Raw genomic sequence first — 230686 nt, 5'->3', positions numbered from 1 at the left:
TAGATACTTATATTCCAGAACCAAAAAGATCAATAGATGAACCATTTTTATTGCCTATAGAAGATGTTTTTTCTATTTCTGGAAGAGGAACTGTTGTTACTGGAAGAGTAGAGAGAGGAATTATAAAAGTTGGAGAAGAAGTTGAAATAGTTGGTATAAAACCTACTACAAAAACTATTTGTACTGGTGTAGAAATGTTTAGAAAATTATTAGACGAAGGTAGAGCTGGAGAAAATATTGGAGTTTTATTAAGAGGAACTAAAAGAGATGATATAGAAAGAGGGCAAGTATTGTCTAAACCAGGAAGTATTTTACCTCATATAAAATTTGAATCTGAAGTATATGTTTTATCTAAAGAAGAAGGAGGAAGACATACACCTTTTTTTAAAGGATATAGACCTCAATTTTATTTTAGAACAACAGATGTTACTGGTTTTGTTGAGTTACCTAGTGATGTTGAAATGGTTATGCCAGGAGATAATATAAAAATTACAGTAACTTTAATACATCCTGTAGCGATGTCTGATGGTTTAAGATTTGCAATTAGAGAAGGTGGAAGAACGGTTGGAGCAGGAGTCGTTTCTAAAGTTATTAGTTAAATTAATATATAAAAAGAATATAATATTTATTATAATAATCAAGAAAAGATTCTTCTTTTCTTGATTGAAATTTTTATTATTCACAATTTTTAATTATATTTTTATTAAAAAAAAATATAAAAAAAAAATAATAATATATATATATTTAGAATATAATATTTAGTATTAGTTTGTAAAAAATTTTGTTTTATAATATTATTTATAGATAAATAGTAAAAATTTTAGTATTTATTCAAATCGTTCTAATATTTTTATTAAATATTAGAATAAATTATTCTAAAATGCTCTCTAATAATTTATAGAGAGTAATTTTTAGTTTTTATTATAATTAATAATTGGAGTTCTGATAACATGCAGAACCAAAGAATTCGTATTCGTTTAAAAGCTTTTGATCATAAATTAATAGATTATTCTACTGCAGAAATTGTAAATACTGCAAAAAGAACAGGCGCTCAAGTAAGAGGCCCTATACCTTTACCGACAAGAAAAGAAAAATTTACTGTTTTAATTTCTCCTCATGTAAATAAAGATGCACGTGATCAATATGAAATTCGTACACATAAAAGATTAATAGATATTGTTGAGCCTACTGAAAAAACAGTTGATGCCTTAATGCGATTAGATCTTGCTGCAGGTGTAGATGTTCAAATTAGTTTAGGCTAATAATTTAACTTAAAGGAGTTAATAAATAATTGTGCTTGGATTAGTGGGTAAAAAAATTGGTATGACGAGAATTTTTAATAAAGAAGGGCATTCTACTCCTGTAACTGCTATTGAAATTACTGAGAATAGAATAACTCAAATTAAAAACAAAATTTTTAAAAAATTTTTTATGGTTCAGTTGACAACAGGAATAAAAAAAATACATTCTTTAAATAAACCAGAATTAGGTCATTTTAAAAAAAATAACATTGTTCCTGGTCGTGGTTTATGGGAATTTAAAGTATCTTTAGAGAACAAATTTTCTGTAGGTCAAATTATTGATGTTGATTTTTTTAAGAACATTAAAAAAGTTGATATAACTGGATTTTCAAAAGGAAAAGGTTTTTCTGGAACTATTAAACGTTGGAATTTTTCTTCACAAGATGCTTCTCATGGAAATTCTTTATCTCATCGAGCTCCTGGTTCTATCGGGCAAAATCAAACTCCAGGTAGAGTTTTTAAAGGCAAAAAAATGGCTGGTCATTTAGGAAATAAAAAAATTACTATACAAAGTTTATTAGTTATGAAAATTAATAAAAAAAATAATTATATTTTAATAAAAGGATCTGTTCCTGGAGCATTAGGTGGAGATTTAATTATTAAACCTGCTATTAAAAAGAATTAAGGAGTATATTAATGGAATTAATATTAAAAGATACACAGGAAGTTATTAAGATTTCTAAGTCTGTTTTTGGTTGTAAATTTAATAAATTTTTAGTGCATCAGGTATTAAAATCTTATTCCTCTTCTCAAAGAAAAGGAACAAAAGCTCAAAAAAGTCGCGCTGAAGTTTCTGGTTCTGGAAAAAAACCTTGGCGTCAAAAGGGAACCGGAAGAGCACGTGTTGGATCTATTCGAAGTCCTATTTGGAGATCGGGTGGTGTAACTTTTGCTGCAAAACCTAAAAGTTATAAGAAAAAAATTAATAAAAAAATGTATAGAGGCGCTTTAAAGTGTATTTTTTCTGAATTGATAAAAAAAAAAAAGTTAATAGTTTTAAAAAAATTTAATATAGATTATCCAAAAACAAAAAAATTGTTACAGGAATTAAAAATTTTAAATTTAACAAATGCTTTAATTATACAAAAAATTTTGGATAAAAATATTTTATTAGCTTCTAGAAATTTATATAAAGTAACAGCAATTAGTTTAAAATTTCTTCATCCTCTAATTTTATTACATCATTCTTATGTTTTAATAACATTAAAAGCTTTAAAAAATATAGAGGAAAAACTTTTATGATACATAAAAACTTTTTATTTAAAACAATACGTTCTATACATATTTCTGAAAAATCTAATCAATGTAAAGAAAAAAATAATGTAATGATTTTTAAAGTTCATAAAAATTCTACAAAACGTGAAATTAAAATATCTGTATCAAAAATGTTTCAAATAAAAGTTAAAAAAGTAAATTTATTAAATGTGAAAGGTAAAATTAAAAAAAAAGGAAAAAATCTTACTAAACCAAAATCTTGGAAAAAAGCTTATATATTTTTTCAAGAAAATCAAAATTTAGATTTTTTAACTAACAGTTAAGAATATATTAGAGAATAGTTTATGGCAATTATAAAATGTAAACCCACATCTCCTGGTCGAAGGCATGTAATAAAAGTAGTTAATTCAGATTTATATAAAGGTAAACCTTTTTCTAAATTATTACAAAAAAAAAATAAAAGCGGGGGAAGAAATAATCAAGGTAGAATTACTACAAGACATATAGGTGGAGGTCATAAAAAATTATATCGTATTATAGATTTTAAAAGAAATAAAGATAATATTTTAGCAACTGTAATACGTTTAGAATATGATCCGAATCGTTCATCAAATATTGCATTGATTTTATATAAAGATGGTGAATATAATTATATTTTAGCACCAAAGGGGCTTAAAATAGGATCTAAAATTTGTTCTGGAATAAATTCAAAAATAAAGATAGGAAATTCATTACCAATGTATAAAATTCCAGTTGGCTCATTAATTCATAATGTTGAGTTAAAACCTGGAAAAGGTGGTCAACTTGCACGTTCAGCTGGAAGTTATTTACAAATTATTTCTAAAGAATTAAATTATATTAATGTTCGTATGCGTTCGGGTGAAATGAGAAAAATTTTATCTTGTTGTAGAGCTACGATTGGTGAAGTTGGAAATTCTGAGCATATGTTAAAAGTTTTAGGAAAAGCAGGTGCATCATGTTGGAGAGGAATTAGACCTACTGTACGAGGCACTGCCATGAATCCTGTAGATCATCCTCATGGTGGAGGTGAAGGTAGAAATTTTGGAAAACATCCAGTTACACCTTGGGGAGTTCAAACTAAGGGTAAAAAAACTAGAAAAAATAAAAGAACTAAAAAATTTATTATACGTTCTCGTAAAAAATAATTTAACATAGGATATTTTATGCCTCGATCTTTGAAAAAAGGACCGTTTATTGATGAAAGTTTATTAAAAAAAATAGAATTAGCAATTTTGAAAAAAGATAAAAGACCTATTAAAACTTGGTCTAGACGTTCTACAATTTTTCCAAATATGATAGGATTAACAATTTCTATACATAATGGAAAACAACATATTCCTGTTTTTATTACAGATGAAATGGTTGGTCATAAATTAGGAGAGTTTTCTTTAACTAGAACTTATAGAGGACATTCAGCTGATAGAAAAATAAAAAAACGTTAAATTTTTTAAAAAATAGGATAAATTTGTGAATATTGTAGCAAAATATAAAAAAGCTCGTTCTTCTGCTCAAAAATTAAGATTAGTAGCAGACTTAATACGTGGAAAAAAAGTTGATAAAGCTTTAGATATTTTAAATTTTTCTAATAAAAAAGCATCGTTTTTAATAAAAAAAGTACTTGAATCTGCTATTTCTAATGCAGAAAATAATAAAGGATTAGATATAGATCTATTAAAAATTAGTCAAATTTTAATAGATGAAGGTCCAACTATGAAGCGAATGATGCCTAGAGCTAAAGGAAAAGCAGATCAAATTTTAAAACGTACTAGTCATATTACAATTGTAGTTTCAGATTAAAAATTTTGGAGATAATACAATAATGGGACAAAAAGTACATCCACATGGAATGAGATTAGGAATTATAAAACAATGGAATTCTATATGGTTTGCAGAAAGTAAAGATTTTTCTAATTATTTAAGTAACGATTTTAAAGTTCGTACATTTCTTATGAAAAAGTTGTGTAGAGCATCAGTTTCTAAAATTGTTATAGAAAGACCTTCAAAAACTATGAAGGTAACTATATATACTGCTCGACCAGGAATTGTAATTGGAAAAAAAGGAGAGGATATAGAAAGTTTAAGAAAAGAAATTTCTAGTATATCTCAAGTTCCTTCTCAAATTACTATTTCTGAAATTAAAAAACCAGAATTAGATTCGAAATTAGTTGCAGATAATATAGTTTCTCAATTAGAAAGACGGGTTATGTTTAGAAGAGCTATGAAACGAGCAATACAAAATTCTATGAGAAATGGAGCTCAAGGTATTAAAGTAGAAATTAGTGGTAGATTAGGTGGAGCAGAAATAGCTAGAACAGAATGGCAAAGAGAAGGAAGAGTTCCATTACATACTTTAAGAGCAGATATTGATTATAGTTCTTTAGAAGCACATACTACTTATGGAGTAGTCGGAGTAAAAGTTTGGATTTTTAAGGGAGAAATTTTAAGCGGAATGCCAAAAATTAAAAAAATTCCATTAAATGTTCAATTTTTAAAACAAAACAAAAGACTTCTGAAGTAAGGAGAATTTTTTAAAATGCTTCAACCTAAAAAAACAAAATTTAGAAAAATGCATAAAGGACGTAATAGAGGTTTAATTTTTAATGATAGTATCATTTTTGGATCTTATGGTTTAAAAGCTATTACAAGAGGTCGTTTAACTTCTCGTCAAATTGAATCAGCTCGAAGAAGTATTGCAAGATATATTAAAAGATTAGGTCAAGTTTGGATACGTATTTTTCCTGATAAGCCTATTACTCAAAAACCATTAGAAGTTCGTATGGGAAAAGGGAAAGGAAATGTAGAATATTGGGTTTCTTTAATACAACCTGGAAAAATTTTATATGAAATTAATGGAATTTCTGAATCTCTTGCTCGTGAAGCATTTAAATTGGCAGCAGCAAAATTACCTGTAAAAACAATATTTGTATTAAAATCGGAAAATTAATGAATACAAAACAATTGAGACAAAAAGATTCTAAATTTCTTCAGATAGAATTATTAAGTTTATTTAAAGAACAATTTAATTTACGTATGCAATTATCTTCTAAAAAATTAACTCAAACTCATTTATTAAAAATAAATAGAAAAAATATTTCTGTTATTAAAACTCTTTTGTTTGAAAAGGAATTATTAAATGTCAGAAAAAAATAAATTTTTGCAAGGTTATGTAATAAGTAATAAAATGCAAAAATCTATAATTGTAGCTGTAGATCGATTTATTAAACATCCAATTTATAAAAAATTTATAAAAAGGAGAACTAAATTTCATGTACATGATAAATTAAATGAATGTTCTATAGGAGATAAAGTTTTTATTAAAGAATGTAGACCGATTTCAAAAACAAAATCTTGGATTTTAGTTGATATTATAAAAAAATGTATTTCTTAAAGAATAAAATTTAGAAAACATGATAAAGAATTTAGCTTCATGTTTTCTAGAATAAAAAATAGTTTTTTAAAAAAAATGTACAAAAAAAGGAAAAAATTATATTATGATACAGGAGCAAACTATATTAAATATTGCCGATAATTCTGGTGCTCGTTCTGCAATGTGTATTAAAGTTTTAGGAGGTTCTAAGCGTAGATATGCAAATATTGGAGATGTTATTAAAATTACTATAAAAGAAGCTATTCCAAGAGGTAAAGTTAAAAAAGGAGAAGTTTTAAAAGCTGTTATAGTGCGTACTAAAAAAGGTATTAGAAGATCTGATGGTTCATTAATTCGGTTTGATAGTAATTCTTGTGTTGTTTTAAATAATAATGAACAACCTATTGGAACCAGAATTTTTGGACCAGTAACTCGAGAATTACGTACAGAGAAATTTATGAAAATTATTTCTTTAGCTCCGGAAGTATTATAAAAATATAGGTATTCATATAACAATGGCATCTAAAATAAGATTAAATGATCGAGTAATTGTTTTAACTGGAAGAGATAAAAAAAAAATTGGAATTGTTAAAAAAATTTTATCTAAAGAAAAAGTTATTGTAGAAGGAATAAACATGGTTACTAAACATCAAAAACCTATTCCATCTCAAAATCAATCTGGGGGAATTATTAAAAGAGAGTCTTATATTCATGTTTCTAATATTTCTTTAATAAATCCTAAAACAAATAAACCAGATAGAATAGGATTTAAATTTAAAAAAGGAAAAAAAATAAGATTTTTTAAATCTAACAATTTATGTATACAGTAATTTGGAATACAATTATGAGTGATATGTATAGTTTTTATAAAAAAAATATAGTTCCAAAAATGATGAAACAATTTCGTTATAAATCTTTAATGCAAGTTCCTAAAATTAATAAAATTGTATTAAATATGGGAGTTGGAGAAGCGATATCAAATAAAAAAAAATTAGATTATGCAATTTCTGATTTGTCTCTTATATCAGGTCAAAAACCGGTTGTAACTAAAGCTAGAAAATCTATTGCTGGTTTTAAAATTAGACAAGGATATATGATTGGATGCAAAGTAACTTTAAGAGGATTAAGAAAATGGCATTTTTTAAATAAATTAATAAATATTGCTATGCCTAGAATTAGAGATTTTAGAGGATTTTCTAAACGTTCTTTTGATGGTTTTGGAAATTATAATTTAGGAATTAAAGAACAAATTATTTTTCCTGAAATTGATTATGATAAAATTGATAAAATTCGAGGATTAGATATTTCTATTATTACTACAGCAAAATCAAATTTAGAGGGTTTTTCTTTATTATCAAGATTTAATTTTCCTTTTCGGAATAAATAAAAAAGGTATGTATTAAAATGGCTAAACAATCTATGAAAGCAAGAGAAATAAAAAGAATTAATTTGTCAAAAAAATTTTATAAAAGAAGAATACAATTAAAATTAATGATTTTAGATCTTAATGTATCTAAAAAAGAACGTTGGAAATCTGTTTTAAAGTTACAAAAATTACCAAGAGATTCTAGTTTATCAAGACAAAGAAATCGTTGTTGCTTAACAGGAAGACCTCATGGTTTTTTAAGAAAATTCGGATTAAGTAGAATTAAGTTAAGAGAAGCAGCTATGAGAGGAGAAATACCAGGGTTAAGAAAATCAAGTTGGTAAAAAATATAATTTTAATTTTTGGGAAAAATATTATGAGTATGCATGATCCTATCTCAGATATGTTTGTTCGTATTAGAAATGGACAATCTGCTAATAAAATTTCAGTAATAGTTCCTTTTTCTAATTTTAAAAAAGAAATTGTTATTTTATTAAAAAAAGAAGGTTATATAAAAGATTTTTTTATAAAAAAATCTTTAAAATCTTCTTTAGAAATATTTTTAAAGTATTTTAAAGGAAAACCAGTTATTGAAATCATTAAAAGAGTAAGTAAACCTGGATTAAGAGTATATAAAAAAAAAAATGATCTTCCTAAAGTTATGTCTGGATTAGGAATTTCTATTATTTCTACTTCAAAAGGAATTTTGTCAGATAAGGAAGCAAAGAAAAAAGGTTTAGGTGGCGAAATTGTTTGTTATGTTTCTTAACTAGGAGAAAGTCATGTCTAGAATTGCTAAACGCTCAATAATTGTCCCTGATGATATTGAAATTATATTAAATAATAAAAATATCACAGTAAAGGGAAAGAAAGGTGTTTTAAAACGTGATTTTAATTCTTTAGTACAAATAAATTTGGAAAATAAAATATTAAGTTTTAAATCTAAAAACTCTACTTCTAATGGTTGGATGCAAGCTGGAACAGTACGATCTTTAATTAATTCTATGATATTAGGTGTTACTTATGGATTTTCTAAGAAATTAATTTTAGTTGGAGTTGGTTATAAGTTTTCTTTAGAAAATTCTACAGTAAAAAAAATAATAATGTCATTAGGTTATTCACATAATGTTATATATTTACTTCCGTGTGGAATTGATGTTGAATTATTATCTTCTACAGAGATTTTAATTAAAGGGATAGATAAACAATTAGTTGGGCAAGTTTCAGCAAATTTAAGACTTCATAGAAAACCAGATTCGTATAAAGGAAAAGGAATACGTTATTTTAATGAATTTGTTAAAATAAAAGAGGCGAAAAAAAAATAGTATGATTAGTTTTAATGTTAAAAATAAAATTAGAAAAAAAAGATCTTTAAAAATTAGATTTAAATTAAAATCTTTAAAGTCAGTTCGTTTAGTAATTCATAGAACTTCTCGTCATATGTACGCTCAAGTTATTTCTTCTGATAATTATTCTATAATAGCTGTTGCTTCTACTTTAGAAAAAAAAATTAATTGTAATTTAAATTATACTGGAAATAAAAAAGCTGCTCAATTTGTTGGGAAAATTATAGCAGAAAGAGCATTAAAAAAAGGAGTTAAACGAGTTTCTTTTGATCGTTCAGGTTTTAAATATCATGGAAGAATTGAAGCATTAGCAAATTCCGCTCGTAAATTTGGTCTTCGGTTTTAAGGAAAAATGATTTATGATAAATGAAAAAAAAAATGTTGGAGAATTACAAGAAAAATTAATTACAGTAAATCGTGTTTCAAAAACTGTAAAAGGAGGTAGAATTTTTTCTTTTACTGCATTAACTGTAGTAGGGAATAAAAATGGAAAAGTAGGTTTTGGGTATGGAAAAGCTAGAGAAGTTCCTTTTGCTATTCAAAAAGCTATGGAACGTGCTAAAAAAAATATGATTAGTTTTGAATTAAAAAATAAAACTTTACAGCATTCTATTGTAGAATCTTATACAAGTTCTAAAATATTTATGAAACCAGCTTCTGAAGGAACAGGAATAATTGCTGGAGGAGCTATGAGAGCCGTATTAGAAGTTTCTGGAGTTCAAAATGTTTTAGCAAAAACATATGGTTCTACTAATCCAATGAATGTTGTTCGAGCAACAATTAATGGATTATTAAATATGAAATCTCCAAAAGAAATAGCTGAAAAACGAAATAAATCTATTCAAGAAATTTTAGAGTAAAAATTATGGAAAAAATTTTGATTATAAAACAAATAAAAAGTAGTATTGGAATACTTCCAAAACATAAATTAACTTTAAAGGGATTAGGATTACGATATATTAATCATACTGTACAAAGAAAAAAAAATAAATCTATTATTGGTATGGTTAAAAAAATTTCTTATATGTTACAAGTTAAATAGGTAAAATATATGTATCTAAATACTATATTTATAAATTGTAAAAAAAAAAAAAAAAACGTGTAGGTAGAGGTATTGGATCTGGATTAGGAAAAACTTCTGGAAGAGGTCATAAAGGACAAAAATCTAGAACTGGGAGTAGTATTCGTAGAGGATTTGAAGGTGGGCAAACTCCATTTTATAGAAGAATTCCAAAATTTGGTTTTATTTCACGAAAAAAAAAAATAAAAGCAGAATTAAAATTATCTGAGTTATCTCGATTAAGTGAGAATATAATAAATTTAGAAATTTTAAAAAAAAGAAATATTATTAAATCATATATTCAGCATGTTAAAATTATTTCTTCTGGAAAATTCTCTAGAGTTTTAGTAATTAAAGGATTATCTGTGACTAAAGGGGCTCGTATTATTATTGAATCTTATGGAGGAAAAATAGAGGAATCATAAATAATAATGGATAATAAAAAAATAAAACTAAATAATAAAAATTCTATAAAAAATTTTTCTGAAATTAAAAAAAGATTTTTATTTTTAATATTTTCTTTAATAGTTTTTCGTTTAGGTTCATTTATTCCAGTTCCAGGAATTGATACTTTATCTTTATCTCAGTTATTAAAAAATCAACAAGGAACTTTTGTTGAAATGTTGAATATGTTTTCTGGAGGATCTTTAAATCGAGCATCAATTTTTTCATTAGGAATTATGCCATATATTTCCTCTTCAATAATAATTCAATTATTAACATTTATATATCCTTCTTGGAAGGAATTGAAAAAAGAAGGTGAATCAGGACGTATTAAAATTAATCAATATACTAAATATTTAACTGTATTTTTATCGATTATTCAAGCGATTGGAATATCTTTAAGTTTACCTAACATTCCTGGAATGAGGCAATTAATTTTTCATTTAGATTTTTATTTTTATATAACAGCAATAATTAGTTTAGTAACTGGAACAATTTTTTTAATATGGATAGGAGATTTAATTACAGAATATGGATTAGGGAATGGAATTTCAGTAATTATTTTTTCAGGAATAATAGCAAATTTACCTATTGCTATAGCTCATACTTTAGAAGATTTAAAATTTAAAAATTTAAGTTTTAGTATGTTATTTATAATAATTTTTTTAATTTTTTCTATTATTTATATGGTTGTTTTTATAGAAAGAAGTCAAAGAAAAATTACTATTTATTATTCAAATAGACAACAAAAAAATTATTTATACTCTTCTCATACAGCTCATTTACCTTTAAAAATAAATATGTCTGGAGTTATTCCGGCTATTTTTTCTTCTACTATTGTTTTGTTTCCAGTAACAATTATTTCGTGGATTAGAGGAAGTAATTTAAAATCTCATGTTTTTTTAAATTTTATGTATGAAAACTTACAACCAGGTAAATTAATTTATATATTTTTATATACGATATCTATAATTTTCTTTTGTTTTTTTTATACAAATTTAGCTTTTAATTCTCGAGAAACTTCTGATAATTTAAAAAAATCTGGTGCTTTTATTAAAGGTATTCGTCCAGGTGAAAATACTTCAAATTATATTAAAAAAATTATGTTTAAATTAACTTTTATTAATTCTATGTATATTGTTTTTATATGTTTAATACCTGATTTTATGCGTTTTTTTATGCATGTTCCATTTTATTTTGGAGGAACATCGTTATTAATAGTAGTAGTTGTAATTATTGATTTGTTAACTCAATTGCAAACATTAGTAGTGTCTAATCAATATAAATCTTCTTTTAGAAGAGCAAATTTAAATTTACAAAAATAAATATTTTTTTGTATAGTAGGTAGAAAAATATGAAAGTACGCACATCTATAAAAAAACTATGTAGAAATTGTAAAATTATACGTAGAAAAAATGTGGTTCGTGTTATTTGTAGTAATGATCCAAAACATAAACAAAGACAAGGTTAATATCTTTTAAAAAATTTTGAATTTTTTAATTTAAACTATTTTAAATATATTTATAGTAAATAAGGAGTTTTTAAAATTGACTCGTATAGCAGGAATTAATATTCCTGATAATAAACGTATAATAATTTCTTTAACATCGATTTATGGAATAGGTAAATCTCGTTCTAGATTAATTTGTCGTTCTTTAAAAATAGATGAATGTGTATATGTTTCTAAATTAGATAAAGAAAAATTAGAAGAATTAAGATCTATTGTATTAAAATTTGTAGTAGAAGGTGATTTAAGAAGAGAAAAAACATTAAAAATTAAACGATTAATAGATCTTGGGTGTTATCGAGGAGTTCGTCATCGTAGAAAATTACCTGTTCGTGGACAGAGGACAAAAACTAATGCACGTACTAGAAAAGGCCCTCGTAAATTAATAAAAAAATAATTTAGGTATTTAGAATTATGCCAAAAAAAAAGATTCGAATAAAAAAACGTATTAAAAAACAAATAACAGATGGTATTGCACATATTTATGCTTCTTTTAATAATACAATTGTTACTATTACCGATAAAAAAGGAAATTCTTTAGGTTGGGCAACGTCTGGAGGTTCTGGATTTAGAGGATCTAGAAAATCTACACCTTTTGCAGCACAAGTAGCTGCAGAAAAATGCGCAGAAAAAATTAAAGATTATGGTATAAAAAATTTAGATGTAATGGTAAAAGGTCCTGGACCAGGAAGAGAGTCTACGATTAGAGCTTTAAATTCTGCAGGATTTCGTATTACAAATATTACTGATGTTACACCTATTCCTCATAATGGATGTAGACCTCCTAAAAAAAGAAGAGTGTAATTTTTTATTAAAGTTTTGATAGAGAATATTATGGCAAAATATTTAGGTCCAAAATTAAAATTAAGTCGAAGAGAAAAAACTGATTTATATCTAAAATCTGGATTAAGGCCTATTGGATCAAAATGCAAAATTGATCATTTACCAGGACAACATGGAATAAGAAAACAAAGATTATCAGATTATGGAGTACAATTACGAGAGAAGCAAAAAGTACGAAGATTATATGGTGTATTAGAAAAACAATTTTGTAATTATTATAAAATGGCTTCAAAATATAAAGGAAATACTGGAGAAAAGTTGTTACAGATATTAGAAAATAGACTTGATAATATAGTTTATAGAATGGGATTTGGTTCAACTAGGTCTGAAGCTAGGCAATTAGTAAATCATAAATCTATTACTGTAAATAATGTAATTGTAAATATACCTTCATTTCAAGTTTCTGTAAATGATGTTATTGAAGTACGAAAAAAATTTAAAAAACATTTAAGAATACAAGCTTCTTTAGAATTGTTTGAACAAAAAGAATTAGCATCTTGGATAGAAGTAAATGTAAAAAAAATGAAAGGAGTTTTTAAAAGAATTCCAGATAGATCAGATTTATCATCTGAAATAAATGAACATTTAATTGTAGAGCTTTATTCTAAATAATATTTTTTAAAGGTTTCACATAATGTCAGATTTATTAATAAATTTTTTAAAACCTCGTTTAGTTGATATTAAAAAATTCAGCTTAACTCATTCTAAAGTTACTTTAGAACCCTTAGAAAGAGGTTTTGGGCATACATTAGGAAATGCGTTACGTAGAATTCTTTTATCTTCTATGCCTGGATGCGCTGTGACAGAAGTTGAAATAGATGGAATTTTGCATGAATATAGCACTAAAGAAGGAATTAAAGAAGATATATTAGAGATATTACTAAATTTAAAAAAATTAGCTGTTAAAATTCATGGAAAAAATTCTTCTTATTTAATGTTAAAAAAAAAAGGAATAGGTGTTGTTACTGCATCTGATATAAAATGTGATTCAAGCGTTGAAATTGTTAAGTTAAGTCATGTTATATGCAATTTAACAGATGATAATGCATCTATAAATATGAAGATTAAAGTTCAAAGAGGTCGAGGATATTCTCCTGCTTCTTCTCGAATAAAAACTGAAGATAATGAAAGTTATATAGGTAGATTATTAATAGACGCATGTTATAGTCCTATTGATCGTGTTTCTTATCAAGTTGAAGCTGCTAGAGTAGAACAAAGAACCGATTTAGACAAATTAATTATAGAATTGGAAACTAATGGAACTATTGATCCAGAAGAATCTATTAGAAAAGCAGCTACTATTTTATCAGATCAATTAGAATCTTTTGTAGATTTAAAGGATATTTGTAAACCAGTAGAAAAAGTTATAAAACCTGAATTTGATCCAATTTTATTAAAACCTGTTGATGATTTAGAATTAACCGTTCGATCTGCAAATTGTTTAAAAGCAGAATCTATACATTATATTGGAGATTTAATACAAAAAACTGAAGTAGATTTATTAAAAACTCCAAATCTGGGAAAAAAATCATTAACTGAAATAAAAGATATATTATCTTCTCGAAATTTATTTTTAGGAACTAAATTACATAATTGGCCTCCTGAAAGTATTACAGAAGAATAAAAAATGCATAGAGAAAGGAATATGATAGATTATGCGACATCAAAAAGTTGGTCGTAAATTAAATAGAAAAAGTAGTCATTTAAAGGCTATGTTAAAAAATTTAATTTGTTCATTAATAAAATATGAGAAAATTAAAACTACTTTAGCTAAGTCGAAAGAATTAAGACGAAAAGTAGAACCAATTATTACGATTTCTAAAATTGATAATTTATCCAATAGAAGATTAATATTTTCAAGAATTCGAAATAATTTTATTGTTTATAAATTATTTAAAGATATAGGTCCATTTTTTTTAAATAGGCCAGGTGGGTATATAAAAATTGTAAAATGTGGGTTTCGATCTGGAGATAACTCTCCAATGGCATATATTTTATTAGTAAACAGAGAACAAAGAATAGAAAATAAAAGTAAATCTTAAAATTAATTATATGTTTAGAAATTTTATAAAAAACAAACGGCATAAGATGCCGTTCTGTTTTTTATTTTAATTTAAAAAATATTATTTTAATTTCTTATGATGGTTTTTTATTTAAATTAGTACCTATTTTAAATAAATCTTTATAAGAATGTATTATATTTTTAGTTGTAATTTTTTTTTTTCCTGGAATTTGAAGTATTTTAATATTAATTAAATTTTTTTTTGTTGTAATAAAAATTCCATGCTTGTTTATTTTAATAATTTTTCCAGGAATATTTTTATTGGAATTTTTTACTACTTTTACTTTCCAAATTTTAATCATAATTTCTTTTATAAAAAAAAATGATCCTGGCCATACAATAAATGCTCTAATTTTTTGTTCTATTTTTTTTGCACTTGAGTTCCAATTTATTAATCCATCTATTTTATTAATTTTTTTTGTATATGTTGCATTTTTTTCTTTTTGTTTAATTTTTTTAATTTTTTTTAAAAATATCTTTTTTAAACATTTTATTAATGATTGTTTTCCAAGTATTGATAGTTTTTTTATTAATGTTTTATATGTTTCGTTTTTTTTTATTATTAAAGATTTTTGATATAAAATATCACCTGAATCTATTTTTTCATTTATTTGTATAATAGTAATTCCAGTTTTTTTTTTTCCTTGAATAAGAGAATATTGTATTGGGGAAGGTCCTCTTAATTTAGGTAAGAGTGAAGTATGTATATTAATACAACCAAAAGTAAATAAATTAATTATTTTTTTAGGTATTAATAAACCATATGATACTACTATCATAATATCTGGTTTTTTTTTTTTTAAATATTTATAAATTTTTTTTGAATTTAGAGATTTTGGTTGAATTATATTTAACTTATTTTTTAATGAAATTTTTTTTACTTCAGAAAAAGTTTTGTTTTTTTTATTAAATTTATTATCTTTTTTGGTAATTACATTTAATATATTTAATTTATTTATAAGTAATTCGTGTAAATGTTCAGAAGAAAATTTGTTTGTTCCAGCAAAAACAATTTTTTTATTTTTCATTTTTTTTAATTTTTTTTTCAATTCTATTTCTTTTTAAAGGAGATAAATAATCTATAAATAATATTCCTTTTAAATGATCTATTTCATGTTGTATGCAAACAGATAAAATAGATTTTGCATGTAAAATTATTTTTTTTCCAAAAATATTGAAAGCTTTTACAGTGATGAATTTAGATCTAGAATTAGTTATATATTCATATTTTGGAATAGATAAACATCCTTCTTTAATATAAATTTTTCCAGATTGTTTTAAAATTTTTGGATTAATTAATACTAAAGGTTTTTTTAAAGGATATATTTTATCTATTATTATTATTTGACGATTAATTTGTACTTGTATAGCAGCTAATCCAATTCCATTCGTTTTATTCATAGTTTCAAACATATCATTTACTGTTTTTTTTAAATTTTTATTAAATTTTGTAACTGGTTTAGCTATATTTCGTAGTTTTATGTTTGGGTATTTTAGTATTTTTAAAATTGACATAATTAATTTATTTTTTTATTTTAAATTGAACTTAAAATTTTAGTATATATGAAATTATATTTTTAAATATAAATATTTTAAAATTATTTTTTTAAAAAATTTGTTAGGATTGGTTAAATGAATAAAAATTTTTTTCAATCTTTAAAATATTGTATAAGAAAATTACATAAAAAAAAAGTTATTGCTTATCCTACTGAATCAATTTTTGGATTAGGATGTGATCCAGATAGTGAGTATGCAGTGAAAAAATTATTATTTTTAAAAAATAGAAGTGTTAATAAAGGATTTATAATATTATCTAGTAATTATAATCAATTACTTCCATATATTATAGAAAAAAAAATTTTAAAAAAAAAAGATGTTTTATTACAAAATAAAAGTTTTTTAACTTATCTTGTTCCAGCAAATCCAAGAATACCTTTTTGGTTAACTGGAAATTCTAAATTTATAGCAGTGAGAATTACAAAAAATAAGTTTATTAAAAATTTATGTTTATTTTTTGGAAAACCAATTATTTCTACTAGTGCTAATATTTCTGGAAATAAACCTTGTATAAATTCTCAAGAAATTAAAGATATTTTTGGAAAAAATTTTCCAATATTAGAAGGTTTTTTAGGAAATAAAAAAAAACCTTCAAAAATTATTAATTTGTTAACTGGAGAAAAAATTCGTGGTTAATTTGTATAAAAATAAATTTTATGCTGTTTTTGGAAATCCTATTAATCATAGTAAATCTCCTGATATACATAATTTTTTTTATAAGTTATATAGTTTAGATTATAAATATATAAAAATATGCGCTTCAAAAAATTTTTTTTTAAAAGATATTTTATCTTTTTTTAATAAAGGAGGTAAAGGAGCAAATATAACTCTTCCTTTTAAAGAAAAAATTTTTTCTTTATGTAATGAAATTACTAAAAGAGCTCAAATTTCTGGTTCTATTAATACATTAAAAAAATTCGATAATGGAAATATTTTAGGAGATAATACTGATGGAATTGGTTTTTTGTCTGATTTATTATTTCATAATATTGTTAAAAAAAAATTTAATTTATTAATTATTGGAGCTGGTGGAGCTGCGAAAGGAGTTATATATCCTTTATTACAATTTGGATGTAATATTTTTCTTACAAATAGAACTTTTGAAAGAGCGAAAATTTTGTCAAATAAATTTAAAAACTTTGGAAATATTGAATCTATTACTTTAAGAAATTTAAGTAATATGAGATTTAATTTAATTATTAATGCTACTTCTTCAGGAATTTCTAATGAAGTTCCTTTAATACCTTGTAATATCATTAATAAAAAAACAATATGTTATGATATGTTTTATGGAGATAAAAATACTGTTTTTATGAATTTTTGCAAATCTTATGGAGCTAAAAAAATATATAGTGGAATTGGAATGTTAATACATCAAGCAGCGCATTCATTTTTTTTATGGAATAATATTTTTCCAGATATAAAAAAAACTGTTAATTTTTTAAGTAAAAAATAGCATAATTTTTTTATATATAAAAAAATTTATTATTTTTTTTTGTTTATATTTTAAAATAAAACTTGACTCTTGCGTTTGAATATGTAAAATGATTACATTAGTTATGAAAAATTTTTATTTGAGTTATAAAAAAATAAAAATATAAAAAAATATGTTTTTAAAATTTTAAAAATTAAAGTCCCCTTCGTCTAGCGGTCTAGGACACTGCCCTTTCACGGCGGCAACAGGGGTTCAATTCCCCTAGGGGACAATAATATTTTTTAAAAAATATATTTGTTATTTTTTAATATTGTGATACAATTGTTTTTCAAGAAAAAATTATTTTTTTAAATATAATATAATTTGTTTTAAGTTCTTTAAAAATTCGGAAACAAGCATAATTTAAATAATTATAAAAAACACCTGTGGGTTGTAAGATTAAGCAAATAAGCGTACATGGTGAATGCCTTGGCAGTCAGAGGCGATGAAGGACGTGCTAATCTGCGAAAAGCGTCGGTAAGTTGATAAGAAACGTTATAACCGATGATATCCGAATGGGGAAACCTGTTATATTTTTATATAACATTATTTATTAAATAAAATAGATAAATAAAGCAAACCAAGGGAACTGAAACATCTAAGTACCTTGAGGAAAAGAAATCAATTGAGATTCCCTTAGTAGTGGCGAGCGAAAGGGGAACAGCCCAGAGTATAAATTATAATGTAATTTTTAATAGAATAATCTTGGAAAAGTTAGCGATACAAGGTGAAAGCCCTGTATATGAAAAAAAATATATTATAAACTCGAAAAGTAAAGCGGGACACGAGAAATCCTGTTTGAAGATAGGGGGACCATCCTCTAAGGCTAAATACTCCTGACTGACCGATAGTGAACTAGTACCGTGAGGGAAAGGCGAAAAGAACCCCTGTTAGGGGAGTGAAATAGATCCTGAAACCGTGTACGTACAAGCAGTAGAAGCTCAATTTTATAGAGTGACTGCGTACCTTTTGTATAATGGGTCAGCGACTTGTACTCTGTAGCAAGGTTAACCGATTTTTTAAGGGGAGCCGAAGGGAAACCGAGTCTGAAATAGGCGATTTAGTTTCAGGGTACAGACCCGAAACCCGGTGATCTAGCCACGGGCAGGTTGAAAGTTAGGTAAAACTAATTGGAGGACCGAACCGACTGATGTTGAAAAATCAGCGGATGACCTATGGCTAGGGGTGAAAGGCCAATCAAACCGGGAGATAGCTGGTTCTCCTCGAAAGCTATTTAGGTAGCGCCTCGTGAAATTCATCTTCGGGGGTAGAGCACTGTTTCGGTTAGGGGGTCATACTGGCTTACCAATCCGATGCAAACTCCGAATACCGTAGAATGTTATCACGGGAGACACACAGCGGGTGCTAACGTTCGTTGTGGAAAGGGAAACAACCCAGACCGCCAGCTAAGGTCCCAAAATCATAGTTAAGTGGGAAACGATGTGAGAAGGCATAAACAGCCAGGATGTTGGCTTAGAAGCAGCCATCATTTAAAGAAAGCGTAATAGCTCACTGGTCAAGTCGGCTTGCGCGGAAGATTTAACGGGGCTAAAACTATGTACCGAAGCTGCGGCAGTAAGATTTTTTTACTGGGTAGAGGAGCGTTCTGTAAACCATAGAAGATGTATTGTAAAATACATTGGAGGAATCAGAAGTGCGAATGCTGACATGAGTAACGATAAAGCAGGTGAAAAACCTGCTCGCTGAAAAACTAAGGTTTCCTGTCCAACGTTAATCGAGGCAGGGTAAGCCGACACCTAAGGCGAGGCTGAAAAGCGTAGTCGATGGACAACAGGTTAATATTCCTGTGCTTAAATTTATTGCGATGGGGAGACGAAAGAGGTTAGATTATCCAAGCGACGGTTGTCTTGGTTTAAGCGTGTAGACGTGAATATTTAGGAAAATCCGAATATTTATTAAGTTAAGGCGTTATGACGAGTTATTACGGTAACAAAGTAATTTATACCAAATTTCCAAGAAAATCCTCTAAGCTTCAAATAAATTTAAATCGTACCACAAACCGACACAGGTAGTTAGGTAGAGTATACTAAAGCGCTTGAGAGAACCCAGATGAAGGAACTAGGCAAAATGGTGCCGTAACTTCGGGAGAAGGCACGCTAATTTGTAGGTAAATAAGATTTACTCTTATAAGCCGAAGTTAGTCGAAGATACCAGCTGGCTGCAACTGTTTATTAAAAACACAGCACTGTGCAAACATGAAAATGGACGTATACGGTGTGACGCCTGCCCGGTGCCGGAAGGTTAAATAAAGAAGTTAAAGGTTAAACTTGAAGCTTTAAAATGAAGCCCCGGTAAACGGCGGCCGTAACTATAACGGTCCTAAGGTAGCGAAATTCCTTGTCGGGTAAGTTCCGACCTGCACGAATGGCGTAATGATGGCTAGGCTGTCTCCATCTGGGACTCAGTGAAATTGAAATTGCTGTGAAGATGCAGTGTACCCGCGGCAAGACGGAAAGACCCCGTGAACCTTTACTATATCTTGACACTGAATATTTATATTTAATGTGTAGGATAGGTGGGAGGCAATGAATCTATTACGCTAGTAATAGTGGAGCCAACCTTGAAATACCACCCTTTAAATATGAATATTCTAACCTAGCACCGTTAACCGGTGTAGAGACAATGTCTGGTGGGTAGTTTGACTGGGGCGGTCTCCTCCCAAAGAGTAACGGAGGAGTACAAAGATTGGCTAATTACGGTCGGAAATCGTAAGGTTAGTGCAAAGGCATAAGCCAGTTTAACTGAGAGCGTGATGACGCGATCAGATGCGAAAGCAGGTCTTAGTGATCCGGTGGTTCTGAATGGAATGGCCATCGCTCAACAGATAAAAGGTACTCCGGGGATAACAGGCTAATACCGCCCAAGAGTTCATATCGACGGCGGTGTTTGGCACCTCGATGTCGGCTCATCACATCCTGGGGCTGAAGCAGGTCCCAAGGGTATGGCTGTTCGCCATTTAAAGTGGTACGCGAGCTGGGTTTAGAACGTCGTGAGACAGTTCGGTCCCTATCTGCCGTGGGCGTTGGAAGATTGAGGGGATCTATTTCTAGTACGAGAGGACCGAAGTGGACGCATCACTGGTGTTCGGGTTGTCATGCCAATGGCATTGCCCGGTAGCTATATGCGGAAAAGATAAGTGCTGAAAGCATCTAAACACGAAACTTACCCCAAGATTAATCTTCCCTGAAACTTTTGTAGTTTACTGAAGGGTCGTTGAAGACTACAACGTAGATAGGCTAGATGTGTAAGCATAGCAATATGTTTAGCTAACTAGTACTAATTACCCGAGAGGCTTAATCTTACAACGCCAGAGGTGTTTTTTAAAAATATTTGTTTAAATAAAAAAAATATATAAAAAAAAAAAAATGCTTGTTACCGAAAATAAAAAAAATATTATATTAATGTATATTTTAATATATAATATTATATATTAAAATATATAGTGTAAAAAAATTTTTAAAAAAGCCTGGTAAAAATAGTGTAATGGTACCACCTGAATCCATTCCGAACTCAGAAGTGAAACATTATAACGCCAATGGTAGTTCGGGGTCTCCCCGTGTGAGAGTAGGAAATTTCCAGGCTTATTTAAATTATAAGACATAATACTAAAAAATAATAAAATTTTTATAAAAAAATATAAACTTTTATTTTTAAAAAATGGAGATTTTAAAAATAAGAGTTTATTTTTTAACATATGTAATTAAATATTTTTAAAAAAAATAATTTTATAAATAAAAAATTTATTTTTTTAAATTTTTTTATTTAAATTAAATATTAGAATTATATAATATTTTCATGTAAAGGTAATAATAGATGTCTAAGATTAAAGGTAATGTTAAATGGTTTAATGAATCAAAAGGTTTTGGATTTATTACTCCTGAAGATGGTAGTAAAGATGTTTTTGTTCATTTTTCGGCTATTCAAAGTGATGGATTTAAAACTTTAGCAGAAGGACAAAGTGTAGAATTTGAAATTACAGACGGAGAAAAAGGTCCATCTGCAGCCAACGTTACCAGTTTGTAATTTAAAATTTAATATCTTATAGTTTTTTTTTAAAAAATTTTTAAGATTTTAAATACTGTTCAGTACTATTAAAAATACTTGTACTGAACAGAGTAATTTAAAAAATCATTTTTACAAATTTAAGATTTCCTATTTTTTTATAAATATATTTTATTTCATAAAATTTTTTAAAATAAATTGTAATTGAATAAGATATATATGTTTTTTTTTGACTTAAATTTATATTATATTTTATAATTTTTAATTTTTTTTTTTTAATAATTTTTAAAATTTTATATTTATTTTTTTTTTCATTAAAACATATAATTTTAAATGTAAAATTAATAGGAAATTTTAAAAGTTTTTTCAATTTTTTATACATATTTTTAATTTTCTTTTTTATATATTTAATATTAGTTTTATATAAATTAATAAATTTATTTTATAGAGAAATATTAATGTTAAAAATATTTAATACTTTAACTCGAAAAAAAAAAATATTCAAATCTATTAAAAAAAATAAAGTTTTTATGTATGTATGTGGAATTACAGTATATGATTTTTGTCATATTGGTCATGCAAGAACTTTTATATTTTTTGATGTAGTTTATCGTTATTTAAAACATTTAGGATATTCTGTAAAATATGTTAGAAATATTACAGATATAGATGATAAAATTATTAAAAAATCTCAATTAAAAAAAATTAGTATAAAACATTTAACTCAAAAAATAATTCATAAAATGAATTTAGATTTTACTTTTTTAGGACTTTTAAAACCTACTTTTGAGCCTCTTGCAACAAATCATATTCAAGAAATTATAGATATAATTTATTTTTTTATTAAAAATAAATTTGCTTATGTTCATTCAAATGGAGATGTTTTTTTTTCTATTAAAAGTTATAAAAATTATGGAGAATTATGTAGAAAAAAAAATAAAAATTTTAATATTTTTATTCAAGAAAATGATTTTGTTTTATGGAAAAAAAGTAAATTAGGAGAATATTTTTGGAATTCTCCATGGGGGAATGGTAGACCTGGATGGCATATAGAATGTTCTGCTATAAATAATAAATACTTTAAAAAAAATTTAGATATTCATGGAGGAGGAAATGATTTAATTTTTCCTCATCATGAAAATGAAAGAGCTCAGTCAGAATGTTTAAATAACTCCAATTTTGTAAATTATTGGATGCATACAGGAATGATAATTTTTAAAAATAAAAAAATGTCGAAATCTATTGGAAATACTTTTTTAATTAAAGATTTAAAAAAAATTTTTAATTCAGATACTATACGATATTATTTTCTTTCTACAAATTATAGACATCCAATATATTATAATTTAAAAAATATAAAAAAATCAGAAAAAATTGTAAAAAAATTTTATTTTTGTCTGAACATTTTTAAAAATCATAAAGAAAGTTTTTGTTTAAAAAATTCTTATTATTATAATTTTTTTAAAAAATATATGAATGATAGCTTTAATACTCCATTAGCTCTTTTAATTTTACAAAAATTATCAAAAAAAATAATTTTTTTTTATAGAGAAAAAAAAATTAAAGAATCTGAATTTTTATCAAAAGAATTATTTTTTTTAGGTCAAATTTTAGGTTTTTTTTCAAAATATTCAAATAAAAATATTTTAACTAAATCAAAAAAAAAAATTAAAAATTTAATTAAAAAAAGAAAAAAAGCTCGTAAATTAAAATTGTGGACTGAATCTGATATTTTAAGAAAAAAATTAATTAAATTAGGTGTGTTTATTCAAGATAAAAAAATTTAAAAATATTTTTATTATTTTTTTAAATCATTATATTTTTTACATGCATAAAGTGTATTTTGTAATAAACTTGTTACAGTCATAGGACCTACACCTCCTGGAACAGGAGTTATGTATGATGCTTTTATATAGTTTGAATAGAAATCTACATCACCAACAATTTTTCCGTTTTTTAATCTATTTATCCCAACATCAATTATAATTGCTCCTTTTTTAATCCATTTTCCATGTAAAAAATTTGGTTTTCCGATAGCAATAATTATTAAGTCTGCATTTTTTATATGTTTTTTTAAATTTTTTGTAAATCTATGAGCAATTGTTGTTGTGCAACCAGCTAACAATAATTCTAACATCATGGGTCTTCCAACGATGTTTGATGCTCCTATAATTAATGCATTAATTCCTTTTATTTTTATTTTAATTTTTTTTAAAAGTTGTATTATTCCTAATGGTGTGCATGATCGTAAATTAGGATTTTTTTGACATAATAAACCAATATTTATTGGATGAAATCCGTCTACATCTTTTTTATAAGAAATGTTTTTTAGAATTTTTAAGGTGTTAAATTTTTTTGGTAAAGGTAGTTGAACAAGTATTCCATGAATAAGTTTATTTTTATTTAATTTTTTTAAAATATTTATTACTTTATTTTCAGAAATATTTTCAGATAATTTAAATATTTTAGATAAAAATCCTACTTTTTTGCATGCAATTTTTTTATTTTTTACATAAATTTTAGATGAATTATTTTTTCCTATTAATATAACAGCTAATCCTGGAATTAATAATCCATTTTTTTTTCTTATATTTATTTCATTTTTAATTTTTTTTTGAATTTTTTTGGAAATTTTTAATCCATTAATTATTTTTGCTACCATTTTTTTCTCATTTATTTAAATAATTAAATTTTTTTTATTTTTTATATTAAAAACTTAGAACTGGTATTTTTAAAAAAAATAATTTATAATAAAATTTATCTTAAAAAAATTTTTAATTTTTTAGCGCTTTTAGCTCAGTTGGATAGAGCAACGGCCTTCTAAGCCGTGGGTCACAGGTTCGAATCCTGTAAAGCGCAAATATAATAATGTGAATTTTAAAATTTTATTTAATTAAAATTTTTTGTATTGAATGTTTAATTTTTTTTAAGTTTTTATTTCCATTTATTGTAAAATATTTTAAATTTTTTAATATTTTTTTTTTAGTACAATATTTAAATATTTTTTTTTTAAATATTTCATATTCTTTTAATCTTTTTTCAATTATTTTTTTTGTATCGTCTTCTCTAATAATTAATTTTTCTCCTGTAATATCATCTTTATTTTTTATTAATGGAGGATTATAAATATTATGATAAATTCTTCCAGAAGGAATATGTATTTGTCTTCCTAATGCTCTTTTAAATATATTTTTTTTAGATACTAATATTTCTATTAAAAAATCAATATTTATTTTTTCTAAATGCATAATCTTAAATTGATTTAGTGTTCTAGGAAAACCATCAAGAACATATCCTTTTAAACAATCATTTTTTTTTAATCTTTTTTTAATTAAAGATATTATTATTTTATCTGAAACTAATTTTCCAGATTTTATTTTATCATTAATTTTTTTATTAGAGTTTATTTTTTTATTAAAAATTTTTTTTCTTAATAAATCTCCTGTAGAAATTTTAGGTATTTGGTATTTTTTAGAGATAAATTGAGCTTGAGTTCCTTTTCCTGAACATGGATAACCAATTAAAATAATTTTCATTTTTTTTCCTGTTAAAAAAATTTATAATATTTTTAAATTTTTTAAAAAAATTTATAGTTTAAAATATTTTTTAAAAAACAATTAAAATTTTTTATATAGGAAAATTTAAATCGCTGGGAATAGGAATTCCATTTGAAATTTTTGATATTCTGTCTTTTTTTTTTTCTTTAATTTTTCTTATAGAATCATTAAAAGCTGCTACAATTAAATCTTCAATAATTTCTTTATCATCATCTTTAAATAAATTATAATCTATGTCTACTTTTTTACAATTATATGATCCATCTAAAGTAAGTTTAACTAATCCAGCTCCAGATTCTCCTATAACTTTTATAGATTTTATTTCTTTTTGTATTTTTTTCATTTTTTTTTGCATTTTTTGCGCTTGTTTCATTAAATTTCCAAAATTTCCTTTATTAAACATTATATTTTCTCTTGTTATTTTTTTTTATGAATTTAAATTTATAAAGATAAAAGAATGATTTTAAAAAATATTTTTTTATTTTTTAATATTTAATGTATTTAAAAGAGCTAATTCCATTCCTATTTTTTTTGATGGAGATAAATTAATATTTTTTCTTCCATTTAATAAAATAGAATAATAATTTTTAATATCAGAATAGCTATTTTTTTTTGATATTTTTTTTAATATTTTCTTTTGTTGATTATTATATATTTTTGATTTCCATTGTATGGAATAAATTTTTAAAATATGCAAATAATGCAATAATCTTAATAATTCTACTAAAATTCTATCAGGTTCTACATCTAAAGATAAAATTTTTTCAGAAAAAAATAAAATTTTTTTAATATTTTGATCAAATATTGATTGTAATAAATTTATAAAATTTTTATATTTAAAAATTCCTAACATTTTTTTTACATAAGAATTTTTTATTTTTCCATTTCCAAGAGAAATTGCTTGTTCTGTGATACTTAACGCATCTCTCATGCTTCCATCAGCTGATAATGAAATTAAATTTAAAGTATTTTTTTCAAAATTAATTTTTTCTTTTTTTAATATTTTTTTTATATTATTTTCAATTTTTTTTTCTGAAATTGTGGTTAAATTTAATCTAAGACATCTAGATATAATTGTTTTGGGTAATTTTTCAATATTTGTTGTTGCTAGAATAAATTTTACATGTTTAGGTGGTTCTTCTAAAGTTTTAAGAAGAGCATTAAAACTATATCGTGATAACATATGTATTTCATCAATTAAGTAAATTTTAAATCTTTCTTTAATAGGAGGATATTTTGAATTTTCTAATAATTCTTTAATATCTTCTATTTTAGTTTTAGATGCTGCGTCAATTTCAATTAGATCTGGACTACAATTTTTTTCAATTTCTAAACATGAATTACATTTTTGGCATGGAATATCTGTAATTTTTTTTTTACAATTTAAACATTTTGATAAAATTCTAGCTATAGTTGTTTTTCCTATGCCTCTAGTTCCATATAATATCCATGCTTGATGAATTCTATTTAGTTTTAAACTATTTGAAATAGCTTTTATAATATATTTTTGACCGATCACTTCGTTAAAATTTTTTGGTCTCCATTTTCTTGCAAAAACTTGATATTTCATTTTTTTTATTTTTTTTTTTTATATTTTCATATGCTATCATAATTATAGAAAATTTTCATTAGAGACATTAATTTAAAAAATAGTTTATAAAAAATGAAAAAAAGATTGTTTTTTTATAGAAAATAATGTTATATTTATATTTTATAAAATATTATTTCTTAAGTGTTTTATTAGTATTATATATGATGTTATATTTTGAATATCTAGTCAGATCTGAAAAGAAGCAGCTAACTCAAATTATGCATGCATATGCAATTTTTATTAATAAAGCACTTAAAAAAATTATTTTATTTATTTAATAATTTACATTAGTTTTTTGATGTGTATACATTTGAAAATATTTCTTTTTCATTTTTATTAGATTTTTATGTGTTCCTTTTTCAATTATTTTTCCTTTATCTAAAACTATTATTTTATCAGCATTTTTTATTGTTTCTAATCTATGAGCAATCATTACTAAAGTTGTATGATTTTTAATTTTTAATAGTGATTTTTGAATTAATTTTTCTGTATATAAATCTATATTTGCTGTAGCTTCATCTAAAATTAATATTTTTGGATTTTTTATTAGAGCTCTTGCAATAGAAATTAGTTGTTTTTGTCCTACTGAAATATTATTTCCTTTTTCGCTTAGTAAAGTATATATACCTTCTTTTAAAGAAGAAATTAAAGAATCTAAATAAACTAGTTTTAGTATTTTTTTAATTTTTTTTTGGGGTATTTTTTTTCCAAGAGTAATATTTTTTAAAATTGTATCAGGTAGTATAACAGGTTCTTGTTGTATTAATGCAACTGAGTTTCTTAAAGAATTATGACTCAAAGTTTCAATTTTTTTGTTATCTAAATAAATTGATCCAGATTTAGGTTTATAATAACCCATTAATAAATTTGCAAATGTGCTTTTACCGCTTCCTGTTTTTCCTACAAAAGCAATAAATTTATTTTCTTTTATATTTAAATTAATATTAGAAAGAGTGTTATAAGAATTTCTTTTATATTTAAAATACATATTTTTTATATATATATTTCCTGTTTTAAATGTTTTTTTGATTAATCCATATTTTTGTTTTGGAGTATCCATAAGTTTAAATATTCTTTCTCCTGCAACTATTGCTTTTTGTAAAAGAGGTTGTTGGCTAGAAACAGAAATTAATGGTTCATTTAATCGAGATAAATAACTTATAAAAGCGTATAAAACTCCTACTTTAAATGTATTAATATCAGATATAATACATAAAAACATAATTCCGCAAAGTATTATAGATGATAAAAAATTTAGTAAAGGTCTTAATAAAAATCCTTCTAATTTTAATGCTTTCATTTTATATTTATAATGTTGATAACTAGTATTAATAATTTTTTTTTTAAAATTTTTTTCTTGACGAAATTGTTGTATTACTTCAATTCCATTTACAATTTCATTAAATTCATTATATATTTTAGATAAAAAATATCTTATTTTTTTTAATATTGGAATACTATAGTTTTGATAAGTAAATATAATAAGTATTACTATTGGAATTAAAGTTATTGAAATTAATGCCATTTTCCATGATAAAATAAACATTGCAATTAAAACAATAAATACTAATACTGAACTATTAACGATAGATCCTAAAATAGTATCGTAAAGCTCTCTTACAGATTCAGTATCGTTAATTATTTTAGAAATCATATGACCTATTGGTTCGCTATCATAAATTTCTATAGGAAATCTTAATGTTGATTTCATAACATCATATCTTAAATTTTGAATTATTTTTATAGATATTTTACTAAATATAATGTTTTGAGAATAATATAAAATTACTGAAGTTATTTGTAATATAATAAAACTAATTGTATTAGACAATACAATTTTTTTTGAAAATTCATGTGTTTCTAATATATTTTTTATAAAATTACTAATTAATATTGGTCCTAAAACTTCAGATAAAGCAGCAGATAAAAGTAAAAAAATTCCAAAATATAGTAGTTTTTTAAAAGGTTGCGCGTATTTTGTAAGTCTTTTAAGAGTGGGCCAATATTTTATAAAATTATTCATTTTAAATTTCCTTTTATTTAATAATGTTCCACTTATAAGATTAATTTTTTAATGAATTACTATACCAATTTTTTGTTCTTAAAAGCGAAACGTGGTTTCCTTGATTAATAATTTTCCCATTTTTTATTATTATAATTTCATCTGATTTTTTTAATATGGAAAGTTTATGTGAACTCATTATTATTGTAGTATTTTTATTTTTCCATTTAAAAATATTTTTTAGAATTGATTTAGTTGTTTTTCCATCTATTGCAGATAAAGCATCATCTAGAATTAATATTTCAGGTTTTAAAATTAAAGCACGAGCAATTGCTATTCTTTGTTTTTGTCCTCCAGATAATAAAACTCCTTCTTCACCTATTATAGTGTGATATTTATTTTTTAATTTTTCAATTTCATGTTTTATTTTTACTATGTTTAAATATTTTTTTATTTTTTTTAAACTTATATTATTATTTCCAAATGTTATATTATTTATAACAGTATCTGAAAATAAAAAAGTTTCTTGATTTACAATTCCTATTTTTTTTTTCCATTCATTTAATTTGAATTTTTTAAGTGGGATATTATTATAAAAAATATTTCCTAAATTAATATCAAAGTTTCTTTGTAATAATTTTATTATAGTACTTTTTCCAGATCCTACTGGTCCACAAATTCCTAATATTTTTCCTTTTTTTATAGAAATAAATATATTTTTTAAGATTGGGTTTTTATTTTTTTTATAATAAAATCTTTTAATTTTTATTTTTATTTTTTTAAAATTTTTTGGAACTGATAAATTTCCATTTTTTAATTTAATTGGATGGTTTATTATTTTTTGAATTCGATTCCATGCAGAACTACCTCTTTCTACAATATTAAACATCCATGCTAAAGCAAGCATTGGCCAAATCATTAGTCCAAGATACATAATAAAACTTGTTAATTGTCCTAATGTTATTTTATTATTCCATACTAACCAACTTCCACTGGAAATTGCTAAAAGATTGGAAAAAGCAATTGAAAGATATATTATTGGATCAAATTTTGCATCTACTTTCATTACTTTAATGTTTTGTTTACTAGATTTTTCAACTAAGTTTAAAAATTCTTTTAGTTTTAATTTTTCTAATCCAAATGCTCTAATCATTCTAATACTAGTTAGAATTTCTTGAGTTTTGTTATTTAATTTTGAAAAAGAAATTTGATATTTAAAGAATTTTTTATGTAATTCTGCACCATACTTTTTAATAAATATAGTCATTATAGGCATAGGAATTAATGAAAAAAATGTTAATTTAAAACTTATTTGAGTACACATAACTATAAGTACAGAAATTCCCATTACTAAAGAGTCAACTAAAGTTAATACTCCTTCTCCTGCAGCAAAAATTATTCTTTCAATATCATTACTTACACGTGTAATTAAGTCTCCTGTTCTATTTTCTATATAAAAATCTTGATTTTGTTTAATGATTGATTCATAAAATAAAGTTCTTAATTTTATTGCTAATTTATAAGAAGCTCCAAAAAGTAATATTCTCCATATATATCTTAAAAAATATATTGTTAAAGCAATAAAAATCATAATATAAATCCATTTTATTGATTCTTGAAAATGTATTTTTTTTTTAAGAATTAAATCTACAAGTTTTCCTACTATTTTTGGAGGCATAGTTTGTAGACAAGCAATTATAATTAATATTATTACAGATCCAATATATCTTTTCCATTCTTGTAAAAAATACCAATTTAGTTGTTTAAATAATCGCACAAGATAGCCCTAATATTTAATATTTATCGGTAATATTATTAATGAATTTATATGGAATGTTTAAAATTTTTTATAAAGTTAAATAATTTTTTTTGTAATATATTTTTTAAAAATTATATATTTATAATTATATTTAATTTGTGTTTTTAAGTTTAATTGTCTTAATATTAAATTAATTAATAATTTTTGATTTAATAAATTTACTTTATTATATAATTGATTTTTTTTATCTTTATTTAAATTTGTATATATTTTTTTATATAATTTTATTATTAACCATGTATTTTTATAATCAGTCATTTTAACATATATTGGTTTTTTTTTATTAAATTTTTCATTGATTTTTTTTACAAAAATTGAGATATTATTTTTATTAAATTTTGTATTATATGTTTGTTTTTGAAATGATAATTTTTCATTATTAAAAGTATAAAATAAGTTATTTTTTAGTTCTTTTTCTATTTTTTTTAATATTTTTTCTACTTTTTTTTTGGCTTTATTTTTTTTTAAGATATATTCAATTTTATTTTTTATTTTAGAAAATGGTTGTATTTTTTTTTGTTTAAAACCAATTATTTGAATATATAAATTTTTTTTTGAGTTTTTAAAATGATAATTTATTAAATTATTTATTTTATTAATTTTATAATATTTTTGTATTTTTAAAAAATTTTTTATATTTTCTAAATTTATTTCTTTTGGAATAGAATTTATTGAAAACCATTTTGTATCTTTTTTTTGTATTTTTGTTAATTTTTCTATTAAATTTAAATAATTTTTTTGATTAATAGATAAATATTGTATTTTTTTTTCTATATTATAGTTTCTTATATTTTGTTTTTTATTTTTGTTACATTTATTAATAAAAGAAGATAGATCAATAAATCGTATTTTAAATTTTTTTGGAACATAAAAATTTTTTTTATATTTTTTATAAAATTTTAAAATTTTTTTTTGGGGTATTTTTTTTTTTGATATATATTTTTTATAATTTATTGATGCAATTTTATAAAATATTATTTTTGATTTATTTTTATAGTTTGATACTTTTTCATCATTTAATAAAAATTCTGAATTTATTATATCATTTAAAAAAAAATTTTTTACTAAATTAGTTTCTATAATTTTTAAATATTGATCTTCATTTAAGAAATTTTTTTGTAAAAATTTATTATATTTTTCTTTATTAAATATATGATTTGTTTGAAATGTTTGAGAATGAATAATTAAATTTTTAATATTTTTTTTATCATTAAAAATTTTTAATTTATTAAAATAATCTTCAATTGCAATATTATTAATAAAGTTTTTTATAATTTTTTTATATAAAGCTTTAATTTTTAATTTATTTTCTATTGTTTGAATATATTTTTTTTTATCAATAGATTTTATTTTTGATAGTTCTTTTAAAAACATTTGTTGAACATTTTTTGGAGTAATTAATTTTTTATTTATTTCCATAAACCATGATTGATTATAATTATTTAAATAACTATTTATACTTGTTAAAAAAATAGACATCAATAAAGTAATTAATAGAATTTTTAAAATAATTTTTTTAAATAATGAAATAAAATTTTTATGCATTTTTTAAATTCTTTTTTAAATAACTTATTTATAATAAGATTATTATTTTTTTTTAAAATTATAAATTTTTTAAGAAATTTATAATTTATAAGGATCGTTTTTTAATGATATTTTTAGCACTTCTTTAATATTTTTTACTAGATATATTTTTATTTTTTTAAGTATATTTTTTGGAATATTTTTTAGATCTTTTTTATTTTCTTTTGGTATAATAATATTTTTTATTTTTTCTTGATAAGCTGATAATATTTTTTCTCTAAGACCTCCAATAGCTGTTACACTTCCATTTAATGTAATTTCTCCAGTCATAGCTAAACTTGATTTAACAGGATTTTTTGTTAAAGAAGAAGTTATAGATGTACATATAGAAATTCCTGCACTTGGACCATCTTTTGGAGTTGCTCCTTCAGGAATATGTACATGGATATCATTTTTTTCATAAAAATTTTTAGGTATATTTAGTTCTTTTACTAATGTTCGAATGACAGTAATAGCTGTTTGAATTGATTCTTTCATTACTTTTCCTAAATATCCAGTAAATGATAATTTTCCTTTTCCTGAAATACAAGCAGATTGTATTTTAAGTAATTCTCCTCCGCATTCTGTCCAAGCTAATCCTGTGACTTGCCCAATTCCATTTTTTTGATTATTTTTTTGTGATATAATTTTTTTTATTCCTAAGTATTTTTCTAAATTTCTTGTATTAATATTAACTTTTTTTAATTTTTTATTTAATAATATTTCTTTAACTATTTTTCTATATATTTTTGAAATATTTTTTTCTAGATTTCTTACTCCATATTCTTTTGTGTAATAACGAATTATTTGAATAATTACTTTTTTGGTAATGGAAATTTCATTTTTTTTTAAAGCGTTTTCTTTCATTTGTTTTGGTTTTAAATATGAATTATAAATTTTTATTTTTTCTTCTTCTGTATATCCAGGTAATTTTATAATTTCCATTCTATCTAATAAAGGTAAAGGAATATTAAGAGAATTAGCAGTTGCTATAAACATTACTTCTGAGAGATCATAATTTACTTCTAAATAATGATCATTAAAAGAAAAGTTTTGTTCCGGATCTAATACTTCTAATAAAGCAGAAGATGCATCAGATCTTGTGTCATAAGACATTTTATCAATTTCATCTAATAAAAATAATGGATTTTTTACACCAGTATTAGAAATTTTTTGTATAATTTTTCCTGGCATAGAGCCAATATATGTTCTTCTATGTCCTCTAATTTCTGATTCATCTTTAATTCCTCCTAATGACATTCTAGTATATTTTCTTCCAGTAGCTTGTGCTATAGATTTTCCAAGAGAAGTTTTTCCTACTCCTGGAGGACCTACTAGACATAAAATTGGACCTTTTATTTTATTCATTCTATTTTGAACTGCTAAATATTCTAATATTCTGTTTTTTACTGTTTCTAATCCATAATGATTATTATTTAATATTAATAATGCAGTTGATAGTTCTTTTTTTATAGTTGTTTTTTTTTTCCAAGGAACTTTTATCATCCATTCAATATAACTTCTTACAACTGTAGTTTCTGAAGACATATAAGGCATTAATCTAAATCTTTTTAGTTCTTTTATTAATTCGATTTCTATATTTTTTGGCATATTAGATTGTAAAACTTTTTTTTTCAAAACAGAATATTCATATAAATCTTTATCATCTTTTCCGAGTTCTTTTTGTATGGCTTTCATTTGTTCATTAAGATAATATTCTTTTTGATTTTTTTCCATTTGTTTTTTTATTCTAGATCGTATTTTATTTTCAATTTTAAATAATTTTATTTCAGATTCTATCATTATCATTAAATATTCAATTCTTTTTTGAATATCAATTGTTTCTAATATTTTTTGTTTATCAATTAATTTTGAAGTTATATAAGTAGCTATTGTATCAGTTAATTTATTAATATTATTTATTTTATGTAGTAAATTTATTATGTCTTTAGAAATTTTTTCATTAAATTCTGCATATTTTTCAAATTGATTAATAATAGTTCTTTTAAAGACTATTTCATTTTTTTTGATAATTTTTTGTATTGAAATAAGTTTAACTTTTCCTATAAATTTGTTTGTTTTATTTCCTAATTTAATAATTTTTGCTCTTTTTTTTCCTTCGATTAATATTTTTACTGTTCCATCTGGTAGTTTTAAAAATTGTATAATAGATGAAATTGTTCCAATTTCAAAAATATCTTTTATTTTTGGTTTTTCTATAGAATATTTTTTTTGAGTAACTAATAAAATTTCTTTATTTTTTTTAATAGCGGTTTTTATTATTTTAATTGATTTTTTTCGACCAATAAATAATGGAATTACCATATAAGGAAATATAACGGTATCTCTTAATGGCAAAATAGGCATTTTTATATATTTAGAATTATTTTCTTTCATATAATATTTCTCTTTATTTATATATTTAAAAAAATTTTATTTAAGTATGAAATTAATTAAAAAAATAAAAGAAATAGAAAAAAATTTTATTTATATTAGAATAAAAATTTTTAGTATTTATTAAATTAATTATATATTTTTTATTTTTTTTCAACAAAAATTTTTAAAGTTTTAAAATGTTTTCTTTAACAAAATTTGAGGAGAAGTATTTTTTAAAATTGTTGATTCATTTATAATAACTTTATCTACATTTGGAATAGATGGTAAATTATACATTGTTTCTAGTAATATTTTTTCTAATATAGTTCTTAAACCTCTTGCTCCTGATTTTTTTAATATAGATTTTTCTGCTATTTGTTGAATTGATTTTTTACAAAATTGTAGTTTTACTCCATCCATTCTAAATAATTCTTTATATTGTTTAATTAATGCGTTTTTAGGTTTGCATAGAATTTTTATTAGTTCTTGTTTGTTTAAAGAAAATAATGTTGTTATTATTGGTAATCTTCCTATAAATTCTGGTATTAATCCAAATTTTATTAGATCTTCTGGTTCTAGTTGTTCTAAATTTTTTTTTTGTAACATTTTTTTTTGTGTATTTTTTAAAAATCCTATTTTTGAACTTTTGTTTATTCTTTGAGAAATAATTTTTTTAAGACCTGAAAAAGTTCCACCACATATAAATAATATTTTAGATGTATCTATTTGTATAAGTTCTTGTTGAGGGTGTTTTCTTCCTCCATTAGGAGGCACTGATGCTATTGTTCCTTCTATTATTTTTAATAATGATTGTTGAACTCCTTCTCCAGAAACATCTCTAGTGATAGATAAATTATTAGATTTTCTAGATATTTTATCAATTTCATCTATATAAATTATTCCAGTTTGCGCTTTTTCAACATTATAATCACATTTTTGAAGTAGTTTTTGTACAATGTTTTCTACATCTTCTCCAACATATCCTGCTTCTGTTAAAGTTGTTGCATCTGAAATAGAAAATGGAACATTTAATGTTTTAGCTAATGTTTCTGCAAGTAATGTTTTTCCGCTTCCTGTTGGTCCTATAAGTAAAATGTTACTTTTTCCAAGTTCTATAGAATTTGTATTTGATTGATTTTTTTTATATAAACGTTTGTAATGATTATATACAGCGACGGATAATATTTTTTTTGATTTATTTTGACCTATTACGTAATCGTCTAATTTTTTTTTTATTTGATTTGGTTTAGGTAGTTCTTCATATTTTTTAAAAATAAATGATTGTTTATTTTTTTCTTCATTAATAATATTATTACATAAATTAATACATTGATCGCAAATATATGCAGCAGAACCTACTATAATTTTTTTTACTTCATTTTGATTTTTTTTACAAAAAGAACAGTATAATTTGTTATTATTTTGTTTTTTTTTATTTGTCATTTAATACCTCTAATCATACATTAAAATATTTTTTTTTAAAAAAATAATTCTTATTTTATTTTAAAATTTTATTTTTTATTCTGTAATATTGAATCAATTAATCCGTATGAAAGAGCTTCTTTTGCAGAAAAAAAACAATCTCTTTCAGTATCTTTTTCTATTTGTTTGATATTTTTTTTTGTATGAAGAGATAGTATTTTATTTATTTTTTTTTTTATTTTATTCATTTCAATTGCATGTATTTGAATATCTGATGCTTGTCCTTTATATCCTCCTAAAGGTTGGTGTATCATAATTCTTGAATTTGGTAAACTAAATCTTTTTCCTTTTTTTCCGGAAGATAAAATAATTGCAGCCATAGAAGAAGCTTGTCCTATACATATAGTATTTACGTTTGGTTTAATAAATTTTATAGTATCGTATATTGATAATCCAGAAGATATAATTCCTCCAGGAGAATTTATATATAGAAATATATCTTTTGTAATATCTTCAGATTCTAAAAATAATAATTGAGCAACAATTAAATTAGATAAATTATCATTAATTTCTCCTGTTAAAAATATTATTCTTTCTCTTAATAAACGAGAATAAATATCAAACGATCTTTCTCCTGAATATGTTTTTTCTACTACTATAGGAATTAAGTTTTGATTTGTAATTGGATTATATTTTTTTTTGTATGTCATTGTTGTTCTCTGATTTTTTTATTGAAGTATAAATTAATTATATAAAATATTTTTTATAGTTTTTTATTTTTTTTATAATTTTACATTTTTTGTTTTTTTAAAAGCTTTTCTAAACGTGCATCTTTTTTCTTTAATTATTATATTATTAAAAATAAAATTAAATGCTTGTTCTGTTAACATAAATTTTTTTATTTTATTTAAAATTTTATGTTTTTTTTGAGTTTCATAGTTGTTTTGTTTAAATTGTTTAAATATTTTTTTTATTGATTTATTACTAATAGAAAGAGATTCTTGTTTAATTATTTTATTTATTAAATAATTTATTTTTAATATTTTTTTTGATTCTTTTTTAATGTTTTTATTATGTTTTTTAAAAAATATATTTTTGTTTTTTTTCCATTTTAATAAATTATATTTTTTTATATTTTTAATAACTTTCATTTTTTTTAAATTAGAAAATTTTTTTTTACAAATTTTTATCCATTTTTTAATAAATTTATTTTTTAAATTTTCATAAGTAATTTTTTTTGATTCTTTTTTTAATTGTAAATAAATATTTTTTTTTATATCTTGAACATTTTTTTCTTTGATTCCTAGATTTTTAATTTTTTTAAAATCTATATTTTGTATTTTTTTTTCTTGTACTTTTAATATTTTTATTAGTAATTTACATTTTTTAAATAAAGAAATTTTTTTATATGGATGGTATTTAGAAAATGTTATATGAGTGATAATGAGATCATTTTTTTTTTTTCCAATTATTTTTTTATATATTTTTTTAAATAAAAAATTTTTGTTAACAAATATTACAAAATTATCATTTTTAATAGTATTTTTTTTATTTTCTGATATTAATTTAAATTTTATATTTATTTTATCATTTTCTAGAATTTTTGTTTTTTTTGTTGTCCAATTAGAAATATTTTTTTGAAAGTTTAATAGTACTTTATTAACATCTTTATTTGTTATTTTTATTTTTAATTTATTAATTTTTATTAATTTTAATTTTTCTTGTAATAAATTTTTTATAGAATCAAATTGAATTTTATAATTAAAATTTTTTCCTTTTTTATATTTTTTTAAAAAGTATTGAACGTTTTTATATATTTTTATATTTTTTTTTTGAATTTCTTTTAAAAAATTTTTATATATTATTTCTTTTAAAATTTCTTGTGTAATATTTTTTTCAAATTTTTCTTTAATTAATTTTATTGGTATATGACCTCGACGAAAACCATTAATAATTTTTGTTTTTTGAAGAAATAATAATTTTTTTTTTACTTTTTTTTCTATAATTTTTGATGATAATGTATTATTTATTTCTATTTTTTTTAAGTTTTTATTTAATACAATAGAATTCACATTTACCTCTATTTTTTTTTATTTTAAAAATTTTTATATTTTTTTTTAATAAAATATTATTATTTTATAATTTTTTTAATACATTTTATAGAATAACAATTTTTTTTATTTTTTTTCCATTCTTTTTTAGTATAGGTAAAAATTTCTATTCCATATATTTTTTTTTTATTTTTTTTAAATAAAATATTATAAATTATTTGGTGTCTTCTTAATATATTTATTTTTAAAAAATCATTACTTACAATAATTATTTTAAAATGAGAATTTTTTTTTCCAAATTTTTTATGAATATGACTTATATTATATATTTTAATATATTCTATTTTTATTTTTTTATTTAATATTTCTTTTATATATTTTTTCATTTTTTAATATTTTTTTTTTTTGGAAGAAAAATTTTATTATATTACTATAAATTATTAATAAATTTTTTTTTAAATAATTATAAATTTTAAATTTTTTATAATTATAATATTACAATATATTTTAATATTTATATAATTTATTTAAAAAATATAAATTTTTATTTAAAATATATTATTAATAAAAAATTTTTTATTAAAATATATTTTATTCATATAATAAAAAGATATTTTTGAATTTTTGAGGTTTATCATGAATTTTTTTAAATATAAAAAGTTTTTTTTAATCTTTTTTTTAACGTCTTTTTTAAGTGGTTGTCATGAAGGAATATTTTTTCCTTCAGGGATGGTTGCTTTAAAACAAAGAAATTTAATATTACTTTCTTTTTTTTTAATGTTAGTAATTATTATTCCAGTAATTTTTATGACTTTGTTTTTTTCTTATAAATATCGTCATACATCAAAAAATAAAGATTATGATCCAAATTGGAATCATTCATATATAATAGAAGGATTTTCTTGGGGCGTTCCTATTTTAATTATCTTTTTTTTATCTATTTTATCATGGAAAGAAACACATAATTTAGATCCAAGAAAACCTTTAACAAAAAATGTTTCTCCTATTAAAATTGAAGTTATATCTTTAAATTGGAAATGGTTATTTATTTATCCTGAACAAAAAATTATAACAATAAATGAATTAGTTATACCTACTAATTCTCCAATAGAATTTTATATTACTTCAAATTCGGTGATGAATTCTTTTTTTATACCATCTTTAGGTAGTCAAATATATTCCATGCCAGGAATGACTTCTAAACTTAATTTAATTTCAAATTTTCCTGGTATTTATAAAGGAATTTCTTCAAATTATAGTGGATCTGGTTTTTCAGATATGAAGTTTAAAGTAATTTCTACTACAGATTATAATTTTTTTAGTTCTTGGGTTAAAAAAGTAAAAAAAATTGGAAAAAAAATATTAAATTTTAATGATTTTAAAAAAATTTATAAAAATAAATTTAAAAAATATTTTTCTTATGATGATTTATTTTTAATTGAAAAATATATTAAAAAAGGAAATTAATATTTTTTAATTTAAATTTTTTGTTAAATATTAATAATTTTTTTATTTTAACTTTAAAACATTAGGAAAATTTTATGTTTGGAAAATTATCATGGAAAGATATACCTTTTCATGAACCTATTATTATGATTACGTATATTTGTATTTTTTTAGTTTCTATAACAATTGCATGTAGTATTACATATTTTAATAAATGGAAATATTTGTGGAATGAATGGTTTACTACTTTAGATCATAAAAAAATTGCAGTTATGTATATAATATTAGCGTTTATTATGTTATTTAGAGGTTTTGTTGATGCTATTATGATGCGAATTCAACAATATTTAGCATCTTTAAAAAATCCCTCTAGTTTTTTGCCTCCACATCATTATGATCAAATATTTACAGCTCATGGTGTAATTATGATTTTTTTTGTTGCCATGCCTTTAATTATTGGTCTTATGAATTTAGTAATTCCATTGCAGATTGGAGCTCGTGATCTTGCTTTTCCATTTTTAAATAATTTAAGTTTTTGGATTACGGTTAGTGCAGTTATTTTAATTAATTTATCTTTAGGAATAGGTGAATTTGCTAAAACAGGATGGTTAGCGTATCCTCCTTTATCTGAAATGGAATTTAGTCCTGGTGTTGGAGTAGATTATTGGATATGGTGTTTACAAATTGCTGGAATTGGTACTACTTTAACAGCTATTAATTTTTTAGTAACTATTTTAAAAATGCGAGCTCCAGGAATGACATTATTTAAAATGCCTGTTTTTACATGGACTGTTTTATGTTCTAATCTTTTAATTATCGCTTCGTTTCCAGTATTAACTATTACTTTATTATTATTAACATTAGATAGATATTTAAAATTTCATTTTTTCACTAATGATATGGGTGGAAATATGATGATGTATGTAAATTTAATTTGGATTTGGGGACATCCAGAAGTTTATATTCTTATTTTACCTGCATTTGGTATTTTTTCAGAAGTTGTGTCGACTTTTTCTAAAAAATCATTATTTGGATACACTTCATTAGTTTGGGCAACTCTTTCAATTACTGTTTTATCTTTTATAGTATGGTTGCATCACTTTTTTACTATGGGAGCAGGAGCTAATGTAAATGCATTTTTTGGAATTACAACAATGATTATTTCTATTCCTACTGGAGTTAAAATTTTTAATTGGCTCTTTACGATGTATAGAGGAAAAATTTATTTTCACTCTTGTATGTTATGGGCAATTGGTTTTTTAATTACTTTTTCTATTGGAGGAATGGCAGGGGTTCTTTTATCTTTACCTCCAGCAGATTTTGTTTTACATAATAGTTTATTTTTAGTAGCTCATTTTCATAATGTTATTATTGGAGGAGTTGTTTTTGGTTGTTTTGCTGGAATTACATATTGGTTTCCTAAATTTTTTGGTTTTGTGTTAAATGAAAAATGGGGAAAAATATCTTTTGTATTTTGGATAACTGGATTTTTATTTGCTTTTATTCCTTTATATTTTCTTGGTTTTATGGGAATGACTCGTAGATTAAGTCAAAATATAGATTATGAATTTCATTATTTACTTTCTATAGCATGTATAGGTGTTTTATTAATTTTTTTAGGAATTCTTTCACAGGTAATACAATTTTTTGTTTCTTTTAAAAATAGAAAAAAAAATTTAGATGTTAATGGAGATCCTTGGGATGGAAGAACTTTGGAATGGTCTATTCCTTCTCCTGCTCCTATTTATAATTTTTCTCAGATTCCAATTATAAATAGTAGAGATTCTTTTTGGAAAGAAAAAAATTTAAAAAAAAATGTTAATTATAAAATTCAGAAAAACATTTCTTATGAAAATATTTATTTACCTAAAAATACTTTTTATGGAATGCTAATTGGATTTTTTTTATTAATTTTTGGATTTTCTGCAATTTGGCATATTTGGTGGTTATTTTTATTTTCTCTATTAAGTGTTATTTTTATTTTTTTATATAAAAGTTTTTTAAAACCACAAAAATATTGTATAAAAAAAAATAAAATAAAAAAAATAGAAAAAATTCATTATAACAATTTAATTAAATAGAGTTTAAAATATGTTTAATAATTTTTTAAGTAAATTATTTGTTAAAAAAATAGATAATAATTCTAGTAATTTACAAATAAATAAAAAGAAAATTTTTGGTTTTTGGATTTATATTTTAAGTGATTGTATTATGTTTTCTACGGTTTTTTCTGTTTATTTTGTTATGGTTAATAATATTTCAGGAGGTCCTTCAGGAAAAGAATTTTTTAATTTAAATTTTGTAGCTTTAGAAACTTTTATATTATTATTAAGTTCGTTATTTTTTAGTATATCGATTGATTTTTTAAAGAAATATAATGTGTTTATGGTTTGTTTATTTTTATTTTTAGTTTTTTCTTGTGGAATATTTTTTATTTTTTTAGAAGGATATGAATTTTTTCATTTATTTAAAAAACATTATTATCCTACTAGAAGTGGTTTTCTTTCTTCATTTTATTGTTTATTATTTTTACATGGTTTCCATGTAATATCTGGTTTAATTTGGATAGTTTTAATGATTTTTCAAATTTCTTTAATTGGAATAAATAAAATAATTAATACACGAATTTTATGTTTAAGTATTTTCTGGCATTTTCTTGATATTATATGGATTTTTGTATTTACTTTTGTTTATTTATTTGGAGTAATACAATGATTTTTAAAAATAAATTAATTAATTTTTTTCAAACTACTATATTTTTTTATATAATTGTTTTTTTATTTTCATTAATTTTATCATTTTTTCCTTTTTTAATAGTTTCAATAAAATCTATGTCTTCAATTTTTTTATATTTTTTTGTAACAATATGCTGTTTAATTCAAGTTATTATACATATATTATTTTTTTTACATCTTAATGATTTGAATAAAAATAATTGGAATATTTTTTCAATAATTTTTACTATTACTGTAATTTTAATTATTTGTTCTGGGTCAGTTTGGATTATGCGGAATTTAAATCATCATGTCATATATTTATAGATATTTAAAAAAAGATCTTATGTATTATTTAGAATTGATAAAACCAAGAATTTTATTTTCAAATTTATTATCTGCTATATCTGGATATTTTTTTGGATTAAAAAATAATTCTATAAATTTTTTAATTTTATTTTATATGATTTTTGGTTTATTTTGCATAATATCATGTGGATGTGTTTTAAATAATATTTTTGATAGAAAAAATGATAAAAAAATGAAAAGAACTATGAATCGAGTTTTAGTTAAAAAAAAATGTTTTTTAAAAAAATCAATTATTTTTTCATTTTTTTTATTTTTTATTGGTTCATTTTTTTTATATTTTTTTGTAAATAAATTAGTTTATTTAATATCTTGTATTGGATTATTTGTATATGTTATATTTTATACAATTTTTTTAAAAAAAAAATGTCAATATTCTACAATTGTTGGAGCTATTTCTGGTTCTTGTCCTATATTGATAGGTTATTTTTCAGTATCTCATTATAGTATTTTTTTAGGAATATGTTTATTTTTTATATTTTTCTTTTGGCAAATACCTCATTCATATTCAGTTTCTTTGCTATATTTAAAAGATTATAAAAAAGCACATATTAAAGTTTTTCCAGTTGTAAATAATTTTCAAACTACATTAACTCATATGTATTTTTGTATAAATTTATTGATTTTTTTTACATTTATTTTTGGTTTTTTTAGTTATTTAAATGATTTAAATTTAACAGTACTTTTATTATTTGGATTTTTTTGGTTATTTTTAGTTTCTCAAGGATTTAAGACGTATTTAAATCCTTTAAATTGGATTTTAAAAATTTTTAAATTTTCTATATTTTATATTATTTGTTTTAATATTTTTATTTGTTTTAATTATATTTAAATTTTTAAATACATTTATTTGCGTTAGGAATTCCAGATATTTTATTGATTTGAATTGAGGGATTATTTTTAAATAATTTTATTAAATCAATACTAGTTATTTGATTTTTTTTTTTTTTATTAATTGCTGTTAGTAATATTCTAATAGAAGGACTTATATAAAATTTATAATAAAAATCTCTAGTAAAATGTATTATTTTCCAATGATTTTTATTTAATATAATACCTTTTTTGAGAGCTTTTCTAACAGCAATTTTTTTATTCCATAAATTATTTTTTTTTAGAGTTTTTTTTATTTTCATAATTATTTTTTATTATATTTATTTACGTATTTTATATGCTGCTTTATCTAATACTCCATTTATAAATTTATGGCTATCTTTAGATCCAAAAATTTTTGAAATTTCAATTCCTTCATTTATTATAACTTTATATGGAATATCTATTCTTTCTAAAAGTTCATAAAAAGACATTCTTAATATAGATTTTTCAATTTCTCCTAATCTATTAGAGTTTTTAATAATATATGGTTGAATTAGTATATCTATTTTTTTTTTATTTTTTGCTGTACCTGTAAATATTTCGTTAAAGTAATGTATATCTATTTTTTTTTTATTTTTTTTATAAAAATATTTTTTTATGTCTGAAATTTTATTATTAGATATTTGTAATGAATAAAGCGCTTGTACTATACATGTTCTTGCATTTTTTCTAAGATATATATTCATTTTTATATTTCTTTAAATGTAATAATTTTTTTATTAATGTATTTTTTTAAAAAGTAATAGTAAATTTTAAATCTGATCCAATTCTAGTAATTTTTTTAAAATAAATTTTTTTAGATTGAGACATTTTTTTTATTTTGTTAAATAAAAATATTGGTTTAGATTTATTTCCTAAAATTATTGGAGCGCAATATATAATTAATTCATCAACTAATTTTAATGAAATTAATGATGTTGCAAGTAGTGATCCAGATTCTATTAAAATATTTTTTATATTTAAAGTTCCTAATAAATAAAATAAATTTATTAAATTTATTTTTTTTTTATATTGTGGAACAATTATTTGTTTAACATGTTTTGGCCATTTTTTATTATCGCTTTTTAAGCGAATTAAAAAAATTTTTTCTTTTATTTGTATTATTTTATGATTTTTTTTTATTCTATTTTTACTATCAATAATTATTCGAATAGGGTGAATATAATTTTTTTTTTTAATAATTAATTTATTTTTTTTATTTATATCTGAAAATCGCACATTTAATAATGGATTATCTTTAATTACTGTATTGCTAGTAGTTAAAATAGCTGAACTTTTCGCTCTTAGTATTTGTACGTTTTTTCTAGATTTTTTGGATGTAATCCATTTGCTAAATCCTGAATTATCGGCTATTTTTCCATCAATTGACATAGCCATTTTTAATTTTATCCATGGAATTTTTGTTTTCATCCATTTAAAAAAATCTTTATTTAAATTTTTTGCTTCATTTTTCATTAATCCTAAATGAACAATAATTCCAGATTTTTTAAAAAATTTTATACTTTGTCCTGAGACTTTTGGATTTGGATCTTTAACTGCAATAAAAATTTCTTTTATACCTGATTTAACAATTTTTTTATAACATGGACCAGTTTTTCCATAATGGAAACATGGTTCCAGTGTTATATACATAGTAGATCCTATAGATAATTTTTTAGATTCTTTAAGAGCATTAATTTCTGCATGTGAAGAACCAAATTTTTTATGCCATCCTTGTCCAACAATTATATTTTTTTTAACTATAATACATCCAACCATAGGATTTGAAGAAGTAGTAAAAATTCCTTTTTTTGCTAAAAAAATTGCTTTTTTCATATAAATTTTATGATTCATAAAAATTTTTCGCTTTAGAAGATTTTTTTTATTAATATATTTTTTATTTTAGATGTTTTTTATAATATTAATCATTTCTAATGCAGCTTCTGCAGCTTCTGATCCTTTATTATTAATTTTTATTCCACATCTTTCTAAAGTTTGATTGATATTTTTTGTCATTAATATACCTAAAGTAATAGGAATCTTATTTTTTAAACTTACTTTAGATATTCCATATGAAAGCGAATTTTCTATAAAATTGTGGTGTCTTGTTTTTCCTTTAATAATAGCTCCTAAAACTATTATTGCATTATATTTCATTTTTAATGAAATTATTTCTGCTGTAAGTGGTATTTCATATGCTCCAGGTATTTTTATAATAGAAATGTTTTTTTTATTAATTTTTCCTTTGTTTTTTAATGTTTCTATGCATCCTTTTAATAACATATTACTTATTAATTCATTAAATTTTGTTATGATAACAGCAATTTTTAGATCTTTTGAATTTGTTTTATATTTTATTGATTTCATTTTTTCCTTTTTAATAATTATTTTAAAAATTTATATTAATAATATTTTATCATATATTTATTTAATTTTATTTAAAGTTTTTTAAAATAAATTTAAATATATAAAAAAAAATTTGCATATTTTTTTCATAAATGTTATATATATAAATAATAAAATATCGCGGGGTGGAGCAGTTTGGTAGCTCGTCGGGCTCATAACCCGAAGGTCGTTGGTTCAAATCCAACTCCCGCAAAAATTTTTTAATTAATATAATATTTTAATTAAAATATGTTTTTTTTAATAATTTTCTAATCTTTTTTTTAATCCGCTTTTTTTAATAATTTTTTTTTCAATATATTGTAAAAAAATATTTTTTTTTGATAATATTAATAGTTTTTTTTTTGATCGAGTTATAGCAGTATATATTATTTCTCGAGACATAATTTTATTTTTTTTTGAAGGAATTATTAAAATAACTTTTTTAAATTCAGATCCTTGAGATTTATGAACTGTTATAGCCCATGTAGTTTTATATTTTTTAATTAAATTTATTGGAATAATTTTAATTGATTTATTAGGCATTAAAAAAAACACTTTCATATTTTTATTTTTATCTAGTAATGTTATTCCAATTAGTCCGTTAAATAATTTTAATGTATTTAAATTTTTTGTTATAATAATTGGTTTTCCGACATACCATTTTTTATTATTAATTTTTTTAAAATATGTTAAATTATTTTTTTTTATAAGATGTACAAAAATTTTGTTAATTCCTTTTATTCCATATAATCCTTTTTTTAAAATACATAAAATTCGAATTTTATTGAAAATTTTAATAATTTTTTTAAATGGTTTATTTTTTAAAATCATTTTCCAATAGTTTTTATAAAATAAAAAAAATTTTTTAATTATATTAATATATTTTTTATATTTATTATTTATAATAAAAAATTTAATATTTTTAAATTTATTATTAAAAATATTTTTAATGTTATTTTTTTTATAATTTTTAATAATTTTAGAAAATTTATAAATATCAGATTTTTTTTTAAATCTATATTTTTTTTTTAATAAACATATTTTATTTTTTAAATATTGTTTTTTATAAATTTTTTTTATATTTTTTTTTTTTAGACATTTTTGAAATTTATAATAATTTTCTTTATTTTTATTTTTTTTTAAATAATATATAAAAATATCATTTAAAATTGAACCAGTATTAATTGAAGGTAATTGATTATTATCACCAAGAAATATTATTTGTGTATTATTAGAAATTAATTTAATAATATTTTCAAATATAAAAATGTCTATCATAGATGATTCATCTATAATTAATAAATTGGTATTAATTTTATGTTTTTTTGAAAAAATATCATTGTTTTCAAAATAATTATTTTGTTGAAATAAACGATGTATAGTAAATGATTTTTTTGGAATATATTTTTTAAATTTTTTATTTACTTTTAATAATAATTTATTATTTTTGATAGATTCTAATAAAACAGTACTTGCTTTTCCTGTTGAAGCAGCTAAAGTAATTTTTTTATATTTTGACATCGTAATAAATAAAAAAATTATTTTAGATACTATATTTGTTTTTCCTGTACCAGGTCCTCCTAATATAAAAGTAAATTTATTTATTAAACATGATGTGATTGCAATTTTTTGTTCAACATTTAAATTTTTAAATAATTTTATTTTTAATATTTTATTAAATTTATTTAAAATATATTTATTTAATGGATATTTAGAAATTAAAAATTTAAATATTTTTTTTTCTATTTTCCATATTTTGTTTAAATATAAATAGTGTTTATCTAAAATTAAAGGACAAGATGTTTTTTTTTTGCTTACTGCATTACTTTTTAATAATTCTTTTTTTATTTTTTTTGTAGTATTAAAATGTTTAATTTTAGAAAGTATTTTTTTTGAAAAAAATTTTTTTCTAAAAATTTTTTTTAAAGATATATAAGAATGACCTTTTCTATTTTTTAAACTTAAATATGCAGAAATAATTAGAACTAATGATTCATTTTTTTTTGAAATAGTTTTAGAAAAGTAAAAATCTATTATTTTAATTATTTTTTTTTTAAGTAATTCTTTCATTATATTTAACATAGTTTTTATATCTTTTATGGTATTAAAAAAGTATCATTTATTTTTTTAATAATTTTTTTTTTAGGATAATAAAAAAATATTCCTGTTTTTTTGTTTTTTCCGTTCATTCCTCTTAAAAATAGATAATAAATTCCTCCAAAATTTTTTTTAAAATTATATTTTTTTAGTTTTCTTTTTAAAAATTTATGTAAAGCGGTAGAATATAAATAATATTGAATATCATATCCGTTTTTTTTAATTTCTTTTTTTAAGATTTTTTTTGTATAGAATTTTTTATTTTTTCCTAGGTAATTTGATTTATAATCAACTAAGTAATATTTATTTTTATTTTGAAATATTAAATCTATAATTCCTAGTAAAATTCCTTTTTTATAAATTTTAGGTGTTTTAATATTTTTATTTTTTAATATTTTTTTTATAGAATTAAAATTTATTTTTCTTTTTAAAAATAAAGAAAATTCTAGTTCTTTTACGAAACAATTATTTTTAATTGTACGTAAATTAATTCCATTATTATTTAATGGAGTATTTAAAATATTTTTTATCCAATATTGTATAATATTTATCCATTTTTTTGATAATTTTAATTTTTTAATTTTTTTTAATAAAAATTTTTCATTAATTTTTTTTTTAAAATTTATTTTTTTTAATATTTCATGAAGAAATATTCCATATTTTTTTCCTTTTGGAAAAGATTGTATGGTATATTTTTTTGTATTTTCTTTATTTTTATCATTATTATTAATAAAATTTTTTTTAATTTTTAAAATATTTTCTTTATTTATTTGTGTATAACTTGTATAAATTTTTTGTTTAAACGTTTTTACAAATTTTTGATTTATTAAAACATTTTTTTGTTTTTTTTTTTTTATTTTTTTAAAATTATATTTTTTATTTTTTGAAAGAATTTTTATAGATGAATGTAAAGAAATATTTTTAAGTTCTTTATGAAGTTCTTTTTCATCCATAGATTTTCCTTTTTGAAGAATATATCCTAATCCACTTTTATGAAAATCTGTTTTTTTATTAGTATGTTTTTTAAAGTTATTTTTAATTAAAGGACTTACTCCTATACTACAATGAAATTTTGCTCTAGTAATTGCAACGTATAACAAACGAATATCTTCTGATAATCTTTCTTTTTCTTCAAGAATAATTTTTTTTTTATTTTTTTGTATATTTATATGTGTATTAAATTTTTTTCTATCATGAAAAATTAATTTTTTTGAAGGTTGAAAAGTAGAAATAAATGGTATCCATACTATTGGATATTCTAATCCTTTAGATTTATGTATAGTTACTATTTTTATAGAATTTTTTTTATTTTCATTAACTTTTATATAATATTTTTTATTTTTTGTTATTTTTTCTTTTATTTTATTATGAAACCATGTTATAAGTGAGCTAAAATTTTTTCTTAAAATAGATTTTTTTTCTAAAATTTTTGCTAAATTAATTAAATTTTGTATTTTTTTTTTATTTTTATTTTTAAAAAAATATTTTTTATATAAATTACTTTCATAAATAATTTTTTTTATTAAATTTAAAATTCCATGTTTTTTCCATATTTTGAAATAATTATAAAATTTTTTTTTTATTTTAGACCATAATTCATATTTTTTGGTTAATTTAGAAATTATATAAGAATTTTTAAATATTATTGAAGTAGAAATTGCTCGTTTTAAATAAAATTCATTAGATTGTTTTAAAATAGATTGTAATATATAAAATATTTCTTTAACTTCTATTTTATGAAAAATAGATTTTTTATCAGAAGTATAATATGAGTTAATTTTAAATTTTTTTAATTCTAATTTTATAATTTTATATTCTTTATAGTTTTTTACTAAAATACAAATGTCTTTTATAGTTAATTTTTTTTTTTTTGTTGATGTTTTTAATATAGATTTTTTTTTTTTTATGTTTTGGATTAAGTAAAAAATATTTTCAGCGCATTTTTTTGAAATCCATTTGTTATATTCAAGAAATGTTTTTTTTTTTCCAGGTTGTAACCAAAATGTCATTGTTGGTTGTTCTATTTTTTTTATTAAAAATTTTATTTTTTTTGATTGGGAAGAAGGAATTAATTTTTTATATATAATTTCTTTAAATAAAAAACTATTTTTTATTCGAGTAAATAAAAAATTAATATTTTTAATTAATTTTTCAGATGATCTCCAATTTTTTTTTAATGTATATTTTTTTAATATTTTAGATTTAGTTTTTAAATAAAAAAATATGTCTGCTCCGCGAAAATTATAAATTGATTGTTTGGGATCTCCAATAAGAATAAGAGATGATTTTTTTTTATTTTTATATATTTTTTTAAATATTTTAAATTGTTGATGATCTGTATCTTGAAATTCATCAATAAATGCTATTGGAAACTTTTTTTCAATATATTCTGATAAATTTTTATTATTTTTTAGATTTGATAATAAAAATTTAATTAAATTATCAAAACAAAAATATTTTTTTTTTTTAATATTAGAAATTTTTTTAATTTTTTTCATAGAATAGAATAAAAATTCTTTTTTTAATGAAAATTTTTTTTTTAAAAATTGGCTTATAATTTTTAAAAAATAATAATTATTTTTTATTTTTTTTAAATTTTTAAAATTTTCATATATTTTTTCTTTTTTAAAATAATTTAATTCTATTGGTATATTATAGTTTTTAGTTTTTTTTATAGACCATTTTGTAATTTTTTTTAACCATCTTTGAATGTTTTTTTTATTATAAATTCTTTTATTTAATTTGTCGGTATATATAAAGTTTTTTATAAAATATTTAATTTTAATCCATTTTTTTTTAAATTTCTTAATTTTTTTAATATTTTTATTATGTTTTTTAAAAATATTATATTTTTTTTTTTGTATATAAAAATTTTTGATTTAATATTTAACCATGGATTAATTTCAGATAATAAATTTTTTGGATGTTTCCAGTATTTATAAACTAAATTTGAAATTTCTTTATTTAGTGGAAAAATAAATTTTCTCCAAAAATCGTATGTAGATTTTTCATATATTTTATTTTCATTATATATTTTTTCTGTCAAATTATATTTATAATTTAGATTATAATCTTTCAGTATTTTTTTACAAAATCCATGAATAGTGTAAATTGGAGCATTATTTATTTTTGAAATAGATTTTTTTAATATATTAATTGAATTTTTAAAGTTTTTAATTTTTTTAAATATTTTTTTAAAATTTTTATTATATGTTTTTTTATATAGACAATCTATATATAGTTTATAAATATTTTTTGATAATCTTTTTTGTATTTCTAATTTAGCATTATTTGTATAAGTTATTATTAAAATTTCTTTAATAGAATATTTCTTATTTTTATTATTAATTCCTAATAATAATCTAATATATAAAAGTATAATTGTAAAAGTTTTTCCTGTTCCTGCTGAAGCTTCAATCATTCTTATTCCTTTAAATGGAATCAAAAATATATTTTTAAGTTTATTTTTTTTTTTCATTTTTTTTATTTTTTTAATTTTTCTAAAATTTTTATAATTATAGAATGTTTTTATATATAGGGTACATCCAATATTTTGTTATTCTAAATATTTTTTTTATAGATTTTTTATTTAGTGAATTAAATATTTTTTTTATATATAAATCTTTTTTTTCTCCTATTATATATTTATTTCCATGCCATGTTTCAAAAATTTTATTTTTACTATTTTTTATAATTTTTTTATTTTTTGAAATATTTTGAATTTTTTTATCATATACATAATCAAACCAATTTAATCCTGTTTTAGTAATAATTAATGGATTTTTTAATCCTTGGATATAACCATAAATATATTTTAAAAGATATTTTTTTGATTTTTTTTTTGTAATGTTTTTAAAAGTTATTTTTTTATTTAAACTAATATATATGCTATTTTTTTTACCTCCATTAGCACAGTATATGATATGTTTTAACCATAAACTAATTTTATCAAAATTATTTAAGTTAAAAGATTTCCAGCGTACAACACCATTTAAAGAAGAGATATTTTTTAGTTTTCCATATATTTTATATTTTTTTATTTTTAATAAGAATTTTTTATTTTTTAAAGTAAAATTAATATTTTTAATTTTTAAAAAAATTTTATTATTTTTTTTTATTTGGTGTTTAAAATAAATTTTTCCTAGGTTTCCATGAGGTAAAATTCCTAAATATTTTATTTTATTGAATAATTTTTTTAAGTTTTTTTTGAAAATTATATAATTTAATATTTTTTTATTTAATAAATAATGATTTTTTTTATCTATGTAAAATGGTTCATTATTTGAATAATTTATATATTTTTCTTTATAATATATTTTTAATATTTTATTAAAAAAATAGTTTATTGGATTTTTCCAGAATAAAATAAAATTTTTAAATTTAATTTTTTTATAATTTTTTATATAAATATTTTTTTTAAAAAAATTTGTTTTAATTATTTTTTTTTTATTTTTAGATATATTCCAAAAATTATTAAAACTATTAAATTTATTTTTTAAATAAAAATTTTTTTTATAAAAACTATATTTTTCGTGAATTTTTATTAATTGTATTTTTTTATAATCTTTTAAAAAATTTTTTTTTATATATTTTATTAATTGATAAATTATTATAGATGGTTTATTATTTTTTTCATTTTCATAAGAGTTTTTAATATAACTTATTATTAGTTTTTTTGTAGTACAACTTAATAATTCTAGAAAAATATAATAATCTTGTGTATTTTTTTTAAAATTTTCTTTTTTATTATATAAATGAATTAAATTTTCTCTTTCTTGTGTTTTATTTTTAAAAAAATTTTCATTCATTCCTAATATGTAAGTAATTTTAAATGGTATTGTCCTTAATAGATTAAAATTAGTAAATATTATATTATTATTTTTTTTTTCACGTTTATAAATTATATTAATTTTTTTATTAATTTCATATTTTATAATATCTATAGATATTTTTTTTTTGTATGAACTAATTTGAATATTTTTTAATAAATATTTCCAATTTTTTTTTATATGTTTTAGTTTTTTTTTAATTTTTTTTGTATAAAAAAAATCATTTATTATTTCTTTATATATTTTTTTCCAAGTTTTACATTTTTTTTTTGTAGATAATTTTTTTTTCCATTTTTTTAATGTTTTAATAAATAAAATTAATTTTTCTAGTATTAGAATGTGGTTTTTTTCATTTATATTATAAGGAAATATTTTATTCCATACTTTATTTTTTTTTTTCATTCCATAACCTAAAATTATTTTTTTAATTCCATAACTCCATGTATTTTGATGTTCTTCAGGAAGTTTTAAACTTTTTTTATGATTTTTATTAATTCCCCAACAAATATTTGTATATGAGATCCATTTTTTTATAATTTTAAGTTCTTTTTGTGAAATTAAAAATTTTTTTGAAATAAATTTAAAATTTAAATAATCTAGTATTTTTTTATTTTTAAATTTACTTTGAGGTAATGATAAAATTTTATTGAAAATATATATAATAGGATTATTTTTATCAAATATTTTTTCATGTATAAAATAAGGTATGTTATTTTTTTTTATTTCAGAATTAAAAATAGAATTTATATATGGAATATATTTTTGGATATTTTTAGATTTAACAATTATGTGTTTAGGTTGTATAGTTTTTGTATTATTTAAAATTTTTAAAATATTTTCTTGTAAAATTTCTATTTCTCTAAAATGATTATAGCATTCATGTATTGATATTGAATTATCTTTTTTTTGATTTATATATATAGAATTGTTTTTTAAAAAAAAAATTTTATTTTTTAGTTTATCAAGTAAAGTAATATTTTTATTTTTTATATAAATATTTTTTTTGTTTTTAGTTAAAGATAAAATATTTTTTATTTTTTTTAAGTCATATTTCATCCAATTAGATATTATTGAATTTTTTTTATAATTAATTATTGATTTTTTATTTATTTTTTTAAATGGAGTGTACAAAAAAAAATAAATTTTTAGTTTCTCACTAATTTTTTTTAAAATATTAAAATAAGAAATAGGAAAATCAATTGGGTTTAATATAAATATTCTATTAGGTAATTTTTTATATAAATTTTTTTTTAAATAATATTTTTTCATAAAATTTTTTATTAAATTTACATAATGATGGGTATTTTTTAAATTTTTATTAATTTTTTTCCATATTTTTTGTTGTTTTAAAAAAATTTTTTTTTTGTTTTTTTTTGTATTTTTTTCTAATTTTTTTATTAATTTTGTGTTATAAATTAAATATTTATAAAAAATTTTTGAGAAATTTTTAAAATATTTAAATTTGTTAAATTCATTTTCTTTTTTTTTAAAAAAATATTTTTTTTGGAATTTTTCAGGTAAACTCATTAGTTTCCATAAAATATATGATTGATTAAATTTTTTATATTTTTTTTTATTTATAAATAATTCTAATATGTAAAATATAAATTTTTCTGGAGTAAAAAATGAAATATTACAAAAAATTCCAAATTTTTTTTCGATAATTTGTCTTATAAATTTTGAAATTTTTAATTCTGGTACAACAATTATTTCTTTAATAAATATTTTTTCTGAAGATTTAATATTCATTATATAACACATTTTTTTTATTAAATTATTAAAACTATTAGAAGTATAAATTTTTATCATAAATAATTTTATAAAATAAAGTGTTATTGTTTATTAGGTAATTAAATTATTTTTTATTTAAAATAAATAAAAGAAATTAATTTAATTATTAGATTTGTTTATTTTTTTTTTTGGTAATAAATTATTGTTATGAATATATGTAGGAATTTGTATATTATTTTTATCTAAGGCTTTTTTAAAAGCAAACATTAAATCCCAATATACACTTTGTAATTCTTCTGTTTTGCTCCAACATCTAACAACAAAATTTAAAGAATAAGGAGATAATTCATTTAATCCTATTACTATATCTTTATTTTTCATTACTCGATCTTCTTCATCTAAAACTTTTTGTAATACATCCACTATTAATTTTGTATTTTTATGATAAGAAACATTAATAAAAAATTCGTTTCTTCGAATAGGAGATCTTGTATAATTTACAATGTCTCCTAATAAAATTTTATTATTTGGAACAACTGCTATTTTTCCATCTATTGTTTTTAGTACAGTATAAAACAAGTCTATGTTTAAAACTGTTCCGGAAATTTTGTCTAAACCAATAAATTCTTTTATTTCAAAAGGTTTAAAAATTTTTAATAAAATTCCAGATGTAAAGTTTGCAATGGTTCCTTGTAGAGTAAATCCTACAGTCATTCCTAAAGTTCCTAATGTTGCGATTACAAAAGTTGGTTGAAAATGATTAAATCGACCTAATAAAATAATTATTGCAGTCATTATAAATGTATATTTGAGCATGTTAAAAATCCGAATATATTAATGTTATAAAGATAATTTTTTTTAATTATTTTTTTAAAATATTATTTTAAATCGTGATAGTTTTTTTATATTATAATAAATTTATTGAATTTAAGTTTAAAAATATTTTTTTTAATTTTAAAGAAGAACAATCTTTAGAGTGTTGTATCCAATTTCTTGGATCATAATATTTCTTGTTAGGTTTATTTTTTCCTTCGGGGTTTCCTAATTGATTTTGAAGATATTTTTTATTTTTTTTATAAAAATTTAATACACCCTTCCATGATGACCATTGTATATCTGTATCAAAATTTATTTTTACTACTCCATATTTAATAGATTTTTTAATATCTTTTAAAGAAGATCCAGAACCTCCATGAAAAACAAAATTTAGTGGATTATTTTTTTTAAGATGATTTTTATTTTTAATATATTTTTGTGATTTTTTTAAAATTTTTGGTTTAAGTTCTACATTTCCTATTTTATATACTCCATGAACATTCCCAAAAGATGCTGCAATAGAAAAATTTTTACCAATAAGAGATAATTTATTATATGCATAATTTACTTCTTTTGGTTTTGTATATAGATATTTTTTTTCTATTTTTGTATTGTCTATTCCATCTTCTTCTCCTCCAGTGCAACCAAGTTCTATTTCTAATAACATATTTATTTTTTTTAGTTTTTTAAGATATTTACTACAATAATTAATATTAGTTTTTAAATTTTCTTGAGATAAATCTAACATATGTGATGAAAATAAAGGGCGACCTTTTTTTGAAAAATATTTTTTTCCAACTTTAATTAATCCGTCAACCCAAGGTAAAAGCTCTTTATTACAATGATCAGTATGAATAATAATTGGTATATTATAATGTTTAGAAACTAAATGAATATGTTTTGCTCCAGATACAGCTCCATCTATAGCTTCTTGAAACATTTCTTTTTTATTATTTTTCTTACCAGATATAAATATTGATCCTCCATATGAAAATTGTATAATTACAGGAGATTTAATTTCGGATGCTGTTTGTAAAACTGAATTAATGGAATCAGTATTAATACAATTTATAGCTGGAATAGCAAAATTATTTTTTTTTGCTAATTTAAATATTTTCTTTGTTTCAGTTCCATTTAAAACGCCTTTTTTAAAATTTTTTAAATTATTTTTCATATTTTTTTAAATTCCTATTAGTTAAAAATTTATTTATTAATGTATTTTTTTTGTAACATTTTAATAGCAGGTAATGTTTTTCCTTCAATAAATTCTAAAAATGCTCCTCCTCCAGTTGAAACATATGAAATTTTATTTTTTATTTTAAACATATTTATAACTGCTAATGTATCTCCTCCACCAGCAAGAGAAAAAGATTTTTTATTATTTGCTATTGCGCGAGCAATTTTTTTTGTACCATTTCTAAATTTAGAAGATTCAAATACTCCTACAGGGCCATTCCAAATAATTGTTTTTGCTTTTTTTATGATTTTTTCTATTATTTGAATACTTTTATTACCTATATCCATAATTTCTTCATTTTTTTTTATTGAATTAGAATTTTTTATTTTATATTTTTTTATATTTTTTGTGATTTTTATAATTTTTGAATCTATAGGTATAATTATATTATATTTTTTTTTTAATTGTTTAGCTAAATTAATAAAATTTTTTTCACATATTGATTTTCCAATATTATTATTTATAGCTAAAAATGTATTTGCTATTCCTCCTCCTACTATTACAGTATCTGAAATTTTACATAAATTTTTTAAAATATTAAATTTTGTAGATATTTTAGATCCTCCTAATATTGTTACTAAAGGACGTTTTGGATTTTTTATAGATTTTTGAAGGGATTTTATTTCTGATGTTAATAAAGGTCCAGCACATGATATTTTTGAAAAAATTCCTACACCATAAGTAGAAGCTTCTTTTCTATGAGCTGTTCCAAATGCATCCATAATAAATATATCACATAAAGAAGCATATTTTTTTGCTAGTTTTTCATCATTTTTTTTTTCTCCTTTATTAAATCTAACATTTTCAAAAATTAAAATCTCTCCATAATTAATTTTAAATTTTTTATATATATCTTTTTTAAAATAAATATTAGTGTTTTTAAATTTTTTTCTTAAATATTGTACAATTGGAAAAAGAGAATATTTTTTTTCAAAAAATCCTTCAGTAGGTCTTCCAAGATGAGACAAAATAATAATTTTTGCTTTATTTTTTAAAGCAAATTTTATTACTTTAAAAGAAGATTTTATTCGTTCATTTGAAGTAATAATATTTTTTTTCATTGGAACATTTAAATCTAATCGGATCAATATTTTTTTTTTATATATATTAATATTTTTTATTTTATTAATTAGCATTTTTTTTCCTTATATATTAAATATTTTTAAAATTTTTACAGTAAATTATTAATAGAAAATATTATTTATTATATTAATAAATAATAATTATAATATTTTTTTAGAAGTATTTTAATTATAAATTAACTTTGAAACCATGTTTTTATTCCATCAAGAAACATTTGAGTTGATAACATAATTAAAATTAATCCCATTAATCTTTCAAGTACGTTGACTACTTTTTTTCCAAATATATTTAAGAATAAATCAGACATTAAAAGGATTATTAGAGTGATAAACCAAGCAATAAATAATGATATAAGAAGAATGTTTATATGAGTAGAATTTTGATGTGATAATAACATTAAAGTTGCTAAAACAGAAGGACCAGCTACTAAAGGTATAGCAAGAGGAACTAAAAATGGCTCATCTTTAGAATCAACTTTAGAATCTTCGATATTATTATTTGGAAAAATCATTTGAATAGCAATAAAAAATAAAATAATTCCTCCAGATATAGAAACTGTTTCTGTTTTAAGATTTAAAAAAGAAAGAATATTTTCTCCAGAAAATAAAAATATTAACATAATTAATAAAGCAATACACATTTCTCTAATTAATATGATTTTTCTTTTTTTAGAATTAAATTTTTTTAAAACAGTCATAAATATGGGAAGATTTCCTAATGGATCCATAATTAAAACTAGTAATATAATAGTTGAAATCATTTGTTTCATTAACTTGTTTCCTATTTTTTAGAAAATAACTTTTTTTATAAATTTATATATAATTTTAATTATATATGATTAATTTCTTTATTATAATTTTTATTTTAATAAATAGTATTTTTCAACGATTATTTTTTTAAAGACAGTGTATAATAAAAACTTCATAGATTTGTTTATTATTTTTTATTTAATAAATTATTTTTTAGTTCTTATAGAAAAAAATTTTATTAAAAAAAAATATATAAAAAATTTTTAATAAAATTATAATTTGGTTAATATTATGAAAAAAATAGTAGGTTTTGTTGGATGGAGAGGGCTTGTAGGATCTGTATTATTAGAAAGAATTATTAAAAAAAAAGATTTTAAAAATTTTAAATTTGTGTTTTTTTCTACTTCTCAAGTAGGTTTTAATAATCTTTATTTAAATAATTTTTTTAAAAATAAATTTTTAAAAGATGCTTATAATTTAGAAGAATTAAAAGAGTTAGATATTATTTTAACTTGTCAAGGAAGCGCTTATACAAATCAAGTATATTATAAATTAAGAAAATGCGGTTGGAAAGGATATTGGGTAGATGCTGCTTCAGATTTAAGAATGAAAGATGAATCAATAATTATTTTGGATCCTATTAATAGAGAAGAAATCATAAAATCTCTTAATAAAGGAATAAAAACTTTTGTTGGAGGAAATTGTACAGTTAGTTTAATGTTATTAGCTTTAGGGGGATTATTTAAAAATAAATTAATAGAATGGATTTCTTTTTCTACTTATCAAGCCGCATCAGGAGGAGGTTCTGGATATATATTAGAATTATTAAAACAAATTATTTTTTTAAATAAATCTTTGAATAAAGATTTTATTGCTTCTAAATCTATTTTGGAAATTGAAAAAAATGTTACAGAAATTTCAAAAAAATCTAATTTTCCGAAAAAAAATTCATTAGTTCCGTTAATTTTAAATTTAATTCCATGGATTGATGAAGATAGAAATAATGGACAAAGTAAAGAAGAATGGAAAATGGAATTTGAAACAAATAAAATTTTATCTTTAAATAAAAAAGATAAAATATCAATTGATGGAACATGTGTTCGTGTAGGTTCTTTGCGTTGTCATAGTCAATCTTTTTTAATTAAATTAAAAAAAAATATAAATTTATTAGATATTGAACAAATTATTGCTTCAGATAATAAATGGGTAAAAATTATTCCAAATAATAAAAAAAGCAGTTTAGAAAATTTAACTCCTTTATCTGTTACAGGAACTTTACAAATTCCTGTAGGAAGAATAAGAAAATTAAGTATAGGAAATAAATATATTTCTGCTTTTTCTATAGGTGATCAATTATTATGGGGAGCTGCTGAACCTTTAAGAAGAATGTTAAATTTTTTAATTTAATTTTTTTTTATTTAATTTATTTTGTGTACATTAAAAATTCTTTATAAGTTTTTATGATTTTATTTTTTTTATAGTATAATAATATGGAATTTTATAATTTTTATATTTTACTAAAATATAATTTGAAAAATTACATAAAAAAATTATTTCTTTATGTATTGTAATATCATCTGAAATTATTAAAATAACTTCTCCGGTTTTTATTGATCGGAGTTTATTTCTTAAAAATAACATTGTATCAGGACATCTAAAACCTTTTAAATTAAAAATTTTTTTTTTCATATATTATATTATTTATTTTTTTAAAATTTTTTATTTAAACATAATGGATATTTCTTTTAAAATTATCCATATTGATTCTTCTTCTATACTTTTAATAGATAATTTAATCCAGTTTAATGATTTAATTATTTTTAAAAAGTTTGAATATTTATTTTTTTTAATTGAGCGAAGATATAGTTTTTTATGTGATTGCCATATTTTTTTTTCTTTAAAGAATTTTTCTATTTTATTTTTTTTTTTTTTTTTTAATAAAATTAGATTAACTATTTTATTTTCTAAAAATCTTACTATAATTAAAGGAGCTGTTTTTATTTTATATAATATGTGTAATATTAATAGAGATTTTTTATTTTTTCCTAATAATAAATAATTCATCCATTCAAAAATTGTATATACTTTGTCATGTATAAGAATTTTTTTTATTTTTTTTATTGTAATTTTTTTATTTAATAAAGACAAAGATAAAAAATCTAAATTTTGATTTAATAATAAAATATCGTTTTTATATCTTTTATATAAAAAATTTTTAGATTTTTCATCAATTGTGTTATTTTTTAAGTATGTTGTTATCCATTGAAAAAATTCATATTTTTTAAAATTAAAACAAGGTATCAATAATTGATTTTTAAAAATTTTTTTTTTTAAATTATAATTTATTATTTTTTTATAATTTGATTCTTTTAAAATAATTATTATTATATTAAAATTAATAATAAATTTATTTTTATGAATTTTTTTCAAAATATTATTATTTATATTATTTATATTAATTTTTAATATTATAATTTTTTTTTTGTAAAAAAAGTTTCTTTTTTTACATTTATAAAAAAATTCTTCCCAATTTTTATCAACATTTATTTCAATATTTATAAAATTTTTTATGTTATTTTTTTTTAATTTTTTTAATATTATTTCTTTATATTTTTGTATTAAAAAATATTCTTTTCCATATATTATATAACAAGATTTATTTTTTTTATAAATATCATTAATTATTTTGTATGTATTCATAATTTTTTTATTTTTAATATTTTTATAAAATTATTTAATTTAATGTTATTAAGTTTAATATTTTATTAGGAATAAAAAATTTTTTTATAATAGTTTTATTATGTATTTTTTTTATTATTATAGAATTTTTCATAGATTTTTTAAAAATATCTTTTTTTGACAAATTTTTTTTTGTTGATAATATACAATTCATTTTTCCATTAATTTGAATAATAATTTTTATTTTTTTTTCTTTTAAATATTTTTTTTCTATTTTTGGCCATTTATTAATATTAACATAAGATTTTTTTTTAAATGAAGTGAGAATTGAATGACTAAAATGTGGAATAAATGGATTTAATAATTTTAATATAATAATTAAAGATTTTCTTATTAAAAAGTATTCATAATCATTTTTTATATTTATTTTTTTTATATATTTAAAGAATTTCATAATTCGAGATATAGAAGTATGAAAAGTTTGTCTTATATTAATATCTTTGGATACTTTTAAAATTGTTTTATTTAAATAAAAATGTATTTTATTTTGTTTTAAGTTTAGTTTTTCTTTTTTATTTTTTTTTGTTTTTTTAAAAAATTTATTGTTAAAATAACAAAATTTCCATAGTTTATTTAAGAATCTATGTATTCCTTTAACACTAAGATCGTTCCATTGTAAATCTGAATTTACTGGTGCTGAAAACATAACAAACAATCTTATTGTATCTGCTCCATATTTTTTAATAACTGTTTTTGGTTCTATTCCATTTTTTTTAGATTTTGACATTTTTATCATTCCAGCGTAAAATACTTTTTTTCCTTTAAAATCAGAAATAGAAATAATATTATTTTTTTTATCTAGTTTGATTGAAATTTTTTTTATATTAATCCATATTTTTATATTATTTTTTAAATAATAAAAAGCATGTGATAGAACCATTCCTTGACATAATAATTTTTTAGCTGGTTCATCTGTATTTACTAAATTAAAATCACGTAATAATTTATGATAAAATCTAAAATATATTAAATGCATAGTAGCATGTTCAATTCCTCCAATATATTGATCTATTGGTAACCAATATTTTGAAGAAAAAGAATCTAACATTCCTTCTGAATAATGCGGGCATGTATATCTTGCATAATACCAAGAAGATTCCATAAATGTATCAAATGTATCTTTTTCAATTTTAGCTAATATTCCATTTATTTTTATTTTAGAAGTATTTTTTTTATAAAAATAATTATCAAACTTAGGAAGTAATACTGGTAATTTTTTTGTGGGAATAGTTACAATAGAATTATTTTCTTTTGTTGCTATTGGAATTGGAGTTCCCCAATATCTTTGTCTAGAAATATTCCAATTTTGTAATTTATATTTTATTTTTATTTTTCCACATTTTTTTTCTTTTATTATTTTTAAAATTTTTTTAGAACTTATTGTGTTTTTTTGTTTATTTTTTTTAATATATTTAATTTTTTTATATAATTTATTATTTTTTTTAAATAATAAATTTTTATTATAAAAAATTAAATGTTCTAAACTAAATTTAGGAGATGCTATTATTGCATTAGTTCCATATTTTATAAAAACAAAATTAGCTATCCATATTGGAATTTTTTTTTTGTTTAATGGATTAATTGCAAATTTTTTTGTATTTATTCCTATATTTTTTATTTTTTTAAAATTTGAAGTTGACGTTAATTTTTTTAATTGATTTTTAACTAATTTTTTAAGATTAGAATTTTTTTTTATTAATGTTTTAACATATTTATGATCTGGAGATATTGCAAGATATTTAGCGTTTAATAAACTATATATTTTAGTTGTATATCCTTTAATTATTTTTTTACTTTTATTTATTTTTAAAGATAGTTCTATTCCTTTTGTTCTTCCTATCCAATTTTTTTGCATAGTTTTTACTTTTTCAGGCCATCCTTTTAGTAATTTAATTCCTTGATATAATTCTTCTGCATATTTTCTAATTTTTAAAAACCATTGAGGTAATTTTTTTAATTTAATTTTTGTGTCGCATCTCCAACATTTTCCTTTTATAACTTGTTCGTTTGCTAAAACAGTATGATCTTTTGAACACCATTTTACTAAAGCTGTTTTTTTATAGACTAAATTTTTTTTATATAATTGAATGAAAAACCATTGCTCCCATTTATAATAATTTGGGTCACATGTTGAAATTTCTCTACTCCAATCATAACTTAAACCTAATTTTTTCAATTGTTTTTTCATATCTTGAATATTTTTTTTGGTCCAATCATATGGATTTTGATTATTTTGTTTGGCTGCTTCTTCTGCAGGTAATCCAAAAGAATCCCATCCTATTGGCTGTAAAACATTTTCTCCTAGCATTCTATGATATCTAGATATTACATCACTTATAGTATAGTTTCTTACATGACCAATATGTAGATTTCCAGAAGGATAAGGTAGCATAGGTACACAATAATATTTTTTTTTTTCAAGATCTTCATATACTTTGAATGTTTGTTCTGTTTTCCATTTTTTTTGTAATTTTTTTTCAATTTTTTTTGGATTATATTTTTTTTTCATTTATTATTTTTCTTTTTATAATAAAACATTTTAATTAATTAATAAGTAAATTTTATTTATTAATTATTTTTTGTAAATTTTTTAATTGTTTTTTTTTTAAAAATTACATTTAAAATATCTTTCATTGTAATTAAACCAGAAATAACTCCAAATTCATCTACAACTATAGAAAAATTATTTTGTTTTAATTTAAAGTCTTTTAAAATTCTATTGATTTTTTGACTTTCTGGAACAATTATAGGAGGTTTGATAATTTCTTTTAAAGAAAATATTTTATTATTTTTTGGTATATATTTAAATAAATCTTTGACTATTAAAAAACCATTTATATAATTTTTTTCATAATTTATTATTGGAAATTTAGTATAAGGAAATTTAATAACTTTTTTAATACATTTTTCAAATGTATCGTTTATATTTAATTTTTTTATTTTTATTCTTGGTATCATTATATCTTTAACTTTTTTTTTTTCTATTTTTATTGTCTGCTTAATAATGTTATATGTATTTTTATTAATTATTTTTTCAGTTTTAATATCTTTAATTAAAGTTAATAGTTCATTTTTGTTTTTTATTTTATTAACAAGTATATTATGTAAAAATAATGAAATAAATCCTTTTTTATTTTTTTTGCACATATTTATATTTCTCATTAAAATATTATGGAATAAAATGTTCAATAATTTTTATAGAATTTAATTGATATATGTTTTTTTTATTAAAAATAATAAGGATTTTTAAATCCTAAAGAAATCATTTGTTTAATTTCTATATATTCCATATTTTTTCTATTTAATAAATTATTATGTTGATATCCCATCAAATGTAATACACCATGAATAATAAGATGAGCCCAATGTTCTAATATTTTTTTTTTATATTTTTTTGATTCTTTTTCTAAAATACTTTTACAAATAATCAAATCTCCTATTAATAATAAATTATTATTTTCATTATTATTAATTATAGAAAAAGATAAAATATTGGTTTTAGTATTATTTTTTCTGTAAATATAATTTAATTCTTTTATTTTTTTTTTTTTTACAATTATTATATTAATAATAGATTTTTTAATATTTTTATTTAATATTTTTTTAATCCATTTTTTTATTAAATTTTTACTCGGAATATTTTTTTTATTATTACAGAAATTTTTTATATTTATTTTTATCATTTTTATATTAATTTTAATTATAAATAATTTTATTAAAATATTTTTAAAAAGTTATTATTTTTTTATTAGAGTTCCTTTTAATTTATATAATGAAGCTTTATAAATTTTTACAAAAACTATTTTACCAATTAAATTTAAAGGTCCTTTAAATATTACAATTCTATTATTTTGTGTTTTTCCAAATAATTTATTTTTGTTTTTTTGATATATGCTTTTTTCAATTAGTACTTCTTGAGTTGTTCCAATCATTTTTTTACTAAAAAAATTAGTATTTTTATTAATTTTTTTTTGTAATATATATAATCTATTTTTTTTTTCTTTTAAACTAGTATTGTCGTTTAATCGAATAGCAGGAGTTCCTGGTCTAGGAGAATATATAAAACTAAAACTCATATCAAATTTTATATCTTTAATTAAGTTTAATGTTTTTTGAAAATCTTTTTTAGTTTCTCCTGGAAAACCTATAATAAAATCAGAAGTAATTTGAATATTTGGTCTAATATATTTTAATTTTTTAATTATTTTTTTATATTGTGAAATAGAGTAAGGTCTTCTCATTTTTTTTAGTATTTTATTTGATCCACTTTGTACAGGTAGATGCAAACAATTTACTAATTTTGGTATTTTTTTATATATTTTTATTAGATCTTTTGTAAATTCCATAGGATTACTTGTAGTAAATCGTATTCTTTTAATTTTTTTAATTTTTGAAATTAATTGTATTAATTTTGATAATTTACAGTTTTTTCCATAAATAAATTTTCCTTTATAGGAATTAACATTTTGACCAAGTAATATTATTTCTTTTGTTCCATTATTAGATAAAAATTCTGCTTCAAGAATAATATCTTCTGGAGATCTACTTATTTCTTTTCCTCTAGTGTATGGAACAATACAAAAAGAACAGCATTTATTACATCCTTCCATAATAGAAATATAAGCGCTAATTTTTCTTTTTGAATGAATTTTAAAAAATTTAAATTTATTTAATTTATTTTCTTTAATTTTTATTATTTTTTTTTCATTTTTTTTAAATAAATTAATCATTTTTGGTAAATGATGTATTGTTTTAGGGCCAAAAACTATATCTACAAAAGGTGCTCTTTTATATATTCTTTTTTTTTCTTGAGTTGCAACGCATCCACCAACAGCAATAATTAATTTTTTTTTAATATTTTTTAATTTTTTCCAACGACCTAATTGATGAAATAATTTTTCTTGAGCTTTTTCTCTTATGGAACAAGTATTTAAAATAAGAATATCAGATTTTTCAGGAAAATTAGTTTTTTTACAATTAAATTTTTTTTTTAAAACTTTGAATATGATAGATGAATCATATTCATTCATTTGGCAACCCCATGTTTTAATATGTATTTTTTTCATTTTTTTTATATTTTTTTCATGAATGAATTAATAATTCTTAATTAATTATTATGTATTTATAATTTTTTATATTTAAAATATATTACATGTATCTAATATAATTAACAATTAAAAGTATAATATTATAATATTTTTTAAAAATATGGTATTTTTAAAAATTTTTTTAATTTTTTTTTATAAAATTAAACATTTTTTATAATGTAAAAAATTTTTTATTTTTTTTATAATTTAGTAATATAAATAATAATAAACCTAAAATAATCATTGGAAAAGATAAGAGTTGACCAAGCGTAAAATTTTTATATAAAATATTAATTTTTATATCAGGTTCTCGAAATTGTTCTAAAAAGATTCTAAAAATTCCATAAAATATTAAAAAAATACTAGAAACTATTCCTGTTTTTTTTGTTTTTTTTAAAAAATAATTAATTATTATAAATAATATGATTCCTTCAAAAAAAAATTCAAACAATTGAGATGGATATCTTGGTAACATACCGTATGTATTAATTATTTTTTTAAACTCTGGATGTAATTTTAGTTCTTTTAGATCAAATTTTATAGAATTAGGGAATAAAAATGCTCCTGGAAAATTTATGGCTACTCTTCCAAATAACTCGTCGTTAATAAAATTTCCTATTCTTCCTATTCCTAGACTTATTGGACTTATTAAAGAAATAAAGTCTGTTATTTTAAAAAAATTAATTTTATTTTTTATAGAAAATATTAAACAAGAAATTATTATTCCAATTAATCCACCATGAAAAGACATTCCTCCATTCCATATTTGAAATATATAAAATTTATTTTTTAAAAAATCAGAAAATTTATAAAAAATTACATATCCTATTCTTCCTCCAAAAAATAATCCAATGAAACAATAATATATTAATTTTTTAATATATTTTTTTTTTAAGTTAACATATTTTTTTGCATATTTTTTACTATACCATATAGAAATTGTAAAACACATGAAATATATTAATCCATACCAATGTAAAGAAATAAATCCTAAAGAAAAATAAATTGGATTAATATTAGGAAATTTAATATATATATTATTCATATTTTTTTAAATTTTTATGTATATTTTTTAAAGAATTTTTTATATTAATATTTTTATATTTCTAATGATAACATTTCTTTAATAGTTTGTTTTCTTCTAATTTGTATTAAATTATTATTTTTTAGTAAAATTTCTGGAATAAAAGGTCTGCTATTATAATTTGAAGACATAGATGCACCATATGCACCCACATCATGAAAAATTATATAATCTCCTGTTTTTAAAATAGGAAGTTCTATAGAATAAATTTTGCTATTTTCTTTTTGTGTAAAAATATCTCCAGATTCACATAATGGTCCTCCAATTATGACTTTTATTTTTTTAGAATAATCAAGTTTTCTATTATCTATTGTAATTAGAGATATATAATGATAACTTCCGTAAAGAACAGGGCGAATCAAATCATTAAATCCTACATTTACTAATACAAAGGTTCTATTTTTTACTTTTTTTATACTTTGTATTTGTGATACTAAAAGTCCGGATTCAGCTACTAAAAATCGACCTGGTTCAATTTCTAATTTAATTTTACATTTCAATTTTTTTTCAATTTTTTTTTTAGATTTATTCCATATTTTATAATAATTTTTAGTATTAACTTTTTTTTCATGTATTTTATATGGAATAGTTAGACCCCCACCTGCTGATATAAATAAAATTTTTTTATTTATCATTATTGCTTGTTTTTTCATTTCTTTGCATACTTTTTTTAAATGTAAGTAATTTGCTCCAGATCCAATATGCATATGTAATCCAATTAGTTTTAATTTATATTTTTTTATTAAATTAATAGCTAATTTAGTATTCCAAATACCATGTTTGCTGTTTTTTCCTCCAGTATTTGTTTTTTTATTATGCCCATCTCCAAATTTTGGGTTTATTCTTAACCATACTTTATGATTTGGTGATTTTTTACTAATTTTTTTTATCATATCTATGGATCCTATATTTATAGGAATTTTATGTTTTGTTACTTTGATTAAAGTTTCATCATCTATTATATCTGAAGTATAAACAATATCATTACAATTTCCTTTAAAACCAGCTTTTAAAGCTCTCTCTATTTCTCCTAATGATACAGCATCAATTTTTGTTCCATGTTCTTTCATAATTTTTAATATATGAATGTTAGAGCAAGATTTTTGAGCAAATCTTATAATATCAAATTTTTTTAATTTAGATATTTGTTTAGAAATTTTATTATAATCATATATCCAAAATGGTGATTTATAAATTTTTATTGCAGAAAGAATATTTTTTTTACTGATAATTTTTTTTTTGTTTATTATTTTCATATGATTTATTTATTTTTATTGTAAATTTATTTTTTTATATTACGCATAGTTGGAAAAATTATTACATCTTTTATATTTTTTTGATTAGTAAATATCATTATTAGTCTATCTATTCCTATTCCTAGACCTGCTGTTGGAGGAAGCCCATGTTCTAAAGCTAATATGTAATCTTTATCGTATGTTTTATTTGATTTATTTTTATTTTGTTTTTTAAATCTTTTTTTTTGTTCTTTTGAATCGTTTAGTTCTGAGAATCCATTGGCTATTTCATAACCTCCCATAAAAAATTCAAATCTATCAGTAATTTCTTTTTTATAGTTATTTGTTTTTGCTAATGGAGAAACTTCAATAGGATATTCAGTAATAAATGTAGGATATATTAATTTTTTTTCGACTGTCTTTTCAAATATTTCTGTTAATATTTTACCTATTTTCCATTTTTCTTTAATTTTTATTTTTAATAAAATCGCAATTTTTTTGATTGTATTTATATTTTCTAAGTCTTTTTTAGAAATGTTTTTATTAAATTTAATAATAGATTCTTTCATAGTAAATTTTTGAAATTTTTTTTTAAAATTAAAAATATAATTTTTATATATTAATTTATTTTTATTATTTAATTTTTTTGATATGTATTTAATTAAATTTTCTAAAAATTTCATAACATATTTATAATCAGTATAAGCAACATACATTTCCATCATAGTAAATTCAGGATTATGTCTAGACGATATTCCTTCATTTCTAAAATTTCTATTAATTTCAAAAATTTTTTCAAATCCTCCTACGATTAATCTTTTTAAATATAATTCTGGAGCAATACGTAAATACATTTCTTTGTTTAAAGAATTATGATAGGTAATAAATGGTTTAGCAATAGCGCCTCCTGGTATATCATGTAACATGGGTGTTTCTACTTCTAAAAATTTTTTATTTTTCATATATTTTCTAATAGTTGAAATTATTTTTGCTCTTTTTTCAAAAACATTTTTTATTTTTCTATTGGAAATAAAATCGATATATCTTTTTCTATATCGAATTTCTTTATTTACTAATCCATGCCATTTTTCTGGAAGAGGTCTAAGTGCTTTATTTAATAATACAAATTTTTTACAATGAATTGTTAGTTCATTGGTTTTAGTTTTAAATAAAGTTCCTTTTATTCCTATAATATCTCCTATATCAGATTTTTTAAATTTAATATAATTGTTTTTTTTTAATGGAAAAGAACTTTGAGAATAATATATTTGAATTTCTCCTTTTGAATCTTGTAATTTTAAAAATGTAGATTTTCCCATAGTTCTTTTCTGTATAATTCTTCCAGCTACTTTTACAGATAAATTAATTAATTTTAAAGAATCGTTATTTTTTAAATTATATTTTGATAAAATTTTTTTTGATAAATAATTTTTAGAAAAATTATTTGGAAAATTAAAACCTTTTTTTTTTAAATCATTTAATTTTTTTTTTCGATTTTTAAGTTCATTATTTTCTATAATTTTATTTTTTTTTGAGTATTTTTTTTTTTTTTCAATGTTCATTTTTAAAATCCTAATTTTAAACTTTTTTTTATAAATTTTTTTAAGTTTCCATTTAAAAATTTTTGTATATTTTTTGTTTCTAAACCAGTTCTTAAATCTTTTATTCTAGAATCGTCTAATGTATATGATCTAATTTGATTTCCCCATTGTATTTCAAATTTTTTCATATCTATTTTTTTTTTTTTTATTTTTTGTTTTTTAATTTTTATATTTAATATTTTTGATTTAATTTGTTGAATTGCTTGTTTTTTATTTTTATGTTGAGATCTATTATTTTGGCATTGTACTACAATTCCACTAGGTATATGAGTTATTCTAACAGCAGATTCTGTTTTATTTATATGTTGTCCTCCTGCTCCTGATGCTTTATAAACATCTATTTTTAAATCAGATTTTTTAATTTTTTTTGATTTTTTTTTTTTTATAATTGGATATACAAATATTGAACTAAAAGATGTATGTCTTTTGTTTCCTGAATTAAATGGACTTTTTCGAACTAATCTATGTATTCCTGATTCTGTTCTAAACCAACCAAATGCATAAATTCCTATTATTTTTATTGTTGCTGATTTAATTCCATTTAATTTGTCATATACAATATCAATTATTTTTGTTTTAAATTTTTTTTTATATGCAAAATTTAAATACATTTTTAATAAAATTTTTGACCAATCTTGTGCTTCAATTCCTCCTGATCCTGATTGAATGTCAAGATAACAATTTTTTTTATCTATTTTTTTAAAGAATATTTTGTTTAATTCTAAATATTTTATTTTTTTTTTTATTTTTTTTAATGATTTTTTAATATCTTTTAAAATAGATAAATCTGATAATTCAATTGATAATTTTAACAAATTTTTATTTTCTTGAATTTTATATTTAATTATTTTTAATAAAGAAATTTCTTTTAATAGTATTTTTTTTTTTTTATTATATTTTTTTATATAATTTAAGTTTTTCCAATTTTTTATAGATTCTATTTTTTTATTAATTTCTAATAATCGTTCTTTATTTTTTTTTAGATCAAAGACGTTTCCTAATTTTTTTATTTTTTTTAAAATATTTTGATATTTTTTTTGATAGATATTTTATTTTAATCATATTTTTTTTCATTTTTTATTAAATTATATATTATAAATTGTTTTTAGTATAAAACTTTAATAAAATATAATATATATTAAATTAATTAAAAAAAATAAGAAATTTTTTTTAAAATAGATTTTTAATTAATTTTTTTGATCTTTTTTTTATTTATTTTTTTAAATATTTAAATAAAAAAATTAGTTAATTTTTTTATTATTAATCATAATATTGTATTATTTAATTTTTTAAGTGTATGATATTTTAAATATTAAAAAAATTATTATGTTTTATAAAATTTTATGAAAAAATTCTTTTTAAAAAAAAAAATTCTTTCTATGTCTTTTTTAGATGAATGGAGTTTAGTTAAAGTTACAGGAAAAGATAAAAAAAAATTTTTACAAAATCAAATTACTTCAGATATAAATATATTAAAAAATAATAAATATATTTTTTGCGGACATTGTAATTTTAAAGGAAAAATTTTAAGCACTTTATTTATTTTTAAAAAAAAAAATAGCTATTTTTATATTTTAAGAAAAAGTATATGCAAAAAACAAATACAATTTATGAAAAATTATTCTATATTTTTTGATATAAAAATTAAAAAAATTAAAAAATTTTCTTTATTAGGAATTTCTGGTTTTAGTTCAGAACAAAAATTAAAAAAAATTTTTGATATTTTACCGAATAAAAAAAACGTTGTTGTTCATATAAAAGATATTACTATTATTTATTTTAATTCTTTAATAAAAAAATTTTTATTAATTATACCTCAAAAAAAAATTTGTTTTTTTGAAGAAAAATTTAAAAAATTAAATTTTATTAATGATAAACAAGAATGGTTATTAATAAATATTATAGAAAATACTCCAATTATTGAAAAACAAACTTCATTACTTTTTTTTCCACAAGAAATAAATTTACATAAATTTAAAAATGCGTTAAATTTTAAAAAAGGATGTTATATTGGTCAAGAACAAATAGCTAAAATTAAATATAAAAATCTTAATAAAAAAAAATTATGTATACTTTATTGTAATTTTTTATATAATAATTTTTCTTCTGGAGATTTTGTTTATGTAAAAATTAAAAATTCTTGGGTTAAAAAAGGAATTTTATTATCTTCAGTAAAGGTAAAAAAAAATATTATTTATGCACAAGTAGTATTAAATCGTTTTTTTAAAAAAAATTATATTTATAGGATTAACAATATAAATTTTAAAAATTTAGTATAATTTGATAAATTAAATTTATATTTTTAAAATTTTTTTAATTTTTTATATTATTGAAATTTTAAAAATTTATTTTTTAAATTTTCAATATTTTTTTGAGTATAAAATATATTATGATTAATATAGGACAAATTTTTATTATTTCTGCTCCTAGCGGTACAGGAAAATCAAGTTTGATAAAAGCATTTTTAAAAAAAGAACGATCTTTTCAAATTAAAAAGTCTATTTCTTTTACTACACGAATTATGCGTCCTAGAGAAAGGAATGGAATTGATTATTATTTTGTTTCTAAAAAAAAGTTTCAATTAATGATTAAAAAAAAAAAATTTTTAGAATACGCAAAAGTTTTTAATAATTATTATGGTACTTCTTTAAAAAAAACAGAATTAGTTTTATCTCAAGGTAAAGATATTTTATTAGATATAGATTGGCAAGGCTCTATTCAAATTAAAAAATTTTTTCCAAATTCAAAAAGTATTTTTTTATTACCTCCTTCTAAAAAAGAATTGTTAAATAGATTATATAAAAGAAATCAAGATAAAGAATCAATTATATTAAAAAGAATGAAAAATTTTTTTTTAGAAATAAGTCATTATTTAGAATATGATTATTTAATAATTAATGATAATTTTAATTATTCAATTTCTAATTTAAAATCTATTATACAATCTTCTAGATTATTAACTTATTATCAAAATATTAAATATAAATATTTAATTAAAAATTTATTAAAGAAATAATTATATAGTTTTTTTTCTATATGCACATTTTCTTTCATTTTCTGTTAAAAGTTTTTTTCTTAAACGTATTGATTTTGGTGTAATTTCTATTAATTCATCATCATTTATAAAACTAATTGCTTGTTCTAAAGTAAAATTTATTGGTTTAACTAAATTAATAGCTTCATCAGTTCCTGAAGCTCTCATATTTGTTAGTTTTTTTCCAGATAAACAGTTTACTGTTAAATCGTTGGATTTGCTATGCATTCCTATTATTTGTCCTTGGTATACTTGTGAACCATGACCAAGGAATAATTTTCCTCTATCTTGTAAATTATATAAAGCAAAAGCAACTGCATTTCCTGTATTATTAGATATTAAAACTCCATTTCGTCTTTGTCCTACTTTTATTTTTGATAATTTTTCATAGTGACTAAATGATGAAAAAAATAAACCTGTTCCAGATGTTATATTAATTAGTTCCGAACGAAATCCAATTAAAGCTCTACTAGATAATATATATTCTAATCTTACTCTTCCTTTATTATCTGAAATCATGTTTTTAAGTTCTCCTTTTCTTTCTCCTAAATATTGCATTATCACTCCTTGATTTTTTTCTTCAATATCTAAAATAACATTTTCAAAAGGTTCTTGTTCTATATTATTTATTTTTTTAAATATTACTTTTGGTCTAGAAACTTCTAATTCATATCCTTCTCTTCTCATGTTTTCTATTAAAATAGATAAGTGTAATTCTCCACGACCTGATACACAAAAAACGCTAGAATCTTGAGTTTCTTCGACTTTTAAAGCTACATTATGTATTTTTTCTTTGTTTAATCTTTCTAAAATATGTCTTGAAGTAATATATTTTCCTTCTTTTCCAGAAAAAGGTGAAGAATTAACTGAAAAAAACATTTTTACAGTAGGTTCATCTATTTTTAGTTTAGGAAGCGGAATATTATTTTCAATATCACATATTGTGTCAGAAATTTTAATATTTTCAATTCCTGTAATTGCAATTATATCTCCTGAAACTGACAAAGTAGATTCGATTTTTTTTAATCCAAAATATGTTAATATTTTATTTGTTTTTCCAAAATATTTCTTATTTTTATGATTTATAACTTTTATTTTTGTATTTGGTTTTATTGATCCTGATTGAATTCTTCCTATTCCAACAACACCAAGATAATTATCATAATCTAATTGTGATATTTGCATTTTAAATTTTTTATCAATATTATTTTTTGGAGCTGGAGTATGTTTAATTATAGATTGAAATAAAGGAGTCATATTATTTTTTAATTTTTTATAATCATAGCCAGATTTTCCTAATAAAGCTGATGTATAAATTATAGGAAAATCTAATTGTTTATCAGTTGCATTTAAATTAATAAATAAATCAAAAATTTGATCTACTACCCAATCTGGTCTCGCATTTGCTCTATCAATTTTATTTACGACTAGAATTGGATTAATATTATGTTTAAAAGATTTTTCTGTAACAAATCTTGTTTGAGGCATAGGTCCATCAAGAGCATCAACTACTAATAAAACAGAATCTACCATAGATAAAACGCGTTCAACTTCTCCTCCAAAATCAGCATGACCAGGAGTATCTACAATATTTATTTTATATTTATTCCAAATTATAGAAGTATTTTTAGAAGTGATTGTAATACCTCGTTCTTTTTCTAAATCATTACTATCCATTACTCTTTCTTTTTTTTCTTCATGATTTTTAAATATTCCTGATTGTTGTAATAATTGATCAACTAAAGTAGTTTTACCATGATCTACATGAGCAATAATTGCAATGTTTCTAATTTTTTTATTCATTTTTTTTATTCCTTTATATTTTTTATGTTTTATTAAGTTTTTAAATTAGTTTTATTTTTAAAAATAAAAAATATATTTTTTAAAAGCGCTCGTTTTTTTTAAATATTTGTTTATAATAATACATTCATAAAAATTTAACAGTTTTTTATAATTTTTTTTTTATGTAAGTTCTATTTAATTTATTTTTATTAATTTTTATATTTTATTATTTTAATAGGATTTTTATGAAATTATTAAATTTTAATTCAATTTCTTTTTTAAAAAGTTTTTCATATGTAAAAGATATAGACATTAATTTTGGTTCAGAAATTGCATTAATTGGATATTCAAATACTGGAAAATCTACATTAATTAATGTTTTGTTTAATAAAAAAAAAATATCTCGAGTTAGTAAATTTCCTGGAAGCACACAATTAATTAATTTTTTTCAAATTAATAACAGTTTTAGAATTATAGATTTGCCAGGATATGGATATTCTAAATTTTCTAAACAGTTTAAATTAAAATGGATAAAAGAAATAAAAAAATATTTATTATATAGAAAATGTTTAATAGGAGTTATTATATTAGTTGATATTAATTTTTTTTTTAAAAAAATAGATTTAAAGATGCTTCATATTATTAAAAAAAAAAAAATAAAAATAATTATTTTATTAAATAAATCCGATAAAATTAATAATTTTTTAAAAAAAGAAAAATATATTTTAGCAAAAAAAAAAATATTATCTTTAAATATAAAAGCTGATATTCAAGTTTTTTCTTCTTTAAAAAAAATTGGTATTTCAAAACTTAAAAATAAAATTAATAATTTATATATAAATAGTTTATAAATTTTTTTATAGATTGTATTTAATTTAAATTTTATATTTTAAAAAAATTATTTTTAAATTTTTGATTTTATATTTTTATATATATTATTTTTATTTAGTAAATTTTGAAACCAATAAGATTTTTTAAAAGATTTTTTTAGTTTTTTAAAATCGTTTTTTTTAAAGTATTCAAAAATTTTTTTTAAATTTGGTTTTTTTAATTTAAATTTTTTTTTTAATGTTTTCAGTTTAATATTAATTTTTATTTTTGATAAAGAATATGAAAGAAATGCAATTTTTTTATTTTTTTTAAATATGTTTTCAAGTTTTTTTGAATTTCTAATATTTATAAATTTTAATTTTTCTAAGTTATTATAGATTTCTTTTAATGATTTAAAAACTTTTAAAATTTTTTGAGCAGTTTTTATTCCAATTCCAGGTATTCCAGGAATATTATCTGAACGATCTCCAACTATAGCTAAAAAATATTTAATTAATTTAGGGGAAACTCCATATTTTTTTTTAACTTCTTTTTTTCCTATAATTTGTTCATTACTGTTAAGTATTTTTACATTTTTATTAATTAATTGAGTCATATCTTTATCATTAGTTAATATTAGTATTTTTTGTTTCGAATTATTGTTTATTATAGATAAAGTACCTATTATATCATCAGCTTCAAATCCAGGTATTTTTAATATAGGAATTCCAATATGTTTTATAATTTTTGTAATAGTTTTTATTTGTTTTTTTAATTTTTTTGGTATTTTAGGTCGATTAGATTTATAATTTTTATAAATTTTTTTTCTAAAATTAATTTTTGGATGATCAAATACTATAATTATTTTTGTTGGATTATATTCGTTAAAAACTTTTTTTAACATTATTAAAAAACCATATATTGCTCCTACGGATTCACCTTTTTTGTTTTTTAAATTTTTAAAAGCAAAATATGATCTATATAAGTAATTATTTCCATCTACTATAATTAATAATTTTTTTTTATATTTTTTCATAATTTTATTAATAATTTTTTATAATAATGTATTAATTTAAATTTTTTTTAATAAAAATAAAAAAAAAAGAGTTATTTATAAAAAATTTATGTAGTAAAATAGAATATTTTTAATAAATATGTTATTTTACTACTATTTTTTAAATAATTATTTTTTTTTAATTGTTAGTTCTTTAAATCCATAATATGGAGCGTTGGAAGAACCTATTTTTTCTTCTATTCTTATTAATTGATTATATTTTGCAATTCTATCAGTTCTACTTAAGGATCCTGTTTTTATTTGACCTGCAGATGTTCCTACAGCTAAATCAGAAATAGTAACATCTTCAGTTTCACCTGAACGATGAGAAATAATTACGTTATAATTTTCTTTTTTTGCTAATTGTATAGTTTTTATAGTTTCTGTTAATGTTCCAATTTGATTAGGTTTTATTAAAATAGAATTAGCAATTTTTTTTTTAATACCATTTTTTAGAATTTTTCTATTAGTTACAAACAAATCGTCTCCAACTATTTGAATTTTTTTTCCTAAAATATTAGTTTGATTTAAAAAACCTTTCCAATCTGATTCATCTTGCCCATCTTCAATAGATACGATAGGATATTTTTTAGTTAAATTTTTTAAATATTGTGTAAATTCTATTGAATTATAAAATTTTTTTTCTCCTTTTAAATGATATTTTTTAGTTTCTTTATTATATAATTCTGAAGCAGCACAATCTATTGCAAGTGTAATGTCTTTTCCAGCAATATAACCAGATTTTTTAATTGCTTCTAATATTAAAAGAATTGCTTCTTCATTAGAATTTAAATTAGGAGAATATCCACCTTCATCTCCTACAGATGTACTCATATTTTTGTGTTTTAATATTTTTGATAAATTATGAAATATTTCACAACCAATTTGAACTGCATGTTTAAAATTTTTTGCAGATATTGGTTGTATCATAAATTCTTGTATATCAATATTATTATTAGAGTGTTTTCCTCCATTAATAATATTCATCATAGGTAATGGCATAGAATATTTATTTGGAGAATTATTTAAATTAGAAATATGTTGGAATAAAGGAATTTTTTTTGACATTGCTGCTGCTTTAGCATTGGCTAAAGATATTGATAAAATTGTATTTGCTCCTAAAAAAGATTTATTCTCTGTACCATCAAGCTCAATCATTGTTTTATCAATTATTTTCTGATTTATTGAATCTTTTTTTATTAAGTGATTACAAATAAAATTGTTTATTAAATTAACAGATTTTTTAACACCTTCTCCAAAAAATCTATTTTTTTCTTTATCTCTTAGTTCTACAGCTTCTTTAGATCCTTTAGAAGCTCCAGATGGGACTGAGGCTATTCCAATATTTCCGCTTTTAGTATGTACTTCGGTTTCTATTGTAGGTCGTCCTCTCGAATCAATAATTTCTCGACTCCATATTTTTGTAATTTTTGACATGTTTTAAATTTCCTTAAAATTTTTTTAATTTAAAAAAATTAAAATTTTTTAAAATTATTTTTAATAAAATATTTATAAATTTTTTATAGTATTTTTTTAAATAATTTTATTATAGCATTTTTATTATTTTTTATTTTTTTTTATTATTTATAATAATATATTTTTTAATAGTTTTTTTCTTTTAAAGAAACAGTTTCATTAAAAGTTATTTTTTTATTTTTTTTTGTTTTTTGTTTATCAATTATGAAATATCCTGTTCTTTCAAATTGACAGAATTTAAATTTATTTTTATGTATAAAGTTTTTTTCTATAAATCCTTTTTTTATTTGTATTGATTTTTTATTAATATATTTTAAAAAATTTTTCTTAATTTCTGGATTAGGGATAGTAAATATTGGTTTAAATAATTGAAATTTTGCAGGAATTGAATATTTTTTTGAAATCCAATGTATTACTCCTTTTATTTTTCTATCTTTAGGATTTTTACCTAATGTATTTTTATCATATGTACAGAATATTTTTTTTATTTCTCCTTTTTTATTTTTTTCAATTTTTTTTGCTTTAATAACATATGCATGTCGAAGTCTTACTTCTTTATTTATAGATAATCTTCTATATTTTGAGTTAAAATTTTCTTTAAAATCAAATTTATCAATATATATAATTTTATTAAAATAAATTTTATGTGTTCCCATATTTTTTAATGTAGGATGGTTTTGAACTATTATTTTTTCATTGTAGTTTTCAGAGAGATTAGTTATTATTATTTTTATTGGATTAAGAACAGCCATAAATCGTGGAGATGTTAAATTTAAATTGCTTCTTATACAATGTTCTAGTAATGAAATTTCAATTAAATTATTTTTTTTAGAGATTCCAATTTTTTTACAAAAATTTTTAATAGATTGAGGAGTATATCCGCGTCTTTTAAAACCAGATATGGTTGGCATTCTTGGATCGTTCCATCCTTCAACAATGTTATCTTTAACTAAAATTTTTAATTTTCTTTTTGAAAGAACTGTATATTCTAAATTTAATCTAGAAAATTCATATTGTTTAGGATAATAATTAACATTAATATTTTTTAATATCCATTCATATAATTCTTTATTATTTGTAAATTCTAAAGAACATAAAGAATGTGTGATACCTTCAATAAAATCTGAAATACAGTGACTAAAATCATATGTTGGGTATATACACCATTTATTTTTTGTACGATAATGTAAAACATTTTTAATTCTATATAATACTGGATCGCGCATAGTTATATTTGATGATTTCATATTAATTTTTGCACGAAGACATACTTCTCCATCTTTAAACTTTCCTTTTTTCATTTTTTTAAATAAATATAAATTTTCTTTTTTTGAACGATTTCTATAAGGGCTATTTATTCCTTTTTTTGTTAATGTTCCTCTATATTCTTTTATTTCTTTTTTAGATAAATTATCGACATATGCTAATTTTTTTTTAATAAGTTGAATAGCATATTTATATAATTTTGAAAAATATTGAGAAGAATAAAAACTTTTTTTATTCCATTTATAACCCATCCATTTAATATTTTTTTTTATATGTTTAATATAATTTTTTTTTTCTGTAGAAGGATTTGTATCATCAAATCTTAAGTTACATTTTCCATTGTATAGATTTGCAATTTCAAAATTTAAACAAATTGCTTTAGCGTGTCCAATATGAAGAAAACCATTAGGTTCTGGAGGAAATCGAGTACGTATTTTTTTATATTTTTTTTTTTCTAGGTCTTTTTTTATTATTTTTAATATAAAGTTTTTTGTATTATTAAACATTATTTTTCCTTTTTTTTTAAAAAATATGTTTTTTAAAAAATTTTTCTTTATAGAATTTTTATTTTTTCTATGATATAATTTTAAAACTTTAAATTAAAGTAAAAATTTATAAAAATAAAAATTTAAAAATAGTTTATTTTTATATTTTTTAGAAAAAATTTTAAGTGTTTATATTAATATAAAAAAAATTTAAAATTTTTCATTTTTTTTTATTTTGTTTTTTAAATTATTTTAAATTTTTAGCTATGTAGCTCATTTGGTTAGAGCGCAGCACTCATAACGCTGAGGTTATGGGTTCGATTCCCATCATAGCTATAAATTAAATTTTTTAAAAAAATAATATTTAAAAATTTATTCGCGGAAGTGGCGAAATTGGTAGACGCACCAGATTTAGGTTCTGGCGCCTTTTTAGGTTTGCGAGTTCAAATCTCGCCTTCCGTATAATGTTATTTTTATTTTTTTATATTTTTTTTTTGGGGTATAGCCAAGAGGTTAAGGCATCGGTTTTTGATACCGACATCCCTGGTTCGAATCCAGGTACCCCAGATTATTTAATTTATTTAAATAAAGTGGTATTAAATTTATGAAGTTAAAAAAATTAAAAAAAAAAGTAGCTATTGAAGCTTTAAAATTAATTCCTTATCAAGAAATTATTGGGATTGGTACAGGATCTACTATTTCTTATTTTATTAAATATTTAAAAAATATTAAAAACAAAATAAAAGGTGTTGTATCTTCTTCACATCAAACAACAAAAATTTTAAAAAAATATGGAATAAAAATTTTTAAATTAAATGAAATTAATTTTTTATCTTTATATATTGATAGTGCAGATGAAATTAATAAAAATATGGAAATGATAAAAGGTGGAGGAGCTGCTTTAACTAGAGAAAAAATTATAGCTTCTGCGGCTCAAAAATTTATTTGTATTATAGATGAAACAAAACAAGTTAATGTTTTAGGAAAATTTCCATTACCTGTAGAAGTTATACCTATGGCATATAAATTTGTTAAAAAACAATTAAAGAAATTAGGAGGAGAAGTTAAAAAAAGAAAAAATTTAATTACAGATAATCATAATTATATATTAGATATTAGCAATTTATTTATATTAAATCCTAAATATATAGAAAAAAAAATTAATAATATACCTGGAGTAGTTTCAGTAGGTATTTTTTCTCAAAGAAAACCTGACATTTTATTAATTGGAAAAAAAAATAAAATAAAAGTGATTAATCGAAATAAAATAGATTAAAAGTTTATTTTTTTTAGAAAAAAATAAATTTTTATTAAGTATTTTTTTAATAAAATATAAAATTTAATTGAAAATATTTAAATCTCCATATTTATATTGTAAAATAGAAATAGCTGTTAAACATGCTGTTTCAGTTCTTAAAATTCTATTTCCTAAATTCATATGAATAAATTTATTTTTTAAACATAATTTAATTTCTTTTTTTGAAAATCCTTTTTCTGATCCAATTAAAATATTTATTATATTAAAATTTTTTTTTAATGTTTTTATTTTATTTGATATTTTATTTGGAGTGAATATAATTTTTTTTCCAGAATTTAAAGAATTAATCCAATTTTTTAGTTTTTTTGGGTAAAGAATTTTAGTTATTAAATTTCTTTCACATTGTTCACTTGCAGAAATAGATATTTTTTTCCATTTTTTAATTTTTTTTATAATACTATTTTTATTATATTTTAAATAAGAATTTTTACATATTAAAGGGGTTATAGAGTGTACTCCTAGTTCAGAAGATTTTTGTATAATCCATGACATACTTTTGTTTCTAGAAATAGATTGACCTAAATTTATTTTTAAAAAAGATTCATTATCTTTTTTTTTTTTGTTTATAATTCTTACAATAACTTTTTTTTTTTTTAAATTTATTATTTTTGCTGTAAATACATAATTTGTATTATTAAAAATATTTATTTTATCTTTTATTTTAATTCTCATTACTGAAAAAAGATAATGTTTTTTTTCATCTGTAATAGAAATTTCTTTATTAACTTTAATTTCATCATTTATATAAATTCTTGGCATTCTTTTAATATTTTTTTTCATAGTAAAATTTTTATTTTTTTTAATTTATTTATATTTAAAATGTTTTTTATTTAATTATTTTTAATATACAAAAATTTGATATTTTATTTTTATTTTTTATTTATTTTTTTTTAGTATTTTTTAATACATCCGGTAGGATTTGAACCCACGACCTCTCGGTTCGTAGCCGAGTGCTCTATCCAACTGAGCTACGGATGTTTTTTATTTTAAAAATATTTTATAAATTTTAAAAAATTAATGAGAGAGGGATTCGAACCCTCGATGCATATTAAATACATACTCCCTTAGCAGGGGAGCGCCTTAAACCACTCGGCCATCTCACTTTAAATATTTTATCTTAAAAAAACTTTTTATTTTACTATTTTTATAGTATACTTTTTTGTTTTTAAAAGTCAATTTTATATTTTTTTTTTTGTTTTTTAATTGTTTCATAAAATATATTAAGATTTTAAAAAATTAATAAAAAATTTTTTTATATTATGTTGTATTTTTATTGATTTTTTTTTCAGCTTGTATTTTTTGATATATTTCTTCTCTATGAACAGATATTTTTTTTGGAGCATTTACTCCTATTCTAACTTGATTTCCTTTTACTCCTAACACTGTTATTGTAATTTCATCTCCTATAACTAGTGTTTCTCCTACTCTTCTTGTTAAAATTAGCATTTTTTTTCCTTAAAAAGATTTTTTTATATAGTTCCGTATAATTTTTTAGGTACTGCAAAAAATTTTCATAAAATTTATAATAATTTAACTATTTTGAATGATATTAAAAATAATTTTTTTTATTTGATTTATTTTTTTTTTATCAAGTTTATAAAAACTTCCAACTCCTTCTGCAATATTTTTGTTACCTCCGCCTTTTCCATTAATTTTTTTTAAAATTAATAAAAGTAATTTGTTTGCTTGTATAATAGAAGTTAAATTTTTGCTAATTTTTATAGTAAAAATAATTTTTTTATTAATATTAATTAAAACTATAATAATAGATTGAAATTTTTTTTGTAATTCGTCAATTATTTTTTTAATATATGAATTTTTTTCTTTATTTAATATTTTAAAAATAATATTTTTATTTTTTATAATTATATTTTTTTTAGATATTTTTTTTGCTTTTAAATAAATATATTTTTTTATAATTTTTTTATTTTCTGTAGTTATTTCTTTTTTTTCTTTAACAATTTTTTTAATTTGGTTAATTAAATTTGAATTTTTATAATTTATTATTTTATTAATTTTTTCAATAATTTTTTCTTTTTTTTGAATATATGAAAATGCTTTTTTATATGTGACTGCTGTAATTCTTTTAACTCCAAATGAAATACTTTTTGTAGAAATAATTTTAAAAATTAAAATTTTTCCAGTTCTATTTACATGTGTTCCATTACATAATTCTGAAGAAAATGGATTGATAGATATTACTCTAACATTTTTTTTATATATTTTATTAGATAAAAAAATAATTTTTTTTTTTTGAGATTTTTTGAATGTTGTAGTAAATTTTTTAATTTTTATATTTTTTCGAATAAATTTGTTGACAAGATTTTCTATTTTATTTATTTTAATAAAATTTAAATTTTTAAAATAAGTAAAATCAAATCTTATTTTATATGGTTTTATTAAAGAACCTTTTTGTGTTATATCTTTACCTAAAATTATTTTTAATGCAGAATTTAATAAATGAACAGATGTATGATTTTTTTCTATTAATTTTCTTTTTTTAATATTTATTTTTGAAATTACGATATCATTTTTTTTAATTTTTCCAGAAATTACTTCTCCATAATGAATAATTAAATTTCCATATTTTTTAGTTTTATTTACTTTAAAAATTCCATTTTTAGATTTTATAATTCCAACATCTCCAATTTGTCCTCCAGATTCTGGATAAAATGGAGTTTTATCAAGAATTATTTTTCCTTTATTTAATTTATAAATTTTTTTTATTGATTTATATTTTTTATAAATTTTTTTTACAATACTATAACATTGATTAAAATTATGACCTATAAATTTAGTTTTTTTTTTAATATTTATAAATATTTTTTTATTTTTATAAATTTCTTGAGTTTTTGAAAATTTATTTCTTTTTTTTATTTTATTTTTTAAAGTTTTAATATCAATTTTTATCTTTTTTTCTTTACAAAAATCTTTAGTTAAATCTATTGGAAATCCTAGTGTATCATATAAATAAAATACAAAATTTCCGTCTAATTTTTTATTTTTTAAATTTTTTGATTCATATTTTAATAATTTTAATCCATAATTTAAAGTTTTAGAAAATTTTAATTCTTCAATTTTTAAAATTTTTTCTATTTTTTTTTTATTATTACTTAATATTTTTCCTGAACTTCCCATGTTTGTTATTAAAGTAGGAACTAATTTATAAAAAAAACATTCTTTTATTCCAAGCGCGCGACCATGTCTAATTGCTCTTCGAATAATTTTTCTTAAAATATATCCTCTATGTTCGTTTGAAGGTAATACGTTATTTGAAATTAAGAATGCGCTAGAACGAATATGATCGGAAATAACTTGTAGAGATTTTTTATTTTTATTTTTTATTTTATTATTTTTTATAATAGATTGTATTATATTCTTAAAAATATCAATATCATAATTAGATCTTACATTTTGCAAAACTGAAGAAATTCTTTCTAATCCCATTCCTGTGTCTACAGAAGGTGTATGTAATCTTTCAAATATTCCATTTGGAAGTTTGTTATATTGTATAAAAACTATATTCCATATTTCTAAATATCTTTGTTCACATATCTTTTTAGATTTAATAGAGTTATTTTTAAATTTTTTTCCATAATCGTAAAAAATTTCTGTACATGGTCCGCATGGTCCATATTTTCCCATTTTCCAAAAATTGTCTGATTTATTTTTAATGTTATTTATATTTTTTATTTTAATAACTTTTTTTTTTGATAAACCAATAATTTTTCTCCAAATTTTATATGATTCTTCATCATTTTTATATACTGTAACTAACAATTTATTTTCATCTATGTTAAACCATTTTTTTGAAGTTAATAATTCCCATGCATATAAAATAGCTTTTTTTTTAAAATAAGATCCAAAGCTAAAATTTCCTAACATTTCAAAAAATGTATGATGTCTTGATGTATATCCTACGTTTTCTAAATCATTATGTTTACCACCGGTTCTAAGGCAATTTTGTATACTAGAAATTTTTTTATAGATTGGTTTTTCATATCCTAAAAAAATATTTTTAAATTGATTCATTCCTGCATTAGTAAATAAAATAGATGGATCATTTTCTATTATTAATGAACTTCCAGGATATATTATATGATCTTTTTTTAAAAAGAAATTTAAAAATTTTTTACGTATATATTCAGTTGTATAATTCATATTAATCCATATATTATTTTTTATAATTTTAAATATTTCAGCAAATAATTATATTATATATTTTTATATTATTTTTTAATTTTTTCATTATTTATATATTATTATAAATATGAAATAGATGTACGTTATAATATATTTTTTTAAAAAAATTTAAATTTTTTTATATCTTTTGTTAAAGATAAAAAAAATAAATATTTTTTTATTTTTTATAGTTGTATTTTAATTATATAAATATTTTTTTTAAAATTAAAAAATATAAATGTTTTTTAAAAAAAAAGGATATATTATTATGAATAATACCGTATTTTTAAAAAAAATAATTTCTAAAAAAAAATTTAATAAGTGCAGGGTAGATAAAGTTTTATCTAAATTATTTCCAAAATATTCAAGAAGTAATTTTAAAAAAAGTATATTAAAAAATTATCTTTATGTAAATAATTCTATTGTTAATTCTCCAAATTTTAAAATTAAAAAAGGTGATTTTTTAAATATTAAATTAAAAATAGAAAAAAAGTGCATTTTTCCAGAAGATATTTTTTTAGATATTATATATGAAGATAAATATTTATTAGTAATAAATAAACCTTCTTCTTTAGTTGTACATCCAGGAATTAAAAATTTTAAAGGAACATTATTAAATGGTTTAATTTATCACTTTAAAAATATTAAAAAATTACCAAGAGCTGGAATTATACATAGATTAGATAAAGATACAACAGGATTAATTATTGTAGCAAAAACTGTTTCTTCATATTGTTTATTAAAAAAAATGATGAAATTAAGAAAAATTATTAGAAAATATAAAGCGCTTGTATTAGGAAAAGTGTTATATGGAGGATTTGTAAATTCTCCTATTCAAAGAAATAAAAATAGACGTACATGTATGACTATAAATTGTTTAGGTAAGAAATCTGTTACACATTATAAAGTTAAAAAAAAATTTAAAAATTCAACATTTTTAAAATTACGTTTAGAAACTGGACGAACTCATCAAATTAGAGTGCATATGCTTTCTATTAATCATCCTATAGTTGGAGATAAAAAATATAAATGTAATTTAAACAATTTTTTTAAATTAAAAAAAAACAATAATTCGTTTAAATTAATTAAAAATTTTAATCGTCAAGCATTGCATGCATATAAAATAATTTTTATTCATCCAATTACAAAAAAAAAAATAATTTTAAAATCAAAACTTCCTAAAGATATGAATAATTTAATTTCAAATTTAAAATAATTAAAAAATAATATTAAATTTTTAAAAATTTATTTATTATTTAATCTAAAAATAGCTGTTTTTAATGCCCATTTATAACCATCTAAACCTAAACCACAAATTACTCCATTAGAAATATCTGATAACCATGAGTGAGATCGAAAATTTTCACGAGAATAAATATTTGATATATGTACTTCAATAAATGGAATATTTACTGCTAAAAAAGCATCTCTTAAAGCAATACTTGTATGTGTAAAAGCAGCAGGATTAATAATAATATAATCTATATTATTTTTTGAGTTATGTATTTTATCAATTAAAATATGTTCAGCATTTGATTGTAAATGAGTGAGATTTACGAATAATTTTTTACTATATTTTATTAATTTTTTTAATAAATGTGATAATGTGACTTTTCCATAAATTTTTTTTTCTCTGGTACCTAAAAGATTTAAATTAGGTCCATTTAAAAGTAAAATATTTTTTTTTTTCATATTTAATATTTTTTATTTTTCATAGCGTTTATAAAATTATATTATACAATATAAGAAAAAAGATTCAATATATAATAAAAATTTAATTTTTTTTAGATTAAATTTAAAAATTTTTTAAAAAAAAAATAATTTTTTAAAAAATTTAAATTGTTTTTTAAAATGTTTTTTTTGATAGAGAGTATATATGTTTAATATAGTAAAGAATAAAATTTTAACTTCAAACAATATTAGTGTAAATGAAATTTTTTCAATATTATCAGATATTTCTAAAAAAAAAATAGATTATTCTGATATTTATTTTCAGTCTAAAATGAATGAATCTTGGATTTTAGAAGATAAGATTATTAAAAATGGTTTTTATAGTTTTAATGAAGGGATTGGTTTACGTATTATTAAAGATGAAATGACTGGTTTTTCTTATACAGATCAAATTAATTTATTAGGTTTAAAAAAACTTTGTAAATCTATGAATAAAATATTTAATAAAAGTTCTTCTCATAAAAATAAAAATTTTATAAAAAATAATTATAAATCTTTTTATGACTTAGAAAATCCCTTAGATACTTTTAGTAATAAAGAAAAAATAGATATATTACATCAAGTAAATAATTTTGCAAAAAATTATGATTCTAGAATATCTAAAGTTAGTGCTTGTTTATCTGGTTCTTATGAATATGTTTTAGTTGCTTCTACTGATGGTGTTTTATCTGCAGATATTCGACCATTAGTTTCTTTAAGAGTTAGTGTATTATCAGAGGATCAAGGAAAACGAGAAATTGGTTCAAATAGTGGAGGGATTCGAGGAACATATAATTATTTTTTTGAAGAAAATAAAAATAAAGTATCTTATTTAAGAAAATTGTCAGAAGAAGCAGCTAGGATTTCTATTCTAAATTTATCTTCTAAACAAGCTCCATCTGGAATGTTTCCTGTAGTTTTAGGGTCAGGATTTCCTGGGGTTTTGTTACATGAAGCTGTAGGACATGGATTAGAAGGTGATTTTAATAGAAAAAATTTATCTGTTTATAGTAATAAAATAAATAAAAAAATTGCATCTAATTTATGTACTGTAGTAGATGATGGTACTAAAAAAAATTTTAGAGGATCGATATCTATTGATGATGAAGGAACTCCTGGACAATATAATATTTTAATAAAAAAAGGAATTTTAAAAAAATATTTACAGGATAAATTTAATGCAAAATTAACTAATACTATTTCTACTGGAAATGGTAGAAGAGAATCTTATGCTTCTCTTCCTATGCCTAGAATGACAAATACTTACATGTTACCTGGAAAATCAACAGTAGAAGAAATTTTAGATAGTATAGAATATGGAATATATGCTGTTAACTTTACTGGAGGTCAAGTAGATATTACTTCTGGAGAATTTGTTTTTTCTACTTCTGAAGCTTATTTAATTAAAAATGGGAAAATTATATATCCTATTAAAGATGTAACTTTAATTGGATCTGGAAAAGAAATTATGAATAAAATTTCTATGGTAGGAAATGATTTATTTATAGAAAATGGAACTGGAACATGTGTTAAAAATGGTCAAGAAGTTCCAGTTTGTGTAGGGCAACCAACAATAAAGATAGATAAATTGACTGTTGGAGGAACAAAATAATTTTTTATGTATTTTTATATAAAAAAATAATTTCATAATAATATATGCAGTCACACTTGATGTTATGACTGCTTTTTTATAAAAAAATTTGTAATATTTAAATAAAAATATATTTTTTATTAAATTTTTTCTTTAATTCTTGCAGATTTTCCAAATCTTTTACGTAAATAATATAATTTTGATTTTCTTACATTTCCTTTTCTTTTTATAAAAATGTTTTCAATATTACAAGAGTGAGTTTGAAATACTCTTTCTACTCCTTCTCCATTAGAAATTTTTCTTACACAAAAAGAAGATTGTAAAAATCTATTTTTAATGGCTATAACTACACCTTCAAATGATTGTAAACGTTTTTTTTTTCCTTCAATAACCCAAACTTGGACTTCTATTGTATCTCCGGAATTAAATTTTGGTATATTTGATTTTATTTGTTTTTGTTCTATTTTTTGTATAATATTATTCATAATTTTTCTTTTTTTTTTAAAGTTTTTTTATATTTTTTTTGTATTTTATTAAGAATTTTTTTTTCTTTATTATTTAAATATTTTTTTTTTAATAAATTAGGTTTTTTAAAAAAAGTGTTTTTAATGGATTCTTTTAATCTCCATAATTTAATTTTTTTATGATGTCCTGATAAAAGAATTTTAGGAACTTTCATATTTTCTACTATTTTTGGTCGGGTATAATGAGGATAATCTAATAACATATTAGAAAAAGAATCTTGATGTTGAGATTTTTTTTTTTTTATTACACCTGGAAGAAATCTGCATATTCCATCTATTAATACCATAGCAGCTAATTCTCCTCCAGTTAATATGTAATCTCCAATAGATATTTCTTCATCAACATATTTTTTTATAAATCTTTGATCAATTCCTTGATACCTTCCACAAATTAATATAATAAATTTTTTTTTAGCTAATTTTTTTAATTTTGAATTAGATATTTTTTTTCCTTGAGGGGATAAATAAATTATTTTATATTTATTATTTTTTTGTGCTTTTACTATAGCCTTTTTTAAAGGATAAAAATTCATTATCATTCCAGGACCTCCTCCATAAGGTCTATCATCTACACTTTTGTTTTTTTTATCACTAAAATATCTAATATTTAAAAAACTTAATTTTATTATTTTTTTTTTATGGATTTTGAAAGAATTCCATAATTTATAATTGAATGAAACATTTCAGGAAATATTGTTAGTATTTTAAAATTTATCAAAAAATTTTATCCTTTCCAGTTAACTATAATTTTTTTTTTATTTAAACATATTTTTTTAATAACTTTATGTTCTATAAATGGAATTAATGTTTCTAAAATTTTATTTTTTTCATTTTTTAAAGAAATTTTTAAGATATCATTTGAAGGAGTACATATTATTTCTCTTACTTTACCTAAAAATTTTTTATTTATATTAAAAACTTTAGAATTAATAATTTCATGCCAATAATATTCGTTTTTTACTTTTTTTAATTGTTTGGAATAAATAAATATTTCTTTATTTTTTAAAATATTTGCATCGTTTCTATTATTTTTATTTTTTATTTTTATTAAAAAATAATTTTTATAATTTTTCCAGTATTTTATTTTTAGATTTTTTATTTTTTTTTTATTTTTATATAATAATGGTTTATATTGAAAAATTTTTTCTTTTTTTTCAGTAAACGAAAACATTTTCATCCAACCTAATATTCCATATAAATTAAATATTTTTCCTATTATTATTATTTTATTTTTTTTTAAATTCATGAATTATTACTTATTTTTTTTTATTAGACTTTGTATTCTGTTTGAAATTTTTGCTCCTACAGAAGTCCAATATTTTACTTTATCAATATTTATTGAAAAAGATTTTTCTTTTTTATGATATATTGGATTAAAAAATCCGATTTTTTCAATAAATTTACCATTTCTTGCTGATCTACTATCAGTTACAACAATTTTATAAAACGGTTTTTTTTTAGATCCATGTCTAGAAAGTCGTATTTTTACCATTTTAAATTTTTCCTTGATATTTTATTTTAATTTAATTTTTTTTTATAAAATCATATTTTTTATATTTTGTAGAAGTTTTATAATTCCTACATTTTTTATTTTTTTCATCATTTTTTTCATTAATTTAAATTGTTTTAATAATGTATTAACATCTTGAATATTTGTTCCAGATCCTAAAGAAATTCTTTTTTTTCTTGAATATTTTATTATTTGAGGATTTTTTTTTTCTTGTACTGTCATAGATTTAATTATTGAATCTATTTTAATAAATATTGAATCGTTCATTTGAAATAAAATACTTTTTTGAAGATTATTATTTAAAGGTATTTTATTTAAAATTTTTTTTATTCCTCCTATTTTTTTCATTTGATAAATTTGTTTTAAAAAATCATTTAAATCAAATGTTTTACCTTGTTTTATTTTTTTGTTTAAATTATTTAAATATTTTTTATCAATATTTTTTTCTATTTTTTTTATTAATGAAAAAGAATTTTTCATTCCAAGAATTTGAGAAGCAATTTTTTTTGAATTAAATTTTTTTATATCATCAAATTTTTCTCCATTTCCAAGAAATGTAATGGGAATATTTGTAATATATTTAATTGATAATACAACTCCGCATCGGGTATTAGAATCTATTTTTGTTAAGAAAATTGATGTAATAGGAATTAATTTTTTAAATTTTTTAATAATATTTATTGAGTCTTGACCTATCATAGAATCAATTACAAATATTGTTTCTAAAGGATTTATTGAAATATGAATATTTTTAATTTCTTTCATTAATTTTTTATCAATATGCATTCTTCCTGCAGTATCTATAAATAAAACGTCATATTTTTTTATTTTAGCATAATCTATTGCTTGATGCGCTATATCAATTGGTTTTTGTGTATTGTTAGATTTAAAAAAATCTATTTTTATTTGAGAAGATATAATTTTTAATTGTTTAATCGCTGCTGTTCTATAAATATCTGTAGATACTACTAAAATTTTTTTTTTATAGTTATTTTTAAATAATTTAGAAAGTTTTCCTATACTAGTTGTTTTTCCTGATCCTTGAATTCCTATTATTAAAAAAATTGATAATTTATTTGGAATAAATTTTATTTTATAATTATTATTTCCAATTATTAAAATTAGTTCTTTTTGTACTATTTTTATAAATTCTTGACCTGGTGTTAAGTGTTTATTAATAGTATGTCCAATGCATTTTTTTTTAATTTTTTTTATAAATTTTTTAATAACTAATAAAGACACATCAGCTTCTAATAAAGCTATTCTTATTTCTCTTAAGGTTTGTTTAATATTGTCTTCAGTGATTCTTCCTTTATTAGATATTTTTTTTATAATTGTAGAAAAACATTTAGTTAAATTTTTAAACATTTTTTTTACTCAAAATTATTTTAAATAGAATTTATTTTTTTATGTAAATTTTTTTAAAATGAATAATTTTATTAATATATTTTTTATTTTTTAAATAATACATAAAATAATGTTTTATTATAAATATTATTAGATATGTTTTTTTTAATTATATATAAGTTATATAAAGAACTACATTTTTTATTTCCTATTGCTGCAATATTATTTCTTTTATTTTTAGAAACAATTTCCATTGCTTGAGAAGAGCTTTTTGTATATTTAATTTTCCAAAATGGATAATTTTTAATAAATAATTGACATTGTTTGATAGGTTGAGCATGACTATATATTATATTGATATTTTTTAATGATATTTTTTTTTTTGAAACTAAACAGTGTTTAATAGCAATTTTTATTTTTTCTAAAATATATATTTTATTTTTTTTAATTATATTATTTGTTTCTTTTATTATTCCAGAAATTTTATTTTTTATAGGTAAAATTGCATAAACATTTTTTTTATTTATTTTTTTTATAACTTCTTTAAAAGTTTTGCATGGTACTTCATGTAAGATTTTACATTTTTTTTTTGAATATTTTAAAGCCGCTAAATATGAATATGATCCTTTAGGTCCTAAAAAAGCTATTTTTATTTTTTTTTTTTTTCTATTTTTTTTTGTATTTTTCTAGAGTTTTTAATAATAATTTTAAAAATTTTAATTAGATATTTTTTTTTTAAATTATATTTTTTACTGTAATTAATTATTTTTTCAAAAATTTTTTTTTCTCTTTTAGTATCTTTTATTGGATAATTGATATTTATTTTTTCTTTAATGATTTTTTCAGAAATTAAATTTCTTTTATTTAAAAGGATTATAATTGATTTATTTATTTTATTTATTTTTTTTCTTAAAATTAACATTTTTTTTGTTATTTTCATTTTTTATTCCTTGTATTTTTAATTTTATTTAATAATTTTTAAAAATAAATTATTACAAAATAATAAGATTGTAATGTATTATACATGATATATTTATTTTTTATGTTTTTCATAGAGTATATTTTTTTATTTAAAGTAAAAAATTTTTATTGATATAATGAATTTTTAATTTTATTTTTTAAAAAATTTTATGAAAAATTTTTTAAAGTTTTTTTTTGAAAAATTTTATAAAATCAAAAATTATTAAACAGGTATAAATATGAATATAAAAAGTTTTTCAGTTTCTTCAAAAAATATAGTTAAAAATTGGTATTATATTGATGCTACAGGAAAGATATTAGGTCGTTTATCTAGTGTTATATCTCATTATTTAAGAGGAAAACATAAAGAAATATATACTCCACATATTGATGTTGGAGATTATATTATTGTACTTAATGCATCAAAAATTTCTGTAACAGGAAAAAAAATTAAACAAAAATTATATCATTGGCATACTGGACATATTGGTGGTTTAAAAACGATTAAATTTTCAGAAATGATTAAAAAAAATCCAGAAAAAATTATAGAAAAATCTGTTTATGGTATGCTTCCTAAAGGTCCGTTAGGAAGAAAAATATTTAAGAAATTAAAAGTTTATCGTGGTTCTGTACATAATCATTATTCACAAAAACCTATCTTACTTACAATTTAAAATTAGGATGTAAATATAAAAAATGACTATAGTTCAAAATTATGGAACAGGTCGAAGAAAATCTTCTTCTGCTCGTGTTTTTTTAAAAAACGGAAATGGAAAAATATTTATTAACAAAATTAAATTAGAAAAATATTTCAGTCGTAAAACAGCTTGTATGATTATTAAACAACCTTTACAATTAATAAATATGGATTCAAAATTTGATTTTTATATTACTGTTAAAGGTGGAGGAATATCTGGACAAGCAGGGGCAATTAGACAAGGAATTACAAGAGCTTTAATAAAATATGATAATACCTTATTAAAAGAATTAAGAAAATCTGGTTTTGTAACTAGAGACTCTCGTCAAGTAGAACGAAAAAAAGTTGGTTTTAGAAAGTCTAGACGTAAGCCGCAATTTTCAAAACGATAATTTTTAAAATATATATACAAGTTAAATAATCAAAATTTTATGTATTTATAGTTAATTTTTAACTTGTATAAATAAAATATATTTTAAATATATTATAAAAAAAGATATTATACTAATTTACTTAAATCCTTGCATAAATTGTTAATTCCATTTTTTGTAATAGATGATATTACATAATATTTTTTGATATTTTTTACTTTTTTTAAAATTTTTTTTATTTTTATTTTAATTTGATTTTTTTCTATTAAGTCTGATTTATTAAAAACTATCCATCTTTTTTTTTTATATAATGATTTATTATATAATTTTAATTCTTTTGTAATAATTAAGATATTTTTAACAATTTCTTTATATTTATTTAAAGATAAATCAATAATATGTAATAAAATTTTGCATTTTTCTAAATGTTTTAAAAATTTTAATCCTAATCCTGCTCCTTTTGATGCTCCTGAAATTATTCCTGGTATGTCTGCAATTACTATTTTTTTTTTTGATTTTGTAAAAAAAACTCCTAAACTTGGAATTAAAGTAGTAAATAAATAATTTCCAATTTTAGGTTTTGCAGAAGATATACTTTTTATAAAAGTAGATTTTCCTACATTAGGTAAACCTAAAACACCTACATCTGCAAGTAAAGATAGCTCTAATTTAATTGTTTTTTCTTGGCCTTTTTTTCCTAATGATCTTTTTCTTGGGGTTCTGTTTGTAGGTGATTTAAATCGATTATTTCCTAAACCATGCCATCCACCTTTTATTAAAAGGAATAATTCTTTATCATATTTAAATTCTTTAATAATTTCATTATTATAACAATTAATTATTTTTGTTCCAATAGGAACTGATAAAATTTTATCTTTTCCTTTTTTTCCAGATTTTTTTCTATTTTTTCCAGATTCTCCATTTTCTGCTTTTATTATTTTTTGAAACGTATAATCAATTAATGTATTTAAATTTTTATTAGATTGAAACCATATACTTCCTCCATCTCCTCCATCTCCTCCATCTGGTCCTCCTTTAGGAGCATTTTTTTCACGTCTAAAACTTATTATTCCGTCTCCTCCATTTCCAGATTTTATTTTAATAATTGCTTCATCAATAAATTTCATAGAATTATGCTCAAAAATATTTTTTTGTATTCAATATTAAACTTTTTTAAATAGAAGAATACAATTAATTAAAATATGTATTAAAATTATTTGAACTATTTAGGGATAATATTGATAATTTTTTTTTTATTTAAACCTCGTTTTTTAAATTCTACTATTCCATTAATTATAGAAAATATAGTATGATCTTTTCCACATTTTGTATTATTTCCTGGATGAAATTTTGTTCCTCGTTGTTTTATAATTATTGATCCAGATTTTACATATTCTCCTCCAAAACGCTTTATTCCTAATCTTTTAGAATGAGAATCTCTCCCATTTCTTGTAGAACCTCCTGCTTTTTTATGTGCCATTTTTAATATCCTTGTTTAATTTTTATTTGTTTAATTTTTATACTAGTATAATTTTGTCTATGACCTTGTTTTTTTTTATAATGTTTACGACGATTAAATTTTATAATATTAATTTTTTTTTCTCTTCCATGACTAAAAATTTTAGCTTTAATATAAGTGTTTTTTAAAATAGGTGTTCCAAAAAATATTTTCTTTTCTTTTTTTATTAATAAAACATTGTTAAATTTTATTGTTTTTCCAATATTATAATTAATTTTTTCTATTTTTAAAGTTTGACCTATTTTAACTTTGTATTGCTTACCTCCATTTACAAAAACTGCATACATAAAAAAATCTCCGTTTATAAAGAATTATAGTGAGAATATAATTAAAATTTTGTAAAATTTATTATTTTTTACTAATTTTTTAATATTTTTTATAGAAATAAAATTTTTTATTTTATTTTATTATATTTTAATTTTTTCCATTCTTTTAATGAATATGCTTTAATTGAAATTGCATGTATTTTTTTTTCTGTAATATATTTTAATAATGGTGAATATATTTTTTTTTGTTTTTGAATTTCATTCATTCCTAAAAATATTTTACCTACTGCTACTATTTTATAATAATTATTTTCTTTATTTACTTTAATGTAAAATAAATCTAATTTTTTTTTTAAAATTTTTTTAATTTTTTTTTTCATATTTTTTTTAATTTCAAAATTTAAAATTTATTTAAAATTGTTCAAATTATTTTTTTAAGAATTATTAATAATAATAATTTATTTTTTATATTTAATATAATTAATTTCATTAATATATCATGTATTATAATAAATTTATTATTTTTATTTATAAATTGATTTATAATGTTATAAATATTTTAATTTAATATAATTTGTTAATATTTTTTATTTTTAAAAAAATTATTAAATTTAAGTATTTTTTAAAAAACATTATCATTATTTATAAAAAATTAAGGTTTTGATGTGAATAATAAAATTCCAATGACTAAAAAAGGTAAAAAGAAGCTTCAAAAAGAATTAAATAATTTAAAGAATATTATTAGACCGCGTATTATTGCTTCTATTTCTGAAGCACGAGCTCATGGGGATTTAAAAGAAAACGCTGAATATCATGCAGCTAAAGAAGAACAAAGTTTTTGTGAAAGAAAAATACAAGAATTTGAATTTAAATTATCTAATTCTTATGTTGTAGATATAAAAAAAATGTCTATTCATAAAAAAATATTTTTTGGAGCTACAGTAAAAATTTTAAATATTAAATTAAATAAAATTTATACTTATCAAATTGTTGGAGATGATGAATCAGATTTTAAAAAAAATTTAATTTCTATTAATTCTCCAATGGCTAAGGGATTAATGAAAAAGAAAGTTAATGAAATAGCAAGAATTAAAACTCCTGTTGGTGCTGTTTCATATAAAATACTAAAAATAGTATATATATAATTTTTTATAAAAAATATTGATAAAAAATAAGTATTTTTTAGATATATTTTTTAAAAAAAATATTTTATAAATTCTTTTTTTAAAAAAAAATATGAAAAAAAAATCTAGTTCTAAATTATGGTTAAGAAATCATTTTCGAGATTTATATGTTAAAGAAGCGCATAAAAAAAATATACGTTCTCGTGCTTGGTTTAAAATAAAACAAATACATAAAAAATTTCATGTTTTTAAATTAGGAAATATAGTAGTAGATATAGGTTGTTTTCCAGGAAGTTGGTCTCAATATGCTATTAAACAAATTGGTTTGAAAGGAAAAATAGTATCATGTGATATTAAATATATGAAACCAATTTCAAAAGTTAAATTTATACAGGGAGATGTAAAAAATAATAAAACTATTTCATTAATTTTAAATTTTTTAAAAAATAAAAAAGTAAATGTAGTAATGTCTGATTTATCTCCAAAAACTACAGGATATCCTTTAATTGATGTTCATGAATCTATATGTTTAAGTAAAATTGTTTTTAATTTATCTATAAAAATTTTATCTAAAAATGGATTTTTTATTACTAAAGTGTTTCAAGGTGATGGGTTTGATTTATATATTAAATGTATTAAAAAGATTTTTTTTAAAGTACAAATTTATAAACCACATGCTTCTAAATTAAAATCTCGAGAAATTTTTATTATAGCAAAAAATATAAAAAAATAATTTATAGGTAACATTTTATTTTAGTCGATTGTTTAATTTAAATGAGGGTTTATCTTTTGAGAAGAATGGTGAAAAGAATAATACTTTGGTCAATTTTTATAATTGTTTTTATGTCTTTATTGCAAAATTTTTGTTCAAGTAATTTCAATCGTTATAAAATTGATTATTCAACTTTTTTATTGGAAGTAAATCAAAATAAAATACGTTCAGTAGTAATTGATGGACCAGAAATTAATATTGTTAAAAAAGATAATAGTCAATGTTTTACTTATCTTCCAATGCATGATTCAAAATTATTAAATCATCTTTTATTAAAAAATGTTAAAATTCAAGGAAAAAGTCCTGAAGAAATTAGTTTTTTATGGTCTATTTTTATATCTTGGTCTCCAATAATAATGTTAATTTTTACATGGATTTTTTTTATTAGACAATTTCAAATGGGAGGAGGAAAAGGAGCTCTTTCTTTTGGGAAAAGTAAAGCTAGAATTTTTAAAAAAAATGAAATTAAAACTACTTTTTTAGATGTTGCAGGATGTGATGAAGCGAAAGAAGATGTAAAGGAATTAGTTGATTATTTAAAAGAACCAAAAAAATTTCAAAAATTGGGAGGAACAGTTCCTAAAGGTTTATTAATGATTGGACAACCAGGAACTGGAAAAACTCTTTTAGCAAAAGCTATAGCTGGAGAAGCTAACGTTCCATTTTTTATTATTTCAGGATCAGATTTTGTTGAAATGTTTGTAGGAGTAGGTGCATCTAGAGTTAGAGATATGTTTGAAAGTGCGCGAAAATTAGCTCCTTGTATAATTTTTATTGATGAAATTGATGCTGTTGGAAGAAAAAGAGGTACTGGTTTAGGAGGTGGAAATGATGAAAGAGAACAAACTCTTAATCAAATATTAGTAGAAATGGATGGTTTTGATAAGAATGAAGGAGTTATTTTAATTGCTGCAACTAATCGTCCAGATGTTTTAGATTCTGCTTTACTTCGTCCTGGAAGATTTGATCGTCAAGTATTTGTTCCTTTACCAGATATTAAAGGAAGAGCTCAAATATTAAAAGTTCATTCAAAAAAAATTATTTTATCAGATGATTTTGATCCTATGATTATTGCTCGTGGAACTCCAGGTTTTTCTGGAGCAGATCTGTTTAATTTAGTTAATGAATCTGCTTTATTCGCTGCTCGAAATAATAATTCTTCAGTTTCTATGAAAGATTTTGAAAAAGCTAAAGATAAGATTATGATGGGTTCTGAAAGAAAAACTATGATGATTACAAATAAACAAAAAGAATATACTGCATATCATGAAGCAGGGCATGCTATTGTTGGAAAACTTGTTCCTGAGCATGATCCAGTACATAAAGTAACAATTATTCCTAGAGGAAATGCGTTAGGTTTAACTTTTTTTTTACCTAAGAAAGATCATTTAAGTATTAATAAGAGAAAAATAGAAGGCCAAATTTCTACATTATATGGAGGTAGAATAGCAGAAGAAATAATTTACGGAGAGGATTATATTTCTACAGGAGCTTCTAATGATATAAAAATTGCAACTAATTTAGCAAAAAATATGGTAGTTAAGTGGGGATTTTCAAAAAAATTAGGACCTTTATTATATACTGAAGAAGAAGAAGAATTTTTTTTAGGAAAAACAGTTTCAAAAAATAACAATTTTTCAAGTTATACTAAAAAAATTATTGATCAGGAAATAAAAAAAATTATTGATATAAATTATGCAAGAGCAAAAAAAATTTTAGAAAAAAATATAGATATTTTACATTCTATGAAAGATGCATTAATTAAATATGAAACAATTGATAGTAATAAAATTAATTCTTTAATGAATAGAACATTTGAAATTTTAGATAAATAATTTTTAAAAAAATAAATAAAATTTTTTTTATATTTTCTTTTTTTTAATATTTTACAAGAGTATTATAAGAATTTTTATATTAAAAAATTTTTTGTTTGTGTTATTTTAAATTTTTATATATAAACAATAATTTTTAAAAAGAATATTTTTATTAAAAATTTTTTAAATAAAATTCTGTTTAATATTTTATTTTTATATTAAAAATAATATAAAAGATAGGAATAATAAAATGAGAACATTTTTTTTATTAATATATTTATGTATTTCTTTAATGTTAATTTTTTTAATTTTATTAAAAAAAAGTCAAGGTTCTACTAATGTTAGTGTAACAAATATTAATAAAAATTTGTTTAATATTTCTACTCAAAGCGAATTTTTAAATCGATTAACTATTATATGTGCTTGTTTTTTTTTATTATTAAGTATATTACAATGTAATATTAATAATTATATTTTAAAATAAATTAATATAAATTTTAATTTTTTGTATTTTTTTAAAAAAATTACCGAGATGGTGAAAATGGTATACACGCTACTTTGAGGTGGTAGTACTTATGAATTTAAGTATACGGGTTCGAATCCCGTTCTCGGTATTTTGAATTTATTTTAATTTAAAAATTTATTTTTTAAAATAAGTTGTTATATAAATTTTATTAATAAAAAATAAAATATAATTTTTTATATTTTTTAATAAAAAACCCCGTTTATTCGGGGTTTTTTATTAAATTAGTAAATTTTATTTTATTTTTTTTAAATTATATTTTTAGTAGTTATATTAATTTTTTATATATAAAATTATAAAAAATATTTTACAGGAATTTAAATATGAAAAAAGATATATTAACAGTTATAGAATCTGTTTCGAATGAAAAATCCATTCCAAAAGAAATAATTTTTAAAGCTTTAGAGCAAGCATTATCAAGCGCTACTAAAAAAAAAATCAAGAAAGATATTTATGTAAAAGTTATTATTAATCCACAAAGTGGTGTATTTCAAACTTATCGTAGATGGTTAGTTGTAAAAGAAGTTTTGAATCCAACAAAAGAAATTACTTTATCTGCTGCTCAATATGAAGATAAAAATATAAAGTTAAACGATTATATCGAAGAAAAAATAAAATCTGTTAAATTTGATAGAATTACTACTCAAACTGCAAAACAAGTTATTATACAAAAAGTTAGAGAAGCTGAAAAAGAGATTATAGTAAACAATTTTAAAAAAAAACAAGGAGAAATACAAACTGGAATTGTTAAAAAAATAAATAGAGATTTTATTATTTTAGATTTAGGAAATAATGCAGAAGGTTTATTATTAAAAAAAGAAATGCTTCCTCGAGAAAATTTTAGAATAGGAGATCGTGTTAAAAGCATATTATATTGTGTAAAATTTGAAAAAAATAATTCTCAATTACTTTTAAGTCGCTCTAGATCAGAAATGTTAACTGAATTATTAAAAATTGAAGTACCTGAAATTGGTGAAGGTATTATTGAAATTAAAGAAATTGCTAGAGATCCTGGTTCTCGTTCAAAAATTGCAGTAAAAACTCATGATGAAAAAATTGATCCGGTAGGAGCATGTGTTGGAATGAGAGGTGCTAGAGTACAAGCAGTTTCGAATGAATTATTTGGTGAAAGAATTGATATTGTTTTATGGAATAAAAATCTTGAGAAATTTGTTATAAATTCTATGGCTCCAGCAGAAGTTTTAAAAATTATTGTAAATAAAAAAAAAAAATTTATAGATATTACTGTAGATTATAAAAATCTTGCTCAAGCTATTGGAAGAAATGGACAAAATGTAAAATTAGCTTCTATTTTAAGCAAATGGGAACTAAATGTAATGACAGAAGAAGAATTAAAAAATAAAAATAAAAAAATAAAAGAATTTGCTTATAAATTATTTAAAGAAAATTTTAAAATTAATAAAAAAGTTTTTAAAATGTTATTTAAAAAAAATATTACTTCTATTAAAGAATTATTTCTTTTATCAGATAAAAAACTTTTAAAAATATTAAATTTTAATGAAGTTTTATTTAAAAAAATTAAAAAAAATATTAAAAAATCACGATCTATGTTTTTATTAAACAAAAAAAAATCTAAGATAAGTTCAATTTTAAATGAAGAATTATTGAATTTAAATAGAATGAATGATTTCATTGCACTAGAATTATTTAAAAAAAAAATTTTTACTTTAGAAGATTTATCTAATCAAAGCATTGATGATTTAATAGATATTAAAGAATTAGACGAAAAAACTGCAGGAAAATTAATTATGTCTGCTAGAAATATATGTTGGTTTAAAAAATAAATATTTTTTTTTAATTAGTTTATATAATTTTTGTTTGGAAATAAAAAAAAATACATGTAAAATAAATATAATTATATAGTATAAAAATAAATAGTTATTGTGATTTAATAAAAATTATTTGTTATTTTAAATAATTAAATTTTTTAAAAAATATTATTTAAAAAAATATACTTTTCATACTTGAAACAAAAATAAGAGAAAAAATGAGAAAAAATGATTTTTTAAGAGAAAAAAAATTATATAGTAATAAAAAGAAAATAAAAAAAGATACATCTTTTTCTAAAAAAAGCTCTATTTTAAAAAATACTTTAGAAAATAAAAAAAAATTATTAAAACAAAAATTTGGAAAAAATAAATTTTTACAAAAAAAAAATAAAATTACTCAAGATAAAAATAAAAATTTAAATTTTAAAAAAACAGATTTAAAAAAAATAAATATACAAAAAAAATTTTTAAAAAATAAAAAATTTAAAAATTCAAAAAAAAATATTCAAAAAAAAAATAATAAATTTTCTCAACTAAAAAAAAGAAATAAAAATACAAAAAATTTTCGTCAAATAAAAAATAATTTTTTGAAGCAAAGTTTTAATAAACCAAAAGTTATTGTTAAAAAATTAATAACAATTTTTGATGAAGTAACAGTTTTTGAATTATCTAACAAAATGGGTATAAAAAGCGAAAAAGTAATTAAAAAAATGTTAAATTCAGGAATGTCTTTATCTAAATATCAAGTATTAGATTCAGATTTAGCTCAATTAGTTTCTGAAGAAATGGGTTTTAAGATATGTTTGATTCGTAAAAATGAATTAGAAAAAAATATTATGAAAAATAGAGATACAAAATTAAAAAAACATTTTTTAAGACCTCCTATTGTTGCCATTATGGGACATGTAGATCATGGAAAAACATCTCTTTTGGACTGTATTAGAAAAACTTCTGTAGCTTCTAAAGAAGAAGGAGGTATTACTCAAAGTTTAGGTGCGTATTATGTTAATATAAATGAAAAAAAAATTACTTTTCTTGATACTCCAGGACATTCAGCTTTTATTTCTATGAGAGAACGAGGTGCTCAAATAACTGATATTGTAGTTTTAATAATAGCTGCAGATGATGGAGTTATGCCTCAAACAATAGAAGCTATTAAACATGCTCAATTAGTTAAAGCTCCAATAATTGTAGCTATAAATAAAATTGATAAAAATAATATTAATATTAATAAAATTAAAGATGAATTAATGAAATATAATATTTTATCTGAAGAATTTGGAGGAGAAAATATTTTTGTTAATATTTCGGTTAAATTAAAAAAAGGAATACATGATCTATTAAAAAATATATTTCTTCAATCAGAAATTTTAGATTTATCTGTATCTTATGAAGGAATGGCTACTGGAGTAGTTTTAGAATCTTATTTAGATAAAGGAAAAGGTCCAGTTTCGAATATAATAATTAAAAAAGGGAAGTTAAAAAAAGGTGATATTGTTATATGTGGATTAGAATATGGAAAAATAAAATCTATTACAGATGAAAAAAAACATAATTTAATGCATGTAACTCCATCTATTCCAGTTGAAATTTTAGGATTATCAGGTTTACCTATATCTGGAGATATTTTAACAGTTGTTAAATATGAAAAACAAGCTCGAGCAGTATCTTTATATAGAAAAGAAAAACATAAAAGAAAAGATGTTTCTAAAAATAAAAAAATAAATTTAGATAATTTATTTAAAGAAATTAATAAAAAAAATATTACATCATTAAATATTATATTAAAATCAAATTCTAAAGGATCATTAGAAGCGATATCTTTTGCTATTAGAAAATTATCTCATAAAGAAGTAAATTTAAATATTTTAAGTTTAGGGGTAGGAAGAATTAATGAAACAGATGCATCATTAGCTAATTCTTCTAATGCTATTATTATTGGTTTTAATGTAAGAGCAGATATTTCTGCAAAAAAAATTATTGAAAAAGAAAACATAGATTTGAGGTATTATTCTGTTATTTATTCTTTAATAAAAGATATTGAATCATCTATTTATGGAATGTTATCTCCAAAATATAAACAAAAAATAATTGGTTTAGTTTCAGTAAGAAGTATTTTTAAATCTCCAAAATTTGGGTTTATTGCAGGATGTATGGTTACTGAGGGAGTTATTAAAAGAAATAGTCCAATTAAAGTTTTAAGAAATGATATTGTTGTTTATGAAGGAATTTTAGAGTCAATTAGACGTTTTAAAGAAGACGTCAAAAAAGTAAGAAGTGGAATTGAGTGTGGTATTGGTATAAAGAACTATAATGACATTCGTGTTAATGATATAATAGAAGTTTATAAAATTATTGAAATGAAACGAATATAATTATTTTTAAAATAAATTAAAATAATAAATTTTATTTTGGAAAAAATAGTGTACAAGAATATTCATAGATTAGTAAGAATTTCTAAAGAAATTAAAAAAGAGATTTCTTATATTATTCAAAAATCAATTAATGATCCAAGATTTAATAAATTATCTACTATTTTAGATGTAACAATTTCTAAAGATTATTCTTATGCTAAAGTTTATATTTGCTATATTAAAAAAAAAAAATTTTCTAAATATTCGTCTTTAGAAGTTTTAAATCATGCTTCTTCTTATATAAGATTTTTGTTAGGAAAGCGATTGAATCTTAGAACTGTTCCAAAATTAATTTTTCTTTATGATTTTTCTTTTTTAGAAGGTAAAAAAATATCTAATTTATTAAAAAATTTATAATAATTAAAAATTTTTAATGAGGTTTATGAATGTTTTTTACTAAAGTAAGAAATATTCACGGGATTCTTTTATTAGATAAACCAGTTGGAATTTCTTCAAATAAAGCTTTGCAAATAACAAAAAAAATATTTTCATCTACTAAAGCAGGACATACTGGATCTTTAGATCCATTAGCTACTGGTGTTTTACCAATATGTTTTGGAGAAGCCACAAAATTTTCTCAATATTTACTAAAATCTAATAAAAAATATAGAGTTATTGCTAAATTAGGAGAACAAACATCTACTGCAGATTCTTATGGAGAAATAATAAATTCTGTTAATGTAAAAAAAATTAGTATTAATGAATATGAAAAAGTATTAGATAAATTTAGAGGAAATATTTCTCAAATTCCTCCAATTTATTCTGCAATAAAATATAAAGGAATACCATTGTATAAATATGCAAGAAAAGGAATTCAGGTTCCTATAAAAAGAAGATTTGTTAGTATATATAAATTAACTAGTTTATATAGATATAAAAATCTTATTGAATTAAAAATTTTTTGTTCATCTGGAACTTATATTCGTTCTATTATTGATGATTTAGGAAAATTTTTAAAATGTGGAGCTCATGTAATTTTTTTAAGACGAACAAAAGTTTCTTCATATTCAATTTTATCGTCAATAACTTTAGATGAATTATTTTTTTTAAAACAAAAGTATAAAAAAAAAAATTTTCAATATTTTTTAAAAAAGATTAAAAAATTTTTTATTCCTATTTATTCTTTAGTATCTCATTTTCCTAAAATATATTTATCTGAAAAAGATATTTTTTATCTTCGAAATGGTCGATCAATAAAGCTTACTACTAAATTAAATACTTGTATAATTAGTATCATGAATACAAAAAATAAATTTATTGGTTTAGGAAAATTAAATAACAAAAAATATTTAATTTCTTATAAATTAATAAATTATAATTTGTAAAAAAATTATTTCTTTATATCAGATATAAATTAATCTAAATTATTAACTCATAGGGTTTTTTATGATTTTAAATATTTCAAATATGCAAAAAATAATTTCTAAATATGGTATGAACAATAAAGATAGTGGAAAATCTGAAGTTCAAATTGCTATTTTAACAAATAAAATAAATGATTTACAAAAACATTTTTATATACATAAAAAAGATTTTTCTAGTCGTCGAGGTTTATTAAGTATGGTTTCAAAACGTAGAAAATTATTAGATTATATAAAAAAAAAATCTATTTTAAAATATAATTTTATAATAAAGAATTTAAAAATTCGTAGGTAGAGTTAATTAAAATAGAAAAATAGAAAAAAAAAAAAAAAAAAAAAATAAAAATATAAAAAAATAAAAATAAAATTTAAAAATAATTTTTTTTGAATAATTCTTTAAAGATATTTTTTAAAAATATTTAAAGAGAAAAGAGGGCTATAGCCCTTTTTTTTATTAAAATAAATTTTATTATTTTTTTATATTTATTATTTATGTTTATAAATATACAATTTTTTGATTTATTATCTTAAGGATATTTATTTTGCTTAATCCGCTTATATTTAAATTTAAATATGGTCGTCATACAGTTATTTTAGAAACTGGGTTAATTGCTAGACAGGCAACATCTGCAATAATGGTTAGTATAGAGGATACAACAGTTCTTGTAACTGTAGTTGGTCAAAAAAATTCTCAGATTGAAAAAAGTTTTTTACCTTTAACTGTAAATTATCAAGAAAGAACTTATGCTGCTGGTAGAATACCGGGTGGTTTTTTTAGAAGAGAAGGCAGACCTAGTGAAAACGAAATTTTAATTGGTCGATTAATAGATCGTCCAATTAGACCACTATTTCCAAAAGATTTTTCTAATGAGGTACAAGTAATTGCTACAGTTGTTTCATTAAATCCAAAAATTAATCCTGATATTGTATCTATGATTGGAGTATCTGCGGCATTATATATTTCAGGAATACCTATTAAAGACATGGTTGGAGCAGCTCGAGTTGGCTATATTAATAATAAATATTATTTAAATCCTACAACTGATGAAATGAAATTTAGCACGTTAGATTTAATAGTTTCTGGAACAGATAAACATATTTTAATGATTGAATCAGAATCTAATCAATTAAATAAAAATATAATTTTTAATGCAATTTTATATGGTTTTAAAAAACAAAAAAAATTGATAAAAAATATGAAAAATTTGTTATCTTCTATTAAAAAGAAATCTTGGAATTTTAATTCTTCTTATTTAAATAAAGAAATTTATAAAAAAATTTCTAAAATTTCAAAAAATTCTATTAAAGATATATATCTTATTTCTAATAAAAAAAAACGAATTAAAAAGTTAAAAATATATAAAGATTATATTATTAATAATTTATTATTTGAAAATCCAGATTTAAATATTATAGAAATAAATAAAATTTTTTTTGAAATTGAAAAAAAAATTGTTCGAAAAAATATTTTAAAAAATAATTATCGAATAGATGGAAGAAATAAAGATACTATTCGTAAAATAGATATAAAAACTAGTTTATTAAAACGTACTCATGGTTCTGCTTTGTTTACAAGAGGAGAAACTCAATCTTTAGTTTCAGTTACTTTAGGAACTTCTAGAGATGCTCAAAATTTAGATGAATTGTTAGGTGATAAAACAGATAGTTTTTTATTTCATTATAATTTTCCACCTTATTCTGTTGGAGAAATAGGTATGATTAACTCTCCTAAAAGAAGAGAAGTAGGTCATGGAAGATTAGCTAAAAAAAGTATTTTATCTGTAATTCCATCTATTAATATTTTTCCTTATACTATTCGTATAGTATCAGAAATTACTGAATCTAATGGTTCTTCATCAATGGCATCTGTTTGTGGAGCTTCTTTAGCTTTAATGGATGCAGGAGTTCCTATTAAAGAACCTATTGCTGGAATTGCAATGGGGTTAATAAAAGAAAAAAAAAAATATGTAATTCTTACAGATATTTTAGGAGATGAAGATTATTTTGGAGATATGGATTTTAAAGTAGCAGGAAGCAAAATAGGAATAACTTCATTACAAATGGATATGAAAATTGAAGGTATTACTAATGATATTATTAAATGTTCTTTGAAAAAAGCTAAAATTGCTATAAAAAAAATTTTAAAAATTATGTCTGAAACAATTAATGTTCCAAATAAAGAAATTTCAAAATTTGCTCCTCGAGTGCATATTATAAAAATTAATCCAGAAAAAATAAAAGATGTTATAGGAAAAGGAGGTTCAGTCATTAGAATGTTAACAGAAGAAACAGGAACAACTATTGAAATTGAAGATAATGGAACAGTTAAAATTTCAGCTATTATGGAAAAAAAAGCACTTAATGCAATAGAAAGAATTAAAGAAATTACAGCAGAAATAGAAATTGGAAAAATTTATACTGGAAAAGTTACTAGAATAGTTGATTTTGGAGCTTTTGTTTCAATAGGAGCAGGAAAAGAAGGTTTAGTTCATATTTCTCAAATTTCAAATAAACATATAGAAAAAGTTTCTGATTATCTTTCATTGGATCAATTAGTAACTGTTAAAGTATTAGATATGGATAGACAAAACAGATTAAGATTAAGTATGAAAGAAATTACAAAATAATTTTTTTGAAATATTAATTTTAAAATATTTATTAAAAAATAGAATTTGAAAATTCTATTTTTTATGATAATCTTTATTTTATATTATTTTATTTTTTTAATTTTAAATAAATTAAAATTTTATTTTTTAATATTAGAAATATATTTTTTATAAATTTTATATAAACAAAATAATAATTTATTTTAAATTTTATATTAAATTTTTTATTTTTTTAAAATAAAATTTTAAATTATTTAAAATATATTAATTTTAAAAATTATTATTTTTTTATAAAAAAATAATTTAAAAATTTTAGTAAATATTTTTTTAAATATAAAATATTATACAATATCTTTTAAGCCAGTTGACACTTTCGAATGAATATAATAAAAATATTTATTATTAATTATGTAGACTGGCCTCTTCGTTCATTAAATGAGGTGCATGTTTTACATGATTTTGATAAAAAATAATTTTTCGACTTTTGGATTAAATAATTCAATTTTAAAAGTTTTAGATGAAATAGGTTATAAAAAACCTTCTCCTATTCAAGAACAATGTATTCCACATTTATTAAATAAACATGATATTTTAGGAATGGCTCAAACTGGAAGCGGAAAAACTGCAGCTTTTTCTTTACCTTTATTAAATAATATCAAAGTAGAATTAAGATTTCCTCAAATTTTAGTTTTAACTCCTACTAGAGAATTAGCAATTCAAGTTTCTGAGGCTTTTTCTTTATTTGCAAAATATCTTCCAAGAATTCATGTTTTACCTTTATATGGCGGGCAAAGATATGAGTTGCAATTATCTTCTTTAAGACGAGGCCCTCATATTATTGTTGGAACTCCTGGGAGATTATTAGATCACTTAAAAAGAAAAACGTTGAATTTATCTAAATTAAATACTTTAGTTTTAGATGAAGCAGATGAAATGTTACGGATGGGATTTATTGAAGATGTAGAAAATATTTTATCTCAAATTCCAAAATTTAGACAAACAGCTTTATTTTCAGCTACTATGCCAGAAGCTATTAGACGAATTTCAAAAAGATTTATGAAAAATCCAAAAGAAATTCGTATACAATCTAGTATAACTAATCGACCAGATATTCATCAAACTTATTGGTTAGTATATGGAAAAAAAACTGATGGATTAATTAGATTTTTAGAAACAGAAGATTTTTCAGCTACTATAATTTTTGTTCGTACAAAAAATTCTACAGTAGAAATTTCAGAAATATTAGAAAAAAATGGATATAATTGTTCAGCGTTAAATGGAGACATGAATCAATCATTACGTGAAAAAACTTTAGATAGATTAAAAAATGGAAAATTAGATATATTAATTGCTACTGATGTTGCTGCCAGAGGATTAGATGTAGATCGTATTAGTTTTGTTATTAATTATGATGCTCCTATGGATGCTGAATCATATGTACATAGAATTGGTCGAACTGGTCGAGCAGGTAGAAAAGGAAAAGCTTTAATGTTTGTAGAATATAGAGAAATAAGATTATTAAGAAATATTGAAAGAATGATTAGACAATCTATTAAAGAAGTATATTTACCAAATTCAGAATTATTAAGTAAAAGTCGTTTAGAAAATTTTTCAAAAAAAATTAAAAAAGAATTAAAAAGTACTGATTTAAAAGAATACTTAATTTTGTTAGAAAAAATTAATTTAGAAAATCCTGTAAGTATTGAAAAATTAGCAGCTGCTCTTTTAAAAATGGCTCAAGGAGAACGAGTTTTAATTGTAAAAAAAGATAAAATTATTAAAAATGCTCGAAGAAATTGGACAAAGCCAATTGTTAGAAGACAATTTGAAAATAAAAATTATAGAACATCTAAATATTTTAAAAAAAATAATAATATGGATGTTTACAAAATAGAATTAGGAAAAAATGATAAAATTGAAGTAAGACATATTGTTGGAGCTATAGCTAATGAAGGAAATCTTAATAATAAAGATATTGGAAATATAAAAATTTTTTCTTCTTATTCTACAATAGAATTACCAAAAAAAATAATTCAAAAGAAAAATTTTGAAAATTTAAAAAAAATAAAAATTTTTAATAAATTTATTAATTTAAAATTATTTAATAATTTTAAATTTTTAAATCGTTCTAAGTTTATTAAAAATCGTTCAAAAAATATATTTCTAAAAAAGAATTTATCTAAAATTTCTAAAAAAAAAATATATTTAAAAAATTCGCGTTTAAAAAAACGTTTAATATAAATTTGAAATTAAAAAATAAATAATAAAATTATTTTTTAAAAAAGATTTAAAGAGCGCACTTTAATATAAAGTCAGTGCTCTCTTTAATAATTTATTTTTTATAAGCTATAGCTTCAATTTCAATTTGAACATTTTTTGGTAATTTTGATACTTCTACGCAAGATCGTGCTGGAAAAATTGATATTTTTTTTTTAAAAAATGTTTCATAAGCGAAATTAATAGTTTTTATTTTATTTAAATTTGTTGTAAATATAGTTGTTTTAACTATATTTTTTAATTTAAAATTAGTTTTTTTAATTATTTCGTATATATTTTTTAAAACAAGAAATGTTTGATCGTACATTTTTTTTGGAATTTTGTTAGAAATTGAATCAATTGGAATTTGACCAGAAATCATTAATAAATTTTTTGTTTGTATTGCTTGAGAATAAGGCCCAATAGGATTAGGTGATTTTTTTGTATAAATTTTCATAAAATTTTTTATTTTTATTGAGATATGTTATATATTTTTAATGTTTAATAAAATTGTTTATAAAAATATTTTTAAAATATTATAAAAATATTTATAAAGAAATATTTTTTATTAAACTGTTCATTATTAATGATTTAACTACATGCACTCTATTTGATGATTGTTGAAATATAATTTTTTTATTTGCATTAAATACATCTTCTGTAATTTCTACTCCGTTTTTTAGATTAAATTGTTTCATGATTTTTTTTCCAAATACGGTTTTTGTATTATGCAAAGCTGGTAAACAATGAAATACTTTTATAAAAGGATTATTTGAGAGTTTTAAAATTTTTTTATTAACTTGATAATTTTTTAATTTATTAATTTTTTCTTTTTGTTTTTTTAGTTTTTCTCCCATAGAAATCCAAACATCTGTATATATTATATCAGTTTTATATATTCCTTTTTCTATATCATCTGTTAAAAAAATATTATTTTTTATATTAATATATTTATTTAAAAATTTTTTATTTGGAAAATATTCTTTAGGAGATATTAGAGATAATTTAAATTTAAATAAATTTGAAGCTTCAACAAGTGAGTTAGAAATATTATTTGAAGAATCTCCAATGTATGATATTTTTATTTTATTTATTTTTTTTTTAGGAAAAATTTCTTTAATAGTTAATAAATCAGATAAAATTTGAGTTGGATGAAATTTATTAGTTAATCCATTCCATACTGGAATTTTAGAATATTTAGCTAGTTTTTTTATATTTTTATGTTGATGACCTCTATATAATATTCCATCATATATTTTTCCTAAAGTTTCTGCTGTATCTTCAATAGATTCTTTATATCCTAAATGAGTATCTCCTGGACCTAAATATGTAGTTTTTGCTCCTTGATCAAAAGATGCAATTTCAAAAGAACATCTTGTGCGTGTAGATTCTTTTTCAAAAATAAGAGCAATATTTTTATTTTTTAAGTATTTTTTTTCTTTTTTAATTAATTTTTTTAATTTTATTGTTTTAGAAAATTTTAATAAAAATAAAATATCTTTTTTTTTAAAATCATTTAATTTTAAAAAATTTCGTAAATAAAATGGATTCATATATTTCCTATAAAATAAATATAATTGAATAAATTTGTTTTTTTTTAATATTTTAATTTTTAATATAGTTAATATTAAAATATATATTTTAATTTTTAAATTTTATATATAAGAAATATAATAAAAAAATTATTTTATAATATAATTGTAACATTGAAAAGTTTAAAAAACATATTTTTGAAAATATTTTTAAAAAATAATATATTAAAAATAATAATAATTATATTATATATTTATAATATATAAAAAAATAGGAATATTATATTAATGAAAATTACACCTTATATACATTCTAGTAAAATATATAAAAATAATTGTTTAGTTTTTGGAATATATTCAGATAAAAATTTAGAAAATTTATTACATTTTTTAAATGTAGATGAAATAAAAAATATAAAAAAATTATTACAAAAAAGTAATCTAAAAGAAAAATTTGGAAAAATTTTATTGTTTCATAATTCTTTAAAATCTTCTTATGATTCTATTTTATTGATTAATTGTGGAAAAAAAAAATATTTTTCTAATAATCTTTTTTCTAAAATTATAGAAAAAATTTTTTTATTTTTAAAACAAAGTTATTTTAAAAATATTTATATTAATTTTGTAGATTTTAATAAATCTTTAAATACAACATATTGGAGAGGTAGAAATTTTGTTAATATAATAAAAAATATTTTTTATTCTTTTAATAAATATAAAAGTTCAAAAAATAAAAAATTATATAAAATAAAAAAAATATTTGTTAAAGTTGATAATAAAAAAAATTTAAATTTTTTAGAAAAATCTATTAAACATAGTTTAGCTATTTCACAAGGAATAAATTTAGCAAAAGATATTAGTAATACTCCTCCTAATATTTGTAATCCTAAATATTTAAGTTATTGTTCTGTAAAATTACAAAATAGATATAAAAATACTATAAAAATAAAAATTTTGAATGAAAATGATATTAAAAAATTAGGTATGAATGCTTTTTTATCTGTTTCTAAAGGTTCTTTTTATAAAGCTTATATGTCTATTATTTATTATAATAAAAATAAAAATACAATTAATAAGAAACCTTTTGTTTTAGTTGGAAAAGGTGTAACTTTTGATTCTGGAGGAATATCAATAAAATCATCATATTTAATGGATGAAATGAAATATGATATGTGTGGATCAGCATCTGTTTTAGGAACAATAGATTGTATTGCTAAATTAAATCTTCCGATAAAAGTTATAGGAATTATTTCAGCATGTGAAAATATGCCTGGAAATAAAGCATTTAGACCAGGAGATATTATTAAAACAATGTCTGGAAAAACAGTAGAAATATTAAATACTGATGCAGAAGGAAGATTAATTTTATGTGATATTTTAACATATGTTGAAAGATTTAATCCAAAACTTGTGATCGATATAGCTACTTTAACTGGATCTTGTGTATCTATTTTAGGAAATGCAGCAAGCGGATTATTTACAAACAATAAAACTTTATCAAAAGATTTAAATAAAGCTTCTAAGAAAGTTGATGATAAAGTTTGGAATTTGCCAAATTTTAAAATATATAAAAAATATTTAAAATCTAATTTTGCTGATTTATCTAATATTGGAGGAAAAAATTCTGGTGCAAGTGTAGCTTCTTATTTTTTATCTTATTTTGCAAAAAAATATAAATGGGCTCATTTAGATATTGCAGGTACTGCTTGGAATACTGGAGATAAAAAAGGGGCAACAGGTAAACCTGTAACATTGTTGTGTCAATATTTTTTAAATTTCTTAAAAAAAAATGATTAAAAAAAATGTATATTATTTAATAAATAATTTATATTATTAAAAGATATATTTCACTTAATTTCAATTTTATATTGAAAAAATTATTTATACAATTGATATATAAAAAAAATATGAAAAAAAATTATAATCCTAAGTTAATTGAAGAAAAATTATACAAATTTTGGGAAAAAAAGAAATATTTTGAAATTTCTAAAAAAAAATCTAATAAAAAATCTTTTTGTATTATTATGCCTCCTCCAAATGTTACTGGAATTTTACATATGGGTCATGCATTTCAACAAACTATAATGGATATTTTAATACGTTTTAATAGAATGAAAGGAAAAAATACTTTATGGCAAGTTGGAACAGATCATGCTGGAATTTCTACTCAATTATTAGTAGAAAAAAATATTTTTAAAAAAACAGGAAAAATAAGACAAGATTATACAAAAGATTATTTTATTAAAAAAACATGGAAATGGGTATTAAAATATAAAAAAAAAATATTTTATCAAATGAAACGTTTAGGTAATTCAATAGATTGGACTCGTGAAAAATTTACTTTAGATCCTGATGTTTCTAAAGGTGTAAAAAAAGTATTTTTAATTTTATATAATCAAGGATTAATTTATAAAAAAAAAACTATTGTAAATTGGGATATGCATTTAAAAACTGTTATTTCAGATTTAGAAGTAAAAAATAAAAATATAAATAGTATAATGTGGTATATAAAATATTTTTTTATTAAAAAAACTCATGTATTAAATGGAAAAAATTATATAGTAATCGCTACTACAAGACCTGAAACAATATTAGGAGATTCTGCAATTGCGATAAATCCTAAAGATAAAAGATATACTAAATGTATAGGATGGAAAGTTTTAGTTCCTATTATTAATAGAATAATACCTATAATACTTGATAATGATATTGATATAAAAAAAGGTACAGGATGTGTAAAAATTACACCAGCTCATGATTTTATTGATTATAAAATAGGTATTAAGCATTCTTTACATATGATTAAAATATTTTCTAAAAATGGAACAATTAAAAAAAAATTAAAAATTTATGATCATAAAGGAAATAAAGATAATTTTTATAGTACGAATATTCCATTAATATTTCAAAAATTAAATCGATTATCCGCAAGAAAAACAATCATAAAATTTTTAAAAAAAGATAATTTTTTAATTAAAAAAGAATATATAAATTCTATGATTCCTTTTGGAGATAGAAGTAATACTATTATTGAACCAATGTTAACAAATCAATGGTTTTTAAAAACTTCTTATTTAGCCAAAAAAGCTATTTTTGCAGTTCAAAATAAAGAAATTTTATTTTTTCCAAAAAAATATAAAAATATGTATTTGTCTTGGATGAATAATATACAAGATTGGTGTATCTCTAGACAATTATTGTGGGGACATAAAATTCCTGTATGGTATGATAATAAAAATAAAATTTATGTAGGAAAAAATATTATTGATGTACGAAAAAAATATAATTTACATGAAAATTTTTTTTTAAAACAAGATAATAATGTTTTAGATACATGGTTTTCTTCAAGTTTATGGACTTTTTTAACTTTAGGATGGCCTAAAAAAACATATGAATTACAAATTTTTCATCCTACTAATGTAATTGTTAGTGGATTTGATATAATATTTTTTTGGATAGCACGAATGATTATGTTAACAATGCATATTGTTAAAAATGATTCTAAAAAATCTAATATTCCTTTTAAAAAAATATATATTACTGGTTTAATTCGGGATGAAAAAGGAAATAAAATGTCTAAATCAAAAGGAAATATAGTAAATCCAATTGATTTAATTGATGGAATTAGTTTAGAAAAATTAATTTCTTTTAAAACCAAAGATATTGATAAAAATTGTAATAAATATAATAATATTTGTATAAAAATCACAAAAAATTTTCCAAATGGAATTAAAGGATTTGGAGCAGATTCTCTGAGATTTACTTGTGCTGCACTTTCTAACAATTCTAGAAATATTTCTTGGGATATGAATCGTCTGCAAGGGTATCGTAATTTTTGTAATAAATTATGGCATGCTAGTCGTTTTGTTTTAAAATTTGTAAAAAATTTTAAAAATACAGATAAATTATTAAAAAATAAATTATCATTTTTAGATAAATGGATTATATCAGAATTAAATATTTTAATTAAAAATTATATAATTTCTATAAAAAAGTATAGATTTGATTTTGTAGCAAATTTAATTCATGATTTTGTATGGAATAATTTTTGTGATTGGTATCTAGAAATGTCGAAAATTATTATTAAAAAAGGTACTTTAGAAGAAAAAAATTCTTCTAAAAAAATTTTAATATATGTTTTAGATATAATATTAAAATTATCTCACCCAATAATTCCTTTTATTACAGAATATATTTGGAAAAAAATTCAATCTTTAAAATTTAAAGATTTTTGTAAAAGTATTGTTAATAAAAAATTTCCTAAATATGATGAAAAATATATAGATTTATATTCTATAAAAAATATGAAAATATTTAAAAGAATTTTTATTGAAATAAGATCTATAAGAAAATTTTTTAAAATAAAATATAATAAAAAAATTTTTTTATTTTTAAAAAATTTTAATAATGAAAAATTAATTTTTTTTAAAAAATACAAAAATTTTATAAAAAAAATTATGTTTATTAAAGAGATTCATATTTTTTCAAAAAAATATAATCATTTTTTAAAAACTTCTGTTATTAGACATATTGATGAATCTGAATTATTAATTCCTATAAAAGGTATTATAAATAAAAAATATGAATGGGTTAAATTATTAAAAAAAATAAAAAAATATCAAATTAAAAAAAAAATTAGTAAAAAAATTATTTCCAATAAAAAATTTTTAGAAAATGCTCCAAAAAAAATTGTACATAGAGAATTAAAAAAATTAAAAATTTTACAAAATACATTAAATAATTTAAATGATTATAAAAAATTATTAAAATTTTTATAATTATTAAATAATTAATATATTTTTATATACATAAAATTTTTTAATTTTTTTTTTATTTATATTTTATTAAAAATTATGGAAAAAAAATGCCTAATATAGTAAATTTTATTCATGATAAAAATTTTAAAAAAAAAAATGTTAATGATTATATTAGAATAAATTTTTCTTTTTATAAATATTTTTATATTAAAAATTTAATAAAAATAAAAAATAAAATTGAAAATTTATGTAAGAAATTAAAAATTTTTGGAAGAATTTATATTTCTTATGAAGGAATTAATGTTCAAGGTAGCATTTTAAAGAAATTTTTTAATATTATGAAAAATAAAATAAATAAATTAGATATAAATTTAAAAAACGTTTATTTTAATATTGGAATAGATAATACTAGACAATCATTCTTTAAATTAAAAGTAAAAATTAAAAAAAATCTTGTTTCAGATAAAATAAAAATAAATTTTTTAAAAAATAAATATAAAAAAAAATATTTAAATTCTAAACAAGTTAATAATTTTTTAGACAATGAAAAAGTAATTTTTATAGATGTAAGAAATAATTATGAATATAAAATTGGTCATTTTAAAAAAGCAATTTCATTAAATTCATCAACATTTAAAAATCAATTAAAAAATATTTGTTATAATGCAAATCTATATAAAAAAAATAAAATAGTTCTTTACTGTACTGGAGGAATTAGGTGTGAAAAAACTGCTTTTTTAATGAATGAAAATGGATATAAAAAAGTATATCAAATTTATGGAGGAATTATTGGTTATGTAAATGATTGTATAAAAAATAATAATCCTATTCGATTTTTAGGAAAAAATTTCGTATTTGATTTTAGATTAAAAGAAACTATTTCAAAAGATATTTTATCTACTTGTTATCAATGTCGAAAAAAATCTGATCATTATGTAAATTGTATGAATGAAAAATGTAATCTTCTTTTTATACAATGTATTTTTTGTTCAAAATTATATAAATCTTTTTGTTCTAAAATGTGTTATATAAAAAAAAAAGTTTTTTAAAATATATTTTATTAAAAAAAATTTTTTTATATTTTTTAAAAAATTGTATATTTTTACTTAGATTGGTTTATTTAAAAAACAAAAATTTTAATATATAATGTTATTAAAAATAATTTTTTAAATAAATTATATATTCATATAAAATAAGTTTAATTAAGATAATTTTAATTAAGGAAAGTTTATGAAAACAATATTAATAAAAAATATTGTTAATAATATTGTTAAAGTGTCTTCTATTGTTAAAATTCAAGGATGGGTAAAAAATAAAAGAATGTCTAAATCTCATTTATTTTTTGTTGATATTTATGATGGTTCATGTATTCATTCTTTACAATTAATTTTTAACAATTCTATTATAAATTTTCAAGATAATTTTTCTCAAATTATTCCTGGATGTTCTATTTCTATTCAAGGTAAATTAGTTCATGCATTAAAAAATAAAAAAATGTTTGAAGTTCAGGTATTTAAATGTAAAGTAATAGGATATGTTTATAATTCGAATTCTTATCCTATGTCTTCTAAAAAACATACTATGGAACATTTACGTAAACATGCTCATTTAAGAGCAAGAACGAATATTATAGGAGTAATTTCTAGAATAAGAAGTAATGTTTTTTATTATTTTAATAAATTTTTTTATAAAAATAATTATCATTGGGTTTCTTCACCAATAATTACTTCTTTAAATGCAGAAGGCGCAGGAGATATGTTTAAAATATCAAATTTTAAAAAAAATAAAGATAATTTAGATATTCAACAAAAAAAATTTTTTGGAAAAGATGTATATTTAACTGTCTCTGGTCAATTATCTATTGAATCATATGCTTGTGCTTTATCTAAAGTTTATACTTTTGGTCCTATATTTAGAGCTGAGAATTCTAATACTACTCGTCATTTATCTGAATTTTGGATGTTAGAAGTAGAAGTTGCTTTTAAAGATATGTTTGGAATTATTGAAATCATTAAAAAAATGTTAAAATATGTTATAAAACTTGTTTTAAAAAAAAATAAAGATGATTTATTATTCTTAAAAGAAAATATTAATTCTACTGTGATAAAAAGACTTAAAAATTTTTTAAAATCAGATATTATTCAAATTGATTATAAAAAAGCGATAAATATTTTAAATAAACAAAATAAAATTTTTCCTAATAAAATTATTTATGGAAATGACATAAATTCAGATCATGAAAAGTTTTTAGTAGACAAATATTTTAAATCTCCTCTTATTATTATAAATTATCCAAAAACATTAAAACCGTTTTATATGAGAATAAACGATGATAAAAAAACAGTTGCTGCTTTAGATATTTTATTTCCAGGAATTGGTGAAATTATAGGAGGATCTCAAAGAGAAGAAAGAATAAAATATTTAGATCAAAGAATATCAGAATTAAAATTGAATATAAAAGATTACAAATGGTATAGAGATTTAAGATTTTATGGAACAGTTCCTCATTCTGGTTTTGGATTAGGTTTAGAAAGATTCATTATGTATCTTACAGGAATAAAAAATATTAAAGATGTAATTCCTTTTCCACGAACTATAAATAATGCAAATTTTTAATATTTTTTTAAAAAATTATTTTTATTGAAATTTTTTATAAAATACTTATTTTTTAAAAAAATATTTTTAAAAAATTAATATCATAAAAATTTTACATTTGTAAATGTATGAATTAATTTTAAATTTTATATATTGTTTTTAATAAGGTAATATAATTATTATGATGAATCGAAATTCTTTAGCTATGTTAATTCCTTTATTTTTAGCCTCTAGTTCTATTGATGCAAAAGAAATATATAATAAAAATGGACAAAAAATAAATTTTTATGGAGAAATAAATCCACTTTATTTTTATTATTATAGTTATAAACCTTTTTCTTTTCATTCATTAGGAAATTATACAAATTTAAGAATTGGTTTTTATAATCAAACTTATATTAATAAATATGTATCAGGATATATGCATATTGAATATCATCCTAAATTTTCTTCTGAATTTAATGAAGGTCTTGCAAATAGTTTTAATAAAAACAATATTAGTTTATCTTATGTAGGATTAGATTTTGGAAAATGGGGAAGTATTGATTATGGAAGAAATTATGGAATAATTCATTATTCTAAAAAATTTACTAATAAATTTTTTGATAATACTGAAAATATTATGTTTCATAGAGATGATAATTTTTTACTTGGTCGTACAGATGATGTAGTAACTTATACTAATAAAGATGTTTTAGGTTATTTAAAGGGATTTAATTTAATATTACAACATCATAATTATTGTAGAAACTTAGAATCTCGTATAACAAAAAAATATAATGATTCTTGGGGAGCTGCATTACATTATAAAAATAATTGTGGATTTCAAATTATTGGAACTACAGAAATCAATCCATATGATGAAAATCATAATTTTAATAAAAAAAAATATGATTGGATAAAATCATATGGTGTAGGATGTTGTTATTCTTTTAATAGATCTATTATTTCAGGATTTTATTGTCATACAAGAAATATTGAACATAATTTTACAAGATATCATACTCAATATAAAAATTTAGATGGCATTGAAGTTGCTGGAAGATATGATTTTAATAATGGAATGCATGCTTCTGTTGGATATGTAAAAAATTTTGGAAAAGAAATTATTAATGGAGATTATAATAAATATTCTAAAAACAAAATTTTAAATCATCATTTTAATTTTATATTAACATATAATTTTGGAACAAATTTTATTTTTAACGTTCATTATAAATGTAGTTTATTAAAAAATGATAATGAAAACTCTGTTCCTATTAAATTAGAAAATTATTTTGATAACATTAGTAATTCTATTGGTACAGGAATGACTTATACTTTTTAAGTTAAAAATTTTTAATTTAATTTTTTATTTTTTTAAATATTTGTGTATTATAAATACAAATTTAAAATAATAAAATATAAATAAATTTTATAAAATTTTTTTATAAATAAATATTTATAGTTTGTAAGAAATTTTTTTCTTACAAACTAGTTTTTTTTTAAAAGTTATTAAGTTTTTTTCCTCCAATTAAATGTATATGAAGATATGGGATTTTTTGACAACCATTTTTATTACAATTAATAATAATTCTATATCCTGATTTATGAATTTTTTTTTTTTTTGCAATTTTAATTGATGTATATAACATTTCGCTTAATATACATATATTTTTTTTATTAATATAATTTAAATTTTTAATAAATTTATTTGGAACAATTAGAATATGAATTGGAGCTTTAGGAGAAATATCCTTAAATGCAGTAATTTTTTTATTTTGATAAACAATTTCTGATGGAATTTTTTTTTTTATAATTTTTTGAAATATGTTGTTTATATTCATAAATACCTTATATTTTAAAAAAAAATATATTTTTTGTATTTTTTATATGTTAAAAATTGTTTTAATATTAATTTATTTTATATAATTATCTATTAATGTTTTAATATTATCAGATTTTGTTCCAAAAACAATTTGAATTCCTAATCCAGAAATAAAAATTCCTGATGCTCCAAGAGATTTTAATTTTTTAGAATTTACTAAAGAAGAATTATAAACTGTTACTCGTAATCTAGTAATACATGCATCAATACTAGAAATATTTTTTTTTCCACCTAAATATTTTACAATTTTTGGAATTTTCTTTTTAATATTATTATTAGAACTTTTTAATATATTTTTTTCTCTACCAATAGTTTTTAAATTATATTTTATTATAAAAGTATAAAAAATAATATAATATAAAAATGCATAAATAATTCCAACAATTGGAAATAACCATAATTTATTACTATGACCACTTAAAAGAATAAAATCAACTAATCCATGAGAAAAACTTGTACCTGCTTTCATGTTTAAAAAGATACATATTGAAAAAGATAATCCTGCTAATAGAGAATGTATACAATATAAAATAGGAGATATAAAAAGAAAAGAAAATTCAATAGGTTCAGTAATTCCTGTTAAAAACGCAGTTAAAGCAGCAGAAATCATTATTCCACCTACTTTTATTTTATTTTCTTTTTTAGAAGCATGCCAAATTGCTAATGCTGCTCCTGGTAATCCGTACATTTTAAAAATAAAACCTCCTGCTAATTTTCCTGCACTAGAATCACCAGCCATATATCTTGCAATATCTCCATGAAAAATTTGCCCTGTATTATTTACATATTCTCCTATTTGCATTTGAAAAGGAACATTCCATATATGATGTAAACCAAATGGAACTAAAGCTCTTTCAACTAATCCATAAATTCCAAAAGCAATAATTGGATTTTGATATGCTGACCAAATTGAAAATTTTTGTATAATATATCCTATAGGAGGCCATATAAAAGATAATATTAATCCTAAAATTATAGAAGATAAACCAGATATAATAGGAATAAATCTTTTTCCTGAAAAAAATCCTAAATATTCTGGTAACTGAATTTTATGAAATTTATTAAATAAATATGCTGATACTGTTCCAGATAATATTCCTCCTAAAATTCCTGTATCATTTATATTATTTATAGAATTATGTGAAAGAAATAAAGAATGTTGAGAAAAAAATGGTAACATTAAATCAGATGTTTTAACCATAATATTATAAGATACTACTGCTGCCAACGCTGCAACTCCATCATTTTTTGTAAAACCTAAAGCAACTCCAATAGAAAAAATTAAAGGCATATTATAAAAAATAGATCCGCCTGTTTCTGACATAATTCTAGAAATAAAATGAGGAATAAAACAAAAATTTGCAGATCCTATTCCTAATAAAATTCCTGCAATAGGTAATACTGATACAGGTAACATTAAAGATTTACCAACTTTTTGAAGACTGGCAAACATATTTTGAAACATATTTTCCTCTATTATAAATAGGATAGATAGCACTATAATAAAAAATAAAATTATTTTTTTTATTTATTTAATTGAAATAATTTAAAAAAATTTTTTTTTGTAATATAACTTAATTCTTCTATATCTATTTTAATTAAATTAGAAATATATTTAGCAATATAGTATATATAAGAAGGTTGATTTTCTTTTCCTCTATAAGGAACAGGTGTTAAATAAGGAGAATCAGTTTCTAAAAGTAATCTATTTAAAGGTATGTGTTTAATTATCGAACGAATTAAAGGAGAATTTTTAAAAGTAATCATTCCAGAAATAGAAATATAAAAACCCATTTCTAATAATTTTAGTGCAATTTCTAAACTATCATTAAAAGAATGTAATACTCCTTTAAGATTTTTCGATTTGTTTTTTTTTAATATTTCAATAATGTCTTTTCCAGAATTTCTAGAATGAATAATTAATGGTTTTTTAAGTTTTTTACTTACATTAATATGTTCATAAAAAAATTTTTTTTGTTCTGATATATTATTTTTTTTATGAAAATAATCTAAACCTGTTTCTCCTATAGCAATAACTTTTTTATATTTAGAATATTTATATAATTTTTTGAAAATATTTTTTTTTTTTTTTATATATAATGGATGGATTCCACATGAATAAAAAATTTTATATTTAACATTTTTTAATAGTTTTTTTATTTTTTTAAAATTTTTAATTGATGTAGCTACTGATAATATAATTTTAACTTTTTTTAAATTTGATTTTTTAATTACATCAGATAATTTTTGTGAATTTAATTTATCAAGATGACAATGTGAGTCTATTAAAAACATGTATTTCTCCTAAATTTAGGATACATTGTTATAAAAAATTAAAAAATTTTTCCATTTTTATTAATGGTTCTAAAAAAATAAAATTTTTATTTATATTTTGTATATTTTTTATATAAAAAAAACATTTGTTCCATATGTTTATCATAAGATATAAATTTTTAAGAGTATTTTTTTTTTTAAATATTTTTATTAATTTTTTTTGATCAAGATTAGTTAATTTGGAATTTTTATTATAACAATATTTAATTGTGTCAAGTATTAAAGAACATATCCAATAAATTTTTTTTGATTTGTTTATTTTAAAAAACTTTATTAATCTTAAAAAATTTTTTTTTTTTATTGATTTTTTTATTTTTTTAAAAAAAATTTTTCTTTCGTTCCATAAATTGCTTTCTAGTATTTTTTTAGCTAAAATAGGTGAATTTTCTGATAAACGAATTGCAGTATAAAAATTTTTATTATTATTTTTTAATTTTTTTTTTAACCAAAATATTCCATTTTTTTCTGAAGGAGGATAAATATTATATATTATACATCGGCTTTTAAGAGTTTTTTTTAATTCAAAAGAATTATAATAATCTAAAAAAAATATTGTATTTAATGGTGGATCTTCTAATATTCTTAACAAAGAATTTATTGAAGATTCTGTTAATAAATTAATTTTTTTAATCCAAACAATTGTTTTTTTTCCAAATTTTGATGTGTTTTGAATTTTTTTTATACATTTTAAAATAATATCTACACCAATATTTTTTTTATTAGATTCTGGAATGATAATATGTAAATCTGGATAATTTTTAGAACTAATTAATTGACAATTTTTACAATTATTGCAACTATATAAAGTATAAGAATTTTTACATAAAATTTTTTTACATAATAAATAAATTAATTTTTTTGATCCAATTTTTATATTTGATCGAATTATAATTGCATGATGTAATTTTTTTTTTAAATATTGGTTAATAATAATTTTATATATATTTTTTAGCCATGGATATATTTTCATTGAGAATTTTTTAACCAATTATTTAATTTTTTTTTTAAATGATTATTTACCATTTTTAGGTCTAGATTTGCATTAATAATTATTTTTTTAGAATTTAAAGATATATATTTTAAATAATTTTTTCTTACTTTTGAAAAAAAAATAGAAGATTTTTTTTCTATTCTATCTAATTTTGAACGTAAAATAATACGATTTAGACCAATTTCTTGTTTTATATCAAAAAAAATTGTTAAATCAGGTTTAGCAAATTTATTTGTAATTTTTATTAAATCATATATTAAAGAATTTTTAATTCCTTGTCCTCCTTGATAAGCAATAGAAGATAAATTATGTCGATCTGAAATTATCCAGTTTCCTTTTTTAAGTTGGGGTTGTATAACATTTTTTAAAAGTTGAAAACGAGCAGAATATAATAATAATAATTCAGAATATTTATTTAATTTTTCTTTTTTATGTTCAGATGTAATTAATGATCTAATTTTTTCAGAAATAAATGTACTACCAGGTTGTCTTACTATGATTACATTTTTAATCATTTTTAATAAAAGTATTTTTTTTATTGTTTGACAAGCGGTAGTTTTTCCAGCACCTTCCATTCCTTCAACTACAATAAATTTATTTTTTTTCATGGAAATTTTTTATTTAAAAATTTTTTATAAAAATTTATTTATATTTAATATTAACATAATATTTATGTATTTTTTATTTTGACAATAAAGTTTATTGTATTTCATGGAATATAAAAAAATAATTTTTTTTAATGTATTTTTTTTTTTATTAAATGAATTAAAGATTTTATGGTGCTAATTTTTGAAGATTCTTTATCTGAAATATCAATTGAAAAATTTTCTTCTATAGACATAATTATTTCAATCATATCTAAAGAATCTGCATTTAAATCATTTTTGAAAGAATCTTTACTTTTAATTTTTTTTTTACAAGATAAACAATTAAAAATAATTTTTTTTACTTTTTTTTTTAAATTCATAAAATTTCCTGATATTTTATATAAATATTTTATTTTTTATAAAAAACAAATTCCTCCATTAATATGAAATGTTTGGCCTGTTATATATGATGATTTTTTTGAAGATAAAAATTTTACCATGTTAGAAATATCTTTTGGTTTTCCAAATTTTTTCATTGGAATTTTTTTCAAACATTTATTTAATTGAGAAGATGTAAGTTTTTTTAACATTTTTGTTTGAATGAATCCAGGAGAAATTAAATTAACTGTAATTCCAATTCTTGCTACTTCTAAAGATAACGATTTAGTAAATCCAATTAAAGCAGATTTTGATGCAGAGTAGTTTGTTTGTCCTGCATTACCTATATGTCCTGAAACAGATCCTATATTTATAATTCTTCCATAACGATTTTTAATCATATTTTTAATAATTTTTCTTGAAATATAAAATACTGAATTTAGATTTATATTTATTATTTTGTTCCAATTTTTTTTTGATATATTAGTAATTAAATTATCAGAAGATGTTCCAATATTATTTATTAATATATCAATTTTTTTAAATTTTTTTTGTATTTTTGTTAAAAATAAATTTATTGAATTTATTTTATTAACATTTAAAAAAATACTTGTTCCATTTTTTTTTAAGAGATTTTTAATTTTTTTAATTTTAGATGGATTTTTAGAAGTACCTATAATATAATACTTTTTTTTTAAAAATTTTTTTAAAATAGATTTACCTATTCCGCTTCCAGCTCCGGTAATTAAAACATGAATTTTTTTCATTATAATAATTTTATTTATTTTAAATTGAATATTTTGTTTAAGTATATAGGTATATAATTTTTTTTATTATGATTTAATTTATTTAAAATATTAGATGTACTAACTTCTATAAAATAATGAATATTTTTTGATATTATTAAATTAATAGTTTTTTCCCAATTTATTGTTTGGGTTAATTGATTAATTAAATAATTTTTCATTTTTATCGAATTTTTTATAAATTTAATTTTTGCACTATCTACAATTAAATATTTTGGTTTTTTAAAAGAAATTTTTTGACATTTTTTAAATAATAAATTTCTTATATTCTTCATAGATGAACAATGAGAGATAGTATTAATAGGTAATTTTATAATATGTTTAGCGCCAAATTTTTTACATTTTTTTGATGCTTTTTTAATATTTTTTTTGTTACCTGTAATAATTATTTGAGTATTAGAATTTATACAAGCAAGAGAAATTTTTTTTTTTCTTAATAATTTTTTACATATTTTTAAAAAATTTTTTTTTTTAATCCAATAATAGCAGTCATACAACCTTTATTATTTTTCATAATTTTCTCTCTGTACTGAACGATTTTTATTACATCAGATAATTTTAAAACTTTGCTGCATGCATATGCAGAATATTGACCTAAACTATGACCAGTCATTATTTTTGGATGAATTCCAATAATTTTTTTCCATAATTTAAATATTGAAATTGAAGTAATTAAAATTTCAATTTGTGAAAGTTTATTATTTTTTAATTCTTTATTAGAAATTTTTTTCCAAATATTATATTTTAAATATTCTGAAGCTTTTTCAAATGTATTTTTTATTACAGGATAATTTTTATAAATTTTTTTTATTATATGAATGTGATGTGTTCCATGTCCTGGAAAAATCATTGCAAATTTTAACATTTTTTAAACCATTTATTTTTTTTTAAATAATTTTTTGTCCTTTATAATATCCTTTTTTTGTCATATGATGTCTTATATGTTTTTCTTTTGATTTTGGATCAATTGAAATTAAATTTATAAATTTATTTAATGAATCATGAGATCTTCTCATTCCTCTTTTAGATCTAGTTGGTTTGCTTTTTTGAACAGCCATTTTTTTCCTATTTAAATTATAAATAATTTATAATTATTATATATAATAAATAATAAAATTATTCAAGTAGTAATTTTTTAAAAAAATTTTAAAATAGAAATTTTATAATTTTTTTAAAATTCTTTTCTAAAGGTGCTTTGATAATTATATTTTTTTTAAGTATAGGATGAAAAAAAGTAATTTTTTTTGCATGTAAAAGAAGATTTTTTTTAATTTCTTTTTGTTTAAATAATTTATCTAATTTATTATTTCCATACCTGTTATCAAAAAGTATTGGGTGTCCTAAAAATTTAGAATGAACTCTTATTTGATGCGTCCGTCCTGTAATTGGTTTAGCAGATATTAAACTATATAAATTATTTCTCTTAATTTTTTTAAAAACTGTTTTAGAAGATTTTCCTATACTATTAATAGTAACCATTTTTTTTTTTTTAACAATATTTTTTATAAGTAAAGGAGTATCAACAATTTTTTTTTTAAATAAACATCTTCCATGAACTAAAGCAAGATATTTTTTTTTAATATTTTTTTTATATAATTGTTTATGAAAATAAATTAATGCAGATTTTTTTTTAGCAATCATTAATATTCCAGACGTGTATCGATCTATACGATGAATTAATTCAAGATATTTTTCTAATGGTCTTAAAATTCTTAAACTTTCTATAATTCCATAATCTATTCCACTACCTCCATGCACAGATAATCCAGATGGTTTATTTATTATTAAAATTATATTATCTTCATATAAAATATTATTTAACATTTTTTTTTGAATATTATTTATTTTAATTTTTCTTTTAAAATTATAAATATTTAAAGGGGGTATTCTTATTAAATCACCAATTTTTAATTTATATTTTGCTTGAACTCTTTTTTTATTAATTCTTATTCTACCTTTTCTTATTATACTATATATTTTATTTTTTGGAACTTTTTTGAATTTTTTTATAAGGAAATTATCAATTCTTTGTTTTTTAGATATTATATTTACTTTTTCAAATGATACTTTAGTTCTTTTAAAATTCATAAAAATACCTTATTTCTTTTAAAAATAAATTTTTTGAAAATTAATGTTAAAAGATTTATATTGATGTTTAATTAAAAAAAATTTATTATAATAACAAAAAAGAGTTTATATTTTATGAATAAAATGTTAATTAACATTTCTAAAAAAAATATAGAAATTGCTATTATAAATAATAAAAATTTAAATAATTTTTTTAAAAAAAATTATTTTTTAGATAAAAAAAATGATATTTATATTGGAAATATTAAAAATATAGAAAGTAGTTTAGAAGTTGTATTTATAGATTATGGAGAAAAAAAAAATGGGTTTTTACCTTTTAAAAATATATTTCAAAAAAATATAAAAAAAACTGTTGTAGTTCAAATTTTAAAAGAAAAAACAAAAAAAAAATGTGCGTTATTAACGACATTTATTAATTTTTTTGGAATTTATTCAATACTTCTTCTTTATAAACCTAGTATAAAAAAAATTTCTAAAAAAATTGTAGGAAAGCACCGAATACGTTTAAAAAAAATAATTTTAAAATTAAAAATTCCTAAAAATATGGGAATTATATTACGAACTTCTGCAGAAAAAAAAGAAATTAATGATATTCAAATAGATTGTAATATTCAAATAAAAAATTGGAAAATTACAGAAATACAAAAAAAAAAAAATAAATATCCAATAAAAATTTATCAAAAAAAAAATATTGAAATATTTATAATAAATTATTGTATAAATTATGATTTAAATAAAATTATCATTAACAATAAACATTTATTTTATAAAATTAAAAAATTGTTATCTCTTTTTAAAGAAAACAAAATATTAAAAAAATTTAAAATTTTTAAAAACAATTTAAAAATTTTTGATTATTATAAAATAAGTTCTCAGATTTCAAATATGTATAAAAAAAAAATTAATCTTTTATCTGGTGGATCTTTAACAATTGATTCAACAGAAGCATTAATTGTAATTGATGTTAATTCATCACGTTCTAAAAAAGGAGCTAATTTTGAAGAAACAGCTTTTCATACAAATTTTGAATCTTTATTTGAAATTTTGAAACAATTAAGAATTCGTGATCTAGGTGGAATTATAATTATAGATTTTATTAATATGTCTAAAAAAGAAAATATTAAAAAAATTGAAAATTTTTTAAAAAAATTATCTAGAAAAGAACTTTCTAAAATTAAAATTGGAAAAATATCTAAATTTGGTTTATTAGAAATGTGCAGACAAAAGTTATATACTAATCAAGAAATTAAAAAATAATTTTAATATTTTTAATTAAATTATATTTAATTTATTTTAATATTTAAAAATTTATTATTTTTTTTTAATAATTTTTAAATTACAATTAATAAATTGCATTTTTTTAAAAAATTTTAAAACTTTTATTAATTCTTTTTTTATAATTCCTAAATTTTGAAATTTATATATAATATTTTTAAATTTATCATATTTTTTTGCTTTATGATATAAAACTTTATTAAAATATTTTTTATTATTTAAAAAAAACTTTTTTTTATATTTTTTATATACATTAAACAAAATTTTTTTGTTAAAAATTTTGTTTGTAGAAATATTTAAATTATTGTTAAATTTTATAATTTTATTATCTAAATTTATAAAAATTTTATATCCTAATTTAGGAAATAATTTTATTTCTCTAATAGAATTAAAAATTTTCATATTTAATCTTCCATTAAAATTATAGTTTATTTGTATTGTATTATCATCAATCGAATGAGATATATTAGGATATTTTTTATTAATTAAATCACTAATTTTTTTAGAAGTAAATAATGTATTTTTTTTTAATTTTAATATATAAAATTTTGTTTTAAAAAAATTTCTTATTTTTTTTTTTATTGTTGCTCCTTTTATTATTTTTCCTTTATTAAATTGTTCAAAATGTAAATAATTTTTTTTATTTTTATTAAAATAATATGAAGATAAATGTCCTTGAGCAAATGCATATATTCTTTTATCTAATCCTCTTAAAGGAGTTGTAAGAAGTATGCCTCCTTTTAAATTTTTAGCAGATCCTATTGATGAAACACATACATTTATTTTATCTCCTATATTAGTAAAAGATGGAACATCTGCTGTAACTATTACAATAGCAGTATTTTGAGTATTATAATTTATATTACTAGATATTTTTATATTTAACTTTTTTAATATATTATCTAGACTTTCTTTTGTATAAGGAGATTGAAAACATTGATCTCCTGTTCCATTTAATCCAATAACAATTCCATATCCTATTAATTGAACATTCATTTTTCTTACTTTTATTAAATCTTTTATTTGATATGCATAAGAATTTGAATATATAGAATAAATTAAAATAAATAAAAATATTTTTAAAAAAAAATTTTTTATCATATTAATCCTTAACATTTATATTTAAAAAATATTTAATTAAAATAAATATTTTTATTAAATTTTTTATTTTGTTTAAAAATTTATAAAAAATTTTTTTTAAAAAATTTTTTTTTACATAATTTTAATTTTTTATTGCAAAAAAATTTAATTTTTATATTTATTACTTTATTAGAATTTATAACATTTTTTTTATTGACATCTAAAGGATTAATTATTCCTGAAAATTTAATAAATTGATTTTTATTATTTAAGAAAATTATTTTTTTTCCAAATACTTTTAATAATCCATTTTTTAAAACATGTTTTACAATAACTGTAATTGTGTTTTGAAATTTAAGTTTATGAGAATAAAAGTCTTGTTTGAATTTTTTATAATAATTTTTTTTTTTAAATAATAAATTTTTATTAAATATATTAATATTTTTTAAATTAAATGATTTTTTTTTTAATTTTTTTTTATTTTTTTTTTTTTTTGTTTTATTTATATTTTTTTCTTGAATATTTTCGTTTAAAATAACAGTAATCAAATCTCCAACTTTTATAGAATGATTAGAATGTTCAAAAAATGATTCAAAATTATTTTTATTATTAAATTTTTTATAATAATTTTTTTTTTTTATGTATAAGTTTTTATTATTATTATATATTAAATTTAAAATTAATTTATTAGAAGTAAAAAAAAATGGATTATAACAAAATATAATATTAAAAAAAAATATATTTTTTATTATAAATAAAAAAAAATTTAACATAAATAGACCTTAAATAATTTATTTATTAAATAAAAAATATTATTTTAATTCGTTAATTATTTTTTTTTGAAAGTTTTATAAACTATATAAAAAATAAAAGATTTATTTTTTTATATTAATTTTTTTTTAAAAAAATTTTTTAAAAAATAACCTATAATATTTATTTTTTTAAATGAAAATAGGTTATTTTTTTATGTGATTTTGAAAAAAATTTATTTTAATAAATATTTTTTATTAAATTTATATTTTTAAATATATATTAAAATTTTTTATAAATTATACAAAAATAAAATTTTTTAAAGTATTTTAACAACACTTGTAAATGGATGACATCCTAATGATCCAAGATCAAGTAATACATTATTTCTAGTTTGTATAACATTTTTCACAACAGCACAACTTAATCGTGTTGCTGGAACAATTTCAAATTGATTTTTTGCAACTATTGCAAAGTTATATACAGAAGGAAAACGAGAATCAGTATTATAATATTTACTATCTATTTCATTTCTATCAATATTATATACATTTTCTCCTGCAGGAGAAGGACCTAAGTCTTTTGAGAAAATAATATTTCTATTATCGTCTGAAATAACTATTCTTACATTTTGAATATCTTTAGGAAACTTTGCTCCAACTATAATTGGATTAGTTAAAAATAATTCAGAAGTTTCAATTAAAACTTTTCTATTTACTAAAGAAGAATAATCTGCAGAATCTTGATAGATTGGAGAAAATTGAACATCGTATTCTTCATCATATATTTTTTTTACGTTTTTAAAATTATTTAAATTAGATCCCAATTCATTTTTAAAAGAATTTTTTGTAATATTTTTGTTATCTATTTTATTTAATAAAATTTTTAAAAAATTTGCTTGTAAATTATTTTCTGATGTTGTTTTTTTTAAATTGTTTTTATAAATGTTTTTATTGTAATTAATAGCATTTAAAATAGAATTATTTGTAATTGAATTATTCATTTTTTTTAAACCTATTTAAAGTGTTATAATAATTTTTAAAATATTTATTTTCATAATAAATATTTTTTATTTTTATAAATATAAAAAAATATCTATATAAATAATTATTTTTATTTAATTATAATATGAAAATATATAAAAAAGTATATTTTTTATTTATTTTTATAAAATACTATTTTATTATTTAATATGCAATATTTATCTTAATCTATTTTTTATTTTATATTATTTTAATAATAATAAAAAAATTTAATTTTATAAAAAATTTTTTAAAAGTATTTTTTAAAGATATTTATTTATTCTTTTATTATTTTAATATTTATTTTATAATATTTAAAAGAATATATTTTTAAAAAATAAAAAATATTAAAATAATTTTATTAAATAAAAATCTATTGTGTAAATTTTAAAAAATAAATTTTAAAAATATTTTTAATATTTTTTATTTTGTATATTTTTATTTAAAAAATTTTTTAAAATATTTGTTAAAAAATTTAATATATTATATATAAAATAATTTTTAACTATTATTTTAATTTTAAAAAATGGAGTATTTAATGAAAAATAAAACAATATTTCTTTCTTTATTATTAGGTAGTTGTATTTCAACAGCAGAAGCAAAAATAAAACCTCATGTAGATTCTTTTTATATTGGAACTAAAGGTTCTTTTGTTCAACCTAATAATCCAACTTTAATTGATTTATTAAATGTAAGTGATTCTTATAAAGATTTTTGGAAAACATCATTATTTGGATTTTGCATAGGTTATCAATATAATCCATATTTTTCAATTGAATTATCTTATAATAATACTTTTAAGAATTTCCCTGCAAAAGTGAATTTTTTAAATTCAGATGAAACAAATAAAAATTCTTATGGTTTATATGTAGAAAATGTAACTAAAGAAAAATCAAGAGAAGAACAAATTAAAGAAATGCAAGCAAAAAGAAAAAATCCATTAGTAGATCAATTATATCCAGTAGAAAGAGTAAAAACACCAAAAAATCCATTACCAATTAATAAAGATGAATTAAAAAAAAATTTATTATTTAAAAGAAGTTATGATTACGCTAGTTCTTTTAAAAAAAAATTTATTTTTTATCCACAACAAAATTTAGAATTTACAGCAAAATTTTCAATTCCTATAACTAATAAAATTTATTTTTATAGTCGAGCAGGAGCATCTTTAGATATTAATAAAAATTTATATCATAATTATAAAAAAAATCCGCAAAACTTTTTAGCTCAAAATGTATCTCCATTAATAAGCGCAGGTTTTCAATTTCAAATAAAGAAAAATTTATTTACAAGAATTGAATTTGAAAGAAAAATGCATTTATTATCTAAACAAAATATTCAACATAATGATTTAAATTCTATAAATATAAATTTTTTATGGAGTTTTAAAAATATTTTACCAAAATCTTCAAAAAAAATATTTTCTTTAAATTTTTTTAGTCCAAAAGTTTTTAAATTTAATCAATTAATTACATTTCCTAATAAAAGTTTTAAATTAACTCATAATGAAAAAAATGTTTTAAATAAATTAATTAATTCTATTAAAAAAAATTCTTTAAAAAAAATTAAAGTTTTTATTCAAGGTCATTGTGATAAATCTGAAAAATATAATAAAAATCAAATGTTTTCTTTATTAAGAATGAATGCTATTTCAAAATATCTTCAAAATAATGGAATTTTTTCTAAACAAATAGTAATTAAAGATAATACAAATTTAAAATCTATTACAAAAAATTTATGTAACAAACAAACAAATAAAAAATTTTTAAGATTATGTTTATCTCCAGATAGAAGAGTTGAAATTTTTATAGAAGGTGTAAAATAAAAAAAAATAAAGATAAAATATTTTATTAAATAAGATAAATTTATTTTTTGTTTTTATAAAAAATTTAAAAAATAAGAAGAATGTTTTTTGGAGGGAGAGGGATTCGAACTCTCGGATAATTTCTCATCGGCGGTTTTCAAGACCGCTGCCTTAAACCACTCGGCCATCCCTCCAAATTTTTAAATTTAAAAAATAATTATTAAAATTTTTATTATTTTATTTTAAAAAAAATTACAATTTTTTATTTTTTATATTGAAAATTTAATTTTAAATTATAATAATATAATATTACTAGTAATGTAAAGTTTATTTTTTAATAAATATATTTTATATTTTAAAAAATATATTTATTAAAAAATTTTAAAAAAAATATATTTTTAAAAAGATATGTTGACATATTTATGTTATTTATTGTATAAATATGTATTATAGAATTTTTTAAAAAATTTTATTATTTTTTGGTGCATTGGCAGATTGGCATTATGCAGCGGATTGCAAATCCGTATAGCTCGGTTCGATTCCGAGGTGCGCCTTTTTTTTATTATTTTTAAATTTTTAAACGCCCGAATGGTGAAATTGGTAGACACAAGGGACTTAAAATCCCTCGGTTATTTATAACTTTGTGGGTTCGAGTCCCGCTTCGGGTATATTTTATTTAAAAAAATCTCTTTTAAATTTTTTATAAATATTTGATAAACTATAAAATTTTTATTTTCTTTTAAAATATTAAATTTTTTAAAAATATTTCTTATATTTTTTGAATATGAAAAAGATTTATTTATCACTAACCTTAATTCTCCATTTTTTTTTAAATAAAAAATAGATTTATAAATAAATTTTGTAAGAAAACTAAATGATTTTTTTAAATTGTCATGGACAGGTGGATTAGAAATAATTAAATTAAATTTTTTATATATATTTGAATATAAATCACTTTTTTTAAAAACTCCTTTTAATTTATTTAATTTAAAATTTTCTTTACAACATTTAATAGATTTTAAACAACTATCGGAAAGAGTTATTTTATTATTTTCATTTAATTTTAAAATAACTATTGATAAAAAACCAGATCCAGAACCCATATCAAGAATTTTTTTATTAGATATTAATTTACTATAAAAAGTTGAAACTAATAGTTTACTTCCCTTATCAATTTTTTTATATCCAAAAACTCCTGGTAAAAATTTAATTGGAATTTTTTTCCAATAATGTATTTTATAAAAATTTTTTAAATTAAATGAAACATTATTTTTTAAAATTGTTAAATAAATTACACATTTTTTTCCATAACTTAATTTTTTAAATAAAATTTCTTTTTTAAAAAATTTAATAAAACTATTAATTCCGCTTTTATTTTCTCCTACCAAAAAAATACTTGTTTCTTTTTTAACAATAGATATTATATTTTTTAATTGAAAATATGATTCTTTTTTATTTTTTGAAAAAAAATAAATAATTGTATTATAATTTTTAATTATTTTTTTTTTCATTAAAAAATTAATAAATATTTTTTTTTTTGTAATATTTTTTATATATTTTAAAAAATTATATTTTTGAATGTGAATTCCACTATTTTTTGTTTTTAAAATTTCAGGTAATGAATCTTGTATATTTCCAGAAAATAAAACTTTTTTTTTTAAAAAATAATTTTTAAAATTTAATAATAATTTACTAACAGAGTTTAATTTCAAAAAAATAATCTCCTTTTAAAATTTTTTTCATTTAAATAAAACATTAGTATATCTTTTATAAAAATTTTGTAAAAATAAATAAAAATTTATATTACTAAAAAATTTTAATTAATTTCTATTAATATAGAAAAATATTAAAATTTTGTTATTAAATAAAATTTAAAGTATCATGATAAAAAAATATTTAAAATATTAATTTAAAAAAAATATGCCAATTAAATTTCAAGGAAGTGTTTTTACAACTTTAGTTCTTTATTTAAAAAGTAATAAAATAGAATTAATTAATTATGCATTAAAAAAAAAAATTAAAGAATCTCCTTTTTTTTTTCAAAATGCACCAATTATTATAAATTTATCTTTATTTCCAGATAGTTCCAATTGGAAAAAAATAAAAAAAATAATTCTTAAAAATAATTTTTTTATTTTAGGAATTAGTGAATGTAAAAATGAAAATTTAAAAAGAAAAATAATTAATTCTGGATTTCCAATTTTTTCAAATAATAATAATTTAATTCAAAAAAAAAAAAATAAATCAATAAAAAAAATTTATAAAAGTATTTTTTATAAAAATACTATACGTTCCGGACAAACAATTTATGCAAGAAAATCAGATTTAATAATTACCAATAATGTTAATGAAGGTTCAGAAATTATCGCAGATGGAAATATTCATGTATATGGAAAATTAAATGGTAGAGCTTTAGCAGGAGCTCATGGTGATTTTACTAGAAAAATTTTTAGCACACATTTATTTTCTGAATTATTATCTATTTCTGGAGAATATTGTCTTATGGATTCTATTCCTAAAAATATTTTAAATAAATCTGCACAAATATATTTAAAAAATGGAATAGTTAAAATTAAAAAATTATAATTTATATTAATATTTTATTTGTAAAGGAAATTAAAAAATGACTCGTATTATTGTAATTACATCTGGAAAAGGAGGAGTTGGAAAAACTACATCTAGTGCATCAATTTCAACTGGTTTAGCTCAATTTGGAAAAAAAACTGTTGTAATTGATTTTGATGTAGGTTTAAGAAATTTAGATTTAATAATGGGATGTGAACGTAGAGTAGTATATGATTTTATAAATATAATTCAAGGAGAAGCAACAGTAAATCAAACTTTAATTAAAGATAAATATACTAAAAATTTATTTATTCTTCCAGCTTCTCAAACAAAAGATAAAGAATCTTTAACTTATGAAGGAGTAAATTTAGTATTTAAAAAATTAAAAAAAATGAATTTTGATTTTATTATTTGTGATTCTCCAGCAGGAATAGAAAGAGGCGCGTTATTAGCATTATATTTTGCAGATGAAGCTATTATTACAACAAATCCTGAAATATCTTCAGTACGAGATTCTGATAGAATTTTAGGTATACTTTCATCAAAATCTAAACGTTCTAAAGATAAAAAAAAACCAGTTAAAGAAAACTTGTTATTAACTAGATATTCTCCTGAAAAAGTTTATGCAGGAGATATGTTAAGTGTTCAAGATGTATTAGATATTTTAAGAATTCCTTTAATAGGTGTAATTCCAGAAGATGAATCTATTTTAAAAGCATCAAACAAAGGAATACCTATTATATTAAATTCTTATTCAAATGCAGGTTTATCTTATAAAGATGTAGTTAAAAGATTATTAGGAAAAAATATTCCGTTTCGATTTACAAAATATAAAAAAAATTTTTTTCAACGTTTATTTGGGCGGTAATTATGACTTTATTAGATTTTTTTTTATCTCGTACTAAAAAAACTGCTTTTGTAGCAAAAAAAAGATTACAAATTATTGTAGCTGAACAAAGAAAAAATAATATTCACCCAAATTATCTTCCTCAATTAAAAAAAGAAATATTAAAAGTAATATGTAAATATATTAATATTGATGAAAAATCTGTTTCAGTAGAATTAAGTCAAAAACATAATAATATATCAATATTAGAATTAAATGTAAAACTACCAGAATAAGTTTTTTTAAATAAAAATTTAGGATATGTTAATTTTTAAATTTTATTTTTTTATTATTATATTATTTAAATAATTTGGATAAATTATATTTTTTTTTATTGTTTTTTTTCGTTGAATATATTCTAAAGCTAAAGGAATAATATCTAATGCATTTATATTTTTAATATCTAAAATTATATTTTTTTTTTTAATTTTTTTAAACAAATCAGAACTAAAATCTTTTACTATAATCCATTTTTTTTTTAAAATTTTTAATTTTTTATAAGCTATTTTTTTTGAAATAAATTTTTCTGAATTTTTTAAAATTAAGTTATTTTTATAATAAATATATTTTCCCCAATATACATTTTTTTTATTTGCTTGTATTATAATTAAAAAGTTTTTTTTATAAATTATTTGTCTTGCTTTATAAGCTAAAATTTTTAAATTAGATATTCCAATTAATTTAATTTTTAATCCAAAAGATAATCCTTGAGCAAGCATGATAGACATTCTAATTCCTGTAAATGAACCTGGTCCATTAGAAAAAGCTATATAATTAATATTTTTTAATAATATTGATTGTCTAAATAATATTTTATCAATCATTAATAAAATAATAGAATTATTTCTTTTATAAGAATATTTTAAAATATAATTTATTTTTTTTTTATGTTTTATAGCAACAGAAAACATATTTTGAGAATTATCAAAAGTTAATAGTTTCATGAGAATTAATTATTTTTAATGATTTAAAATTATTTAATTATAATTTATTCATATCTGGTATCATGAATAAATTATATTTTTTTTTTTGTTTTTTTATTTTTTTTTATTTTTTTTTTTTTTTTTTGTAACTTTTATTAAAGTTATTGTATAATTAGTAATTTTTAAAATTTTAAAATTAAATGAATAAATAGTAATAGTTTCTCCTGGAGAAGGTATTTTTCCTATTTTATCAATTAATAAACCAGCTATAGATGCATGCATTATTTTTTTATAAATAAAATTTTTTATATTTAAAAATTGTTGTATAGAATATAAATTAGTGCTTCCTTTTATTAACCAGCTATTTTTATTTTTTATAATATCTGGAGTTTCATCGGAATCAGGAATATCTCCAGTAATAGCTTTTAAAAAATCTAATGGAGTAATTATTCCTTGAACTATATAAAATTTATTAATAACAATAATCATATTTCCTTTAGATTTTTTTAATATTTTTAATAAATTTATAGAATGTAATTTTTCAAAAACAATAATTGGTTTGTTTTTAGATACAAAATCTAATATATTTTTCTTTTTTTCTATAATAGACAATAATTCTTTAGCACGTATTACACTTATAATATTATCTAAATTTCCTTTACATATAGGAAATAAATTATGTGGGGTATTTAGTAACTTTTTTTTTATTTTGTTAGGTGATTCATTAATATTAATCCAAGAAATTTCTTTTCTAGGAGTCATAATACTTTTAATAGATCTTTTTGATAAATTCAAAAGACTAAAAATCATATATTTTTCTTCTTTATAAAAATTTCCATATTTTTTTGAAAAATATTTTTTATTTTTTTTAATTTTTTTTAAATGATTATTTTTTTTTTTTTCTGTTTTTAAAATTTGTAAAAATTTTTCTAATACTCTTATTCGAATTGGTCGAGTATATTGATGTAATAAAAAATTATATTTTGAAATTTGATTAAATAATTCCACAAATATAGAAAATCCAATAGCAGAATAAAAATATGTTTTAGGAATATATAAACCTAAAACTTCCATTATTAAATTCATTCCAATCATTAATAAAAATCCTAAACATAAAATAATTATAGTTGGATATGTATTAATAAAATTTTTTATTGATTTTAAAATAAATAACATAAATAACATAGATATTATAATTGCTAAAGTCATGATAACTATATTGTTTATTAATCCTACTGCTGTAATAATTGAATCTAAAGAAAAAATTGCATCTAATACTACTATTTGTAAAATAACTATCCAAAAATTTGAATATTTTTTTTTTTTTAATTTTTTAGAATATTTTTTTTTTAATTTATGATTTAATTCAAATAATGAAACTAAAGATAAAAATATTCCACCTATTAAAAAAATTATTTCTCGAATAGATAAAGTAATATATTTATTAATATAAAAAGGATTAGTAAGAGATGTAGACCATGATATTAATGAAAGAAAAGATATTCTAATAAAAAGAGATAAAATTAAACCAATATTTCTAGCTTTCTTTCTTTGTTTAGGATTCAATTTTTTTACTAAAATAGTTAAAAAAATTAAATTATCAATTCCCAAGATTATTTCAAGAATTATTAATGATAATAAACCAGTCAAAACGGACGAGTTTAAAAAACATCCCATTTAAATACTCCATAAAATAGGAAGAATTTCTATTTAATTATGTTTAAATAATAATTAATGTATTTTTATAAATGTTTTAAAATTGTTTTTTAAAATAAAAAATTAAAGTTTTTTTATATAAAATCAACAATTTTTTTATATTTTTTAACATTTATATTTATTTTTATTAAAATTTTATTAAACCTCCGTGCTTCAAATAGAGGTTTTTAAAAATTTTAAATTTTTATAAAAATTTTTAATAAAATTTAAATAATAATTTTATTAAATTGAAAAAACATTAATAGCAGATGGCCCTTTTTGTCCTTCTTGAATTTCAAATTCAACATTTTGACCTTCTGCTAAAGTTTTAAATCCTTCTCCTTGAATAGATGAAAAATGAACAAAAACATCTTTACTACCATCTTCAGGAGTAATAAATCCAAAACCTTTTGCTTCATTAAACCATTTTACTTGGCCTTTAATCTTTGACATTTCAAATTTCCTTGAAAAAAAAAATTATATTACAGAAAAATATTTTTTTATGTATGAATTATTAAAAAAATTTTATTACATAATATATTTTAAATTATTTATTAGATTTTTTTAAAAAAATAACATAAAAATTTTATTATTTTTTTTATATAAAAAATTTTTATAAAAATATTAATTATTCTATAATAGAGGATTTTTAAATAAAAAACAATATTTAACATTATTACTTTTTTATTAATTATTAATTTTATTTCTTATAATTTTATAAAAAAAAAAAATATAAAAAAAATTTTTTATTTAAAAAGATAAAATTTTTTTTACATATATATTTTTTTGTTTAAAGCTTTAATTCGATTTTTTATAGTCGGATGAGACATAAATAAACGTAAAAAAGATTTATTTTTTCCATTAATACATAATGCAGAAATATATTCTTTTTCTTTAAAAATATCTTTTTGTATATCTAATGTTTTTAATGCAGATATCATATTTTTAACACCAACAATTTTTGCTGATCCTGCATCTGCATAAAATTCTCTTTTTCTAGAAAACCACATAGTAATACAACTTGCTAAAGTTCCAAATAAAATTTCTAAAAATAGTGTTAAAATTAAATTTATTATTCCATTTCTAGCAAAAAATAATCGATTATTTTTATTATCAGAAAAAAAGTTATTTAATAAATAAACAATTGCCCTAGATAAAAATATTACAAAAGTATTTACTATTCCTTGTAGTAATGTCATTGTTACCATATCTCCATTAGAAATATGAGTCATTTCATGAGCAATTACAGCTTTTATCTCATTTTTTTTCATACAATTTAATAATTCATTTGATAACGCAATAAGTGAAGAATTTTTTGTAGCTCCTGTTGCAAAAGCATTGATATTTTTAGAATCATATATAATTAAATCAGGAGTTTTAATATTTAATTTTTTTGATTGTTTTTTAATAACTTTACACAACCATTCTTCTGTTTTGTTATTAGGATTTTTTATAATAGTTGCACCAGTAGATAATAATGCAATTTTTTTTGATAAAATAAGAGATAAAAATGATCCTCCAAATCCAAATATAAATGTAGAAATAATAAAAATAAAAATATTATGATTTTTTATTCCAATTAAAAAAGATATTATACATAATATACTTATAACTGCTAAGTTTGTTAATAAAAATAATAACATCCGAATCATTCACTTTCCTTTTTTTTAAAATTATTTAATATTATTTATTTTTTTATTTTTCTTAAAAATTTATAAATTAATAATCATTATTTTAAATAATTAATTTTAAAACATTGATAAAAAAATTAATTTAAAAATTTAATAAAAATTTAATTTAATTTGTTAATAAAAAATTAATTAGTTGAAAAATTTTATATATATAAAACTATTTTTTATATAATTTTATTCCAAAATCTTCCATCTTTCTTTAAAAGTATATCAGAATTTTTTGGTCCCCATGTTCCTGCTTTATATAATTCTAATTGAGAATTATTTTTTTCCCAAGAATTTATTATAGAATCTATCCATTTCCATGACGCTTCTACTTCATCACGTCGAACAAATAAAGACTGAGATCCATAAAAACTTTCTAATAATAATCTTTCATAAGCATCACATAATCTATATTTAAAAAAACTTTTTTTATAATCAAAATTTAATTTTATTTCTTTTAAATTATAATTTGAATCTAAATCAGGTATTTTATTTATAATAAAAATATCTAATCCTTCATTTGGTTGTAATCTTATTACTATTTTGTTTAATGGTAAATTATTTGTAGATTTATTAAATAAATTTAAATCATTTTTTTTAAAATATATAACAATTTCAGAATGTTTAATAGGTAATCTTTTTCCAGTTCTTAGATAAAAAGGAACTCCATGCCATTGAAAATTATCTATATTTACTTTAATTGCAGTAAAAGTTTCGGTATTACTATTTTTAATTGCATTAATTTCATCTACATAAGCTGGTATTTTTTTATTATTTAAAAATCCAGATGTATATTGTCCTCGTACAGTTTTTTTATGAACATTTTTATCATTTATCATTCTTAATGATTTCAAAATTTTTAATTTTTCATTTCTAATATTATCTGATTTTAAATCAACAGGTGTAGACATAGTCAAAATAGATAATATTTGCAATAAATGATTTTGAATCATATCTCTTGTTTGACCTGTTTTATCAAAATAACCCCATCTTCCTTCAATTCCTACTTTTTCTGCTACTGTAATTTGTATATGATCTATTGTATTATTATTCCAATTTGTAAAAAATAAAGAATTTGAAAATTTTAAAGATATTAAATTTAAAATTGTTTCTTTTCCTAAATAATGATCTATTCTAAAAATTTGTTTTTCTTTAAAATTTTTTCCTACTTGATTATTAATTTTTTTAGAAGTTCGAAAAGAATTTCCAATAGGTTTTTCTAAAATAATTCTATCATCATTAGAAATACAATTTATTTTTTTTAGTCCTTTAAAAATATTTTTAAAAGTATTTTGAGGCATAGCAAAATAATAAATTTTTATTTTTTTTGAATTATTTAATATTTTTTTTAATTTATAAAAATTAGATATATCGTTAACATCAATATTACAAAAATTTAATTTTTTTCTAAATTTTTTCCACAATTTTTTTTTTATTTTAGTATGAGAAAATTTTTCAATAGAACGTTTAATGATTTTTCTATAATGTTCTTGTGTCCAATTTGCTCTTCCTATTCCAATAATTTTTGTATTTTTACATAATTTTAATAATTTTTCTAGTTGATATAATGCAGGAAATAATTTTCTTCTTGCTAAATCACCTTTTGTACCAAAAATAATTAAATCATATTTTTTAATTTTTTGAGGAAGCACTATTAATATCCTATGTCTTAAATTATAAATATTCTTATGTCGAAAATTATTTTTTTAATTAAATCATATTATATAATATAAATAATATATGATTTAAATAAATTTTTTAAATAATAAATAATAATATTTTTTATAAATTTATATTATATATTAATAAATTTTTACTTATATAATATAAACTATATTTTATATAAAAATTATATAAATTTACAAAAAAATATTAAAATAATTAATATTAATTTTATTTAAAAATAACATAATTTAAAAAAAAAAAAAATTAAAAAATATTTAAGGAATAAATATGTTAAAAAGAATTAGAAGAACAAAAATTGTAGTTACTCTTGGTCCATCTACAGATTCGAGTAAAGTATTAAAAAAAATTATTTTATCTGGAGCAAATGTTTTAAGAATAAATTTTTCTCATGGAACTCAAGAAGAGCATCAAATAAGAATTAAAAAAGCAAAAAAAATAATTAAAGAAACTGGAAGTAATATAGCTATTTTAGGAGATTTACAAGGTCCTAAAATAAGAATTTCAAAATTTAAAAATAATAAAATTATTTTAAAAAAAAGAGATAAATTTATATTGGATTATTCTTATAAAAAAAAATTAGGAAATAAAAAAATAGTAGGATTTAATTATAAAAATTTACCAAATGATATAAATTTAAAAGATATTTTATTATTAGATGATGGAAAAATTCAAATATTAGTACTAAATATAAATAAAACTCAAATATTAACTAAAGTATTAGTTGGTGGAATTTTAAAAAATAATCAAGGAATTAATAAATTAGGAGGAGGACTTAACGCAGGTTCTATTACAAATAAAGATAAAAGAGATATATTAATTGCTTCTAAAATTAATGTTGATTATTTAGCGATTTCTTTTCCAAAATCAGCAAAAGATTTACATATTGCTAGAAAATTAATAATTGAATCTGGAAGTTCAGCAAAAATAATTGCTAAAATAGAACGCGCTGAAGCCGTTAAAACAGATAAAATAATAGAAGAAATAATATTAGCTTCGGATGCAATTATGGTTGCAAGAGGTGATTTAGGTATTGAAATTGGAGATCCTGAATTAGCAGGAATGCAAAAAAAACTTATTAGAAAAGCTCGTCAATTAAATAGAGTAGTCATAACAGCTACTCAAATGATGGAATCTATGATTTTAAATCATATTCCTACAAGAGCCGAAGTTATGGATGTTTCAAATGCAGTATTAGATGGAAGTGATGCAGTTATGTTATCTTCTGAAACTGCTTCTGGAAAAAATCCTATTGAAACAGTTCGAGCGATGTCTAAAGTATGTAAAGGTGCAGAAAAAGTACCTAGTATAAATATTTCTAGACATAGAATTAATATATCATTTAATAATATTGAAGAAATTACTTGTATGTCTGCTATGTATTCTGCAAATCATTTAAAAGGAGTAAAAGCAATTATTACAATGACAGAATCTGGAAAAACACCATTAATTACATCTAGAATTAGTTCAGGGCTTCCAATTTTTGCTCTTTCAAGAAATAAAAAAACTCTTAATCTTGTTTCTTTATATAGAGGAGTAATTCCTATTTTTTTTGATACTAAAAAAGAAGGATTATTAGCTTCTAAAGAAGCAATAAAATTATTATATAAAAATGATTATTTAACAATTAATGATACAGTTATAGTTGTTCAAGGTGATATAAAAGGAATTTCAGGAAATACTAATACTAATCGTATACTTAAAGTTACATTTTAAAATTTAGTTTTTTAAATTTTAATTTTATATATAAATAATAGAGAAAATTAGAATGATAATTTTAAAAAATATTTTTTATAAAAAAAATAAAAAAATTATATTAAAAAATATATCTTTTTTAATTAAAAAAAATAAAATTATTACTTTAATTGGACCAAATGGTGCAGGAAAATCTACTTTAATAAAAATTATTTTAAAATTAAAAGAACCAAGTTCTGGAAAAATTATTTATTTAAAAAAAAAACGTTTAGGATATGTCCCTCAAAACACTCATTTAAACGTTCCTTTTCCTATTACTGTTTATAAATTTATGACTATGTCTAATAAATATAAAACAGAAAAAATTTTTTTTAATTTAAAAAGAGTAGGTGCTGAAAATTTAAAAAATAAAAATTTAAATAATTTATCTGGAGGAGAAATACAAAAAATTTTATTAGCTCGAGCTTTATTAAATGATCCTGAATTTTTAGTATTAGATGAACCAACACAAGGAATGGACATTTCAGGTCAAATAAAATTATATAAATTAATACATCAAATTAAAATTAATTTAAATTGCTCTATTTTAATAGTTTCACATGATTTAAATTTAGTAATGAATCAAACAGATAAAGTAATTTGTTTAAATAAACATATTTGTTGTTCTGGTACTCCAAAAGTAATATCAAAAAATAAAAATTTTATAAAAATGTTTGGATCAGTAAAAATAAAAAAATTTGCTTTTTATAATCATAATCACGATCATGAACATAGTTTTTAAAAATTATATAAGAGTTAAAATTTTTTATGATGAAACATTTATTTTTTGAATGGTGTATTGGTATATTTATTATATTATCATCAGCTCCTATAGGATCTTTAATAGTTTGGAAAAGAATGTCTTTTTTCGGAGATTCCTTAGCACATGCTTCTCTTATAGGAGTTGCTTTAAGTTATTTATTAAATTTTAATTGTTTTTTATTAAATATATTTTTAATTTTATGTTTTTTATTAATTGTTTTTTTTATAGAAACATATTCAGAAATTAAAATTGATGCAATAGTAAATATTTTAACAAATATATCTTTATCTTTAAGTATTATTTTATTAAATTTAATTTCGAAAAAAAAAAAAGTTGATATTCCAAAATATTTCTTTGGGGATTTATCAAAAGTATGCTTTCATGATGTAATAATTATAATTTTTTGCACTTTTTTAATTGCATTAATATTATATTATTTTTGGGAAAAATTTTTATTTATTACTATAAATTCTGATTTAGCAAAAATAAATGATATTAATGTATTTTTTATACGTTTTGTTTTAATGTTTATTATAGCTATGACAATTGGAATAGCTGTACAATTTTTTGGAGTTTTATTAATGACTTCGTTATTAGTTATACCTGCTTCTACTTCTCAAAAATTTTCATCTTCACCAGAAAGCTCAGTTTTTATATCTATATTAATTAGTTTTTTTTCTTTAACTTTAGGAATATTTATATCTAATTATTATAATATACCAATTAGTCCTACTATTGTATTAATATTATCTATAATATTTTTTTTGAGTTTAATCTATAAAAAAAATTAAATGTTACTATATTTAAAAAAATTTTAAAAAATTATTTTATATTTTTTTGTATTTTTATTCCTAAGGTTTTTAAATCATTTTTTTGTAAAAAATGTGGAGCTCCAGTTGTTAAACAATTTGCTGAAGTTGTTTTTGGAAATGCAATAACATCACTAATATTTGAACTATTTGTTAAAAGCATAGTAATGCGATCTAATCCAAAAGCAATTCCAGAATGTGGAGGAGTTCCATAATTTAAAGCATCTAAAAAAAATTTAAATTTTTGTTTAATATCTTGTTTATTTAATCCAATAATTTTAAAAACAGCTTCTTGCATTTGTTTGTTATGTATTCTTACAGAACCCCCACCTATTTCTTGACCATTTACAATTAAATCATATGAATTAGAAATAATAGATTCAGGATTTTTAATTAAATTTTCAATACTAGTTTGTTTAGGAGAAGTAAATGGATGATGCATAGAAGTAAAAGAGCCGTCAGAATTTTTTTTAAACATAGGAAAATTTTTAACCCAAACAAAAGACCAATCTAATTCATTAATTATATCTAAATCTTTTGCAATTAAATTTCTTATTTTTCCAAACCATTTATTAATTATTTTTTTTGTATGATAAATAAAAATTAAAATATCATTTTTATATACTTTATTTCTATAAAATATTTTTTTTATAATATTTATATTAAAATTATAAAAAATAGTGTTTTTAAAAGAATTTTTATTTATTTTTTCTGTTTTAATTTGTATAAATTCATATTTATATATTTTATATTTTTTTAAATTTTTTTTATAAAAATTAATTTTTTCAGATGATAATTTTGAACCATTTGGAATTTTTAAAATAATAATTCTTTCAGATTTTTTATTAAAATTTTTAAATGAAGAAATTCCTTTTAATAAATCATCAATATCAATGAGTTCTAATGAATGTCTTAAATCTGGTTTATCTGTACCAAATCTTTTTATTGATTCAGCATAATTAATTTTTTTAATATTTTTTACTTTTACATTTTTTACTTGTAACCATAAAGAAGAAATCATTTTTTCCATCATTTTACAAAATTTTAATTCATTTATAAAAGATGCTTCTATATCGATTTGAGTAAATTCTGGTTGTCTATTAGATCTTAAATCTTCATCACGAAAACATTTTACTATTTGATAATATCTATCTATTCCAGAAATCATTAATAATTGTTTAAATAATTGAGGAGATTGAGGTAATGCATAAAATTTTCCTGGATAAATTCGACTAGGAACTAAATAATCACGAGCTCCTTCTGGAGTAGAACTTGTTAAAAAAGGAGTTTCTATATTCCAAAAATTATGTATGTTCATAAAATTTGTAATATTTTTAACAACTAAATTTCTCACTTTAAGATTATTAATAATATTAGATTTTCTAATATTTAAATAACGAAATTTTAAAAGTTTTTTTTTAGATTTACAATTATTTGAATCAAATGGTAATTCTTTTGAAATATTTAATACTTTTAATTGAAAAGCAACTATTTCTACTTCTCCAGTAAAAATACTAAAATTTTTATTATTTTTTGATCTTTCTTGTACAGTTCCAAAAATTTGAACACAAAATTCTTCTTTTAAATTTTCAGCTATTTTAAAAATATTTTTGTTTTTAGAAAGGAAAATTACTTGAACTATTCCCTCTCTATCTCGAATATCTAAAAAAATAATTTTTCCTACATTTCTTTTTTTATTAACCCATCCACAAATACTTACTATTTTAGAGATGTGTTTTTTGTTAATTTTCCCACAATAATCAGTACGCATAATTATCCTGTAATTATAATTTTTACATATTTATTAAATATCTTATAAAAATATTTTTATTTAATTTTTTAATGTATTTAAAAATGACAATATTTTTAATTTATTTAAATAAAAAAAAATAAAATTTTATTTAATATAAAATTTAAATTTTATAACATCATTTTTTAAATAAATTATCTGCTCCTAAATATTATTCTTCCTTTGGTTAAATCATATGTAGTTAATTCTACTGTAACTTTATCTCCTGTTAAAATTCTAATATAATTTTTTCTCATTTTTCCTGAAATATGAGCTGTAATAATATGTTTATTTTCTAATTCTACACGAAACATTGTATTTGGAAGCGTATCAATTACAGTTCCTTGCATTTCAATATTATCTTCTTTTACCATTATTTTTTATCTCATTTTTTTTATATATATTTTAAATTTATTTTAAATAATACATTATTTTATTAATATATTCTAGTAAATCTAATTTTTTAAAAATATATTATAAATATTCTATATATTTTTCTGCATCTAAAGATGCTATACATCCACTAGAAGCTGCTACAATAGCTTGTCTATAAGAATTATATATAACATCTCCGGCTGCAAAAATTCCAGGTATATTAGTTTGTGAAGAAAATTTTTTAGAATTTTGTAAAACAATATATCCATCTTTCATTTTAATTTTTTTTTTAAAAATTTTAGTATTAGGATTATATCCTATTGCTATAAATATTCCAGATAAATCAATATAAAAATTTTTTTTATCTTTTATAGATGTTATTTTTATTTTTTTTACTTCTTCTTGAGTACCAATTATTTTTTTTACTTGACATAATTCATGAAAAATTATTTTTTTATTTTTTATTTTTTCAAATATTTTATTAATTAATATTTTTTCAGCTGTAAAATTTTTTCTTCTATGTATTAAATGTACTTTTTTTGCAATGTTAGATAAATATAAAGCTTCTTCTAAAGCAGAATTTCCACCTCCAATTACTGCTACAATTTTGTTTTTGTAAAAAAAACCATCACATATAGCACATGTGGATACTCCTTTTCCTAAAAAAAATTTTTCAGAACTTATTCCTAAATATCTTGGAATAGCTCCTGTCGCAATAATTATTGCATTTGTTTGATATTTATTTTTTTTTCCAGTTAAAACAAAAGGTTTAGATTTAAAATTTACAGAAATAATATGATCATTAATAATTTTTGTATTAAATTTTAACGCATGTTTTTTTAATCTATTAATAAATTTTAAACCATTTAAAGTTTTATAATCTCCGGGCCAATTTTCAATCATATTAGTTTTTGTTAATTGTCCTCCAGGAACATTTCCAGTAATAATAATTGGATTAAGATTTGCTCTTGAAGAATATATTCCAGCTGTGTATCCTGCAGGACCTGAACCAAGAATAACAATTTTATTATTTATTATATTTTGTTTATTTTTTTTCATATTTATATTTAAATATTTTTTATGTATTTTAGATAGATTTAATAAAGTTATAGTATAATACTATTAAATAAATTTATATATAAAATATATTTATTAAAAAATTATATTTAAAAAAATTCAAAAATTTTAGTAAATATTTTTTTAAAATTTTTTTTAAAATAATTTTATTTAATATATATTATTTATAAAAATTTCATAATTATGAGTAAAAAAAATGCTTGATCCAAAAATTTTAAGAAAATCAATTAAAGAAATTTCTATTCAATTATTGAATAAAGGATTTAAGTTAAACGTTGAAAAATTTAAAAATTTAGAAAAAAAAAGAAAAAAAATACAAATAAAAACTGAAAATTTGAGATTTACTCAAAAAAGTATTTCTAAAATTATCGGAAAATCAAAAAATATAGAATTAAAAAAAAAAAAATATTTAAAAAAAAATATAAAATTAAGTAAAAAAATAAATAAATATAAAAAAAAATTTCTTAAAATTAAACAAAAAATATATAATTTTTCTATTAATATTCCAAATATTTTATTTAAAGATGTTCCTTTAGGTGATTCTGAATTACATAATAAAATAATATATAAATGGGGAAAAAATAAGAAAAAAAATTTTTTTGTAAGAAATCATATGGAATTGGGAGCTTCAATAAATGGTTTTGATTGGGATACTGCTTCAGTTATTACAGGATCAAATTTTACTATTATGAAAGGAAATCTTGCAAAATTATATCGAGCATTAGGACAATTTATGTTAGATTTACATATAAATCTTCATAAATATCAAGAAATATATGTTCCATATATAGTTAATCAAAAAAGTATGTATGGAACTGGACAATATCCAAAATTTAATTCTGATTTATTTTATATTAATTCATATAAAAATAATATTAATAAAAATTATTTTTTAATTCCTACAGCAGAAGTACCTTTAACAAATTTAGTTCAAAATAAAATTTTTAAAGAAAAAGATCTTCCTCAAATGTTTGTTGCAAATACACCATGTTTTAGATCTGAATCAACATCTTATGGTAAAAATTTTAAAGGATTAATTCGATTACATCAATTTGATAAAGTAGAATTAGTTCAAATAGTTCATCCAAAAAAATCAAACAAAGTTTTAGAAAAAATTACATTACATGCAGAAAAAGTTTTAAAACTTTTAAAACTTCCGTATAGAAAAATTTTATTATGTTCAGGAGAAACAAATTTTTCTTCTTCTAAAACATACGATTTAGAAGTATGGTTTCCTTCTCAAAATTCTTATCGAGAAATTTCTTCTTGTTCAAACATGCTTGATTTTCAATCTAGACGTATCAAATCTCGTTATTTTGATAGTATTAAAAAAAGAAATATTTATGTTCATACATTAAATGGATCAGGATTAGCTATAGGAAGAACTTTAGCTGCTATTTTAGAAAATTATCAATTAGAAAATAAAAAAATTAAAATACCAAAAATTTTAAGAAAAAAATATATGAATGGATTAAAATTTCTTTAATAAAAAATTATTTTTATATAAATTAATATAAAAAAATAAAAAAAATGGTGAAAAATGAATTTTGTTTATAATTTTAGTTCAGGGCCTTCAATGTTGCCTATAGAAGTAATGAAACAAGCAAAAAAAGAATTTTTAAATTGGAATAATATTGGATCATCTATTTTAGAAATTAGTCATAGAAGTAAAGAATTTTTAATGTTAATTAAAAATTCCAAAAAAAACTTAAGAGACTTATTAAAAATACCAAAAAATTATAAAATATTGTTTTGTCATGGAGGAGCCAGAGGGCAATTTTCAGCTATTCCAATGAATTTAACAAAAAAAAATGATCAAGTAGATTATATTTGTAGCGGGCATTGGTCAAAATCTGCAGCAAAAGAAGCAAAAAAATATTGTCAAGCAAATATTATTAATGTGTCTTCTTATAAAAATGAAAAAAAATTTATTATTCCTATGAAACAATGGAAAATAAATAATGAATCAAAATATATACATTATTGCCCTAATGAAACTATTGATGGAATATCAATTAATGAAGAACCGATATTTAAAAATAAACATGTAATTGGAGATTTTTCTTCTACTCTTCTTTCTAGAAAAATTAATATAAATAAATATTCTTTAATATATGCTAGTGCTCAAAAAAATATCGGAACATCAGGAATTACTATAATAATAATTAAAAAAGATTTAATAAAAAATACTAATAGAAACATTCCATCCATATTAAATTATAAAATTATGTTAGAAAATGATTCTTTATTTAATACCCCAACAAATTTTTCATGGTATTTATCAAATTTAATATTTATATGGTTAAAAAAAATAGGAGGATTAAAGGAAATTGAAAAAATAAATACAAAAAAATCTAATTTATTATATAAAAAAATTGATAGTAGTAATTTTTATATAAATAAAATAAAAAAAGAAAATAGATCACAAATGAATGTAGTTTTTGAATTAAAAAATAAAAAATTAAATAATTTATTTTTAAAAGAATCTAAATTAAATAATTTATTTTATTTAAAAAATCACAAAATAGCTGGAAATATGAGAGCATCTATATATAATGCTATGCCAATTAAAGGAGTTAAAAAATTAGTTAAATTTATGTCTTATTTTGAAAAAAAATATATAAATATGAATTAATTATAAATTTTTTTAAAAAATAAAAATTTTAATATTAAAAATGGTTTATTATAAAAAATGAAAAAAAAAATAATTATTCATTCTCCTATAAAAATTGAAGGAGAAATATTTCTTCCAGGTTCGAAAAGTATTACTAATCGAGCGTTACTTTTTTCTGCAATGTCTCAAGGAAATACTTATCTGAAAAATATATTATATAGTGATGATGTTAAATATATGTTAAATGCTTTAAAATCTTTAGGAATAAAATATATACTTTCTAAAAATAATACTGTTTGTTATATATATGGAGCGGGAAAAAAATTTCCAAAAAAAAAGAATTTAACTTTATTTTTAGGAAATGCTGGAACTGCTGTACGTTCTCTTTTATCTGTATTATCAATTAAAGATAATAATATTATAATTGAAGGCGACGATAGAATGCAACAAAGACCAATTAAACATTTAGTAAAAGCTTTAATACAAGGTCAAGCAAAAATTTCATATCTTAAAAAAAAATATTTTATTCCAATTAAAACAAATGGAAATTTTGAAGGAGGAGAAATTAATTTAAATGGAAGTATATCTAGTCAATTTTTAACAGCGCTTTTAATAGCTTCTCCATTAGCTAAAAAAGATACAAAAATTTTTATTAAAGGAAAATTAGTTTCTAAGCCATACATAGATATTACTATAAAAATGATGAAATGTTTTGGAATAAAAATAAAAAATAATAATTATAAAAGTTTTTTTATTTCTAGTAACCAAAATTTTATTTCTCCAAAAAAATATTATATTGAAGGAGATGCATCATCTGCTTCTTATTTTTTATCTGCAGCTGCAATTAAAGGAGGAACAGTTAAAATTAATGGAATTGGAAAAAATAGTATTCAAGGAGATATAAAATTTAGTTCTATTTTAGAAAAAATGGGAGCAAAAATTTATTTAGGAAAAAAATATATTACATGTACTAGAAAAAAATTAAAAAAAATAGATATGGATATGAACGATATTCCTGATGCTGCAATGACAATTGCTGTAACTGCATTATTTGCAAAAGGAGTAACTAAAATTCGTAATATATATAACTGGAGAGTAAAAGAAACAGATCGTTTATTTGCTATGGCTACTGAATTAAGAAAAGTTGGAGCAAAAGTTAAAGAAGGAATAGATTATTTAACTATTACTCCACCAAAAAAATTTAATAAAGTAGAAATTGAAACATATAATGATCATCGTATGGCTATGTGTTTTTCTTTAATTTCTTTATCTAATACTTCCGTAACTATTCTTAACCCTAATTGTATAAATAAAACTTTTCCAAATTATTTCAAAAATTTTTTTTCTATATGTACATATTCAAAATAAAAAAATTTTAAAAAAATATTATATTGATTTAGTTAAAAAAAGATATTTATATGAAAAAAAAAATTCCTGTAATTACAATCGATGGACCTAGCGGGGTAGGAAAGAGTACTCTTTCTTATGCTATATCTAATAAATTAAAATGGAATTTTCTTGAATCTGGATATTTATATAGAACTATTGCATATTATATTACAAAATTTAATATTCCATTAAAAGAAAAAAAAATTATTCCTATATTAAAAAATATAAAATTTAATTTTAAATATATTAATAACAAAATTAAAGTAATATTTGAAAATAAAGATATATCTAAAAAATTATGCTCAGAAAAAAATTCTATAATTTCTTCTAAAATAGCTATTTTTCCTTATATTCGAAAATGGTTATTATATAAACAAAGAAAATTTAGAAAATTTCCAGGACTAGTGACTAATGGACGAGACATGGGAACTAAAGTTTTTTCAGATGCATTAATAAAAATTTTTTTAATTACAAAAATTAAAGAACGGGCTAAAAGACGTTGTTTAGAATTAAAATCAAATGGATTTAATATAAATTTTAATTTTTTACTTAAAAAAATGAAAGAACGTGATAATAGAGATAAAAATAGAATAATTTGTCCTTTAAAACCTGATAAAAATGCTATAATTATTGATTCAACTAATATGAACTTTAAAAATACTTTACAAATTATGTTGAAATATATTTATAAAAAATTAAAAAATATAAACAATAAAACCTGAACACGGAATAGTCAAAAGGACAATTAACAAACTTTTTTAACACAGATGTTAACTAAGTTTAAAAAATTTTTAAAAAAGTAAAAAATATTATGAAAGAATCATTTGAACAATTGTTTAATAAATCATTAGAATCTACTCAAACAAAAATTGGATCAATAATTACAGGAACTGTTCTTACAATAGAAAAAGAAATTGTTATAGTTGATTCAGGACTAAAATCAGAATCTATTATTCCTATTGAACAATTTATAGATTCTAAAGGAAATATAGAAATTAAAGTTGGCGATAAAATAAAATTAGCTCTTGATACAGTAGAAAATGGATTTGGAGAAACAATATTGTCTCGAGAAAAAGCTAAAAGACATCAATCTTGGTTAATTTTAGAAAAAGCTCATAAAAATTCAAAAAATATAGAAGGAATAATTAATGGAAAAGTAAAAGGAGGTTTTACAGTTGAATTAAAAAATATTCGAGCTTTTTTACCAGGATCTTTAGTTGATATTAGACCAATTCGAGAAACTTCGCATCTTGAAGGAAAAAAATTAATATTTAAAGTAATAAAACTAGATCAAAAGAGAAATAATGTAGTTGTCTCAAGAAGAGCAGTTATAGAATCTGAAAATAGTGAAGAACGCGAATTACTTTTAAAAAGCATTAAAGAAGGAATGAAAATTAAAGGAATAGTAAAAAATTTAACAGATTATGGAGCTTTTATTGATTTAGGTGGTGTAGATGGATTATTACATATTACTGATATGGCATGGAAAAGAGTAAAACATCCAAATGAAATAGTAAATATTGGAGAAGAAATTTTAGTTAAAATACTTAAATTTGATACAGAAAAAACAAGAGTTTCTTTAGGATTAAAACAATTAGGAGAAGATCCTTGGAACAATATTTCTATTCGATATCCAGAAAAATCTAAAATTACTGGAAAAATTACAAATTTAACAGATTATGGATGTTTTGTAGAAATTGAAGAAGGAATTGAAGGCTTAGTTCATATATCTGAAATGAATTGGACAAATAAAAATATTCATCCTTCAAAAGTAGTAAAATTAAACGAAATTATAGAAGTTATGGTTTTAGATATTGATGAAGAAAGAAGAAGAATTTCATTAGGATTAAAACAATGTACTAAAAACCCATGGAAAGAATTTGAAAAAATAAATAAAAAAGGAACTAAAGTAAATGGAACAATTAAATCTATTACAGATTTTGGAATTTTTGTGGGATTAGAAGGAGGAATTGATGGATTAGTTCATTTATCTGATATAGATTGGAAAATTCCTGGAGAACAAGCAGTAAAAAATTTTAAAAAAGGAGATAAAATTTTAGCTATAGTTTTACAAGTTGATTCCGATAGAGAAAGAATTTCATTGGGTATTAAACATATTAAAGAAGATCCATTTTATAAATATATTAAAAAAAATAAAAAAGGATCCATTGTATTTGGAAAAATTAAATCTTTTAATATAAAAGATAAAATTGTTGTGTCCCTTAAAAAAAATATTACTGGTATTCTTCATTTTTTAAATATGAAAAACGAAGATATTGAAGTTCAAAAAAATCAATTAAAAAATCAAGAAAAATCAAAATTTATTATTAACAGTATAGATCGTAAAAAAAGAATAATATTTCTATCTTATGAATTAATAAATAAAAAAAAAAAATCAAGTGATTTAGAAATTGTTTCTAATAAAAAAAAAAAATCAAGTGATTTAGAAATTGTTTCTAATAAAAAAAAAAAATCAAGTGATTTAGAAATTGTTTCTAATAAAAAAAAAAAATCAAGTGATTCAGAAATTGTTTCTAATAAAAAAAAAAAATCAAGTGATTCAGAAAACTTTTCTCATACTATAATTGATGCTTTTACTGATGTTAAAAATCCTGAGTAATTTTTAATAATTTTTTCATATAAATAAAAATTTATAGTACGTAAAAGTTAAATATTATACTTTTAAATACTATAAATTAAATAATTTTAAACAAAATTTATTTAATAAATATTAAAAAAAAGAGGAAATTATGATAAAACCTATTATTGTAGCAAATTGGAAATTATATGGAAATAAAACTTTTGTACAAGAATTTTCAAAATATTTCAATTTAAATTTAAAAAATTATTTAAAAAAAAATACAATTATTATAGCTCCTCCAATTATATATATTGAGTATATGAAAAAACTTATAAATGAAAAAAATATATTTTTTTCATCTCAAAATATTGATTATCATAATGAAGGTGCTTTTACTGGAGAAATATCTTCAAGAATGTTAAATGATATTGGAGTAAAATATGTAATATTAGGTCATTCTGAAAGAAGAAAAAATCATTTTGAAAGTAATAAATTAATAGCAAAAAAATTTCATTCTGTTAAAAAAAATAACCTTATTCCAATATTATGTATTGGAGAAACAAAAGAAGAAAAAAAATTAGAACTAACAGAAAAAATTTTAAAAAAACAAATTGATGAAATATTTTTAAAATGTGGAAAATTTGCTTTTAATAAAACCATTGTCGCATATGAACCAATATGGGCTATTGGTAGCGGAAAAACAGCAACTCCAAATTTAATTAACAAAATTCTTAAAATGATAAAAAAATATATTATTAAAAATAGCTTTAATAATATTAAATTATATATGCAATATGGAGGATCTGTATCTCCTGAAAATATTAAAAATATAATTAATGAAAAATATGTTGATGGAGTTTTAATTGGATCAGGATCGTTAAATTTTAAAAATTTTAAAAAAATAATTCAAATTTCTTCTAATTTTAATAAAAAAAAAACATCTTCATAAAATTAAAAAAATTATAATTTATATAAATTATTAGTTATTAGTTCTTTTATAGATTTTTTTTTAAAAAATTTTAAAGCATAACTAAAATTATTATCAATAATTTTATTATTTTTTATTCCAATGCATTTTCCAAATTTGTTATTTAATAAAAGTTGAACTGAATAAAATCCCATTCTAGAAGCTAGAATTCTATCAAATGCTACTGGAGCTCCTCCTCTTTGGATATGTCCAAGAATTGTAGCTCTAGTTTCTTTTTTTGTTTTCAATTCTATTTTTTCAGCTAATTTTCTTACATCACAAATTTTTTCTGTAATAACAATTATTAAATGTGTTTTTCCTTTTTTAATGCTGTTTTGAATATTATATATTAATTTTTTTTCATCATATAACATTTCAGGAATAATAAAAAATTCACAACTACAAGCAATAGAAGAAGAAATTGTTAAATCTCCACATTTTCTTCCCATTATTTCAACAATTGAAATTCTTTGATGAGAACATGTTGTATCTTTTAATTTATCTATAGATTGAACAATAGTTTCTAAAGCTGTACTATAACCAATTGTATAATCTGTTCCAGAAACATCATTATCTATTGTTCCAGGAATTCCTATACATGGAAAACCCATTTTATGTATTTTATAAGCTCCAATATACGTTCCATTACCTCCAATAACTATTAAAGCATCAATATTATTTTTTTTCATATTTTTTATGGCTATTTTTACTTCTTTTTTTTTGCAAAAATTTTTATAACGAGCTGTGCGAAGAATTGTTCCGCCTTGATTAATAATATTAGAAACATTGCTTTCATTTAATTCTATTATATTATTTTTACAAAGCCCTAAATAACCATCTAAAATTCCCGAAACTTTTATTTTATTTTTAACAGATATTTGAACTATGCTTTTAATAGCAGCATTCATTCCTGGAGAATCTCCTCCACTAGTAAGAACTGCTATTTTTTTAATCATATTATAACTCTCCTTTATTATATTAATTTTCTATTAATATTAATTTTTATTTTTAAACAATATTTATAAATTTTAAATATAAGTATAAAAAAATTTTTTTATAACCTATAAAAAATAATATCCTATAGGATTAAATTTTTTATCAAACTTATATATTATAGGTTTCCCTGTAGGTATATCTAAATCTGGAATATCTTTTTCATTTATTTTATCTAAAAATTTTATTAAAGCTCGTAAAGAATTTCCATGAGCAACAATAATAATGTTTTTATTTTTTTTTATTTGAGGTAAAATAACATTATTCCAATAAGGAAGAACTCTATTCAAAGTTAATTCTAAGCTTTCTCCTAATGGTACATTATTTTTTTTCATTGAAGAATATCTAGAATCATAACCAGAAAATTTATCATTTACTGTATTCATTTTTGGAGGTATAGAACAAAAACTTCTTCTCCAATCTGAAACTTTTTTTTTTCCATAAAATGGTATAATTTCTTCTTTATTTAAACCCTGTAACGCTCCATAATGTCGTTCATTTAATCTCCAAGTTTTTTTTACTTGTATCCATGGTTGTTTAATTTTTTTTAATATTTTCCAAAGAGTATGAATAGCTCGTGTTAATACAGATGTATAAGCTATATCAAAATTTATATTATTTTTTTTTAAGATTTTTCCGGCTTTTTTTGCTTCTTTAACTCCTTTTTTAGTTAAAAAAATATCATTCCATCCAGTAAATTTATTTAATTCATTCCATTGACTTTCTCCATGTCTTAAAAAGACTATTTTAGATGTCATTAAGAATTTCCTTTTTTTTTAAATAAATAAAATTAAAATTTATTATTTTTTTTATATTTTTTATAATACTAATATAATTCTTTTTAAAATCTATTGCAAAAAATTATATTAGTTTAAGAATAAAGAATCTATAAAAAAAAATAGTAACTAATAAAAAATATTTTACTACATCTAAATATTAATATCCATGAAAAAAAAATGTTAGAAAAAATGTTAAATATCTAAAGTTACACAAAAAAAATTTTCTAAAGTATTTTTTATTTTCATTAAAAAACCAACTGAATCTTTTCCATCAATTAATCTATGATCGTAAGATAATGAAATATACATCATTGGAGCAATTTTTATTTTTTTTTCTTCAGTCACTATTGTTCTATTTTTAATTACATGAGTACCTAATATAGCTGTTTGAGGAGAATTAATAATAGGTGTAGAAAATAAAGATCCAAATACCCCTCCATTTGTTATAGTAAAAGTACCTCCATTTAAATCATTCATTGTAAGTTTTCCATTTCTACCTTGAGTAGAATAAAAATGTATTTTTTTTTCAATATCTGCCATACTCATTTTATTTACATCAAATAAAACTGGAGCTACTAATCCTCGATCAGTAGAAATAGCAATATTAATATTAAAACTATCATAAAAAATTATTTTATTTTCATTAATAGAAGCATTAATTTGCGGGTAATCTTTTAATGAAATATATACAGCTTTTACAAAAAAAGACATTAATCCAAGTTTTATATTATGTTTTTTTTTAAAAGAATCTCCAAAATTTTTTCTAATTTTAATTATTGATTCCATATTAACTTCATTAAAAGTTGTTAACATAGCTGTTTCATTTTTAGATTTTACAAGTTTTTCAGAAATTTTTTTTCTAAAAGTAGATATATCAGTAATTTTTTTTATTTTTAATTTATCATTTGATAAAAAATTATTATTAATTTTATTTTTATTTATTTTATAAGTTTTAATCTCATTTAATGTTTTATTATTTATTTTATTTTCTTGAATATCAGAATTTTTATTTTTTTTAGATAATTTTAAAGTTCGTCTAAGAGAAGGAGACAAATTTTTATTTATTTCAAACGTTTCTTCAAAATTAATTGTTTTTTTTTTGATATAACATAATAAATCATTTGCTTTTACTAAATCTCCAGAATTTTTATTAATAAAAACTAATTCTCCAGAATTCGCTGCAGGAACTTCTATTATAATTTTATCTGTTTCTAGATCTACTAATACATCATCTCTTTTTACAAAATCTCCAATTTTTTTATGCCATTTAATAATTTTTGCATGATGAACAGATTCAGGAAGCTCAGGCACTAAAATTTGTAATTTTTTTTCCATTTTAAATTTTCTCTTTTTTTGCTATTTTTTGAAATACTTCTTTAATAATTTTTAATTGATCCTGTCTATGAATATGAATATTTCCTGTAGCTGAAGATGAAGATTTAGATCTTCCAACATATTTTATTGATAATTTTTTAAATAAAATTTTATCAAAAATATTTTTAATATAATTCCATGGACCTTGATTTATTGGTTCTTCTTGACACCAAAAAATATTTTTTATATTTATATTCTTTAAAATAATTTTTAATACTGTATTTTTTGGAAAAGGATATAATTGCTCTATCCTAATTAATAATAAATTTTTAATATTTATTTTTTTTTGATGTTCTAATAATTCATAATATATTTTTCCTGAACAAAAAATAATTTTTGTAATATTTTTTTTTTCAAAAATATTTTTATCAATAATAATTTTTTTAAATTTTCCTGAATATATTTCATTAAATGAAGATCTAGATAAAGGATTTCTTAAAAAAGATTTTGGAGTAAAAATAATTAAAGGAGAAGAAATTTTATTTAATGCATGCTTACATAATAAATGAAAAATTTGAGAAGCGGTGGTCGGTATACATAATTTCATATTTTTTTTTGAACATAATTGTAAATATCTTTCAATTCTAGCAGAAGAATGTTCTGGACCTTGACCTTCATGACCGTGTGGTAAAAATAAAACTATTCTAGAATTTTGATTCCATTTTTCTTTTCCAGAACTAATAAATTGATCAATAACTATTTGAGCTGAATTAGAAAAATCTCCAAATTGAGCTTCCCATATTGTTAAAGTATTTTTATTTCTTAAACTATATCCATATTCAAATGCTAAAACTGCTTCTTCTGATAAAGTAGAATTCCAAATAAAAAATTTTCCATGTTTAATATTTTTTAAAGGAGAATAAGATTTTTCATTTTTTTGATCATATATAATTGAATGACGATGAAAAAACGTTCCTCTTATTACATCTTCTCCTGAAATTCTACATGATATTCCATTTTTTAATAAATATGCATAAGCTAAAGTTTCTGCAGCTCCCCAATCAAAATTTTTTTCAGATACAATCATATTCATTCTATCAGAATATATTTTTTTCACTAATGGATGAATATGAAAATTACTAGGTAATGTATTAATTTTTATACCCAATTTTTTAATTTCTTTATAACAATATTTTTTAGTTACAGATTTTTTATGAATATTATTATTTTTATTTTTTAAAAAAGAATTAAATCTTAAAGAACCATAATTAAAAAAAATTGTTGATCCTAAATCTAACATTTTTTTATAATTTAAAATAATTTTTTTAATTTTATTTTCTGTAACAATTTTTTTTTTAATTAATTTTTTTAAATAAATTGTTTTTACGGTAGGATGATTTTTAATAATTTTATACATTAATGGTTGAGTAACAGTCGGATCATCAGATTCATTATGTCCATTTCTTCTATATCCTATTAAATCAATAAATACATCTTTTTTAAATTTTTTTCTATATTTAATAGCCATTTTTACTGCAAAAATACAAGCTTCCGGATCATCTGAATTAATATGTAAAATTGGTGATTCAATCATTTTTGCTATATCAGTAGAATAATGACTAGATCTCATATCATTAATTTTAGATGTTGTAAATCCTATTTGATTATTTATAATAATATGTATAGATCCTCCTATATTGTATCCAGAAGTTTGTGACATATTTAAAGTTTCTTGAATTACTCCTTGACCAATAAAAGAAGCATCTCCATGTATCATAATTGGAAGAACTTTAGTGCTATTAAATACATTTAAAGAATCTAAATAAGAACGAGATAATCCCATAATTACTGGATTGATAATTTCAAGATGAGAAGGATTATATTCTAAATTTAAATTACCAATTCCATATTTTGTACTAACTTGAGAATAAAATCCAAGATGATATTTTACATCTCCATTATTTAAAGAACTAAAATTTTTTCCATCAAATTCTTGAAATAATTTTTTTGCAGGCTTTCCTAATATATTTATTAAAACGTTTAATCTACCTCTATGAGCCATTCCTATATAAAAATCAGAAACATTTTTTTTAATAGAAAAAGAAATAATTTCATGCAACATTGGAATTAAAGAATCATTTCCTTCTAATGAAAATCTTTTATATCCAGGATATTTTGAATTAATATATTTTTCAAATGTTTCAGAATAAATAAGAGATTTTAAAATATCTTTTTTTTTTTTATTATTAAAATCTTTTTTAATCCATTTGTTTTCAATATAGTTTTGTATCCATTTTTTTTCTTTTTTAAAATTTATATGAGAAAATTCAAAACCAATAGTATTGCAATATATTTTTTTAAGATAATTTATAAAAATATTAACATTAGAAAATTTTTTTATAGAACTAATTTGTTTTTTTAAAATTACTTTTTTATTTAAATCTTTTTTTGAAATATTAAAAAAATTATGATTTAATGAATTGATATTTTTTATAAAACAATTTTTATATAGAGGATTTATATTAGAATATCTATGACCTTGTTCTTTAAAAAAATTATATATTTTAAGAATTTTATCTGAACTTAAAAACAAAAATGAATCTTTGAAGTTTTTTTTAATCCCATTAATATTTGTATTATTTAATGAATTAATAAATTTTTTATTATTTTTTTTTTTGTTAATGAAAAATTTTTTTAATGTTTTAAATTTTTTTTTCCAAAATTTATCTACAGAATTATTATTTTTTAAATATTTTTTATATATATTTTCAATATATTTTTGATTAATTGGATTAATCCAAGATTCATTTAAAATATAATTTTTATTTTTATCTTTCATTATATTCTCTTTATGTTAATTTTATTGAAAATAAAAATTATTATTTTTTTAAATTTATAAATATAATTAATAAATTTTTTATATATTTAACATATTTAAACAGGATTATGAATATTAATAAATTTAATATTTAAGTCTGTATAATTTATACTTAACCACTTACTTAACAATTTTATACCACCTATTTCTGTAGCATGATGACCTGCAGAAAAAAAATGTATATTTGATTCACGAGCATAATGAGTTGTTTCTTCAGAAATTTCTCCTGTAATAAAACAATCTATATTAGACTCTAAAACTTTATGAATAAATTTTTGACCTTTACCGCTACACCAAGCAACACTTTTTATTTTTTTATTAGTATTAGATATATATATTGGTTTTCTTTTAAAAATAGAATAAATTTTTTTATATAATTCTTTTCCACTAATAAAATTTTTAAAATTTCCCCACCATAAATAAGGATTTAAAGTTCCTTTAATATTTATATTTAATGTTTTTCCTATATAAAAATTATTGCTAATTTTTAAATTTGCATCTAAAGGCAAATGCCAACTATAAAGATTAATATTATTAGATAAAATAGTTTTTAATCGTGTTCTTAAAAAACCTCTTATACATTTTGGATCATTATCCCAAAAATAACCATGATGAACTATAATAGCTTGCGCTTTATTTTTAATTGCTTCATTTAATAATAATTGACAAGCAGTTACTCCAGTAATAATTTTTTTAATATTTTTGCAACCTTCAATTTGTAAACCATTATAAGTTGAATCTTTAAATTTACAAGAATTTAATTTTTTATTTATAATTTTTTCTAAAATAGTATTTTTCATAATTTTATCTTAAATGAATTGTTTTCATAATTTTTATAAATTTTTTTCTTGTTTTATTGTAATTTACAATTGGTTTAGGATAATTTGTATTTGGTTCATTTTTTTTTAACCATGAATATGGTGAATGAATATTTTTTATTGGAACATTTTTTAATTCTTTAACATATTTTTTTATAAAAATTCCTTTATAATCAAATTTTTTAGATTGTATATATGGATTAAAAGTTCTAATATATGAAGCTGATTCTGTTCCAACAGATGCTATCCATTGCCAATTTCCATTATTTATAGAAAAATCAGAATCAATTAAATATAACATAAAATGTTTTTCTCCCATTCTCCAATTAATTAGTAAATTTTTTACTAAAAAATTTGCGGTAATCATTCGTAATCGATTATTCATCCATCCTGTTTTTTTTAATTGTCTCATTCCAGCATCTATTATAGGAAATCCAGTTAAACCATTTTTCCAAGCTTTTAAATAAAAAGAATTTTTTTTCCATTTTACTTTTTTTATATTTTTTTTTAAATATTTATTTTTAGATAAAAAAGGATATGAAAACATTAAATGTTTAAAAAATTCTCTCCAAAGTAATTCATTTAACAAAGAAACTGAATTTCTATAATTATTTTTACTAAATTTTAAGATATAAAAAAAAAATTTTCTAATAGAAAAAATTCCTAAATTTAAATAAATTGAAAATTGACTAGTATTATTTAAATATAATTTATCTTTGTTTAAAAAATAAGATGAAAACTTTTTTTTAAAAAAATTATCTATTTTTTTAATAATTAATTTATCTTCAAAAGGAAAATTTTTTATATTAAAATTTTTACGTTTAAAACTAAAATTAATTTTTTTATTTTTATAAATTCTATGAAATTTATTTATTTTTAGAGAAGAAAAAGAAATTATTTTATTTTTTTTTAAAATATTTAAAGACTTTTTTTTAAAAAAATAAAATCTTTTATATGCATTTCCTAAATTGTTTTTTATAAGACTAGGAGAAATTAAAATGTTATCATGAAAATTAAATACTTTTATTTTATTCTTTATAAGAAGATTTTTTAAAAAATTATCTCTTTTTTGTTCATTGAATTCATATTGAAAGTTATAAAATATAGATTTTATTTTATATTTTTTACAAATAAAAAAAATATAATATATAGATTCATTAAAATTTTTTAATTCAACATATAAAAATTTTATATTTAAAGAATTAATTTTTTTTTTTAAATATAATATTCTTTTATATATAAAATTTGCTTGAATTGAAGACATTAAATGATTTTTCCATTGATCTGGTGTTGAAATAAATAATATTATTATTTTTTTTTTTTTATTTTTACAAGCATGATAAATTGCTGAATTATCATCTATTCTCAGATCATTTCTTAACCAAACTAAATTAGTCATTATAAATTTATACCTATATTTTAATAAAATTAAATAAAATTTTTTTATTTTTAAAAAAGTTAATTAACAAAATTTTAAAAAATTTAAATATACTTAAATAATTAAAAAATAATATATTTTTAAATTTTTATATAAATTATGTATGAATATCTATAAAAATATTTATTATAAACAATTTAAAATAAGGATTCTTTAAAAAATGAAAAAAATTGGAATATTTTTTGGAACTGATACAGGAAATACAGAAAAAATATCTAAAATAATACATAATATTATAGGAAAAAAAAAATCTTCTATACATGATATTACGTCCTCTTGTAAACAAGATTTTTTAAAATATGATATATTAATATTAGGAGTTTCAACTTGGTATTATGGAGAAGTTCAATGCGATTGGGACGATTTTCTTCCAATATTAAAGAAAATAAATTTTAAAAATAAAAAAATAGCTATATTTGGATGTGGAGATCAAGAAGATTATGGAGAATATTTTTGCGATGCTATGAAAATTCTATATGATATTGTATTATTAAATAATGCAAAAGTAATTGGAAAATGGCCTATAAAAAACTATTTTTTTGATTCTTCTAAAGCATTAATAAATAAAAAATATTTTTTAGGACTAGCAATTGATGAAGACAGACAACCTGAATTAACAAAAAAAAGAATAAAAAAATGGTTAAAAATTATTATAAATAATAAGTAATTTATTTATATTTTTCTAAATTTATTTAACTAGTTTAATTAGGTATATAAAAAATTACTATATACCTATATTAAATTATTTATATTTTTAAACATATTTAAAAATATAAATTAAGAAGATATTAATTTAACTAAATCTAATACTTTACTAGAATAACCAGTTTCATTATCATACCAAGAAATTAATTTTACAAAATTTTTATTTAGAGACAATCCAGCATTTGCATCAAAAATAGAAGTTAATTCTGATCCATTAAAGTCTGTTGAAACTACGTTATCTTCTGTATATCCTATTATTCCTTTCATTTTATTTCTAGAATATTCTTTAATTACTTTACAAATATTTTCATAACTAGAAGATTTTTTATATCTACATGTTAGATCAACAACAGAAACATTTGGAGTTGGTACTCGAAAAGCTATTCCTGTAATTTTTTTATTTAAATCTGGTAAAACTTGACCTACAGCAGCTGCAGCTCCTGTAGAAGATGGAATAATATTTTGAAATGATCCTCTTCCTCCTCTCCAATCTTTTAAAGATACTCCATCAACTGTTTTTTGAGTAGCGGTAACAGAATGAACGGTAGTCATTAATCCTTCAATTATAGAAAACTCTTTATGAATAATTTTTGCAAGAGGCGCTAAACAATTTGTAGTGCAAGAAGCATTAGAAACTATTTTTTCTCCATTATAAGAATTAAAATTTACTCCTTTTACAAACATTGGAGTATTATCTTTTGAAGGGCCAGTTATAACTACTTTTTTCGCTCCTGAAAAAATATGTTGCATTGCTTCTTTTGTTGTTAAAAATAATCCAGTAGATTCAATTACTACATCTACAGAAAAATCTTTCCATTTTAATTTTTTTAAATTTCTTTCAGAAGTTATTTGTATTTTTTTATTATTAATTTCAATATAATTTTTTTTAATTTTTATATTTTCTTTAAAAATTCCATGTGTAGAATCATATTTTAACATGTAAGCTATATAATCTGAATTTAATAAATCATTTATAGCTACAACTTCTATATCTTTTCTTTGTTGAGCAAGCCGAAAAACCATTCTTCCAATTCTTCCAAAACCATTAATTCCTACTTTAATAGTCATATTTTTCTCTCAAATATAATGAATGATAAAAAACTTTCAATTATAATAAAAAATTATTATTTTTTATTTATTTTAAAAAATATATATAATAAGATTTTTTTAATTAATTAATTTTAACATATATTTTAAATATATAAATAAAATTATAAATGATTATTTATTTAATATAAAAAATATATTAATGTAAAATTTATTAAAAAAATATTTATATACTATAAAAAATTTTGTATAGTATAAATTTACTAATTTTACTTAAAAATATTATTTTAATATTTAAAAAATTTTAAAATAACTTATTTTGAATAATTCATGAAAAAAAATAACTTAAAATTGTTTAATGATAATTTATTAAACATAAAAATTAATCAACCAGTAATTCATATTCAATATGGTATAGGAAAATACAAAGGATTAAAAACAATAGAAATATCTGGAATAAAATCAGAATATTTAATTCTTTTATATGCTAATAATGATAAACTATATGTTCCAATATCATCATTAAATTTAATAAGTAAATGTAATAATTATGATAAAAATATTATTCGTTTAAATAAATTAGGAAATAAAAATTGGAAAAAAGAAACTAAAAAAATATCAAAACAAATTTTTGATACTGCAGCAATATTATTAAATACATATTCAAATAGATCTTCTAGTAATGGATTTTCTTTTAAAAAAAATACAAAAAAATATAAAAAATTTTGTAAAAATTTTCCATTTACACCAACTCCAGATCAATACAAGGTAATTAATTCAGTATTAAATGATATGTATTCATTAAAACCAATGGATCGTTTAGTATGCGGAGATGTTGGATTTGGAAAAACAGAAGTAGCTATGAGAGCAGCTTTTATTGCATATTGTAATTACAAACAAGTTGTAATTTTAGTACCTACAACTTTATTAGCTCAACAACATTTTAAAAATTTTATTCAAAGATTTAAAGGATATTCTGTTTCTATAGAAACTTTATCAAGATTTAAAACTGTAAAAGAACAAAAAAAAATTTTTAAAAATATTAAAAATGGACGTTTAGATATTATTATTAGTACTCATAAAATATTATTTAATAATATAAAATGGAAAAATTTAGGATTATTAATAATAGATGAAGAGCATAGATTTGGAGTAAATCATAAAGAATACATAAAAAAAAAATTTAATAATGTTGATATATTAACATTAACAGCGACACCTATTCCTCGTACTTTAAATATGTCTCTTTTAGGAATACGAGATTTATCAATTATTAATACTCCTCCAGACAAAAAATTATTAGTAAAAACTTTTGTCAAGAATAAAACAGATAAAATTATAAGAAAAGCAATATTAAAAGAAATAAAAAGAGGAGGTCAAGTATATTATATATATAATAAAGTAAAAAATATTGAACTTAAATTAAATCATTTATGTAAATTAGTTCCAGAAGGAAAATTTAAAATTGGGCATGGGCAAATGAATAAAAATGCTTTAAAAAAAGTTATAAATGATTTTTATAAAAATAAGTTTAATATATTAATTTGTACAACTATTGTTGAAACAGGTTTAGATATACATTTAGCTAATACAATTATTATAGAAAATGCAAATTATTTTGGTTTATCTCAATTACATCAATTAAGAGGAAGAGTAGGTAGATCTTCTCATCAAGCATATGCATGGTTATTAGTATCTGATATAAAAAAAATTTCTAAAAATTCAAAAAAAAGGCTAAAATCAATATCTTCTATTCAAGATTTTAGAGCAGGGTTTTCTTTAGCAAGACATGATTTAGAAATTCGAGGAGTAGGTGAAATTTTAGGAAAAAAACAAAGCGGACATATAAAAAATATAAGTATTCAATTATATATGGAATTATTAAAAAAAGCTGTAAAAAGTTTAAAACAAGGAAATAAAAAATCTATAAAAAATCTATTAAATCAAAATACAGAAATAGAATTAAATATTCCTCATTTTTTTCCAGAAACTTACATATCTGATGTTAATTTAAGATTATCTTTTTATATTAAAATATCTTCTATAAAAAATATTGATAAATTAAAAAAAATGAAATTAAAACTAATTCAATTATTTGGAAAAATACCAAAAGTAGCAAATAATTTAATTTTAATTACAAAAATTAAAATATTATCTAAAAAAATAAAAATAAAAAAATTAAAATTTAATGAATTAGGAGGAATAATAAAATTTTTTTATCCAAATAATATTAATATAAAATGGTTAATTAAATTTTTTAAAAAAAAATATAATGTTTGGAGAATAAAAAAAAATACACTAATTTTTAAAAAATGTTTTAAAACAGATAAAAAAAAAATACAATGGATAATAAAAATTTTATTAAAATTTAATAAAAATTTTAAAATAGAAAAACTTAAAATTATTAATTAATTTTTTTTAGAAGAAAAAATAAAAAAATGAAAAAATACATTATTTATATTTCTATACCAAAAAAATATATTATTGAAGTGTTTAAATTTAATTCTTTAGGTTCAATAAAAAAAATTCAAGAAATTTATACTAATGGAGAAGTTCAACCACTTAAATTATGTTATAAAAAAAAATTATTATATGCAGGGGTTAGAAATGATTCAAGAATCATAACATATAAAATTAATAAAAAAGGATTATTAAAATTATTAAAAGAAACAAAAACAATAGGAGATCCAAATCATATATTTATAGATAAAAATGAAAAATATCTCTTTAATAGTTCCTATGGAGGAAATTCTATTAGTTTTCATTTTTTAAATAAAAAAGGAATTCCTGAAAAATTATTTAAAAATAAAAAAAATATTTTAGGATGTCATTCTTCTGTATTAGATATTAAAAATAATTTTTTATTTTGTTCATCTCTTAAAATGGATAAAATTTTTATATATAGTTTAAAAAAAATAAAAAAAATATTTAAAAAAGAAAAAAATATTTTAAAATGTATAAAAAAAAGCGGACCTCGTCATATTATAATACATCCTAAAAATAAATATTTATATATAATACATGAATTAAATAGTAGTATTTCAATATGGAACATTAAAAAAATTTTTAACGACAATAAAATAAAATGTATTCAAAAGATAGATATTCTAAACATCAAACTAAAAAAAAATTGGGCAGCAGATATTCATTTTACTCCTTGTGGAAATTTTTTATATGCTTCTGAAAGAATATATAATTCAATTACTTTATTTCAAGTAAATTCAAATACCGGTAAAATAAAATTAATTAAAATTTATAAAACAGAAATACAACCAAGAAGTTTTAAAATTGATAACACAGGAAAATATTTAATTATATCTGGTCAAAAATCAAATTCTATTTCTATATATAAAATTAATAAAAAAAACGGTTTTTTAAAAAAAGAAAAAAGTTTTAATACTATGAAAGAACCTTTATGGGTTGAAATACTACAATTAATTTAATAATTTTAAATAAAAATATTTTTTATTTACTTTTTTAAAAAATATTTTATATTAAATTTATTTATAAAAAATTATTTTTATATATTATAAAATATAATTTGAAAATATATTTATTAAAAAATAATTTAAATTATTATATAAAATATAAATATAATATAAATAAAAAAAAAATTAATAAAAATTTTTTTTATTAAATTTATTATTATTTTTAATTAAATTAATATTGTTTAATTATATAAAATTTATATAAAATATTTATTATTTATTAAATTAAAATTTTATTGATAAATTTTAAAAATTTTTTAATAATACATCTTAAATAAATTTTATCTATATACTGGATAAATTTCACATAATTTTAAAATTTCTTTCTTAATACATTTAATTTTATTATAATTATTAAAATTATTTAATAAATTTGAAATCCAATATGCAATTTTTTCAGATTCTAGTTCTTTTATTCCTCTTCGAGTAATAGCTGGTGTACCAAGTCTAATTCCAGAGGTTATAAAAGAACTTTGTAAATCGTTTGGAATAGTATTTTTATTAACTATAATATTTGCTTTATTTAAATAATTTTCTGCATTTTTACCTGTAATTTTTTTATTTGTTAAATCAATAACAAATAAGTGATTATATGTTCCATTAGAAACTAATTTAAAATTTTTTTTTATAAAATATTTTGACATTATTTTAGAATTTTTTAAAATTTGTTTTTGATAATTTTTAAATTTCATACTCATTGCTTCTTTAAAAGCTATTGCTTTAGCTGCTATTACATGCATTAAAGGACCTCCTTGAGAACCAGGAAATACAGATTTATTTAATTTATCATATAACATTTTATTTCTTTCATTAGATAATATTAACCCACCTCTTGGACCAGAGAGAGTTTTGTGAGTAGTTGTAGTAACTACATGTGCATAATTCATTGGGCTAGGATATAATCCAGAAACAATAAGTCCTGCTAAATGAGCGATATCTACTACTAAATATGCATTAATTTCATCAGCAATTTTCCGCATTTTTTTCCAGTTACACATTCCAGAATAAGAAGAAAACCCTCCAATTATCATTTTAGGTAAATATTTTTTTGAAATTTTTTTCATTTCCTTATAATCAATATTTCCATTTTTATCTAATTTATATGTAATAGATCTGTATAATTTTCCTGAAAAATTTACTTTAGATCCATGAGTTAAATGACCACCATCAGATAAATTCATTCCTAAAATAATATCTCCTGGAGTTAATAATGCATTATATACAGCAAAATTTGCTTGTGATCCAGAATGCGGTTGAACATTTGCATAATCTGCTCGAAACAAAAATTTAGCTCGATTTATAGCTAAATTTTCTATTTTATCAACATATTTACATCCTCCGTAATAACGATGATTTGAATATCCTTCAGCATATTTATTAGTTAAAATAGATCCTTGAGCTTTCATAACTGCAAGACTTGCATAATTTTCAGAAGCTATTAAAGTAATAGTATTATTTTGTCTAATTTTTTCTTTATTTAAATACTTCCATAATTTTACATCAGATTTAATATATTTTTTTTTAAAATACATAATAATCCTTAAATTAATAAAATTTTTTAAAAATGCATAGTTTTTAAAAAAATTTTTATAAAAAATTAATTTATTTTTTTTTAAAATAAAATTTTAAATTCTTAATTATTTTATTAAAAGATATTTTTTTAAAAATTTTTGAATTAATATATTTTATTTGAATATTTTTTTTTGTGTTTTTATTATTTAAAATAATAATTACTTTGGATTGAAATTTTTGTGCTCGAATAATTTTTTTTTTTATTGATCCCATGTTAAAATCTTGTAATATATACAATTTATTAAAAAAATTACGAATTTTTTCAGATACTTTAATATAAAAAGTACTTGTTTTATCTAAATTAGAAATAATATAAATATCTACACTTAAAACTGTTTGTTTATATTTTTTTTTATTCATTGTTAATATTAATCTTTCCATTCCAATAGCAAAACCTAAAGCTGGTACAGAAGGACCTCCTAAAGTATTAATTAATGTATCATAACGACCTCCTGCACAAATTGTATTTTGAGAACCTAACTTGTTATTTTTTGTTTTCCATTCAAATACAATATCATTATAATAATCTAAACCACGTATTAATTTTTTATTAATTTTATATGAAATATTTAATTTTTTCATAAATTTACACAAAAAATTAAAATTATTTTTTGAACATTCATCTAAATAATCTAATAATACTGGAGCATTTTTTAATAAAATTTGAGTATTTTTATTTTTACTATCTAAAATTCTTAATGGATTAGTATGTAATCTAAGTTTTGAATTTTCATCTAATTTATTTTTATTTAAAGTTAAAAATTTTATAAAATCAATTTTATAATTTTCTCTTGATTTTAAATTTCCTATTGAATTAATTTCCAAAAAAATTTCTTTATCTATATTTAAATTATTCCAACAACGATTTAATAAAATTATTAATTCTAAATCTATTTCTGGATTTTTTAAACCATATACTTCACAACCAAATTGATAAAATTGTCTAAATCTTCCTTTTTGAGGTCTTTCATAACGAAACATTGGTCCAAAATACCAAAATCTTTGTTTAATATCTTTTATTAAATTATTTTCAATAAATGCTCTAGAACAACTTGCTGTTCCTTCAGGTCTTAAAGTAAGATTTTTTTGATTTCTATCAAAAAAAGTATACATTTCTTTTTCAACAATATCTGTAACATTTCCGATAGATTTATAAAATAACTGCGTTTTTTCTAAAATTGGTAATCTAATTTCAAGATATCCGTAATTTTTAAAAACATTTTTTAAAATATCTTCAGTTATTTTCCAAATTTTTAATTCTTCAGGAAGATAATCTTTCATACCTCTAATAGATTGTATTTTTTTAATAATTTTATTCCTTTATAATATAAATATGTTAAAAATAAAAAATAATATTAAAATTTTTTATATAGATAATATAAATAATTTTTTTATTTATTTTTAAATAAAATTATAATTGTAAAATTTATTACAATTAAAAATAAAAAATTTCAACAAAAAAATTTAAACTATATAAAATAATTTAAATATTAAATTCTTTTGTTTAATAGGAGAAAAAAATGCACCCAATATTAAATATAGCTATTCGTGCAGCACGAAAAGGAGGAAATAATATTATACAAACTTATGATAAAAAAATATTTAATAATTTAGAAAATAAAAAAATATTAATACAAGAAATAAAAAAATCTTATAAAATAATCACATATATTATAAAAAAATCTTATCCAAAACATCATATATTAAATAATTATAATCAGTTTAAATTAAAAAATTCTAAAAATCCAGTTTGGATTATTAATTTAATTCATGGAAAAAAAAATTTTGAAAAAAGATTTCCAAGTTTTTGTATATCAATTTCAATATTTTTTAGGAACATCATAAATATTTCTGTCATATATGATCCATTAAAAAATGAAATATTTACAGCAGTAAAAGGCCATGGAGCACAAGTAAATGGCTATCGAATGAAAAGTTCAAATTCTAATATACTACATAAAAGTTATCTATCTTCTAACATAAATTGTGTTTTTCTAAAAAATGAATTATTTAACTATAAAATTTTAAAAAATTTATTAAATAAAGGAGTAATATTTAGAACAACTAGTTTAATTCCTTTAGATTTATCATATTTATCAGATGGAAGAATAGATTGTATGTTAGAATTTAATTTTAAAATAAAAAATTATTATTCTGGAATATTACATGTAAGAGAATCAGGTGGAATAATTAGTGATTTTAAAGGAGGTTGTAATTATAAAAATAAACTAGCTATTATAGCAAATAATTCTAGATTACTTAAATTGATTATTAATGAAATAAAATTATTTATTTAAATGAAATTTTTTAATAAAATAAAAAAATAATAATTATTTTAAATTTTATAAAATATAATATAAAAATAATTTTTTATAAAAAATATATTTTTATATATTATATTAAATTAAAATAAAATTTTTATAAAAATAAACAATTATTTTTAAAAAATATTAAATATATTTTTATTTCTTATAAATAATTAATTAAAATCAATTAAAAAAAGAAAAAAAAAATGAAATTAAAATTAAATAAAAAAAATATTAAAAAAAATATTCTAATAAAAACTATAGCTATGCCTTATAATACAAATTCTAATGGAGATATATTTGGAGGATGGATTATGTCTCAAATGGATATGGGAGGAGCTATTTTAGCCAAACAAATAACTTTAGGAAGAGTAGTAACAGTTCAAGCAAATATATCTTTTTTACATCCTATTTCTATTGGAGATATTATAAATTGTTATGGAAAATGCATAAAAAAAGGGAATAGTTCAATGCAAATTAAAATAGAAATTTTAGTAAAAAGATTATATTCTAAACCTATTAAAGAAAAATATTTAGCAGCTACAGGTATTTTTGTTTACGTGGCTATTGATGAAAATGGAAAACCAAAAAAAAATTTCTTTACAAAAAAAATATAAAAAATTTAAATTTATTAAATATATAATTTTTTGTTAACTTTAAAAAATAATTTAATTTTTTATATAAAACACAATATTTTAGGTAAGTTTTTTATGAAAAGTATATGTAAAAAAATTCTAAATTTCATTTTATTAATTGTAAAAATAATAAGTTTTTTAAATAAAACATTTTTAAATATATTTTTTTTTTTCATTTTTATTTTTATAATTTATTTATTTAGCGGTGTTAAAACAAAAGAAGACAATGAAGTATCGAATCAAGAAAACGTGTTAAACGTAAATTTAGATGGTTCATTAATAGAATCTTATGATTCTAATGCATTTGTAAATGAAAAATTACCTAATTATGAATCTTATGAAGATTATCATATACAACAAAATTCTTTATTTTTGTTATGTAATAAAATTAAACAAGCTGCAAAAGATAAAAAAATTACATCTATCTTATTAAATTTAAAAAATTTTTATGGAGGTAGTCAACCATCTTTAGAATATTTTGGAAAATGTTTAGAAGAATTTAAAAAATCAGGTAAACCAATTTATGCTGTAGGTAAAAATTTTTCACAATCTCAATATTATCTAGCTAGTTTTTCTGATTTAATTTTCTTACAAAAACATGGTGATATAAATTTTTATGGATTTACTAATAAAACATTTTATTATAAATCAGCATTAGATAAACTTTATATTCATTCTCATGTATTTCGACAAGGAAAATATAAATCAGCGGTAGAACCTATATTAAAAAATAAATCTTCTAAAGAAGTAAAAAAAGAAAATTTAAAAATTCTAAAATTTTTATGGAATGAATATATTAAACAAATTTCTATAAATAGAAAAATTCCAATGAGTAGAATATTTCCTTTAATAAATAAAAGAATTTCTGATTTAGAACAATTAAATGGAGATACAGGAAATTATGCTAAAAAAAATAAATTAGTAGATTATCTTTTATCTAAAAATGATATAAAAAAAATATTAAATGAAAAATTTTTAAAATCTACAAAAAATAAAAAATATGAATTATTAAGTATATATGAATATAAACAAAAAACTGTTGAACCTAAAAAATCTTCTGTTATAGCTATAATTACAAATAATGGATCAATTATAAATGATAAAAAAAATAAATATTCAATAAATCCAATAGATACAATTAATAAAATAAGATTCGCAAAAAAAAATAAATATATTAAATCTTTAATATTTTTTATAAATAGCCCTGGAGGTACATTAGAAGACTCAGAAAAAATACAAAAAGAATTAAATAATTTTAAAAAATCTAAAAAACCATTAATTATATTAATGGGTGGAACAGCTGCTTCCGGAGGTTATTGGATATCTACATCGGGAGATTACATTATATCTAGTCCAACAACTATTACTGGATCAATTGGTATTTTTAATGTATTTTATACATTAGAAAAAACTTTAGATATGATGGGAATTCATTATGATGGAGTTTCTACATCAAGTTTAGATAAAAATAATTTATTTAATGGATTTACACCAGAATTAGATAAATTTATTCAATTTAATATCAATAAAAATTATAATAGATTTGTTAAATTAGTTTCTAAATCTAGAAAAAAAACAATTAAAGAAATTAAAAAAATTGCACAAGGAAAAATTTGGACTGGATATCAAGCTAAAAAATTAGGTTTAGTGGATCAATTAGGAAATTTAAATGATGCAATAAAAAAATCTGCTAATTTAGCACATTTAAAAAAATTTAATATACAATATATATATACAAATAAACAAATAACATTTTCTGAACTTCTTTTTTTTAAAATTAATTATTTTTTACAAAAAATATGTATAAATATGATAGAAAATAATTTTCCTATAAATATTACAAAAAACATAAATTTACTTCAATCAAATAAAGATTTGTTATATATAATTAAAAATCCAGAAAAAAAATATTTATATATGTTTAATAATAAAAATTTTATTCATTAATTCTTATTACTCACAAATTATACAAAAATAATTTTTTAAAATATACAAACTTATTATAATTGTGAGTAATTTATCATTTTTAATTTTTATTATATTAAAATAAATTATTAAATAATTTTTTTTTAAAAAAAATGACCTAATTTTTTTTTTTTTGTATTAACATAAAATTTATTTTTTTTGTTAATTCCAACAATTAAAGATACTCTTTTTTCTATAAAAATCCCTGATTTTCGTAAACTTTTAACTTTTAATGGATTATTAGTTAATAAACGTATTTTTTTTATTTTTAACAATTTAAAAATATCAGAACAAATAGTAAAATCTCTTTCATCAGCTGAAAATCCTAATTTATGATTTGCTTCAACTGTATCAAAACCAATATCTTGTAATGCATATGCCTTTATTTTATTTATTAAACCTATATTTCTTCCTTCTTGTCTATGATAAACTAAAACTCCGCTTCCTTCTTTAGAAATTAATTCCAAAGAAGATTTTAATTGATTACCGCAATCACACCGTAAACTAAATAATGAATCTCCTGTTAAACATTCTGAATGAATTCTTGTCAATACAGACTTTTTAGAATCTATTTTTCCATAAATTAAAGCAATATGGTTTTTTTTTTCTTTTGATAAATTTTTTTCTTCAAAACCTATTATCGAAAAATCTCCCCATTTAGTTGGGAGAATAGATTGAACTACTTTTTTTAATCTCATGAAATCTCTATAATAATTTTAAAATGTATTGTTTTAAATAATTTTTATAAAAAATTAAAAATAAGAAAAATATTATTTTTATTTTAAATAAATAAATTAATTTGATTTAAATATTAAATTAGATCTATAAAAAATAATAAAATTTTTAAAACTATATTATAAATATTACATTAAATTATATTTTTATAGTTATAAAGTTCTTTTTAATTATTAAAAAATTTTCTAAAAATCTAACGCTAAAATAATTATACAATATTTTCCTAAAAAATTTTTTAAATCTATAAAATATATAGAATAACTCTATAAATTAATTTTTTTAAATAATTGTAAAAATAAAAAATCTATTTTTTAAAAAAATTATGCTATTTTTTTAATATTTTCTAATTAAATTTTTAAATTATAATAAAAACTAAAAATTTATTTTTTTTTAATAAAATAAAAAAAATATCTTTTTATTATTTTAAAATTTATAAAAAAATTAACATTATGTTAAAAAAATTAACTATTATAAATTTTTAAATCTATAAATTTTTTTAATTAAAAAAACAATCTTTAAAAAAATAAAAAATTTTTTATATTCTTTATCTATATAATTCATATAATTTTTTGTATACAATTTATAAATTTTGTGTATTTTAATTTAATTAAATAATAATTTTTTAAATTTTTATATAAAATTATTAAATATTAATATAAAATTTAAAATTTTTATATAACTAAAAAATTTTAAAAATTTTTTTTATATTGATCATAAGCATGATATGAAGATCGAACTAAAGGACCACAAAAAACATGCTTAAATCCTATTAAAAATGCTTTTTCTTTAATTGTGCTAAACTCTTCCATAGTTAAATATTTTTTTACAGGCAAATGCGTGTTACTTGGTTGTAAATATTGCCCTATAGTTAACATAGATACTCCATTCCTGTAAAGATCTTTTAAAACTTGAAATATTTCATTTTTTTTTTCTCCTAAACCAACCATTAAACCAGATTTTGTAGGAATTTTAGGAAATTGTTTATGAAAAATTTTTAATAAATGTAAAGATTTTTTATAATTAGCTCCTGGACGAATAATATTATATAATCTAGGAACTGTTTCTATATTATGATTAAAAATGTCCGGTAAATTTTTTTTTATTAATTTTAAAGCTATATCTTCTTTTTTTCTAAAATCAGGTACCAATATTTCTATTTTAATATTTTTTATTTTTCTTATTTCATATATACATTTAACAAATTGAGACATTCCTCCATCTTTTAAATCATCGCGATTTACAGAAGTTAAAACCACATATTTTAAACCCATATATAAAATTACTTGTGCTAATTTTTTTGGTTCATTTAAATCAACATTATTAGGCCTTCCTTTTTTTACTCCACAAAAAGGACATTTACGTGTACAAATAAATCCAAGTATTAAAAAAGTTGCTGTACCTTTATTAAAACATTCTATCAAATTAGGACATTTAGCTTCTTCACATACTGTATTTAAGTTATTTTTACGTAAGATTTGTGTAATTTTTTTTACTTTTATAGAATTTATAGGAAGTTTTATTTTTATCCAATCAGGTTTTTTTAACATTTAAAAATCTCAATTAAATTTAAAAAAAAATAACATTATTAAATTAAAGAAGTTAGTATATTTTTTAATATTATATAAATTAATTTAATTTTTTTATTTTATTAAAATATTAATAAAAATTATTAATTTAAACCAATTTTATTTAAAATATTATAAGATGATTTATAAATTTTTTTATATTTAAATATTTTTACAAACATTTGTATAAATTTTTTTCTAAAAATTTTCATAGTAATACCTGGAATAATTTCTATTAAATTAATCATTTTTATTAATTTATTTCCACAAGGATATATATAATTATACGGAATTAAATTAGTATTAATATTATATGATATTCCATATAAAGAACAATTATTTTTAATTCTAAAACCAACAGAACAAAATTTCTTTTTATTAATATAAATTCCAGGAGATTTTGGAATTCTATAAGATTTAATTGAAAAAAATTTTAATGTATTTATTACTGATTGTTCTATATAAAATAAAAATTTTTTAATATGAATTCTAATTAATTTCAAATTAATTAAAATATATACTAATTGTTGACCAGGTCCATGATACGTTATTTTTCCTCCTCTATCACAAGTTTCAATTGGAATATTTTTGATTTCTTTTAAAATATTTTTATTTTTTTCTAAAACTCCTTGAGTAAAAATTGAATAATGTTCAGTAAACCATAATTCATCAATAGTATATAAAGATCTTGAATCTGTAAATTCATGCATAGCGCTAGAAATAATATTATAATGCGTTCTTCCTAAATTTCTTATATATATTTTTTTCATAATTTTCTATTATTTTGAAAAAATTATTAAATTTATATTTTATAAAATAGTTTTTATTCCAGAAACAATAAATTCAACTCCTAAAGCCATTAATAATAATCCCATTATTTTTGTAGTTATTTCAATTCCCATTTTTCCTAAAATAAAAACAAAAAACGGAGCTATTTTAAATGTTAAATAACAAAAACAAAAAAAAATAAAAATTACAAAAATACAAATTACAATATTTAAAAAACCAGGATTATTTGCATTCCATAATATTGTAGAACTAATAGTTCCAGGACCAGCTATTAATGGCATAGATAATGGTATTACTGCAATATTCTTCTGAAAATTTTTTTTTTTTTTATTAAAATTACATTTTTTTTTCATCATAGACATTGCTGTAATTAAAATTAAAATTCCACCAGCAATACGAAAAGATGAAATTGAAATTTTAAAAAAATTTAAAAGACTATGACCTAATAATAAAGAAACACATAAAATTATAAAAGCAGAAAAATTTGCAATAATATTAATTTGATTTTTTTCTTTATTAGAAAATCCATTTGTCATACTTGTAAAAATTGGTATCATTCCAATAGGATTCACTAAGACAAATAAAGTAATAAAAAAATTTAAATAAATTAAATAATTGAAATTAAATATATTCATATATTCCTCATATAAGTTAAAAAAATTTAATAATAAAAATAAAATAATAATTCAGAATTTTATGAGTAATTATTTCGTAATTTTTTATATAATAAAAATATTAAATAAATAAAAAATTTAATAAAAAAATTTTATATATTTTTTAAATTAAATTATTTTAATAAAAAAACAGGTTTTGCTATAATATTTCTTGTATTTATTCTAATATCTACTAAAGTAACTTTGATAATTTCAGAAATTTTACAACAAATCTTATCTTTAATAAATATTACTCCATCTTCTGTATTAAATTTTAATTCTGAACGAATATTATGAATAAATGAATTTGGAATAAAAATATTTGCTCCATTTTCTAATAATTTTGCTCGAATACCGCCTTTAGATATTTCAAAAATTTCTGCATTAAATATTTTATTATTAAAATTTCTTTCTTTAAAATATTTTATATATAAAAAATCTTCAATTTCTCTTTCTGATAATCTATGTTTTCTTTTTTGATCAGAAATAGTTTGAAGTATTTTTTTTTTTAAAATAATAGGTTTTTTATTAAAAATCATGGATTTTAAAAATCTATGATTAATCAAATCTCCATATTTTCTAATAGGAGAAGTCCATGTAGCGTATTTTGAAAAACCTAAAGAATAATGAGGATTTGGTTTAAAACTTATTTCACTAAACGATTGAAATCTTCTAATTCTATTTTTTAAATATTTGTATTTATTATTTGTTAAAATTTTATAAAGTTCACAAAATCCTTTTAAAGTAGTTATTTTCTCTGGTGTAAAAAAAATATTTTCTTTAGCTAATAATGATGAAATTTGAGTAGCACTAGATAAATCAAATCCTGAATGAACATTATATAATCCAAAATCTTTTTTTTTGCATAAAAAATTTGCAGCAGCAAAATTTGCAGATATCATACACTCTTCAACTATTCGATGCGCTATTCTTCTTTTTTCAACAGATATATTTAAAATATCTCCATTTTTAGATAAATGAAATTTATATTCAGGTCTTTCTGGAAAAATTAATGAATTTTTTTTTCTCCATTTTATACGAGACATACAAAAATTATGTAATTCTAAAATTTGTTTTTCAATAATTTTAGTAGAAGGTTTCCAAGTACCTTTTTTTTTTAACCAATTTGAAATATTTTTATAAGAAAGTTTTTCTTTAGATTTAATAGATGCTAAAAAAAAATTACTAGAATCTTGTTGTATTTCTCCATTTTTTAAAATAATCATAGTGCAAGCAAGAACAAAACGTTCTTTATGTGGTTTTAAAGAACATAAATCTTCAGATAATTCTCTAGGTAACATAGGAACATTTAATCCTGGTAAATAATTTGTAAATCCTCTTTTAAAGGCAATCTTATCTAATCTATTATTATATTCTATATAAGATGTAACATCTGATATAGCTACTGTTAGTTCAAAATATTTTTTATCTATTTTTTTTATAAATAATGCATCATCAATATCTTTAGTATTGTTACTATCTATAGTAATAAAAGGTAAATGAGTTAAATCTATTCTTTTCGTTATATCTTTTAAAAGAAGATCTTTTTTTGCAGAAAATTTTGGTTCAGAACGTTTCAAATTATATTTTGATAATGTAATCCACCATTGTTTAAATGGATCTTCTTTTTTAGAAACAAATTTTATTATTTCAGCATGAAATAAATTATTATCTCTTAATTTATGTTTAGTTAAATTAGCAATAAACCAATCTCCAGATTCAAATAATTTTTTTTCTTTAATTAAAAAAGAACATGGAATACATTCTTTTAAAAAAGGATAATCTGGAATAATAAAACATTGTTTATTAATTTTTTTTAAACAACCAACAAAAATATTTAAATAAGATTCAATAAGTTTTTCAGGAATAACTATTTCTCTATTTTTAGAAAAACCTATTCGAGCAATAATTTTATCACCATGTAAAACTTTTTTAATTTTTTTTGGAGGGATAAAATAACTAGTTTTCGAATTAATTTCTAAAAAACCAAAACCTTTTTCGGATTTTTTTACAATTCCTTCAACTCTTGGTGTATTTATTTTAAATTTTTTTTTTAATTTCAACAAAACTTTATTATTTTCAAACATAATTATTATACCTAAAATATTATATTAAAATATTTTTAATTTGTATAAATAATAAAAATTTCTAAAAAAATATATTTATAAAAACTTCAATATTTTAAATATTAAATATATAAAATTAATATTACTATGATTTTAATAAAAGACCAAACAAAATTATTTAATATTAAATATAATATACTTTATCTTTATAAAATAATTTTTTTAAAAATTGTTAATATACTCCTACAATATTAAATCCTCCATCTACATATATTGTTTGACCGGTAATTCCAGAAGACAAATTACTAATTAAAAATGCAGCTACATTCCCTATTTCATTAATAGAAATATTACGTTTAATAGGTGATTTTATTTTATTTAAAAATAACAATTTTTTAAAATTGTTAATTCCATAAGAAGATACAGTTTTAATAGGTCCAGAAGAAATAGCATTAACTCTAATTTTTGGCCCTAAATCACATGCCATATATCTTACATTTGATTCTAAAGAAGCTTTTACTGAACCCATTAAATTATAATTTGAAATACATCTTTGAGAACCTAAATAAGATATTGTTAATAAAGAAGAATTTTTATTTAATAAAGAATAACAATGTTTTGCTAAAGATATAAAACTATATGAACCAATTTCATGTGATTTTAAAAAAGAATTTTTTGTAATTGAATTCATATAATTTCTTTTTAAATGTTTTTTATTTAAATATGCTATAGAATGAACTATACCATCAAAATTTTTCCATTTATTTTTTAATTTTAAAAATAAATTTTTAATATTTTTATCTTTTTTTAAATTACAACGAAAAAAAATTTTTGAATTAAACTTTTTTGCTATAACTTTTATTTTTTCTTTTAATTTATGATTTTTATAAGTAAACGCTAAATTAGCTCCTTGAATATACATAGATTTTGCAATTCCATAAGCAATAGATGATTTATTATAAATTCCAACAATTAAAATTTTTTTTTTATATAAAAATCCCATTTATTTTCCTTTTAAAAAAAATAAAACAAAAAATAATAATATTAATTATTTTAAAAATTATTTTAATATTTATATAATTTAATTTTTTTAGATAAATTAATAGCATCTCCAACATAATTAAATGGAGTTAAATTATATAATTTATTTTTTTCTGATATTGGAATATTTAAAGTTTCAATAAAATTTTTTATAATTTTAGATGTAATTTTTTTACCTCTAAATAAATTTTTAACTTTTTCATATGAATTTTTTATACTATTTTTTCTCATTATAGTTTGTAAAGGTTCTAATAAAATTTCCCAGTTTTTTTGTAAGTCTTTAGATATAAATTTTTTATTAATATCTATTTTTTTTAATCCTAATAAAATATAATGATAACTAATAATAGAGTATGAAATTATACTTCCTAAATTTCTTAAAACAGTAGAATCACTTAAATCTCTTTGCCATCGAGAAATAGGTAATTTTGATGAAATATGATTTATTAATGCATTAGAAATTCCTAAATTTCCTTCAGAATTTTCAAAATATATAGGATTTATTTTATGTGGCATAGTAGAAGATCCTGTATCACTTAAATTTATTTTTTGTGTAAAATAATTTAAAGAAATATAACTCCATATATCTCTACTAAAATCTATTAAAATCGTATTAAACCGAAAAATACAAGAAAAAAATTCTGATATATAATCATGTGGTTCTATTTGAGTTGTATAAGGATTCCAAGATATATTTAAAGATTGAATAAAATTTTTGTTAATCATTCTCCAATTTATATTTGGATATGCTATTACATGAGCATTATAATTTCCTACTGCTCCATTAAATTTTCCTAAAATTTTAATATTTTTTAATTGTCTAAATTGTCTTTTTAATCTATAAGAAAAATTTGAAATTTCTTTTCCCATTGTAGTAGGAGATGCTGGTTGTCCATGAGTTCTTGAAAGAATTACATGTTTTTTATATTTTGTTGATAAAAAATCCATTTTCTTAATTATTTTATTCCAATATTTAAAAATATGATTTTTTTTTGCATCTTTTAACATTAATGCATACGCGACATTATTAATATCATCAGAAGTACATCCAAAATGTATAAATTCTATAATATTTTTTTTACAATGAATTTTTTTTAACTTTTTTTCTAAAAAAAAAATAATAGCTTTTAAATCATGATTTGTTGTTTTTTCAATATTTTTTATTTTTAAAGCATCTTTTAAATTAAAAGAAACAATAATATTTTTTAAATAATTTTTTATAAAATTTGATAATGGAGAAAGTTCTTTAATTTCAGTAATATTAGATAAATAAATTAACCAATAAATTTCTACAAACAATCTATATTTAATAAAACCATATTCACTAAATATATTTTTTAGTTTTTTATTTATTTTTTCATAACGCCCATCTAATGGAGAAATAGCATTTAAACAAAAAAATTTCATATATTTCCTTTTTTTTAATATAAAAAATGATAAAAAATTAATTTAATATTTTTTTTTAAATGGTATTCTTTTTCGAATAATTCCTCCACCCAAACAAATATTTTTTAAATAAAAAACAGCAGATTGACCAGGAGTAACTGAAGAAATTGGAGAAGAAAAAATAACTTTAACTTCATTATTACCTTCTTCTACAATACAAAAATTTTCAATTTGAGAATATCTAGTTTTAATTTTGCATCGTAAAGGAAAATTTATTATAACATTATTAATCCAATTTATATTATTAGCAAATAATCCTATTGATAATAAATGAGAATTATTTAATCCTTGTCCTACAATTAAAATATTTTCAATTATCTTTTTTTCTATTACATACCATGGATCATTATTATAATTTTTTAATCCACCTATATTTAATCCTTTTCTTTGTCCTAATGTATAATTAAACAAACCAGTATGACTTCCTATAATTTCATTTTTTACAGTCATAATAGGACCTGGATTTTCAGGAAAATATCTATTTAAAAAATTTTTATAAAATTTAGGTTGAATAAAACAAATTCCTGTAGAATCTTTTTTTTTATAAACCTTTAATCCTATTTTTTTTGCAATAGATCGTACTTTAATTTTTTTTAAATTTCCTAAAGGAAATAATATTTTTTTTAATTGATATTGTTTTAAAGTATATAAAAAATAACTTTGATCTTTTTTTTTATCAATTCCTTTTAATAAAAAATATGATTTGTCTTTAAAAAGATTTATAGCATAATGCCCTGTAGAAATATAATCTGCTTTTAAATGCTCAATAGAAAATTTTAAAAACATTTTAAATTTAATTTCTTTATTACATAATATATCTGGATTAGGAGTTCTGCCTTTTTTATGTTCTGATAAAAAATTTTTAAAAACAAAATTCCAATATTCTAAAGAAAAATTTACAGTATGAAGAAATATATTTAAAGATTTACAAACTTCTTTAACATCTCTTAAATCTTGTTTAGAATTACAATGATTTAAATTATCTTCTTCTTCCCAATTTTTCATAAATAAACCTTCAACATAATATTTATTTTTTAATAACCATGCAGTAACAGATGAATCTACACCTCCAGACATTGCAACAATAACTTTTTTTTTTTTAAACATATATTTTACTCTCTTTAAAAATTCTAAAAAATTATAAAAAACCTAATTTTTTATTATAATAATGAATTATAATATAATAATTCATAAATATTTTTAAAAATAATTTTTAAATATAAAATAAAATTTTTATAAAAATATTATAATATACATAAAATATTTTTAATTAAACAATTTTTAAAATTACTATAAAAAAATATTTTTTAAATAAAAAAATAAAAATATATTTTATATAATCAATATAAAATTTTAAATGGCATATTAATTTAATGAAAAAAATAAGAAATTTTTCAATAATTGCACATATCGATCATGGAAAATCTACTTTATCTGATAGATTAATTCAAATTTGTGGAAATCTAACAGAAAGAGAAATATCTTCTTGTATGTTAGACACTATGGACATAGAAAAAGAACGAGGAATTACAATAAAAGCGCAAACAGTGACAGTAAAATATACATCTAAAAATAAAAAAAAATATTATTTAAACTTTATTGATACTCCTGGTCATGTTAATTTTTCTTATGAAGTAGAACGATCTCTTGCAGCATGCGAAGGAGCTTTACTTGTTATTGATGCAACACAAGGAATAGAAGCTCAAACGCTTACTAATTGTTATACAGCTATTGATATGAATATAAAAATTATTCCTGTTATCAATAAAATAGATTTACCTCACGCTGATACTAATAGAGTACTTAAAGATATAGAAGATATTATTGGAATTTCATCTAAAAATTCTATACTTTGCTCTGCAAAAACAGGACTTGGAATAAATTCGTTATTAGAAAGAATTATCGAAAAAATTCCTTCCCCAAAAGGATCAAAAAAAAATCCTCTTCAAGCAATTATTATTGATTCATGGTTTGACAATTATTTAGGAGTAGTATCTTTAATTAGAATAAAAAATGGATTCTTAGTCAAAGGATCAGAAATAAGAATTATGAGCACGAAAAAAAAATATAAAGTTGAAAAACTTGGAATTTTTACTCCTAAACAAATTTCCTTAAAAAAATTAAATTGCGGAGAAGTTGGATGGATTATATGTGGAATTAAAAACATATCAGCTGCTTCTGTAGGAGATACGCTAACTTCTGAAAAAAATCCTTGCTCTAAACCACTTCCCGGATTTAAAAAAATAAAACCTCAAATATATGCTGGATTATATACAATTAATTCTAATGAATATGAAAATTTTCGTGACGCTTTAGGAAAATTAAGTTTAAATGACTCATCACTATTTTATGAACCAGAAAATTCAAAAGCTCTTGGTTTTGGATTTAAATGTGGATTTCTTGGTCTTTTACATATGGAAATCATTCAAGAAAGATTAGAAAGAGAATATGGACTTAATTTAATTTCTACTCCACCTACTGTAACGTATGAAATACAAATGCTTAAAAAAAATAAAATTTTATATATAAATGCTCCAAATCAAATTCCATCTAAAGAAAAATATAAAGAAATTAGAGAACCAATTGCAGAATGTATTATTTTATTACCTCCTAAATATATTGGAAATATTATTTCTTTATGTGTTAAAAAAAGAGGTATTCAAAAAAAAATGATATATCACTCACATCAAATTTCATTAACTTATCATATTCCAATGTCTGAAATAGTTTTAAATTTTTTTGATCAAATAAAATCAGTTTCTAGTGGATATGCTTCTTTAGAATATAAATTTAAATATTTTAAAAAATCTAATTTAACTTGTTTAAACATTTTAATTAATTCTATAAAAATAGATGCTTTATCTTTTATAATACATGAAAGTTTGTCTATAAAAAAAGGTAGAGAAATTGTAGAAAAAATGAAAAAAATGATACCTAGACAACAATTTGATATTTCGATTCAAGCATCTGTAAAAAATAACATTGTCGCTCGAGCTACTATTAAACAATTAAGAAAAAATGTTTTAGCTAAATGCTATGGTGGAGATATTTCTAGAAAAAAAAAATTATTAAAAAAACAAAAATTAGGTAAAAAAAGAATGAAAAGAATAGGAAATATTGATTTACCAAAAGAAGCATTTTTTTCTATTCTAGATATTAATAAAAATTAATTATAAGGTGCAAGAATGTCTAATTTATTTTCAACATTTATATTATTTTTTATAGTAATAACAGGTATAGTATGGTTTTTAGAAAAAATTCAAAATTTGTATTATATGTATAAATTTAAAAAAGAAAAAAATAAAAAATATAAAAAAAAAAAAAAATATTTCTTAAGTTCTTTTTTTCCTATTTTAATTACTGTATTTTTATTTAGATCTTTTTTATTTGAACCATTTAAAATACCTTCTAGCTCTATGATGCCAACACTATTAATAGGAGATTTTATTATGGTTAAAAAATTTGCTTATAATATAAGAAATCCAATTAATAATAAATTAATATATAAAATTAATGATGCAAAAAGAGGAGATGTTGTAGTTTTTCAATATCCACAAAACAAAAATTTTAATTATATAAAAAGAATCATAGGAATTCCTGGAGATATTATTACATACAATGAATTTACAAAAACTATTTCTATTCAAAATAAATATACAACTATTTATAATAATTTAAATTTAATAAAATATAATAGAATATTAAATCTAAATAAAAATAAAATTCATATATTAGATTTAAAAAATATTAAAATTATAGAAGAGATTATTCAAGATAAAAGTCATAAAATATTTATTAATGATGAATTTATAGATCAAAAAAAATATTATTATAAACAAAAAAACTTTGATTATGGAACTTGGTATATTCCTAAAGGATATTATTTTGTAATGGGAGATAATAGAGATAATAGTTCTGATAGTAGATATTGGGGTTTAGTTCCTGAAAAAAATTTAATAGGAAAAGCTACTTTTATTTGGTTTAGTTTAGAAAAAAATATAAATACATGGATAACTGGAGTTAGATTTAAAAGACTAGGACATAATATTAATTAAACAAATGTTTTTATTATATAAATATATATAATTATAAATATTTAAAAAATAATTTTAAAAAAATTGGTAAACCATGGATTATACTGAAACAAAAAAAATTCAAAAAATATTAGGATATGTTTATAATAAAAAAGAATTATTAAAACAAGCATTAACACATAGAAGTTTTAGTGTTCATCACAATGAAAGATTAGAATTTTTAGGAGATTCTATTTTAAGCTTTATAATCGCAAATGCTTTATACAGATTTTTTCCTTATGTAAACGAAGGAGATATGAGTCGTATGAGAGCAACATTAGTGCGTGGAAATACTCTAGCTAAAATTGCTTATGAATTTGATTTAGGAGAATATTTAAAATTAGGACAAGGAGAATTAAAAAGCGGAGGTTTTAGAAGAGAATCAATATTAGCTAATACTGTAGAAGCAATTATTGGAAGTATATTTTTAGATAGCAATATTGAAACAATAGAAAAATTAATATTAAAATGGTATAAAAAAAGATTACAAAAAATTAGCCCTGGAGATACTCAAAAAGATTCTAAAACAAGACTTCAAGAATATTTACAATCAAAACATTTGCCTTTACCAAATTATACAGTAGTACAAGTATATGGAGAAGCTCATAATCAATTATTTACTATTAAATGTGATATTTTAAATATTTCTGATAACTTAATTGGAATTGGATCAAGTCGCAGAAAAGCAGAACAAAATTCTGCACAATATGCCTTAATAAAATTAGGAATAGAGTGAATATAAAAAAAAAATACTGTGGAAGAATTTTAATTATTGGAAATCAAAATTCTGGAAAATCAACTTTATTAAATAAAATAATTAAACAAAAAATATCAATTACATCAAATAAAAAAAATACAACTAAAAAAAATATCATTGGAATTAAAACTAAAAAAAATTATCAATATATCTACATTGATACTCCAGGATTTAATATAAAAAATAAAATTTCTGAAAATTATATAAAAAAAACAATAAATTTTCAAAATTATATTTTTAAAAATTTAAAAATTATTATTTTAATTATCGAGAAAACAATTTGGAACAAACAAAATAATAATTTAATAAAATTTTTTCAAAAAAAAAAAATTCCTATTTTAATTGTTTTAAATAAAATTGATAAAATTAAAAAAAAATATAAAATTTTACCTTTAATAAAATATATATATAAAAAATTTAATATTAATAAAATTATTCCTATATCTGCTAAAACTGGAGAAAATGTTGATACTTTAGAAAAAATAATTAAAAAAAATCTTCCTAAATCAAAACATGAATTTAATAAAAATAAAAAAAATAATTTATCTTTAAAATATATTATTACTGAATGCATACGAGAAAAAATAATGAGATATTTTGGAGATGAATTACCGTATATTAATAAAATAAAAATTGAAAAAATTAAAAAAAATCTTAAAAAAGAAAAAATAATTCATGTATTTATTTTTGTAAAAAATTATAGGCAAAAAAAAATATTTATTGGAAAAAGTGGAAAAAAAATAAAATTATGTAGTATAATTTCACGACAAGATTTAGAAAAAATTTTAAACCAAAAAATACATCTTTTCTTGTGGATAAAAACAATAAAATAAAAAAAAAATAATAAAAATGAAAATTATTGGTATTGGAATAGATATATTAAAAATATCTCGAATAAAAAAAATTATAAAAATTTTTAAAAAAAAATTTTTAAAAAGAATTTTATCTAAAAAAGAAAGAAAACTTTATAAAACTAATTCTAGAAAAATAAATTTTTTAGCAAAAAGATTTGTTATTAAAGAAGCATTATCTAAAGCTATGGGATATGGAATGAGTCATGGAATTTCGTTTAATAATATAGAAATATATAATAATAAAATGAATAAACCTAAAATACGTTATCTAAAAAATTCTATATTAAAAAAAAAATATTTAAAAATTACCAAATCACATGTAAGTTTTACAGATGAAAAAAAATATGCTCAAGCAATTGTTGTATTAGAATAATTTAAAACAATTTATTTTCTTTTGTTAAAAAAAAATTTATTTAATAAATTAGAACATTCTTTTTTTAAAACATTATTTACTACTTTTATTTTAAATTTTTTTGAATTTAAAATATATTTATTTTTATAAAGAATATTTGTTACATTTTTTTTTTTAGTTCCAATAATTAAATTTTTAATTCTACTATTTAAAATAGCTCCTAAACACATTATACAAGGTTCTAAAGTAACATAAAGAGATGCATCTAATAATCTATAATTTCTTATAAATTTACCTGATTTCCTAAGCGTAATTATTTCTGAATGACCTGTTGGATCATTATTTGAAATAGAATTATTCCATCCAAAACCAATAATTTTATTTGATTTAACTAATAATGAACCTACAGGAACTTCTCCTTTTAAAAAAGCTACTTTTGCAAAAAGTAAAGCAAATTTCATCCAATATTTATTATTTTTTTTATGTTTAATCATTTTATTTTTTTAACATTTAAAAGAAATTATTTTTTTTAAAAACTTTAAATTTTAAATCTTTTAGAAACTCTAGAAAGTTCTCTTTTTAAAATTTTATTTTTTTTATCTTGCCTTTTATCATATAAATTTTTTCCTATAGCTAGTCCAATATTAATCTTACATAAAGAACGTTTCCAAAATACCGAAATAGGAATAACAGTATATTTATATTTTTTTATTTCCTGTGAAATAAAATCAATTTCTTTTCTTAAAAGAAGAAGTTTTCTATTTCTATTAGATTCATTAGAAAAATTAATTAAACTTGTAGTTTTTAAAGGTTGTATATTGCAATTAAATAAATATAACTCACATGAACGAGAAATAATATGACTATGACTAATATTTATTTTTCCTTGACGTATAGATTTTACTTCCCATCCATGTAAAACTATTCCTGCTGTAAAATATTTCTTAATAAAAAAATTAAATTTTGATTTTTTATTTACAGTTACAATTTTTTTTTTTTTAATTTTTTTTAACATAATATTAATTTTTTATATAATGTATATATATTAGAAAATTTATTAAAAGTCTTGATTTTATTTTATTATCAAGACTTATAAAAAATATTTTTATAAAACTTTTAAAAAAATTATTAAATTTTAGAAACAGATACCATAGCTGCTCTTAATACACGATCATTTAATAAATATCCTTTTTGAATAATTTCTACAACATGATTTTTTTTTATAGTTTTTGAATTTTTTAAAAAAATAGCCTGATGTATTAATGGATTAAATAAAACATTAATTTTATTAATTATTTTTACATTATAAGTTAATAACACTTTAATAAAATAATTTTTTAAAAAATTTAATTTTTTACAAATTTTTTCATATTTTTTTTTCTTATTATTAATTGAAGAAATAGCCATTTCTAAACTATCAAGTATTGGTAAAACAGAAAAAATGTTTTTTTCTAAACAAAATTTATAACATAATTCTATTTTTTTACTACATCGATTTTGTATTTTTTTAATATTTTTTTTGTTTTTTAATTTTAAAGAAATTATTTTTTTTTTTAATTCATCATTTTTTTTTTTTAAAGAAATTATTTTTTTTTTATTTTTTTCTAAAAATTTTTCACTAAAATTTTCTTTATCTTTTATAATCATATAATTTCCTTATTTTAAAATATTTAAAAAAACAACTTTTTATTTTTAAAATTTATAATTTAAGATTTATTTTTAAAAATCTGAAACAATAGGAGGATTATATGAAAAAAACATATCCCAAGGTTGTTCAATCCAAGTATCTTGAGGAATGTTTACCATATAGTCATCTACTAAATTACAACCTAAAGGTTTAGCAAAAATAGTAACAAAATATGCTTTAGGATACATTTTTCTAACTATTTTTATTGTTCTACCTGTATCAACTAAATCATCTACTATTAAAATGTTTTTTCCTGTATTATTAACTTTTTTTATAATTTTTAATTTTCTTAAAAACATATTGTCATAACTAGAGATACAAATAGTATCAACATAACGAATTCCTAATTCACGAGATAAAATAGCACAAGGAACTAAACCTCCACGACTAATTGCAAATATACCTTTCCATTTTTTTTTGAAATTTACTTTCAAAGCTAAATTTTTAGAATGAATTTGTAACATATCCCAAGTAACAATGTATTTTTTTTTCATAAAAATTTTTAAAATAATACCTATAAAAATAAATTTTATTATAAATAATATTACTATTTTTTTAAAAAGATTAATATATTAAATGTATTTTTTTAAAATTAAGAAATAATTTAAATTTTTTTTATATAAAAAATTTTAAAAAAAATAAAAAATTATATTTAACAAAATTTATTAATTTATTTTTTTAATTAAAATATAAAAAATAAAATTTATCGGTGCGGACGGGACTTGAACCCGTGACCTCCGGCGTGACAGGCCGATATTCTAACCATCTGAACTACCGCACCAAATTTTTAAAAAAAATTTATTTAATAATTATACTATATTTTTATAAAAAAACAATATTTTATTAATTTTTTATATTTTTCCATAAACATTGATTATTTTTTATCATAAAATTTAAATATTTTTTATGAATTAAATTTTCTTTAACTGTAGCTTTTTTTATACATATTTTTTTTTTATTTGTATATTTTTTATTTTTTTTAAAAATTTTATTATTTTCTTTATTCATAAAAAAAAAAGATTGTTGCTTAGAAGTCATTAATAAATATACTTTTGCTAATAATTTTGCATCTAATATCGCACTATGAAGTTTTCTTTGATAATTTAATTTATAACGCTTACATAAAGCTTCTAAATTATTTTTTCTTCCAGGAAAAATTTTTCTAGATAATTTTAAAGTATCTAATACTGTACAATAATTTAATATATTTTTAACATTTTTATTTAACATTTGAAATTCATAATTTATAAATCCTAAATCAAATTTAGCATTATGAATAATTAATTCTGAATTTTTTATATAATTTAAAAAATTTTTATAAATTTCAGAAAAATTTGGTTTATTTAATAAAAAATTATTAGAAATTCCATGAATTTTATATGCTTCTTTATCTATTAATCGATTTGGATTAAGATATATGTGAAAATAATTTTTTGTTATTTTACGATTAATAATTTCAACTGCTCCAATTTCTATAATACGATGATTTAAATATACAACACCTTCTTTATTAATTCCAGTTGTCTCTGTATCAAGAACAATTTTTCGTAAAAATTTTTTATTCATATTAATTATTTATAAGAGAGTAAACATGAAAGATAAAATAAAAAAAAAAGTTTTAATTTTTACTGACGGATCTTGCTTAGGAAATCCAGGTCCAGGAGGATTTTGTACAATAATAAAATATAAAAACCATAAAAAAATACTTAGTTCTGGTTTTTTTTTAACAACAAATAATAGAATGGAACTTATGAGTGTTATAATTGGTATAGAAAAAATTAAAATTCCTTCTAAAATTTTAATATGTACTGATAGTAAATATGTAAAATATGGTTTTACAAAATGGATGAATTCATGGAAAAAAAATGGATGGATAAAAAAAAATAAAAAAAAAGTAAAGAATATAGATCTTTGGATTAGACTAAAAAATTCTATTAAAAAACAAAAAACTATAAATTGGGTTTGGATTAAAAGTCATTCAGGACAATTAGAAAATGAGTTATGTGATATTACAGCAAAAAAATCAGCTAAAAATCCCACTAAAAATGATATAGGATATATAAAATAAAATTTAATATAAAACTTCTAAAAAAATATTAAAAAAAAAAGGATAAAATAATGATTAATATTAATGGAATAAAAATATTAAACGATAATATTGTATGGATTATTTCAAAAAAAAAAAAATGTATTATAATTGATCCAGGATTGGCTGATCCAATTATAAAAAAGTTAGAAAAGTATCGTTTAAAACCAATTATTATTTTTATAACACATTTACATTATGATCATGTTAATGGAATACTTAAATTATTACAATATTATCCAAAAATTAAAATTTTTACTCCAAAAAAAATAAAATTAATAAAAAAAAAACAATATGTAATTAAAAAAAAACAAAAATTAATTATTTTTAATAAAATTTTTAAAATATTTTTAACTCCCGGACATACAAAATTAGATATATCATATTATTTTTATCCATATCTTTTTTGCGGAGATATTATGTTTTCTGGAGGATGTGGAAAAACTATTGATGGATGTTCAAAAAATCTTTATTATTCTTTTAAAAAAATTATGAAATTACCTCAAGAAACTATTTTATTTAATTCACATGAGTATACATTTTTTAATTTAAGATTTTCTTATTTATTTTTTAAACAAGATTGGAAAATAAATGAATATTTTGAATTTATTAAAAATAACCCAAAACAATTAAAAAATTTTAGTAATCTAAAATTTGAAAAAAGAATTAATGTTTTTTTAAAAATAAAAAAAAATAATATTAAAAATATTATTAATTATTGGTATAATTCAAAAAATGAAATTGATTATTTTTGTAATTTAAGAAAAATTAAAGATCAATTTTAATTGGAGCTAAGCGGGATCGAACCGCTGACCTCCTGCGTGCAAAGCAGGCGCTCTCCCAGCTGAGCTATAGCCCCATTATTTTAAAAAATAAAAATAAATATTATTTTAAAACATTTTTATTTAAATTATATATTTAAAATTTAGATAAAGGTGTTTAATAGGCCTGAGTGGACTTGAACCACCGACCTCACCCTTATCAGGGGTGTGCTCTAACCAACTGAGCTACAAGCCTTTGTTAAAGCTTTAATATCAGATAATCTGTGTGGGCACTTTATAATTTATAAAGTGACTTTTAAGGAGGTGATCCAACCGCAGGTTCCCCTACGGTTACCTTGTTACGACTTCACCCCAGTCATGAATCACAAAGTGGTAAGCGCTTTCCTTTTCAGGTTAAGATACTTGCTTCTTTTGCAACCCACTCCCATGGTGTGACGGGCGGTGTGTACAAGGCCCGGGAACGTATTCACCGTGGCATTCTGATCCACGATTACTAGCGATTCCGACTTCATGGAGTCGAGTTGCAGACTCCAATCCGAACTACGACATACTTTATGAGGTTTGCTTATCTTTGCAGAATTGCTTCTCTTTGTATATGCCATTGTAGCACGTGTGTAGCCCTGGTCGTAAGGGCCATGATGACTTGACGTCGTCCCCACCTTCCTCCGGTTTATAACCGGCGGTCTCCTCTGAGTTCCCGGCCGAACCGATGGCAACAGAGGACAAGGGTTGCGCTCGTTGCGGGACTTAACCCAACATTTCACAACACGAGCTGACGACAGCCATGCAGCACCTGTCTCATAGTTCTCGAAAGCACTTTTCTATCTCTAAAAAATTCTATGGATGTCAAGACCAGGTAAGGTTTTTCGCGTTGCATCGAATTAAACCACATGCTCCACCGCTTGTGCGGGCCCCCGTCAATTCATTTGAGTTTTAGCCTTGCGGCCGTACTCCCCAGGCGGTCGACTTAACGCGTTAGCTACGGAAGCCATTTCTCTTGGAAACGACCTCCAAGTCGACATCGTTTACAGCATGGACTACCAGGGTATCTAATCCTGTTTGCTCCCCACGCTTTCGCACCTCAGCGTCAGTATTCGTCCAGGAGGCCGCTTTCGCCACAGGTATTCCTCCAGATATCTACGCATTTCACCGCTACACCTAGAATTCTACCTCCCTCTACGATACTCTAGTCTAATAGTTTCAAATGCAATTCCTAGGTTAAGCCCAGGGATTTCACATCTGACTTAAAAAACCGCCTACGTGCTCTTTACGCCCAGTAATTCTGATTAACGCTCGCACCCTCCGTATTACCGCGGCTGCTGGCACGGAGTTAGCCGGTGCTTCTTTTTTAGGTAACGTCAAAAAACAAATATATTATATATGTTTATTTCCTCCCTAACGAAAGTACTTTACAACCCTAAGGCCTTCTTCATACACGCGGCATAGCTGCATCAGGCTTTCGCCCATTGTGCAATATTCCCCACTGCTGCCTCCCGTAGGAGTCTGGACCGTGTCTCAGTTCCAGTGTGGCTGATCGTCCTCTCAGACCAGCTAAAGATCGTTGCCATGGTAAGCCTTTACCTTACCATCAAGCTAATCTTGTCTGGGTTCATCCAAAAACGTAAGGTTTTTAAAAAAAATAAAAATCCCCTACTTTAATTTTTCAACATTATGCGGTATTAGCTACCGTTTCCAGTAGTTATCCCCCTTTTTTGGGTAGATCCCCAGATATTACTCACCCGTTTGCCGCTCGCCGACAAGAAAAAAATAAATTTTTTTCTTTCGCTGCCGCTCGACTTGCATGTGTTAGGCTTGCCGCCAGCGTTCAATCTGAGCCATGATCAAACTCTTCATTTTTTACAAATTTTAATCAAGTAAATTAAATAAATTCTTACTAAATAATTTTTGCACTTAAATTTTTCTGTGCCCACACAGATTTTCTGATATTTTTTTAAAGAGCGTTACTAATTAAAGTTTTTTAATAATAAAACATATTTTTAATTTTGTCAAATATATTTTTATTTTTTTAATAAAAAAAAATAAAAATAGAATATAATAAGTTAAAATTTTATAAAAAATATATTTATGATAAAAATATTTTTTAATATAAAGAGAAATTAAATGAAAATAAAATCAATTTTAAAAAAACTTATTAAAACAATTTTAATACAAAAAAAATCTTTAGTAAAGATTAAAATACGTATTCAAAAAAATAAAAATATAAAAAATGGTCATTATCAATTAAATAATTTATTTCAAATCTCGTCTTTACTGAAGATTTCATTAAAAAAACTAACAAAAAAAATTACAAAAAACATGAATTTAAACAAAATAATTCAAAAATCTGTTTTTTCAAAACCATGTTTTATAAACATTTTTTTAAAAATAAATTGGATAGAAAAAAAAGTAAATAAGATCTTCTATACAAAAAAATTTAATATAAAAAATAAAAAAAATAAGAAAAAAATTGTAGTAATCGATTATTCTTCTCCTAATATGGCTAAATCAATGCATGTAGGACATTTAAGATCAACAATAATAGGAGATTCTACAGCAAGAATCATGGAATTTATAGGATATAAAGTAATTCGAGCAAATCATATTGGAGATTTTGGCAATCAATTCGGAATGATAATTGCATATTTAAAAGAAATAAAAAAAATTAAAAAAATTAAAAAAATGTCTATATCTAAATTAGAAAAAATATATTGTAAAGCAAAAAAATTAAATTCTCAAAATCAATTATTTTATAAAAAAACAAATAAATATACTTCAAAAATTCAAGAAAAAAATAAATCATGCTATAAAATATGGAAATATATTGTTAAACTAAATCTTAAAAAAAATGAAAAAATTTATAAATTATTAAATATTACTTTAAAAAAAAAAGATATTGTAGGAGAAAGTTTTTATCAAAAAATGTTACCAAAAATTACTTCTGATTTAATAAAAAAAAATATTGCAGTAATAAAAAATAAAAATATTATAATTTTTTTAAAAAACACAAAAAATAGAAAAGGAAAAAAAATGGGAGTTATTATTAAAAAAAATAACGGACCTTTTTTATATTCCGCTATTGATATAGCATGTTTAAAATATCGATATAAAAATCTAAAAGCAAATATAATATTATATTATGTAGATTCACGTCAAAAACAACATTTAAGCCAAGTATATCAAATCTCAAAAAAAGCAGGCTATATCTCAAACAAATTAAAAGTTAAGCATCATATTTTTGGAATGATGTTATCAGGAAAAAATCGTCCTTTTCAAACTAGATCTGGAAATACTATTAAACTCTCAAAATTATTAAAAGAATCTATTATAAGAGCAAAAAATTTAATATTAAAAAAAGATAAAACAATTAATTCTAAAAAATTAAATACATTATCAAAAATTATTGGAATTGGAGCAATAAAATATTCAGATTTATCTAAAAATAGAATAACTAATTATATATTTAACTGGAAAAATACTTTATCTTTTGAAGGAAATACATCTTTATATATTCAATATACATATACAAGAATACAATCAATTTTAAAAAATTATAAAAAAAATGTTTTAAAATTAAAAAAATTTTTTCACATTTCTAATAATTTAGAAACAACTTTATCAATCCAAATTCTTGAATTTAAAGAAACTATATATAAAGCTTCAAAAAAAGGACAACCACATTTAATTTGTTTATATATATATAAATTAGCTTCAAACTATTCCAAATTTTATGAAAAATATAAAATACTAAAAGAAAAAAATAAAAATAAAAAAATTACTAGATTAAAAATTTCTTTTTTAACTTCTAAAATTTTAAAAAAAGGATTAAATCTTTTAGGAATCAAAGTAATTAAAAAAATGTAAACATTAATTTTTATAAAAATATGTTTAAAAAATTAAATAATACTTACAAAAACAATTTTTTTATAATTTGAAACTTCTAAATTTGATAAAACATGAATTTTTGAATAATTTGTTTTTAATAAACGAAAAATAAAAAAACGTAATGCATGAGATACTACAAAAACTATAGGATAATTCATAGATTCTTGTTTATAAATAGCTTTTTTTGATTTTATAAGAATTTTATTCAATAAATCTGGCTCAATATTCTGATTATTTTCTAAACATTTTATTAGATTTTCTTCTAATTCAGTAGAAATTCCAATTGCATAAATATTTTTTTTATTCATACAAATTTTATAAACAATAGATTTTCCTAAAGATATTCGAACAATATTTGTTAAATAATCAATATTTTTTTGAAATGATGAATTTTCAATTAAAGTTTCTAAAATTGTTCTCATATCTTTAATGGGAACATTTTCTAATAAAAGATTTTGAAATACCTGTTTAATAGCTGTTAAAGTAAATGTATTAGGAATAAGATTTTCTATTAATTGAGGTATTTCAGAACCTACTTTATTTAATAAATCTTGCATTTCTTGTCTTCCAAACAATTCACTCATATTTAAAGAAAGTAAATGATCAAAATGCGTAGATATTACTGTACTTGAATCTATTACTGTATATTTTTCATATTTTGCCATTATAATATTTTTTTTATTTATCCAAAAAGATCTTAAACCAAAAACTGGATCATTTGTTTCTTTTTTAGATAATTTTTTATTAGAAAATTTAGTACTAATTGCTAAAAATTTATTTAAATAAACAGTTCCTTTTCCACTTTCTACACCCTTAATAAAAATTTTATATTTCGAAGGAGATAAATTTATATCTTTTTTAATTATTACTTTAGGAGATAAAAAACCAAATTCATTTATATATTTTTTTCGAATATAAAAAATTTTATCAAATAAATTTTTTTTATTACTATAATTCATTAAATCAATTAAATTTTTACTTAAATTAATAGATAAAAAATTTTCTAATGGTATATCTTTGTAAGTAAGATTAAATTGTTTTTTTTGAACTATATCTATTGGTTCATTATATTTAAAAAATTTTATAAATTTTTTATATATAAATTTTGAAAAAAATAAAAAAATAGAAAAAAATAAAAAAATTAAATGAGGCATTCCAGGTATTAAACCAAAAAAACCTAAAATTACTCCACTTAAAAAAATAATATTAGAATTATAAAATAATTGACTAATTATTTGTTCACTAGCATTTTTATTATTTTCTACTCTAGTAACTATTACTGCTACAGAAGTAGAAATTATCAATGCAGGAATTTGCGCAACAAGACCATCTCCTATAGTTAACAAAGTATATATTTTTATAGCTTTGGATATATTCATATGATGTTGAAATAATCCAATAAAAAGACCACCTATTACATTAATAAACATAATCAAAATCCCTGCTATTGCATCTCCTCTTACAAATTTACTAGCTCCATCCATTGCCCCATAAAAATCAGCTTCTTGAGAAATATTTAATCTTCTATTTTTCGCTTCACTTTCTTTTATAAGACCAGCATTTAAATCAGAATCAATAGACATTTGTTTACCAGGCATACTATCTAAAGTAAATCTAGCTCCAACTTCTGCTATTCTACTAGCTCCTTTAGTTATAACAATAAAATTAATTATAACTAAAATTAAAAAAACTATAATTCCAATAGAAAAATTGCTTCCTACTAAAAAATGACCAAAAGATTCAATAATATGACCAGCAGAGAATTTACCTAAATGACCAAATAATAATATTATTCTAGTAGAAGCTATGTTTAAAGATAATCTTAATAAAGTCGTAAATAATAAAATTATTGGAAAAGACGTAAATTCTAAAATACTTTTAGTAGACATAGCTACTAATAAAACAACAATAGAAATAAATATATTAAAAGTAAATAACACATCTAAAAAAATTGGTTTTAATGGTAATATCATCATAGATAAAATCATTACAATTAAAATCGGTGCTGAAATTTCCTGAAATTGAATTTTTTTTATTTGTTTAATAAAATTTTTTAAAGAAAACAAATTTATCATTTTTTAATTTTTTCCTAAAATGTTTGAATTAGATGAAGCACATAAATATTTTGGAGGTTTAGGATATTTTCCTCCTTCTTTTTTCCATTTTTTCAATTTCAATACCCAAGCAAATACTTCTGCAATTACTGAATAAAAAATACCAGGAACATATTTTCCAACTTCACCTTCTTTATATAAAACTTTAGATAAAGTAAATGATTCAAAAATAGGTATATCAAATTTTTTTGCAAATTTTAACATTTTTAAAGAATGCAATCCTGCTCCTTTTGATATAATTTTAGGTGCTACCATACAGTTATAATTGTATTTTAAAGAAACAGAATAATCTTTAAAATCAGATATTACTACATCAGAAAGATGTAATTCAGAAATAGAATTTTCTTTTAAAATTAAACGTAATTTTTCACGAATTTTTATTTTTATTTCAGGATCTCCTTCTGAACGTTTCAATTCCTCTTTTAATTCTTTATTATTCATTTTTAATTTTTTATAAAATAAATAATTACTCCAAAAAATATCAAAAATTACTGATGGAATAAAACTAATTAAAGAAAATATAAAAAATACAAATATTAAATACAAACTGTTTAATAAACAAAAATAAAAAGATTCATATAACAAATAAAAATTTTTAAAAAAATAAAAATAAGTAAAAAATAAGAAAAAAATAAATAAAAATAAAATTTTCCATACAATTTTTATTAAATCAATAAAAATATTATATGAAAAAATTTTTTTTATACCTTGTAATAAATTTAAATGATTAAAATTAAAATGTATCATTTTAAAATTTAATGAAAAATTCTTTGAAACTACTGGAGAAAAAAAACTAGTTAAAAATAAAATAAATAAAAATAAAAAAATAAAAATAAAAAATTTTTTTTCTGAAAAAAAAATATTTTTTATAATCAATAAAGAATTTTTATTAACAATATTATAATCAAAAGAAAAATTTGATATAAAAATATTAATTATATTAAAAAAAATAAATTTTCTAAAAATAAAAAAAAGAAAAAAAAATACTAAAATAATTATAAATGAATTTAATTCTTTAGAATACGTATTCATTCCTTGTTTTTTTGCTTTTTTTAATTTCTTATCTGTTGGAAATTCTTTTTTTTCTTCATAATCCGACATTTTTTATAAATTCCTAAATTAAATAAATTATATAAAAATATAACTTTAACAAATTATTTATATAAACATCATAATTAACAATTTTTTTTAATAAATAAATTTGAATAAAACTTAAAATTATAAATTTTCTATTATGATTAAATCATGAAAAATGATAAAATAAAAGATTAAAAAAAATTTTAAATAAACTTAAATTATATTATAAAAAAAAGAGTTAACATGAGACAAAAAAAATATCTTCTCTGTACAAAAAAAGAAATTCCAAAAAATTCTAAAAAAATAAGTCATCAATTAATGATACGTTCTGGTATGATAAAAAAATCTTCAAATGGAATATATACTTGGTTACCAAATGGAATTCGAGTATTAAAAAAAATAAAAAAAATTATAAGAAAAGAAATGAATAAAAATAATTTTCTCGAAATTTGTATGCCAATTTTACAATCTTCTAAATTATGGGAACAAAGTAATAGAATTAAATCATATGGAAGAGAATTATTTAAAGTTTTCGATAGACATAAAAAAAAATTGATATTATCTCCTACACATGAAGAAATTGTTACTAATTTAATAAAAAATTATATATCTTCTTATAAAGAATTACCAATAACAATGTATCAAATACAAACAAAATTTAGAGATGAAATTAGACCCAAAGAAGGTATTTTAAGAACAAGAGAATTTATTATGAAAGATGCTTATTCATTTCATGAAAATAAAAAATCTCTAAAAAAAACATATAATAATATGTTGAATTCTTATTTAAAAATATTTTATAAAATGAATTTAAAAACTAAAATTATAAAAGTAAATAATGGAGTTATTGGAGGAAGTTTATCACATGAATTTCATGTTAATTATAACAAATCAAAAAAAAATAAATACTGTAATAATAAAAAAAGTATAGAAATTGGTCATATTTTTCAACTAAATCAAACATATTCAAAAATATTTAATGCATGCATCCAAACAAAAAAAAAAAATAATAAAATAATAGAAATGGGATGTTATGGAATTGGAATTAGTCGATTAATAGGAGCAATTATTGAAAATAATTGCGATAAAGATGGAATAATTTGGCCTATCTCAATATCTCCATTTCAAGTTTCTATTATTCCAATTAACATTGAAAAATACAGAAATGTTAAAAAAATAGCAGAAAAAATATATTTTCAATTCAAAAAAAATAATATTCAAGTATTTTTTTATGATAAAATAGAACGACCTGGAAAAATGTTTGCAGAAACAGATTTATTAGGATTTCCATATAAAATTATTATCAGCAAAAATACAATTTTAAAAAACTGTGTAGAACTACAAAATAGAAAAAAAAAAACAAAAAAAGAAATTAAAATTAAAAACATTTTACAAATTTTTATTAAAAAATTAAAAAATTAATTTATAAAAAAATTCAAAAAAAAAAAACTATTTTTTAAATTTAATTTACAAATAAAAATATTTTATTTTAATTAAAAAAGGAATAGATTTTAAAAAGTATAATAAATTATCTGTAGGAAAAATATTCCATTCTTTTATTAAAATATTATTTAAAAAATCTGTATTTTTATTTTTAACAGAAATATTTAATAAAGTATTTCCACCAATATAATTTAAAATTAATTTTTCTATTTTTATAAAAAATTTAATAGAACGAATAGAATTTTTTAATATAATTTTTATTTTAAGTAATTTTTTTTGTCTTATACAATATAAATTATTAATTTTTTTAGCAATTATAAAACAATTTTTTTTAAAATAATTTTTTTTAATATATCCATAAATTATAATAATATTATTATTTAATATAGATTTTTTTTGAATTAAAGATTCTTCAAAAACTAAAACATCTATAGTTTTTATATTATCATTTAATCTTATTATCATCATTTTTCTTTTATTTTTAGTTGTAATTAATTTACTACTTAAAACAATTCCTGATATATATACTTTGGTATATTCTTTTAAAAAATTAAGATCTTTTAATAATATGATTTTAAAATATTTTTTTATTTCTTTAAGATAAAAATTAAAAGGATGATTAGAAAAATAAAAACCTAATACATTTTTTTCATTATCTAATTCAAATTTATTTGACCAATTTAAATCTACTATAAATTTATTTTTTGAAGTTTTTTTTTTATATAAAATCTTTTTATTAAAAAAATCTAATTGTTTAGATAAAATAATATTAATATTTTGAACAGAAGATTGAACTACACTTTCAATTGAATGATATAATAATAATCTACTTATTTTAAAACAATCACAAGATCCTGAAAATATTAATTTTTCTAAAATTTTTTTTGTAATAGTTTTAGGACCAACTCGAATACATAAATCACTTAAATCTTTAAATAAACCATTATTTTTTCTTTCTATAAGAATTTTTTTAATAGTTCCTTCTCCAAGACCTTTAATAGCTCCTAAACCAAAAATTATATTTTTTTTTAAATCTACAAAAAACTTTTTTTTACTAATATTTATATTTGGAGAAAAAATTACTAAATTCATTTTAAAAGATTCTTCAACTAAAATCATAATTTTATTAGAATATCTCATATCCATAGTCATAGCAGATGCCATAAATTCAGATGGATAATTTGCTTTTAACCAAAGTGTTTGATAAGAAATAAAAGCATATGCTACTGAATGAGATTTATTAAATCCATAACCTGCAAATTTCTCTAATAAATCAAATATTTTATTTGATAATTTTTTTGTTATGTTATTTTTTTTAGCACCCAATATAAACTTTTCTCGTTGATTAGACATTTCTTTTGAATTTTTTTTACTAATCACTCTTCTTAATAAATCAGCTTCTCCTAAAGTATAATTAGAAAAAATCTGAGCAATTTTCATAACTTGCTCTTGATATAAAATAATTCCATAAGTAGATTTTAAAATTGGTTTTAATATCTTATGTTCCCATTTTTTATCAGGATAATAAATTTTCTCTTTTCCATGTTTTCTATTAATAAAATTGTCAACCATTCCAGATTGTAAAGGTCCAGGTCTAAAAAGCGCTAATAAATCAACGATTTCATTAAAACAATTAGGTTGCAATCGACAAATTAATTCTTTAATACCGTTAGATTCTAATTGAAAAACAGAAGTTGTATAACCACTTTTTAATAATTTAAAACTTTTCTTATCATTTAATAATATTTTTTTAATATTTAATTTAAAAAATTTATTTTTTAGAAAAAAATTTTTATTAATCATTTTTATAGCATAATCAATAATAGTTAATGTTTTTAAACCTAAAAAATCAAATTTTACTAAACCAATATCCTCAATATCATTTTTATCAAATTGAGTTACTGGGTTTTTTTTTTCTAAAAGATCATAATATATTGGAGAAAAATTTATAATATTTGTAGGAGATATAACTACTCCTCCAGCATGTTTTCCTACATTTCTAATCACACCTTCTAATTTTTTTGTCGAATTAATTAATTCTCTAAAATCCACATCATTCTTATATAAAATAGATAATTCTTTTGAATTAAATATTGCTTTCTTTAAAATAATACCTGGATCTAATGGAACTAATTTTGATATTCTATTTAAAAAAGCATATGGATAACCTAAAGCTCTTCCAACATCACGTATTACAGCTTTTGCGGTCATAGTTCCAAAAGTAATAATTTGAGCAACAGAACTTTCTCCATATACTTTTGAAACATGATCAATTACTAAATCACGTTTATTCATACAAAAATCTACATCAAAATCAGGCATTGAAATTCTTTCTAAATTTAAAAAACGCTCAAATAATAAGTCAAATTTAATTGGATCAATATCAGTAATTTTTAAAGAATAAGCTACTAAAGATCCCGCTCCAGAACCTCTTCCAGGACCAACTGGAATTTTATTTTTTTTTGCCCATTGAATAAATTCCATAACTACTAAAAAATAACCTGGAAATCCCATTTTATTAATTACTTTTAACTCATTAACTAATCTTTTTTTATATATTTCTCGAGAAAACTTTTTTTCTAATGTATCTAAATTTATTTTTTTTAGTCTGCTTTTTAAACCTTGAAAAGATTTTTTAATTAAATATTTTTTTTCATTTACTTGCCCTGTACAAAATTTAGGCAAAAAATATCTACCAAAATTAATATATACATTACATCTTTTAGCAATCTCTACAGAATTTATTAACGCTTCAGGAATATCTATAAAAAGATTTTTCATTTCTATTTCTGTTTTAAAAAATTGATTTTTTGTATATTTAAAAAATATATCTTTTGCTTCATTAAAAGAAATTCCATTATGTATTGCTATTCTTATTGTATGAGAATAAAAATCATTTTTTTTTAAAAACCGAACATTGTTTGTAGCAACAATTGGTAAATTTCTTTCTATAGAAATTTTTAAAATATTTTTTATATATTTCTCTTCATGTACTCGCCCAACACGAGAAATTTCTAAATAATAAAAATTATTAAAATATTTTTTATAAAAATCTAAAGTTTTATATAAAATGTTTTTTCTTTTACTAAGTATATATTGACCAATTTCACCATCAATTCCTCCAGATAAAACGATTAATCCTTGAAAATATTTTTTTAGCCATTTTTTTTTTATATAAATATCTTTCAATACTAAATAATTTTGTCTATAAGCTTTCGAAACTAATATTTTTAAATTTTCATAACCAATATTATTAGATGCTAAAATAGTTAATTCTGTTGAAGAATTATTATCAGATAAAAGATTAAAATCTACTCCTATAATTGGTTTAATTCCATTTTTATGAGATAACTTATAAAATTTTATTACTCCATATAAATTTGAAAAATCAGTAATACCAACAGCTGGCATTTTTAAAGATGTAGTTTTTTGAATAATTTTTTTAGGTTTTGATAAACCATCTAATATAGAATAATCACTATGTACACGAAGATGAACAAATAAAGGATCAGGCATTTTTTATTAAAATTTCCTATAAAAATTCAATTAAAATTACAAAATAAAATAAAAAAACACACATTTTTTATAATATTTTTTATTTGATATAAATTGTAATAATAGCCTCACAAACTAAAAATTTATTTACTAAAACAAAACCTTTAAATTTAATAAAATTATTATGTAAATTAATAAAAAAAATTTTTATATTTAACATATCATTAGGTAAAACTAATTTTCTAAACTTAGCATTTTTTATTGATGTTAAATAATTTATTTTTTTTTTTAAAATATTTGGATAACTTATTCTAAATAAAATTCCTGCAGATTGCATCATAGATTCAAGAATTAAAACACCTGGAAAAATTGGATTTTTAGGAAAATGTCCTAAAAAAAATAAATTTTCTGGAAGAATTTTAAATTTAGAATGCAAATAATATTTTTTTTTAAATTTTACTATTTTATCTACAAATAAAAATGGTTTTCTATGAGGAATAAATTTTAAAAAATTTATTTTATTTAAAATAATCATGATAATAACCAATAAATTTAATTTATTTAATATATATTTAAAAATTCATCTTATTTTTTTTTTATAAAAAATAAGATGAAAAAAACATAAAACAAAATTTTTAAATAACAAATATATAATTATCTTCCAAAAGAAATTTGAAATTTTTCTATATCATTTTTGTCATTATAACTTAAAGGGAAAGCATAAGAAAATGATAATAAACCGAAAGGAGATTTCCATTTTAAAGAAAGACCGCATGAAGAAAAAATTTTATTTGGATTTGAATAAACAAAAATTGAAGGACTATTTTTAAAAAATTTATTTTGAATCCATACACTTCCAAAATCTAAAAATGTAGAAATTCTAAAATTTTTTAAATATTCATTTTTAAAATAAGGAATAGATGATATTAATTCTAAGTTTGTAATAGAAATAATATTACCACCAATATAATCATTATATGAATTATTATTATTTTTATTTAAATCTGAAAAATTATTCTTTTTAAATTTATAAGGATCTATTTTTTTTTTATCTAAATAAAATATTTTTGCTCCTATATTTTCTGATAAATATCCTCTTATAGTATTATTACGTTCAGCATAAAAATTATCATAATTTTCATAATACATATCATTTTTATTTAAAAAATCAAAACCAAAATAAGAACGAAATAAAAAAACAACTTTATTATTTGTATATTTTACTGGAAAATATTGTTTGGAATCAAAAATAAATTTATAATAATTTTTATTTGATTTTTTATTAAAAAACAACGATCTTAAAGAAAAAGTTGTATCATGCCCTAAATATGGAAAAAATGTATCATTAATAGTATTAAAATTAACAGAATTATCAATATAAAAACTATTTCGTTCTGAAATAAATTTTTTGTTTAAAACTTTATTAAAATTATTTTTACAAATTAAAATATTTTTATAAGAATTTTTTATTAAATCTGAAAACTCATGATGAGTATATCCAAAATTAATTTTATATAAATCATTATTTAAAAATGGAATAGAAATAGATGATTCTCCACCATAATTAAATTGATGATATTTTGAATACATTCTGTTTAAATTTAATATATTTTTAATACTTAAATAAATTTTATTTATATAATTTTCTTGAAATTTTTTTGAATCATTTGAATAAATGTTTAAATTTGGTTCCATTAACTCTAAAAAAAAATTTGTACTAAAAATAAAATTTTTTTTAGTAAAATATGGATTAATATAAAAAAAATTAAAAGAATGTTTATTAAAGTATTGAGACACACCAAAAGATAATACATTACCTGTTTTTAAAAAATGTTTTTTTAATAATTGTAAATTAAAATTTAATTTGTTTTGATTATTATATCCTATACCAAAATTACATATATTTGATTTTTTTTCTTTTACATTATAAATCAAATCAATAAAATGATATTTCTTATTACAAGCAGCTTTAAATTCCACTTCTATATTATCAAAATATTCTGTTTCTTTTAAATATTTTAAATCTTTATTTAAAAAATCTGCATTTACAATAGCTTTTTCTTTTTGTAACATTTTTTTTATTAAATATTTTTTTTCTGTAAGAACATTTCCCTTAAATAAAATTTCGTTTACCAAAAATTGTTCATTTTTATGAATATTAATAACAAATTTTACTTTTTTATGAAAATTGTCAATATATGGAACAATTTCTATTTCAGAAAAAATATATCCATTTTTAAATAATTTTTTTTCAATATTTTTTTTAAAATTCATTAAATCATCAATATGATACAATTCATTTATTTTAAATAAAGAAGTAAACTCTAAAGGTTTAAATAAAGTAGGGTAATCTTCTTTTATAATAACGTCAGATAAAGTACATTGACATCCTTCATTAATAGTCATTATAATAGAAATATCTTTTTTTTTATTTAAATAATTTAATTTTGTATTTATAATATTAAAATTTACATACCCTGCATTATTATAAAAATGATATAAACTTTTTAAATCATTTTGAAAATCTTGATAATTATATTTATAATTAATAAATTTTTTTAAAAATTTAGATCTATTATAAGAAGAAAAAAAAGACATTACACGATCTGAAGAAATCTGACTATTACCTAAAATTTTAATTTTTTTAATATCTAAATCATTTCCTTCTAATATTTTTATTGTTAAATCTTGAATATTATTTTTTTTATTTAATATTTTAAAAATAACCTTAGAATTATCTTTTAATATACTTGTATAATATTCTAATATTTTATTTTTAAAAAACATTTTTTTATGATTACTTAAAAAAGTATTTTCTTGAATTCCAGAAGAATTTAAAAAATCTTGAATTAAACTTAAATCTATAGAAAAATGACCAAGAATATTAATCTTAGATATAAAAGGATTTTCTTTTACTTTAAAAGTAATTTTTTTATGTGACTGAAAAAAATCTACAGTTTCAAACTTATTACTCAATAATAATTGTTGTATACTATTCTGAATTTCTTTTTTTGAAACAAATTCATTTGTATGAAAAGTTAAATAACCCAACGCTTCTTTCTGAGATATTTTATTTAATCCAGAAAATTCAATTTTTTTAAAATAAAAATTATTATTTGAATATCCAATATTAATACTAAAAATAAACAAACATATTAAAAATAAATTTTTTATTTTCATTTTATTATAAATTTTCTATAAAGAAAACCTCTCGACTGATAAATTAATTTATTTCTATTAAAATAAATATATTTTAAAATAATTAAAAAATATTTCAAAATTTAATATATTATATAAATTATTAAATAATATTTTTTTTATATTTTATATATAAAAAATTTTTAAATAAAAATACCAAAAATAAAATTTTATATATTACAAATACATTATCTATAAAAATAAATAATGTATTCATTTGTTTATTTAAAATTTTTTTAAATTTTAAAAATAATTTTTTGATATTTAAATTTATTTTTTTAAAATTTTTTAGAAATTTAATAACGATTTTTCTTTTACGTTTTTTAAACGATCTACTTCTTTAATATAAAAATTAGTTAAATTTTGAACTTCATTTTTATACATTTTCTCATCATGTTTTCCTATATTTTCATCTTTTTTAAAATTTTTAATAATATTATTAGAATCTTTTCTAACCATTCTAATACAAATTTTACATTTTTCAGATTTTTTATATAAAATCTTTATTAAATCTTTTCTTCTTTCTTCAGTTAATTGTGGAATAGGTACGCGAATAATATCTCCAACAGAAATTGGATTTAAACCTAAATTAGAATTTATAATAGATTTTTCAACATCTTTATTTATATTTTTATCAAAAGTATTAATTCTTAACGTTTTAGAATCTTCTACTGTAATACTTGAAATATTTGTTAAAGAAATTTTTTTTCCATAATATTCAATATTTAAATCTTTTAATAAATCAGGAGATGCTCTATCAGTTCTTAATTTTTTAATAAATAAAAAAAAATTTTCAATACATTTTTTCATTTTATTTTTTGTTATTTTTTTAATGTTTTTCATATTTATTCAACTTAATTTGGAGTATAATTTAAATTATTTTAATAAAAAATTTATCTATTTATAAATTTGTTCAATAATAAAATTTATTTTATATAAAAATCTTTTAAAACTTAATTAATTAAAGTTCCTTCATCAATACCTTTAACAATTCTTTTTAAAGCTCCAGAATTATTAATATTAAATACTCTTATTGGAATATTATGATCTCTAGCCAAAATAAAAGCTGATAAATCCATAACTTTTAATTCTTTTTCTAAAACTTCTTTATAACTTAATCTAGAATATAAAACTGAATTTATATTTTTTTTAGGATCAGAAGTATAAACTCCATCTACTTGAGTTCCTTTTAAAACAATATCTGCTTGTATTTCAATTGCTCTTAAACAAGCAGCAGAATCTGTCGTAAAAAATGGATTTCCAATACCTGCAGAAAAAATAACTACAGTTTTTTTAGATAATAAATTTATAGCTTTATTCCAATCGTAAATTTCACAAATTCCATTTACAGGAATTGAAGACATTAAAGATGTTTTAATATTCATTTTATTAATAGAATTATTTAAAGCTAATCCATTTATTATAGTAGAAAGCATTCCTATATGATCTGCAGCTACACGATTTATTCCTGCTTTTTGTAATTGTTTTCCTCTAAATAAATTACCAGCTCCAACAACAATTCCTAATTCAACATTTAAATCTATAATTTTTTTAATTTCTTTAGATAAAAAGAATAAAGCACTCGAATCAATATTAGAAATATTATTAACAGTAGTAAAAGATTCTCCACTTAATTTTAAAATAACTCTAGAATATTTTAATGAAATATTAGATATATTCATATATATACAACCTATAAAAAATTATATTTTATTAAAAATTATATAAAAATACATTTTTAAAAATTTAATAAATTAATTTGAATATTCTAAAAATAATATATTTTTTTAAAAATTTATATTTTAATTTCTCCTACTTCAAAACGAATAAAATTTTTTAAAATAATATTATTTTCTAATAAAAAATCTTCTACTGTTTTTTTTTGATCTAAAATAAAAGATTGTTTGATAAGAGTAATTTCACTAAAAAATTTTTTCATTCTACCTAAAACTATTTTTTTTAATATAGAATCGGGTTTTCCTGTTTGTTTTGACATAGATAATTGAATATTTTGTTCACGTAAAATAATTTCTTTAGGAACACTTTCTGGATTTAAATATAATGGTTTACTTGCTGCTATATGCATAGAAATATTTTTATTTAAAAGCTCATCATTAGAATTACTCTGTAAAAGAACTCCAATTCTAGATCTATGTAGATATGAATGAATAAATTTTCCTTTTAATACTAAAAATCTAGAAATTTTTATATTTTCTCCAATTATAGAAACTAAACTAGCTCTTTCTGATTCAAAAAAATTTTTTAAAAAATCTAATTTTTCAATATTTTTTTCTAATGAAGTTTGAATAATTTTGTTTCCAAAATTAATAAAATTTTCATGTTTTGCAACAAAATCAGTTTCACAATTTAGTTCTAACAATACTCCAAAATTTTTTTTAACACCAGAAAAAATAGATCCTTGAAAAGTTTTTCTAGATAATTTATTTAATGCTTTTGATTTACCTTTTTTTCTTAAATAATCTATAGAAGAATGAATATCTCCATTTTTTTTTAAAAGCGCTTTTTTACAATCTAATATTCCAATACCAGTTATCATTCTTAATTTTTTAATTAAATTAGTTGAAATCTTCATATTATCCTTATAATATAAAAAATATTTTAAAAATAAAAAATAAAATATAAATTTGTTTATAATAAAATAATTTTATATTTTTTTAAAACTTAACTATCTAAATATACATAAATTTTTTTATTATTTTCTATTAATTTCAATAGATCTTGTGATTTCTTTTTTCTCATTTTTATGAATAATTAAACTTACTTGTTCCAAATAAAAATTTACAGATCTCATAGCATCATCATTTCCTGGAATTACAAAATTAACTCCATCTGGATTAGAATTTGTATCTACAACTGAAAATACAGGAATACCTAAATTATTAGCTTCTTTTATTGCAATATTTTCATAATCAGCATCAATTATAAATAAACAATCAGGAATTCCTCCCATATTTTTTATTCCACCTAAACTATTTTCTAATTTTAATAATTTTCTAGTACGAATAAGAGCTTCTTTTTTAGTTAACTTATCAAACGTTCCATCTTTAGATTGTTTTTCTAAATCTTTCAAATATTGTATAGACTGTCTTACAGTTTTCCAATTCGTTAACATTCCTCCTAACCAACGATGATGAACATAATATTGTTTACAAAAAATTGCGCATTTTTTTATTAAATCACTTGCAGATTTTTTTGTTCCAACAAACAATATTTTTCCATGTCTTGAATGAATTTTTTTTAATTCTAATAATGCATTCTGAAACATAGGTAAAGTTTTTTCTAAATTAATAATGTGAATTCTATTTCTTGAACCAAAAATAAAAGGTTTCATTTTTGGATTCCAATAACGAGTCTGATGACCAAAATGAATACCTGCTTTTAACATATCTTTCATAGAAATTTTTATCATATATATCCTTTATAAATTAAAAAATACATTTAATTGGAATTTAAATACAAATAAATCCTGTATATTATATATATTATATATAATTTAATATAAATTTATATTAAATAAATCTTAAAAATTCAAATATTATAAAAATTTATTAATAAAAAAGTGTATTATAGTTAAACATATATAAAAAATAAATAAATAAAATATAAAAAATATAAAATTATATATAAAAAATTTTATTTTTTTTAAAATAAATTCAGGATGTAAAAGTGATCATTATTAAAAATAATTTTGATATAAAAAAAATGAAAGAAGTTGGAAAATTAACTTCTCAAGTTTTACATATGATAAAAAATTATATTACTCCAGGAATTAGCACACAAGAAATAAATGATATTTGTCATGACTATATTTATAAAAAAATAAATGTTACTTCAGCATGTTTAGGATATCAAGGATATCCAAAATCTACATGCATTTCTGTAAATAACGTTGTTTGTCATGGAATTCCTAATAAAAAAATAATTTTAAAAAATGGAGACATTTTAAATATAGATATTTCACTAAAAAAAGATGGATATTTCGGAGATTCTTCACAAATGTTTTTAGTTGGAGAATGCTCTAAATTAGCAAAAAAATTATGCAAAATTACCTTAAAAAGTTTATATGAATCTATAAAAATAATTAAACCGGGAATTAAATTAAGAAAAATTGGAAAAACTATTCAAAAAATAGCTACTAAAAATAATTTTTCTATAGTAAAAGAATATTGCGGGCACGGTATCGGAAAAAATTTTCATGAAGAACCATATGTATTACATTATTATTCTAAAGATCAAGAAATCGTTTTAAAAAAAAATATGATATTTACAATAGAACCAATGATAAATGCAGGACAAAGAAAAATATTTTGCGATAAAGATAAATGGACTATAAAAACATGCGATCACAGTTTATCTGCTCAATACGAACATACAATTTTAGTTAAAAAAAATGGATACGAAGTTTTAACACTTAGAAAAAATGAAAGTATTATTTAAAAAAATTCTATTGAAAAATAAATATTTTAAGGAAATAAAAAATGGAAAAATTTAAAAAAATTATTAAAAAAGCGTTTAAAAAAAAAGAAAATTTATTAAAAAATAACAATGAAATCATCATACAAACTATATATTCTGTAATTAAAATGATAAATTTAGGAAAATTACGTGTTTCAGAAAAAATAAATAATGAATGGATTACGCATCAATGGATTAAAAAAGCTATTCTTTTATTTTTATATTTAAAAAAAAACAAAATTTTTAATGGAAATTTTACAAATTACTATGATAAAATTCCATTAAAATATAAAAATTATACAGAAAAAAAATTTAAAAAAGATCAAATTCGCGCTGTTCCTACATCTATTGTAAGATATGGTTCATATATTGAAAAAAATACTGTTCTTATGCCTTGTTTTATTAATATCGGAGCTTATATTGGAAAAAATACTATGATTGATACCTGGTCTACAATAGGATCTTGTGCTCAAATAGGAAAAAATGTTCATATTTCTGGAGGAGTTGGAATAGGAGGAGTGTTAGAGCCATTACAAAATAACCCAACTATTATTGAAGATAATTGTTTTATTGGAGCAAGATCAGAAATAGTTGAAGGAGTAATAATAGAAACTGGATCAGTAATTTCTATGGGTGTTTTTATTGGAAAAAGCACAAAAATTTATGATCGAACCAAAGATAAAATTTATTTTGGAAGAGTTCCAAAAAATTCTGTTGTAGTATCAGGAAATTTACCTTCTAAAAACAATAAATATAGTTTATATAGTGCTATTATAGTAAAAAAAGTTGATTCTAAAACATTAACTAAAGTAGAACTTAATAATTTATTAAGAGGAAATATAAAATAAGTATTTATTTTGAGATTATTCATTATTTTAAAATAATTTATAATATTTTTTAACCGCCCAAAAAAAAATAGGGCGGAATAAATATTTCTTAAAAAGAAATTAACTAATAATTTTAAAAATTAATTTATTCTGTCTCATAATTTCTAAAATTATAATATTTTTATGAATAGATAAAGCTTCTTTAAATGTTTTTATATTTTTTATATATTTAGTATTTACAGAAATAATAATATCATTTTTTTGTAAACCAGATCTTTTAGCATAACTTTTTTCTAAAAATCCATTTATAATTATACCTTCTACATCAGGCAAAAATATTTTTGGTATTTTTTTATCTTCTATATCTTTTAAAAGCTTCTTTTGATCATATTTCGATACTATCGAACCTTGTAACATATAATGTAATGTTCCAGCATAATAAATTTTTTGATGATATTTTTGTAATCTAGAAGATATATCATAATATTTGTTATTTCGAAAAATTTTTAACAAAATATCATCATTTGGTGAAAAATTTATTAATTCTCTTCTTAAACTAAATGCATTTAAAACATTTTTAGAATTTATAGAAATAATTATATCCCCTGCTTCAATACCAGATTTTTCAGCAGAAGAATTTTCACGAACTGAATTCACAAGAACAGCATTAACTTTTAAAGGTAATTCTAGTTTTTTTATTAAATCTTCAGAGAGCGTAGAAATAGATACCCCTAAAGAACCTACATTAACTTTTCCATATTTTAATGTATCATTAATAAATCGTTGTACTGTATTACTTGGAATAGAAAATCCAAGACCAATACTACCAGAATCTTCACTATTAGATATCATAGAAGTATTAATTCCAATTAATTCACCATCAAAATTAAATAAAGGACCACCAGAATTTCCATGATTAATAGAAGCGTCAGTTTGAATAAAATTATCAAACAAGTTATTTGTATTAATGAGTCTACCTAAAGATGAAATAATCCCTAAAGTAACTGTATTTTTTAAATTATACGGACTACCAACAGCAAATACAGACTCTCCTATATTTAAATTATTAGAATTAGAAATTTTTACAGATTTTAAATCTTTAGCATCAACTAATTTTAATAAAGCTAAATCCATTTTTTTATTTTTTCCAATAACGTGAGCTTTATATTTTTCTCCATTAGTTAACGAAACTTTTATTTTATACGAATCACTAATTACATGATAATTTGTTATGACATAACATTTTTCAGAGTCAATTATAATTCCAGAACCTAATTTACTATTTCTAACATTTTGCATTATTGTACTTTTTGCATTCTTAAATGTAGAATTTTTATAAATAAAACTATTATATAAAGAAAAACGAGCATGTAATGATGACAAAGCATTTACTTGTTTTTTGTATGACGAATCATAAAAATATCCATGATAAAAATCATTAAAATCTGACATAACTTTTACAACAGAAGGTAAAACTTTATCTACAACAGGAGGTAAATTAAAATTTTCATTTGAAACATTAGAAATTGTATTTTTTTCATCTAAACAAAAAACAGGTTTAGAAAAAAATATATTGATAAATAAAAAAAATATTAAACTAAAAAATTTTATAAATGATACCTTTTTTTTCATAAATTTTCTCAAATAATTAAATTTTAATTTTTTATTTTTAATAAAAAATTTTAATAAAAAAAACAATTAATATAATAATATTTTTTATAAAAATGATCTATTATTAAGTATTAAAAAATATTAATAAAAAATATTTAAAATTATATAAATAATATTAATAAAAATATTTTTTTATATAATATAATTAACAATAAAAATTTTAAAAATTTTCATATAAAATTAATTTTATAAAAATATTAAATAATTTTTTTTTAATAATATATTTCATTAAAATCATTTTTATTAAAAAATTAATAAATTATTTTCAAAAAAGAAAAAAGAAAAAATTAAAAAATAAATTTAAATAAAAATATTTTAAAATTAATTATATTTAAAATTAATATTTTTTTAAAATTATCATTTATAATATATAAAAAATTTCAAAAAATAAAAAATTTTTATAAATATATTTTAATATAAAATTCTTTATAAAATTAAATAAAAAAATATTTAAAAATTTTAAATAAATATATTTATATTTAATATAAAATTTAAAAAATATAATAAAAAATTGTTTTCTATAAATATTTTATTTTATCTATTAAAATACTCTTTTCAAATACTTGAGATAAATACTATGAAAAATTTTTCCGGTGCAGAAATGGTTATAAAATCATTAATTGACCAAAAAATAAAATACATTTTTGGATATCCAGGAGGCGCTGTTTTAGAAATATATGATGCATTAAACAGAATAAAAAAAATAAAACATATTTTAGTGCGTCATGAACAAGCTGCAACACATATGGCGGATGGTTATGCTAGATCTAGTGGAAAACCTGGTGTAGTATTAGTCACATCAGGGCCTGGAGCAACAAACGCAATTACAGGAATTGCAACAGCTTACATGGATTCTATTCCAATGATCATTATTTCAGGACAAGTAGATTCAAATCTTATTGGATATGATTCTTTTCAAGAATGCGATATGATTGGAATTTCTAGACCTATTGTAAAACATAGTTTTTTAATAAAAAAAGTAAAAGAAATACCTTTAATTATCAAACAATCTTTTTTCATTGCTTGTACAGGAAGACCAGGACCAGTTGTTATAGATATTCCAAAAAATATTTTATCTTCAGAAAAAAAAAGACCTTATTTATGGCCCACTTATGTTAATATTCGTTCTTATAAACCAGAACAAAAAATTAATAAAACAATTGTTAAAAAAGCATTTAAAAAAATAATTAATTCGAAACAACCAATAATATACATTGGCGGAGGAATAATTAATTCAAATAGCTCTAATGAACTAAAATATTTTGCAGAAAAAACAAATACTCCTGTAACTAGTTCACTTATGGCTTTAGGTGGTTTTCCAGGATCTCATAAACAAAACTTAGGAATGTTAGGAATGCATGGAACATATTCTGCAAATATGAGTATGCATTATTCTGATGTAATTTTAGCATTAGGAGTAAGATTCGATGATAGAACAACAAATAACATAAAAAAATATTGCCCAAATGCAACTATTATTCATGTAGATATAGATCCAACTTCTATTTCAAAAACAATTAAAGCACAAATCGAAATAGTAGGAGATTTAAAAAAAGTACTTAAAATAATGAATAAACTTTTAAAAAAAAAAATTAAAAAAATTAAAAAAAATAGATTAATTTGTTGGTGGAAAAAAATTTTAGAATGGAAAAAAAAAAAAATTTTTGTACAAAAAAAAAATGTATTAACTATTCAACCTCAAACAGTTATTCAACTAATTTTTAAACTTACAAAAGGGAAATTTTATATTACTTCTGATGTCGGACAACATCAAATGTTTACAGCATTATATTATATGTTTGAAAAACCAAGACAATGGATTAATTCAGGAGGTTTAGGAACTATGGGTTTTGGATTTCCTGCAGCATTAGGAGTAAAACTAGCATTTCCTAAAAAAAATGTAATCTGTATTACAGGCGATGGAAGTATTCAAATGAATATTCAAGAATTATCTACTGCTATGCAATATAAATTACCAATTCTAATATTAAATTTAAATAATAGTTCATTAGGAATGGTTAAACAATGGCAAGATATTATATATTCTGGAAGACACTCACAATCATACATGAAATCTTTACCAAATTTTGTAAAACTTTCAAAATCTTATGGTCATATTGGAATATCAATTTCAAAAATTACAGAACTAAAAAAAAAATTAAAAAAATCTTTTAAATATCTTTCAAAAAAAAAATTAGTTTTCGTAGATATAAAAATTGATCAATCTGAACATGTATATCCTATGCAAATTAAAGGAGGATCCATGAAAGATATGAAATTTAAAAAAAATTTTAAAAAATAAAAGTGATCAAAAAATGACTAAAACAAATTTATTAATTTTATTAGAAAATAAATCAGACGTTCTTTCTAGAATCATAAATTTATTTTCAAAAACAGGATATAAAATAAAAAATTTATCTATTTCTAAAAATATTAAAAAAAAAAATTTGTCTAATTTTTCTATTGAAATTTTTGGAAAAAAAAAATTTATTCCTCAAATTATAAAACAATTAAAAAAATTAATTGATATATTCAATGTTAAAATAATAAAAAAAAGTTCTAAAAAAAAATAAAATTTATAATATATTTAAAAAATATTTTTTAAAAAATTACACATTTTTTAAAATATTTTAAAAAAAAATAACAAATATTCATTTATAAAATAAATTAAAAAAAACAATTTTAAAAATAAATTTAAAAATATTTTTCATATCTAAATAAAATTTTATAAAAATATTTAAAATTTATTAAAACTAAAATATCAATCCTATAATTCTCTAAAAAAATATGCATATTCCAGTACTTTTAAAACAATCTATTAAAAATTTAAATATCAAAAAAAATGGAATTTATATTGATGCAACTTTTGGATCTGGAGGACATAGTAAAGAAATTTTAAAAAAAATAGGTAAAAAAGGTATTCTTTATTCAATTGATAGAGATCCAGAATCCATTAAAATAGCAAAAAATATAAAAGATTCTCGTTTTCATATTATTCATGGTTTATTCTCTAATATTCATGAATATTGTAAAAAATATAACATTTTAAAAAAAATTAACGGAGTAATATTAGATTTAGGAATATCTTCCATTCAACTAAATAATTCAAATAGAGGATTTTCTTTTAAAAACAATGGACCTCTAGATATGAGAATGAATCAAAAAATTGGAATACCTGCATCAAAATGGTTAATGAAAACTACTCAAAAAAAAATTTTTACAATACTAAAAAAATATGGTGAAGAAAGATATTCTAAAAAAATTTCTGTCAGTATTATTAAAAATAGAAAAATAAAACCTATATTATATACTCACCAACTTAAAAAAATTATATCAAAATCTATTCCATACCAAAAAAAACATTCTTCTAGAAGAAGTTTTCAAGCTATAAGAATTTATTTAAATAATGAATTAAATGAATTAAAAAAATTTTTAAAAAATGTATTAAAAATTTTGTCTCCAAATGGAAAATTATGTATTATTAGTTTTCACTCATTAGAAGATAGAATTGTAAAAAAATTTATGTTTAAAAATAGTAGAAAAATTCCAAATTTACCAAGTTCAATTCCTTTAACAGAAAAAGAACTACTAAAAATTAATAAAAAAAAATGCAAATTAAAAATTTATAAAAAAATTTTTCCTAATAAAAAAGAAATTTTAAAAAATATAAGATCAAGAAGTGCAATTTTAAGAATAGCAAAATTAAAAAAAAAATAATATTTAAAAAATAATAAAAATAAATATATAAAAATATAAAAAATTATTTTATTATCTTATTTTTTCAAACTAAATTTTAAAAAAAATACGTTTTAAAAAATAATTATTAAAATAATATTTTTATTAATTAAGAGTTTAAAAATAATGATAAAATCACAAAATAAAAAACTAGTAGTAGGTTTAGATATTGGTACTACTAAAGTTTCTTCTTTAGTAGGAGAAATTCTACCAAATAAAGAAATTAATATTATTGGCTTAGGAAATTATCCTTCTAAAGGATTAAATAAAGGAGAAATAAATGATTTAGAATCAATGATTAAATGTATAAAAAAATCAATTTATCAAGCAGAAGTTATGTCAAAACATAAAATATATTCTATAAATTTAGCATTTTCAAATAAATATATTAATTATTTAAATGAACAAGGAATGGTAAAAATTAAAAAAGAAGAAGTTCAAAAATATGATATTAAAAAAGTATTAAATACAGCTAAATCTGTTAGAATTAATGATAAATATCATATTTTACATGTAATTCCTCAAGAATATATTATTGATGAACAAAAAGGAATTAAAAATCCATTAGGTTTATCTGGAATTCGAATGCAATCAAACGTTCATTTAATAACTTCACATTATAACATAGAAAAAAATATTATTAAAGCAGTAGAAAAATGCAAATTAAAAATTAATAAAATAATATTCTCAGGATTAGCATCCAGTCAAGCAATCTTAACTAATGAAGAAAAAAAATTAGGTGTATGCATGATTGATATTGGAGGAGGAACAATGGATATTTTAATATATATAAATGGTTCTTTACAACATAGTCAAGTAATCCCATATGCTGGAGATATTATTACTCAAGATATATCTTGTGCTTTTTCTTCTTCCATATCTGATGCTGAAAAATTAAAAATAAAATATGGATGCGCTTCGGGTTTTCTTCAAGAAAACCTTCATAATATAAAAATTACACAATCAACAAATAATGAATCAAAAATATTAAATCAAGAAAAATTAACAGAAGTAATTGAATTAAGATGTATAGAATTATTAGAGATTGTAAATAAAAATATTATAAATTTACAAAAAAAACTAAAAAATAAAGGTTACAAATATAACTTGCATAGTGGAATTGTTTTAACAGGAGGAGCCTCAAAAACAAAATTTCTTGTTGATTGCGCAGAAAGAATATTCCAACTTCCTGTTCGTATAGGATATTCAAAAAATATTACTGGTTTAATTAATCATGTAAAAATGCCTGAATACTCTACAGTAGTGGGATTATTACATTTTAATAATATAAAAAAAAAATGTCCTAAAAAAAATTTTTTTGCAAAAAAAAATAATTGGTTATATGCATTAAATCATTGGTTTTATAAATAATATACAAAAAATTGTTTTCAAAAAAAATTTTTTAAAAAAATTGGAGAAAATTTAATGTTTGAATCAGTAGAAGTAGGAAGCGATGCAGTTATTAAAGTTATTGGAGTTGGAGGTGGTGGAGGAAACGCTGTTGAATATATGGTAAAAGAAAAAATTGAAGGAGTAGAATTCTTTGCAATTAATACAGATGCTCAAGCACTAAGAAAAATTGAAGTAGATCAAATTATTCAAATTGGTAATAACGTTACAAAAGGATTAGGAGCAGGAGCAAATCCAGAAATAGGAAAAACATCTGCAGAAGAAGATAAAGAAGCATTAAAAAATGCTCTTGAAGGAGCAGATATGATATTTATTGCTGCTGGAATGGGAGGAGGAACAGGAACAGGAGCTGCTCCAGTAATTGCAGAAGTTGCTAAATCATTAGGAATTTTAACTGTTGCTGTTGTTACAAAACCCTTTCATTTTGAAGGAAAAAAAAGAATGTTATGTGCAGATCAAGGAATTCTAGAATTATCAAAATACGTAGATTCATTAATTATTATACCAAACGATAAACTTTTAAAAGTATTAAATCGAGGAATTTCTTTACTAGATGCATTTAGTGCTGCAAATAATGTTTTAAAAGGAGCAGTACAAGGAATAGCTGAATTAATTACAAGACCAGGATTAATGAATGTAGATTTTGCTGATGTAAGAACTGTAATGTCAGAAATGGGATATTCAATGATGGGTACAGGAATTTCTTCCGGAGAAAATAGATCTGAAGAAGCTTCAGAAATTGCTATTTCTAGTCCTCTTTTAGAAGACGTTGATTTGTCAGGAGCTAAAGGAGTATTAGTAAATATTACTGCTGGAATGAATTTAAGATTAGATGAATTTGAAATGGTTGGAAATACAATTAGATCATTTTCTTCAGATAACGCAACAGTAGTTATCGGAACATCTCTAGATCCAGATATGAATGATGAACTAAGAGTTACTGTAGTAGCAACAGGAATTGGTTTAGAAAGACAATTAGAAATTAATACAAAAAATACAAAAAATTCTTCTAATGATATATTAAATGATTATCGATATAAAAGACTAAATTCATTAGGAAATATATCAAAAATAAATAAAAACAAAAAAGAAACAAGACATGAGAAAAAATATTCTAACAAAAATAAATCATATTTAGATATTCCAACATTTTTAAGAAAAAAATAAAATTTAAAAAATAAAAAGTATTTTTAAAAAATTATTTAATATAAATAAAAAATTATAGAAAAGAGATAATATTAATGAAAAAAAAATTTAATAAAAAATTTAAATTAACTTCTTCAGCTATCTCTTATATAAAAAGTTTTCTAAATAATAAAAAAAAAGATATTAAATTTAGAATATATATAACTGGTGGAGGATGTAGTGGATTTGAATATGGATTTAAATTTGAAAAAAAAAATAATATAAATGATGTAATAATAAAAAAATCTAATATATTAATAATTATTGATCCAATTAGTATTCAATACTTAACTGGAAGTAAAATAGATTATATTGAAACATTAAATGGATCAAGATTTGTTGTAAAAAACCCTAACGCTAAATCTACATGTAGTTGCGGAACATCCTTTAGTATATAAAATATAATAAAAATGAAAATAATAATTGTTTCAGCACTAAAAGAAGAAATCACTTTTTTAGCAAAAAAAAAAAATTTTATAAAAGAAAAAAAAATATTTCATAAAAAAATATTTAATAAAAAAATTATTTTATGTAAAATAGGTATTGGAAAAACATCAGCTGGAGTTAACTGTGCTTTATTATTAAAAAAATATAATCCAAATCTTATTATAAATATTGGAACCGCAGGAAGCTTAAATAAAAGATTAAAAATTGGAAGCTTAATTATTCCTAATAAAGTTTGTTACTACGATGTAAACATGACTAGTTTTAAACAATTAATTGGCCAAGTTGAAGGATTTCCTCAAAAATTTTTAATAAATTCTAAATTTTTTTCTAAAACTATATATTTTTTAAAAAAAAATAATTTAAAATATATAACAGGACTATCAATAAGCGGCGATCAATTTATTAATAACAAAAAAAAATTAAAAAAATTAAAAAAAAATTTTTCTAATGCAATATCTGTAGATATGGAATCTGCTTCAATAGGACAAACATGCTATATGTTTAAAACTCCTTTTTTAATTATACGTTCTATTTCTGATTTTTCTACAAAAAATTCTCATGAAATATACAAAAAAAATAAAAAATATTCTATCAAAAAATGTTCATATTTAATATATAAACTAATTAAATTTTTTTAAAATACTTTTTATAAAAAAAAAAATATCAATAAAAATTTTGATGTTATGTAAAATAATTTAAAATTCATAACATCAAAAAAATATATATAAAAAAAAACAAAAAAAAATACAAAAATTTTTATTTTATATTTAATAAATCAGTTATAGTTTTTTCTTCTATTTTAGATGCAGATTGAATTGATTCATATAAAGTTGGATGTGCATGCATAGTTAAAGAAATATCTGAAATATCACATCCCATTTCTATAGCTAAAGAAATTTCTCCCAATAATTCTCCAGCTGTTCTTCCAACAATAGCTCCCCCAATAATTTTATTATTTAACTTGTTAAATATTAATTTAGTCATTCCTAAAGAAGAATTTGATACACATGCTCTTCCAGAAGCATTCCATGGAAAAATCGAACAATGATATTTTATATTTTTTTTAATTGCTTCTTTTTCAGTCATTCCTACCCAACATACTTCTGGATCAGTATAACAAATATTAGGAATTACTTTTGTATCAAAATAATGATTTTTTCCAGAAATTACTTCTGCAGCAATATGAGCTTGATAAATTCCTTTATGAGCTAACATAGGATGCCCTGAAACATCACCAATAGAAAAAATTCCAGGAATATTAGTTTGACATTGATCATCTATTATAATAAATTTTCTATTATCTAATTTAACATCAATATTATTTAAATTTAAATAATCTATATTTGGAAATCTTCCAATAGAAACAAGAATAACATCATATTTTTTTTCTTTTAAAACATTTTTAGTATTTATCTTAACTGTAATATGTTCTTTTGAAAAATTTATATTTTCTATAAAAGAATTTAATATAATATTAAATTTATCTGAAATAGATTTTATAAAAAATGAACTTACATCAAAATCAGCAGAAGAAAAAATCATATCAGAGCTTTCAATTACATCTATTTTAGATCCTAAAGAACTATATACTGTTGCCATTTCTAAACCAATAACACCAGCTCCAATAATTAACATTCGACGGGGAATAAAAGGAAGATTAACAGCATCTGTAGAATACCATATTCTTTTATCTTGAACTTTTATTTGAGGTAACTTTATAGAACTAGAACCAGTAGCAATAATTGCATAATTAAAATTTATTTCTTTAGTAGAATCATTATTTTTTACTAAAATTTTGTTTTTATTTAAAAAAGATGCCATTCCTTTTAATACTTTAATTTTTCTTTGCTTAGATAAAATTTTTAATCCAGTATTCATTTTTCTAATTAACTGATTTTTCCAAGATTGAATTTTTTTAAAATTAAACTCTGGATTATTCGTTATAATATTTAATTCAAAAAATTCTTTATATTCCTGTAAAACTTTAGAAAAATGTAAAAGAGCTTTAGAAGGTATACATCCTACATTTAAACAAACGCCTCCTAAAACTGAATATTTTTCAATTAAAACAGTTTTTATTCCTAAATCAGAAGCTCTAAAAGCTGCAGAATATCCTGCTGGACCTCCTCCAATTACCACTAAATCTGTATTCATTACTTTATTCATTTTAATTTCCAAAAGTTAAAATTACTAATAAATAGTTTCAAAAAATGTATCAATTAAAATAATAATCTATAAAAATTTTTTAAATTTTTATTTAAATTCTTAATAAAAAGAGCACCATCTACTCCATTTATTATTCTATGATCATATGATAATGATAAAGGTAATAATAAACGAGGAACAAAATTATTATTTTTCCATATTGGTTTCATTTTCGCTCTAGAAACTCCTAATATTGCTACTTCTGGAGAATTTATTATCGGAGTAAATTCTCTAACATCAAAATTTCCTAAATTAGATACAGTAAAACTTCCTTTATTAATTTCATTAAATGTCAATTTATTTTTTCTAGATTTTTTAGATAAATCTAATAGTTCATCAGAAATATTTTTAATCGTTTTATGATTTACATTTTTAATTACTGGAACAAAAACACCATCTTTAGTATTTACTGCAACTCCAATATTAATATCTTTTTTAAGAATTATTCTATCTTTTTTACGATGCAATATACTATTAAATTTTTTAAATTTTAAAAGATTCAATGAAATTGCTTTTATTATAAAAGTTAATAAAGTAAATTTTATATTTAAATTAAGATAACTTTTATTAATTTTTATTCTAAAATTTTCTAATTTTGTAATATCAATTTCTGCAAATTGAGTAACATGCGGTATTTCAATCCAATTTTTAGAAAAAATTTTGCTTGAAATATTTTGAACTTTACTTAAAAAAACTATTTTTTTAAAATTATTAGAAACATTCAATTCTTTTTCTTTAGAGATTAATTTTAAATACTTTTTAGATTTTAATTTTTTTTCAGTATTATCTTTTAAAGAATTTATATAATGAATAACATCTTCTTTCAATATTCTACTTTTTCTTCCAGTTCCTTTTATTTTTTCAATAGAAATTTTAAATTTTCTACATAATCGTTTTACAGAAGGAGATGAATGTATTAATTCAATTTTTGAATTATTATTTTTATTTTTATTTAAATTTAAAATTATTTCTGAATTTTTATCAGTATTTTTTAAAAAACTAGAAGATTTGTTTTCCAAATTGATTTTACTTTTTGAATTTTTTTGACTTAAAGATAAAATTGGAGAATTAATTTTAACAATATCTCCAACTTTTACGTAAATATTTTTTACAATACCTTCTTTAGTACATGGAATTTCAATAGAAGCTTTTTGCCCTTCAACAATAATTAATCCTTGATCAATTCTTAATTTATCTAAAGGTTTTATTAAAATTTCTATCACTTCTGCTTCATCTATACCAATATCAGGAACTTTGATTATCATACTCATTAAATTTATATACCCCTTTATGATAAACGTGGATTTACTTTATCTTTTTTGATATTGAATTTTTTTATAGCATCCACTACTAATTTCATATTTATTTGTTCAAATTTCGCTAACTCTCCTAAAGCTGCTATAACAATATAATATTCATCAATTTCAAAATAATTTCGAAGATTTTTTCGACTATCTGAACGACCATAACCATCTGTTCCTAAAACTTTATATGAACGAGAGGGTACATATTTTCTAATTTGTTCAGCGTATAATTTCATATAATCTGTAGAAACAATAGCAGGTTTATTATTCATAATTAATGATATATACGGAATTTTTTTTTCTTCAGAAGGATGTAATAAATTCCATCGATCACAATCTTGACCATCTCTTGCTAATTCAGTAAAAGATGTCACACTATAAATATCTGAACCAATATTATAATTTTCAAATAAAATTAATGCAGCTTTTCTTACAAGCCTTAGTATCGATCCAGAACCTAATAATTGAACAGACAATTTACTAGGAAAACTTTCTAATTTATATATTCCTTTACAAATTCCTTTCTTCGTTTCTGGAATAAATTTTGGCATACGATAATTTTCATTTGTTGTAGTAATATAATAATAAATATTCTCCTGTTTTTTTCCATACATTCTTTTAATTCCGTCTTGAATAATTACTGCTAATTCATAAGCATAAGCAGGATCATAAGAAATACAATTAGGAATTGTTAAAGAATAAATATGACTATGCCCGTCTTCATGTTGTAAACCTTCTCCATTTAAAGTAGTTCTTCCTGATGTTCCTCCTATTAAAAATCCTCGAGCTTGTTGATCTCCTGCAGCCCAACATAAATCTCCAATTCTTTGAAAACCAAACATAGAATAATAAATATAAAATGGAATCATTGGAAAATTATTAGTGCTATAAGATGTAGCAGAAGCTAACCAAGATGCAGCAGCACCTAGTTCATTAATCCCTTCTTGAAGTATTTGACCACTTTTATCTTCTTTATAATATGATAATAAATTTTTATCTTGAGGAGTATAATTTTGACCATTTAAATTATATATTCCAATTTTTCTAAATAGTCCTTCCATACCAAAAGTTCGAGCTTCATCTGCAATAATTGGAACAATTCTTTTACTTAAATTTTTATTATTTAATAATATATATAAAATTCTTACAAAAGCTATTGTAGTAGATATCTTTTTTTGTTGCTCAATTAATAAAGGACTAAAATCTTTTAAATGCGGAATACTAAAATATGAAGAAAAATTTTTAATTCTTTCCGGAACATATCCTCCCAGTTTTTTTCTTTTATCATGTAAATAATTATATTCTTTTGAAAATTTTTTAAAATGTATATATGGAAAATTCTTTAAATCTTCATCTAAAATAGGTATTTTAAATTTATTTTTTATACGTTGAATATCTTCAAAATTAATTGTTTTAACTTG

General features: G+C 19.5%; 213 protein-coding genes, 15 tRNA genes, 3 rRNA genes and 4 pseudogenes (2 of these 235 cut by a window edge). 112 read left to right on the top strand and 123 right to left on the bottom strand.

Annotation, left to right across the window (positions count from 1 at the left end; genetic code table 11):
• The 29 genes and pseudogenes from tuf to rplQ all read left to right on the top strand — a co-directional run.
• Window positions 1-599 carry the 3' portion of an elongation factor Tu gene (gene tuf, locus AB4W45_RS01950; RefSeq protein ID WP_367671169.1) on the top strand. Its footprint begins 586 nt before the window's first position, so only the last 599 of its 1185 coding nucleotides appear in the window; the start codon falls outside the window, past its left edge; the stop codon is at window positions 597-599.
• Between the two features lie 351 nt (window positions 600-950).
• A complete protein-coding gene (rpsJ, locus tag AB4W45_RS01945) occupies window positions 951-1262 on the top strand; it encodes a 30S ribosomal protein S10 (RefSeq protein ID WP_367671168.1) in 312 nt (103 codons plus the stop codon).
• Window positions 1263-1293: 31 nt separating this feature from the next.
• Window positions 1294-1926 carry a 50S ribosomal protein L3 gene (rplC, locus tag AB4W45_RS01940; RefSeq protein WP_367671167.1) on the top strand — a complete coding sequence of 211 codons (633 nt, stop codon included), beginning with the start codon at window positions 1294-1296 and terminating at the stop codon, window positions 1924-1926.
• A gap of 11 nt (window positions 1927-1937) precedes the next feature.
• Window positions 1938-2543 (top strand): 50S ribosomal protein L4, encoded by a 606-nt coding sequence (gene rplD, locus AB4W45_RS01935; RefSeq protein WP_367671166.1) that lies wholly within the window; start codon window positions 1938-1940, stop codon window positions 2541-2543.
• Window positions 2540-2839, top strand: a complete 300-nt coding sequence (gene rplW, locus AB4W45_RS01930) for a 50S ribosomal protein L23 (protein WP_367671165.1) — start codon at window positions 2540-2542, stop codon at window positions 2837-2839. Before rplD ends, rplW begins: the two co-directional genes overlap by 4 nt.
• A gap of 21 nt (window positions 2840-2860) precedes the next feature.
• The gene (rplB, locus tag AB4W45_RS01925; protein ID WP_367671164.1) at window positions 2861-3682 is read left to right on the top strand and encodes a 50S ribosomal protein L2; all 822 of its coding nucleotides are present in this window, start codon (window positions 2861-2863) and stop codon (window positions 3680-3682) included.
• 18 nt (window positions 3683-3700) lie between these two features.
• Complete coding sequence (rpsS, locus tag AB4W45_RS01920) at window positions 3701-3979, top strand: 30S ribosomal protein S19 (protein WP_367671163.1); 279 nt, start codon at window positions 3701-3703, stop codon at window positions 3977-3979.
• 25 nt (window positions 3980-4004) lie between these two features.
• On the top strand, window positions 4005-4334 hold the full coding sequence (gene rplV, locus AB4W45_RS01915; protein ID WP_367671162.1) for a 50S ribosomal protein L22: 330 nt from the start codon (window positions 4005-4007) through the stop codon (window positions 4332-4334).
• Window positions 4335-4356: 22 nt separating this feature from the next.
• Window positions 4357-5055, top strand: a complete 699-nt coding sequence (rpsC, locus tag AB4W45_RS01910) for a 30S ribosomal protein S3 (protein ID WP_367671161.1) — start codon at window positions 4357-4359, stop codon at window positions 5053-5055.
• A gap of 15 nt (window positions 5056-5070) precedes the next feature.
• On the top strand, window positions 5071-5481 hold the full coding sequence (gene rplP / locus AB4W45_RS01905; RefSeq protein ID WP_367671160.1) for a 50S ribosomal protein L16: 411 nt from the start codon (window positions 5071-5073) through the stop codon (window positions 5479-5481).
• Window positions 5481-5687 (top strand): 50S ribosomal protein L29, encoded by a 207-nt coding sequence (gene rpmC / locus AB4W45_RS01900; RefSeq protein WP_367671159.1) that lies wholly within the window; start codon window positions 5481-5483, stop codon window positions 5685-5687. The genes rplP and rpmC overlap by 1 nt, the downstream gene beginning before the upstream one ends.
• The gene (rpsQ, locus tag AB4W45_RS01895; protein ID WP_367671158.1) at window positions 5671-5925 is read left to right on the top strand and encodes a 30S ribosomal protein S17; all 255 of its coding nucleotides are present in this window, start codon (window positions 5671-5673) and stop codon (window positions 5923-5925) included. The genes rpmC and rpsQ overlap by 17 nt, the downstream gene beginning before the upstream one ends.
• Window positions 5926-6028: 103 nt before the next feature.
• The gene (rplN, locus tag AB4W45_RS01890) at window positions 6029-6397 is read left to right on the top strand and encodes a 50S ribosomal protein L14 (protein ID WP_367671157.1); all 369 of its coding nucleotides are present in this window, start codon (window positions 6029-6031) and stop codon (window positions 6395-6397) included.
• A gap of 22 nt (window positions 6398-6419) precedes the next feature.
• Window positions 6420-6734 carry a 50S ribosomal protein L24 gene (gene rplX / locus AB4W45_RS01885; protein WP_367671156.1) on the top strand — a complete coding sequence of 105 codons (315 nt, stop codon included), beginning with the start codon at window positions 6420-6422 and terminating at the stop codon, window positions 6732-6734.
• Between the two features lie 14 nt (window positions 6735-6748).
• On the top strand, window positions 6749-7291 hold the full coding sequence (gene rplE / locus AB4W45_RS01880; protein ID WP_367671155.1) for a 50S ribosomal protein L5: 543 nt from the start codon (window positions 6749-6751) through the stop codon (window positions 7289-7291).
• A 17-nt stretch (window positions 7292-7308) separates the two neighbouring features.
• Window positions 7309-7614 (top strand): 30S ribosomal protein S14, encoded by a 306-nt coding sequence (gene rpsN, locus AB4W45_RS01875; protein WP_367671154.1) that lies wholly within the window; start codon window positions 7309-7311, stop codon window positions 7612-7614.
• Window positions 7615-7646: 32 nt separating this feature from the next.
• On the top strand, window positions 7647-8039 hold the full coding sequence (gene rpsH, locus AB4W45_RS01870) for a 30S ribosomal protein S8 (protein ID WP_367671153.1): 393 nt from the start codon (window positions 7647-7649) through the stop codon (window positions 8037-8039).
• A gap of 13 nt (window positions 8040-8052) precedes the next feature.
• Entirely contained in the window at window positions 8053-8595 is a 543-nt protein-coding gene (rplF, locus tag AB4W45_RS01865) for a 50S ribosomal protein L6 (RefSeq protein WP_367671152.1), read from the top strand.
• Window positions 8596-8599: 4 nt separating this feature from the next.
• Window positions 8600-8962 carry a 50S ribosomal protein L18 gene (gene rplR, locus AB4W45_RS01860; protein WP_367671521.1) on the top strand — a complete coding sequence of 121 codons (363 nt, stop codon included), beginning with the start codon at window positions 8600-8602 and terminating at the stop codon, window positions 8960-8962.
• Between the two features lie 13 nt (window positions 8963-8975).
• The gene (rpsE, locus tag AB4W45_RS01855) at window positions 8976-9476 is read left to right on the top strand and encodes a 30S ribosomal protein S5 (RefSeq protein ID WP_367671151.1); all 501 of its coding nucleotides are present in this window, start codon (window positions 8976-8978) and stop codon (window positions 9474-9476) included.
• Window positions 9477-9481: 5 nt separating this feature from the next.
• Window positions 9482-9658 carry a 50S ribosomal protein L30 gene (gene rpmD, locus AB4W45_RS01850; protein ID WP_367671150.1) on the top strand — a complete coding sequence of 59 codons (177 nt, stop codon included), beginning with the start codon at window positions 9482-9484 and terminating at the stop codon, window positions 9656-9658.
• Between the two features lie 9 nt (window positions 9659-9667).
• Window positions 9668-10101: pseudogene (rplO, locus tag AB4W45_RS01845) on the top strand (50S ribosomal protein L15).
• A gap of 6 nt (window positions 10102-10107) precedes the next feature.
• Window positions 10108-11445: a preprotein translocase subunit SecY gene (secY, locus tag AB4W45_RS01840; protein WP_367671149.1), complete on the top strand. Its 1338-nt coding sequence runs from the start codon at window positions 10108-10110 to the stop codon at window positions 11443-11445.
• Window positions 11446-11474: 29 nt separating this feature from the next.
• Window positions 11475-11591, top strand: a complete 117-nt coding sequence (gene rpmJ, locus AB4W45_RS01835) for a 50S ribosomal protein L36 (protein WP_265226468.1) — start codon at window positions 11475-11477, stop codon at window positions 11589-11591.
• 76 nt (window positions 11592-11667) lie between these two features.
• Complete coding sequence (gene rpsM / locus AB4W45_RS01830) at window positions 11668-12024, top strand: 30S ribosomal protein S13 (protein WP_367671148.1); 357 nt, start codon at window positions 11668-11670, stop codon at window positions 12022-12024.
• Between the two features lie 17 nt (window positions 12025-12041).
• Entirely contained in the window at window positions 12042-12431 is a 390-nt protein-coding gene (gene rpsK / locus AB4W45_RS01825; protein WP_367671147.1) for a 30S ribosomal protein S11, read from the top strand.
• Between the two features lie 30 nt (window positions 12432-12461).
• Entirely contained in the window at window positions 12462-13082 is a 621-nt protein-coding gene (rpsD, locus tag AB4W45_RS01820; protein WP_367671146.1) for a 30S ribosomal protein S4, read from the top strand.
• Between the two features lie 22 nt (window positions 13083-13104).
• Complete coding sequence (rpoA, locus tag AB4W45_RS01815; RefSeq protein ID WP_367671145.1) at window positions 13105-14094, top strand: DNA-directed RNA polymerase subunit alpha; 990 nt, start codon at window positions 13105-13107, stop codon at window positions 14092-14094.
• A 31-nt stretch (window positions 14095-14125) separates the two neighbouring features.
• Window positions 14126-14512, top strand: a complete 387-nt coding sequence (gene rplQ / locus AB4W45_RS01810) for a 50S ribosomal protein L17 (RefSeq protein ID WP_367671144.1) — start codon at window positions 14126-14128, stop codon at window positions 14510-14512.
• Window positions 14513-14606: 94 nt separating this feature from the next.
• On the opposite strand, the gene fmt is transcribed toward rplQ, so the two are convergent.
• Window positions 14607-15560 carry a methionyl-tRNA formyltransferase gene (gene fmt, locus AB4W45_RS01805; protein WP_367671143.1) on the bottom strand — a complete coding sequence of 318 codons (954 nt, stop codon included), beginning with the start codon at window positions 15558-15560 and terminating at the stop codon, window positions 14607-14609.
• The gene (gene def / locus AB4W45_RS01800) at window positions 15550-16047 is read right to left on the bottom strand and encodes a peptide deformylase (RefSeq protein ID WP_367671142.1); all 498 of its coding nucleotides are present in this window, start codon (window positions 16045-16047) and stop codon (window positions 15550-15552) included. The genes fmt and def overlap by 11 nt, the downstream gene beginning before the upstream one ends.
• A 117-nt stretch (window positions 16048-16164) precedes the next feature.
• Between def and AB4W45_RS01795 the strand changes: the two genes are divergently transcribed.
• The 6 genes from AB4W45_RS01795 to cspE (AB4W45_RS01770) all read left to right on the top strand — a co-directional run bounded on the left by AB4W45_RS01795 (window position 16165) and on the right by cspE (AB4W45_RS01770) (window position 21607).
• Window positions 16165-16725, top strand: coding sequence for a Sua5/YciO/YrdC/YwlC family protein (locus AB4W45_RS01795; RefSeq protein WP_367671141.1), 561 nt, complete (start codon window positions 16165-16167; stop codon window positions 16723-16725).
• On the top strand, window positions 16718-17545 hold the full coding sequence (aroE, locus tag AB4W45_RS01790) for a shikimate dehydrogenase (protein ID WP_367671140.1): 828 nt from the start codon (window positions 16718-16720) through the stop codon (window positions 17543-17545). The genes AB4W45_RS01795 and aroE overlap by 8 nt, the downstream gene beginning before the upstream one ends.
• A 177-nt stretch (window positions 17546-17722) precedes the next feature.
• A tRNA-Glu gene (locus AB4W45_RS01785) sits at window positions 17723-17795 on the top strand.
• 165 nt (window positions 17796-17960) lie between these two features.
• Window positions 17961-20885, top strand: a 23S ribosomal RNA gene (locus tag AB4W45_RS01780).
• A 164-nt stretch (window positions 20886-21049) separates the two neighbouring features.
• Window positions 21050-21165, top strand: a 5S ribosomal RNA gene (rrf, locus tag AB4W45_RS01775).
• 232 nt (window positions 21166-21397) lie between these two features.
• Window positions 21398-21607, top strand: coding sequence for a transcription antiterminator/RNA stability regulator CspE (cspE, locus tag AB4W45_RS01770; RefSeq protein WP_367671139.1), 210 nt, complete (start codon window positions 21398-21400; stop codon window positions 21605-21607).
• 97 nt (window positions 21608-21704) lie between these two features.
• Here cspE (AB4W45_RS01770) and AB4W45_RS01765 read toward each other — a convergent pair whose 3' ends face one another.
• On the bottom strand, window positions 21705-21968 hold the full coding sequence (locus AB4W45_RS01765) for a DUF493 family protein (protein ID WP_367671138.1): 264 nt from the start codon (window positions 21966-21968) through the stop codon (window positions 21705-21707).
• 76 nt (window positions 21969-22044) lie between these two features.
• Between AB4W45_RS01765 and cysS the strand changes: the two genes are divergently transcribed.
• The gene (cysS, locus tag AB4W45_RS01760) at window positions 22045-23373 is read left to right on the top strand and encodes a cysteine--tRNA ligase (RefSeq protein WP_367671137.1); all 1329 of its coding nucleotides are present in this window, start codon (window positions 22045-22047) and stop codon (window positions 23371-23373) included.
• An 11-nt stretch (window positions 23374-23384) separates the two neighbouring features.
• Here cysS and folD read toward each other — a convergent pair whose 3' ends face one another.
• Window positions 23385-24248 (bottom strand): bifunctional methylenetetrahydrofolate dehydrogenase/methenyltetrahydrofolate cyclohydrolase FolD, encoded by an 864-nt coding sequence (gene folD, locus AB4W45_RS01755; RefSeq protein WP_367671136.1) that lies wholly within the window; start codon window positions 24246-24248, stop codon window positions 23385-23387.
• Between the two features lie 123 nt (window positions 24249-24371).
• Here folD and AB4W45_RS01750 point away from each other — a divergent pair.
• Window positions 24372-24445, top strand: a tRNA-Arg gene (locus tag AB4W45_RS01750).
• A gap of 26 nt (window positions 24446-24471) precedes the next feature.
• Here the strand turns inward: AB4W45_RS01750 and AB4W45_RS01745 are convergent.
• The 11 genes from AB4W45_RS01745 to AB4W45_RS01695 all read right to left on the bottom strand — a co-directional run bounded on the left by AB4W45_RS01745 (window position 24472) and on the right by AB4W45_RS01695 (window position 38353).
• Window positions 24472-25122 (bottom strand): adenylate kinase family protein, encoded by a 651-nt coding sequence (locus tag AB4W45_RS01745; protein ID WP_367671135.1) that lies wholly within the window; start codon window positions 25120-25122, stop codon window positions 24472-24474.
• 91 nt (window positions 25123-25213) lie between these two features.
• On the bottom strand, window positions 25214-25546 hold the full coding sequence (locus tag AB4W45_RS01740; protein ID WP_367671134.1) for a YbaB/EbfC family nucleoid-associated protein: 333 nt from the start codon (window positions 25544-25546) through the stop codon (window positions 25214-25216).
• A 75-nt stretch (window positions 25547-25621) separates the two neighbouring features.
• Window positions 25622-26713 carry a DNA polymerase III subunit gamma/tau gene (gene dnaX / locus AB4W45_RS01735; RefSeq protein ID WP_367671133.1) on the bottom strand — a complete coding sequence of 364 codons (1092 nt, stop codon included), beginning with the start codon at window positions 26711-26713 and terminating at the stop codon, window positions 25622-25624.
• A gap of 295 nt (window positions 26714-27008) precedes the next feature.
• Window positions 27009-28757 (bottom strand): SmdB family multidrug efflux ABC transporter permease/ATP-binding protein, encoded by a 1749-nt coding sequence (locus AB4W45_RS01730; RefSeq protein WP_367671132.1) that lies wholly within the window; start codon window positions 28755-28757, stop codon window positions 27009-27011.
• Window positions 28758-28797: 40 nt separating this feature from the next.
• Window positions 28798-30513 (bottom strand): ABC transporter transmembrane domain-containing protein, encoded by a 1716-nt coding sequence (locus AB4W45_RS01725; RefSeq protein ID WP_367671131.1) that lies wholly within the window; start codon window positions 30511-30513, stop codon window positions 28798-28800.
• 78 nt (window positions 30514-30591) lie between these two features.
• Window positions 30592-32100 carry a SurA N-terminal domain-containing protein gene (locus AB4W45_RS01720; RefSeq protein WP_367671130.1) on the bottom strand — a complete coding sequence of 503 codons (1509 nt, stop codon included), beginning with the start codon at window positions 32098-32100 and terminating at the stop codon, window positions 30592-30594.
• A gap of 78 nt (window positions 32101-32178) precedes the next feature.
• Window positions 32179-34515 carry an endopeptidase La gene (gene lon / locus AB4W45_RS01715; protein ID WP_367671129.1) on the bottom strand — a complete coding sequence of 779 codons (2337 nt, stop codon included), beginning with the start codon at window positions 34513-34515 and terminating at the stop codon, window positions 32179-32181.
• A gap of 171 nt (window positions 34516-34686) precedes the next feature.
• Window positions 34687-35937, bottom strand: a complete 1251-nt coding sequence (gene clpX, locus AB4W45_RS01710) for an ATP-dependent protease ATP-binding subunit ClpX (protein WP_367671128.1) — start codon at window positions 35935-35937, stop codon at window positions 34687-34689.
• A gap of 68 nt (window positions 35938-36005) precedes the next feature.
• On the bottom strand, window positions 36006-36626 hold the full coding sequence (clpP, locus tag AB4W45_RS01705; RefSeq protein ID WP_367671127.1) for an ATP-dependent Clp endopeptidase proteolytic subunit ClpP: 621 nt from the start codon (window positions 36624-36626) through the stop codon (window positions 36006-36008).
• 72 nt (window positions 36627-36698) lie between these two features.
• The gene (locus AB4W45_RS01700; RefSeq protein WP_367671126.1) at window positions 36699-37988 is read right to left on the bottom strand and encodes a trigger factor; all 1290 of its coding nucleotides are present in this window, start codon (window positions 37986-37988) and stop codon (window positions 36699-36701) included.
• A gap of 59 nt (window positions 37989-38047) precedes the next feature.
• Window positions 38048-38353, bottom strand: a complete 306-nt coding sequence (locus AB4W45_RS01695) for a BolA/IbaG family iron-sulfur metabolism protein (RefSeq protein WP_367671125.1) — start codon at window positions 38351-38353, stop codon at window positions 38048-38050.
• A 250-nt stretch (window positions 38354-38603) separates the two neighbouring features.
• Between AB4W45_RS01695 and cyoA the strand changes: the two genes are divergently transcribed.
• The 5 genes from cyoA to cyoE all read left to right on the top strand — a co-directional run bounded on the left by cyoA (window position 38604) and on the right by cyoE (window position 43325).
• Window positions 38604-39434 (top strand): ubiquinol oxidase subunit II, encoded by an 831-nt coding sequence (gene cyoA, locus AB4W45_RS01690; protein WP_367671124.1) that lies wholly within the window; start codon window positions 38604-38606, stop codon window positions 39432-39434.
• Between the two features lie 74 nt (window positions 39435-39508).
• Window positions 39509-41494 (top strand): cytochrome o ubiquinol oxidase subunit I, encoded by a 1986-nt coding sequence (cyoB, locus tag AB4W45_RS01685; protein WP_367671123.1) that lies wholly within the window; start codon window positions 39509-39511, stop codon window positions 41492-41494.
• A 10-nt stretch (window positions 41495-41504) separates the two neighbouring features.
• Window positions 41505-42128: a cytochrome c oxidase subunit 3 gene (locus tag AB4W45_RS01680; protein WP_367671122.1), complete on the top strand. Its 624-nt coding sequence runs from the start codon at window positions 41505-41507 to the stop codon at window positions 42126-42128.
• Window positions 42125-42454 (top strand): cytochrome o ubiquinol/quinol oxidase subunit IV, encoded by a 330-nt coding sequence (locus tag AB4W45_RS01675; protein ID WP_367671121.1) that lies wholly within the window; start codon window positions 42125-42127, stop codon window positions 42452-42454. The genes AB4W45_RS01680 and AB4W45_RS01675 overlap by 4 nt, the downstream gene beginning before the upstream one ends.
• Complete coding sequence (gene cyoE / locus AB4W45_RS01670; RefSeq protein ID WP_367671120.1) at window positions 42438-43325, top strand: heme o synthase; 888 nt, start codon at window positions 42438-42440, stop codon at window positions 43323-43325. The genes AB4W45_RS01675 and cyoE overlap by 17 nt, the downstream gene beginning before the upstream one ends.
• Before the next feature lie 4 nt (window positions 43326-43329).
• Here the strand turns inward: cyoE and AB4W45_RS01665 are convergent, their stop codons facing one another.
• Genes AB4W45_RS01665 through ribH form a run of 4 tightly spaced genes read right to left on the bottom strand, consistent with a single transcriptional unit; the run spans window position 43330 to window position 45712 of the window.
• Window positions 43330-43626 carry a TusE/DsrC/DsvC family sulfur relay protein gene (locus tag AB4W45_RS01665; RefSeq protein ID WP_367671119.1) on the bottom strand — a complete coding sequence of 99 codons (297 nt, stop codon included), beginning with the start codon at window positions 43624-43626 and terminating at the stop codon, window positions 43330-43332.
• An 18-nt stretch (window positions 43627-43644) separates the two neighbouring features.
• Complete coding sequence (nusB, locus tag AB4W45_RS01660) at window positions 43645-44052, bottom strand: transcription antitermination factor NusB (protein WP_367671118.1); 408 nt, start codon at window positions 44050-44052, stop codon at window positions 43645-43647.
• 46 nt (window positions 44053-44098) lie between these two features.
• On the bottom strand, window positions 44099-45199 hold the full coding sequence (gene ribD, locus AB4W45_RS01655) for a bifunctional diaminohydroxyphosphoribosylaminopyrimidine deaminase/5-amino-6-(5-phosphoribosylamino)uracil reductase RibD (RefSeq protein WP_367671117.1): 1101 nt from the start codon (window positions 45197-45199) through the stop codon (window positions 44099-44101).
• Window positions 45200-45247: 48 nt separating this feature from the next.
• Window positions 45248-45712, bottom strand: coding sequence for a 6,7-dimethyl-8-ribityllumazine synthase (ribH, locus tag AB4W45_RS01650; protein WP_367671116.1), 465 nt, complete (start codon window positions 45710-45712; stop codon window positions 45248-45250).
• Window positions 45713-45870: 158 nt separating this feature from the next.
• Here ribH and AB4W45_RS01645 point away from each other — a divergent pair.
• A tRNA-Met gene (locus tag AB4W45_RS01645) sits at window positions 45871-45944 on the top strand.
• Between the two features lie 44 nt (window positions 45945-45988).
• Here AB4W45_RS01645 and recD read toward each other — a convergent pair.
• The 8 genes from recD to AB4W45_RS01605 form a co-directional block, all read right to left on the bottom strand.
• Window positions 45989-47812, bottom strand: a complete 1824-nt coding sequence (gene recD / locus AB4W45_RS01640; RefSeq protein WP_367671115.1) for an exodeoxyribonuclease V subunit alpha — start codon at window positions 47810-47812, stop codon at window positions 45989-45991.
• Between the two features lie 14 nt (window positions 47813-47826).
• Entirely contained in the window at window positions 47827-50637 is a 2811-nt protein-coding gene (gene recB / locus AB4W45_RS01635) for an exodeoxyribonuclease V subunit beta (RefSeq protein WP_367671519.1), read from the bottom strand.
• Window positions 50592-51305: a UvrD-helicase domain-containing protein gene (locus tag AB4W45_RS01630; RefSeq protein ID WP_367671114.1), complete on the bottom strand. Its 714-nt coding sequence runs from the start codon at window positions 51303-51305 to the stop codon at window positions 50592-50594. The genes recB and AB4W45_RS01630 overlap by 46 nt, the downstream gene beginning before the upstream one ends.
• A 37-nt stretch (window positions 51306-51342) precedes the next feature.
• Window positions 51343-54465, bottom strand: a complete 3123-nt coding sequence (locus AB4W45_RS01625; RefSeq protein ID WP_367671113.1) for an exodeoxyribonuclease V subunit gamma — start codon at window positions 54463-54465, stop codon at window positions 51343-51345.
• A gap of 81 nt (window positions 54466-54546) precedes the next feature.
• Window positions 54547-55203, bottom strand: coding sequence for a mechanosensitive ion channel domain-containing protein (locus AB4W45_RS01620; protein ID WP_367671112.1), 657 nt, complete (start codon window positions 55201-55203; stop codon window positions 54547-54549).
• Between the two features lie 91 nt (window positions 55204-55294).
• Window positions 55295-56377 carry a class II fructose-bisphosphate aldolase gene (fbaA, locus tag AB4W45_RS01615; RefSeq protein ID WP_367671111.1) on the bottom strand — a complete coding sequence of 361 codons (1083 nt, stop codon included), beginning with the start codon at window positions 56375-56377 and terminating at the stop codon, window positions 55295-55297.
• A gap of 29 nt (window positions 56378-56406) precedes the next feature.
• Window positions 56407-57576, bottom strand: coding sequence for a phosphoglycerate kinase (locus AB4W45_RS01610; RefSeq protein ID WP_367671110.1), 1170 nt, complete (start codon window positions 57574-57576; stop codon window positions 56407-56409).
• Between the two features lie 122 nt (window positions 57577-57698).
• Window positions 57699-58292, bottom strand: a complete 594-nt coding sequence (locus AB4W45_RS01605; RefSeq protein ID WP_367671109.1) for a YhgN family NAAT transporter — start codon at window positions 58290-58292, stop codon at window positions 57699-57701.
• Window positions 58293-58563: 271 nt separating this feature from the next.
• Between AB4W45_RS01605 and asd the strand changes: the two genes are divergently transcribed.
• Complete coding sequence (asd, locus tag AB4W45_RS01600; protein ID WP_367671108.1) at window positions 58564-59679, top strand: aspartate-semialdehyde dehydrogenase; 1116 nt, start codon at window positions 58564-58566, stop codon at window positions 59677-59679.
• Window positions 59680-59730: 51 nt separating this feature from the next.
• Here the strand turns inward: asd and AB4W45_RS01595 are convergent, their stop codons facing one another.
• From AB4W45_RS01595 to prfB, 10 genes are all read right to left on the bottom strand, one after another.
• On the bottom strand, window positions 59731-59961 hold the full coding sequence (locus AB4W45_RS01595) for a sulfurtransferase TusA family protein (protein ID WP_367671107.1): 231 nt from the start codon (window positions 59959-59961) through the stop codon (window positions 59731-59733).
• A gap of 30 nt (window positions 59962-59991) precedes the next feature.
• A complete protein-coding gene (holA, locus tag AB4W45_RS01590) occupies window positions 59992-60972 on the bottom strand; it encodes a DNA polymerase III subunit delta (RefSeq protein WP_367671106.1) in 981 nt (326 codons plus the stop codon).
• Between the two features lie 34 nt (window positions 60973-61006).
• Complete coding sequence (gene leuS / locus AB4W45_RS01585) at window positions 61007-63520, bottom strand: leucine--tRNA ligase (protein ID WP_367671105.1); 2514 nt, start codon at window positions 63518-63520, stop codon at window positions 61007-61009.
• Window positions 63521-63579: 59 nt separating this feature from the next.
• Window positions 63580-64158 (bottom strand): CBS domain-containing protein, encoded by a 579-nt coding sequence (locus AB4W45_RS01580; RefSeq protein ID WP_367671104.1) that lies wholly within the window; start codon window positions 64156-64158, stop codon window positions 63580-63582.
• Window positions 64159-64238: 80 nt separating this feature from the next.
• Window positions 64239-64694 (bottom strand): rRNA maturation RNase YbeY, encoded by a 456-nt coding sequence (ybeY, locus tag AB4W45_RS01575; protein WP_367671103.1) that lies wholly within the window; start codon window positions 64692-64694, stop codon window positions 64239-64241.
• 54 nt (window positions 64695-64748) lie between these two features.
• Window positions 64749-66077, bottom strand: a complete 1329-nt coding sequence (miaB, locus tag AB4W45_RS01570; protein WP_367671102.1) for a tRNA (N6-isopentenyl adenosine(37)-C2)-methylthiotransferase MiaB — start codon at window positions 66075-66077, stop codon at window positions 64749-64751.
• A gap of 193 nt (window positions 66078-66270) precedes the next feature.
• Entirely contained in the window at window positions 66271-67134 is an 864-nt protein-coding gene (gene lgt / locus AB4W45_RS01565; protein ID WP_367671517.1) for a prolipoprotein diacylglyceryl transferase, read from the bottom strand.
• Window positions 67135-67196: 62 nt separating this feature from the next.
• Window positions 67197-68438: a diaminopimelate decarboxylase gene (gene lysA / locus AB4W45_RS01560; protein ID WP_367671101.1), complete on the bottom strand. Its 1242-nt coding sequence runs from the start codon at window positions 68436-68438 to the stop codon at window positions 67197-67199.
• Window positions 68439-68464: 26 nt separating this feature from the next.
• Window positions 68465-69979: a lysine--tRNA ligase gene (lysS, locus tag AB4W45_RS01555; RefSeq protein ID WP_367671100.1), complete on the bottom strand. Its 1515-nt coding sequence runs from the start codon at window positions 69977-69979 to the stop codon at window positions 68465-68467.
• A 2-nt stretch (window positions 69980-69981) separates the two neighbouring features.
• Entirely contained in the window at window positions 69982-71064 is a 1083-nt protein-coding gene (gene prfB, locus AB4W45_RS01550; protein ID WP_367671515.1) for a peptide chain release factor 2, read from the bottom strand.
• 297 nt (window positions 71065-71361) lie between these two features.
• Here prfB and ygfZ point away from each other — a divergent pair, with 297 nt between their 5' ends.
• Window positions 71362-72297 carry a tRNA-modifying protein YgfZ gene (gene ygfZ / locus AB4W45_RS01545; RefSeq protein ID WP_367671099.1) on the top strand — a complete coding sequence of 312 codons (936 nt, stop codon included), beginning with the start codon at window positions 71362-71364 and terminating at the stop codon, window positions 72295-72297.
• A 110-nt stretch (window positions 72298-72407) separates the two neighbouring features.
• Window positions 72408-73034: a guanylate kinase gene (gmk, locus tag AB4W45_RS01540; RefSeq protein WP_367671098.1), complete on the top strand. Its 627-nt coding sequence runs from the start codon at window positions 72408-72410 to the stop codon at window positions 73032-73034.
• Here the strand turns inward: gmk and typA are convergent, their stop codons facing one another.
• Window positions 73035-74855: a translational GTPase TypA gene (gene typA, locus AB4W45_RS01535; protein ID WP_367671097.1), complete on the bottom strand. Its 1821-nt coding sequence runs from the start codon at window positions 74853-74855 to the stop codon at window positions 73035-73037.
• A gap of 224 nt (window positions 74856-75079) precedes the next feature.
• Between typA and yihA the strand changes: the two genes are divergently transcribed.
• Window positions 75080-75685: a ribosome biogenesis GTP-binding protein YihA/YsxC gene (yihA, locus tag AB4W45_RS01530; RefSeq protein ID WP_367671096.1), complete on the top strand. Its 606-nt coding sequence runs from the start codon at window positions 75080-75082 to the stop codon at window positions 75683-75685.
• A gap of 53 nt (window positions 75686-75738) precedes the next feature.
• Here the strand turns inward: yihA and AB4W45_RS01525 are convergent, their stop codons facing one another.
• From AB4W45_RS01525 to AB4W45_RS01515, 3 genes are all read right to left on the bottom strand, one after another.
• A complete protein-coding gene (locus AB4W45_RS01525; protein WP_367671095.1) occupies window positions 75739-76680 on the bottom strand; it encodes a 5'-3' exonuclease H3TH domain-containing protein in 942 nt (313 codons plus the stop codon).
• Between the two features lie 147 nt (window positions 76681-76827).
• Entirely contained in the window at window positions 76828-78135 is a 1308-nt protein-coding gene (gene eno / locus AB4W45_RS01520; RefSeq protein WP_367671094.1) for a phosphopyruvate hydratase, read from the bottom strand.
• A gap of 164 nt (window positions 78136-78299) precedes the next feature.
• Window positions 78300-79946: a glutamine--tRNA ligase/YqeY domain fusion protein gene (locus AB4W45_RS01515; RefSeq protein ID WP_367671093.1), complete on the bottom strand. Its 1647-nt coding sequence runs from the start codon at window positions 79944-79946 to the stop codon at window positions 78300-78302.
• A gap of 241 nt (window positions 79947-80187) precedes the next feature.
• Between AB4W45_RS01515 and AB4W45_RS01510 the strand changes: the two genes are divergently transcribed.
• From AB4W45_RS01510 to rpiA, 4 genes are all read left to right on the top strand, one after another.
• A tRNA-Met gene (locus AB4W45_RS01510) sits at window positions 80188-80261 on the top strand.
• A gap of 42 nt (window positions 80262-80303) precedes the next feature.
• Window positions 80304-80387 (top strand) — tRNA-Leu (locus tag AB4W45_RS01505).
• A 33-nt stretch (window positions 80388-80420) separates the two neighbouring features.
• Window positions 80421-80492: transfer RNA gene (locus AB4W45_RS01500), tRNA-Gln, on the top strand.
• Between the two features lie 37 nt (window positions 80493-80529).
• Entirely contained in the window at window positions 80530-81201 is a 672-nt protein-coding gene (rpiA, locus tag AB4W45_RS01495) for a ribose-5-phosphate isomerase RpiA (protein WP_367671092.1), read from the top strand.
• 63 nt (window positions 81202-81264) lie between these two features.
• Here rpiA and AB4W45_RS01490 read toward each other — a convergent pair whose 3' ends face one another.
• The 5 genes from AB4W45_RS01490 to alaS all read right to left on the bottom strand — a co-directional run bounded on the left by AB4W45_RS01490 (window position 81265) and on the right by alaS (window position 85404).
• Window positions 81265-82023 carry a 16S rRNA (uracil(1498)-N(3))-methyltransferase gene (locus AB4W45_RS01490; protein WP_367671091.1) on the bottom strand — a complete coding sequence of 253 codons (759 nt, stop codon included), beginning with the start codon at window positions 82021-82023 and terminating at the stop codon, window positions 81265-81267.
• 124 nt (window positions 82024-82147) lie between these two features.
• Window positions 82148-82221: transfer RNA gene (locus AB4W45_RS01485), tRNA-Arg, on the bottom strand.
• 37 nt (window positions 82222-82258) lie between these two features.
• A tRNA-Ser gene (locus AB4W45_RS01480) sits at window positions 82259-82346 on the bottom strand.
• A 154-nt stretch (window positions 82347-82500) separates the two neighbouring features.
• Window positions 82501-82689 (bottom strand): carbon storage regulator CsrA, encoded by a 189-nt coding sequence (gene csrA / locus AB4W45_RS01475; RefSeq protein ID WP_367671090.1) that lies wholly within the window; start codon window positions 82687-82689, stop codon window positions 82501-82503.
• Between the two features lie 84 nt (window positions 82690-82773).
• The gene (alaS, locus tag AB4W45_RS01470) at window positions 82774-85404 is read right to left on the bottom strand and encodes an alanine--tRNA ligase (RefSeq protein ID WP_367671089.1); all 2631 of its coding nucleotides are present in this window, start codon (window positions 85402-85404) and stop codon (window positions 82774-82776) included.
• Between the two features lie 289 nt (window positions 85405-85693).
• On the opposite strand from alaS, the gene AB4W45_RS01465 reads away from it, so the two are divergent.
• Window positions 85694-86641 (top strand): RluA family pseudouridine synthase, encoded by a 948-nt coding sequence (locus tag AB4W45_RS01465; protein WP_367671088.1) that lies wholly within the window; start codon window positions 85694-85696, stop codon window positions 86639-86641.
• A gap of 29 nt (window positions 86642-86670) precedes the next feature.
• Here AB4W45_RS01465 and aroQ read toward each other — a convergent pair whose 3' ends face one another.
• Window positions 86671-87117 carry a type II 3-dehydroquinate dehydratase gene (gene aroQ / locus AB4W45_RS01460; RefSeq protein ID WP_367671087.1) on the bottom strand — a complete coding sequence of 149 codons (447 nt, stop codon included), beginning with the start codon at window positions 87115-87117 and terminating at the stop codon, window positions 86671-86673.
• Window positions 87118-87301: 184 nt separating this feature from the next.
• Between aroQ and tldD the strand changes: the two genes are divergently transcribed.
• Window positions 87302-88747, top strand: coding sequence for a metalloprotease TldD (gene tldD / locus AB4W45_RS01455; protein WP_367671086.1), 1446 nt, complete (start codon window positions 87302-87304; stop codon window positions 88745-88747).
• A 119-nt stretch (window positions 88748-88866) separates the two neighbouring features.
• On the opposite strand, the gene rplS is transcribed toward tldD, so the two are convergent.
• The 7 genes and pseudogenes from rplS to AB4W45_RS01420 form a co-directional block, all read right to left on the bottom strand.
• Entirely contained in the window at window positions 88867-89211 is a 345-nt protein-coding gene (gene rplS, locus AB4W45_RS01450; RefSeq protein ID WP_367671085.1) for a 50S ribosomal protein L19, read from the bottom strand.
• Window positions 89208-89932: pseudogene (trmD, locus tag AB4W45_RS01445) on the bottom strand (tRNA (guanosine(37)-N1)-methyltransferase TrmD). Before trmD ends, rplS begins: the two are co-directional and overlap by 4 nt.
• A gap of 42 nt (window positions 89933-89974) precedes the next feature.
• Window positions 89975-90496, bottom strand: a complete 522-nt coding sequence (rimM, locus tag AB4W45_RS01440) for a ribosome maturation factor RimM (RefSeq protein ID WP_367671084.1) — start codon at window positions 90494-90496, stop codon at window positions 89975-89977.
• Between the two features lie 6 nt (window positions 90497-90502).
• Entirely contained in the window at window positions 90503-90742 is a 240-nt protein-coding gene (rpsP, locus tag AB4W45_RS01435; protein WP_367671083.1) for a 30S ribosomal protein S16, read from the bottom strand.
• A gap of 42 nt (window positions 90743-90784) precedes the next feature.
• Window positions 90785-92128, bottom strand: a complete 1344-nt coding sequence (ffh, locus tag AB4W45_RS01430; protein ID WP_367671082.1) for a signal recognition particle protein — start codon at window positions 92126-92128, stop codon at window positions 90785-90787.
• An 83-nt stretch (window positions 92129-92211) separates the two neighbouring features.
• The gene (locus AB4W45_RS01425) at window positions 92212-92754 is read right to left on the bottom strand and encodes a prephenate dehydratase domain-containing protein (protein WP_367671513.1); all 543 of its coding nucleotides are present in this window, start codon (window positions 92752-92754) and stop codon (window positions 92212-92214) included.
• A 2-nt stretch (window positions 92755-92756) separates the two neighbouring features.
• Window positions 92757-93047: a chorismate mutase gene (locus AB4W45_RS01420; RefSeq protein ID WP_367671081.1), complete on the bottom strand. Its 291-nt coding sequence runs from the start codon at window positions 93045-93047 to the stop codon at window positions 92757-92759.
• A 265-nt stretch (window positions 93048-93312) separates the two neighbouring features.
• Here AB4W45_RS01420 and rplM point away from each other — a divergent pair, with 265 nt between their 5' ends.
• Together rplM and rpsI are read left to right on the top strand one after the other, a co-directional pair.
• Window positions 93313-93741, top strand: a complete 429-nt coding sequence (gene rplM / locus AB4W45_RS01415) for a 50S ribosomal protein L13 (RefSeq protein ID WP_367671511.1) — start codon at window positions 93313-93315, stop codon at window positions 93739-93741.
• A gap of 22 nt (window positions 93742-93763) precedes the next feature.
• On the top strand, window positions 93764-94156 hold the full coding sequence (gene rpsI / locus AB4W45_RS01410) for a 30S ribosomal protein S9 (protein ID WP_367671080.1): 393 nt from the start codon (window positions 93764-93766) through the stop codon (window positions 94154-94156).
• A 107-nt stretch (window positions 94157-94263) separates the two neighbouring features.
• Here the strand turns inward: rpsI and cgtA are convergent, their stop codons facing one another.
• The 4 genes from cgtA to AB4W45_RS01390 all read right to left on the bottom strand — a co-directional run bounded on the left by cgtA (window position 94264) and on the right by AB4W45_RS01390 (window position 96300).
• Window positions 94264-95262, bottom strand: coding sequence for an Obg family GTPase CgtA (gene cgtA, locus AB4W45_RS01405; RefSeq protein WP_367671079.1), 999 nt, complete (start codon window positions 95260-95262; stop codon window positions 94264-94266).
• A gap of 95 nt (window positions 95263-95357) precedes the next feature.
• Window positions 95358-95615: a 50S ribosomal protein L27 gene (gene rpmA / locus AB4W45_RS01400; protein ID WP_367671078.1), complete on the bottom strand. Its 258-nt coding sequence runs from the start codon at window positions 95613-95615 to the stop codon at window positions 95358-95360.
• A gap of 2 nt (window positions 95616-95617) precedes the next feature.
• Complete coding sequence (gene rplU, locus AB4W45_RS01395; RefSeq protein ID WP_367671077.1) at window positions 95618-95941, bottom strand: 50S ribosomal protein L21; 324 nt, start codon at window positions 95939-95941, stop codon at window positions 95618-95620.
• 107 nt (window positions 95942-96048) lie between these two features.
• Window positions 96049-96300 carry a BolA/IbaG family iron-sulfur metabolism protein gene (locus AB4W45_RS01390; protein WP_367671076.1) on the bottom strand — a complete coding sequence of 84 codons (252 nt, stop codon included), beginning with the start codon at window positions 96298-96300 and terminating at the stop codon, window positions 96049-96051.
• 285 nt (window positions 96301-96585) lie between these two features.
• On the opposite strand from AB4W45_RS01390, the gene greA reads away from it, so the two are divergent.
• The 12 genes from greA to AB4W45_RS01330 all read left to right on the top strand — a co-directional run bounded on the left by greA (window position 96586) and on the right by AB4W45_RS01330 (window position 110565).
• A complete protein-coding gene (gene greA, locus AB4W45_RS01385) occupies window positions 96586-97065 on the top strand; it encodes a transcription elongation factor GreA (protein WP_367671075.1) in 480 nt (159 codons plus the stop codon).
• A 91-nt stretch (window positions 97066-97156) separates the two neighbouring features.
• Window positions 97157-97777: an RlmE family RNA methyltransferase gene (locus tag AB4W45_RS01380; RefSeq protein WP_367671074.1), complete on the top strand. Its 621-nt coding sequence runs from the start codon at window positions 97157-97159 to the stop codon at window positions 97775-97777.
• A 65-nt stretch (window positions 97778-97842) separates the two neighbouring features.
• Entirely contained in the window at window positions 97843-99651 is a 1809-nt protein-coding gene (gene ftsH / locus AB4W45_RS01375) for an ATP-dependent zinc metalloprotease FtsH (protein WP_367671510.1), read from the top strand.
• 229 nt (window positions 99652-99880) lie between these two features.
• Window positions 99881-100114, top strand: a complete 234-nt coding sequence (gene secG, locus AB4W45_RS01370) for a preprotein translocase subunit SecG (RefSeq protein ID WP_367671073.1) — start codon at window positions 99881-99883, stop codon at window positions 100112-100114.
• 42 nt (window positions 100115-100156) lie between these two features.
• Window positions 100157-100244: transfer RNA gene (locus AB4W45_RS01365), tRNA-Leu, on the top strand.
• A gap of 232 nt (window positions 100245-100476) precedes the next feature.
• Window positions 100477-101958, top strand: coding sequence for a transcription termination factor NusA (gene nusA, locus AB4W45_RS01360; RefSeq protein WP_367671072.1), 1482 nt, complete (start codon window positions 100477-100479; stop codon window positions 101956-101958).
• Window positions 101959-102161: 203 nt separating this feature from the next.
• Window positions 102162-104318, top strand: coding sequence for a translation initiation factor IF-2 (infB, locus tag AB4W45_RS01355; protein ID WP_367671071.1), 2157 nt, complete (start codon window positions 102162-102164; stop codon window positions 104316-104318).
• A 36-nt stretch (window positions 104319-104354) separates the two neighbouring features.
• On the top strand, window positions 104355-104714 hold the full coding sequence (gene rbfA, locus AB4W45_RS01350) for a 30S ribosome-binding factor RbfA (protein WP_367671070.1): 360 nt from the start codon (window positions 104355-104357) through the stop codon (window positions 104712-104714).
• A gap of 29 nt (window positions 104715-104743) precedes the next feature.
• Window positions 104744-105682: a tRNA pseudouridine(55) synthase TruB gene (gene truB / locus AB4W45_RS01345; protein ID WP_367671069.1), complete on the top strand. Its 939-nt coding sequence runs from the start codon at window positions 104744-104746 to the stop codon at window positions 105680-105682.
• A 61-nt stretch (window positions 105683-105743) separates the two neighbouring features.
• Entirely contained in the window at window positions 105744-106013 is a 270-nt protein-coding gene (gene rpsO, locus AB4W45_RS01340) for a 30S ribosomal protein S15 (protein ID WP_367671068.1), read from the top strand.
• A gap of 247 nt (window positions 106014-106260) precedes the next feature.
• The gene (gene pnp, locus AB4W45_RS01335; RefSeq protein WP_367671067.1) at window positions 106261-108345 is read left to right on the top strand and encodes a polyribonucleotide nucleotidyltransferase; all 2085 of its coding nucleotides are present in this window, start codon (window positions 106261-106263) and stop codon (window positions 108343-108345) included.
• A 432-nt stretch (window positions 108346-108777) separates the two neighbouring features.
• Window positions 108778-110565, top strand: coding sequence for a DEAD/DEAH box helicase (locus tag AB4W45_RS01330; protein ID WP_367671066.1), 1788 nt, complete (start codon window positions 108778-108780; stop codon window positions 110563-110565).
• Window positions 110566-110656: 91 nt separating this feature from the next.
• On the opposite strand, the gene AB4W45_RS01325 is transcribed toward AB4W45_RS01330, so the two are convergent.
• Entirely contained in the window at window positions 110657-111037 is a 381-nt protein-coding gene (locus AB4W45_RS01325) for a Rid family detoxifying hydrolase (RefSeq protein ID WP_367671065.1), read from the bottom strand.
• Window positions 111038-111128: 91 nt separating this feature from the next.
• Window positions 111129-112133 carry an ornithine carbamoyltransferase gene (gene argF / locus AB4W45_RS01320; protein ID WP_367671064.1) on the bottom strand — a complete coding sequence of 335 codons (1005 nt, stop codon included), beginning with the start codon at window positions 112131-112133 and terminating at the stop codon, window positions 111129-111131.
• Between the two features lie 267 nt (window positions 112134-112400).
• On the opposite strand from argF, the gene AB4W45_RS01315 reads away from it, so the two are divergent.
• The 5 genes from AB4W45_RS01315 (at window position 112401) to AB4W45_RS01295 (ending at window position 120791) form a co-directional block, all read left to right on the top strand.
• The gene (locus tag AB4W45_RS01315; RefSeq protein ID WP_367671063.1) at window positions 112401-113909 is read left to right on the top strand and encodes a leucyl aminopeptidase; all 1509 of its coding nucleotides are present in this window, start codon (window positions 112401-112403) and stop codon (window positions 113907-113909) included.
• Between the two features lie 110 nt (window positions 113910-114019).
• Window positions 114020-116890, top strand: coding sequence for a valine--tRNA ligase (locus tag AB4W45_RS01310; RefSeq protein WP_367671062.1), 2871 nt, complete (start codon window positions 114020-114022; stop codon window positions 116888-116890).
• An 86-nt stretch (window positions 116891-116976) separates the two neighbouring features.
• Complete coding sequence (locus AB4W45_RS01305; protein WP_367671061.1) at window positions 116977-117918, top strand: rhodanese-related sulfurtransferase; 942 nt, start codon at window positions 116977-116979, stop codon at window positions 117916-117918.
• Between the two features lie 181 nt (window positions 117919-118099).
• Window positions 118100-119485, top strand: a complete 1386-nt coding sequence (gene asnS, locus AB4W45_RS01300) for an asparagine--tRNA ligase (RefSeq protein ID WP_367671060.1) — start codon at window positions 118100-118102, stop codon at window positions 119483-119485.
• A gap of 160 nt (window positions 119486-119645) precedes the next feature.
• Complete coding sequence (locus AB4W45_RS01295) at window positions 119646-120791, top strand: porin (RefSeq protein WP_367671059.1); 1146 nt, start codon at window positions 119646-119648, stop codon at window positions 120789-120791.
• Window positions 120792-120948: 157 nt separating this feature from the next.
• Here AB4W45_RS01295 and AB4W45_RS01290 read toward each other — a convergent pair whose 3' ends face one another.
• From AB4W45_RS01290 to AB4W45_RS01240, 11 genes are all read right to left on the bottom strand, one after another.
• Window positions 120949-121290 (bottom strand): HIT domain-containing protein, encoded by a 342-nt coding sequence (locus AB4W45_RS01290; protein WP_367671058.1) that lies wholly within the window; start codon window positions 121288-121290, stop codon window positions 120949-120951.
• A gap of 72 nt (window positions 121291-121362) precedes the next feature.
• Window positions 121363-122796, bottom strand: a complete 1434-nt coding sequence (gene ptsG, locus AB4W45_RS01285) for a PTS glucose transporter subunit IIBC (RefSeq protein WP_367671057.1) — start codon at window positions 122794-122796, stop codon at window positions 121363-121365.
• Between the two features lie 59 nt (window positions 122797-122855).
• Window positions 122856-123626: a TatD family hydrolase gene (locus tag AB4W45_RS01280; protein WP_367671056.1), complete on the bottom strand. Its 771-nt coding sequence runs from the start codon at window positions 123624-123626 to the stop codon at window positions 122856-122858.
• A gap of 28 nt (window positions 123627-123654) precedes the next feature.
• Window positions 123655-124635, bottom strand: a complete 981-nt coding sequence (locus AB4W45_RS01275; RefSeq protein WP_367671055.1) for a DNA polymerase III subunit delta' C-terminal domain-containing protein — start codon at window positions 124633-124635, stop codon at window positions 123655-123657.
• Window positions 124632-125264: a dTMP kinase gene (tmk, locus tag AB4W45_RS01270; RefSeq protein ID WP_367671054.1), complete on the bottom strand. Its 633-nt coding sequence runs from the start codon at window positions 125262-125264 to the stop codon at window positions 124632-124634. The genes AB4W45_RS01275 and tmk overlap by 4 nt, the downstream gene beginning before the upstream one ends.
• Before the next feature lie 128 nt (window positions 125265-125392).
• Window positions 125393-125623 (bottom strand): acyl carrier protein, encoded by a 231-nt coding sequence (acpP, locus tag AB4W45_RS01265; protein WP_367671053.1) that lies wholly within the window; start codon window positions 125621-125623, stop codon window positions 125393-125395.
• Window positions 125624-125659: 36 nt separating this feature from the next.
• Window positions 125660-126388, bottom strand: coding sequence for a 3-oxoacyl-ACP reductase FabG (fabG, locus tag AB4W45_RS01260; protein WP_367671052.1), 729 nt, complete (start codon window positions 126386-126388; stop codon window positions 125660-125662).
• 14 nt (window positions 126389-126402) lie between these two features.
• A complete protein-coding gene (locus AB4W45_RS01255) occupies window positions 126403-126924 on the bottom strand; it encodes a hypothetical protein (protein ID WP_367671051.1) in 522 nt (173 codons plus the stop codon).
• Window positions 126882-127292 carry an ACP S-malonyltransferase gene (locus AB4W45_RS01250; RefSeq protein ID WP_367671050.1) on the bottom strand — a complete coding sequence of 137 codons (411 nt, stop codon included), beginning with the start codon at window positions 127290-127292 and terminating at the stop codon, window positions 126882-126884. The genes AB4W45_RS01255 and AB4W45_RS01250 overlap by 43 nt, the downstream gene beginning before the upstream one ends.
• A 22-nt stretch (window positions 127293-127314) precedes the next feature.
• A complete protein-coding gene (rpmF, locus tag AB4W45_RS01245) occupies window positions 127315-127485 on the bottom strand; it encodes a 50S ribosomal protein L32 (protein WP_367671049.1) in 171 nt (56 codons plus the stop codon).
• Window positions 127486-127573: 88 nt separating this feature from the next.
• Window positions 127574-128515, bottom strand: coding sequence for an RluA family pseudouridine synthase (locus tag AB4W45_RS01240; RefSeq protein ID WP_367671048.1), 942 nt, complete (start codon window positions 128513-128515; stop codon window positions 127574-127576).
• A 114-nt stretch (window positions 128516-128629) separates the two neighbouring features.
• On the opposite strand from AB4W45_RS01240, the gene AB4W45_RS01235 reads away from it, so the two are divergent.
• Window positions 128630-129772 (top strand): ribonuclease E/G, encoded by a 1143-nt coding sequence (locus AB4W45_RS01235; RefSeq protein ID WP_367671047.1) that lies wholly within the window; start codon window positions 128630-128632, stop codon window positions 129770-129772.
• 54 nt (window positions 129773-129826) lie between these two features.
• Here AB4W45_RS01235 and AB4W45_RS01230 read toward each other — a convergent pair whose 3' ends face one another.
• From AB4W45_RS01230 to AB4W45_RS01220, 3 genes are all read right to left on the bottom strand, one after another.
• Window positions 129827-130891, bottom strand: coding sequence for a flagellar basal body P-ring protein FlgI (locus AB4W45_RS01230; protein WP_367671046.1), 1065 nt, complete (start codon window positions 130889-130891; stop codon window positions 129827-129829).
• Window positions 130892-130971: 80 nt separating this feature from the next.
• Window positions 130972-131643, bottom strand: coding sequence for a flagellar basal body L-ring protein FlgH (locus AB4W45_RS01225; RefSeq protein ID WP_367671045.1), 672 nt, complete (start codon window positions 131641-131643; stop codon window positions 130972-130974).
• Between the two features lie 296 nt (window positions 131644-131939).
• Window positions 131940-132623, bottom strand: coding sequence for a flagellar hook assembly protein FlgD (locus tag AB4W45_RS01220; protein ID WP_367671044.1), 684 nt, complete (start codon window positions 132621-132623; stop codon window positions 131940-131942).
• Between the two features lie 557 nt (window positions 132624-133180).
• Here AB4W45_RS01220 and AB4W45_RS01215 point away from each other — a divergent pair.
• Entirely contained in the window at window positions 133181-134467 is a 1287-nt protein-coding gene (locus AB4W45_RS01215; protein ID WP_367671043.1) for an OmpA family protein, read from the top strand.
• Between the two features lie 88 nt (window positions 134468-134555).
• Here the strand turns inward: AB4W45_RS01215 and AB4W45_RS01210 are convergent.
• A tRNA-Ser gene (locus tag AB4W45_RS01210) sits at window positions 134556-134640 on the bottom strand.
• 287 nt (window positions 134641-134927) lie between these two features.
• Here AB4W45_RS01210 and AB4W45_RS01205 point away from each other — a divergent pair.
• Both AB4W45_RS01205 and AB4W45_RS01200 read left to right on the top strand, forming a co-directional pair.
• Window positions 134928-135000, top strand: a tRNA-Cys gene (locus tag AB4W45_RS01205).
• 28 nt (window positions 135001-135028) lie between these two features.
• Window positions 135029-135114, top strand: a tRNA-Leu gene (locus tag AB4W45_RS01200).
• On the opposite strand, the gene AB4W45_RS01195 is transcribed toward AB4W45_RS01200, so the two are convergent.
• Window positions 135076-136158 (bottom strand): methyltransferase, encoded by a 1083-nt coding sequence (locus tag AB4W45_RS01195; RefSeq protein WP_367671042.1) that lies wholly within the window; start codon window positions 136156-136158, stop codon window positions 135076-135078. The two genes, AB4W45_RS01200 and AB4W45_RS01195, sit on opposite strands and share 39 nt — an antisense overlap.
• A gap of 208 nt (window positions 136159-136366) precedes the next feature.
• Between AB4W45_RS01195 and minC the strand changes: the two genes are divergently transcribed.
• The 3 genes from minC to minE are packed head-to-tail and all read left to right on the top strand — an operon-like array spanning window position 136367 to window position 138133.
• Entirely contained in the window at window positions 136367-137032 is a 666-nt protein-coding gene (gene minC / locus AB4W45_RS01190; protein ID WP_367671041.1) for a septum site-determining protein MinC, read from the top strand.
• Window positions 137033-137069: 37 nt separating this feature from the next.
• Window positions 137070-137879, top strand: a complete 810-nt coding sequence (gene minD / locus AB4W45_RS01185) for a septum site-determining protein MinD (protein ID WP_367671040.1) — start codon at window positions 137070-137072, stop codon at window positions 137877-137879.
• A 2-nt stretch (window positions 137880-137881) separates the two neighbouring features.
• Window positions 137882-138133, top strand: coding sequence for a cell division topological specificity factor MinE (minE, locus tag AB4W45_RS01180; RefSeq protein WP_367671039.1), 252 nt, complete (start codon window positions 137882-137884; stop codon window positions 138131-138133).
• A gap of 42 nt (window positions 138134-138175) precedes the next feature.
• Here minE and tsaB read toward each other — a convergent pair whose 3' ends face one another.
• From tsaB to zwf, 5 genes are all read right to left on the bottom strand, one after another.
• Complete coding sequence (tsaB, locus tag AB4W45_RS01175; RefSeq protein WP_367671038.1) at window positions 138176-138841, bottom strand: tRNA (adenosine(37)-N6)-threonylcarbamoyltransferase complex dimerization subunit type 1 TsaB; 666 nt, start codon at window positions 138839-138841, stop codon at window positions 138176-138178.
• Between the two features lie 93 nt (window positions 138842-138934).
• Window positions 138935-140497 (bottom strand): TerC family protein, encoded by a 1563-nt coding sequence (locus AB4W45_RS01170; protein ID WP_367671037.1) that lies wholly within the window; start codon window positions 140495-140497, stop codon window positions 138935-138937.
• A gap of 261 nt (window positions 140498-140758) precedes the next feature.
• Entirely contained in the window at window positions 140759-140968 is a 210-nt protein-coding gene (gene cspE, locus AB4W45_RS01165; RefSeq protein ID WP_343183367.1) for a transcription antiterminator/RNA stability regulator CspE, read from the bottom strand.
• A gap of 317 nt (window positions 140969-141285) precedes the next feature.
• Window positions 141286-142167 carry a protease HtpX gene (gene htpX / locus AB4W45_RS01160; protein ID WP_367671036.1) on the bottom strand — a complete coding sequence of 294 codons (882 nt, stop codon included), beginning with the start codon at window positions 142165-142167 and terminating at the stop codon, window positions 141286-141288.
• 203 nt (window positions 142168-142370) lie between these two features.
• Window positions 142371-143843: a glucose-6-phosphate dehydrogenase gene (gene zwf, locus AB4W45_RS01155; protein ID WP_367671035.1), complete on the bottom strand. Its 1473-nt coding sequence runs from the start codon at window positions 143841-143843 to the stop codon at window positions 142371-142373.
• A gap of 301 nt (window positions 143844-144144) precedes the next feature.
• Between zwf and pyk the strand changes: the two genes are divergently transcribed.
• From pyk to AB4W45_RS01140, 3 genes are read left to right on the top strand one after another with little or no spacing between them, the layout of a single operon-like run.
• Window positions 144145-145590 (top strand): pyruvate kinase, encoded by a 1446-nt coding sequence (gene pyk, locus AB4W45_RS01150; RefSeq protein WP_367671034.1) that lies wholly within the window; start codon window positions 144145-144147, stop codon window positions 145588-145590.
• Window positions 145591-145642: 52 nt separating this feature from the next.
• Window positions 145643-146350 carry an ATP-binding cassette domain-containing protein gene (locus tag AB4W45_RS01145; RefSeq protein ID WP_367671033.1) on the top strand — a complete coding sequence of 236 codons (708 nt, stop codon included), beginning with the start codon at window positions 145643-145645 and terminating at the stop codon, window positions 146348-146350.
• A gap of 26 nt (window positions 146351-146376) precedes the next feature.
• Entirely contained in the window at window positions 146377-147162 is a 786-nt protein-coding gene (locus tag AB4W45_RS01140) for an iron chelate uptake ABC transporter family permease subunit (RefSeq protein ID WP_367671032.1), read from the top strand.
• A 31-nt stretch (window positions 147163-147193) separates the two neighbouring features.
• On the opposite strand, the gene aspS is transcribed toward AB4W45_RS01140, so the two are convergent.
• The 3 genes from aspS to trxB all read right to left on the bottom strand — a co-directional run bounded on the left by aspS (window position 147194) and on the right by trxB (window position 150403).
• Complete coding sequence (gene aspS / locus AB4W45_RS01135) at window positions 147194-148951, bottom strand: aspartate--tRNA ligase (protein ID WP_367671031.1); 1758 nt, start codon at window positions 148949-148951, stop codon at window positions 147194-147196.
• A 173-nt stretch (window positions 148952-149124) separates the two neighbouring features.
• Window positions 149125-149343, bottom strand: coding sequence for a translation initiation factor IF-1 (infA, locus tag AB4W45_RS01130; protein ID WP_367671030.1), 219 nt, complete (start codon window positions 149341-149343; stop codon window positions 149125-149127).
• A gap of 100 nt (window positions 149344-149443) precedes the next feature.
• Window positions 149444-150403 carry a thioredoxin-disulfide reductase gene (gene trxB, locus AB4W45_RS01125; protein WP_367671029.1) on the bottom strand — a complete coding sequence of 320 codons (960 nt, stop codon included), beginning with the start codon at window positions 150401-150403 and terminating at the stop codon, window positions 149444-149446.
• Window positions 150404-150617: 214 nt separating this feature from the next.
• On the opposite strand from trxB, the gene serS reads away from it, so the two are divergent.
• From serS to tpiA, 6 genes are all read left to right on the top strand, one after another.
• On the top strand, window positions 150618-151907 hold the full coding sequence (gene serS, locus AB4W45_RS01120) for a serine--tRNA ligase (protein WP_367671028.1): 1290 nt from the start codon (window positions 150618-150620) through the stop codon (window positions 151905-151907).
• A gap of 54 nt (window positions 151908-151961) precedes the next feature.
• Window positions 151962-153056 (top strand): 3-phosphoserine/phosphohydroxythreonine transaminase, encoded by a 1095-nt coding sequence (gene serC, locus AB4W45_RS01115; protein ID WP_367671027.1) that lies wholly within the window; start codon window positions 151962-151964, stop codon window positions 153054-153056.
• Window positions 153057-153113: 57 nt separating this feature from the next.
• Window positions 153114-154403 (top strand): 3-phosphoshikimate 1-carboxyvinyltransferase, encoded by a 1290-nt coding sequence (gene aroA, locus AB4W45_RS01110; protein ID WP_367671026.1) that lies wholly within the window; start codon window positions 153114-153116, stop codon window positions 154401-154403.
• A 50-nt stretch (window positions 154404-154453) separates the two neighbouring features.
• Entirely contained in the window at window positions 154454-155146 is a 693-nt protein-coding gene (gene cmk / locus AB4W45_RS01105) for a (d)CMP kinase (RefSeq protein ID WP_367671025.1), read from the top strand.
• A gap of 89 nt (window positions 155147-155235) precedes the next feature.
• On the top strand, window positions 155236-157044 hold the full coding sequence (gene rpsA / locus AB4W45_RS01100; protein ID WP_367671024.1) for a 30S ribosomal protein S1: 1809 nt from the start codon (window positions 155236-155238) through the stop codon (window positions 157042-157044).
• A 130-nt stretch (window positions 157045-157174) separates the two neighbouring features.
• A complete protein-coding gene (gene tpiA, locus AB4W45_RS01095) occupies window positions 157175-157954 on the top strand; it encodes a triose-phosphate isomerase (protein ID WP_367671023.1) in 780 nt (259 codons plus the stop codon).
• Window positions 157955-157965: 11 nt separating this feature from the next.
• Here the strand turns inward: tpiA and pfkA are convergent, their stop codons facing one another.
• The 6 genes from pfkA to AB4W45_RS01065 all read right to left on the bottom strand — a co-directional run bounded on the left by pfkA (window position 157966) and on the right by AB4W45_RS01065 (window position 166153).
• On the bottom strand, window positions 157966-158928 hold the full coding sequence (pfkA, locus tag AB4W45_RS01090) for a 6-phosphofructokinase (RefSeq protein WP_367671022.1): 963 nt from the start codon (window positions 158926-158928) through the stop codon (window positions 157966-157968).
• Window positions 158929-159033: 105 nt separating this feature from the next.
• Window positions 159034-159723 (bottom strand): 2,3-diphosphoglycerate-dependent phosphoglycerate mutase, encoded by a 690-nt coding sequence (gpmA, locus tag AB4W45_RS01085; protein ID WP_367671021.1) that lies wholly within the window; start codon window positions 159721-159723, stop codon window positions 159034-159036.
• 213 nt (window positions 159724-159936) lie between these two features.
• Entirely contained in the window at window positions 159937-161079 is a 1143-nt protein-coding gene (gene sucB, locus AB4W45_RS01080) for a dihydrolipoyllysine-residue succinyltransferase (RefSeq protein WP_367671020.1), read from the bottom strand.
• Between the two features lies 1 nt (window position 161080).
• Window positions 161081-163897, bottom strand: a complete 2817-nt coding sequence (locus AB4W45_RS01075) for a 2-oxoglutarate dehydrogenase E1 component (protein ID WP_367671019.1) — start codon at window positions 163895-163897, stop codon at window positions 161081-161083.
• A gap of 95 nt (window positions 163898-163992) precedes the next feature.
• Window positions 163993-164736, bottom strand: coding sequence for a Nif3-like dinuclear metal center hexameric protein (locus tag AB4W45_RS01070; RefSeq protein ID WP_367671018.1), 744 nt, complete (start codon window positions 164734-164736; stop codon window positions 163993-163995).
• Window positions 164737-164740: 4 nt separating this feature from the next.
• Entirely contained in the window at window positions 164741-166153 is a 1413-nt protein-coding gene (locus AB4W45_RS01065; RefSeq protein ID WP_367671017.1) for a deoxyribodipyrimidine photo-lyase, read from the bottom strand.
• Window positions 166154-166352: 199 nt separating this feature from the next.
• On the opposite strand from AB4W45_RS01065, the gene fldA reads away from it, so the two are divergent.
• Window positions 166353-166859, top strand: coding sequence for a flavodoxin FldA (fldA, locus tag AB4W45_RS01060; RefSeq protein WP_367671016.1), 507 nt, complete (start codon window positions 166353-166355; stop codon window positions 166857-166859).
• Between the two features lie 110 nt (window positions 166860-166969).
• Here fldA and gap read toward each other — a convergent pair whose 3' ends face one another.
• Entirely contained in the window at window positions 166970-167965 is a 996-nt protein-coding gene (gene gap / locus AB4W45_RS01055; RefSeq protein WP_367671015.1) for a type I glyceraldehyde-3-phosphate dehydrogenase, read from the bottom strand.
• 309 nt (window positions 167966-168274) lie between these two features.
• Between gap and mfd the strand changes: the two genes are divergently transcribed.
• Together mfd and AB4W45_RS01045 are read left to right on the top strand one after the other, a co-directional pair.
• A complete protein-coding gene (gene mfd / locus AB4W45_RS01050) occupies window positions 168275-170356 on the top strand; it encodes a transcription-repair coupling factor (protein ID WP_367671014.1) in 2082 nt (693 codons plus the stop codon).
• A 26-nt stretch (window positions 170357-170382) separates the two neighbouring features.
• Window positions 170383-171387 (top strand): beta-propeller fold lactonase family protein, encoded by a 1005-nt coding sequence (locus AB4W45_RS01045; protein WP_367671013.1) that lies wholly within the window; start codon window positions 170383-170385, stop codon window positions 171385-171387.
• 326 nt (window positions 171388-171713) lie between these two features.
• On the opposite strand, the gene glyA is transcribed toward AB4W45_RS01045, so the two are convergent.
• Entirely contained in the window at window positions 171714-172964 is a 1251-nt protein-coding gene (glyA, locus tag AB4W45_RS01040; RefSeq protein ID WP_367671012.1) for a serine hydroxymethyltransferase, read from the bottom strand.
• A gap of 70 nt (window positions 172965-173034) precedes the next feature.
• Entirely contained in the window at window positions 173035-174303 is a 1269-nt protein-coding gene (hisS, locus tag AB4W45_RS01035; protein WP_367671508.1) for a histidine--tRNA ligase, read from the bottom strand.
• Between the two features lie 221 nt (window positions 174304-174524).
• Between hisS and AB4W45_RS01030 the strand changes: the two genes are divergently transcribed.
• From AB4W45_RS01030 to sppA, 3 genes are all read left to right on the top strand, one after another.
• Window positions 174525-175301, top strand: coding sequence for an inositol monophosphatase family protein (locus AB4W45_RS01030; RefSeq protein WP_367671500.1), 777 nt, complete (start codon window positions 174525-174527; stop codon window positions 175299-175301).
• 215 nt (window positions 175302-175516) lie between these two features.
• Complete coding sequence (yciA, locus tag AB4W45_RS01025) at window positions 175517-175927, top strand: acyl-CoA thioester hydrolase YciA (protein WP_367671499.1); 411 nt, start codon at window positions 175517-175519, stop codon at window positions 175925-175927.
• Window positions 175928-176020: 93 nt separating this feature from the next.
• Window positions 176021-177892, top strand: a complete 1872-nt coding sequence (gene sppA / locus AB4W45_RS01020; protein WP_367671498.1) for a signal peptide peptidase SppA — start codon at window positions 176021-176023, stop codon at window positions 177890-177892.
• A gap of 122 nt (window positions 177893-178014) precedes the next feature.
• On the opposite strand, the gene ribA is transcribed toward sppA, so the two are convergent.
• The 8 genes and pseudogenes from ribA to mnmA all read right to left on the bottom strand — a co-directional run.
• Entirely contained in the window at window positions 178015-178608 is a 594-nt protein-coding gene (gene ribA, locus AB4W45_RS01015; protein WP_367671497.1) for a GTP cyclohydrolase II, read from the bottom strand.
• A gap of 726 nt (window positions 178609-179334) precedes the next feature.
• Window positions 179335-180189, bottom strand: a pseudogene (gene lipA / locus AB4W45_RS01010) (lipoyl synthase); the annotation flags it as partial.
• Between the two features lie 125 nt (window positions 180190-180314).
• The gene (gene lipB, locus AB4W45_RS01005; RefSeq protein WP_367671496.1) at window positions 180315-180980 is read right to left on the bottom strand and encodes a lipoyl(octanoyl) transferase LipB; all 666 of its coding nucleotides are present in this window, start codon (window positions 180978-180980) and stop codon (window positions 180315-180317) included.
• Window positions 180981-181019: 39 nt separating this feature from the next.
• Complete coding sequence (locus tag AB4W45_RS01000) at window positions 181020-181634, bottom strand: YchE family NAAT transporter (protein ID WP_367671495.1); 615 nt, start codon at window positions 181632-181634, stop codon at window positions 181020-181022.
• 152 nt (window positions 181635-181786) lie between these two features.
• Window positions 181787-183739 carry an exoribonuclease II gene (locus AB4W45_RS00995; protein WP_367671494.1) on the bottom strand — a complete coding sequence of 651 codons (1953 nt, stop codon included), beginning with the start codon at window positions 183737-183739 and terminating at the stop codon, window positions 181787-181789.
• A gap of 211 nt (window positions 183740-183950) precedes the next feature.
• A complete protein-coding gene (locus AB4W45_RS00990; protein ID WP_367671492.1) occupies window positions 183951-184721 on the bottom strand; it encodes an enoyl-ACP reductase in 771 nt (256 codons plus the stop codon).
• A gap of 62 nt (window positions 184722-184783) precedes the next feature.
• On the bottom strand, window positions 184784-186166 hold the full coding sequence (gene purB / locus AB4W45_RS00985; RefSeq protein ID WP_367671491.1) for an adenylosuccinate lyase: 1383 nt from the start codon (window positions 186164-186166) through the stop codon (window positions 184784-184786).
• Between the two features lie 42 nt (window positions 186167-186208).
• A pseudogene (mnmA, locus tag AB4W45_RS00980) lies at window positions 186209-187321 on the bottom strand (tRNA 2-thiouridine(34) synthase MnmA); the annotation flags it as partial.
• A gap of 257 nt (window positions 187322-187578) precedes the next feature.
• Here mnmA and lepA point away from each other — a divergent pair.
• From lepA to acpS, 5 genes are all read left to right on the top strand, one after another.
• On the top strand, window positions 187579-189375 hold the full coding sequence (gene lepA, locus AB4W45_RS00975; RefSeq protein WP_367671490.1) for a translation elongation factor 4: 1797 nt from the start codon (window positions 187579-187581) through the stop codon (window positions 189373-189375).
• Window positions 189376-189390: 15 nt separating this feature from the next.
• Window positions 189391-190260, top strand: coding sequence for a signal peptidase I (gene lepB / locus AB4W45_RS00970; protein ID WP_367671489.1), 870 nt, complete (start codon window positions 189391-189393; stop codon window positions 190258-190260).
• Between the two features lie 73 nt (window positions 190261-190333).
• Window positions 190334-191014 carry a ribonuclease III gene (gene rnc, locus AB4W45_RS00965; RefSeq protein ID WP_367671487.1) on the top strand — a complete coding sequence of 227 codons (681 nt, stop codon included), beginning with the start codon at window positions 190334-190336 and terminating at the stop codon, window positions 191012-191014.
• Complete coding sequence (gene era / locus AB4W45_RS00960; protein ID WP_367671486.1) at window positions 191011-191868, top strand: GTPase Era; 858 nt, start codon at window positions 191011-191013, stop codon at window positions 191866-191868. Before rnc ends, era begins: the two co-directional genes overlap by 4 nt.
• Before the next feature lie 16 nt (window positions 191869-191884).
• Window positions 191885-192262, top strand: a complete 378-nt coding sequence (gene acpS, locus AB4W45_RS00955; RefSeq protein WP_367671484.1) for a holo-ACP synthase — start codon at window positions 191885-191887, stop codon at window positions 192260-192262.
• 11 nt (window positions 192263-192273) lie between these two features.
• Here the strand turns inward: acpS and tadA are convergent, their stop codons facing one another.
• The 6 genes from tadA to dnaQ form a co-directional block, all read right to left on the bottom strand.
• Window positions 192274-192735, bottom strand: a complete 462-nt coding sequence (tadA, locus tag AB4W45_RS00950) for a tRNA adenosine(34) deaminase TadA (RefSeq protein ID WP_367671483.1) — start codon at window positions 192733-192735, stop codon at window positions 192274-192276.
• Between the two features lie 44 nt (window positions 192736-192779).
• On the bottom strand, window positions 192780-193256 hold the full coding sequence (gene smpB / locus AB4W45_RS00945) for an SsrA-binding protein SmpB (RefSeq protein ID WP_367671481.1): 477 nt from the start codon (window positions 193254-193256) through the stop codon (window positions 192780-192782).
• A gap of 113 nt (window positions 193257-193369) precedes the next feature.
• Window positions 193370-193888 (bottom strand): nucleotide exchange factor GrpE, encoded by a 519-nt coding sequence (gene grpE, locus AB4W45_RS00940; RefSeq protein ID WP_367671479.1) that lies wholly within the window; start codon window positions 193886-193888, stop codon window positions 193370-193372.
• Window positions 193889-193960: 72 nt separating this feature from the next.
• The gene (gpt, locus tag AB4W45_RS00935) at window positions 193961-194422 is read right to left on the bottom strand and encodes a xanthine phosphoribosyltransferase (protein WP_367671477.1); all 462 of its coding nucleotides are present in this window, start codon (window positions 194420-194422) and stop codon (window positions 193961-193963) included.
• A gap of 213 nt (window positions 194423-194635) precedes the next feature.
• Window positions 194636-194709: transfer RNA gene (locus AB4W45_RS00930), tRNA-Asp, on the bottom strand.
• A gap of 62 nt (window positions 194710-194771) precedes the next feature.
• A complete protein-coding gene (gene dnaQ, locus AB4W45_RS00925) occupies window positions 194772-195494 on the bottom strand; it encodes a DNA polymerase III subunit epsilon (RefSeq protein WP_367671475.1) in 723 nt (240 codons plus the stop codon).
• Between the two features lie 37 nt (window positions 195495-195531).
• Here dnaQ and rnhA point away from each other — a divergent pair, with 37 nt between their 5' ends.
• Both rnhA and gloB read left to right on the top strand, forming a co-directional pair.
• On the top strand, window positions 195532-195996 hold the full coding sequence (rnhA, locus tag AB4W45_RS00920) for a ribonuclease HI (RefSeq protein WP_367671506.1): 465 nt from the start codon (window positions 195532-195534) through the stop codon (window positions 195994-195996).
• Window positions 195997-196046: 50 nt separating this feature from the next.
• A complete protein-coding gene (gloB, locus tag AB4W45_RS00915) occupies window positions 196047-196799 on the top strand; it encodes a hydroxyacylglutathione hydrolase (protein WP_367671473.1) in 753 nt (250 codons plus the stop codon).
• Window position 196800: 1 nt separating this feature from the next.
• Here gloB and AB4W45_RS00910 read toward each other — a convergent pair.
• The 3 genes from AB4W45_RS00910 to AB4W45_RS00900 form a co-directional block, all read right to left on the bottom strand.
• Window positions 196801-196873 (bottom strand) — tRNA-Ala (locus AB4W45_RS00910).
• 84 nt (window positions 196874-196957) lie between these two features.
• Window positions 196958-197031: transfer RNA gene (locus AB4W45_RS00905), tRNA-Ile, on the bottom strand.
• 61 nt (window positions 197032-197092) lie between these two features.
• Window positions 197093-198653 (bottom strand): 16S ribosomal RNA (locus AB4W45_RS00900).
• A 264-nt stretch (window positions 198654-198917) separates the two neighbouring features.
• Here AB4W45_RS00900 and argS point away from each other — a divergent pair.
• Window positions 198918-200657: an arginine--tRNA ligase gene (gene argS / locus AB4W45_RS00895; protein ID WP_367671471.1), complete on the top strand. Its 1740-nt coding sequence runs from the start codon at window positions 198918-198920 to the stop codon at window positions 200655-200657.
• Window positions 200658-200689: 32 nt separating this feature from the next.
• On the opposite strand, the gene AB4W45_RS00890 is transcribed toward argS, so the two are convergent.
• Together AB4W45_RS00890 and AB4W45_RS00885 are read right to left on the bottom strand one after the other, a co-directional pair.
• A complete protein-coding gene (locus tag AB4W45_RS00890) occupies window positions 200690-202753 on the bottom strand; it encodes a flagellar biosynthesis protein FlhA (RefSeq protein ID WP_367671469.1) in 2064 nt (687 codons plus the stop codon).
• Between the two features lie 3 nt (window positions 202754-202756).
• On the bottom strand, window positions 202757-203893 hold the full coding sequence (locus tag AB4W45_RS00885) for an EscU/YscU/HrcU family type III secretion system export apparatus switch protein (protein ID WP_367671468.1): 1137 nt from the start codon (window positions 203891-203893) through the stop codon (window positions 202757-202759).
• A gap of 219 nt (window positions 203894-204112) precedes the next feature.
• Here AB4W45_RS00885 and proS point away from each other — a divergent pair, with 219 nt between their 5' ends.
• Window positions 204113-205291: a proline--tRNA ligase gene (proS, locus tag AB4W45_RS00880; RefSeq protein ID WP_367671467.1), complete on the top strand. Its 1179-nt coding sequence runs from the start codon at window positions 204113-204115 to the stop codon at window positions 205289-205291.
• Between the two features lie 45 nt (window positions 205292-205336).
• Here proS and dnaE read toward each other — a convergent pair whose 3' ends face one another.
• From dnaE to rpsB, 7 genes are all read right to left on the bottom strand, one after another.
• Entirely contained in the window at window positions 205337-208828 is a 3492-nt protein-coding gene (gene dnaE / locus AB4W45_RS00875) for a DNA polymerase III subunit alpha (protein WP_367671466.1), read from the bottom strand.
• Window positions 208829-208907: 79 nt separating this feature from the next.
• On the bottom strand, window positions 208908-209342 hold the full coding sequence (fabZ, locus tag AB4W45_RS00870; RefSeq protein ID WP_367671464.1) for a 3-hydroxyacyl-ACP dehydratase FabZ: 435 nt from the start codon (window positions 209340-209342) through the stop codon (window positions 208908-208910).
• A 119-nt stretch (window positions 209343-209461) separates the two neighbouring features.
• Window positions 209462-211987 (bottom strand): outer membrane protein assembly factor BamA, encoded by a 2526-nt coding sequence (gene bamA, locus AB4W45_RS00865; protein WP_367671462.1) that lies wholly within the window; start codon window positions 211985-211987, stop codon window positions 209462-209464.
• Window positions 211988-212293: 306 nt separating this feature from the next.
• The gene (gene frr, locus AB4W45_RS00860; RefSeq protein WP_367671461.1) at window positions 212294-212848 is read right to left on the bottom strand and encodes a ribosome recycling factor; all 555 of its coding nucleotides are present in this window, start codon (window positions 212846-212848) and stop codon (window positions 212294-212296) included.
• Between the two features lie 110 nt (window positions 212849-212958).
• Window positions 212959-213687 carry a UMP kinase gene (pyrH, locus tag AB4W45_RS00855; protein ID WP_367671460.1) on the bottom strand — a complete coding sequence of 243 codons (729 nt, stop codon included), beginning with the start codon at window positions 213685-213687 and terminating at the stop codon, window positions 212959-212961.
• 113 nt (window positions 213688-213800) lie between these two features.
• Complete coding sequence (gene tsf / locus AB4W45_RS00850; RefSeq protein WP_367671459.1) at window positions 213801-214598, bottom strand: translation elongation factor Ts; 798 nt, start codon at window positions 214596-214598, stop codon at window positions 213801-213803.
• 120 nt (window positions 214599-214718) lie between these two features.
• Window positions 214719-215435: a 30S ribosomal protein S2 gene (gene rpsB, locus AB4W45_RS00845; protein ID WP_367671457.1), complete on the bottom strand. Its 717-nt coding sequence runs from the start codon at window positions 215433-215435 to the stop codon at window positions 214719-214721.
• A 257-nt stretch (window positions 215436-215692) separates the two neighbouring features.
• Here rpsB and map point away from each other — a divergent pair, with 257 nt between their 5' ends.
• Both map and dapD read left to right on the top strand, forming a co-directional pair.
• Window positions 215693-216463 carry a type I methionyl aminopeptidase gene (gene map / locus AB4W45_RS00840; RefSeq protein ID WP_367671456.1) on the top strand — a complete coding sequence of 257 codons (771 nt, stop codon included), beginning with the start codon at window positions 215693-215695 and terminating at the stop codon, window positions 216461-216463.
• Window positions 216464-216504: 41 nt separating this feature from the next.
• Complete coding sequence (gene dapD, locus AB4W45_RS00835; RefSeq protein WP_367671455.1) at window positions 216505-217329, top strand: 2,3,4,5-tetrahydropyridine-2,6-dicarboxylate N-succinyltransferase; 825 nt, start codon at window positions 216505-216507, stop codon at window positions 217327-217329.
• Between the two features lie 99 nt (window positions 217330-217428).
• Here the strand turns inward: dapD and AB4W45_RS00830 are convergent, their stop codons facing one another.
• Window positions 217429-218940, bottom strand: a complete 1512-nt coding sequence (locus tag AB4W45_RS00830; protein ID WP_367671453.1) for a trypsin-like peptidase domain-containing protein — start codon at window positions 218938-218940, stop codon at window positions 217429-217431.
• 616 nt (window positions 218941-219556) lie between these two features.
• On the opposite strand from AB4W45_RS00830, the gene ilvB reads away from it, so the two are divergent.
• The 7 genes from ilvB (at window position 219557) to mtnN (ending at window position 226394) form a co-directional block, all read left to right on the top strand.
• Window positions 219557-221281, top strand: a complete 1725-nt coding sequence (gene ilvB / locus AB4W45_RS00825) for a biosynthetic-type acetolactate synthase large subunit (RefSeq protein WP_367671452.1) — start codon at window positions 219557-219559, stop codon at window positions 221279-221281.
• Window positions 221282-221294: 13 nt separating this feature from the next.
• Window positions 221295-221552, top strand: coding sequence for an ACT domain-containing protein (locus AB4W45_RS00820; protein ID WP_367671451.1), 258 nt, complete (start codon window positions 221295-221297; stop codon window positions 221550-221552).
• 214 nt (window positions 221553-221766) lie between these two features.
• Window positions 221767-222696, top strand: a complete 930-nt coding sequence (gene rsmH / locus AB4W45_RS00815) for a 16S rRNA (cytosine(1402)-N(4))-methyltransferase RsmH (RefSeq protein WP_367671449.1) — start codon at window positions 221767-221769, stop codon at window positions 222694-222696.
• A gap of 144 nt (window positions 222697-222840) precedes the next feature.
• Window positions 222841-224085: a cell division protein FtsA gene (gene ftsA / locus AB4W45_RS00810; protein WP_367671447.1), complete on the top strand. Its 1245-nt coding sequence runs from the start codon at window positions 222841-222843 to the stop codon at window positions 224083-224085.
• Window positions 224086-224139: 54 nt separating this feature from the next.
• Window positions 224140-225291, top strand: a complete 1152-nt coding sequence (gene ftsZ, locus AB4W45_RS00805) for a cell division protein FtsZ (RefSeq protein WP_367671446.1) — start codon at window positions 224140-224142, stop codon at window positions 225289-225291.
• A 74-nt stretch (window positions 225292-225365) separates the two neighbouring features.
• Complete coding sequence (erpA, locus tag AB4W45_RS00800; protein ID WP_367671445.1) at window positions 225366-225707, top strand: iron-sulfur cluster insertion protein ErpA; 342 nt, start codon at window positions 225366-225368, stop codon at window positions 225705-225707.
• Between the two features lie 12 nt (window positions 225708-225719).
• Window positions 225720-226394: a 5'-methylthioadenosine/S-adenosylhomocysteine nucleosidase gene (mtnN, locus tag AB4W45_RS00795; RefSeq protein ID WP_367671444.1), complete on the top strand. Its 675-nt coding sequence runs from the start codon at window positions 225720-225722 to the stop codon at window positions 226392-226394.
• A 118-nt stretch (window positions 226395-226512) separates the two neighbouring features.
• Here mtnN and lpdA read toward each other — a convergent pair whose 3' ends face one another.
• The 3 genes in view from lpdA to aceE are tightly spaced (at most 53 nt apart) and all read right to left on the bottom strand, a layout consistent with a single transcriptional unit that may run on beyond the window.
• Complete coding sequence (gene lpdA, locus AB4W45_RS00790) at window positions 226513-227922, bottom strand: dihydrolipoyl dehydrogenase (RefSeq protein ID WP_367671443.1); 1410 nt, start codon at window positions 227920-227922, stop codon at window positions 226513-226515.
• A 53-nt stretch (window positions 227923-227975) separates the two neighbouring features.
• Complete coding sequence (locus AB4W45_RS00785; protein ID WP_367671441.1) at window positions 227976-229232, bottom strand: 2-oxo acid dehydrogenase subunit E2; 1257 nt, start codon at window positions 229230-229232, stop codon at window positions 227976-227978.
• A gap of 17 nt (window positions 229233-229249) precedes the next feature.
• Window positions 229250-230686 carry the 3' portion of a pyruvate dehydrogenase (acetyl-transferring), homodimeric type gene (gene aceE / locus AB4W45_RS00780; protein ID WP_367671440.1) on the bottom strand. 1227 nt of this gene lie beyond the right edge of the window, so 1437 of the gene's 2664 nt are visible here — the last part of the coding sequence; its start codon lies off the right edge, out of view — the gene reads right to left on this strand; the stop codon is at window positions 229250-229252.

It is taken from the genome of Buchnera aphidicola (Periphyllus testudinaceus) (genome assembly GCF_964059035.1).
Taxonomy (GTDB): Bacteria; Pseudomonadota; Gammaproteobacteria; order Enterobacterales; family Enterobacteriaceae; genus Buchnera_J; species Buchnera_J aphidicola_BN.
The sequence above is the reverse complement of the archived record's forward strand: the minus strand, read 5'-3'. Positions and strand labels throughout refer to the sequence as shown.

What these genes read in the sequence shown, in the direction of transcription:
- AB4W45_RS01310 (WP_367671062.1), top strand. Translation starts at nt 114,020, where the DNA reads ATGAAAAAAAATTATAATCCTAAGTTAATTGAAGAAAAATTATACAAA.
- AB4W45_RS01765 (WP_367671138.1), bottom strand. Translation starts at nt 21,968, where the DNA reads ATGTATAAAAAATTGAAAAAACTTTTAAAATTTCCTATTAATTTTACA.
- AB4W45_RS00890 (WP_367671469.1), bottom strand. Translation starts at nt 202,753, where the DNA reads ATGATAAATTTGTTTTCTTTAAAAAATTTTATTAAACAAATAAAAAAA.
- rsmH (WP_367671449.1), top strand. Translation starts at nt 221,767, where the DNA reads ATGCATATTCCAGTACTTTTAAAACAATCTATTAAAAATTTAAATATC.
- rplS (WP_367671085.1), bottom strand. Translation starts at nt 89,211, where the DNA reads ATGAATAATATTATACAAAAAATAGAACAAAAACAAATAAAATCAAAT.
- cyoE (WP_367671120.1), top strand. Translation starts at nt 42,438, where the DNA reads ATGTCATATATTTATAGATATTTAAAAAAAGATCTTATGTATTATTTA.
- secG (WP_367671073.1), top strand. Translation starts at nt 99,881, where the DNA reads ATGAGAACATTTTTTTTATTAATATATTTATGTATTTCTTTAATGTTA.
- AB4W45_RS01170 (WP_367671037.1), bottom strand. Translation starts at nt 140,497, where the DNA reads ATGGGATGTTTTTTAAACTCGTCCGTTTTGACTGGTTTATTATCATTA.
- AB4W45_RS01630 (WP_367671114.1), bottom strand. Translation starts at nt 51,305, where the DNA reads ATGAAAAAAAAAAATAAACTTAAAAATATATTTTTGATTCCATTTAAA.
- tsaB (WP_367671038.1), bottom strand. Translation starts at nt 138,841, where the DNA reads ATGAAACTATTAACTTTTGATAATTCTCAAAATATGTTTTCTGTTGCT.
- serC (WP_367671027.1), top strand. Translation starts at nt 151,962, where the DNA reads ATGAATTTTGTTTATAATTTTAGTTCAGGGCCTTCAATGTTGCCTATA.
- gpt (WP_367671477.1), bottom strand. Translation starts at nt 194,422, where the DNA reads ATGAAAAAAAAATACATTGTTACTTGGGATATGTTACAAATTCATTCT.
- pyk (WP_367671034.1), top strand. Translation starts at nt 144,145, where the DNA reads ATGTTAAAAAGAATTAGAAGAACAAAAATTGTAGTTACTCTTGGTCCA.
- rpsE (WP_367671151.1), top strand. Translation starts at nt 8,976, where the DNA reads ATGATAAATGAAAAAAAAAATGTTGGAGAATTACAAGAAAAATTAATT.
- AB4W45_RS01000 (WP_367671495.1), bottom strand. Translation starts at nt 181,634, where the DNA reads ATGAATATATTTAATTTCAATTATTTAATTTATTTAAATTTTTTTATT.
- AB4W45_RS01740 (WP_367671134.1), bottom strand. Translation starts at nt 25,546, where the DNA reads ATGTTTAATAAAGGAAATTTTGGAAATTTAATGAAACAAGCGCAAAAA.
- ribH (WP_367671116.1), bottom strand. Translation starts at nt 45,712, where the DNA reads ATGAAATCAATAAAATATAAAACAAATTCAAAAGATCTAAAAATTGCT.
- ftsZ (WP_367671446.1), top strand. Translation starts at nt 224,140, where the DNA reads ATGTTTGAATCAGTAGAAGTAGGAAGCGATGCAGTTATTAAAGTTATT.
- AB4W45_RS01525 (WP_367671095.1), bottom strand. Translation starts at nt 76,680, where the DNA reads ATGAAAAAATATAAAAAAAAATTATTAATTATAGTAGATGGAAATAAT.
- rplW (WP_367671165.1), top strand. Translation starts at nt 2,540, where the DNA reads ATGATACATAAAAACTTTTTATTTAAAACAATACGTTCTATACATATT.
- AB4W45_RS01695 (WP_367671125.1), bottom strand. Translation starts at nt 38,353, where the DNA reads ATGAAAAAATATATAAAAGAAATATTAAATAAAAAAATAAAAATAGAA.
- purB (WP_367671491.1), bottom strand. Translation starts at nt 186,166, where the DNA reads ATGAAATTTTTTTGTTTAAATGCTATTTCTCCATTAGATGGGCGTTAT.
- glyA (WP_367671012.1), bottom strand. Translation starts at nt 172,964, where the DNA reads ATGTATTTTAAAAAAAAATATATTAAATCTGATGTAAAATTATGGAAG.
- tldD (WP_367671086.1), top strand. Translation starts at nt 87,302, where the DNA reads ATGTTTAATATAGTAAAGAATAAAATTTTAACTTCAAACAATATTAGT.
- rpsP (WP_367671083.1), bottom strand. Translation starts at nt 90,742, where the DNA reads ATGGTAAAAATACGACTTTCTAGACATGGATCTAAAAAAAAACCGTTT.
- rplE (WP_367671155.1), top strand. Translation starts at nt 6,749, where the DNA reads ATGAGTGATATGTATAGTTTTTATAAAAAAAATATAGTTCCAAAAATG.
- rpsI (WP_367671080.1), top strand. Translation starts at nt 93,764, where the DNA reads ATGACTATAGTTCAAAATTATGGAACAGGTCGAAGAAAATCTTCTTCT.
- cysS (WP_367671137.1), top strand. Translation starts at nt 22,045, where the DNA reads ATGTTAAAAATATTTAATACTTTAACTCGAAAAAAAAAAATATTCAAA.
- fldA (WP_367671016.1), top strand. Translation starts at nt 166,353, where the DNA reads ATGAAAAAAATTGGAATATTTTTTGGAACTGATACAGGAAATACAGAA.
- rpsJ (WP_367671168.1), top strand. Translation starts at nt 951, where the DNA reads ATGCAGAACCAAAGAATTCGTATTCGTTTAAAAGCTTTTGATCATAAA.
- AB4W45_RS00820 (WP_367671451.1), top strand. Translation starts at nt 221,295, where the DNA reads ATGACTAAAACAAATTTATTAATTTTATTAGAAAATAAATCAGACGTT.
- aroA (WP_367671026.1), top strand. Translation starts at nt 153,114, where the DNA reads ATGAAAAAAAAAATAATTATTCATTCTCCTATAAAAATTGAAGGAGAA.
- rpsC (WP_367671161.1), top strand. Translation starts at nt 4,357, where the DNA reads ATGGGACAAAAAGTACATCCACATGGAATGAGATTAGGAATTATAAAA.
- minE (WP_367671039.1), top strand. Translation starts at nt 137,882, where the DNA reads ATGACTTTATTAGATTTTTTTTTATCTCGTACTAAAAAAACTGCTTTT.
- AB4W45_RS01280 (WP_367671056.1), bottom strand. Translation starts at nt 123,626, where the DNA reads ATGTTTTTAATAGACTCACATTGTCATCTTGATAAATTAAATTCACAA.
- AB4W45_RS00885 (WP_367671468.1), bottom strand. Translation starts at nt 203,893, where the DNA reads ATGTCGGATTATGAAGAAAAAAAAGAATTTCCAACAGATAAGAAATTA.
- AB4W45_RS01030 (WP_367671500.1), top strand. Translation starts at nt 174,525, where the DNA reads ATGCACCCAATATTAAATATAGCTATTCGTGCAGCACGAAAAGGAGGA.
- AB4W45_RS01420 (WP_367671081.1), bottom strand. Translation starts at nt 93,047, where the DNA reads ATGAAAATAACAAAAAAAATGTTAATTTTAAGAAAAAAAATAAATAAA.
- htpX (WP_367671036.1), bottom strand. Translation starts at nt 142,167, where the DNA reads ATGATTCGGATGTTATTATTTTTATTAACAAACTTAGCAGTTATAAGT.
- rpsS (WP_367671163.1), top strand. Translation starts at nt 3,701, where the DNA reads ATGCCTCGATCTTTGAAAAAAGGACCGTTTATTGATGAAAGTTTATTA.
- rpmJ (WP_265226468.1), top strand. Translation starts at nt 11,475, where the DNA reads ATGAAAGTACGCACATCTATAAAAAAACTATGTAGAAATTGTAAAATT.
- rpsN (WP_367671154.1), top strand. Translation starts at nt 7,309, where the DNA reads ATGGCTAAACAATCTATGAAAGCAAGAGAAATAAAAAGAATTAATTTG.
- eno (WP_367671094.1), bottom strand. Translation starts at nt 78,135, where the DNA reads ATGTCAAAAATTACAAAAATATGGAGTCGAGAAATTATTGATTCGAGA.
- nusA (WP_367671072.1), top strand. Translation starts at nt 100,477, where the DNA reads ATGAAAAAAGATATATTAACAGTTATAGAATCTGTTTCGAATGAAAAA.
- AB4W45_RS00830 (WP_367671453.1), bottom strand. Translation starts at nt 218,940, where the DNA reads ATGAAAAAAAAGGTATCATTTATAAAATTTTTTAGTTTAATATTTTTT.
- tsf (WP_367671459.1), bottom strand. Translation starts at nt 214,598, where the DNA reads ATGAAGATTTCAACTAATTTAATTAAAAAATTAAGAATGATAACTGGT.
- AB4W45_RS01240 (WP_367671048.1), bottom strand. Translation starts at nt 128,515, where the DNA reads ATGAATTTTAAAAGAACTAAAGTATCATTTGAAAAAGTAAATATAATA.
- erpA (WP_367671445.1), top strand. Translation starts at nt 225,366, where the DNA reads ATGAAAAAAAAATTTAATAAAAAATTTAAATTAACTTCTTCAGCTATC.
- AB4W45_RS01075 (WP_367671019.1), bottom strand. Translation starts at nt 163,897, where the DNA reads ATGAAAGATAAAAATAAAAATTATATTTTAAATGAATCTTGGATTAAT.
- acpP (WP_367671053.1), bottom strand. Translation starts at nt 125,623, where the DNA reads ATGAATTTAAAAAAAAAAGTAAAAAAAATTATTTTTAATTGTTTATCT.
- rpsK (WP_367671147.1), top strand. Translation starts at nt 12,042, where the DNA reads ATGCCAAAAAAAAAGATTCGAATAAAAAAACGTATTAAAAAACAAATA.
- AB4W45_RS01380 (WP_367671074.1), top strand. Translation starts at nt 97,157, where the DNA reads ATGAAAAAAAAATCTAGTTCTAAATTATGGTTAAGAAATCATTTTCGA.
- AB4W45_RS01620 (WP_367671112.1), bottom strand. Translation starts at nt 55,203, where the DNA reads ATGCTCAAATATACATTTATAATGACTGCAATAATTATTTTATTAGGT.
- AB4W45_RS01515 (WP_367671093.1), bottom strand. Translation starts at nt 79,946, where the DNA reads ATGTTTAATAATACAAAAAACTTTATATTAAAAATAATAAAAAAAGAC.
- sucB (WP_367671020.1), bottom strand. Translation starts at nt 161,079, where the DNA reads ATGGAAAAAAAATTACAAATTTTAGTGCCTGAGCTTCCTGAATCTGTT.
- AB4W45_RS01305 (WP_367671061.1), top strand. Translation starts at nt 116,977, where the DNA reads ATGCCTAATATAGTAAATTTTATTCATGATAAAAATTTTAAAAAAAAA.
- rplU (WP_367671077.1), bottom strand. Translation starts at nt 95,941, where the DNA reads ATGTATGCAGTTTTTGTAAATGGAGGTAAGCAATACAAAGTTAAAATA.
- rplB (WP_367671164.1), top strand. Translation starts at nt 2,861, where the DNA reads ATGGCAATTATAAAATGTAAACCCACATCTCCTGGTCGAAGGCATGTA.
- AB4W45_RS01745 (WP_367671135.1), bottom strand. Translation starts at nt 25,122, where the DNA reads ATGAAAATTATTTTAATTGGTTATCCATGTTCAGGAAAAGGAACTCAA.
- lysA (WP_367671101.1), bottom strand. Translation starts at nt 68,438, where the DNA reads ATGAAAATAATAAACAAAAAAAAAATTATCAGTAAAAAAAATATTCTT.
- rplX (WP_367671156.1), top strand. Translation starts at nt 6,420, where the DNA reads ATGGCATCTAAAATAAGATTAAATGATCGAGTAATTGTTTTAACTGGA.
- AB4W45_RS01070 (WP_367671018.1), bottom strand. Translation starts at nt 164,736, where the DNA reads ATGAAAAATACTATTTTAGAAAAAATTATAAATAAAAAATTAAATTCT.
- ygfZ (WP_367671099.1), top strand. Translation starts at nt 71,362, where the DNA reads ATGAAAAAATTCTTTTTAAAAAAAAAAATTCTTTCTATGTCTTTTTTA.
- AB4W45_RS01315 (WP_367671063.1), top strand. Translation starts at nt 112,401, where the DNA reads ATGAAAATTACACCTTATATACATTCTAGTAAAATATATAAAAATAAT.
- mfd (WP_367671014.1), top strand. Translation starts at nt 168,275, where the DNA reads ATGAAAAAAAATAACTTAAAATTGTTTAATGATAATTTATTAAACATA.
- bamA (WP_367671462.1), bottom strand. Translation starts at nt 211,987, where the DNA reads ATGAAAATAAAAAATTTATTTTTAATATGTTTGTTTATTTTTAGTATT.
- infB (WP_367671071.1), top strand. Translation starts at nt 102,162, where the DNA reads ATGAGAAAAAATGATTTTTTAAGAGAAAAAAAATTATATAGTAATAAA.
- typA (WP_367671097.1), bottom strand. Translation starts at nt 74,855, where the DNA reads ATGAATAAAAAAATTAGAAACATTGCAATTATTGCTCATGTAGATCAT.
- rpsO (WP_367671068.1), top strand. Translation starts at nt 105,744, where the DNA reads ATGATTTTAAATATTTCAAATATGCAAAAAATAATTTCTAAATATGGT.
- cmk (WP_367671025.1), top strand. Translation starts at nt 154,454, where the DNA reads ATGAAAAAAAAAATTCCTGTAATTACAATCGATGGACCTAGCGGGGTA.
- frr (WP_367671461.1), bottom strand. Translation starts at nt 212,848, where the DNA reads ATGAAAAACATTAAAAAAATAACAAAAAATAAAATGAAAAAATGTATT.
- leuS (WP_367671105.1), bottom strand. Translation starts at nt 63,520, where the DNA reads ATGAAAAAAAAATATAATCCAAAAAAAATTGAAAAAAAATTACAAAAA.
- ybeY (WP_367671103.1), bottom strand. Translation starts at nt 64,694, where the DNA reads ATGATAAAAATAAATATAAAAAATTTCTGTAATAATAAAAAAAATATT.
- cspE (WP_343183367.1), bottom strand. Translation starts at nt 140,968, where the DNA reads ATGTCAAAGATTAAAGGCCAAGTAAAATGGTTTAATGAAGCAAAAGGT.
- nusB (WP_367671118.1), bottom strand. Translation starts at nt 44,052, where the DNA reads ATGAATATATATCTTAGAAAAAATGCAAGAACATGTATAGTACAAGCG.
- lysS (WP_367671100.1), bottom strand. Translation starts at nt 69,979, where the DNA reads ATGAACATTGAAAAAAAAAAAAAATACTCAAAAAAAAATAAAATTATA.
- minD (WP_367671040.1), top strand. Translation starts at nt 137,070, where the DNA reads ATGACTCGTATTATTGTAATTACATCTGGAAAAGGAGGAGTTGGAAAA.
- AB4W45_RS01465 (WP_367671088.1), top strand. Translation starts at nt 85,694, where the DNA reads ATGAATAATACCGTATTTTTAAAAAAAATAATTTCTAAAAAAAAATTT.
- trxB (WP_367671029.1), bottom strand. Translation starts at nt 150,403, where the DNA reads ATGAAAAAAAATAAACAAAATATAATAAATAATAAAATTGTTATTCTT.
- rplD (WP_367671166.1), top strand. Translation starts at nt 1,938, where the DNA reads ATGGAATTAATATTAAAAGATACACAGGAAGTTATTAAGATTTCTAAG.
- acpS (WP_367671484.1), top strand. Translation starts at nt 191,885, where the DNA reads ATGAAAATTATTGGTATTGGAATAGATATATTAAAAATATCTCGAATA.
- ribA (WP_367671497.1), bottom strand. Translation starts at nt 178,608, where the DNA reads ATGAGATTAAAAAAAGTAGTTCAATCTATTCTCCCAACTAAATGGGGA.
- AB4W45_RS01680 (WP_367671122.1), top strand. Translation starts at nt 41,505, where the DNA reads ATGTTTAATAATTTTTTAAGTAAATTATTTGTTAAAAAAATAGATAAT.
- AB4W45_RS00785 (WP_367671441.1), bottom strand. Translation starts at nt 229,232, where the DNA reads ATGAGTATGATAATCAAAGTTCCTGATATTGGTATAGATGAAGCAGAA.
- mtnN (WP_367671444.1), top strand. Translation starts at nt 225,720, where the DNA reads ATGAAAATAATAATTGTTTCAGCACTAAAAGAAGAAATCACTTTTTTA.
- lpdA (WP_367671443.1), bottom strand. Translation starts at nt 227,922, where the DNA reads ATGAATAAAGTAATGAATACAGATTTAGTGGTAATTGGAGGAGGTCCA.
- cgtA (WP_367671079.1), bottom strand. Translation starts at nt 95,262, where the DNA reads ATGAAATTTATTGATGAAGCAATTATTAAAATAAAATCTGGAAATGGA.
- rplN (WP_367671157.1), top strand. Translation starts at nt 6,029, where the DNA reads ATGATACAGGAGCAAACTATATTAAATATTGCCGATAATTCTGGTGCT.
- aroQ (WP_367671087.1), bottom strand. Translation starts at nt 87,117, where the DNA reads ATGAAAAAAAAAAATATTTTACTTTTAAATGGACCTAATTTAAATCTT.
- AB4W45_RS01295 (WP_367671059.1), top strand. Translation starts at nt 119,646, where the DNA reads ATGATGAATCGAAATTCTTTAGCTATGTTAATTCCTTTATTTTTAGCC.
- AB4W45_RS01625 (WP_367671113.1), bottom strand. Translation starts at nt 54,465, where the DNA reads ATGATAAAAATTTATACTTCTAATAGTTTTAATAATTTAATAAAAAAA.
- truB (WP_367671069.1), top strand. Translation starts at nt 104,744, where the DNA reads ATGTTTTTTACTAAAGTAAGAAATATTCACGGGATTCTTTTATTAGAT.
- ftsH (WP_367671510.1), top strand. Translation starts at nt 97,843, where the DNA reads ATGGTGAAAAGAATAATACTTTGGTCAATTTTTATAATTGTTTTTATG.
- fabZ (WP_367671464.1), bottom strand. Translation starts at nt 209,342, where the DNA reads ATGATTATTTTAAATAAAATAAATTTTTTAAAATTTATTCCTCATAGA.
- rpmC (WP_367671159.1), top strand. Translation starts at nt 5,481, where the DNA reads ATGAATACAAAACAATTGAGACAAAAAGATTCTAAATTTCTTCAGATA.
- AB4W45_RS01730 (WP_367671132.1), bottom strand. Translation starts at nt 28,757, where the DNA reads ATGAATAATTTTATAAAATATTGGCCCACTCTTAAAAGACTTACAAAA.
- rpmF (WP_367671049.1), bottom strand. Translation starts at nt 127,485, where the DNA reads ATGGCTGTTCAAAAAAGCAAACCAACTAGATCTAAAAGAGGAATGAGA.
- alaS (WP_367671089.1), bottom strand. Translation starts at nt 85,404, where the DNA reads ATGAATTATACAACTGAATATATACGTAAAAAATTTTTAAATTTCTTT.
- AB4W45_RS01490 (WP_367671091.1), bottom strand. Translation starts at nt 82,023, where the DNA reads ATGAAAAAAAATATTAAAAGAATGCCAAGAATTTATATAAATGATGAA.
- AB4W45_RS01230 (WP_367671046.1), bottom strand. Translation starts at nt 130,891, where the DNA reads ATGATAAAAAATTTTTTTTTAAAAATATTTTTATTTATTTTAATTTAT.
- rnc (WP_367671487.1), top strand. Translation starts at nt 190,334, where the DNA reads ATGGATTATACTGAAACAAAAAAAATTCAAAAAATATTAGGATATGTT.
- AB4W45_RS01220 (WP_367671044.1), bottom strand. Translation starts at nt 132,623, where the DNA reads ATGAATAATTCAATTACAAATAATTCTATTTTAAATGCTATTAATTAC.
- dapD (WP_367671455.1), top strand. Translation starts at nt 216,505, where the DNA reads ATGGAAAAATTTAAAAAAATTATTAAAAAAGCGTTTAAAAAAAAAGAA.
- ilvB (WP_367671452.1), top strand. Translation starts at nt 219,557, where the DNA reads ATGAAAAATTTTTCCGGTGCAGAAATGGTTATAAAATCATTAATTGAC.
- def (WP_367671142.1), bottom strand. Translation starts at nt 16,047, where the DNA reads ATGTCAATTTTAAAAATACTAAAATACCCAAACATAAAACTACGAAAT.
- cspE (WP_367671139.1), top strand. Translation starts at nt 21,398, where the DNA reads ATGTCTAAGATTAAAGGTAATGTTAAATGGTTTAATGAATCAAAAGGT.
- cyoA (WP_367671124.1), top strand. Translation starts at nt 38,604, where the DNA reads ATGAATTTTTTTAAATATAAAAAGTTTTTTTTAATCTTTTTTTTAACG.
- rpmD (WP_367671150.1), top strand. Translation starts at nt 9,482, where the DNA reads ATGGAAAAAATTTTGATTATAAAACAAATAAAAAGTAGTATTGGAATA.
- ffh (WP_367671082.1), bottom strand. Translation starts at nt 92,128, where the DNA reads ATGTTTAAAAATTTAACTAAATGTTTTTCTACAATTATAAAAAAAATA.
- AB4W45_RS01330 (WP_367671066.1), top strand. Translation starts at nt 108,778, where the DNA reads ATGATTTTGATAAAAAATAATTTTTCGACTTTTGGATTAAATAATTCA.
- dnaX (WP_367671133.1), bottom strand. Translation starts at nt 26,713, where the DNA reads ATGAAATATCAAGTTTTTGCAAGAAAATGGAGACCAAAAAATTTTAAC.
- AB4W45_RS00990 (WP_367671492.1), bottom strand. Translation starts at nt 184,721, where the DNA reads ATGGGATTTTTATATAAAAAAAAAATTTTAATTGTTGGAATTTATAAT.
- AB4W45_RS01145 (WP_367671033.1), top strand. Translation starts at nt 145,643, where the DNA reads ATGATAATTTTAAAAAATATTTTTTATAAAAAAAATAAAAAAATTATA.
- asnS (WP_367671060.1), top strand. Translation starts at nt 118,100, where the DNA reads ATGAAAACAATATTAATAAAAAATATTGTTAATAATATTGTTAAAGTG.
- AB4W45_RS01390 (WP_367671076.1), bottom strand. Translation starts at nt 96,300, where the DNA reads ATGAAAAAAAAAATTAAAAAAATTTTAAAAAAAAAATTAGATTTATTT.
- rplP (WP_367671160.1), top strand. Translation starts at nt 5,071, where the DNA reads ATGCTTCAACCTAAAAAAACAAAATTTAGAAAAATGCATAAAGGACGT.
- rplQ (WP_367671144.1), top strand. Translation starts at nt 14,126, where the DNA reads ATGCGACATCAAAAAGTTGGTCGTAAATTAAATAGAAAAAGTAGTCAT.
- grpE (WP_367671479.1), bottom strand. Translation starts at nt 193,888, where the DNA reads ATGATTATAAAAGATAAAGAAAATTTTAGTGAAAAATTTTTAGAAAAA.
- asd (WP_367671108.1), top strand. Translation starts at nt 58,564, where the DNA reads ATGAAAAAAATAGTAGGTTTTGTTGGATGGAGAGGGCTTGTAGGATCT.
- lepB (WP_367671489.1), top strand. Translation starts at nt 189,391, where the DNA reads ATGTCTAATTTATTTTCAACATTTATATTATTTTTTATAGTAATAACA.
- rpiA (WP_367671092.1), top strand. Translation starts at nt 80,530, where the DNA reads ATGAAGTTAAAAAAATTAAAAAAAAAAGTAGCTATTGAAGCTTTAAAA.
- gloB (WP_367671473.1), top strand. Translation starts at nt 196,047, where the DNA reads ATGATTAATATTAATGGAATAAAAATATTAAACGATAATATTGTATGG.
- serS (WP_367671028.1), top strand. Translation starts at nt 150,618, where the DNA reads ATGCTTGATCCAAAAATTTTAAGAAAATCAATTAAAGAAATTTCTATT.
- lipB (WP_367671496.1), bottom strand. Translation starts at nt 180,980, where the DNA reads ATGAAAAAAATATATATAAGAAATTTAGGAAGAACGCATTATAATATT.
- argF (WP_367671064.1), bottom strand. Translation starts at nt 112,133, where the DNA reads ATGAATCCATTTTATTTACGAAATTTTTTAAAATTAAATGATTTTAAA.
- rplF (WP_367671152.1), top strand. Translation starts at nt 8,053, where the DNA reads ATGTCTAGAATTGCTAAACGCTCAATAATTGTCCCTGATGATATTGAA.
- rpsA (WP_367671024.1), top strand. Translation starts at nt 155,236, where the DNA reads ATGAAAGAATCATTTGAACAATTGTTTAATAAATCATTAGAATCTACT.
- secY (WP_367671149.1), top strand. Translation starts at nt 10,108, where the DNA reads ATGGATAATAAAAAAATAAAACTAAATAATAAAAATTCTATAAAAAAT.
- holA (WP_367671106.1), bottom strand. Translation starts at nt 60,972, where the DNA reads ATGAATACATACAAAATAATTAATGATATTTATAAAAAAAATAAATCT.
- AB4W45_RS01720 (WP_367671130.1), bottom strand. Translation starts at nt 32,100, where the DNA reads ATGCATAAAAATTTTATTTCATTATTTAAAAAAATTATTTTAAAAATT.
- ribD (WP_367671117.1), bottom strand. Translation starts at nt 45,199, where the DNA reads ATGAATCATAAAATTTATATGAAAAAAGCAATTTTTTTAGCAAAAAAA.
- minC (WP_367671041.1), top strand. Translation starts at nt 136,367, where the DNA reads ATGCCAATTAAATTTCAAGGAAGTGTTTTTACAACTTTAGTTCTTTAT.
- AB4W45_RS01275 (WP_367671055.1), bottom strand. Translation starts at nt 124,635, where the DNA reads ATGAAAATATATCCATGGCTAAAAAATATATATAAAATTATTATTAAC.
- yciA (WP_367671499.1), top strand. Translation starts at nt 175,517, where the DNA reads ATGAAATTAAAATTAAATAAAAAAAATATTAAAAAAAATATTCTAATA.
- clpX (WP_367671128.1), bottom strand. Translation starts at nt 35,937, where the DNA reads ATGACAAATAAAAAAAAACAAAATAATAACAAATTATACTGTTCTTTT.
- rpsB (WP_367671457.1), bottom strand. Translation starts at nt 215,435, where the DNA reads ATGATAAAAATTTCTATGAAAGATATGTTAAAAGCAGGTATTCATTTT.
- AB4W45_RS01605 (WP_367671109.1), bottom strand. Translation starts at nt 58,292, where the DNA reads ATGAAACAAATGATTTCAACTATTATATTACTAGTTTTAATTATGGAT.
- smpB (WP_367671481.1), bottom strand. Translation starts at nt 193,256, where the DNA reads ATGTTAAAAAAAATTAAAAAAAAAAAAATTGTAACTGTAAATAAAAAA.
- rpsH (WP_367671153.1), top strand. Translation starts at nt 7,647, where the DNA reads ATGAGTATGCATGATCCTATCTCAGATATGTTTGTTCGTATTAGAAAT.
- csrA (WP_367671090.1), bottom strand. Translation starts at nt 82,689, where the DNA reads ATGCTAATTTTAACAAGAAGAGTAGGAGAAACACTAGTTATAGGAGAT.
- pfkA (WP_367671022.1), bottom strand. Translation starts at nt 158,928, where the DNA reads ATGATTAAAAAAATAGCAGTTCTTACTAGTGGAGGAGATTCTCCAGGA.
- AB4W45_RS01795 (WP_367671141.1), top strand. Translation starts at nt 16,165, where the DNA reads ATGAATAAAAATTTTTTTCAATCTTTAAAATATTGTATAAGAAAATTA.
- AB4W45_RS01225 (WP_367671045.1), bottom strand. Translation starts at nt 131,643, where the DNA reads ATGTTAAATTTTTTTTTATTTATAATAAAAAATATATTTTTTTTTAAT.
- dnaQ (WP_367671475.1), bottom strand. Translation starts at nt 195,494, where the DNA reads ATGAATAAAAAATTTTTACGAAAAATTGTTCTTGATACAGAGACAACT.
- tpiA (WP_367671023.1), top strand. Translation starts at nt 157,175, where the DNA reads ATGATAAAACCTATTATTGTAGCAAATTGGAAATTATATGGAAATAAA.
- dnaE (WP_367671466.1), bottom strand. Translation starts at nt 208,828, where the DNA reads ATGCCTGATCCTTTATTTGTTCATCTTCGTGTACATAGTGATTATTCT.
- AB4W45_RS01065 (WP_367671017.1), bottom strand. Translation starts at nt 166,153, where the DNA reads ATGACTAATTTAGTTTGGTTAAGAAATGATCTGAGAATAGATGATAAT.
- gap (WP_367671015.1), bottom strand. Translation starts at nt 167,965, where the DNA reads ATGACTATTAAAGTAGGAATTAATGGTTTTGGAAGAATTGGAAGAATG.
- tmk (WP_367671054.1), bottom strand. Translation starts at nt 125,264, where the DNA reads ATGAAAAAAAATAAATTTATTGTAGTTGAAGGAATGGAAGGTGCTGGA.
- proS (WP_367671467.1), top strand. Translation starts at nt 204,113, where the DNA reads ATGAGACAAAAAAAATATCTTCTCTGTACAAAAAAAGAAATTCCAAAA.
- AB4W45_RS01675 (WP_367671121.1), top strand. Translation starts at nt 42,125, where the DNA reads ATGATTTTTAAAAATAAATTAATTAATTTTTTTCAAACTACTATATTT.
- recD (WP_367671115.1), bottom strand. Translation starts at nt 47,812, where the DNA reads ATGTTAAATATAATGAAAGAATTACTTAAAAAAAAAATAATTAAAATA.
- rimM (WP_367671084.1), bottom strand. Translation starts at nt 90,496, where the DNA reads ATGAATTTAAAAAAAAATAAAATAATAATAATAGGAAAAATATTTAAT.
- fmt (WP_367671143.1), bottom strand. Translation starts at nt 15,560, where the DNA reads ATGAAAAATAAAAAAATTGTTTTTGCTGGAACAAACAAATTTTCTTCT.
- rpoA (WP_367671145.1), top strand. Translation starts at nt 13,105, where the DNA reads ATGTCAGATTTATTAATAAATTTTTTAAAACCTCGTTTAGTTGATATT.
- AB4W45_RS01665 (WP_367671119.1), bottom strand. Translation starts at nt 43,626, where the DNA reads ATGAAAATAAAAAAAACTCTAAAAAAAAATAATTTATGGAATAAAAAA.
- tadA (WP_367671483.1), bottom strand. Translation starts at nt 192,735, where the DNA reads ATGATTAAACATAAAAAAAATAATAAATATTGGATGAAATTTGCTTTA.
- AB4W45_RS01610 (WP_367671110.1), bottom strand. Translation starts at nt 57,576, where the DNA reads ATGCTAATTAATAAAATAAAAAATATTAATATATATAAAAAAAAAATA.
- fbaA (WP_367671111.1), bottom strand. Translation starts at nt 56,377, where the DNA reads ATGAAAAATAATTTAAAAAATTTTAAAAAAGGCGTTTTAAATGGAACT.
- miaB (WP_367671102.1), bottom strand. Translation starts at nt 66,077, where the DNA reads ATGAAAAAAATACATATTAAAACATGGGGTTGCCAAATGAATGAATAT.
- ptsG (WP_367671057.1), bottom strand. Translation starts at nt 122,796, where the DNA reads ATGTTTCAAAATATGTTTGCCAGTCTTCAAAAAGTTGGTAAATCTTTA.
- AB4W45_RS01580 (WP_367671104.1), bottom strand. Translation starts at nt 64,158, where the DNA reads ATGTGCAAAAAAAATAAAAAAGGATTTATTTCATTATTTTTACATAAT.
- AB4W45_RS00995 (WP_367671494.1), bottom strand. Translation starts at nt 183,739, where the DNA reads ATGTTTGAAAATAATAAAGTTTTGTTGAAATTAAAAAAAAAATTTAAA.
- yihA (WP_367671096.1), top strand. Translation starts at nt 75,080, where the DNA reads ATGAAATTATTAAATTTTAATTCAATTTCTTTTTTAAAAAGTTTTTCA.
- AB4W45_RS01140 (WP_367671032.1), top strand. Translation starts at nt 146,377, where the DNA reads ATGATGAAACATTTATTTTTTGAATGGTGTATTGGTATATTTATTATA.
- pyrH (WP_367671460.1), bottom strand. Translation starts at nt 213,687, where the DNA reads ATGAATATATCTAATATTTCATTAAAATATTCTAGAGTTATTTTAAAA.
- fabG (WP_367671052.1), bottom strand. Translation starts at nt 126,388, where the DNA reads ATGAAAAAAATTCATGTTTTAATTACCGGAGCTGGAAGCGGAATAGGT.
- rpsQ (WP_367671158.1), top strand. Translation starts at nt 5,671, where the DNA reads ATGTCAGAAAAAAATAAATTTTTGCAAGGTTATGTAATAAGTAATAAA.
- AB4W45_RS01250 (WP_367671050.1), bottom strand. Translation starts at nt 127,292, where the DNA reads ATGTTAAAATTTGCAATGATTTTTCCAGGACATGGAACACATCACATT.
- AB4W45_RS01325 (WP_367671065.1), bottom strand. Translation starts at nt 111,037, where the DNA reads ATGAAAATTTATACAAAAAAATCACCTAATCCTATTGGGCCTTATTCT.
- AB4W45_RS01215 (WP_367671043.1), top strand. Translation starts at nt 133,181, where the DNA reads ATGAAAAATAAAACAATATTTCTTTCTTTATTATTAGGTAGTTGTATT.
- gmk (WP_367671098.1), top strand. Translation starts at nt 72,408, where the DNA reads ATGATTAATATAGGACAAATTTTTATTATTTCTGCTCCTAGCGGTACA.
- infA (WP_367671030.1), bottom strand. Translation starts at nt 149,343, where the DNA reads ATGGTAAAAGAAGATAATATTGAAATGCAAGGAACTGTAATTGATACG.
- sppA (WP_367671498.1), top strand. Translation starts at nt 176,021, where the DNA reads ATGAAAAGTATATGTAAAAAAATTCTAAATTTCATTTTATTAATTGTA.
- lepA (WP_367671490.1), top strand. Translation starts at nt 187,579, where the DNA reads ATGAAAAAAATAAGAAATTTTTCAATAATTGCACATATCGATCATGGA.
- AB4W45_RS01595 (WP_367671107.1), bottom strand. Translation starts at nt 59,961, where the DNA reads ATGAAAAAAAAAATTTTTAATTTAAAAGGTTTTAGATGTCCTGATACA.
- gpmA (WP_367671021.1), bottom strand. Translation starts at nt 159,723, where the DNA reads ATGACATCTAAAATAGTCTTTTTAAGACATGGAGAAAGTCAATGGAAT.
- cyoB (WP_367671123.1), top strand. Translation starts at nt 39,509, where the DNA reads ATGTTTGGAAAATTATCATGGAAAGATATACCTTTTCATGAACCTATT.
- ftsA (WP_367671447.1), top strand. Translation starts at nt 222,841, where the DNA reads ATGATAAAATCACAAAATAAAAAACTAGTAGTAGGTTTAGATATTGGT.
- rpmA (WP_367671078.1), bottom strand. Translation starts at nt 95,615, where the DNA reads ATGGCACATAAAAAAGCAGGAGGTTCTACAAGAAATGGGAGAGATTCT.
- clpP (WP_367671127.1), bottom strand. Translation starts at nt 36,626, where the DNA reads ATGACATACAAAAAAAAATATAATCCAATTACAAATCAAAACTTAATT.
- argS (WP_367671471.1), top strand. Translation starts at nt 198,918, where the DNA reads ATGAAAATAAAATCAATTTTAAAAAAACTTATTAAAACAATTTTAATA.
- aspS (WP_367671031.1), bottom strand. Translation starts at nt 148,951, where the DNA reads ATGCGTACTGATTATTGTGGGAAAATTAACAAAAAACACATCTCTAAA.
- AB4W45_RS01045 (WP_367671013.1), top strand. Translation starts at nt 170,383, where the DNA reads ATGAAAAAATACATTATTTATATTTCTATACCAAAAAAATATATTATT.
- AB4W45_RS01235 (WP_367671047.1), top strand. Translation starts at nt 128,630, where the DNA reads ATGAATAAAATGTTAATTAACATTTCTAAAAAAAATATAGAAATTGCT.
- folD (WP_367671136.1), bottom strand. Translation starts at nt 24,248, where the DNA reads ATGGTAGCAAAAATAATTAATGGATTAAAAATTTCCAAAAAAATTCAA.
- lon (WP_367671129.1), bottom strand. Translation starts at nt 34,515, where the DNA reads ATGAAAGAAAATAATTCTAAATATATAAAAATGCCTATTTTGCCATTA.
- AB4W45_RS01290 (WP_367671058.1), bottom strand. Translation starts at nt 121,290, where the DNA reads ATGAATATAAACAACATATTTCAAAAAATTATAAAAAAAAAAATTCCA.
- rpsD (WP_367671146.1), top strand. Translation starts at nt 12,462, where the DNA reads ATGGCAAAATATTTAGGTCCAAAATTAAAATTAAGTCGAAGAGAAAAA.